Annotated in this window: 202 protein-coding genes, 1 tRNA gene and 2 pseudogenes (2 of these 205 cut by a window edge); 98 read left to right on the forward strand and 107 right to left on the reverse strand. The window is 37.8% G+C overall.

Translation table 11 applies throughout. From position 1 onward, the window contains the following. On the forward strand, positions 1–132 hold the 3' portion of the coding sequence (locus ABMA78_RS00505; protein WP_392855967.1) for an arginyltransferase. 579 nt of this gene lie to the left of the window's left edge; only the last 132 of its 711 coding nucleotides appear in the window; its start codon lies off the left edge, out of view; it ends in the stop codon at positions 130–132. Here the strand turns inward: ABMA78_RS00505 and ABMA78_RS00510 are convergent. Beyond that, on the reverse strand, positions 129–743 hold the full coding sequence (locus ABMA78_RS00510; protein WP_392855969.1) for an alpha-ketoglutarate-dependent dioxygenase AlkB family protein: 615 nt from the start codon (positions 741–743) through the stop codon (positions 129–131). The two genes, ABMA78_RS00505 and ABMA78_RS00510, sit on opposite strands and share 4 nt — an antisense overlap. A gap of 14 nt (positions 744–757) precedes the next feature. Beyond that, complete coding sequence (locus ABMA78_RS00515) at positions 758–1,546, reverse strand: hypothetical protein (protein ID WP_392855970.1); 789 nt, start codon at positions 1,544–1,546, stop codon at positions 758–760. 288 nt (positions 1,547–1,834) lie between these two features. Here ABMA78_RS00515 and ABMA78_RS00520 point away from each other — a divergent pair, with 288 nt between their 5' ends. Then, the gene (locus tag ABMA78_RS00520) at positions 1,835–3,631 is read left to right on the forward strand and encodes a hypothetical protein (RefSeq protein WP_392855971.1); all 1,797 of its coding nucleotides are present in this window, start codon (positions 1,835–1,837) and stop codon (positions 3,629–3,631) included. Positions 3,632–3,635: 4 nt separating this feature from the next. Here the strand turns inward: ABMA78_RS00520 and ABMA78_RS00525 are convergent, their stop codons facing one another. Genes ABMA78_RS00525 through trmFO form a run of 4 tightly spaced genes read right to left on the reverse strand, consistent with a single transcriptional unit; the run spans position 3,636 to position 8,003 of the window. Beyond that, entirely contained in the window at positions 3,636–4,712 is a 1,077-nt protein-coding gene (locus ABMA78_RS00525) for a hypothetical protein (protein WP_392855973.1), read from the reverse strand. Between the two features lie 10 nt (positions 4,713–4,722). Continuing rightward, complete coding sequence (locus tag ABMA78_RS00530) at positions 4,723–5,691, reverse strand: NAD-dependent epimerase/dehydratase family protein (RefSeq protein ID WP_392855976.1); 969 nt, start codon at positions 5,689–5,691, stop codon at positions 4,723–4,725. Positions 5,692–5,709: 18 nt separating this feature from the next. Beyond that, positions 5,710–6,636, reverse strand: coding sequence for a DMT family transporter (locus ABMA78_RS00535; protein WP_392855978.1), 927 nt, complete (start codon positions 6,634–6,636; stop codon positions 5,710–5,712). Beyond that, positions 6,633–8,003, reverse strand: a complete 1,371-nt coding sequence (gene trmFO / locus ABMA78_RS00540) for a methylenetetrahydrofolate--tRNA-(uracil(54)-C(5))-methyltransferase (FADH(2)-oxidizing) TrmFO (protein ID WP_392855980.1) — start codon at positions 8,001–8,003, stop codon at positions 6,633–6,635. The genes ABMA78_RS00535 and trmFO overlap by 4 nt, the downstream gene beginning before the upstream one ends. A gap of 114 nt (positions 8,004–8,117) precedes the next feature. Between trmFO and ABMA78_RS00545 the strand changes: the two genes are divergently transcribed. The 4 genes from ABMA78_RS00545 (at position 8,118) to ABMA78_RS00560 (ending at position 13,060) form a co-directional block, all read left to right on the forward strand. Beyond that, complete coding sequence (locus ABMA78_RS00545) at positions 8,118–9,872, forward strand: NAD+ synthase (protein ID WP_392855982.1); 1,755 nt, start codon at positions 8,118–8,120, stop codon at positions 9,870–9,872. 26 nt (positions 9,873–9,898) lie between these two features. Continuing rightward, positions 9,899–10,486 carry a hypothetical protein gene (locus tag ABMA78_RS00550; RefSeq protein ID WP_392855983.1) on the forward strand — a complete coding sequence of 196 codons (588 nt, stop codon included), beginning with the start codon at positions 9,899–9,901 and terminating at the stop codon, positions 10,484–10,486. Positions 10,487–10,543: 57 nt separating this feature from the next. Next, on the forward strand, positions 10,544–10,813 hold the full coding sequence (locus ABMA78_RS00555) for a hypothetical protein (RefSeq protein WP_392855986.1): 270 nt from the start codon (positions 10,544–10,546) through the stop codon (positions 10,811–10,813). An 81-nt stretch (positions 10,814–10,894) separates the two neighbouring features. Continuing rightward, on the forward strand, positions 10,895–13,060 hold the full coding sequence (locus tag ABMA78_RS00560; protein WP_392855987.1) for an amino acid permease: 2,166 nt from the start codon (positions 10,895–10,897) through the stop codon (positions 13,058–13,060). On the opposite strand, the gene ABMA78_RS00565 is transcribed toward ABMA78_RS00560, so the two are convergent. The 4 genes from ABMA78_RS00565 to ABMA78_RS00580 all read right to left on the reverse strand — a co-directional run bounded on the left by ABMA78_RS00565 (position 13,057) and on the right by ABMA78_RS00580 (position 17,697). Continuing rightward, positions 13,057–14,511 (reverse strand): ATP-binding protein, encoded by a 1,455-nt coding sequence (locus ABMA78_RS00565; RefSeq protein WP_392855990.1) that lies wholly within the window; start codon positions 14,509–14,511, stop codon positions 13,057–13,059. The two genes, ABMA78_RS00560 and ABMA78_RS00565, sit on opposite strands and share 4 nt — an antisense overlap. An 18-nt stretch (positions 14,512–14,529) precedes the next feature. Next, on the reverse strand, positions 14,530–15,795 hold the full coding sequence (gene tyrS / locus ABMA78_RS00570; protein ID WP_392855992.1) for a tyrosine--tRNA ligase: 1,266 nt from the start codon (positions 15,793–15,795) through the stop codon (positions 14,530–14,532). Further along, complete coding sequence (gene gltX, locus ABMA78_RS00575) at positions 15,795–17,219, reverse strand: glutamate--tRNA ligase (protein ID WP_392855995.1); 1,425 nt, start codon at positions 17,217–17,219, stop codon at positions 15,795–15,797. Before gltX ends, tyrS begins: the two co-directional genes overlap by 1 nt. A gap of 118 nt (positions 17,220–17,337) precedes the next feature. Then, positions 17,338–17,697 carry a hypothetical protein gene (locus ABMA78_RS00580; protein ID WP_392855997.1) on the reverse strand — a complete coding sequence of 120 codons (360 nt, stop codon included), beginning with the start codon at positions 17,695–17,697 and terminating at the stop codon, positions 17,338–17,340. 44 nt (positions 17,698–17,741) lie between these two features. On the opposite strand from ABMA78_RS00580, the gene ABMA78_RS00585 reads away from it, so the two are divergent. After that, entirely contained in the window at positions 17,742–18,020 is a 279-nt protein-coding gene (locus tag ABMA78_RS00585) for a barstar family protein (protein ID WP_392855999.1), read from the forward strand. On the opposite strand, the gene ABMA78_RS00590 is transcribed toward ABMA78_RS00585, so the two are convergent. The 3 genes from ABMA78_RS00590 to ABMA78_RS00600 all read right to left on the reverse strand — a co-directional run bounded on the left by ABMA78_RS00590 (position 18,010) and on the right by ABMA78_RS00600 (position 20,520). After that, positions 18,010–19,110, reverse strand: coding sequence for an esterase/lipase family protein (locus ABMA78_RS00590; protein WP_392856002.1), 1,101 nt, complete (start codon positions 19,108–19,110; stop codon positions 18,010–18,012). The genes ABMA78_RS00585 and ABMA78_RS00590 overlap by 11 nt on opposite strands. Position 19,111: 1 nt before the next feature. Next, positions 19,112–20,227 (reverse strand): hypothetical protein, encoded by a 1,116-nt coding sequence (locus ABMA78_RS00595; RefSeq protein ID WP_392856004.1) that lies wholly within the window; start codon positions 20,225–20,227, stop codon positions 19,112–19,114. 152 nt (positions 20,228–20,379) lie between these two features. Continuing rightward, entirely contained in the window at positions 20,380–20,520 is a 141-nt protein-coding gene (locus ABMA78_RS00600) for a hypothetical protein (protein ID WP_392856006.1), read from the reverse strand. A gap of 161 nt (positions 20,521–20,681) precedes the next feature. Between ABMA78_RS00600 and fliL the strand changes: the two genes are divergently transcribed. Both fliL and ABMA78_RS00610 read left to right on the forward strand, forming a co-directional pair. After that, complete coding sequence (fliL, locus tag ABMA78_RS00605) at positions 20,682–21,152, forward strand: flagellar basal body-associated protein FliL (protein WP_392856008.1); 471 nt, start codon at positions 20,682–20,684, stop codon at positions 21,150–21,152. Between the two features lie 164 nt (positions 21,153–21,316). After that, positions 21,317–21,595, forward strand: a complete 279-nt coding sequence (locus ABMA78_RS00610; RefSeq protein ID WP_392856010.1) for a hypothetical protein — start codon at positions 21,317–21,319, stop codon at positions 21,593–21,595. Positions 21,596–21,684: 89 nt separating this feature from the next. Here the strand turns inward: ABMA78_RS00610 and ABMA78_RS00615 are convergent, their stop codons facing one another. Further along, positions 21,685–22,107, reverse strand: coding sequence for a hypothetical protein (locus tag ABMA78_RS00615; protein WP_392856013.1), 423 nt, complete (start codon positions 22,105–22,107; stop codon positions 21,685–21,687). A 158-nt stretch (positions 22,108–22,265) separates the two neighbouring features. On the opposite strand from ABMA78_RS00615, the gene ABMA78_RS00620 reads away from it, so the two are divergent. After that, positions 22,266–23,168 carry a LysR family transcriptional regulator gene (locus tag ABMA78_RS00620; RefSeq protein ID WP_392856015.1) on the forward strand — a complete coding sequence of 301 codons (903 nt, stop codon included), beginning with the start codon at positions 22,266–22,268 and terminating at the stop codon, positions 23,166–23,168. 58 nt (positions 23,169–23,226) lie between these two features. Here ABMA78_RS00620 and ABMA78_RS00625 read toward each other — a convergent pair whose 3' ends face one another. From ABMA78_RS00625 to ABMA78_RS00650, 6 genes are all read right to left on the reverse strand, one after another. After that, complete coding sequence (locus tag ABMA78_RS00625) at positions 23,227–23,403, reverse strand: hypothetical protein (RefSeq protein ID WP_392856018.1); 177 nt, start codon at positions 23,401–23,403, stop codon at positions 23,227–23,229. 110 nt (positions 23,404–23,513) lie between these two features. Then, positions 23,514–24,257, reverse strand: coding sequence for a rhomboid family intramembrane serine protease (locus tag ABMA78_RS00630; RefSeq protein ID WP_392856019.1), 744 nt, complete (start codon positions 24,255–24,257; stop codon positions 23,514–23,516). A 9-nt stretch (positions 24,258–24,266) separates the two neighbouring features. Then, entirely contained in the window at positions 24,267–24,677 is a 411-nt protein-coding gene (mce, locus tag ABMA78_RS00635) for a methylmalonyl-CoA epimerase (RefSeq protein ID WP_392856021.1), read from the reverse strand. Positions 24,678–24,765: 88 nt separating this feature from the next. Then, positions 24,766–26,646 carry a hypothetical protein gene (locus tag ABMA78_RS00640; protein WP_392856024.1) on the reverse strand — a complete coding sequence of 627 codons (1,881 nt, stop codon included), beginning with the start codon at positions 26,644–26,646 and terminating at the stop codon, positions 24,766–24,768. 188 nt (positions 26,647–26,834) lie between these two features. Continuing rightward, the gene (locus tag ABMA78_RS00645) at positions 26,835–27,503 is read right to left on the reverse strand and encodes a hypothetical protein (RefSeq protein WP_392856026.1); all 669 of its coding nucleotides are present in this window, start codon (positions 27,501–27,503) and stop codon (positions 26,835–26,837) included. 17 nt (positions 27,504–27,520) lie between these two features. Then, positions 27,521–28,054 (reverse strand): asparaginase domain-containing protein, encoded by a 534-nt coding sequence (locus tag ABMA78_RS00650; RefSeq protein WP_392856029.1) that lies wholly within the window; start codon positions 28,052–28,054, stop codon positions 27,521–27,523. 167 nt (positions 28,055–28,221) lie between these two features. Between ABMA78_RS00650 and htpG the strand changes: the two genes are divergently transcribed. After that, complete coding sequence (htpG, locus tag ABMA78_RS00655) at positions 28,222–30,144, forward strand: molecular chaperone HtpG (protein ID WP_392856031.1); 1,923 nt, start codon at positions 28,222–28,224, stop codon at positions 30,142–30,144. Positions 30,145–30,183: 39 nt separating this feature from the next. On the opposite strand, the gene ABMA78_RS00660 is transcribed toward htpG, so the two are convergent. After that, positions 30,184–33,993, reverse strand: a complete 3,810-nt coding sequence (locus ABMA78_RS00660) for an ankyrin repeat domain-containing protein (protein ID WP_392856034.1) — start codon at positions 33,991–33,993, stop codon at positions 30,184–30,186. Positions 33,994–34,114: 121 nt separating this feature from the next. On the opposite strand from ABMA78_RS00660, the gene ABMA78_RS00665 reads away from it, so the two are divergent. The 3 genes from ABMA78_RS00665 to ABMA78_RS00675 all read left to right on the forward strand — a co-directional run bounded on the left by ABMA78_RS00665 (position 34,115) and on the right by ABMA78_RS00675 (position 38,329). Continuing rightward, a complete protein-coding gene (locus tag ABMA78_RS00665; protein ID WP_392856037.1) occupies positions 34,115–37,360 on the forward strand; it encodes a pentapeptide repeat-containing protein in 3,246 nt (1,081 codons plus the stop codon). Between the two features lie 133 nt (positions 37,361–37,493). Continuing rightward, positions 37,494–37,922: a hypothetical protein gene (locus ABMA78_RS00670; protein WP_392856038.1), complete on the forward strand. Its 429-nt coding sequence runs from the start codon at positions 37,494–37,496 to the stop codon at positions 37,920–37,922. A 14-nt stretch (positions 37,923–37,936) separates the two neighbouring features. Beyond that, positions 37,937–38,329, forward strand: coding sequence for a hypothetical protein (locus ABMA78_RS00675; protein WP_392856041.1), 393 nt, complete (start codon positions 37,937–37,939; stop codon positions 38,327–38,329). Between the two features lie 70 nt (positions 38,330–38,399). Here ABMA78_RS00675 and ABMA78_RS00680 read toward each other — a convergent pair whose 3' ends face one another. The 5 genes from ABMA78_RS00680 to tatC form a co-directional block, all read right to left on the reverse strand. Then, positions 38,400–38,903, reverse strand: coding sequence for a TraR/DksA family transcriptional regulator (locus ABMA78_RS00680; RefSeq protein ID WP_392856043.1), 504 nt, complete (start codon positions 38,901–38,903; stop codon positions 38,400–38,402). A 256-nt stretch (positions 38,904–39,159) separates the two neighbouring features. Next, positions 39,160–39,588, reverse strand: coding sequence for a FliG C-terminal domain-containing protein (locus ABMA78_RS00685; protein WP_392856046.1), 429 nt, complete (start codon positions 39,586–39,588; stop codon positions 39,160–39,162). Then, a complete protein-coding gene (gene rfaD, locus ABMA78_RS00690) occupies positions 39,572–40,558 on the reverse strand; it encodes an ADP-glyceromanno-heptose 6-epimerase (protein ID WP_392856047.1) in 987 nt (328 codons plus the stop codon). The genes ABMA78_RS00685 and rfaD overlap by 17 nt, the downstream gene beginning before the upstream one ends. Continuing rightward, entirely contained in the window at positions 40,555–41,067 is a 513-nt protein-coding gene (locus ABMA78_RS00695) for a DUF4149 domain-containing protein (protein WP_392856050.1), read from the reverse strand. Before ABMA78_RS00695 ends, rfaD begins: the two co-directional genes overlap by 4 nt. Before the next feature lie 16 nt (positions 41,068–41,083). After that, positions 41,084–41,815 carry a twin-arginine translocase subunit TatC gene (gene tatC / locus ABMA78_RS00700; protein WP_392858005.1) on the reverse strand — a complete coding sequence of 244 codons (732 nt, stop codon included), beginning with the start codon at positions 41,813–41,815 and terminating at the stop codon, positions 41,084–41,086. A gap of 82 nt (positions 41,816–41,897) precedes the next feature. Here tatC and ABMA78_RS00705 point away from each other — a divergent pair, with 82 nt between their 5' ends. Beyond that, positions 41,898–42,482, forward strand: a complete 585-nt coding sequence (locus tag ABMA78_RS00705; protein ID WP_392856052.1) for a hypothetical protein — start codon at positions 41,898–41,900, stop codon at positions 42,480–42,482. Here the strand turns inward: ABMA78_RS00705 and ABMA78_RS00710 are convergent. Both ABMA78_RS00710 and map read right to left on the reverse strand, forming a co-directional pair. Then, a complete protein-coding gene (locus ABMA78_RS00710) occupies positions 42,475–43,173 on the reverse strand; it encodes a (2Fe-2S)-binding protein (RefSeq protein WP_392856055.1) in 699 nt (232 codons plus the stop codon). The genes ABMA78_RS00705 and ABMA78_RS00710 overlap by 8 nt on opposite strands. A gap of 2 nt (positions 43,174–43,175) precedes the next feature. Then, positions 43,176–43,943 (reverse strand): type I methionyl aminopeptidase, encoded by a 768-nt coding sequence (gene map / locus ABMA78_RS00715; protein ID WP_392856057.1) that lies wholly within the window; start codon positions 43,941–43,943, stop codon positions 43,176–43,178. 162 nt (positions 43,944–44,105) lie between these two features. Between map and ABMA78_RS00720 the strand changes: the two genes are divergently transcribed. The 4 genes from ABMA78_RS00720 to aat are packed head-to-tail and all read left to right on the forward strand — an operon-like array spanning position 44,106 to position 48,524. Beyond that, on the forward strand, positions 44,106–45,734 hold the full coding sequence (locus ABMA78_RS00720; RefSeq protein ID WP_392856059.1) for a YiiX/YebB-like N1pC/P60 family cysteine hydrolase: 1,629 nt from the start codon (positions 44,106–44,108) through the stop codon (positions 45,732–45,734). A 32-nt stretch (positions 45,735–45,766) separates the two neighbouring features. Further along, on the forward strand, positions 45,767–46,720 hold the full coding sequence (locus tag ABMA78_RS00725) for an NAD(P)-dependent oxidoreductase (RefSeq protein ID WP_392856061.1): 954 nt from the start codon (positions 45,767–45,769) through the stop codon (positions 46,718–46,720). Positions 46,721–46,735: 15 nt separating this feature from the next. Next, entirely contained in the window at positions 46,736–47,839 is a 1,104-nt protein-coding gene (locus ABMA78_RS00730; RefSeq protein ID WP_392856064.1) for an arginase family protein, read from the forward strand. Continuing rightward, positions 47,826–48,524, forward strand: a complete 699-nt coding sequence (aat, locus tag ABMA78_RS00735; RefSeq protein WP_392856065.1) for a leucyl/phenylalanyl-tRNA--protein transferase — start codon at positions 47,826–47,828, stop codon at positions 48,522–48,524. Before ABMA78_RS00730 ends, aat begins: the two co-directional genes overlap by 14 nt. A 74-nt stretch (positions 48,525–48,598) precedes the next feature. Here the strand turns inward: aat and ABMA78_RS00740 are convergent, their stop codons facing one another. Beyond that, positions 48,599–50,116, reverse strand: coding sequence for a hypothetical protein (locus ABMA78_RS00740; RefSeq protein ID WP_392856067.1), 1,518 nt, complete (start codon positions 50,114–50,116; stop codon positions 48,599–48,601). A 16-nt stretch (positions 50,117–50,132) separates the two neighbouring features. Further along, positions 50,133–51,278, reverse strand: a complete 1,146-nt coding sequence (locus ABMA78_RS00745) for a hypothetical protein (RefSeq protein WP_392856068.1) — start codon at positions 51,276–51,278, stop codon at positions 50,133–50,135. Between the two features lie 233 nt (positions 51,279–51,511). On the opposite strand from ABMA78_RS00745, the gene ABMA78_RS00750 reads away from it, so the two are divergent. Beyond that, positions 51,512–51,598 (forward strand) — tRNA-Leu (locus tag ABMA78_RS00750). A 94-nt stretch (positions 51,599–51,692) separates the two neighbouring features. Here ABMA78_RS00750 and ABMA78_RS00755 read toward each other — a convergent pair. Continuing rightward, positions 51,693–53,279, reverse strand: a complete 1,587-nt coding sequence (locus ABMA78_RS00755; RefSeq protein WP_392856070.1) for a PilZ domain-containing protein — start codon at positions 53,277–53,279, stop codon at positions 51,693–51,695. A gap of 121 nt (positions 53,280–53,400) precedes the next feature. Here ABMA78_RS00755 and ABMA78_RS00760 point away from each other — a divergent pair, with 121 nt between their 5' ends. Continuing rightward, positions 53,401–54,354 (forward strand): hypothetical protein, encoded by a 954-nt coding sequence (locus ABMA78_RS00760; RefSeq protein ID WP_392856071.1) that lies wholly within the window; start codon positions 53,401–53,403, stop codon positions 54,352–54,354. 212 nt (positions 54,355–54,566) lie between these two features. On the opposite strand, the gene lpdA is transcribed toward ABMA78_RS00760, so the two are convergent. The 3 genes from lpdA to ABMA78_RS00775 are packed head-to-tail and all read right to left on the reverse strand — an operon-like array spanning position 54,567 to position 60,003. Then, entirely contained in the window at positions 54,567–55,970 is a 1,404-nt protein-coding gene (gene lpdA, locus ABMA78_RS00765) for a dihydrolipoyl dehydrogenase (protein ID WP_392856073.1), read from the reverse strand. Positions 55,971–56,008: 38 nt separating this feature from the next. Then, positions 56,009–57,238 carry a 2-oxoglutarate dehydrogenase complex dihydrolipoyllysine-residue succinyltransferase gene (odhB, locus tag ABMA78_RS00770; protein ID WP_392856075.1) on the reverse strand — a complete coding sequence of 410 codons (1,230 nt, stop codon included), beginning with the start codon at positions 57,236–57,238 and terminating at the stop codon, positions 56,009–56,011. 20 nt (positions 57,239–57,258) lie between these two features. Next, positions 57,259–60,003: a 2-oxoglutarate dehydrogenase E1 component gene (locus ABMA78_RS00775; RefSeq protein WP_392856078.1), complete on the reverse strand. Its 2,745-nt coding sequence runs from the start codon at positions 60,001–60,003 to the stop codon at positions 57,259–57,261. Positions 60,004–60,166: 163 nt separating this feature from the next. Here ABMA78_RS00775 and ABMA78_RS00780 point away from each other — a divergent pair, with 163 nt between their 5' ends. The 4 genes from ABMA78_RS00780 to ABMA78_RS00795 all read left to right on the forward strand — a co-directional run bounded on the left by ABMA78_RS00780 (position 60,167) and on the right by ABMA78_RS00795 (position 62,421). Continuing rightward, entirely contained in the window at positions 60,167–60,559 is a 393-nt protein-coding gene (locus tag ABMA78_RS00780; protein WP_392856080.1) for a nucleoside triphosphate pyrophosphohydrolase family protein, read from the forward strand. After that, on the forward strand, positions 60,559–61,578 hold the full coding sequence (locus ABMA78_RS00785) for an FAD:protein FMN transferase (RefSeq protein ID WP_392856083.1): 1,020 nt from the start codon (positions 60,559–60,561) through the stop codon (positions 61,576–61,578). Before ABMA78_RS00780 ends, ABMA78_RS00785 begins: the two co-directional genes overlap by 1 nt. A gap of 31 nt (positions 61,579–61,609) precedes the next feature. Continuing rightward, positions 61,610–61,822 carry a (Na+)-NQR maturation NqrM gene (gene nqrM, locus ABMA78_RS00790; RefSeq protein WP_392856084.1) on the forward strand — a complete coding sequence of 71 codons (213 nt, stop codon included), beginning with the start codon at positions 61,610–61,612 and terminating at the stop codon, positions 61,820–61,822. Between the two features lie 287 nt (positions 61,823–62,109). Then, positions 62,110–62,421 carry a hypothetical protein gene (locus tag ABMA78_RS00795; RefSeq protein WP_392856087.1) on the forward strand — a complete coding sequence of 104 codons (312 nt, stop codon included), beginning with the start codon at positions 62,110–62,112 and terminating at the stop codon, positions 62,419–62,421. Between the two features lie 25 nt (positions 62,422–62,446). Here ABMA78_RS00795 and ABMA78_RS00800 read toward each other — a convergent pair whose 3' ends face one another. Beyond that, positions 62,447–63,070: a class I SAM-dependent methyltransferase gene (locus ABMA78_RS00800; RefSeq protein ID WP_392856088.1), complete on the reverse strand. Its 624-nt coding sequence runs from the start codon at positions 63,068–63,070 to the stop codon at positions 62,447–62,449. 3 nt (positions 63,071–63,073) lie between these two features. Beyond that, positions 63,074–63,679, reverse strand: coding sequence for a YiiX/YebB-like N1pC/P60 family cysteine hydrolase (locus ABMA78_RS00805; RefSeq protein WP_392856091.1), 606 nt, complete (start codon positions 63,677–63,679; stop codon positions 63,074–63,076). Between the two features lie 130 nt (positions 63,680–63,809). Here ABMA78_RS00805 and ABMA78_RS00810 point away from each other — a divergent pair, with 130 nt between their 5' ends. Beyond that, a complete protein-coding gene (locus ABMA78_RS00810; protein WP_392856093.1) occupies positions 63,810–65,717 on the forward strand; it encodes a hypothetical protein in 1,908 nt (635 codons plus the stop codon). A gap of 14 nt (positions 65,718–65,731) precedes the next feature. Continuing rightward, positions 65,732–66,430 (forward strand): M15 family metallopeptidase, encoded by a 699-nt coding sequence (locus ABMA78_RS00815; protein WP_392856096.1) that lies wholly within the window; start codon positions 65,732–65,734, stop codon positions 66,428–66,430. Here the strand turns inward: ABMA78_RS00815 and ABMA78_RS00820 are convergent. Beyond that, positions 66,414–66,875: an acyl-CoA thioesterase gene (locus tag ABMA78_RS00820; protein ID WP_392856098.1), complete on the reverse strand. Its 462-nt coding sequence runs from the start codon at positions 66,873–66,875 to the stop codon at positions 66,414–66,416. The two genes, ABMA78_RS00815 and ABMA78_RS00820, sit on opposite strands and share 17 nt — an antisense overlap. Positions 66,876–67,102: 227 nt before the next feature. Between ABMA78_RS00820 and ABMA78_RS00825 the strand changes: the two genes are divergently transcribed. The 3 genes from ABMA78_RS00825 to ABMA78_RS00835 all read left to right on the forward strand — a co-directional run bounded on the left by ABMA78_RS00825 (position 67,103) and on the right by ABMA78_RS00835 (position 71,410). Beyond that, positions 67,103–69,166, forward strand: coding sequence for a hypothetical protein (locus tag ABMA78_RS00825; protein WP_392856100.1), 2,064 nt, complete (start codon positions 67,103–67,105; stop codon positions 69,164–69,166). A gap of 169 nt (positions 69,167–69,335) precedes the next feature. Further along, entirely contained in the window at positions 69,336–70,619 is a 1,284-nt protein-coding gene (locus ABMA78_RS00830) for a tetratricopeptide repeat protein (protein WP_392856102.1), read from the forward strand. Between the two features lie 23 nt (positions 70,620–70,642). Then, entirely contained in the window at positions 70,643–71,410 is a 768-nt protein-coding gene (locus ABMA78_RS00835; protein ID WP_392856103.1) for a Nif3-like dinuclear metal center hexameric protein, read from the forward strand. A 102-nt stretch (positions 71,411–71,512) separates the two neighbouring features. On the opposite strand, the gene ABMA78_RS00840 is transcribed toward ABMA78_RS00835, so the two are convergent. Genes ABMA78_RS00840 through ABMA78_RS00850 form a run of 3 tightly spaced genes read right to left on the reverse strand, consistent with a single transcriptional unit; the run spans position 71,513 to position 76,916 of the window. Continuing rightward, complete coding sequence (locus tag ABMA78_RS00840; RefSeq protein WP_392856105.1) at positions 71,513–72,004, reverse strand: PaaI family thioesterase; 492 nt, start codon at positions 72,002–72,004, stop codon at positions 71,513–71,515. Further along, complete coding sequence (locus ABMA78_RS00845) at positions 72,004–72,810, reverse strand: pyrroline-5-carboxylate reductase family protein (RefSeq protein ID WP_392856107.1); 807 nt, start codon at positions 72,808–72,810, stop codon at positions 72,004–72,006. The genes ABMA78_RS00840 and ABMA78_RS00845 overlap by 1 nt, the downstream gene beginning before the upstream one ends. Then, a complete protein-coding gene (locus ABMA78_RS00850; protein WP_392856109.1) occupies positions 72,810–76,916 on the reverse strand; it encodes a proline dehydrogenase family protein in 4,107 nt (1,368 codons plus the stop codon). Before ABMA78_RS00850 ends, ABMA78_RS00845 begins: the two co-directional genes overlap by 1 nt. Positions 76,917–77,095: 179 nt before the next feature. On the opposite strand from ABMA78_RS00850, the gene ABMA78_RS00855 reads away from it, so the two are divergent. The 3 genes from ABMA78_RS00855 to ABMA78_RS00865 all read left to right on the forward strand — a co-directional run bounded on the left by ABMA78_RS00855 (position 77,096) and on the right by ABMA78_RS00865 (position 79,259). Continuing rightward, positions 77,096–77,455, forward strand: a complete 360-nt coding sequence (locus tag ABMA78_RS00855) for a response regulator (protein ID WP_392856111.1) — start codon at positions 77,096–77,098, stop codon at positions 77,453–77,455. Beyond that, positions 77,456–78,583: a hypothetical protein gene (locus ABMA78_RS00860; RefSeq protein ID WP_392856113.1), complete on the forward strand. Its 1,128-nt coding sequence runs from the start codon at positions 77,456–77,458 to the stop codon at positions 78,581–78,583. A 103-nt stretch (positions 78,584–78,686) separates the two neighbouring features. Further along, positions 78,687–79,259: a hypothetical protein gene (locus ABMA78_RS00865; protein ID WP_392856115.1), complete on the forward strand. Its 573-nt coding sequence runs from the start codon at positions 78,687–78,689 to the stop codon at positions 79,257–79,259. A 62-nt stretch (positions 79,260–79,321) separates the two neighbouring features. Here ABMA78_RS00865 and ABMA78_RS00870 read toward each other — a convergent pair whose 3' ends face one another. From ABMA78_RS00870 to ABMA78_RS00900, 7 genes and pseudogenes are all read right to left on the reverse strand, one after another. Then, positions 79,322–81,472: a hypothetical protein gene (locus tag ABMA78_RS00870; protein ID WP_392856117.1), complete on the reverse strand. Its 2,151-nt coding sequence runs from the start codon at positions 81,470–81,472 to the stop codon at positions 79,322–79,324. 8 nt (positions 81,473–81,480) lie between these two features. Continuing rightward, positions 81,481–82,161, reverse strand: coding sequence for a hypothetical protein (locus ABMA78_RS00875; RefSeq protein WP_392856119.1), 681 nt, complete (start codon positions 82,159–82,161; stop codon positions 81,481–81,483). Between the two features lie 249 nt (positions 82,162–82,410). After that, positions 82,411–83,133, reverse strand: a complete 723-nt coding sequence (locus ABMA78_RS00880; RefSeq protein ID WP_392856121.1) for a hypothetical protein — start codon at positions 83,131–83,133, stop codon at positions 82,411–82,413. A gap of 100 nt (positions 83,134–83,233) precedes the next feature. Next, on the reverse strand, positions 83,234–85,165 hold the full coding sequence (locus ABMA78_RS00885) for an acetoacetate--CoA ligase (RefSeq protein ID WP_392856122.1): 1,932 nt from the start codon (positions 85,163–85,165) through the stop codon (positions 83,234–83,236). A 30-nt stretch (positions 85,166–85,195) separates the two neighbouring features. Then, positions 85,196–86,632: pseudogene (locus ABMA78_RS00890) on the reverse strand (FumA C-terminus/TtdB family hydratase beta subunit); the annotation flags it as partial. A gap of 168 nt (positions 86,633–86,800) precedes the next feature. Beyond that, positions 86,801–86,875: pseudogene (locus tag ABMA78_RS00895) on the reverse strand (histone protein); the annotation flags it as partial. Between the two features lie 190 nt (positions 86,876–87,065). Beyond that, positions 87,066–88,088 (reverse strand): C1 family peptidase, encoded by a 1,023-nt coding sequence (locus ABMA78_RS00900; RefSeq protein WP_392856124.1) that lies wholly within the window; start codon positions 88,086–88,088, stop codon positions 87,066–87,068. A gap of 144 nt (positions 88,089–88,232) precedes the next feature. Between ABMA78_RS00900 and ABMA78_RS00905 the strand changes: the two genes are divergently transcribed. Further along, a complete protein-coding gene (locus tag ABMA78_RS00905) occupies positions 88,233–90,278 on the forward strand; it encodes an ATP-dependent helicase (protein ID WP_392856126.1) in 2,046 nt (681 codons plus the stop codon). Here ABMA78_RS00905 and ABMA78_RS00910 read toward each other — a convergent pair. The 12 genes from ABMA78_RS00910 to ABMA78_RS00965 all read right to left on the reverse strand — a co-directional run bounded on the left by ABMA78_RS00910 (position 90,259) and on the right by ABMA78_RS00965 (position 108,758). Continuing rightward, positions 90,259–90,597, reverse strand: a complete 339-nt coding sequence (locus tag ABMA78_RS00910) for a hypothetical protein (RefSeq protein ID WP_392856128.1) — start codon at positions 90,595–90,597, stop codon at positions 90,259–90,261. The genes ABMA78_RS00905 and ABMA78_RS00910 overlap by 20 nt on opposite strands. Then, positions 90,584–90,865, reverse strand: coding sequence for a hypothetical protein (locus tag ABMA78_RS00915; protein WP_392856129.1), 282 nt, complete (start codon positions 90,863–90,865; stop codon positions 90,584–90,586). The genes ABMA78_RS00910 and ABMA78_RS00915 overlap by 14 nt, the downstream gene beginning before the upstream one ends. 85 nt (positions 90,866–90,950) lie before the next feature. Further along, positions 90,951–91,766: an enoyl-CoA hydratase-related protein gene (locus ABMA78_RS00920; protein ID WP_392856131.1), complete on the reverse strand. Its 816-nt coding sequence runs from the start codon at positions 91,764–91,766 to the stop codon at positions 90,951–90,953. Then, positions 91,766–92,671 (reverse strand): hydroxymethylglutaryl-CoA lyase, encoded by a 906-nt coding sequence (locus ABMA78_RS00925; RefSeq protein WP_392856133.1) that lies wholly within the window; start codon positions 92,669–92,671, stop codon positions 91,766–91,768. Before ABMA78_RS00925 ends, ABMA78_RS00920 begins: the two co-directional genes overlap by 1 nt. A 12-nt stretch (positions 92,672–92,683) precedes the next feature. Further along, the gene (locus ABMA78_RS00930) at positions 92,684–94,588 is read right to left on the reverse strand and encodes an acetyl/propionyl/methylcrotonyl-CoA carboxylase subunit alpha (protein ID WP_392856134.1); all 1,905 of its coding nucleotides are present in this window, start codon (positions 94,586–94,588) and stop codon (positions 92,684–92,686) included. 5 nt (positions 94,589–94,593) lie between these two features. Next, on the reverse strand, positions 94,594–95,385 hold the full coding sequence (locus tag ABMA78_RS00935) for an enoyl-CoA hydratase-related protein (protein ID WP_392856137.1): 792 nt from the start codon (positions 95,383–95,385) through the stop codon (positions 94,594–94,596). A gap of 20 nt (positions 95,386–95,405) precedes the next feature. After that, positions 95,406–97,025, reverse strand: a complete 1,620-nt coding sequence (locus ABMA78_RS00940) for a carboxyl transferase domain-containing protein (protein ID WP_392856140.1) — start codon at positions 97,023–97,025, stop codon at positions 95,406–95,408. 112 nt (positions 97,026–97,137) lie between these two features. Beyond that, positions 97,138–99,789, reverse strand: a complete 2,652-nt coding sequence (locus ABMA78_RS00945; RefSeq protein WP_392856143.1) for a hypothetical protein — start codon at positions 99,787–99,789, stop codon at positions 97,138–97,140. 349 nt (positions 99,790–100,138) lie between these two features. Further along, positions 100,139–103,144, reverse strand: a complete 3,006-nt coding sequence (locus tag ABMA78_RS00950; protein ID WP_392856145.1) for a coiled-coil domain-containing protein — start codon at positions 103,142–103,144, stop codon at positions 100,139–100,141. Between the two features lie 256 nt (positions 103,145–103,400). Continuing rightward, positions 103,401–104,738 (reverse strand): MBL fold metallo-hydrolase, encoded by a 1,338-nt coding sequence (locus ABMA78_RS00955; RefSeq protein WP_392856147.1) that lies wholly within the window; start codon positions 104,736–104,738, stop codon positions 103,401–103,403. Further along, positions 104,735–108,172, reverse strand: a complete 3,438-nt coding sequence (locus ABMA78_RS00960; RefSeq protein ID WP_392856149.1) for a thiamine pyrophosphate-dependent enzyme — start codon at positions 108,170–108,172, stop codon at positions 104,735–104,737. The genes ABMA78_RS00955 and ABMA78_RS00960 overlap by 4 nt, the downstream gene beginning before the upstream one ends. A 70-nt stretch (positions 108,173–108,242) precedes the next feature. Beyond that, positions 108,243–108,758 (reverse strand): energy transducer TonB, encoded by a 516-nt coding sequence (locus ABMA78_RS00965; RefSeq protein ID WP_392856151.1) that lies wholly within the window; start codon positions 108,756–108,758, stop codon positions 108,243–108,245. A 94-nt stretch (positions 108,759–108,852) separates the two neighbouring features. Between ABMA78_RS00965 and hppD the strand changes: the two genes are divergently transcribed. Further along, positions 108,853–109,926 (forward strand): 4-hydroxyphenylpyruvate dioxygenase, encoded by a 1,074-nt coding sequence (gene hppD, locus ABMA78_RS00970; RefSeq protein WP_392856154.1) that lies wholly within the window; start codon positions 108,853–108,855, stop codon positions 109,924–109,926. A gap of 5 nt (positions 109,927–109,931) precedes the next feature. Here hppD and ABMA78_RS00975 read toward each other — a convergent pair whose 3' ends face one another. Then, complete coding sequence (locus ABMA78_RS00975) at positions 109,932–110,291, reverse strand: hypothetical protein (protein ID WP_392856156.1); 360 nt, start codon at positions 110,289–110,291, stop codon at positions 109,932–109,934. 273 nt (positions 110,292–110,564) lie between these two features. Here ABMA78_RS00975 and ABMA78_RS00980 point away from each other — a divergent pair, with 273 nt between their 5' ends. The 8 genes from ABMA78_RS00980 (at position 110,565) to ABMA78_RS01015 (ending at position 117,599) form a co-directional block, all read left to right on the forward strand. Beyond that, complete coding sequence (locus tag ABMA78_RS00980) at positions 110,565–110,876, forward strand: EthD family reductase (protein WP_392856158.1); 312 nt, start codon at positions 110,565–110,567, stop codon at positions 110,874–110,876. A 14-nt stretch (positions 110,877–110,890) separates the two neighbouring features. Further along, a complete protein-coding gene (locus tag ABMA78_RS00985) occupies positions 110,891–111,670 on the forward strand; it encodes an enoyl-CoA hydratase-related protein (RefSeq protein WP_392856160.1) in 780 nt (259 codons plus the stop codon). A gap of 1 nt (position 111,671) precedes the next feature. After that, a complete protein-coding gene (locus ABMA78_RS00990) occupies positions 111,672–112,460 on the forward strand; it encodes an enoyl-CoA hydratase/isomerase family protein (protein WP_392856163.1) in 789 nt (262 codons plus the stop codon). A gap of 98 nt (positions 112,461–112,558) precedes the next feature. Then, entirely contained in the window at positions 112,559–113,368 is an 810-nt protein-coding gene (locus ABMA78_RS00995; RefSeq protein ID WP_392856165.1) for a Phenylacetic acid catabolic protein, read from the forward strand. Positions 113,369–113,375: 7 nt separating this feature from the next. Next, positions 113,376–114,239, forward strand: a complete 864-nt coding sequence (locus ABMA78_RS01000) for a 3-hydroxyacyl-CoA dehydrogenase NAD-binding domain-containing protein (protein ID WP_392856168.1) — start codon at positions 113,376–113,378, stop codon at positions 114,237–114,239. Continuing rightward, positions 114,232–114,891 carry a 3-hydroxyacyl-CoA dehydrogenase family protein gene (locus ABMA78_RS01005; RefSeq protein WP_392856170.1) on the forward strand — a complete coding sequence of 220 codons (660 nt, stop codon included), beginning with the start codon at positions 114,232–114,234 and terminating at the stop codon, positions 114,889–114,891. Before ABMA78_RS01000 ends, ABMA78_RS01005 begins: the two co-directional genes overlap by 8 nt. Next, entirely contained in the window at positions 114,888–116,099 is a 1,212-nt protein-coding gene (locus tag ABMA78_RS01010; protein ID WP_392856172.1) for a thiolase family protein, read from the forward strand. The genes ABMA78_RS01005 and ABMA78_RS01010 overlap by 4 nt, the downstream gene beginning before the upstream one ends. 9 nt (positions 116,100–116,108) lie before the next feature. Further along, a complete protein-coding gene (locus ABMA78_RS01015; RefSeq protein WP_392856175.1) occupies positions 116,109–117,599 on the forward strand; it encodes an aldehyde dehydrogenase family protein in 1,491 nt (496 codons plus the stop codon). Between the two features lie 44 nt (positions 117,600–117,643). Here the strand turns inward: ABMA78_RS01015 and ABMA78_RS01020 are convergent, their stop codons facing one another. After that, on the reverse strand, positions 117,644–118,825 hold the full coding sequence (locus tag ABMA78_RS01020) for a hypothetical protein (RefSeq protein WP_392856177.1): 1,182 nt from the start codon (positions 118,823–118,825) through the stop codon (positions 117,644–117,646). A gap of 134 nt (positions 118,826–118,959) precedes the next feature. Here ABMA78_RS01020 and ABMA78_RS01025 point away from each other — a divergent pair, with 134 nt between their 5' ends. Then, a complete protein-coding gene (locus tag ABMA78_RS01025) occupies positions 118,960–119,367 on the forward strand; it encodes a DUF523 domain-containing protein (RefSeq protein ID WP_392856178.1) in 408 nt (135 codons plus the stop codon). Between the two features lie 89 nt (positions 119,368–119,456). Beyond that, positions 119,457–119,801 carry a hypothetical protein gene (locus ABMA78_RS01030; protein WP_392856179.1) on the forward strand — a complete coding sequence of 115 codons (345 nt, stop codon included), beginning with the start codon at positions 119,457–119,459 and terminating at the stop codon, positions 119,799–119,801. 68 nt (positions 119,802–119,869) lie between these two features. Here the strand turns inward: ABMA78_RS01030 and ABMA78_RS01035 are convergent, their stop codons facing one another. Further along, the gene (locus ABMA78_RS01035; protein ID WP_392856180.1) at positions 119,870–120,703 is read right to left on the reverse strand and encodes a flagellin; all 834 of its coding nucleotides are present in this window, start codon (positions 120,701–120,703) and stop codon (positions 119,870–119,872) included. A 287-nt stretch (positions 120,704–120,990) separates the two neighbouring features. On the opposite strand from ABMA78_RS01035, the gene ABMA78_RS01040 reads away from it, so the two are divergent. Together ABMA78_RS01040 and ABMA78_RS01045 are read left to right on the forward strand one after the other, a co-directional pair. Then, entirely contained in the window at positions 120,991–123,501 is a 2,511-nt protein-coding gene (locus ABMA78_RS01040) for a hypothetical protein (protein ID WP_392856183.1), read from the forward strand. Further along, positions 123,498–124,511 carry an HD domain-containing phosphohydrolase gene (locus ABMA78_RS01045; RefSeq protein ID WP_392856185.1) on the forward strand — a complete coding sequence of 338 codons (1,014 nt, stop codon included), beginning with the start codon at positions 123,498–123,500 and terminating at the stop codon, positions 124,509–124,511. Before ABMA78_RS01040 ends, ABMA78_RS01045 begins: the two co-directional genes overlap by 4 nt. On the opposite strand, the gene ABMA78_RS01050 is transcribed toward ABMA78_RS01045, so the two are convergent. Next, the gene (locus ABMA78_RS01050) at positions 124,508–125,647 is read right to left on the reverse strand and encodes a metallophosphoesterase (RefSeq protein ID WP_392856186.1); all 1,140 of its coding nucleotides are present in this window, start codon (positions 125,645–125,647) and stop codon (positions 124,508–124,510) included. The two genes, ABMA78_RS01045 and ABMA78_RS01050, sit on opposite strands and share 4 nt — an antisense overlap. Further along, positions 125,625–126,020 (reverse strand): hypothetical protein, encoded by a 396-nt coding sequence (locus ABMA78_RS01055; RefSeq protein ID WP_392856188.1) that lies wholly within the window; start codon positions 126,018–126,020, stop codon positions 125,625–125,627. Before ABMA78_RS01055 ends, ABMA78_RS01050 begins: the two co-directional genes overlap by 23 nt. Before the next feature lie 115 nt (positions 126,021–126,135). Here ABMA78_RS01055 and ABMA78_RS01060 point away from each other — a divergent pair, with 115 nt between their 5' ends. Further along, positions 126,136–126,648, forward strand: a complete 513-nt coding sequence (locus tag ABMA78_RS01060) for a M48 family metalloprotease (protein WP_392856190.1) — start codon at positions 126,136–126,138, stop codon at positions 126,646–126,648. Here the strand turns inward: ABMA78_RS01060 and uvrB are convergent. Further along, entirely contained in the window at positions 126,611–128,608 is a 1,998-nt protein-coding gene (gene uvrB / locus ABMA78_RS01065) for an excinuclease ABC subunit UvrB (RefSeq protein WP_392856192.1), read from the reverse strand. The genes ABMA78_RS01060 and uvrB overlap by 38 nt on opposite strands. 134 nt (positions 128,609–128,742) lie before the next feature. Here uvrB and ABMA78_RS01070 point away from each other — a divergent pair, with 134 nt between their 5' ends. Together ABMA78_RS01070 and ABMA78_RS01075 are read left to right on the forward strand one after the other, a co-directional pair. Beyond that, complete coding sequence (locus tag ABMA78_RS01070; protein WP_392856193.1) at positions 128,743–129,354, forward strand: TetR/AcrR family transcriptional regulator; 612 nt, start codon at positions 128,743–128,745, stop codon at positions 129,352–129,354. 32 nt (positions 129,355–129,386) lie between these two features. Then, on the forward strand, positions 129,387–130,865 hold the full coding sequence (locus ABMA78_RS01075; RefSeq protein ID WP_392856196.1) for a hypothetical protein: 1,479 nt from the start codon (positions 129,387–129,389) through the stop codon (positions 130,863–130,865). A gap of 114 nt (positions 130,866–130,979) precedes the next feature. On the opposite strand, the gene ABMA78_RS01080 is transcribed toward ABMA78_RS01075, so the two are convergent. The 6 genes from ABMA78_RS01080 to sucC form a co-directional block, all read right to left on the reverse strand. After that, a complete protein-coding gene (locus tag ABMA78_RS01080) occupies positions 130,980–131,453 on the reverse strand; it encodes a CarD family transcriptional regulator (protein ID WP_392856197.1) in 474 nt (157 codons plus the stop codon). Positions 131,454–131,577: 124 nt separating this feature from the next. Further along, on the reverse strand, positions 131,578–132,981 hold the full coding sequence (locus ABMA78_RS01085; RefSeq protein WP_392856200.1) for a sensor histidine kinase: 1,404 nt from the start codon (positions 132,979–132,981) through the stop codon (positions 131,578–131,580). Continuing rightward, complete coding sequence (locus ABMA78_RS01090) at positions 132,959–133,438, reverse strand: hypothetical protein (RefSeq protein WP_392856202.1); 480 nt, start codon at positions 133,436–133,438, stop codon at positions 132,959–132,961. Before ABMA78_RS01090 ends, ABMA78_RS01085 begins: the two co-directional genes overlap by 23 nt. Positions 133,439–133,537: 99 nt before the next feature. Next, complete coding sequence (gene ndk / locus ABMA78_RS01095) at positions 133,538–133,966, reverse strand: nucleoside-diphosphate kinase (RefSeq protein ID WP_103216869.1); 429 nt, start codon at positions 133,964–133,966, stop codon at positions 133,538–133,540. Between the two features lie 42 nt (positions 133,967–134,008). Next, a complete protein-coding gene (gene sucD, locus ABMA78_RS01100) occupies positions 134,009–134,884 on the reverse strand; it encodes a succinate--CoA ligase subunit alpha (protein WP_021266725.1) in 876 nt (291 codons plus the stop codon). Further along, entirely contained in the window at positions 134,884–136,056 is a 1,173-nt protein-coding gene (gene sucC / locus ABMA78_RS01105; protein ID WP_392856207.1) for an ADP-forming succinate--CoA ligase subunit beta, read from the reverse strand. Before sucC ends, sucD begins: the two co-directional genes overlap by 1 nt. A gap of 205 nt (positions 136,057–136,261) precedes the next feature. Here sucC and ABMA78_RS01110 point away from each other — a divergent pair, with 205 nt between their 5' ends. Beyond that, positions 136,262–137,104, forward strand: coding sequence for an MBL fold metallo-hydrolase (locus ABMA78_RS01110; protein ID WP_392856209.1), 843 nt, complete (start codon positions 136,262–136,264; stop codon positions 137,102–137,104). A gap of 2 nt (positions 137,105–137,106) precedes the next feature. On the opposite strand, the gene ABMA78_RS01115 is transcribed toward ABMA78_RS01110, so the two are convergent. Further along, positions 137,107–138,480 (reverse strand): DUF4339 domain-containing protein, encoded by a 1,374-nt coding sequence (locus ABMA78_RS01115; RefSeq protein ID WP_392856210.1) that lies wholly within the window; start codon positions 138,478–138,480, stop codon positions 137,107–137,109. 23 nt (positions 138,481–138,503) lie between these two features. Here ABMA78_RS01115 and ABMA78_RS01120 point away from each other — a divergent pair, with 23 nt between their 5' ends. Next, the gene (locus tag ABMA78_RS01120) at positions 138,504–139,379 is read left to right on the forward strand and encodes an arginase family protein (protein WP_392856213.1); all 876 of its coding nucleotides are present in this window, start codon (positions 138,504–138,506) and stop codon (positions 139,377–139,379) included. Here ABMA78_RS01120 and ABMA78_RS01125 read toward each other — a convergent pair. The 5 genes from ABMA78_RS01125 to ABMA78_RS01145 form a co-directional block, all read right to left on the reverse strand. Continuing rightward, a complete protein-coding gene (locus ABMA78_RS01125) occupies positions 139,371–139,802 on the reverse strand; it encodes a hypothetical protein (RefSeq protein ID WP_392856215.1) in 432 nt (143 codons plus the stop codon). The genes ABMA78_RS01120 and ABMA78_RS01125 overlap by 9 nt on opposite strands. Beyond that, a complete protein-coding gene (locus ABMA78_RS01130) occupies positions 139,802–141,091 on the reverse strand; it encodes a hypothetical protein (RefSeq protein ID WP_392856217.1) in 1,290 nt (429 codons plus the stop codon). Before ABMA78_RS01130 ends, ABMA78_RS01125 begins: the two co-directional genes overlap by 1 nt. A gap of 109 nt (positions 141,092–141,200) precedes the next feature. Beyond that, positions 141,201–142,514, reverse strand: coding sequence for a cytochrome-c peroxidase (locus tag ABMA78_RS01135; RefSeq protein ID WP_392856218.1), 1,314 nt, complete (start codon positions 142,512–142,514; stop codon positions 141,201–141,203). A gap of 73 nt (positions 142,515–142,587) precedes the next feature. Then, positions 142,588–144,330, reverse strand: a complete 1,743-nt coding sequence (locus ABMA78_RS01140; protein WP_392856221.1) for a DUF885 domain-containing protein — start codon at positions 144,328–144,330, stop codon at positions 142,588–142,590. A gap of 535 nt (positions 144,331–144,865) precedes the next feature. Further along, a complete protein-coding gene (locus tag ABMA78_RS01145) occupies positions 144,866–145,111 on the reverse strand; it encodes a hypothetical protein (RefSeq protein ID WP_021266900.1) in 246 nt (81 codons plus the stop codon). 34 nt (positions 145,112–145,145) lie between these two features. Here ABMA78_RS01145 and ABMA78_RS01150 point away from each other — a divergent pair, with 34 nt between their 5' ends. From ABMA78_RS01150 to ABMA78_RS01160, 3 genes are all read left to right on the forward strand, one after another. Next, entirely contained in the window at positions 145,146–145,688 is a 543-nt protein-coding gene (locus ABMA78_RS01150) for a YceI family protein (RefSeq protein WP_021267069.1), read from the forward strand. A gap of 133 nt (positions 145,689–145,821) precedes the next feature. Continuing rightward, a complete protein-coding gene (locus ABMA78_RS01155) occupies positions 145,822–146,646 on the forward strand; it encodes a hypothetical protein (protein ID WP_392856223.1) in 825 nt (274 codons plus the stop codon). A 480-nt stretch (positions 146,647–147,126) separates the two neighbouring features. After that, complete coding sequence (locus ABMA78_RS01160) at positions 147,127–147,597, forward strand: hypothetical protein (RefSeq protein WP_392856224.1); 471 nt, start codon at positions 147,127–147,129, stop codon at positions 147,595–147,597. A 299-nt stretch (positions 147,598–147,896) separates the two neighbouring features. On the opposite strand, the gene ffh is transcribed toward ABMA78_RS01160, so the two are convergent. Both ffh and ABMA78_RS01170 read right to left on the reverse strand, forming a co-directional pair. Continuing rightward, complete coding sequence (gene ffh / locus ABMA78_RS01165; RefSeq protein WP_392856227.1) at positions 147,897–149,339, reverse strand: signal recognition particle protein; 1,443 nt, start codon at positions 149,337–149,339, stop codon at positions 147,897–147,899. 11 nt (positions 149,340–149,350) lie between these two features. Continuing rightward, on the reverse strand, positions 149,351–150,019 hold the full coding sequence (locus tag ABMA78_RS01170) for an HAD family hydrolase (RefSeq protein ID WP_392856230.1): 669 nt from the start codon (positions 150,017–150,019) through the stop codon (positions 149,351–149,353). Between the two features lie 64 nt (positions 150,020–150,083). Here ABMA78_RS01170 and ABMA78_RS01175 point away from each other — a divergent pair, with 64 nt between their 5' ends. From ABMA78_RS01175 to ABMA78_RS01215, 9 genes are all read left to right on the forward strand, one after another. Continuing rightward, positions 150,084–151,169: a tRNA dihydrouridine synthase gene (locus ABMA78_RS01175; RefSeq protein ID WP_392856233.1), complete on the forward strand. Its 1,086-nt coding sequence runs from the start codon at positions 150,084–150,086 to the stop codon at positions 151,167–151,169. A gap of 97 nt (positions 151,170–151,266) precedes the next feature. Beyond that, a complete protein-coding gene (locus tag ABMA78_RS01180; protein ID WP_392856235.1) occupies positions 151,267–153,447 on the forward strand; it encodes a hypothetical protein in 2,181 nt (726 codons plus the stop codon). A 191-nt stretch (positions 153,448–153,638) separates the two neighbouring features. After that, positions 153,639–158,648 (forward strand): hypothetical protein, encoded by a 5,010-nt coding sequence (locus ABMA78_RS01185; RefSeq protein WP_392856237.1) that lies wholly within the window; start codon positions 153,639–153,641, stop codon positions 158,646–158,648. 142 nt (positions 158,649–158,790) lie between these two features. Beyond that, positions 158,791–159,855, forward strand: a complete 1,065-nt coding sequence (locus ABMA78_RS01190) for a hypothetical protein (RefSeq protein WP_392856240.1) — start codon at positions 158,791–158,793, stop codon at positions 159,853–159,855. Positions 159,856–159,942: 87 nt separating this feature from the next. Then, positions 159,943–160,704: a hypothetical protein gene (locus tag ABMA78_RS01195; RefSeq protein WP_392856242.1), complete on the forward strand. Its 762-nt coding sequence runs from the start codon at positions 159,943–159,945 to the stop codon at positions 160,702–160,704. Next, on the forward strand, positions 160,705–161,640 hold the full coding sequence (locus tag ABMA78_RS01200) for an endonuclease/exonuclease/phosphatase family protein (RefSeq protein WP_392856245.1): 936 nt from the start codon (positions 160,705–160,707) through the stop codon (positions 161,638–161,640). It begins immediately after the preceding gene. Positions 161,641–161,707: 67 nt separating this feature from the next. After that, positions 161,708–162,991: a S8 family serine peptidase gene (locus tag ABMA78_RS01205; RefSeq protein WP_392856247.1), complete on the forward strand. Its 1,284-nt coding sequence runs from the start codon at positions 161,708–161,710 to the stop codon at positions 162,989–162,991. 90 nt (positions 162,992–163,081) lie between these two features. Then, positions 163,082–163,846, forward strand: coding sequence for a hypothetical protein (locus tag ABMA78_RS01210; RefSeq protein ID WP_392856248.1), 765 nt, complete (start codon positions 163,082–163,084; stop codon positions 163,844–163,846). Between the two features lie 67 nt (positions 163,847–163,913). Beyond that, a complete protein-coding gene (locus ABMA78_RS01215) occupies positions 163,914–164,495 on the forward strand; it encodes a hypothetical protein (protein WP_392856250.1) in 582 nt (193 codons plus the stop codon). Here ABMA78_RS01215 and ABMA78_RS01220 read toward each other — a convergent pair. Both ABMA78_RS01220 and ABMA78_RS01225 read right to left on the reverse strand, forming a co-directional pair. Further along, positions 164,492–166,120, reverse strand: a complete 1,629-nt coding sequence (locus ABMA78_RS01220) for a PhoU domain-containing protein (RefSeq protein WP_392856253.1) — start codon at positions 166,118–166,120, stop codon at positions 164,492–164,494. The two genes, ABMA78_RS01215 and ABMA78_RS01220, sit on opposite strands and share 4 nt — an antisense overlap. Positions 166,121–166,149: 29 nt before the next feature. Beyond that, positions 166,150–166,473, reverse strand: coding sequence for a hypothetical protein (locus ABMA78_RS01225; RefSeq protein WP_392856255.1), 324 nt, complete (start codon positions 166,471–166,473; stop codon positions 166,150–166,152). A 300-nt stretch (positions 166,474–166,773) separates the two neighbouring features. On the opposite strand from ABMA78_RS01225, the gene ABMA78_RS01230 reads away from it, so the two are divergent. The 5 genes from ABMA78_RS01230 (at position 166,774) to ABMA78_RS01250 (ending at position 173,356) form a co-directional block, all read left to right on the forward strand. After that, positions 166,774–167,670 carry a hypothetical protein gene (locus tag ABMA78_RS01230; protein WP_392856257.1) on the forward strand — a complete coding sequence of 299 codons (897 nt, stop codon included), beginning with the start codon at positions 166,774–166,776 and terminating at the stop codon, positions 167,668–167,670. Positions 167,671–167,741: 71 nt separating this feature from the next. Next, positions 167,742–169,388 carry an ABC transporter transmembrane domain-containing protein gene (locus tag ABMA78_RS01235; protein WP_392856259.1) on the forward strand — a complete coding sequence of 549 codons (1,647 nt, stop codon included), beginning with the start codon at positions 167,742–167,744 and terminating at the stop codon, positions 169,386–169,388. An 8-nt stretch (positions 169,389–169,396) separates the two neighbouring features. After that, positions 169,397–171,532 carry an ATP-binding cassette domain-containing protein gene (locus tag ABMA78_RS01240; RefSeq protein ID WP_392856261.1) on the forward strand — a complete coding sequence of 712 codons (2,136 nt, stop codon included), beginning with the start codon at positions 169,397–169,399 and terminating at the stop codon, positions 171,530–171,532. An 8-nt stretch (positions 171,533–171,540) separates the two neighbouring features. Further along, the gene (locus tag ABMA78_RS01245; RefSeq protein ID WP_392856262.1) at positions 171,541–172,371 is read left to right on the forward strand and encodes an HlyD family efflux transporter periplasmic adaptor subunit; all 831 of its coding nucleotides are present in this window, start codon (positions 171,541–171,543) and stop codon (positions 172,369–172,371) included. A gap of 1 nt (position 172,372) precedes the next feature. Further along, positions 172,373–173,356 (forward strand): hypothetical protein, encoded by a 984-nt coding sequence (locus tag ABMA78_RS01250; RefSeq protein WP_392856265.1) that lies wholly within the window; start codon positions 172,373–172,375, stop codon positions 173,354–173,356. Between the two features lie 50 nt (positions 173,357–173,406). On the opposite strand, the gene ABMA78_RS01255 is transcribed toward ABMA78_RS01250, so the two are convergent. Further along, a complete protein-coding gene (locus ABMA78_RS01255) occupies positions 173,407–174,738 on the reverse strand; it encodes a S8 family peptidase (protein WP_392856267.1) in 1,332 nt (443 codons plus the stop codon). A gap of 223 nt (positions 174,739–174,961) precedes the next feature. Between ABMA78_RS01255 and hemC the strand changes: the two genes are divergently transcribed. The 6 genes from hemC to ABMA78_RS01285 all read left to right on the forward strand — a co-directional run bounded on the left by hemC (position 174,962) and on the right by ABMA78_RS01285 (position 181,771). Then, positions 174,962–176,491 (forward strand): hydroxymethylbilane synthase, encoded by a 1,530-nt coding sequence (hemC, locus tag ABMA78_RS01260; protein WP_392856268.1) that lies wholly within the window; start codon positions 174,962–174,964, stop codon positions 176,489–176,491. 24 nt (positions 176,492–176,515) lie between these two features. Then, positions 176,516–177,787 carry a glutamate-1-semialdehyde 2,1-aminomutase gene (locus ABMA78_RS01265; protein WP_392856270.1) on the forward strand — a complete coding sequence of 424 codons (1,272 nt, stop codon included), beginning with the start codon at positions 176,516–176,518 and terminating at the stop codon, positions 177,785–177,787. Continuing rightward, a complete protein-coding gene (locus tag ABMA78_RS01270) occupies positions 177,778–178,692 on the forward strand; it encodes a sensor histidine kinase (RefSeq protein WP_392856272.1) in 915 nt (304 codons plus the stop codon). The genes ABMA78_RS01265 and ABMA78_RS01270 overlap by 10 nt, the downstream gene beginning before the upstream one ends. Next, complete coding sequence (locus tag ABMA78_RS01275; RefSeq protein ID WP_392856274.1) at positions 178,685–179,383, forward strand: response regulator transcription factor; 699 nt, start codon at positions 178,685–178,687, stop codon at positions 179,381–179,383. Before ABMA78_RS01270 ends, ABMA78_RS01275 begins: the two co-directional genes overlap by 8 nt. A 2-nt stretch (positions 179,384–179,385) precedes the next feature. Then, complete coding sequence (locus ABMA78_RS01280) at positions 179,386–180,423, forward strand: uroporphyrinogen decarboxylase family protein (RefSeq protein ID WP_392856276.1); 1,038 nt, start codon at positions 179,386–179,388, stop codon at positions 180,421–180,423. 148 nt (positions 180,424–180,571) lie between these two features. Continuing rightward, positions 180,572–181,771 carry a M20/M25/M40 family metallo-hydrolase gene (locus tag ABMA78_RS01285; protein WP_392856278.1) on the forward strand — a complete coding sequence of 400 codons (1,200 nt, stop codon included), beginning with the start codon at positions 180,572–180,574 and terminating at the stop codon, positions 181,769–181,771. A gap of 55 nt (positions 181,772–181,826) precedes the next feature. On the opposite strand, the gene ABMA78_RS01290 is transcribed toward ABMA78_RS01285, so the two are convergent. From ABMA78_RS01290 to ABMA78_RS01305, 4 genes are read right to left on the reverse strand one after another with little or no spacing between them, the layout of a single operon-like run. Then, a complete protein-coding gene (locus ABMA78_RS01290; RefSeq protein ID WP_392856280.1) occupies positions 181,827–182,603 on the reverse strand; it encodes an exodeoxyribonuclease III in 777 nt (258 codons plus the stop codon). 2 nt (positions 182,604–182,605) lie between these two features. Beyond that, entirely contained in the window at positions 182,606–183,373 is a 768-nt protein-coding gene (locus ABMA78_RS01295; RefSeq protein WP_392856281.1) for an enoyl-ACP reductase, read from the reverse strand. A 21-nt stretch (positions 183,374–183,394) separates the two neighbouring features. Further along, positions 183,395–184,072 (reverse strand): response regulator transcription factor, encoded by a 678-nt coding sequence (locus ABMA78_RS01300; protein WP_392856282.1) that lies wholly within the window; start codon positions 184,070–184,072, stop codon positions 183,395–183,397. Between the two features lies 1 nt (position 184,073). Next, a complete protein-coding gene (locus tag ABMA78_RS01305; RefSeq protein ID WP_392856283.1) occupies positions 184,074–185,024 on the reverse strand; it encodes a sensor histidine kinase in 951 nt (316 codons plus the stop codon). Between the two features lie 83 nt (positions 185,025–185,107). Here ABMA78_RS01305 and deoC point away from each other — a divergent pair, with 83 nt between their 5' ends. From deoC to ABMA78_RS01320, 3 genes are all read left to right on the forward strand, one after another. Further along, positions 185,108–185,776: a deoxyribose-phosphate aldolase gene (gene deoC, locus ABMA78_RS01310; RefSeq protein ID WP_392856284.1), complete on the forward strand. Its 669-nt coding sequence runs from the start codon at positions 185,108–185,110 to the stop codon at positions 185,774–185,776. Between the two features lie 73 nt (positions 185,777–185,849). Beyond that, positions 185,850–186,137, forward strand: coding sequence for a hypothetical protein (locus tag ABMA78_RS01315; protein WP_103216828.1), 288 nt, complete (start codon positions 185,850–185,852; stop codon positions 186,135–186,137). Between the two features lie 90 nt (positions 186,138–186,227). Then, a complete protein-coding gene (locus ABMA78_RS01320; RefSeq protein WP_392856286.1) occupies positions 186,228–186,497 on the forward strand; it encodes a flagellar protein in 270 nt (89 codons plus the stop codon). Here ABMA78_RS01320 and ABMA78_RS01325 read toward each other — a convergent pair. Then, positions 186,492–187,523, reverse strand: a complete 1,032-nt coding sequence (locus tag ABMA78_RS01325) for a CpaF family protein (RefSeq protein ID WP_392856289.1) — start codon at positions 187,521–187,523, stop codon at positions 186,492–186,494. The genes ABMA78_RS01320 and ABMA78_RS01325 overlap by 6 nt on opposite strands. Positions 187,524–187,545: 22 nt before the next feature. Next, positions 187,546–188,223: a hypothetical protein gene (locus ABMA78_RS01330; protein WP_392856291.1), complete on the reverse strand. Its 678-nt coding sequence runs from the start codon at positions 188,221–188,223 to the stop codon at positions 187,546–187,548. 73 nt (positions 188,224–188,296) lie between these two features. Here ABMA78_RS01330 and ABMA78_RS01335 point away from each other — a divergent pair, with 73 nt between their 5' ends. The 4 genes from ABMA78_RS01335 to ABMA78_RS01350 all read left to right on the forward strand — a co-directional run bounded on the left by ABMA78_RS01335 (position 188,297) and on the right by ABMA78_RS01350 (position 190,386). After that, positions 188,297–188,797, forward strand: coding sequence for a hypothetical protein (locus ABMA78_RS01335; RefSeq protein ID WP_392856293.1), 501 nt, complete (start codon positions 188,297–188,299; stop codon positions 188,795–188,797). Beyond that, complete coding sequence (locus tag ABMA78_RS01340; protein WP_392856295.1) at positions 188,784–189,131, forward strand: hypothetical protein; 348 nt, start codon at positions 188,784–188,786, stop codon at positions 189,129–189,131. The genes ABMA78_RS01335 and ABMA78_RS01340 overlap by 14 nt, the downstream gene beginning before the upstream one ends. Positions 189,132–189,140: 9 nt before the next feature. Next, positions 189,141–189,644 carry a YtfJ family protein gene (locus tag ABMA78_RS01345; protein ID WP_392856296.1) on the forward strand — a complete coding sequence of 168 codons (504 nt, stop codon included), beginning with the start codon at positions 189,141–189,143 and terminating at the stop codon, positions 189,642–189,644. 133 nt (positions 189,645–189,777) lie between these two features. Then, a complete protein-coding gene (locus tag ABMA78_RS01350) occupies positions 189,778–190,386 on the forward strand; it encodes a transposase (protein ID WP_392856298.1) in 609 nt (202 codons plus the stop codon). A 28-nt stretch (positions 190,387–190,414) separates the two neighbouring features. Here the strand turns inward: ABMA78_RS01350 and ABMA78_RS01355 are convergent, their stop codons facing one another. Both ABMA78_RS01355 and ABMA78_RS01360 read right to left on the reverse strand, forming a co-directional pair. Further along, on the reverse strand, positions 190,415–192,085 hold the full coding sequence (locus tag ABMA78_RS01355) for a CRTAC1 family protein (protein WP_392856300.1): 1,671 nt from the start codon (positions 192,083–192,085) through the stop codon (positions 190,415–190,417). A gap of 74 nt (positions 192,086–192,159) precedes the next feature. After that, the gene (locus ABMA78_RS01360; RefSeq protein WP_392856301.1) at positions 192,160–193,926 is read right to left on the reverse strand and encodes an acyl-CoA dehydrogenase family protein; all 1,767 of its coding nucleotides are present in this window, start codon (positions 193,924–193,926) and stop codon (positions 192,160–192,162) included. 243 nt (positions 193,927–194,169) lie between these two features. On the opposite strand from ABMA78_RS01360, the gene ABMA78_RS01365 reads away from it, so the two are divergent. The 13 genes from ABMA78_RS01365 to ABMA78_RS01425 are packed head-to-tail and all read left to right on the forward strand — an operon-like array spanning position 194,170 to position 209,205. Next, positions 194,170–195,654 (forward strand): hypothetical protein, encoded by a 1,485-nt coding sequence (locus ABMA78_RS01365; RefSeq protein WP_392856303.1) that lies wholly within the window; start codon positions 194,170–194,172, stop codon positions 195,652–195,654. Positions 195,655–195,669: 15 nt separating this feature from the next. After that, a complete protein-coding gene (gene gspD, locus ABMA78_RS01370) occupies positions 195,670–198,039 on the forward strand; it encodes a type II secretion system secretin GspD (protein ID WP_392856305.1) in 2,370 nt (789 codons plus the stop codon). Between the two features lie 14 nt (positions 198,040–198,053). Next, complete coding sequence (locus ABMA78_RS01375) at positions 198,054–199,793, forward strand: GspE/PulE family protein (protein WP_392856306.1); 1,740 nt, start codon at positions 198,054–198,056, stop codon at positions 199,791–199,793. A 16-nt stretch (positions 199,794–199,809) separates the two neighbouring features. Beyond that, the gene (gene gspF / locus ABMA78_RS01380; RefSeq protein WP_392856309.1) at positions 199,810–201,018 is read left to right on the forward strand and encodes a type II secretion system inner membrane protein GspF; all 1,209 of its coding nucleotides are present in this window, start codon (positions 199,810–199,812) and stop codon (positions 201,016–201,018) included. A 47-nt stretch (positions 201,019–201,065) separates the two neighbouring features. Further along, complete coding sequence (gene gspG / locus ABMA78_RS01385; protein WP_392856311.1) at positions 201,066–201,521, forward strand: type II secretion system major pseudopilin GspG; 456 nt, start codon at positions 201,066–201,068, stop codon at positions 201,519–201,521. Positions 201,522–201,545: 24 nt separating this feature from the next. Next, positions 201,546–202,211: a Tfp pilus assembly protein FimT/FimU gene (locus ABMA78_RS01390; RefSeq protein ID WP_392856312.1), complete on the forward strand. Its 666-nt coding sequence runs from the start codon at positions 201,546–201,548 to the stop codon at positions 202,209–202,211. Then, complete coding sequence (locus tag ABMA78_RS01395) at positions 202,196–202,708, forward strand: prepilin-type N-terminal cleavage/methylation domain-containing protein (protein WP_392856314.1); 513 nt, start codon at positions 202,196–202,198, stop codon at positions 202,706–202,708. Before ABMA78_RS01390 ends, ABMA78_RS01395 begins: the two co-directional genes overlap by 16 nt. A gap of 7 nt (positions 202,709–202,715) precedes the next feature. Continuing rightward, positions 202,716–203,633 carry a type II secretion system protein J gene (locus ABMA78_RS01400; RefSeq protein WP_392856316.1) on the forward strand — a complete coding sequence of 306 codons (918 nt, stop codon included), beginning with the start codon at positions 202,716–202,718 and terminating at the stop codon, positions 203,631–203,633. After that, positions 203,617–204,984: a hypothetical protein gene (locus ABMA78_RS01405; RefSeq protein WP_392856319.1), complete on the forward strand. Its 1,368-nt coding sequence runs from the start codon at positions 203,617–203,619 to the stop codon at positions 204,982–204,984. Before ABMA78_RS01400 ends, ABMA78_RS01405 begins: the two co-directional genes overlap by 17 nt. A 60-nt stretch (positions 204,985–205,044) precedes the next feature. Beyond that, a complete protein-coding gene (gene pilM / locus ABMA78_RS01410; protein ID WP_392856321.1) occupies positions 205,045–206,622 on the forward strand; it encodes a pilus assembly protein PilM in 1,578 nt (525 codons plus the stop codon). Next, entirely contained in the window at positions 206,622–207,239 is a 618-nt protein-coding gene (locus ABMA78_RS01415; protein WP_392856323.1) for a hypothetical protein, read from the forward strand. The genes pilM and ABMA78_RS01415 overlap by 1 nt, the downstream gene beginning before the upstream one ends. Then, on the forward strand, positions 207,239–208,198 hold the full coding sequence (gspN, locus tag ABMA78_RS01420) for a type II secretion system protein GspN (protein ID WP_392856325.1): 960 nt from the start codon (positions 207,239–207,241) through the stop codon (positions 208,196–208,198). Before ABMA78_RS01415 ends, gspN begins: the two co-directional genes overlap by 1 nt. Positions 208,199–208,233: 35 nt before the next feature. Continuing rightward, complete coding sequence (locus tag ABMA78_RS01425; RefSeq protein ID WP_392856327.1) at positions 208,234–209,205, forward strand: polyprenyl synthetase family protein; 972 nt, start codon at positions 208,234–208,236, stop codon at positions 209,203–209,205. On the opposite strand, the gene ABMA78_RS01430 is transcribed toward ABMA78_RS01425, so the two are convergent. The 4 genes from ABMA78_RS01430 to ABMA78_RS01445 all read right to left on the reverse strand — a co-directional run bounded on the left by ABMA78_RS01430 (position 209,164) and on the right by ABMA78_RS01445 (position 213,986). Next, positions 209,164–209,598, reverse strand: a complete 435-nt coding sequence (locus tag ABMA78_RS01430) for a MerR family transcriptional regulator (RefSeq protein WP_392856328.1) — start codon at positions 209,596–209,598, stop codon at positions 209,164–209,166. The two genes, ABMA78_RS01425 and ABMA78_RS01430, sit on opposite strands and share 42 nt — an antisense overlap. After that, positions 209,599–210,003 carry an integration host factor subunit alpha gene (locus ABMA78_RS01435; RefSeq protein WP_392858006.1) on the reverse strand — a complete coding sequence of 135 codons (405 nt, stop codon included), beginning with the start codon at positions 210,001–210,003 and terminating at the stop codon, positions 209,599–209,601. A gap of 302 nt (positions 210,004–210,305) precedes the next feature. Continuing rightward, entirely contained in the window at positions 210,306–211,772 is a 1,467-nt protein-coding gene (locus ABMA78_RS01440) for a DNA gyrase subunit A (RefSeq protein ID WP_392856331.1), read from the reverse strand. A 24-nt stretch (positions 211,773–211,796) separates the two neighbouring features. Continuing rightward, positions 211,797–213,986, reverse strand: a complete 2,190-nt coding sequence (locus ABMA78_RS01445) for a toprim domain-containing protein (RefSeq protein WP_392856332.1) — start codon at positions 213,984–213,986, stop codon at positions 211,797–211,799. Positions 213,987–214,107: 121 nt separating this feature from the next. Here ABMA78_RS01445 and ABMA78_RS01450 point away from each other — a divergent pair, with 121 nt between their 5' ends. Beyond that, positions 214,108–214,668, forward strand: coding sequence for a hypothetical protein (locus ABMA78_RS01450; RefSeq protein WP_392856335.1), 561 nt, complete (start codon positions 214,108–214,110; stop codon positions 214,666–214,668). Here ABMA78_RS01450 and ABMA78_RS01455 read toward each other — a convergent pair. Continuing rightward, positions 214,642–216,399, reverse strand: a complete 1,758-nt coding sequence (locus ABMA78_RS01455; RefSeq protein WP_392856336.1) for a DEAD/DEAH box helicase family protein — start codon at positions 216,397–216,399, stop codon at positions 214,642–214,644. The genes ABMA78_RS01450 and ABMA78_RS01455 overlap by 27 nt on opposite strands. A 207-nt stretch (positions 216,400–216,606) precedes the next feature. On the opposite strand from ABMA78_RS01455, the gene ABMA78_RS01460 reads away from it, so the two are divergent. After that, on the forward strand, positions 216,607–217,212 hold the full coding sequence (locus ABMA78_RS01460) for an iron-containing redox enzyme family protein (RefSeq protein ID WP_392856338.1): 606 nt from the start codon (positions 216,607–216,609) through the stop codon (positions 217,210–217,212). Positions 217,213–217,224: 12 nt separating this feature from the next. Next, positions 217,225–217,971: a hypothetical protein gene (locus tag ABMA78_RS01465; RefSeq protein WP_392856340.1), complete on the forward strand. Its 747-nt coding sequence runs from the start codon at positions 217,225–217,227 to the stop codon at positions 217,969–217,971. On the opposite strand, the gene ABMA78_RS01470 is transcribed toward ABMA78_RS01465, so the two are convergent. The 12 genes from ABMA78_RS01470 to ABMA78_RS01525 form a co-directional block, all read right to left on the reverse strand. Continuing rightward, a complete protein-coding gene (locus ABMA78_RS01470; RefSeq protein ID WP_392856341.1) occupies positions 217,955–219,298 on the reverse strand; it encodes a sensor histidine kinase in 1,344 nt (447 codons plus the stop codon). The two genes, ABMA78_RS01465 and ABMA78_RS01470, sit on opposite strands and share 17 nt — an antisense overlap. A 215-nt stretch (positions 219,299–219,513) precedes the next feature. Then, positions 219,514–220,359: a hypothetical protein gene (locus tag ABMA78_RS01475; protein ID WP_392856343.1), complete on the reverse strand. Its 846-nt coding sequence runs from the start codon at positions 220,357–220,359 to the stop codon at positions 219,514–219,516. A 9-nt stretch (positions 220,360–220,368) separates the two neighbouring features. After that, a complete protein-coding gene (locus ABMA78_RS01480) occupies positions 220,369–221,193 on the reverse strand; it encodes a ThiF family adenylyltransferase (RefSeq protein WP_392856346.1) in 825 nt (274 codons plus the stop codon). A 139-nt stretch (positions 221,194–221,332) separates the two neighbouring features. Then, the gene (locus ABMA78_RS01485) at positions 221,333–222,742 is read right to left on the reverse strand and encodes a sensor histidine kinase (protein WP_392856347.1); all 1,410 of its coding nucleotides are present in this window, start codon (positions 222,740–222,742) and stop codon (positions 221,333–221,335) included. A gap of 189 nt (positions 222,743–222,931) precedes the next feature. Continuing rightward, positions 222,932–223,612 (reverse strand): hypothetical protein, encoded by a 681-nt coding sequence (locus tag ABMA78_RS01490; protein WP_392856348.1) that lies wholly within the window; start codon positions 223,610–223,612, stop codon positions 222,932–222,934. Between the two features lie 236 nt (positions 223,613–223,848). Continuing rightward, a complete protein-coding gene (locus ABMA78_RS01495; RefSeq protein WP_392856350.1) occupies positions 223,849–225,189 on the reverse strand; it encodes a sensor histidine kinase in 1,341 nt (446 codons plus the stop codon). A gap of 423 nt (positions 225,190–225,612) precedes the next feature. After that, on the reverse strand, positions 225,613–226,839 hold the full coding sequence (nqrF, locus tag ABMA78_RS01500; RefSeq protein WP_392856352.1) for an NADH:ubiquinone reductase (Na(+)-transporting) subunit F: 1,227 nt from the start codon (positions 226,837–226,839) through the stop codon (positions 225,613–225,615). A 28-nt stretch (positions 226,840–226,867) separates the two neighbouring features. After that, on the reverse strand, positions 226,868–227,479 hold the full coding sequence (gene nqrE / locus ABMA78_RS01505) for an NADH:ubiquinone reductase (Na(+)-transporting) subunit E (RefSeq protein WP_021267064.1): 612 nt from the start codon (positions 227,477–227,479) through the stop codon (positions 226,868–226,870). Positions 227,480–227,492: 13 nt separating this feature from the next. After that, a complete protein-coding gene (locus tag ABMA78_RS01510) occupies positions 227,493–228,110 on the reverse strand; it encodes an NADH:ubiquinone reductase (Na(+)-transporting) subunit D (RefSeq protein ID WP_392856353.1) in 618 nt (205 codons plus the stop codon). Further along, positions 228,110–228,883 carry a Na(+)-translocating NADH-quinone reductase subunit C gene (locus ABMA78_RS01515; protein ID WP_392856354.1) on the reverse strand — a complete coding sequence of 258 codons (774 nt, stop codon included), beginning with the start codon at positions 228,881–228,883 and terminating at the stop codon, positions 228,110–228,112. Before ABMA78_RS01515 ends, ABMA78_RS01510 begins: the two co-directional genes overlap by 1 nt. Positions 228,884–228,893: 10 nt before the next feature. Continuing rightward, positions 228,894–230,099, reverse strand: a complete 1,206-nt coding sequence (locus ABMA78_RS01520) for an NADH:ubiquinone reductase (Na(+)-transporting) subunit B (protein WP_392858007.1) — start codon at positions 230,097–230,099, stop codon at positions 228,894–228,896. Further along, positions 230,099–230,686 carry the 3' end of a Na(+)-translocating NADH-quinone reductase subunit A gene (locus tag ABMA78_RS01525; protein ID WP_392856356.1) on the reverse strand. 756 nt of this gene lie beyond the right edge of the window, so the window shows 588 of its 1,344 coding nt (coding positions 757–1,344); its start codon lies off the right edge, out of view; its stop codon occupies positions 230,099–230,101. The genes ABMA78_RS01520 and ABMA78_RS01525 overlap by 1 nt, the downstream gene beginning before the upstream one ends.

Below are 230,686 nucleotides of genomic sequence, written 5' to 3' on the forward strand. Positions count from 1 at the left end.
CATGCAAAGAATATGGGACTCGATTATTACTATCTTGGCTACTGGATTGAAGAGAATGAGTTTATGAAATATAAGTCTCGCTACACTCCTTACCAATTATATGACTGGAGCTCGAAGAGCTGGGAAAGCTAGTCGATAATATAACGAAAAGTTAAGTTAATTCTCTCATCAACCTGTTTGGCCGTCTTATTTAATTGATGCTTCCAATTGTGTTGAAGAGCGCCTTTCATAATTAAGAGACTCTTATCTTCAAGAACAATCTCAACCTTTTCAACGGACTTATCAAAGCGATGCTTTAAAACAAATTTACGAGACTCTCCAAATGAAGCAGAAGCAATCACAGGGTTTCTCCCAAGACTTGCCTCATCGTCACTATGCCAGGCCGCATAGTCTTTTCCATCACGGTATAGATTACAAAGACATCCATTAAATTGATGTTTTGTTATTTTTTCAATTTCTTCTTTTAGGATGAATAAATTATCGCTCCAATTATTGCGAGGTAATTTAACCCCAGAATAGCTATATTCTTTCTCATCACTATACCAAGCATGTAGTCTTGGAATCGCGTGAGTTTTACCATAGAGAGTAATCTCACCTTCTTGCCATCTAAGGGAGTTCTTCAAGTCATTAAATTCAATCTTAGTCTTAGCAAAGAAATTTGGATAATAAATCACCGTGCCATCTTTTAAATTGTAGACGACTTCTTCATTCTCACCTGCTCCAAATAGATCGAATTGACTCATTACTCTCCTAAAAATTAGAATTCAAAATTTAATAATCCTAAGTATGCTGTAGCAGCATCAAACTCACGTCCATCAATATTATATAAAGAATAGCCTATTGTTAAGTAAGGATTCCAGGCCGCTAAGTTAAGATCAAATCGGGCCCCAATATCACTAATTGTTGTATCAAGACTCAAGCACTGACCGTTTTTACAAATATCAGTCTCACCATAGTTGAAAGACGTATATGCACCAACTCCAAAGCTACTTGTCACCATATAAGTATAAGAGAAATTCACTCCCGCACCAGAGTAATCAGCATTACTCAACATTTCATATTCTACACCATTTGCAAGAGTGTACGATTCAGCTCGTAAAGAACGAATAGCTAATCCTAGACGATACTTGTGATTATCAATTGATTTAACTCCACTTACAGCAAGTTCACTTCCAATCAAGTTTATATCTTTTTCATAAAAGTCCAATGTTGATGCAATGGCACTGATTCCAAGTTGAAATTTAAAATCGTCTTTTTCCTCGACAAACTCAGGAACTAGAACTGCTTGAGTATTTTGCACTGTCTTCGGACTTTCTTGCTCTACTTTTTCAGCAGGGGCCTCTTCTACTTCTTTAACTTCTGCTTTTTGCGTTGAAAGAGACTTCGCAATCTCTTTTGCCAGCTCTTGTTTAACAAGAAGGCGCATTTGCTCATCTTTAATTGTCGAATTAATCTTCTCAACTTGAGTATTATACTCTTCTAATGACATTCCAAATGCTTGAGTTGATAACGCCACAATAAATAATAAAGATGAAATCCTCTTCACTTCTTCCCCCATGTTCCTATTTGTAAATATTAGAGCAACATAGAGGCCAAACTATTTTATGCATTTTTAACAACTTATATTAGAGCATTGCATACTTTCTAAACATAAAGCCTAATCTTAGGACAATTTTAAATATTGAGAAAAAATTGAAAGCAAACGCCACGAAAAAGACACGGTCAAAAAGGCGTAAAAGATGCCTAAGTATCTAAAATTGCAACAAATCTTATATAATAGTAAGGAGATGGACACATTTTCGATAAAATACTCTTATAAGGTGAGGAGAACGCTATGAAAATGGCAAGCGGACAATTTGTAATTATCAAGAAGTTATTAATAACTCTTATTTCATGGTCAATGCTTTTGACTCCTATGGCCTACGCCCAAGAGCAAACGGATGTGAATACACAGGCCCAGCAGGAACAAGTCCAATCTGAAACGCAGCAAGAAAAGACTGCAGACTCCACACAATCTGAGGAAGATGACGGCCGCACAGAAGTACAAAAACAATCAGATCCCAACTACTGTTATCACGATGGAACAAATCAAAAGTGTGAGGGTGGAAATGTTTATAATTGTCACCTCGAACAATGTGTTAATGCCAACGACAATAAGAACTACAATATGGAATATCAAAATTGTGGGATTGATAAAAAATGTCAGGAAGATCTAAAGGCCGATGCAAAACTCTTTACTAACCATAAGACAAGCGGTCCAAAAGGTGCTTCAGATACGATGAGTTATCTGGCAGCTGCTGCTCAAGTAGGACAAGGCTGTGTTCTTTTATTCGGTGGAATGTGCCAGACAGATGGGATCGGAACAATGCTCTCAGGGGCGATCATACTCGCAGTTGCTCTTATGTCGGCCATGGGTGATGGCTACAAGAAGAAGTTTAAAGGTTATAAAGATGCCTTAGCAAAGCTTGATGAACAAGATGAAAAAGCATGGAATCACCAAACTCAAAGAGTTGCTCTTGAAACTGAAGTTCAACTTTTAAAAGATATGGAAAAAGCAGCACAAGATAAGATGAAGCATCATAAGAGAATTATGATGATGATTACAATCTCTACTGCTATTGCGGCCATTTGTGCGGCCCTGACAATCTTTGGCTGTCCTGCTTCAAACCCATGTACATATTGGGTATTAGGTCTTGGTGCAGTGGCACTGGCACTTGAAAGCCAGGCCCTTTCTTCTGCTAAGAAGGCCCACAAGAGCGCAAAGAGTGCCCGAGAAAAAACAGAAGTCGTTCTTAGAAAACTCTTGGCCCGCTACAATAATCAATACAATCCGGCCTCGAGCCAAAAAACAGCTGTTGCCAGTGGTATGGTTATTCCAGGCGCTCAGGGATTAGGAATGAGTAATAATGATACAACATTCGACGTGGATGAAGTGAAGACAGAAAAGCTTAAAACAATTCCTAAGATGGATATAAAGATGGGGAAACTTGGGACAACAGGTGAGAACTTTGCCAACGCTATCGGACTAAGTGAAGTACAAGGTGGCTATAATAAGACAAAGGCCACAGGTAACTCAAAGTATGTAAACGAAGCACTTGATAAAAATGCTGCTAAGATTAACAAAGCGGCCAATCGTGTTCTTAAAACACTCGCAAAATCTGATAAGACAAGTGCTAAGGCCAAGAAGGCAATCAATGCGATTCTTAATCCAGCAGGAAATTCTAAGTATCTAGCAGATACACTAGCTGGTCATGTATCCCCTGTTCAGATGGCCCTTAATTATCGAAGAGCTGGTGGACGTAATGCGGCCAGAGATATCGCTAAGAATTCACAAGACTTAGAAAAAGGAACAGGAGAAGGTCTTGCTGTTGCATATGACCTAGCTTCAAAAGACTACTTAAACAAGCTTAAGAGTCAACTTAATGGTTTTGAAAGTTTACTCGACAGTGAAGATGGAGTTATGGCGCTATCTAATTTTGATCCAACAGTGAATGAGGATGCAGTTGAGCAACTAAATGACGAAGAAATCATTGATGATAAAGGAACAATCCACAAGGACTCAAAGCTGTCCCTGTGGAAGATTATTTCAAATCGTTACAATGTTATAAAATTAAAAAAGACACTAGAGTAATAAACTAAGCTTCGCAGCAGCTATCATCTCTTTGAATCTGTTGTGAAGCTTTCTTTTCTTCAATAACTTCACTAATCTTATTAAATTCTTTTAAGAAGATATGTTTAAATTTAACCATCTCATAATTAGCAGAAACCCCATGACGCTTCTTAGGATCTTCGTCAGGAATTCCAACTTGTACAGGATATCTTAGTGCAAGGTAGTCCGCAGGTAGCTCATGCACTCCTACACCAAATGGTAAAAACTTATTTCCATTTGTAAGAACTGGCCTTCCACAACTTAAGGCCTTAAGTGAAAAATGTGGAAACTTATCTGTCGTATCAATTAGATACTTCGTTCCAGCTAAAAGAGGAGCGAGCTCACCTGAGCAGCGATCACCAAAGAAAAGCTCTGGATGCTTAGTCGCATATTGCCCTAAGTGATCATGCTTTCCGATGAATTTGAATTTCTTATCACCATAAATATCGATGATCTTATAAACTTCAGAGCTTGTAAGTGGCTCACAGTTAATTAAGAAGTAATCACGCTTAAACATTCCTTCAGGAAGAATCTTGTAATCCTTTAAAGCAATTGCTGGCGTTACCTGAGTTGCACTTGGAAACTCTTCTAAAATTGCTTCTTCATTTGACCAAAGTGTATTTGCTCTTTTTAAATATTTTCTCTGTTTCGTACGAGTAAATGCTTTGAAAAAGAATTCCTTGAAAGAGGACTTCTTCTTAATCGAATTAATATCTTCGACAAAGTAAGTGAAGAGATAAGTATCATCACACATCTTGATTTCTTGAGAAAAACCACGAGAAAGATTAACCACAAGATCAACACTACATGGAATAAATAAACCTCTAGCGGCACCGTGTACTAAGTGAGATTTATCAACTAGGTCTTCCCAAGATTTTACAAAACGGTTTAGAAATGTTGAATGAATTTTTCTTTGTTCAACTGGCCCTAGAACCTGACCTTGTCTATGTACAAGAGTATAAAGCTCAACGTTATCACCGATAACACCAAGTATTGTTTCTAAACACTCAATATAATAATCTCTTTCAATAACAGCATCGCAGCTGACAACAACTTTTAACATAATATTCTCATTACCTATTTTTTATATTTTTAAAATAATTAGCAGTTTCTTTAATCCCTTGCTCAAATGAAATTTTTGGCGAGTACCCTAATTTCATAACACGACTAATGTCGGGTCTTCTACGCCTTGGATCATCTTTTGGCAGTTCCTGGTATGATAATTTTGATGATGACTCGAGAGTCGAAACAATTAATTCTCCCGTCTCCTTAATTGAATACTCATCTGGGTTTCCAATATTATAAGGCATCTCATCACCTAGCATTAGAACGTGATCAATTGCGTTTGCAAGATCAGTTACATAGCAAAATGAGCGAGTCTGGCCTCCATCACCATAAATTGTGATATCCTCTCCATCCAATGCTTGATTAATAAAATTAGGAATAACACGGCCATCATCAGGACGCATACGAGGTCCATAAGTATTAAAGATACGAACAATACGTGTATCGACATTGTACTTTCTAAAATAAGTCATTGTCAGGGCCTCAGCAAAGCGCTTTGATTCATCATAGCAACTTCTTGGGCCAATTGGATTAACATGTCCAACGTAATCTTCAACTTGTGGGTGAATCTCGGGATCACCGTAGATTTCCGAAGTTGAAGCCTCTAGAAATCTTGCTCCATGATCTTTTGCAAGCTCGAGAAGATTATGAGTTCCAACTGAATTGGCCATCATGATCTCAAGTGGGATGATTTCAAAATCAACCGGAGAAGCAGATGACGCAAGAGAGAGGATGAAGTCAAACTTCACCTCTTCAAAATCAGGCAGTCCCTGAACAATATCACACTTAATAAAGTGGAAGTTTTCATATTTAGAGAGAAGTTCAATATTAGAATTTGAACCTGTTATAAAATTATCAAGGCCATAGACTGTCGCACCTTTATCAAGATAAAGCTGGGCAACAGTTGAAGGAACAAAACCTGCTGCTCCTGCAATCAAAAAAATCTTATCTGTTAGATCCATTGGTAAATGGCCCACCTAGTCTCCCTAATAAAATTAATTCACTTGAACGTTTAATTCGTGTTTTCTATTTGCTAATTGTAGCATCGTTGATCCGAGCAGTAAAAATGCCCCACCCAATAGCTGAACAACGCTAAGCTTCTGATCAAGGGCAACCCAATTGATTATGACTGCAAAGAATGGAAAAGACATTTCAGCAATAGTACAAACCTTAGCAGAGACTAGTCCTAGCCCCTTATAATAGAAGTACATTCCAAAAATTCCAGAAATGAGGGCCAAGATACTAACCTTTCCCCATAACTCAATTGGAAAATTAAGTCCTGTGCCTGTTCCAATCATAAAAGGAATAATAGCAAGAAGGCCGACTGCAAAGCGCAGTGACATCACTTCTTTTTCAACCCAATTCTTCTTCATTAGGTACTTTCCAAATACTGTCGCACTCCCCCAACTCATGACAGAAATGAGAGCTAGGCAAAGCCCATATAAAGACGAGCGATCAAAGCTCACTTGTCCAGTCTTAATCAAATTAATAGCGCTATTAATATCCTGGTAGCTAATTAATATTGCCCCAAATAATGAAACAGCTGCCCACAAGAGAAAGCGCTTCGTGATACGCTCTTTTAAAATAAGGTAAGCAAGACTTATGGCAATAAATGGTTGAAGCTTTTGTAAGAGAATAACCAGTGATGGATTTAGGAGCGCAAATGATTTTGTGAAAGTTAAAGTAGCAATGGCCGAGCCCATTGCGCCAATCATAAAGAAGCAAAGCATTTCAAATGGCTTCATCTTTAAGATTTTCTTTCTTGCAATATAGAGAGTTGGAAGAAAGAGAATGGTAAGAAATAAGTGCTCACCAAAAACAATGATCTCACTGCTATTGTACTTATAAAGCAGAGGATAGCGAATAAGCGTATCCAGCGCCCAAATAAAGCAAGCAATGAGAATAAAGCTTAAACCTTTCACTTCGTAAAGTACCCACTCATGAATTCATCAAAGACAAGTTTCGCACGATCAGAAGCAAGTTGCTTTTTGACTTTTTTACGATTCTTACGATCACGTCTTTGTTCTTTAGTAAGAGTAACCGGAGGAAGAAGTCCGAAGTTAATATTTGATGGAGTTGGCTTAGGCACTGTCATAATATAGTTAACAAGGGCACCTAGTCCTGTCTCCACAGGAAATTGTTTAACTTCCTCACCTCTTAACTTCTTAAGAAGTTGAAGCGCTACATACTGTCCCATGGAAGCTGACTCAGTATAACCTTCAACTCCAGTAATCTGACCAGCAAAGTAAATATTAGGAAATTTCTTAACACTTAGATCAAAATCTAGCAGTGTTCTTGAGTTAATAAATGAGTTTCTATGAACAGAACCTAGGTGAAGAAAACTTGCATTTTCAAAACCAGGAATCATCTTAAAGACACGTGTTTGCTCAGGGTATTTTAGACGAGTCTGGAATCCAACCATATTAAAGGCCGAACCGAGTAGATTTTCACGTCTTAGCTGAACACAGGCATATGGAAGAGAGCCATCAGGTAATTCCAGTCCAATAGGCTTCATACATGAGAAACGGGCCGTATCAACACCACGCTCTGCCATAATATCAACAGGTAGGCATGACTCGAAGAATTTATAATCTTCAAAATTTTGGGCCGGTACTTTCTCTGCCTTAACAAGCTCTGCGATAAAAGCTTCATATTGCTCCTGATTCATTGGAGCATTTAGATAATCCGCTTCCTCACCTTCTTCTTCACTTACTGGCTTGTGGCGATCTTTGTAATATAGCTTTGAGTAATCAAGACTGTCTCCATCCACTACTGGTGCAATTGCATCGTAGAAATAGAAGTCGTCATTTGAAATATTCTTAACGATCCAATTTGATAGGCCTTCTGTCGTTAGAGGGCCAGAAGCGATAATACAAGCATCTGCCTGATACTCGGCCATTAGCGCCTGAGGATCTGATGCATCTTGTGCAACAATTGTGATCTTTTCATTTTTATGAAGACGATCAGTTACTTCTCCTGAAAAGCCATCACGATCTACCGCAAGAGCATCCCCTGCAGGAACCGCATGCTTTCTTGCAGAGTCAAGAATGATGGAGCCAAGAGCGTCCATCTCATATTTAAGAAGTCCATGCCCAGAAGCTGGATTCATCGACTTAAGTGAGTTCGTGCATACTAATTCTGCGAATGCATCGATTTTCTGTGCTGGGTTTCTCTGGATCGTTTTATTTTCTACAAGAATAACTTCAACACCATGATTTGCTAGAAAATTGGCGGCTTCACTACCGGCCATTCCAGCACCAATAACAATTACTTTTTGCGAATTAGACAATTTCAACCTCTTTAATATACTTAAATGATGATATAGACCTTATATATGCAAACATGCTATAAAGTCCATTAATTACCAGTATTTAACGTATATTATTAACATAGAGACGACGCAATGCAAATAGTCATTCATCAAACTGATCACACCATTGGCAACTTTACACAAGTTTACAAATACATAGAGAATCTTGTTCAATCTCAAGGCTTTCAAAATAAGATTCACATCTTTCCAGAGTCATTTTTAACAGGATATCCCCTCCAGGATTTAGTTCTACAAAAAACATTTATTCGCGAATATCACGAATTGCTAGGTGCTCTAAAAGAGTTATTTTCCAAGACAGATTTTGAAGAGCACACGGCCTTGTTAATCGGTGGGGTTCGTTATGACTTTGAAGAAAATAATGAAATTCCTTCAAATATCTACAACGTCATTTATGAAGTCACTAAAGATGCTAATCTAAAGGATATTTATAAGAAGTGCCTTCTGCCGGCCTATGATATTTTTGATGAAACGAAATACTATACACCAGGAGATTCTGCCACAATTTGGACTCTTGGGGACTATAAATTTGGTCTACTTATTTGTGAGGATATGTGGCACTCAAAGCAGTATGCAATTGACCCACTCCAACTTCTTATGAACAAGGCCCAAGGTGAAAGCCTAAATGGAGTCATCAATCTAAGTGCGTCGCCGTGGAATATCGATAAAGAAGATAAGCGTCTTAAAAGGGCCAGCGAAATCTCAAAGGTATTTAATATCCCTTTTTACTACGTCAATAAAGTTGGTGCAGAAGATGAAATCATTTTTGATGGTGCAAGCTTTGTCGTCAATGGCCAAACAGTAATTGCCAAGGCCAAGTCATTTGTAGCAGATAAAATGGAAGTTGAAGTTGGCCCAGCAGTCAAAATGAAAGATCTAGGAGCAGCACCTCAGGGGAAACACTCTTGGGAATCCCTTTTTGGCCCTCATATTGAAAAGACTCCTAATGGAGCAAGGCTTAGGCCACTGAGTGAAGAAAAACTCGATGCTATTTTAGGTGCCATTAATTTAGGTCTACAAGACTATGCCAGAAAGTGTGGGATGAACAAATTCCTTGTGGCCCTTTCTGGTGGAATCGACTCAGCACTTGTCCTAACACTGGTTAAGTTATTCTTGCGACCTGGACAAGAAGTTGAGGCCATTTATATGCCTTCAAAATTCTCTGCTGGCCTAAGCTGGGAGATCAGCGAAGAGCTCTGTAAGAACCTTGGAATAAAGCTTCATAATGTACCAATTAAGTTTCTCCACTCATCAGTGCAAAACCTATTTCAAGACTCGCTAGACCCTCTATCAGGACTGGCCGATGAAAATATACAATCACGCCTAAGAGGCGCCTTACTTTATGCACGCTCAAACCAAACCGGAGCGATGGTCATCAACACATCTAACAAGTCTGAACTTGCTGTTGGCTACTCGACTCTATATGGTGACTCAGTTGGGGCACTTAGCATTCTTGGGGATCTCTATAAGAGTGAGGTTTTTGCCCTTTCAAGGCATATCAACAAGAACTTCAACAATATTATTCCAGCTGCTGTTATTGAGAGGCCACCGAGTGCAGAGCTTAGGGCCGAGCAAAAAGATGAAGATTCTTTACCTCCGTACGACACCCTCGATATGATATTAGAATCATATCTTTCTTATCGCTACGACATGGAAGACCTTCTTAAGCTTGGGTTAAACAAAACTGAAGTTGAAAGAGTCATTAAACTGATATTAAATAGTGAATACAAAAGGCAGCAGTTCTGTCCTATTTTAAAACTTAAAGATAAAAGCTTTGGTTTTGGAAGACGTGTGCCGATATGTAAGAAGGTTGATTTTAATTTAGACTAGTCTATTGATTTAGGGAGTAAGAAAAGATGAATAAGACATTTGAAAAAGTAGTTAATTCTTTCGATGATGTAAAAGCAATGGTTGATAATGTTATTGCTAATAAATCTGTAAAAGAAGTAGAAAAGAACGTGATGAACTTTATCGGTCAAGTTGAGAAAGAAGCTCGCAACGTGATGGATAAAGATGTAAAGAAAGTTGTTCTAACGCTACAAAAAGAAAAAAAGAAAGTTGAAAAATTTGTTGATTCAACAATTCAAAAAGAAGTTAAGGCCGCTAAGAAGTATCTAGATGGACACATCAAAGATGTGCAAAAGCTTCAAAAGACACTTGATAAGTATCTTAAAGATGAAATGAAAAAAGCCAAGAAAACAGCAACAAAGAAAGTAAAAGAGGCCGAGGCGACAATTAAGAAGAAGGCCAAGACTGCTAAGAAAGTAGTAAAAAAGAAAGCGGCAGCAAAGAAGGCGCCTGCTAAAAAAGCCGCCCCAAAAAAGGTGGCAAAAACAGCAACAAAAAAAGCGACCAAAAAAACAACTAAGAAAGTGGCCGCAAAGAAGGCCCCGGCCAAAAAAGCAGCTCCAAGAAAGGCCGCCAAAAAAACAGTTAAAAAATAGTACTCGACACTACTGAGGGAGCCTAATGCTCCCTCAAATATCCCACAAGGTGATATCATGGAAAAGAGTCTCAATTCACATATTCAAAAACTACTTCCCAAGTTTAAGGCATCTAAGAAAACAGAAATTAACTACCTCCTGCCAAAAGTTGCGACAATGCAAGAAAATGAGCTGCGCCAAGTCCTTCACAAAATGGCCGGCAGCTTCTCATGCTACAACTTCCTAAAAATCGGTGCCTCTCTAAAGGCCTTTGAAGTCGATCAAGATCTTGACTCAAAGCGTGATTTAGTTAAGAAAACTCTGGAAGAGATTTTAACCGAACTATAGCCCAAATCCCCATTTTTATTAACAATCCCTATCTTTTGAGTGATAATGCCCAAATACTCAAATTAGAATAAGGGAATTTATTTGAAGAAACTTGAAAGAAACTTAGGACTCTCATCAGTTATTTCAATCAGTATCGCGTCAATGCTTGGATCTGGAATTTTTGTTCTGCCAGGACTAGCATTCGAAGTGACAGGTCCGTACGTATGGATCTCATATTTACTGGCCGGACTCTGTGTACTTCCGGCGGCACTATCAAAATCAGAACTTGCCACGGCCATGCCGGCATCAGGTGGTACATATATTTATATTGAAAGAACATTTGGGCCAATGGCCGGAACAATTGCGGGCCTAGGCCTTTGGATCTCCCTGCTACTTAAGGCGGCATTTGCCCTGATGGGTTTTGGTGCCTACCTTGGTGCTATAAGTGCAGGCTTTGATCTTAAAAACTTCGCCCTCATCCTCACTGCAATTATTACAATATTAAATATTGTCGGTGTTGGAAAAGTCAGTGGTCTTCTAATCGCCGTTGTCCTTCTTTCAACAATTGGCCTCACTGTTTTAAATATTGGAACGCTCTCAACGGCCCAAGTTATCACAGGTATTCCATTTTCATTTTCACATATGGACTCAATTCTCTTGGCAGCAGGTCTCGTTTTTATTTCATATGCAGGTGTAACAAAGGTTGCGGCCATTGCAGAAGAAATCAAAACTCCAGAGAAGAATCTTCCAAGAGGAATTCTGCTATCTCTTTTGATTGTCACACTCCTCTACTGTGTCACAACTCTGGCCCTTGCTAAGTACTTACCAATCGAGCAGTTAAAGAATAATCTAAGACCTATTTATACTCTGGCCTATGAGTTTGGAGGAAAGGGATTTGGGATGATCATGGCGGTTCTGGCCATCCTAACCATGACTTCCATGGCAAACGCTGGCCTTCTTGCGGCCTCTCGTTTTCCATTTGCCATGAGTCGCGATCACTTGATTCCAAGGCTATTTGGCCACCTAGACCGTCGATTCTTAACACCTGTTTGGAGTATCCTTGCCTCAGGACTAGTTGTCGCCTGTGCAATCTACTTTTTGAATATTGCTAAAATTGCAAAACTTGCTTCGGCCTTTATTCTAACAATTTACATGATTGAGAATATTGCAGTTATTGCTCTTAGAGAGACTCATATTCAATGGTATAAGCCGACTTATAAGTCACCTCTTTATCCATATGTTCAAATTTTTGGAATCATTTCAACACTCTACTTACTTGTTATGATGAAGGATCTTGCCGTAATTGGCCTTGTCTCAATTTCTGTCCCAGGTATCTTAATCTATCTCTTCTACGCAAAAGGACGCGTGAGTCGAAAAGGTGTACTTGGAATAAGAGGAAAGAGAACGGATCTAGTTAATGAGGCACAATTCCCAGCACCGGCAGCTTCTGAAAAGTTAAGCCTTGATCAGGATGCCAATGTTGTCGTTGCCCTTGTCGGTAATGAGAGATCTCCTGAAATGCTAATTGACATGGGGACAACTCTAGCAGGTGGCGAGCATATTGAAGTGGCCCACTTAACAGAGGCGCCAGAACAAACAGACCTGAATGACTTTACTGATGAAGACCCAAAGCTTAGATCGCTAAGACGTCGAGTAATTGCTATGGCCATTGAAAAGACCACGCCGATTAACTTTGATCCTATCGTGACTCACGACTTATCAAAGTCTATTTTTGAAATTGGCCAAAGACTTCATTGCAATTGGCTCTTTATGGAGTGGAAAGGACGTCTTCGTGATACGTTCACAACTCAAAGTCCTGTAGCATGGCTTAGGTCGCACCTAAATTGTCACCTTGCTATCTTTAGAGACAACGGTGTTCGTTATATGAGAAAGATTATGGTTCTCATTGATCAGAATTCTAATGATGTCACTCTTATTCAAGCGGCCCAGCAAATTGCAGAGTCCCATAAAGCAGAGATTACTTTTATCTATCTTATCGATAAGGATCTAACGATTGAAGAGACTTCACAAGTTGAAAAGTATATTCGCTTAATCAGTGATGATATGACTGTTCGAACGACTGGGCATATTATTAAGTATAATGACAAGGTCGATACCCTAGAGACTCTGACAGTTGAGTATGACCTACTTGTTTTTAATTCAAATAAGAAGCATAGATGGTTTCATGTATTTGGAACTGAAGATGATCAAATTATGGCAAAGGCCTCTTGTTCAGTACTAGGGATTCATACAGGAAGTGCGAATTAAAGAAGCTCAGATTTTGGCAATGTGATCATAAACGTTGTGTACTCTGAATCAGGATCGTAAGTCAGGGTACCACCGTGGTCCATAATAATTTCACGGCTGATATTTAAACCGAGACCAGTACCCTTCTCTTTACTCTTAGTTGTATAAAAGCGATTAAAGATTTTCTGAGCAATCTCTTTTTCAATCCCTTGCCCACTATCGAGAACCTCAACAATAACATGGTCTGTATCATCAAGAAGATTGATCTCAATCCATTGTTCTTTAAGTCCTGCAATAGCATCATGAGAGTTATTAAATAGGTTAATTAGAACCTGAATAACTTCCGACGAATTAATCGTCACGAGGTCTGAGTCCGCATCATTTGAAAAGACAATACGTAGACTCTCATCCACAAGGCCTGTTTTAAATAATGCAATTGAGTCGTGAATGATCGAAGATAGACTTGTCATCTCACGCATTGAGCGGTCATCTTGAGAGTAGATATTAAGGGAGCTCACAATATTTGCGATACGATTTTTCTGATCACCAATTGAACGAATCTTCTCTAAGAGTTGATCAGAAGTGATCTTCTCACCTCGACGCTCTATGGCCTGAACTTGAAGTTCAATAATAGCAAGAGGGTTATTTACCTCATGGGCGATATTAGCGGCCATCTGTCCAAGAGCTGTCCACTTACTCATTTTATCTATCGTAGCTTTCTGCGAATCGATTTCACGATTTCGACGAAATCTTTCAGTCACATCGGCCGTACGATCAAGAAAGAAGTGACCAAGTTGATTAAAGTCGTGATACTCCATCGAGCACTCAAATACCGACTCTTCATCATCTTCAACTTCGATAAAAACCGTATCGGTGATAATTTCACCTACAGACTTCTTTGCACGTTCTGCTCGTTGATAGAATTTTTTAAGATTCTTACCACTCACAACGTCTTTTATATTTTGACCTACTAAAGGCCTATCATTCCAAGTAGCGTCAGCTTTTGAAACGTAGACAAAGTTATAATCCTTATCAAAGACAGTGAAAATATCAGAGCTTTGTTCAACCATTTCTCGAATAAAGAAATTCGTTGAACTCGTTGTAAGATTAACTTCGTGAGGTCGAATTTGCGACAGAACGCGCTTATTTCCTTCATCATCAACAAAGGGATTAAACTCCACATCCCAAGTAATACTTTCGCGGTTTAAGCGATTTGTTAAGATGATCTGCTCACGGCCAACTTCGCCAGCTAAGGCCTTTGCGAAGCACTTTTTCACCTTCTTAATTTCACTCTCACTAAGATGGCCCTTGTAATAATCATAGACACTCATGCCTAGATAATCTTCAGTAAAGCCAAACATTGTCGTTGAAACAAAGAGAAAACGGGCCTCTTCATCGAACACAGCAACTCGAACGTTTTGTTCTTCAAAACTACCAAGCTTTAATAAATCGATGAGTTGCTGTGTATTCATATACTATCTAGTTAAGTTCTAAACGAATTTTACCACACAATAATTCTTCTTCCCCTTCTTAAGGATTAGGCAAGACTCACTTGCCAGATCTGAAGTAGTTATCATGTGTTCGATATCTGCATTCTTAATATTATTAATGGCAACACCATTTTGAGTGACCATTTTTCTTGCCTCTCCCTTAGATTTAAATAAAGGAGTGGCCGCTAACATATCTAAGTAGCTAATTTCACCTAATTGAGATTTTTCAAGCTCAACTGATGGAACGTCATCAAAAATACCCGCAAGTTCAGCATCTGTTGTATTTTCGATTACCTTTCCAAAGAAAAAGTCTGTTGCTTTTTTAGCAGCTTCAATACCTTCTTTACCGTGAACAAGAGTTACGATCTCTTCCGCAAGACGCTTTTGCGCTGCTCTTAAGTGAGGTTCAGTTTCAACTAATTTTTCGTACTCAGCAATTTCTTCTAGAGTTAAGAAAGTTAAAGTTTTAAGATACTTGATTACAGAAGAGTCATCAGAATTAAGTAGGAACTGGTACATCTTATATGGAGACGTCATTGTTGCATCAAGGTAGATTGCGCCACCTTCAGACTTTCCAAACTTCTTCCCATTTGAATCAGTTAGAAGAGGAATAGTCATACAGAAAGCAGGTTTTTGATGCATCTTACGAGTAAGATCCATTCCAGCAGTCATATTTCCCCATTGATCAGCTCCACCAATTTGAAGGCTTACATCATATTCTTTATTCAGGTGAGCGAAGTCATAACCCTGAATAACTTGGTATGTAAATTCAGTATAGCTAATACCCACTTCTGAGCTAATGCGTGACTTAACAGAATCCTTAGCAAGCATTTCACCAACACGGAATCTCTTACCAACGTCTCTTAAGAACTCAAGGAAAGAAAATTTTCCAATCCAGTCAATATTGTTAACCATAGTCGCCGCATTCTCGCCTTCAAAATCTAATAGATTCATAAGCTGTGCTTTTTGGCCTTCTAGGTTCTTTAAAACTTGATCTTCAGATTGAAGATTTCTTTCATCACTCTTACCTGATGGATCTCCAATCATCCCCGTTGCACCACCAACAAGAACGTAAGGCTTATGCCCTTGTCTTTGAAGGCGCATCATCGTTACTACTGCAAATAAATTTCCTAATTGAAGAGATTTTGCCGTTGGATCGTAACCACAATAAAAAGAAATTTTCTTATCGTTTAAGATTTCTTTTAATTCTTCATGTGAGTACTGATTTACAATTCCTCTTGCTTCTAATTCTTCAAAAAAGTTCATTACGCTAATCTCTCTTTAATTATTTCAATTGGAGTAAGTGCCACGACAGTTTTTAGATCTGGCCCATGCGCTCGTCCTGTAAGACAAACACGTGTCCCCATAAAAAGTGGCTTACCTTTAATTTTTAATTCTTTCTTTAAGTAGTTCATCCACTCACCAACTTGATCTTCAGTAACGTTAGTCGTTTGATCAGCAAGTTGTGCTTTTAGATATTCCTTAATTTGTGGAGTCGTCTCCCAGCTCATTGCATCTTTATACTGATCATCAGCATCAACTCCCGCATCAAAGAAAATCGGAAGATGCTCAATAATATTGCTAAACAGCTGAATCTTTTCTTTCATAAGTCCTGCAAATTTAACTTTCCATGCAACGTCTTGCTTATGATAGTCGCTCCCCTCAGGAATGAAACGATCAAAACCAGCTGCAATTTCAACATCATCTAGCTTTCTAAGCCATTGCTCGTTAAAGAAGTTAAGTTTTGCAATATCATACATTGCTGATGATTTAGAGAATCTCTCGTAACCAAATTTATCGCTAAGCTCATTAACATCAAAAATATCCGTCTCATCTGGATGCGACCAACCAAGAAGACATAGGTAATTTGCTAGGGCCTCTGGAAGATAGCCTTGATCCTTATATTGAGTCACCGAAGTTGCTCCGTGACGCTTTGAAAGCTTTTGACGATCGTGACCAATAAGAAGTGAAACGTGACCAAAGTTTGGAGGAGTTACACCCATTGCGTCGTAGATCATAAGTTGACGGCAAGTATTATTTAAGTGTTCTTCTGCACGGAAAACATGAGTCATTTCCATCTTTGCATCATCAACAACACAGCAGAAATTATAAACAGGCATTCCGTTAGCTCTTAAGATAACGAAATCCCCTACCATATTCTCAGGAAATTTAACGTGTCCTTTTACAAGGTCTGTAAATTCCCAAGTTTTTCCAGGGTTCTTAAAACGAATAACATACTCTTCTCCAGCATCAATTCTCTTTTGTGCTTCAGCTGGATCAAGGTCACGGTATTGCCCGTGGTATGCATGTGGGTCTTTATTTTCATTTGTTGCTTTTTCAGTTAAGCGCTCTAACTCGATACTTGTTAAGAAACAAGGATAAGCAAGGCCACGCTTAACAAAATCCCAAGCAATATCTTTATAAATTTCAAGTCTTTCAGACTGACGATATGGACCAAAGTCACCACCCTTATCAGGGCCTTCATCGTGCTCAATTCCCATCCACTTAAGGTCAGCAATCTGTGCTTCTTCATACTCACGCTTTGATCTTTCAAGGTCAGTATCTTCAATTCTTAAGATATACTTACCACCGTTTGCCTTTGCAAATAGGTAGCTATAAAGAGCGGTACGAGCGCCACCAATGTGTAGGTAGCCAGTTGGAGAAGGTGCAAAACGAACACGAACAGTCATGTAAATTCCTTTGGGTAATTAAACGTATTTTAAAATAACATAGTTGAGCGATATTATAGCTTTTTAAATAGGAAATGACACTTTCTAAGTCGAATTTTTTAGGGAAAAACAATTGAAATCATAGGGCGTTCAAAATGGAATCCACATGGTCAACATTCTTTAAACGCTTGGACATGGAACGTGACACAATGCAATTCTCACCGTAACAAGTATTGGTGATATTTTTGAAGCAAGAACTAAGTAATTGGAAATAACGTGGCGTCCCAATAACAATACGGCCAGAGCCGTCCTCTTTGGGGATAATTTTACTGGCGTGCAGCTTCAAGCACTCATCAACTCCAAAAGTTGTGTACTCCAATAAATACTGCTTGCGGGCCTTAAGATATCTATTCGCAAGGTCAACTTTTGGACGAGAAGCATAAGAGCTTAGGCCAAACAGCAATTGACAGGATACGAATAAACTCATTAACTTAGTCATAAATTGATTCTAACAATATATTTTCCTTTAGCAATGAGAAATAAATGCGCAGAGAAATTGAATTAAACTCCAATGGACTTGATACACTTGATGACTACTTAGTTGAGTGTGGCCGCCTATTTGATTTCCCAAGCTTTTACACAAATAATATCGATGAACTCTACGAGTTCATTCAAACTTATACAGATAAAAACTTAAGTTTATATTGGACAAATACTAAAGATGCACAAAATAAATTAGGTCAGGATTATTACCGTCTAAAAGAAGTATTTGATTTGATTAGTTCACAATATAGTGAATTCCAATTTCATGTTAATGAGTAAGATAACTCGTCTGCCCTGAGCTTATCTCAATGATTGAAGTTCTTGGACCTTGAGTAATAACGAGCTCACCACTAGTATCTCCATCAGACAAGTAGCCCTTATAGAAGTAGAGATCATCTCTTATGTGAATGAAGCTAAAGCGCATGCCACGTTGAATATTTTTAGAATGAACCCAAATAGGCCCCTTCTCCTTAGCTCTTAAATACACTGCAAATGTATTTATATCTTTCGCATAATTAATTTTAACTTTTTGATTACCTAGGAATTCTTTTTCAAAAATGGCCAAACTTGAATTCTCACAGCGCGATGGTGAAATGAGACAATTTTTTGAAACAAGTGTTGTGGCCGGAGTTCCAAATAGGCGAAAGCGTAAGTGGACACCATCAATATTATAATGAGTTGAAACCTTATCCTCACTTACTAAATTCGGATTGGAGCTCGATGGAGCAACGGCAAAGTCCCCTTCAATATCAAAAATACTCGGGGCCAAGGTTGCAGAAATCGTCACATAATTCTTATCTGCAATCATTTCAAAAAATTGAAGACTCTTAAAATACTCCATCGTCTCGATGACTTTCTTAGAGCCGATCTTCATATTCTTTAATTCTTTCTTTCCAAGAATCGGCAAGATGAATGTTCCCAGAGAGTAGCCAAGATTTGCGATAATTGCCCCGTAATACGGCGTGGCCATCGTCATTATATTCTTCACTCTAAAGTGGATTGGATCTTGGGCCTGATACATATTTCTAAGCCAAAACATGGTAATGAGGCCACCTTGAGAGTGGGCAACAATTGATATTCTAGAGTGACTCTCCTTAAAGCGCTCATGCATGAAAGAGTCAAAGCTTTGAATGAAATCTTCAAGATTTAATTTATTATTACCGGTATCGTATTCAAAGAAGTGTGAGTTTATGCACTCACTTGGATGGTATTTTTTTAAGTAATCGGCCCAATAACCAAAGGCACCTTTATTGCTAGCGATCCCGTGAATAAAGACCACATCGTGAATTTCATGAGAGTCACTAGTGCTACAAGTAGCACTAGTATTTAATGATAAGAGAAATAGTAAAGATAGAACTAAAAATCTCAACTTACTCCATACCTTCTGGGTAGATCTGTATTGCATGATTTAGCGTTGTTTGTACCCAAGCATATTCTCTTGCAATAAGTGGTGCGTTTAAGAAATCTTCCTCACCTTCTTTTACAAGATCGTAATCGTATTTTGGCATATTTTCATTTGGATAAATTGAGTCACGTACGTAGAAAACACCTTTTGAAGCACAACCTACTTCTTCGTAGCGCTTTTGAACAGCATTTCCTTTTTCCATAACTTTTTCAGCATTTGCTAAGTACTTAGCACGCCAAGAATCTGATTTTGTTTTCTCAGCTTTTTCTAACCAGTAGTCACGCTTCTCTTCCATATGTGGTTTAAAAGAAGAAACAAATGGGCACCCTTTAGTGTCAGCGTTGTCATTATAACCAAAGATATAATTAGCGTGCCAAAATCCTTTGTGATTATAAATAACTAATACTGGCGCATTTCTTTTATGTAGAGCTTTCTTAATTCTTTCAACAATATCAGAAGGTGCTTTTGCAACGGCCCACTGATCCTTATCTGGATCAACGTGAAGAACTTCTCTCTTAAATTTTGGAAGTTTATATTCAACAGCATTCTTATCAATTGAATCTGTTAGAGAAATCCAGTTAAACTGAGTTCCATATGATCCGTCTTCATCTTTAGCGTCAGTTACAACACGTTTGCCATCAACCTTCTTAAAATTTCCTTTTGTGAAGCGGTAGTCTTTATTTGAGAACATCACAGAACTTTTATTAATTCTTCTGATATTATCAGTTCTCCAATTTTCAATTTCATCTTGGTTTGTCTTATTTGTCTTTAAAGACATATAGTAGCGTTCTGCAAAATTGATTTTCTTATCACCCTCTAGGTTATTTAGTCGGTTATACCACCATTCAACAACACCAGTATGTGACATATAAAGACATGAGCCAGCATCTTCTTGAGAAGGAGCTGCTACAACATACTTCATTAGCTCATTAAAACCACCAGCTGTAACTTCGTCTTCAACGAAAGAGTTTGGATTAATTGTACTTACGTAATCCTTTGGAAGTGACTGGTAAGTTGAGATTTCGGCCTGAGCTGAGAAAGTAGAAATGGCCGCAGCGATTGCGAGTAAAGTTTTAAACATATTCCCTCTTTTAAAGTAAATTCTTTTCATGTGTGAAGGGTAAAATGCTAGCAAACTTGAACCATAATCACAAAATTTATGGCCAAATGAAGCGATGCGCATGCATTAGCTGCGCATCAAGTACTGAATATTTTGTTAATCACTTAAGTTACTTATGATAAGTAAATAACGACAGATGCACCAATTGCCGTCACTGCCAGAAGAATCCAAGTATTCATTGCAGAACTTCTCTTCACTTCTTTGCGGTTTGTTACATACTTCTTATTGCGTTTATTCTTATTAGATTTACCCATTTCATCCTCCATAAATAATCACAGGCAAAGTATTTTATACAAATTTTATAGCGAGTGCATAGACCGAGTGCTCCACTCGGAATATAACACTCATAAAAAAGTATTTTCTACCTAGCGACAAGCGAGTTAAATCACCAAAATAACTATGATATTATAGTATTATGACAGGAAGAAAATTACTTGATCAAATTATTATTGCACTCTTGCTACTGACGACGTTGGCCACAGTTGGTGTCTTCGTTTACACCAATATTATCTACAAGAAAGAGCTGCCAAATAGTGCGACAGAAATGCAAGCACTCAAAGATGACTTCAAGCAAATCAACTTCCCGACAACTTACGTCTTGGATAAAATCACTGTAAACCTAGACTCAGCAACTCGCCGTCTTAGATTTCTCGATGTTCAAATAAACCTCGTTCTTTTCAGTGAGGAAGACTCGCAGCTGCTAGATCCAATCAGACCTCAAATTTACGATATTATTATTGATGTTGCTGCATCAATTGAGCCAGACGAGCTTAACTCACTTTCAGGAAAGCTAATCTTTGAAGGGCGAATTAAAAAGCGTATCAACTACTTAGCGAAGAAAAAAGTTGTTAAAGAAGTATTTTATTCAAAATTCGTTGTTCAATAACCACGATACTCAAATCTATGCTATAGTTTAGAAATCATGAATCTATAATCACTTAGAAATCCATTCCTTTATTTCAATCAATTAACCCGAGGTGATTATCGTGAACACTTCTCACATTTAAAATTCATTCTTCCATTTACACAATTTTAAATTGAGAGGTCTCCATGCGATCTTACTTACTACTATTCTATCTAGGACTAGGGCTTCCTGCATTTGAAGCTCGTTTTGATACACGAAGAGAAAATACGGAAAGTATTTCTACTGAGCACGACTTAGCTGAGCGTAAGCAAAAACTAAGAAAGAAAACTCGTCGAAACAAAAAAGGGAAACGCAAACGAAAGCAAAATTACCATCAAAAACACTTTGCACTCAAAGGGAGTCATTCAAAGGATTCGCGCTATAGTAATGGGAATAAATTAAGAAGGATGTTTATTAATATGTAAATTAGAACCAGAATGTTATAAGGCCCGCGAGGGAAGCGGGCCTTAAGACAACAACACATGGGAATTTTAAAAAAAGGAAATTTTTAAAATTACTCGCAACGGCCTTCATTTACATAAATGGCCTTTGCACGATATAATTCACACGAATTTGGAAAGCTAATAAATGCGTCTCCGTCGATACCACTGATGGCACCACAAACAGGAGCGAAAATTTCTGGACATACGTTAAGTTGTCTTGGCTCATCAACCCAATTCTTACAGTTAAGAACGGCCTCAAGCTTGTACTTACCTAGTCCTTCTTGCTTAAGAGCAAATTGTCCATCTTCACAGCTTTGAGTTTCAAAGTACTCATTAACTAATTCAATTTCTTCATTTTGCTCAGTGATAATAACTTTGAAGATTCTTCCTCTAAATGATTGAGAATCAAGTAGATCACCATTAAGAATAATTTCTTTTGCACTTACATTCATTGCTAATACTGCAAGAAAAATAATTGAAACTAATTTACTCATAATCCTTCTCCCTAAACATTTATTAAAAATTCAAAGTCTTATCTTGTGAAAGGAGTTATAGAACAAAGAATAAATTAGTAGAAATTATATATAATAATCATTATCCATAATTATATGTTATACTTGAACCTATAGAACCAAGCTAAGGTATTGAAATTATGAATATAGACTATATTTCTATTCCTACTCTACGTGTATTCATCGAAGTCTATGAAACGATGAATATGTCTCAGACCGCAAAAAACCTTGCCATGACCCAGCCAGGAGTCTCTCAGCACATCAAATCCCTCGAAGGGCTACTGCAAATCTCACTCTTTGACCGAATCAACAAGAAGGTTCTCCCAACAGAGCAGGCCCACTGGCTTTACCGCGAGTGTCGCCAGATTCTTGAAAATCTAGAAAAGGCCCTCGGGGAAGTTTCGGCCAAAAAGAATGCGCTTAAAGGAACACTTCATATTGGAATGCCAATTGAGTTTGGTAATAACAGGCTCTTGCCTATAATCGCCCAATGGCTAAAGCTACACCCTGAAGTGTCACTACAAATTAACTACGACCACGCTGCAAGACAAAGTCAGCTTCTTTTAAATGGCGGATTAGACTTTGCTATTACTGATAGTTTCAACTTTCCAAAACAGATTGCAACTAAGAACTTATCAAGTGAAAGGCTTATTCTTTGCTGTTCAAAAGAATACGCAAGCGAGCACCAGTTAAGTGAGACGACAAAATTAAAAAAGGCCGATGAACTGGACTTCATTGCATACCTTGAAGGCTCACCCGTTATCACCAGTTGGTTTAAGTACCACTTAAATAAGAACTTCCACAAACAACCAAAGGCCCAGTTAATGGACGTTCAAGGGGTATTGCGCCTTACTCTTGCCGGTGTAGGTATCTCTGTTTTACCTCTGCACGTTATTGAGCGCTCTGATAATAAATCAAGACTGATGCTTTTTAAGGGGACAAAAGATCATATGGTAAACGAGCTAAACCTCGCCTACTTAAACGCTAGAAAGCTGGGGCCAGTGGCCTCTAGTTTATTTGAATTTCTGACTGAAAATATTTAAAAAGGACAAAAAAAAGCCGCTTAGAAAGCGGCCTTTATATAAAAAATTTTATTCTGAATTATTGCTTCATTCCTGGAGCTGTTGACTCGTCAGTTGTCGTAACATTTGACTCTTCGTCATTTAATCCATTTAGGTATTCTTCAACCTGAGCCTTAGTTACTTTACCTTCAGCGATAAGCTTATCTCTTAATCTTAGGTCTAAAATTTTCTCTTGTAACGCTCTTGAAAGTCTCATTGAATTTCCTTATTTAAAAAATTAACGATTGATATATTTATAATAATGTAGCTTTATATCATGTGTTATTTGCTTTGGAAACCCCTAAAAATATCAGGGACTTAAAAAGCTTACTGCCAAAACCTTGGCTCATCCGGGTTTGGACGCTCCTCATCATCAACTAAGCGCAGATGACTCTTCTTTTTCTTACTTGTCTTCTTTCCACCTTGCTTAGGAGCAATGCGAGAGCCTTGGTTGCGAACATAATTTCCAAGGGCCCTAAAACCTAAGACAAATACAGCACCAAAGATCATTGAAGCAATATTTGCAAAAGCCTGTGCTCCACCTGGAGTGAAGAAGCCTTGGTACACATTCATCCCTGCCAGAATTAAACAGAAGTACTTGGCCTTAACCGGAATGATCATAAAGAATTGAAAAATACGATCCGGATAAATACAAGCATAACTCACACACATTGCAGATGATAAGAATGCCATTCCATGGAATGGATAATTAATCGTTGCCCCACCCATAAAGAGTGCAAAAAGTGTGTAAGCAAAAGCATTAACGAGAACAGCAATGATAATATACTGAACGTATCTTCTTGCTCCCCAGCGTGCCTCAAGATCACTTCCAAGAAACCAAAAGAGAAGTCCTGTGAAGACGACATTGAAAAGGCCAGTATTCACAAATGGATAAGTTACCATCTTATAAATCAGGCCGGCCTTAAGTGCCGAAACATTAAGGCCTAAAATATTAACAAGAGAAATATTTAGAAATTGTGCAAAGACTGCGCTAATGACAAAGGATGCGACAATGATCCCGATGAGATACTTGTTTACCTTTGTTAATGGCGGCAGATAAATATTTTGCATTCTTTCTCCTTACATTTTTTGAGCAATCTCGATGAGAACTCCACCAGTTGATTTAGGGTGAATAAAGTTCACTAAACAATTATTCGCTCCCTTACGTGGCGCTTCATAGAGAAGATTATAACCTAAGTCCCTAAGCTCTTGTGACTTTTTTGCAACATCTGGAACGCGATAACACATATGGTGAATCCCTGGACCTTTTTTCTCAAGATACTTGGCAATTGGTCCCTGACCGTTAATAGGTTCAAGTAATTCAACATGAGCATTTTCATCAATATGAGCAAAAGAAGTCGTCACTTGTTGATCTTCAACCACTTCTCGGTGGTTAAATTCTAAACCTAAGTCACGATAAATTTTTTCGGCATTATCTAGATTCTCAACTGCGATCGCAATATGATCTAGGAAACAATCTTTATTAAACATGATTTCTCCACTTTTCTTACTTAATAGTTCTTAAGCATTATAGAAAAGTCCGCAGGCTTGAGCAACCGTATAAGGATACAAACGATCGCTACAGGTCACTCAAGTTAAATGGCGGTGAATCCAGAACATCCTCACCTGAACAATCTGCAGGCGTCGTTGGAGTCGCTGGCTCTTGAGGTGTAATTGGTGGCTTACAAAGACCATTTACACAATCGCCAAAAGTTGGAACAGAGTAACATCTCTTCTCACAAGAAAGAGCGTTATTCGGGTCGTTGACGCGAATGAGGTAACACTGTCTAACGTATTCGATACGACAGAACTCTTTCGAGACACAACTCTGGTTTGGAACTTTTGAACAAAGAACTTGTTCAAAGTCATTATTAATATGATCACGACATGTATTTGTCGTTCCATCACAACAAAGTGAAGCACAGTCAAAGTCTGAACCACAACTATTTCCAGTTGGAAGGTTTCCAGATGAATCAAAATCATCACTACACTGCCCTACAATTGAGCGAGAAAAACAGCGATTATTAAAACAACACTCTCCTGATCCACATTCACGATTTGCACTACATGACTTAAGTGAATTGAAGTCGTAACCCTCTTTAGCACCAAGACCAGTCTTTAGAAGTTGTAATTTAATTTCTTTCGTTTCTGCAATCTGAACTTCAAAACCATCTTCCATTGTAAACAGTTCAATTGTTCCAGTAACATTACAACTTGAAACGGTCTCCCCCGTAGAGGCGTTATAATTCTTAGCTCTAATATTACAACCATCCATATAGTACGTATCACCGGCCGCATTTAATGTTTGAACCGAACGGTTCGCAAATGGTGATTGAGAACCTAGGTATTGAATTCCAGTTGTTTGATAATTAATCTTACCTGCACGTGGGAAAAGGTATGCCTGAGTACCTGATGCAATATTTGTAAAGTCTGCCGCACCAGCTAGAGGCGCTTTAAAGATTGCACTTGGAGTCGTTCCCGACTGATAAACTGCTGCCCCTTTAATTTCCCATTCGTCTTCGTTGTGAATACGATATGGACCTCGGTAATCATAGGCTCCACCACCTAGGGCCAGAGCTGTTCCTACGGCCGCTGGGTGATTTACACCAAAGAGGCTTTGAAACATCGCCGAATCTTTCTTATCAGGAAGACACTTATAAAGATTTGTTTCTAATGATTCATTTGCAAGAAGATTACCTTCAATATCAATTTGCTCAAAGACAGGAGTATTTGTTTTTGAAACAGTTTCTGCATTAACAATTTCGTCATACCAAAGAGTTTGATCTTTAATCTTTGCATAAGAGTAAAGACATACATCCCCTGCTTGATTACAGTATGGGTGACTAATTGAAGATGTAAAAGTTGGATCATCTTCTAAACGAAGGCCACGACAGTAAAGACCTGCATTTGTTGCATCACCTTCAATATCTTCGGCCGTATCATTGTCATAATCATTGTAGTCAAATAGATCATAAAGAAGTCTGATATCGTTAAACTTCTTATCTGCTAAATCAAATGTGATAACGTTAATTGTTGAAAACTCAGTAATACCAGATCCTGGAACTTGTCCAACAACTCCGTCTAGAACAATTGGTGTTCTCTCACGGCCAAAGTAGAAACGTCCTTTAACAACACGATTCTTTAGTGAGGAAATATTTAAACCTGTTAAGTGAAGCTTTCCTCTAAAGTCTTTAGGGATCGATACTTTCTTTTTAAAAGACCCTGTATTTGGATCAATGATTTGTGTGATTTCAACGGCCGTCGATTCAGGAATACTTGTTACGACTTCATTATCGCCGTCTGTAGCATTATTCCCTCCTGATGAACCGCCATTCCCATTATCACCGCTTCCAACACCTTCAGATGGATTATCCACAATATCGCGCACAGAGCGAGGCTGCTCCATACAAGAAACAAAAAGTGAAAGTGTGAATAGGTAGACTAAGACATTCTTCATCATTTATTAGGCCTTAAGTTAATAATCTTCACTCCACTTATCGAATTGAGCGAAAATTAAGTTAACCCTAAGTAAATATTAACCCTGAACTTGAAAAATATGCCGATGAAGCGCTAAGGAGCTGAATTTACGAATTAGATCGTAAATCAGCTGCCTTAAATATGTGCAATTTTGAGTGTTTGTGGAAAGAATTAGGCCTTTCTAAATAAAGAAACAATAACCCCTGTTAGGACATCTTGGATAAGAGTCAGTAACAGACAAATTACGTAGATTAATTCAATAGTAATTCCTGCTCCAGGAGCATAATTTGTAACGACCTGAGAGATCCCAGAAATAATGAAGACCATCACCAGATAAAAGAGGTATGTTCCCCCAAGTGTTGAGACTTTCTTCTTTGTAATGGCAAAATTAGACTCCCCTTCTTTATCAAAGAGAATCGCCGTCATGGCCACGAAACTATAGAAGTAGGCCACGTAGAAAAATGGAATAATAAAGAAGGCCACCCCTAATATCATTAAAAGAGATGTTAAAAAGCCATAGAACATATACGTTGGAATATCCCAGAGAACTTTTGAAACTCGATATTGTAATTTCTCAAAAGCAAAGAAAAAGAAATTTAAAATAAAGACTGACTGAATAATTGTCCCAAAGACATTTACTGCGGCGACAGTAATAACTGTCATATCATCTTGGGCATTAAAATATGCAAGGCCGTAGGCCTTAATCGCAAATGATAGAAAAAATAGTGGTAGATAGTGAGCAAGGTTCCCCTTCATTGCACTTACTGATTCATACATTGAATCAATAAAAGAAAAGTCCTTACTTACTTCAATTGTTTCCTCTTCATGATGCATATCCATTTGCATCCCCCTTTGATCTAGTCTTCAATATACTCAAAAGTTCGTTTCGCATGATTCTTTCTCACACCCGGAACCTTAAATAATTGACCGTGAAAAGAAATATAAATACCTGCATCTGCTATTTTAGCAGCATATAGACTTTCTGTAACATTTTGAAAGGCATCGCTATCAACAAAACCCATAGGCTTCATCGCCCCAGTAAAAATAATCGGCACCTGAAGGTCCTTTGCACCGTCTAGAGCGTCGTAAACAAATTTAGCAGACTTTGCCATGGTATCAGTTCCGTGAAGAACGATAAGTGGAATATTTTTCTCCAACTGTGCCTTAATTGTCTTTAGCAGCACCTGACGGTCATAGTCTGTAAAGTACAGAGAGTCTTTATTGATGATATTTGTAATATGCAGCTTAGTGTATGGAAGCCTTAAGCGGTCAATAATAGTCTGGCGAATAAAAGAGTCGCGATTCTTTAAAGAGCCGTCACTTTCACTATACGACTTCTCGATTGTTCCACCTGTTGAAATTAATTGTATATCTTGAACATGGTTTTCCATGTGCTTTCCTCTCTATAAATTATGAATTCCTATCTTATACCTAATTTTTTCAATGATTTTAAGAATTTAAGTAAATTTTTTACTCTCCACCCTTGACGTAGACACTTTAGCTCCCATCTTTGAAGCATAAGACAATTATCTACTTGATTATATATGAAGGAGTATCGATGACTAATCGCACAGGACAGATTTCCGTTGCTACAAGTGACATTTTTCCAATTATTAAGAAATGGCTTTACTCAGAGCATGATATTTTCATCCGCGAGCTAATTGCCAATGGAAGTGATGCTATCACGAAGAGATCAACTCTAGCTCGCCAAACAGGAGCAGAGAACCCTACTGGAAAAATCTCTGTGGCCGTTGATAAAGAAGCAAAGACAATTACCGTAACAGATAACGGGATTGGGATGACTGAAGAAGAGGTTGAAAAGTATATCGCTCAACTTGCCTTCTCTGGAGCAGAAGAGTTTATCAAAAAGATGGAAGATGCTGGCGGTGAATCAAATAAGGATATCATCGGGAAATTCGGACTTGGCTTCTACTCTGCTTTCATGGTCGCAGACAAAGTTGAAGTTGACTCACTTTCAATGACAGAAGGTTCAAAGGCCACAAAATGGACTTGTGAAGGAGACACTGAATACACTTTTACAGACTCAGATAAGAAAGAAGTTGGGACAACAATCACTCTTCACGTAAATGGTGAATCAGAAGAATTTCTAAACAAGTGGAAACTTAATGAAACTCTTTCTAATCACTGTGATTTCATGCCATACGAAATTTCTCTTCGCGATGTAAATGAGAAGATCCAAGATGGTGATGACAAAGGTAAAGACGTTGAACCAATAATCATTAACGACACTAACCCAATTTGGAAGCGTGATCCAAAAGAATTAACAGATGAAGATTACAAAGGTCTTTATCGCAAGCTATTTCCAATGGACGGCGAACCATTATTTTGGATTCACCTAAATGTTGATCACCCATTTACTTTAAATGGTATTCTCTTCTTCCCTAAGTACAATCCAATGAAGCCAGTTGGTGATAAGAATATTCGCCTCTACTGCCGTCAGGTATTTGTATCTGATAACGTAAAGAATATTATTCCTGAATTCTTAGGACTTCTAAAAGGTGCAATTGACTCACATGATATTCCACTAAATGTTTCACGCTCTTCTCTACAAGGTGATCCAAACGTAAGAAAGATCTCAAACTATATTGTGAAAAAAGTTGCAGAAGCACTTAAGCTTCTTAACAAGAAAGATAGAGCAAAGTATGAGAGCATCTGGAATGATATTGGCCTATTCGTAAAATACGGCTGTGTATCAGATGAAAAATTTGATGCAATCATGCGCGAGCGCGCCCTCTTCAAAACGAACGAAGGAAAATTCGTTACACTTAACGAATACCTTGAATCAGTACCAGCAGAGTATACAGAGAAGATGGCAGGAAAAATCCTATACTTTGAAAAGGATGCTGCCAACCAATCACTTCTAGCTCAACTTAAAGAAGCTGGAATTTGGGCGCTTGAAACAGACAACCATATTGATCCACACTTTATTCAACACTCAGAGATGAAGAAATTCAAAAAAGGTGAAGAAGAAGTTGAAATCAAATTTGTAAGTGTTGACTCAGAAATTGAAAACCTTCTAGGAAATGAATCAACGTCTGAAGACGATATAAAAGTTAAAGAGATGTTTGCAAAATTCCTCGATATCAAACTTGAAGAAAAAGAAGGTGAAGCACCGGCAAGCAAAGGCCTTGAAATTGGTCGCATGGCCAACGCTCAAACACCTGCATACTTCAAAGTTGATGAGTCAATGAAGCGTTTTGCTCAAATGACTCAGTCAATGGGTGGTGATCACCAATTCCCTATCAAGAAAACCCTTGTTGTAAATACATCGAACCCACTAGTTCAAAGTGCATTCAAGATCCACGCAAGTGGTAAGAATGAAGACCTGGCAAAGAAGCTATGTCAGCACGTTGAAGACCTAGCTGGAATCTCTAGCGAAGGCCTAAAACCAGAAGAGCGCGACCTCTTTGTGAAACGCTCACAGGACCTGATTAGCGAATTATCAAACCATATCAACTAATAAAAAAGGCCAGCTTTACAGCTGGCCTTCTTCTATCAATTAATACCATCTTATAAATTTTGCTAAATCCTTATGGCCATGCTCTTTAGCAATTTGCCATGCTTTGTCTTTATTTCTATTCTTCTTATTCTTATCCGCTCCTGAGTCTAAGAGAAACTTCGCAACTTCTTTATTTCCTTCTCGTGCAGCACTCATAAGTAAAGTTTCCCAAGCAGCAAAGTAGTCATAGTCTAGATCAAGGCCTATTGCAATTAACTCTTTTAAAGCAGTTATATTACCTTCTTTAATAAACCTTGATAAAAAATAGCCATTCACTTTACCTTTGTTATCACCCTGATAATAAGAACTAATAAGATTTAGATTATTAACGCTAAATTTTTTCATCGTTAAAAAGCTATTAAATATTGCTTCAGAAATGAAATCAGAGAATCTCAATGAATCATTTGCTTTTATAACCATTAATAGAAATTCTTCTCGAACAACAGGATCAGAAATCTCCTTAAATCTCTCATAAACATCATCTTTCGTGATTCTATCGCTTGAAATGTTCTTAATATTGAGTCTCTCGAAGGAGTTTCGCTTAAATAAATCAATCAACGTAGGAATAGGAAGATATTTCACATAAAGTGCTTTAATATGATCACTACCTCTTTTTGCAACATAATCAGCAAATTTTTCTGCATATTCTAAATAAAGAGATGCCTCATCTCGATATGAAAAATACTCAACGGACCTAAGTAAATAGACATCTGGAATAAAAAGATTTCTTTTCTTAAGGGAATTAACAAAGTGTTCTAAAATACCTGAATATACCTTATGAGAATATTTATAATCATAACGATATCCAAACTCTTCATCAATTTTTTCAGCGTATTCAATATGATAATTATTAGCTAAGAGATTATCTAAGAATTTAATATTCTTTTTGAGGCCTGCAAAGACAGCTTCAAAGTAATCTGCTCCACCTCTTAATCTTTCATAAAGATCGTGCCAGCCTTTTTTAGCAACTAGAAATGAGAATGATTGATCGTCGAGTTTAAAGTAGCTAAAGTTAAAATCGGACTCAGTAAGTAAGCTGGAGTAAAGATTTGATACACTCGACTCTGTCTCATTTGATTCCGGTCTTACCATTTCTCTAAGTTTCTTTATACTCTCATAATCTCTCTTCACTCTTTCAAAACAATTTGGTGCTTCTCTGTAAAAGCCATATCCTTTACTATAAGGATTCGCGTATCCTGGGTCAGCAAAGCGTTCTAGAGCTTTCACATTGTCATTTAAAAGACAGACAATCTGTACAAGATTAAACTTTCCAATTAATGATGGTTTTATAGTCTCTTCATAATCACCTGCATGAGGCGCCACATCCATTAACCAATCAATAGAGTCATATGCAGCAGCGACTTGTGCGGCAGAAACCTTATACTTAGTAAGAAATTGCTCAAATAAACTATACTTCTCAATATATTTTCTTAAGAGTTCTTCATTCTTTAATTTTACAATAAGAGAAATGGGCTGTTCCCACTTCGTCGTCTCTGGCTGTTTTAGCTTCACGCCAATATCAACTAAGGCCAGCGCCATGTCAGTATTCCCTTCGCGAATTGCAGTTAAAAGTGCTCTTAACTCGTCACCATCTCCAGTTTCATTAAAGCCGAATTCTCTTTTTAGAAAATTTACCATGGCCTTGCCACCAACAATCTCCCCTTCATGTAAACGAAGAGATGAATAGGCTTCAAACTTAGTTAGCTTGGCGCCACTATTCTTTAAAGCAATCGCATAAGAAGTAAGTCCTTCACTTATTGCCATCGAAATAGGAGAAACACCATTTAATGAATAGTTAAGATCAAATTTGGCATCATTGATTGCCCATCTTAAAATACTGGTGTCACCCCTTTTAATAATCCTATTTAAAATTGTTTCAGAACCTTTACAGTGAGACACTATTTCTCGAAAACCAAATTCTTCGAATAAAACTTTTAAATCTTCTAGGCTTCCATTACTTGCAACAAGCGAAAATGTATTAGAGCATTGTGACTTTGTAAGTTCTAAATCGGCTCCATACTTCAAATAAACCCTAAGTGTTTCAACGTCTAATGCATATCTTGCAGAATTAATAAAATAATTATTATTAGGGTTAGAGATTAAACCACCGTGTGCAAAGTAATAATCAAGAACTTCACTAAATCCATTCATCGCAGCATAAGAAGTAAAAGATTGATTCTCTTCTTCCTCAATAAATAATTTTACAAAAACAGTGTCCATTAAAAGAGGGTTGATATTGTATATTTCGACAGCTTCTTTTAATGCATTAAGGTCATTTTCATAAAGACCTTTGGCCATTAACTCAAACCCCTTGGCCATCTTTTCAGTATATGTATTTAAAATAATTTCTACTTCTTCATCTTTAATAAGATCATCAACTGTTTGAGACAGACCATTTTCTTGACCAATATTTAAATTAGAGTCGCTAAGTAATAGTTTTACTAAATTGATATTATTAGACTCGGCAGCGTACATCAAAGGAGTGCGTTCAAAGATATCCACATAGTTTATATTTGCACCCTTTGCTAAGAGGGAACGGACTTTACTAATATCTCCTTCTTGTGAATATTGAGAAAGAGCACGGTTTAGTTCAAGTTGTCTTGCTTCTAAGAACTCTTTTTCAGCAGTATTTACAAATTCATAAACATTATAACCTTTACGATTTATACGCTCGATTAATACATCATTTTCAACAAGTAATTTAAACAATTCTAATCTAAGGTTGGTTTCAGATTGTGGAATACATTGCGCAGCTTTTAACAATGCAGTATTGCCAACATTGTCATACATATGCACATCTGCACTACCGTTTATTAGAGATTTAACAGCGTCTATACTCCCTGTGCAAATCGCATTAAATAGTGGAATATCCCTTGAATTAGTTACAATTTCTTTGAATGTAATAAGTGATACTTTGCTATCACGACGACCAAGAACAATTTTTGTACCAGAAGCATTTAGGGCCATATCGGTTACTTGCCCAAGCTCTAGTTCATACTCACTTTGAGACTTATTTAATAAGTTTATTTTATGAATCTTCTTACCCGTTGCAAGGGTTAAAGAAGAGTTTTGAATAATAAGTGCATGAACTTGAGTATTAAAATTATGCTCGAAAACTAAATTACTTAAATCATCGTTGTATACTTTAACTTGACCAGAGCGGTCAGTAACAAAAATATAATTTCCATTTTTACTAAAACCAACCTGTGCAATTGCAAATCCATCAAGTTTTTTGTCTACGAGAACATCTGTACTTGTTAGGTCTCTAACGATGACTCTTCCATCTCTCGTACCTAATAGAACATTTAGAGCACCTTTAGAAAAAATATCGGCACTTCTAACACCGATATTACTATATTCTGTAATGGCACCAGATTCGTCGTTATTAGTATCCACAAAGAAAATACTACCTAGACGATCAACGGTTACAAAATAAGATTCATAAACTGTCGATTTAAGTAATGAATTATCAGATATATTATAGCTTTTTTTATCAGTAAAATCAGATAGATTAATACGTGCAACAATACCATTCCTTGTAGACATTAAGAATTGATCTTCACTTATAAAACTTAAATCAGTAATCTCTACTTCTAATGTATTATCAAAAAATAACTCACCATCTTTTCTTATTAACATTCGTCCACCACGGTCAGTCGTTGCAATATATTTACCGCTGGGACTAATCGCAACACTTGAAATTGCAGAAGTATGCTCTTCAAGTACCTGATTTTCCTCAATTGATTTAGCATTTCCTGATAGTGGAAGTAGTAATAGAGCGAATGCGATAAACGCAAAAAGACCTTTCATAAAATAACCTAGTTAATGTTTGATTTCTTACATGTTATTAAATAGTGCATTAAAAACATATATTATTGTAATTTATACAAGGGCCAATCGAATCTAGGCACTTTTAAGGTATCTTAAGCTTATGAAAATTTTAATCACAACGATATTGATGCTTTTAGCACTTCAAACAGAGTCTTATGCTAGAAGTTGTAAAGATAATACTAACAAAGACTTGATCTTTTTATATGAACATCACATGCCCAACCTCTATGGTCATCCCTCGAAAGGAAATCATCCTCTTGGGGAAATAGAACAAAGAAAGCTCATACGACAGAATTTAGAAGATTATAGAAATCCAAAAACTGGAAAAGAACCAAGAATCTGGGAAAATAGTCATATATTTAATGGTCTAGGTTCCGATTATTATGACGATTTTAATGTGTTTAAACAAATACCAGAATGCACCAACTTCATAGCAATAGTCGATGATTCAACTTACCATAAACAAGATGGAGAATTATATGTAAACTTCGAATGGAGAATGAAGAATACAAATAGTAATTCAAGTTATGTTAGGAGTACCTGCCATTGCATCGACTTAGTTCAAATAGGTCATGAAAATAGTATCTACATGAAGGAACTTGCCTCAAAAGTAAGTGGTGGTTATTGCCATGCAGATACACTTGAACAAACTCTAGAATGTATAAAAAACTTTGCCCCTACTTCTAGTTCTGACAGAGAAAAGGCAACAGGTTGGACAATTCACCTTCCTGATCCTCCTAGGGATAATTCTAGTTCTGACTCTACTTCTAAATACTCCAGCTGGGATGATAAAAATAAAGAATGTACATTCTCGAGAGGTGGAAAAACAGGGCTTAATCAAGTTAGCTCATATGAAGAGATGAAGGAACTAGAACATTATCAATGCTTTGACTTCACTTCTATAGACTTAAATTCAGCTCCGTACAATAAGCTCGATATCTACTCAAAAGACATCACTGGCTCAAAATTTGGTGATACGACTTTTCAAAGTAAGACTTTCAAGCAGTCTGAAGGGATATCAAATGTCGAATTCAATGGGACAAGCTTTAAGAACGTTATTTTTGAAACGAATGTTTCAAACGTTAAATTTTCATATAACAACCTAAATGAAGTTACTTTTAGAAGACAATTTCATACAAATAATCTTACTGATGCCACAATCAATAGAATAAATATTTTAAATAGAGGGTGTGACAACGGAAAAGGTATCAACACGATTAAAGATAGCAATATCACAGGCAGTAAATTCTCAGAGAAATATGGAGGATGCTCTAATCATATCTTAGGGCTGGAAATCGATAATACAAAAATCGAAGATTCAACATTTGAAAACATTATATTCAGTAGGCTAAAACTAATATCAGTCGATATAAGTAATAGTAATTTTTCAAATACAAAAGCTAACTCGACAAATATTCAACATTCAAATTTTAATAAGAATATATTCGAATCAACCTTCCTTTCTAATGGTCTCCTTTATAGGAATAGGTTTCAAAACAACCGCATTAGCCTACTTAAAATTGATAAGATGAGTGAAGTTACATCCAATGAGTTCATAGATGACAAGATATCACAACTAGGATTTTTCCAGGTTAGAAAACTTGAAGATTTTAAGATCAAGGGAAGAAATCCTGGAGATATTATATTTAATGATATCAATGCAGATAGTATCGACTTTTCAAATGCAGTTTATAATTACTCATTCACTAAAACGACACTTGACGGTTCAAACTTCACCCCTGGCCCAAATGGCACATTTAACAGCTCTATTAGCTTCGATGGATCATCTTGCAAGAGCTGTAATTTTTCAAATCAATTTGTTAGTAAAATTAGTATTAAAAACTCCAACCTAAGTAATTCAAAATTTGAAGATTTTTCTACGAAGTCGTTTGACTCAATTAAGTCTAATTTAGATAACGCGAATTTTGAAAAAGCTAATTTAGGTAAGGTAACAATCAAGAACTCAGAATTTGAAAACTCAAACCTGTCAAATGCTACTACGAGTGAGAATTCAACTCTAACATCATCAAATTTCAATGGTGCAAGTCTTAAAGCAATGACACTTAGAAAGGCCGACCTATCAAACTCAACATTTAACTCTGCCAATCTCCAGAGAGTCAAATTCTCAGAGGATACGAAATTCTATAATAACGAATTTTCAGGAGTCGATTTCTACGGAGTCTCTTTTAGTAACCTCATTTTTGATAAGGCAAGTTTTGTCGGTGCTCAAAATATCGGTAAAACAACTTATGGAACGAGTGATCTCACCCTTTCCAATGTCAATATGAATAACGCCAACTTCCATGGTGACTTCAAAGGGCTTAAGGTTAGTAATTCACTCTTCATTAATGCTTCATTTAACGGTGGAACAATTACTGGAAAAATTGAAAGAGCTGACTTTAGCTTCGTTAAATTTAAGGGTACAAATATCGGAAATTCAATTAAGACTGAGATAAAAAACTCAATCTTTGACAATACGACAATTGAAGGAACAATTCAGGCAACCTTTAATAACACAAGCTTTATCAATTCAGAACTTAGTAAGACAAGTATTAGAGAGTCGAATTTCGTTGATGTAAACCTAACTGACGCCAGACTTGGAAATGCCCATATTTATAAGTCTGAGTTTAATAGTTCTAATTTAACAAACACACTATTTGATGGTGCTACTTTCATCAATACTAAAATTTATAACTCGAAGATGATCTACACCAGCCTCTACGGAGCAAGTGTCGATCTTGAGATCACTCAGTCAACTTTGAAAGATGTTTACGGCCTTGATGCAATCACAGGACCGCTACACTACGCGACATTAAATATTAGTGATTCACAATTAGATGGACTTAACTTTGCAAATTCTCATATTCAACATTCTAGTTTTAGGAATTCAAGCCTAAAGAATGTTGATTTTAGTGGAGCTATTCTTAAGAATATTGAGTTTAATGATGTTAATTTAAGTGACGCCAACCTTACAAATACAAGCTTTGAATCACTTGAGATTAAGGGCTCAATCTTACACCGTGTGGACTTTAATGGTGCCGAATTTTCGAGTTTTGAGATTAATAACTCAGATTTAAGTGCTTCTCGTTATATCAATGGTGCCAATTGGTATATCTCAGGGAAAGCAAGTTTTGATAATTCCAAATTAGACGACTTAATCTTTTCTAATCTAAACCTTATTGGCGTTTCTTTTAAAGGTGCAAGCCTTGAATATGCTCTATTTAATAAAGCACTCTTACAGGACGCTGACTTTACTGGTGCAAACCTCTACGAGACAGACTTTACTGGGGCCAATACAACTGGTGCAAATTTTAATACAGATACTAGTTATACATATGGCCTATAAGTATTGAGGATCGCATTTTCTGATCTTTAAAAAATAAAAATTACTATATATATATTTCAAAAGGCCCCTTTTCGGGGCCTTTTTCGTATATATTGGCCAAACAAAAAGACGAAGACGAAGAGAGGACGAATTTATGAAGAGAATACTTCTTACAGCTGCTGCTTTAGTAACGTTTGCAGGTAATGTGCAAGCAATGCCAAGTCTAATGAATGAAGATATGCCATCAACATCTGTTGCGACAGCTTTCACAGTGGCCCCAATCGGACTAGCAATCCAAGCAGTAGGATCAGTAACTCATGCAACATTTCTAGCTTCACTTGCAGTATTTAATCCATCTGAGGCAGTTCAGATGACACAAGAATCTCTAGGAATTTACAACAGAGAAGAAATTGAGCGTGCTATTGAAAGACGCGATATCGATATTATCGACTCTCTAAGAGAGATGGTAAGAGAAGATTTAAAAGCGGGCGGACAAATTGAAAGCCTTGACCAGCTATCTGATGAAGATGTTGATCAACTTATCAACGTAGCACTTTATATACCAAACGAATCTGAAGAATAAATTTGAGGGACAATATGAAAAAACTTACTTTAACAATTTTAATGGCATTAACAATTACTAACTCGGCCAATGCCATTGAAACGACTAGAGATAGCTTAGACACTAGTTCAATGATCACAACTGGTTGGGTTTATGCAGCTGGTTTATATACTGAGATGGTCGCAACTCTAGGATTTCAAATTTCATTTGCAGCAAGTGTTTCTTCCCTACAAGTTACGGCAAGAGCAATTAATAATCTAAATCGTGAAGAAGTAGAAAGAGCGATTGAAAGAGAAGATCAAGATACTCTTGATTCAATTAGAGATCTTATTAGATACGAGCTAGAAGAAGCTGGTGAGATTTCTTCTGGTGACGAATTAACTAATGAAGAAGCAGATATTCTTCTTTATGTAGTTCTAACAAAATAATTTTTCAAATAAAAAAAGGCCAGTTTAAAACTGGCCTTTTTTATATATATCCTTTGCTTAAAGTTATCTTTTAAAATGCTGCATTCTTCTCATCAAAGCTTCTTGCGAAAGTTTCGATTGAGACAACATTTGTATTTTCATCCATTCCATCGGCATGCTTAAAAGCTACGTTCTTATTATGTGCGCTCATTGCATTTCCATTTGTATGAGATCGCTTTTCATATGTACGAGAGTTCTCTTCTCTTTCAAGCTCTTCTTTACAAGAGATGCAACAAGTTGCGATTGGTCTTGCATGAAGTCTTTTGATTGAGATTTCATCTCCACACTCTTCACACTCTCCGAAAGTACCGCTTGCGATTTTTTCAAGAGCACGATTAACTTTGTTCAGTAGGAATTTGTCTCTTCCCATGAGCTTAAGTTTTAGTTGAGCATCTCTTTCATTTGAAGTTTGGTCGATAATGTCACCACTGGTCTGGTTAGTTAGTACTTGCTCGACACTTCCTGTTGCACTGACCAGCTGATTTTTAAGATTAATGAATAAGTTTTTGAAATGTTCTTTTTGTTCATTGTTCATAGTATCTCCATTCAATCTAAAAATTAGTAGTCCTTCACGTCATACCTAAAGTCTTCTTCCTGATAACTTTAGAGAGATTCCTTTCTCTGCTATTTATAAAGCAATGCCCGTGCCAACTTTTTAGTCGGTTATTCGGATAAATTTTATGGAATTAGGTGGTGCAAGGGAGGATTTTGGTGCCAGACTGACTTTTTAAGGCCAGTATTGGCACTGTCAGAACGCACCAGTCCTCAATTTTCGTTGAGTTTACAAGATTTTATACAAGTTTATCGTCTCGCGAGATAATCAGACGTTCATCATCAATCATCTTTGAATAGATTAGCATAACTTCCTGATGGGCCTCTAGGGCCTGAGACTTTGGAACTTTTTTCTGGATAAAGAAAAGAATATCTTCACGAATACTCTTAGGAAGCTTTGCAAGAATCCCATTACGATCCTCTTCTTTTTCAAGCTTCAACGCATTAGCTAAGGTTTGCGTTTTAACTTCCCTTAAGAACTCACTCATCATTTGTGGTGTAATAAATTGTAGATCTTTTAAGCGGTACATACTCGCACGTAACTTATCCGCTAAATCAAAATCCATTTTCGTAATATTTGAAATTAAGGTTTCCTTCTCTTCCTTATTCATTAAAGAGATGGCCTCAAGAATTGCTTCAAATCCAGACTCTTTAGAGTTTTTCGACATATGGATTCCCCTTCATCAGGTGATTCTTAACATAGTCGGCAACACCCTCATCAACAATACGAAACTCAAAGTTTGGAAGAACCTTTCTAAACTTATCCATATCTGCTTGCGTATAGTATTGGTATTGATTACGTAGATGCATTGGCATATCGATGAATTCGACATTAGGCTCTCGTCCCATAGCAATGAATGTTTGATTAACTAGATTAAGGAAACTGTCTGCTCGTCCAGTTCCGATATTGTAAATACCTGAGTGCTTGGCCATCTCCTTCTCAGATAATTCAATCATCGCATTGACCACATCCTTAACATAGACGAAATCGCGAAGCTGCTTTCCATCCTCATAACCTTCTTTATGAGACTTAAAGAGTTTTACCTTGCCTACTTCATTGATTTGTTCAAAGGCCTTATGAACAAGAGAGCGCATTTCTTCTTTGTGGTACTCGTTAGGCCCATAGACATTGAAGAATTTTAATCCAAACCAATGCTTTGGACGATCAGTCTGATTTAGAACCCACTCATCAAATAATTGTTTTGAATATCCATAAGGATTTAGTGGACGAAGTTTTCCAACTTCCTCTTCTTTATCTTCATAGCCAAGCTCACCATCACCATAGGTAGCAGCAGAAGAAGCATAGATATAAGGGATATTTAAATCACAGGCCAAGTCAAAATAGAATTTTGAATGACCAACATTATTAGTCATTAAATAGTCCATATCCATTTCAGTTGTCGATGAACAGGCCCCCATATGATAGATGCAAGAGATTTGCTTATGGACTTCCTCTAATTGAATATCGATGAACTCATCAGCGTGAAAATACTCGGCGTACTTTACGCCTTTTAAGTTCTTCCACTTCTCATTGTGATCAAAGCGATCAACGATAATAATATCATCACGTCCAAGCTCATTAAGCTTTGCAACGAGAACGCTTCCAATAAAACCAGCGCCACCAGTTACTAGAATCACGCCTCACCTTCTTTGCTTTCTAAACGCATTAGACTTGTTAGCGAGACCCCACACATTGTTAAAAGGGCCAGAAGCTTATAGCTATCGAGGCGAACATAGAGCTTATGATAACCTCTTAGTTTATCTTCAAAGACTTGATACTCTTCATCAGTATGAGCATAGTTTGATTTTGCAATCTGAGAGTCACGAATCCCAGGAGAAAGCTTAGTCGTATACACGATAGCAAGAACAAGAGTTGTTACAGCGATGAACTTCATAACAACAGACGCCTTACCTTTTTTCTTATAGAGAAATGTAGCGATGATAAGTAGCACGGCAAAGATCATTTCAATGATATTAAATGAAGTGAAGATGATTCCACCTAGAGTTCCTGCTTCTTTTAAAGAGCTAACATTTCGAAAGATACTAGGAGCTGCAATGAAGTCGATGAAGACAGTTGCAAAAAACCATGAAAGGCAGACGCCAAAAATTAAACTTAATAATACGTGTTTCTTTAGTAGTGATTTCATAAAGAAATCATACCGTCTATTTCATGTGATGACGAGAAAGATATGGGTGAACAATTAACGCAACGGCCAAGATACCTAACTCAAAAAGAGCAACAAGAGGAACCCAAAGTCCCATCATTGTAATCACATCAGGAGGAGTCAGCATCGCAGAGACCAGCGCAAAACCAACGTAAACATAGCGTCTCATTTTTGCTAGGGACTGCTTTGTTACAATTCCCATAAAACCGAGAATAAGAAGAACATTTGGTAGTTGAAAAATAAGCCCTAGAAAAACGAGGACCTTGCTTGAAAGAACCAGATAATCCTTTAGGCCAATTGTTGCCTCAACATTTTGTACCCCAAATCCCATTAGTGTTTCAAATGTAAGGGGAAAGACAATGAAGTAGCCAAAGCTTACACCAGTGGCAAAAAGAAAGAGACCAATGATGAGGAAAGGCTTAACGGCCTTCTTTTCATGATCGTAGAGTCCAGGAGAAATAAACTTCCAAACCTGGTAAAACCATAAAGGACAAGAAAGAATAACACTTGAGTAAAATGCTACCTGAAATTGAGAAAGTACCTTATCAAGAAGTCCAAGGTAGACAACCTTGCCCCCACCAGAGTCACCTAAAGCATTTCTAAGAGGCCTTAGCAGAATCTCCTGGATGAGGTCACCATAGGCGTAACAAACCACAAAAGATACTAAAATAATGATTAGTATCTTAATAAGTGCAGAGCGCAACTCTTCTAAATGGTCAATTAATCCCATCTCTTTCAAAACTTACCCTAGTTTTCCATCCATACTTAAAGTAAAATAAATTGATACTAATAATTTAACACAGTTAGAACGAATGAAATACCCATTATTAATTTTTATTGTTAATTTTATGATCACTCTTCCGGCCCAGGCAAAGACGATATTGCTATGTCTAGGACAAGAAGAAAGCTACTATGCTAAGAGGCACGATACGGGGCCACGCTATCACTTAAATCAAATTATGATCAATGAGATCTCTTCTGTTGGTAACCCTCAATTCTCAAAAGGTTATTACAATAAGTTTTGTTCTGATCCAAGTAAGTCACCGACTCTGAAACTTCTAAAGGCCCTGACAACAGGCCAAAGAAATATCTTTGATTTTAAAGAAGAAGACGGTGGGATTGGTGTTCAATATTCCATGTCGACTTATAATGAATTTCGTTTGAAATCGATAAAGATCCTAATGGAGTATCTTGCAAAAATACAGGTGCAAGCAAGTAGCGCAGACTGTCTTGAACAGAATATTCCAGGTCTAAAAGAGTTCTATGCTCGCTATCGTTATCTTGAAGGAGAAGTAAGTCTTTCAACTCTAAAAGGTTCAAAAGAATCCCTATTAAAGATTTATGATTCTCTAGAAAATATTGATGCAATATTAAAGAAGTGTAAAAAAACTAAATAAAGAAAATACTTAACTCAGAGTCCTGCGCCGTTATATGAGAAACAAACTCTTGAGAACTCGCGGCCTCTTCGTCACCAATAATATAAAGGTGGTGTCCAATAAGTCCCTCGATACTAATTCCTCCAAGCTTCTCTGCTAAAGGATAAATATCTTCTAATAGGAATTGATATGGCCTTTTGCCTGCCACCATATCTTTTTTAAAGCCATTGAAAGTCACAGCAGGAATAACTTTTTCCTCGCGACTTGTTTTAAACATTGGAATGATATCTGAAAGACAAGACCCACAACCACCAGCGGCTTTGGATAGGTTTGTAATCGTTAAAGGATCACTTGCTCCCCTTTCAATAAGTGCAGCAACTTCACTGCGACTCACACCAAAGCAACGACACAGCGTATTTTCTGTATCAATGGCCATTAGTTGGTTTGGAGAGAAATAATTTAGTACTTCTCTAAATAAGCTAAAAAGCTCTAGAGACTGGCCTGAATTTTGTGCAAGAGCATCTTCAATTTCAAATAATAATTGTGATTTAGAACTCTTTGCTCGTTCAAGAATATTCATAATGAGCTCTTTTAAAGAGCTATCATCACTTTCAACAAAGTACTCACGCACTTCATTGAGCTTAGAGAATCTAAGCTCAACTCGGCATGGATTAGTAATTTTTAAATCTGGTGCAATTAGGCTCGTATTCACTATTAAGGATGAACCTCATAACTTCTAAGAGTTAGAATCTCAAAGCCACCTTCTGTAACTAGGATCGTGTGCTCAAATTGCGCCGACCACTTCTTATCTTTTGTCAGAACTGTCCAACCATCTTTAAGAACTTTACAGTCCTTTGTTCCAAGGTTGATCATTGGCTCAATTGTAAAAGTCATACCAGGCTTCATCTCTGCGCCCTTACCTCTTTTTCCTACGTGAACAACTTGAGGATCCTCATGGAACTCACGTCCAATACCGTGGCCACAATAATCTTCAACGATACCGTAACCGTGATCGTGTGCGATCTCCATAATTGAAGCACCGATATCACCAATATGGCCACCTGGGCGAACTTGCTTAATCCCTTCCATCATACATTGATAAGTTACATCAACAAGCTTCTTAACTTCATCAGAAACATTACCAACTAGGAAAGTCTTATTAGTATCACCGTGGAATTTATTTAAATATGTTGTGACGTCGATATTTAGAATATCACCATCTTTAAGAACATCTTTTGTACTTGGAATTCCATGACAAACAACTTCATTGAGTGAAGTACAAACTGACTTTGGAAAACCGTGATAATTTAATGGTGATGGATAAGCACCATTTTTAATAATATATTCATGACAAAGAGTATTTAATTCCTCAGTGCTCACACCTGGCTTTACGAATGGTTCAATATACTCAAGAGTTGATGCCGCTAACTTCGACGTAGCTCTCATTAATTCAATTTCGCGTTTCGACTTGATCGATATCATACTTTTCCCTTCGGTTCATTCTAAGTGCTTAAATATACATTCCTTTTAACATAGTTTGACCCACTAAAGAATAGACAAAGTTAAAAATTTTACAATTTACAACACGCTAAGTACCTAGAATGGCATAATGTGGCGAAAGAATTCAGAAATTAGGACTTATCAATGAAACAAATTATCGCCATTTTCCTCTTAACTGTGAACGTATTTTACGCAAACGCACAGAGTAAAGCAGACAATAAATTATTTCATTCGACAATGACTCAGATAAATGAAATTCAAGAAAGAATAAATGACACAAGCTATGACCCATCAAAGCTAGGTTACAATATTCGTGAACTTGAGAAACTTATCAATGCAAGTAATGATCTTGTGAGTGTGACAGAAAACTATAGTCGATTAATCTATCGACAATCTGTTGATAAAAAACCAATCCGAGGTGCAGACTTATCAATTATTGGTAACCTCATGAATACAGCTGCACTAATCATGGAAAAATCCAGCCTTTATACGATAAAGGACTTAAGTAATGCCCGTTCATACTCAGAGCTTGAGTTTGCCCAAATCAAGGTAACAAACCTACTTGCAAAACTTAATTACGTGAATCTCTACTTAGTGACTCACGATATTTTTTACAAGAATAAAACGATCAAAGAAGTGACAAAAGAGATCATTAAAGTTCTCGACAACGAAAAACAAGTTGAGATTCTTAAGCAGTTCACAAAGATTGCAAAGAGTAAAAAATTCAATGAAGAACTACAATCAGATCTAAGAAACTTTCTAGAATATCATTACTACTACCTTAAGTTGTTAAATCCTGATCTAACAAGAGGTGTCGTTCTTGTTGAAAAGTTTCAGATCGAAAAACACCTACTTGATAAAAGACTTCCAGTTATTGAGTTCTATAGCATTGGTGATTGGTTTGTTGAGATCTTCAATCGTACGACAAATTTCATCTCAGGACTATTTGGAAACCTTGTTGGTAAACTACGTTTTCGCCATGGTCATATGTATGATAACGAGAGAGCTTTTGACTACCTTGAGACAGTACTAAGGCCACTGGATATTATTGCAGAAAAAACACCTTTTGCAGCAACAGACTTCTTTATCCCTGGTCACTTTGGTCATATCGCCATCTACCTTGGTACAGAAGAAAAACTAAAGCTTGCAGGACTATGGAATACTCCATTCATTAAGAAGTATCATAAAGAGATTCGCCGAGGCAAAACAATTGTCGAGTCCATTCGTCCAGGTAGTCGCCTTGTGTCTCTTGAAGACTTTTTAGAGATTGATGAGATCACAATTATTCGTGAAAAAGGAATCCTAGAAAATAAGTGGAATCGTGAGATGGTGACAAAGGTTGCACTTGAGCAACTTGGTAAGAAGTATGACTTTAACTTTGATGTCACAACTCTTGATAAGGTTGTATGTTCAGAGGTTCCTTACCATGCTTATGGACACAAGAGATGGCCAACAAGTTATATCCTAGGAAGAAATACAATTTCTCCAGACGAGATTATCGAGAATGCTTATCGTAAAGGATCGGGCATTGAATTTGTTGCCTCAATTAAGGCCAACAGGAAGCATGAGCTGTTCAGTATAAGTAAAAAAGAAATGGGAGATAATCTAGATTTTGACTACGATGAATCAAGAGATATGTTCAAAAAGAAAATCAAAGCATGTCGCTTAATTAAAGTTGTTGATCATGATCAGCGCTCAACGATAAATGGTCGATATCGCACATATAAAAAGTGTAAAACGATCAAGAAAGACTTAATTTATAGCGCCTTCTAGCAAAGAAAAGAAAAAGTTGCTAGATTAAGGGTATGAACTATTACTTCTATCGACCAGAAATTTCGAGCTATCAAGGAGAGGCCTTTCGCGTTAAAGAAAGGCAGTCACTAGGGCAACTTGGTATCAAGTGCGTGGACACCCCTATTGAGATTCCAGATGGTGAAAGTGTTATTGTTATCTCAACAAGCTACACAGATAACGAAAGTATCGTAAGTTCACTTAAGCACGCAAATATAGCTCTATGGATTCACCCAAACTCTGGCTATGATAATTTCTCACTTGAATTTGTGAAAAACGCGAAATTCCCTATCGTTTTAGGAAATGAGATCAGAGCAAATGCCGTGGCCCAATTCTATCTGCAGGCCCTCTTAAACCATCAAGGAAATATTCCAAAGCGCCAGCAATGGGATCAGGCAAGAAGTTATAATAGAAAACTTCTTCACACTAAAAAAACTCTTATTATTGGCCGTGGCCCAATTGGCGCGAGACTAGGTAATGCTCTTGAAACACTAAATGTCAGTGTTAGCTACTATGATCCATACCAAAATAAGCAACAAAATACTAAGTACTTAAAAGAAGAGCTGGCCAACGCTGATATTATCATCATGGCCTGTTCTCTAAATAAGACATCACATCACATTCTCAATGAAGATATTTTTGCACTCTTGAAAGATGATGTTCTTATCATGAATGCTGCAAGAGGCAAGCTTATCGATCAGCAGGCCCTCGTAAACTTCTTAAGTAAGAATAAGAATGCCCATGCAATTATTGATGTCTTTGAAAAAGAGCCAATTGACTTTAATGAATTCAAACACCTTTCTAATATAACTCTCAGCTCACATATTGCGGGAGTGTATAAGGGAATTAACGATGCTATTATAAAGTTTGAAAAGCGTGTTGTTAGAGACTACCTTCACGACCAAGAGCTTGACCTTTATAAAACAGCACTCCTAAGCTCTCGTGTTAAGGGTGATTTTTTAATCTAAAATTAAGGACTATATATGACTAAAACAAATGAAACATTATTAAACGATTATCTATGCCCTCCAGGTTTTGGAGTATTTACAGTAAATACGGCCAAGGAAAGAAAAGATAAGCTAACTAAAGTTCTCTATAACACAACAGAAGATCAAGATATCAGAACAGCTTGGACTAATGAACTTTCTAAGCTTGCAGATGTAAACGGTTGCGCTATCTTAGGAGTTGCCTCTGACTGCGGAGGAGGAATTCAAAGAGGTGCAAACTGGGGCCCATTATTTCTTAGAAATACACTAATTGAAGAACATCTTGAAGTCTATAAACAGTGTTTTGACCTAGGTGACATTAGAGTAATTCCTCACCTATTACACGATAAGTATTTAAATGATGAAACAATAAAAAGTGCTCAAAATGCACTATATGGGGGAAAGCAGTTAAGTGTTTCACCCCTTAGTATTGCAAAGGCCAGCGTTGATGAAGTTTTCAAAAATAACAAAGATTTAAAAATCTTTAGTATTGGAGGAGACCACTCTGTAAGCTTTCCACTAGTTAAGGCCTGGATCAATAATCGCAGATCACTTGGTAAGAAAGTTGGTCTTATCCACTTTGATGCACACACAGACCTTTTAAGAGAAAGGCTTGGTATTGATTACTGCTTCGGTTCATGGCTAACACATGTATTAGATGATCTTGAAACTCCTAAGCATTGTTATCAATTTGGAATTCGCTCAACAGGTAAATCAAAAGAGCACTGGGAAAGTGAATTTGGCCTAAATCAGTATTGGGCAAAAGATGTAAAAGAAATTGGTGCAAAAGAATTGGCCCTTAAAACAATTGAAGAACTTAAGGAAGAAGGAATCGAGGAAATCTATATCAGTTTTGATATTGATGCCCTTGATGAAAGTGTTGCGAGTGCAACAGGAACACCTGAACCAGAGGGACTAATGCCACATGAGTGTGCTACAATGATTAAAGAGTTTACTAACGCCTTTAAACTAACTGGTGCAGATATGGTTGAAATTGCTCCACTAGTAGGTCTAAGCGAAGAGGGCTCTCGTACAACACTTGAAGTAGGAGCAGCAATGAGCGCTCTTATGATGGAGGCCATGATTAGTGCCGATAATTGAGTTTCCCCCAGTCGAGATCGCAGATGAGCAAGGGCTACTAGCAATTGGTGGAGACCTCCACCATGACTCTCTCCTATTGGCCTATCAAAGTGGAATCTTCCCTTGGCCAATTTCTCAAGAGTACCCCCTTGCTTGGTTTTCACCTCCACAAAGAGGTGTGATTCGATTTGACGACATTCAAGTAAGTCGCTCCCTAGCTAAATTTGTCAAAAAGAGTGGCTGGATAATATCATTCAATCAAGGCTTTCTAGAAGTCATCAGACAATGCCAAGAAGTTCACTCTGGATCTTCAGAAGGTACATGGATTACCGATGAAATTATTGAAGGTTATTTTAATTTATTCCATCAAGACCTGGCCTATAGTGTAGAAGTTAGAGATGAAAAAGACCAACTTATTGGCGGGCTCTACGGAGTAAGCATGGGACATTTCCTAAGTGGTGAGTCCATGTTCTATAAAGAGTCTAATGCTTCAAAAGTTGCCCTACTAGCAATTCTTTCAGTGGTTAAAAGAAACCAGATTCCATTTCTTGATACTCAAATGGTTACACCTATTACTAAATCGTTTGGAGCTATTGAATTAGATCGCAGTATCTTTATTAGCGAAATTGGACAATTATTTACTCAAACACCTATCGAATTTCCGAATACAAAAATACCTATCAAAGATCTACTTAAGTCTTTTTAATTTTAAATATAAAGCGGCCCTCTTAAAAAAGATCGCAATACGCCAGCGGCTTTGATAAATATTTTTAGATAGAATCATTTTACAATTTCCTCTTCACTAATCCCTAAAGCATTCCATTCACATGCAATTTGTGAAAGAGCAAATTTCTTTAGTCTCTTTGAGAAGTATTTTAAATTTGCCATTGTCGGCGACATCAAGTGAAAACGATCGATCACACCATCTTCTTTAAGATATGAAATAATAGAAACTTCACCAGAAGATACTTGTGTTGTCGCAAGGAATATCCCAGTTTTAATCGAGTCAGGCTTTAACTCAACTCCTTTTCTAATAATTGGATATTCTTCACAGATTTTAATAATATTTGAATAGGTATTCTTTAACTCTTTTAAACGAATCAAAAGGAGTTCGTAGGTTGATCCATTAAGGGCAAGGTACTCGGTATTTGTAAGGTCACTATATTCATAGAATGGTTCGTACTTCTTACTATTATAGTGATAACCGTAGCTTTGCAGAGGCATCGATTTAAGTGAAAAATCGAGGGCCCCAAGATTTGAATGAAAGTAGCTTTCTAAATTTAAAAAGTACTTATTCCCCTCTATCGTCTGAATGATATCATTGATAATGTCCTGATAATCATGAATACGATCCCTAATATCGTAAACCCATTTGCGATCTTCAGAATTAATTAGCCTACTAAGCTCGTCTTTCGTTTGAATCTCTGAAAGATTAGTTAAATTACTTAGGGTCTCAAATTGATAGTTTAAAATTTGATATAACTCAGTAAAAGACGAAAGGTTGAAAACCTTTTCTAAGCACTTTAAATTTTCAAGCGCACAAAGAATTTCATAAATGAACATACGGTGAATCTTTACGGAGCTACTTGTCTTTAGGTTTCCAACGAATTCACTTAACTCAAGGCTTAACAGAGATGTAATATTCTTTAGTGGTAAATTTGATTTTAATAGCAAAGAGATGGCCTCATCAAGACTCTTTCCCTCAATTTGCTTTTCTAAAGACTCAGACTTACTAAAGTCAAAATCAAAGAAACTATCACTAATACGGTTTTCATCGATATTAAAACGAATAACTGAACTTGAAAGTGGATTATTAAACTTTTTAACCGGAACTTCGATTTCCTCACCAGTCACCTTAAGGGGCGAAAGGTACGTCTTACATAAAGAATCTTCAAGGTTATCTTTTTCTAAGTGATACTTCCCCGCAGGTGTAACAACCTCATATTGAATACGATCTTCTTTTCGATAGAAGTGAACACCAAAGTTTCGATTAACTTCGGCCTCAAACCAAGTCATTGACTCAAATAGATGAGCAAATGAAAGCGCAGTTTGTCCATAGCCCAATGAAAGGGCGTAGAAGTCTCTTTTATGATCATTTAAATTTTGAAATTGATAGATAAGTAAAAAGCGTGCGTTTAAAAGATTATACTTTTCCTTGAGCTCACCAGCATTTAAGAGATCAAGACATGTCAGGCCAGAGAAAACAATATGCTGATCATCAAAGTGAGAAAGCATAAGCATTGAAAGCTCTGCTTTTGATTTTACCTGAATTTCGTTCGTGATATCAAAAATATTCATCTATTTAATTTTCCAATTACTTTAAATTAAATCTTACGTCGTATGGAAAGATTGGGCCAACTTCTTTATCTGGAGCACAACTTTGTTTCTTACCATTTGACCACACCCAATTATATATCTTTTGATTGAATGTGTCTGCACCACTATCGTATTCAATATAGCGATAGTATGGGGCCCCTGAGTTAGCAGCACTAGATAATAATGTGATTGCTGCAGGAAATGAAGCGGCAATTTCACGGTCGCGACACCCACCAATTAATTTTCTTTGATCGACAACAAATTTACCTTTACTATCTCTCACATTGCGCACCCATGTCTTTAAACGACAGTCAAAATAGTAACCTGTTTGGACTGCATTTTCAAAGGCCGTCAAATACTCTAACTTCCAATGCTTATCCTTCTCTTTTTGAATATTAAAAGGACGCACATACTTTCGACATAGACTAAAACGATCCAGGTGATTGCGATAGAATTCAATAAATCGTTGAGAGATCCCTTCCTCTTTTCTGAAAATCACTAGAGCGTCATCATACACCTTACGACATGACGTTTTTAATGTTTGCAGTTCACTATTTGAAAACAAGTGGCCTGAGTTGATAACATATTTAAGGGCACGATTAGGCAGAATTGGAGATTCTAAACGATAGGCTCCTTTAAGCTTTCTTCCCACATCATTGCGACCCATTGAGTTTTCAATAAAGGCCTTCGCATACTTCCAGTCCACATATTTCTTTAAGGTATTTAGCCCTTGGACTTCTTGAAGAGACTCATCAAGCATACTCTTTGCAATTAGAATAACCTCTGAATTCCAGTCATCATTTAAGTCGCAAAGTCCTGTTAAACAAGATTTTAAAATATAGCCACCAATGATTTGAACTTGAATGGTTTCTTCACGTGGAAAACTACCATCAACAAGGTATTTTAAATCACCAAAGACGGCCACTCGCTGAGGCTTTCCATCGCGTCCTAGAAGTCTTGGAATAACCGCCCAAGAGAAATTTGGAGTTGATACCTTTGATGTGTAATCATTCCAAATATCTTTTTCTTTACAAAATTTACGTTCTTTAAAAATACGTCCACTAACTAAATCAAGTTCGAAGTGAACCTCGCTATCACGGGGCGTTGTAATAAAAACATCCACAAGCTTAGTGCGCATATCCATACGTGGTGCAAAGTCGAAAAATAAATGCGGAACAACCCTGCCCTCATAAGTAAGATAATTAAAATTACCTTCTCCTGAGAACCAAGCCGGCTTAACTTGAGAAGTCGGAAGGACAATTTTTTTTGTTGCACAACCTACAATGAAAATTGCAAGTAAAAGAAAAATGAATTTAGTAGTTTTTTTGAATTGACAAATATACACGTTATAGTCCAAAATCGTTAAACACAAATAGCGGTTCGGTGTTGGAATTGGTAGACAATCTGGATTTAAAATCCAGTGGGGGCAACCCCGTGCGGGTTCAAGTCCCGCCCGAACCACCATTTCCTTTTCTTAATTATCAACGGATACATTTATTTAATCAAGGACTTAGACTGATTCAGTCCGTTTTTTTGAAACGCAATGCAAAATAGTAAATTAAGCAGCTTTCTTAGAGTCGTCGTTATTGTTGAGGATTTCAATCATACGCTCTCCAATAACTTCCATGATCGAGTCCGAAACAGACTCAAAGCGCATTCCAAAGCCTCTAGGACGATTCTTTGATGCTCTCATGATAGTGAAATCAACTGCGAGTGCGCGGCCAAATAGGCCCTCAGAGATATAGATCGTTCCACGAGTATTTTTGTCAAATTCTTTCTCAAATTTCGTCACTTCAACAAATCCTCCACTAAGGGAAAGATTTGTCAGGTAGCCCTTATAGTCTTTTTGAACTCCTACAAGTGAGAATGAGACAAGTTCTTGAAGATCAACTCGGTACTCAGTTCTTTCGATTTGATATTTATTATTTTCTGGATTTTCTTTATCCTCTGAAACTAATTGTGCTTGCGTATTAAGCTCAAGGCAATCTTTGGCAGCAACCCAAGGTGCACCGGCCTTCTTCTTAACAAGTGTTTCAGATGTAATAATATTCTTTTCTAAGTCAACTAGCATTTCATCAAAACGTAAAGGCCCAACTACCCCGGCCCCCGTATCATATTGCCATGACTTCTTATTTGAGATTTCAAAAGACTTACCATTTTTAAGTCCTTCAATATTTAGTCGATCAAGTTCTAGGTCATCAACTTGAGCACGCGTCGCAATTTCAAGTCCACCACTTGAGATATCAAACTCTCCAGTCGCTTCTTCACTTAAATCAATCTCAACAGTACGATCCTCATCTTCTAAGACAAGTGAATCACGTGAAATAAGATTAATCTTAGGGCCAGCATTTGTACTTTCTTTTGGTGGCGTAACATCTTCAATCTTCACTTCTTCATTGACTGCAGAAATGCCGATTTTACTATCAGTATAACTTTTGAAATTTTCTAATTCCTTTTCAGCAACTTCTAGTTTTGCATTTAAGGCCTTTGCCTTTGCAATTACTTTTGAAAGATTCTTTCTTGCAATCTTATTTTCAACGGCGAGATTTTTATATTTAATTTTAAGTGCATTGAATTTTGATTGGTACTCTTGAGAGCTTGAATTTCCATCCTCCAACTCACGTGCAGTGGATAAAACTTTTGTAATCTTACGATTAACGTCACTGATAAGATGAGTCTCATCTAAGATTGATTCTAGCTTACCGATAATAACGTCGCTGCGATCACTCCCCGATGAACCAATAAGCTGCGTGATATCTCCAATCCTTTCTTCGACGTTTGAAATCTTTTGACCAAACTCTTCTCGAAGTTGATCTCCGATTGTTGAAACTTCATCTTTTACAATTTTAGAAATTGCACTTAGTAATTCATTATTATGGGTACTCTTAATCTCTAACTCTTCTTTTTTAATACTGTGACCATCTGGTGCAGATACAGGTTTTTCAAATACTTCAGGACTTGGTTTTAAAGCTTCAATAACAACTCGAGGCAGACTCATCTTAGATAACTCAAGCCACTGAGACTTCTTAACATCAAAACCAAATTGATTAGAAAAAACCACACCCGAGAGCGCTTCAACGTAGAGATCGTTAATATCGATCTCTCTAAAAGTCGTGAATGTGTCTGCGATGAAAAGTTTTTTCAATATTTCCTCAACTGTTCTATCTAGTATATCGGTAGGATTTAAACTAAAATTTAATAATATTAGTAGTTTACTCTGTTTTTGTTTACAAACTTCTATTTGAGATATGATAAGGTACTGAATTGTGGAAAAATCAAATAAAAACCACTTAGAAAAAAAAGAAGAAGAATTGGCCAAATTAATTGGCTTTCAGGTGCAAGTTGTTGAAAAAATCGAAGCAGTTTTAAACGAGAAAGATCGAACTTCGCCAGATGAACTCTATCTCTGTGGCCTACAAGAAGAGGCCATTAATACTTCCCTCTCAGACTTCTATGAAATTCTACTAAGAATCAATGAATTAAATCATGCTAAGGAAATCGTCATTTGTGATATCGGAGCTTCTTACGCAAAGATGGCCTTTGTGGCCAATCACTTCTTTCCAAATATTAGAGTCATTAGCATCGAGCCAGTCAAAGAGCGAATTGATTACGCCTTAAAAATATTAAATAATACGAAACATATTTTTATTAATGATATCTTTAAAGAAGAATTGATTAAGAACGATAAAATTGATTACTTCTTCCTCTACTTCCCTGTTGGAAAAATACTTGATGAAATCATCCCACAGATCGATGCACCTCTTATCGCCATCGAGTCTCATGGTGAACTTTTAAACCGACTTGGACATAGTTTCTCTCAAAAAAAGAAACTAACTAAACTTGTCTTCCCACGCCATAACCCTCATAGCTACATTTTTTCTCATAAAGAGGAAACGAACTTATATAAGGCATTTAAAGCACTTCATAATAAAGATGATGATCTTATTATCATCAATGACCAAAGGCCTTGGCTAGCGGATTCAGACGGCCTAGAGCACTACTTTGACGAAGAAGATAAAATCACTCTTGAACTCAAGTATCCTCCTCGAACAATCCATTTTAGTGACAACTTAAAAACGATAAAAAGCAGCGAGCTTGATACTAACGTTCAAGAAATCATTTCCATGCGACGTGAAGGTAAACAAATTGATGGGTGCTTTATTCGTAAGATTTTTGTGGATGGGAGTTTTGAGCTTTCGAGTGGGGTGATTAGAAAGTAAGTATTTCCCATTGCTCCTGCGGAAACAAAATCGACATAAACGTCGATTTGTTTAAATAGTATTCGAGCTAAAGACTGGGGAGCTAACACCGCATCAAATCTTGCTTCCGCAAGATGCTGCGGATGTTTTCGAAAGATATTTTTAGATGGGAGTTTTGAATTATCTTCAGGTGAAATAAAAAAGGCACCCTAAGGTGCCCTTTAAATATTTGCTTAGATGTTCAAAGGTTTTTTATCAAAAGCATCAAGAGCAGCTTCTTTGAATGCTTCAGAGTAAGTTGGGTGAGCATGACAAATGCGTCCAATATCTTCAGCAGCAGCTCTAAATTCCATTGCAGTCACAGCTTCAGCAATTAAGTCTGCAGCTCGTGGCCCAACAATGTGAACCCCTAGAATCTCATCAGTTTCTTTACAAGCTAATACTTTTACGAAACCAGCTGATTCATTTGAAGCACGAGCACGTCCACTTGCTTTAAATGGAAACTTACCAGCTTTATAAGGAGTCTTATTTGCTTTTAGTTCTTGTTCAGTTACACCAACAGAAGCAACTTCTGGCCATGTGTAAACAACACCAGGAATTAGGTTGTAGTTGATATGTGGCTTTTGACCAGCGATGATCTCAGCAGCAACAACACCTTCTTCTTCCGCTTTGTGAGCAAGCATTGCACCAGTTGTAACGTCACCGATTGCATAAATATTTGGAACGTTTGTTCTTAAGTGATCGTCAGTGATTACACGTCCACGCTCATCAAGATTTACACCAGCATTCTCAAGACCAAGATTGTCAGTATATGGACGACGTCCAACTGCCATTAGACAGTAGTCACCTTCTAGCTTGATCTCTTCTTCATTCTTTTTGCTCTTGGCCTTAACAACAACCTTAGCGCCTTTTCTAACGACTTCAGTTACACCGTGTCCAGTATAGAATTCCATACCTTGTTTCTTAAGAACCTTAGTCATCTCTTTTGCACAATCTTTATCCATTGTTGCAAGGATTGAATCAGCGTACTCAACAACAGAAACTTTTGAACCAAGTCTTAAGAATACAGATCCAAGCTCTAGGCCAATAACACCACCACCAATAACAATGAAGTGCTTTGGAAGGGTTTCAAGCTTAAGAGCTTCAGTTGATGTGATGATTCTTTCTTTATCAATTTCAATTCCAGGAATTGTCGCAGGCTTTGAACCTGTTGCAATAATGAAATGCTTTGCTTTAAGAATTTCTTCTTTTTCGCCTTCAACTTTAAGAGTGTGAGCATCAACAAATGATCCAAAACCGTGGAAAGTTTCAACTTTATTCTTTCCCATCAGGTATGTGATACCACCTGAAGTATCGGCCACGACACCAGCTACACGCTCGGCCATCTTTTTAATGTCGGCCTTAACTTTTCCAGTTGTGATTCCGTGTGCTTCAAACTCATGAGTCGCCTCATGAAATTTTTCACTTGAATCAAGCCATGCTTTTGATGGGATACAACCTACGTTTAGGCATGTTCCACCAAGTGTATTATATTTTTCTACGATTGCTACTTTCATTCCAAGTTGTGAACAACGAACAGCACTGATATATCCACCAGGACCTGAACCAATTACAACAACATCAAATTCTTTACTCATAATATTTCCTTAATCTTTTTAAATCTAATTAGATACTCTTAAATATCAAGTAGCATTCTGGCCGGATCTTCTAACATCTCTTTAACCATCTTAAGGAATGTTACTGATTCCTTACCATCGATAATTCTGTGGTCATAAGATAGTGCTAAGTACATTACAGGGTGAATAACAACCTGTCCGTTAACAGCAACTGGTCTTTCAACAATATTGTGCATTCCTAGAATCGCTGATTGAGGAACGTTGATAATTGGAGTTGAAAGCATTGAACCAAAAACACCACCGTTAGTGATTGTAAAAGTTCCGCCAGTCATTTCGTCCACTGTAAGCTTTCCATCACGCCCTTTTAGAGCAAGTCTTCTTACTTCTTTTTCAATTTGAGCAAGACTTAAGCTTTCTGCGTTTCTAATAACTGGAACAACTAGACCTTTTGGAGTTGATACCGCGATACCAACATCTGCATAGTCATGATAGATAATATTCTCACCATCAATTTGTGCGTTAACACCTTTGATTTCCATAAGAGCTTTCGTACATGCTTTTGTGAAAAAAGACATGAAACCAAGTCCAATATCGTGCTTGTCTTTAAAAGCATCTTTATATTTCTTACGAAGCTCCATAACGTTATACATATCAACTTCATTAAAAGTTGTTAGCATTGCCGTTGTATTCTTTGCTTCCACAAGACGCTTAGCGATAGTCTTACGGATACGCTTCATTTTTACTTCTTCTTTTGCTCTACTTGCACCACCCATTGGAACTTGAGTTTCAATTGTAGGAGCAGGAGCTGCCTTTGCTGCTGGAGCCGCTTTTGGAGCAGCACTTGCATTCATCGCATCAGCTTTCGTGATTCTTCCATCTTTTCCACTTCCTGCAACAGCACTAGCTGCGACACCTTTTTCAGCAAGAATTTTTGCGGCCGCTGGAGATGGATAATTCTTATCTCCACCTGCTGCTGGAGCGCTTGCTGGTGTACTTGGAGTTTCAACTGCAGTTGGAGCTTCATCACTTGATGCTTGAGCTGGAGCCGCTGCAGAAGTATCTAGTTCCGCAACTACTGCACCAATTTCAAGTTCAGCACCTTCTTCAGCGATAATTCTAATTACACCACTTTCTTCTGCTGGAAGAGGAAGTGTTGCTTTATCTGATTCAACTTCAACTAGTTCATCACCTTCACTAACATAGTCACCGTCAGCTACTAGCCACTCTCCTAGAGCAACTTCTGTAATTGATTCACCAATTGGTGGAATAGTAATTTTTACGATTGCCATTTTTTATCCTTATTTATTTTTTAGCTAAAAGCTTTCTCTACAATTGTTTCTTGTTCTCTAAGGTGTACTGAAGCGTATCCAGTCGCCGGTGAAGCCGAAGCTTTTCTTGATACACAGTCAATATCTCTGAAAGTATCACGCCAACGATTTAGATGCATCCAAGCTCCCATATTTGAAGGCTCTTCCTGTACCCAACGATGAGTTGCATTTGGATACTTATCAAGGATTGCCTTAATTTTATCTGTCGGAAGTGGATATAATTGCTCAAGACGAACAACAGCAACATCTTTGCGGTCATTTTCTTGTTGGTACTTAAGTAGATCGTAGTAAATCTTACCAGTACAAAGAACCACCTTCTTAACGTCTTTTGGACTTACCCAAGCATCGTCAAAAACTTCTTCAAATTTACCATTTGTAAATTCTTCTACTTTTGACTGACATAGAGGATGTCTTAGAAGTGACTTTGGAGTGAAAACAACTAATGGCTTTCTAAACTCCCACTTAAGCTGGCGTCTAAGCGCGTGGAACATATTTGCTGGAGTTGTAATATTACAAACAACCATATTCTCTTCAGCACATTGCTGTAGAAATCTTTCTGGACGACAAGAAGAGTGCTCTGGACCTGCTCCTTCATAACCATGAGGAAGAAGCATTACTAAGTTACTCATTCTTCTCCACTTACTTTCTGCTGCTGAAATAAATTGATCAATAACGATTTGAGCACCGTTAGTGAAGTCACCAAATTGTGCTTCCCAAATATTTAGCGCATGTGGAGTTGCCTGAGAATAACCATATTCAAAAGCAAGTACTGCATATTCTGATAAAAGAGAGTTGTAAATATAGAAGTCACCTTGACCAGTTGTTAAGTGCTCTAGGCCACAATATGCTTCATTTGTTCTCTCATCAAAAACTTTTGCGTGACGGTGAGAGAAAGTCCCACGGATAACGTCTTCCCCAGAGAAGCGTACATCGTTACCTTCAGTAAGAATTGATCCGTATGCAAATAACTCAGCCAGTGCCCAGTCAATTTGATCACTTTCAAAAGCCGCCTTTCTTTGATCAAGAAGCTTTTGTGCCTTTCTTAAAGTTTTGAAACCTTCAGGAGTTTGAGTGATTGATGAAATAATATTTTCAAGTGTCTTCTTATCAACACTAGTATCTGGTGAATTTGCGAAGTCCTCTAGAGTCGAGAAGCGAACATCTTTCCACTCTCTGTGTGGCCCTGGAACCTTTTTAGGAATAACATTTTGCTTAACATTATTGAAACGATCAGAAAGAAGACTCTTGTATTCTTCTTGCATCTCTTTTGCTACGGCCTTATCAACGGCTCCATGACTAGCAAGCTCTTCGATATACATTTCACGTGGGTTTTTATGCTTTGAGATCATCCCATAAAGTTCTGGTTGAGTATACTTCGGCTCATCACCTTCATTGTGACCGTGCTTACGGTAACAAACCATATCAACAAAAACATCACGCTTAAATTTTTGTCTAAACTTAACAGCAAGCTCACAAGCGTAAACAACGTCTTCTGGACAATCACCATTTACGTGAATAACTGGAATATTTAGCATCTTAGCAACTGATGTTGAGTAGTGAGATGAACGAGCATCTGTAAAGTCAGTTGTGAAACCAATTTGATTATTGATAACAAAGTGAAGAGATCCACCAGTGCGGTAACCTGGAAGCTCAGACATTTGAAGAGTTTCATAAACAATTCCTTGTCCGGCAACGGCCGCATCACCGTGAATAACGATAGGGATAATCTTGCTCTCATCACCTTCGTACGCGATATCAATTTGAGCACGAGCATAACCTGTTGCTACAGGAGATACTGTTTCTAAGTGTGATGGGTTTGGTAGAAGCTTTAAGTAAACTTCGCTATTGTCTTCAGTTTTCGTTACCGAAGTAAATCCCATGTGATACTTAACATCACCATCACCTTGACCAGCTAACTGCTCAAGAGAGTTCCCTTCAAATTCAGAAAAGATATACTCATAAGTTTTACCTAGAGTATTTGCTAGAATATTAAGACGTCCACGGTGGGCCATACCGATAATAAATTCTTTGGCCCCTAATCTTGCACCTTCGTTAATGAAAGCATCAAGTCCTGGGATCGTCGACTCCCCACCTTCTAGTGAAAATCTTTTTTGTCCCGTATATTTTGTTTGAAGAAAGTTTTCAAAAACATTTGCTTCATTCAACTTGTGTAGGATTCTTTTTTTCTTATCAACATTAAAGTTCTTATTTAAATAAGTTGTTTCAAATTCTTCTCTAAACCAACGTCTCATTTCAGTATCAGTTGAGTGCATATACTCAACACCGATCTTTCCGCAGTAAAGTTTCATCATGTGGTCCATGATATTTTTAAGAGTCGTTGCTCCAAGGCCAACAAACTCACCACATGTAAATACTTCGTTTAGATCAGCATCTGTAAGATCATAATCTTGAAGTGAAATACGTGCATGACGATCAAGTCTTGGACGAATCGGGTTTGTATCCGAAAGAAGATGTCCTCTTGATCTGAAAGATTGAATTAGTCTGAATACGTTGAATTCTTTACGTAACTTCTCATCACTTACTTCACCACCGGCACCTGTGCTACCTTTACCGGCACCGAACTCAAAACCTAGAAAAAAGTTGCGCCAACTTTCTTCTACTTCCATCGGGTTTGATTCGTATTGTTCGTAGAGAGAGTCAATGTAAGAAATGTCTGAACTTGATAGTGTTGAAAAGTCGAATTTATCCATTTGATTAAAATCCATTTTACCGCTTTGCGGCTATTACAAAATTAATAATTTAGGCACGTTAATATACCTTATATCTTAACAGTTCGTGAAGTTTTCTTTTTGCACAGGCAAGCTTTGACTAGATAAAAATCAAAGTGATAAAGTTCGATCAACTACCCAACTTTTGACAGGAGAAATTATGGATTCAAAGAAATATATGAGTGATGCAATCAGAACAGAATCAAGAGATTTTGATGCGATGAATACTCGCCTAAATGACGATGGAATTAAGAGACTACTTCACGCAGGAATTGGTCTTTCAACAGAAGCTGGAGAATTCCTCGATGCTCTAAAGAAGCATATATTCTATGGTAAGGAGCTTGACCGCGTAAATCTAGCGGAAGAATTAGGAGATCTTTTCTGGTATATGGCCATTGTTGGAGATGAGCTTGGAATCAAATTTGAAGATGTCATGGAGAGAAATATCACAAAGCTTAAGGCGCGCTACGGCGAAAAATTTAGCGAAGAAAAGGCCGACAAGAGAGACCTTGATAGCGAAAGAAAAATTCTTGAGGAACAGGCGTTTAATTAATGAGACTTAACAAAATCTTTATATTTGGAATGGCCCTATTGTTAGGAGTCTTAACTTCTTGCAATAGTGAAAAACTGCAAATTTATCGTGTCACAGGCCCAACCATGGGTACGACATATCATATCAAGTATCTTGCTCCTAACGGCTTCGATGAAGACACGGTAAAAAAAGATATTGAGATAAGATTAGATGAAGTCAATAAGGCCATGAGTACTTATATTAAGGATTCGGAAATTTCACTCTTTAATAAAATGGCAAAGAATGAAAAATTCTACCCTGGCCAAGACTTTACAAGAACGCTAAAGCACGCACTAGACGTTGCAAAGAAGACTGATGGAACATTTGATCCAACAATTGGAACACTTGTAAACCTTTGGGGCTTTGGGCCTAATGGCAAACGCAAGATCCCTTCTAAAGAAGATATCGATGCGGCCAAGCATAAGGTTGGATTTGAGAAAATCATTTTCAAAGATGGTGTCTTAACAAAAACTATTGACGGTGTTTATCTTGATCTATCAGCTTCTGCCAAAGGCTTTGGAGTTGACGCAATCATCGAACTTCTTCAAGCAAGAGGAATTAAGAATGCCCTTGTGGAAGTTGGCGGCGAGGTTCGAACGATGGGTGAATCTCTGACTCGTCCGTGGCGTATTGGTGTTGAATCTCCAAATAACAAGGATAATAATCCTGTTGTAAAGGTCGTGAAAATCAAGAATGTTGCCCTTGCCACTTCTGGCGACTACCGAAACTTTTTCAAAGAAGGTGGCAAGCGCTATCAGCATACGATAAATTTCAAATCTGGTTCACCTGTAGAATCGCAACTTGCTTCAGTTAGTGTTATCTCTGACACTTGTATGGATGCGGATGCCTGGGCCACGGCCTTAATGGCAATGGGTGCAAAGAAGGCCATAGCCTTTGCTAAAGAAAATAAATTGAAGGCGTTCTTTATCTACCGTTCAGATGATGGATCAGGAAAGTATTTAGAGACATCAACGCCAGGATTTGATAAGGTGACAGAGTAATCTAATCAGATAATTTTTATCGGAGAATATTATGGATGCTAACATTAAACTATTCCTTATTACTTTCGCTGTACTTGCTCTATCAATTACAGGAATGGCAGTTGGTGTGATTCTATCAAATAGAAAGCTACAAGGATCTTGTGGTGGACTTGGAAAGCTCATCGGTGAAGATTGCCAATTCTGCGATAAGAAAGACGAATGTACAGAAAATCCAGAACAAGCAGAAGACTGTCTTAAAGCCTAATCTTAAAATACATATCAAATAATCATAAAGGCCCCATTTTGGGGCCTTTATTGTTCATAAATAGGGCCAAAAAGCGCCCCCCTTCCCTAACGACACCACCCACAACCAGCTAAGTAGCTGATTGTACGTGTTCAATTTTTGGCACAGTTCATGCTTTTACTATAGCAACAAAGCTCTTAAACAGGATGTTTAAAGCTGAAGGCTTCAGGAAGAACGAACTTAGCGGAAAAGAGGCCATTATGAAAAGTACATTAAGGAGAGCACTTTACATCACTTTAGGATTAGTTATGTTATCGATAACAATCCAGGAAAGAGTTCATGCAAGAACGATGAAGAGAATCACGCCAGAGCAGATTCAAAAACTAGATCGCGCCATGGCAATTGAAACATTCAATGGTGAATTCCTCGACATCACAAAAGTGGCAAAGATCAGAAAAACTTTTGGAAATCTTGAAGGATTAAAAGATGGTGCACAAATCAAATTAGCAAATGGTGATGTACTAACTGCAAGAGATATTCGTTTTCTATATGTAGAAAGACTCAAGCAACAAAAGGAGAAAAAATCAGTAGTGGGGCGTACTCCACACGACGAAGAATAGTCGGAAATATTTTGGGAATCTGTAACTAATTTGCTACGTCTTCCTTAGTAGCAATGACCAGTAAGACATCCGGGTCGCTCGAAAGAGCGGCCCTTCTTTTTTTATCGGCAATAATCTTGCGCCCACTCGGAAGCATCAAGTAAATAATACGAAGTCCGGCCTCTGTCACGATTCGCTCATACTCAAGGTAATCTAAAACAGTAACAGATAAATCAGAAAGGATCATCTCCTTACTCTTAACCATTGCTTCAAAACAGAAAACTCCCCCATTACTTAGTTGTCCGTAGACACTATTTATATAGCGAGAAATTTCATCTTGAGATTGTAGGTAGTGAATCTGGTGAGCATCGAAGATAAAATCAAAACTCTCTTGTAATTGCCCTAACTCAAGGCTTGAGAGGCATTTAAACTCATCATTTGGAAAGTTGCTTTTGGCCTTCTTAACGGCGGCTTCAGAGATATCAATTCCTAATAACTTAGAGAAATCGAAGTCGGCCAACTGGAGTCCTTGGCCACAGCCAACTTCCAAGGCCTTTAGGTTTTGAGCGCTAAGAGACGTAAGAGAAAGTGCTCTTTGAGCTAGCTCAATAAGTGTCTGAGATTTGAGAAAGTGGTCGCTTTCTGTATGGGCCTGATTAAATTGATTCACAATTTAATATAACGGCCCCATATCCTTGAAGTCACCATCAAATCCTGTTGAGAAGAAGAAATCATTAGGAGAAAGTCCTAACTTCCCACTTGGAGGAAGTTTTCCACCAAAGTAGATCTTCCAGCCCTTTGGATTCTTATCATATGTCATAGGAATCGGCTTAAACTTCTCAATGGCGTAAACGCTTTTTAAAAGTTTATAGATAAACTCTGAACAGTAGAGCTTTTCATCATCCCAAACATAGTCGTGATCAAAATCCATTCCAAGATATTTTCTCTTGTAATTTTCAAGTAATTTTCTTTTCTTTGAGAAGTTAATATGTTTTGGGCGAATCACATGAGGAACTTTATTAGAGTATCCTAGGAAGGCCTGAAGTGGGATATGGTGAACACTTCCAAGAGATTGGGCCACATAGACTTGTGAACCTAGCTTCAAAACGATTCCCGAATGAGAAAAAGGGCCACCAGTTTCATTTTCAATTAACTCGCAACTAAAGCAGTCCATATCTAACAGGATAATATCACCTGTTTGTAGATCACTTAGTGGCAGTGCCAAAGTTTTAAGGCTTACAAAAGCAAAGAATAACACCAAAATACGTCTAAAATTCACAACCAAACCCCTGTAATAACAGAAACTTAAATGATTAAACAGCAATTGCCCTACTATTAATAACTAAGGCTTTGCTGTTATACTAAGTAAGTAACTAGATTGATAGCCTAAAAAAGCAGGAAAAGTAAAAATGAAAGGCATTATTTTGACACTCATATTTTTAAGTTTTGCACTTGGACACTTCGAAGTCTTTGCGACAACAAACTGCCCGACAGGACAGGTTTTCAACGCGAGCTTAAATCGCTGTATGTATACAGAGGGTTCAATTAAGAACAGAGATGAATATCAAGACTGCGATTCTAAGTCGAGTGAGACTGAGCGTAATGCTTGTATGAAAGCAGCAGCAGATGCCAGACAACAAAAAACAATTAATGAATTAAATGCAGGGCGAGTTTCTGATAGTGAGGTTGAGAGCAAGGGTAAAGGAAATCTCATTACAGGTTTTGCTGAAGCTTGGGGTATTGTGACAGGTGTTACGGCCCTCGTTGTTCCTAAGTTCTTTAATGGTGAAGATGCGGCCAAAAAGCCAGTTGATAATACAGTTAAAGGAGATGGAAACGTACAAGATGCCGGAGCAAAGAAAGCAGAGGTCTCAAAAGATGAGAACCGTTCAAGCTGTAAGTCTTGTATGCTGGTGGGTGCGGTTTCGGCCTATAGCTTCTATCAGACAAAGATCAACAAAGAAGACGTAAAGAAGAAAACAAAAGAATTTAAAGAAGAATACGAAGAGATCTCAAAAGATCCAGAAACAATGAAGAACGCTCAGATTGCAGCATTTGATATGCTTGAGAAAGAGCAGCAATACCTAGCAGATGTCTCTTCAAAGCAGGCCAAGCAGTATAAGACACTTGCCTTAGGTTATACGGCAGCAGCTGCTGTTGCAGTTTATGAAACATTCTCTTCATTTGGAACAAGTTGTATGAATCAGTCACCAGGTGAAGCTGGTGGTGCTTCAAAGTGGAACTTCAGTGATATGGCAAATGGCTTTCGCTCAATCACTAATAATCCTTGTACAGTAATTGTTGCTTCAGCGGTTACAGTACCTGCGGCTCTAACAGTTTCAAACCAAGCGAAAAAGAATAATAAAGATGCCAAATCAAATGTTGAGCAGATCAAAATTCTAAAAGAAAAGTATGTAAAAAGTGTTGCCTCTTTTTGTCCAGATGGAAGAGACAGCTTAAGTAACCCAGCCTGTTACTGTTATACGGCCGAGGGGAATAAAAACCCTAATCGTGAGAAGTCGAAAACATGTCAGGATTATTGGAACAAATATAATGGTTCATTTATTGCCTCAGCAGATTCATCTCGTGCGGGCCAAGTTAGTAACCCACAAGGTTGTTTCTATGTTGATGGGAAGTTTGACCGCGAATGTAATTGTCGTAAGCTTAAGAATAATAAGGGTGAGAATGCTTGTAAGAAGATTACGGTTTCCCCTACTGCTCTAAGCTCTCTAGGTGGTCTTGATGTATCTGAGGCCATTAGAGCGGCCAATGCAGCAACTCAAGGAAACGGTGGAACTTACAATGCTTCAACAACTGATGCACAAGCGGCCATGGCGGCCAAGGCAATGGATGCAATAAAGAAGAAGCTAGAGAATCCATTTAAGAAGAACACAGGACTTGGGCTTAGCAAGATCAGTGATGAACTTGCTAAACAAGCTGGTAAATATGGTGACAATAACAATGTATCAATCTTTAATGGAAGTGGTGCAAGTGAGGCTTTTGCTCGTCTAAGACCAACAGAGCCTTCTTTTCAAAATGCAGTTGAAAGTGTTTCAGCAAAACTTCCGGCGAAGGGACTTGCAGCACCGGCAAAGAAAACAGTTAGAAAAACAACAAATAACACAAATCGTTGGAAGTTTGATGACAGCTCAAGCTCACAAGTTTTAAGCTTTGGAGCAGGCGCAGGTGACGGTGACTCTAAAAAGAAATATGACTATGGTGATAACGATATTATCAAAGACAAGTCGGTTTCTATTTTCAAAGTGATCTCTCATCGCTACGTTCAGTCAGGACTGAAAAAATTATTCTCTGAATAATAATTGGAATTTATATGAGTAAGAAGATAGACAAGGAAGTTCTATTCGGTATGACCAAAGAACACCTCATTTATGATGAGAGTATCAATCGCTACTTCCACAAAGATTCATTTGAAGACTTTAAAAGATTTAAAGAAGATGCGCTAAAAGAAGGAATCGACTTCTATGTCACAAGCTCCTTTCGCTCATTTGATGACCAGTTAAGAATTTGGAATGAAAAGTGCACCGGCAAACGCCCTATCTATGATCGCACGGGAAATGAACTAGATCACACAAAACTCTCCCCTTCAGAAATTGTAAGCGCTATTATCAACTGGTCAGCACTACCAGGAACTTCCCGTCACCACTGGGGAACAGAGCTTGATGTTGTCGATGGCAATAGTTGGCCTGAAGGCTATCATATTCAACTCGTACCAGAAGAATTTTCAGAAGGTGGGCCATTTTTTGAATTTAGTAAATGGTTGAATACAAAGATTGAAGATAAGTGTAGCTATTCTTATTATAGGCCATATGTTGAGGATCTCGGTGGAGTTGCGCCAGAGGCATGGCATATAAGCTACAATAAGGTTTCATCTGAGTATCATCAAGAATATACTTACGATTTATTTTGTGAGCTACTGGAGCATCCGAAGATGAATGAGCTTACTTATTTGAAGGAAGTTAAAGCAAGCTCACAAGAAATTTATCACCACTTCTTTAGGCTTTTAAAGTAAGTCCTACGGCCTTTAGCCATTCAGGATCGTGGCCCATCAGTTTTCTTTCTTTAAGATCAAATAGACCTGCAGTCATTTTGAATTTAGTGTAAACCTTTCCACTATCATCAAACATTTCCTGCTCGTAAGTAAGAACCTTACTATTCACAAAATTCGTCGCTTTTGAGCGAATCTTCACCATTTGTCTTAGGCGTAGTTCTGATTTAAAAGTGATATTAATATCTAAAACGACCGGTCCTCTTTTCTCACGCATAATGCGATCCATGCCCCAACCATTCTTCGTGATCATATCCCAACGGGCCTGTTCAAAAATCGTCAGGTAGGTTGCATTATTCATATGGCCGAAAGTATCAAGATGAGTCTCTTGAACCTGAAACTCATAGATTGCTTCTTCAATATTAAAATCGTCGATCGTAAGTGCTCTTTTTGCTATTTGTGAAGTCATAGGTCCTACCTCTAAGTTATTAAATTCCCTTAAATGGCCACAATCATGGGCATTCGTAAAATTTAATTTTACATGGCCGGTCCTCAAAAATGAACATATTTTTAAGGACTTATCTTGTGCAACACCCCTCAAATGCCTAAAACATGCTTAAATACTCAACTTTTCAAAGAAATTAACCGATTAGAACTTATAATTTAAGTAAGGAAAACCTAACTTTCGAGTCACTTATGAGCAAGAAAACAACTTTATTAAACACATTTACCTTATCTCTTCTGCTAGCTTCAGTGCCACTTAGCTCTGCCTATGCGTCACTAGAATGTCCAGATAGCGAAGGTAATATCCACAAGTTCAACTACTCTTTCGAGGGACTTGCCACGCCATCTGATGAAGAGGTGAGAAAGAAATGCGAAGATCTCATTTATGAGAAAGAAAGAGGCTTTGCCAATGGAGTAGCTGACAAGGATCAAAATCCTCCAGAACCTCCACAAGATCCAGGGAGAGATACTGACAACGGCTCAGACAATCCAAAGCATGCAGATTGGGATGGTTGTTTACAAGAAATGACGACTAAAGAGAAAAAATCAAATATCGATGCCTTTATGGCATGTGCAAAATCTGTTTCATCACTTGATTTTAAAAATGTCGAACCAGATTTCACAGGTAGTAGTGGTGCTATAAAGTGTCAGCGTGCTTTTAAAGTTTCGGGAAAAAATGGTAATGCAAATTGGCAGGATGTTGCCCAAGAAGTTTACCGCAATGGTAGCTCGTCATCTATTGACTACACTAAGGCCGTTGCTGTTTTCATTTATGCAGATAATAAAAAAGTTGATAATAATGCAATTTCAACAGCTGTTAAGAACGTTACAGCATGTAACCAAGTTGCAGCTGCATTTGGTGAAAATTTTGCAGAAGATCGCCAATCAGAAGATCAGTACTCTACCCCAGAAAAACTTACTTCAATTGATGGGCGTATCACTTGTAAGCTTTCAGGCCTTGAGACAATCGACTACGACGAATGTTCAAATCTAGTTCTAGCACACAACGCTGCCCAACTTGGAAAGACTGCCAATGCAACTTTTCAACAATTTCAAGCGCAGGACTTTAGTAATAAACAACAAAATAAACTAATGAATATGGATGCGTCAGAAAACGTAACAACAACGGCCCTAAAATCTCAAAAAGATGGGTTAGCAAAGCAACAAACAATGGCCGAAACACGTCGTACTATTGAAGTTGCAAGACTTGGTACAATCTTAACAATGACTTCAAGTATTCCAACAAGCGAAACTTATTTCGAATCAAGTGAGCTATGTACTAAACCAGTTGAACAGGCCCTACTAGGTATTGAAGAATATGTTAGGAATGGTGGAGGAGCTGACTCAGTTGGTTCTTCAGAACAATTATGTCGTATCAACTTTAAAAAGTTTGCTATCTTAAAGAATGGTGGCGCTAAGAGAGCTGGTAACCAAATCGCAGCTGAAGCTGGGGTTGATGTGGCCAAAGAACAAATGGCCGTAAGCCAACTTGGAAAGCAACAAAAGATGATTTCAAATGCCATTGGTAAAATTGAAGGAATGGATACAATGGAACTTCCAGAGGACTTCTTTGAAAACCAAGATGTCTATATGGAGTTTTGCCAGGCCCACCCAACACATGCACAATGTCAGTCAGGTTGGGCAAATACAGTTAATGTTCCATCATTTGGGGACTACTCTGTCGGTGGCTTTGGTACAAACCAGGCCTATCAACATACAGAACAAGATCAGGCAGTAGCAGCAACGGCCGCAAGTACTGATGACCCAACATCAGCTGGTGTGGATACATCAACTGTTGTTAACAAAGCAAAAACAGGTGGTGGACTTAAAGGTAACTTTGGTCCAGTTGCAACAGTATCTGAAGGAGGACAACTTGCACAAGGTGCCGGAGGTGGAGGAAGCTCACCTGGCGGTGGTGGCGGTGGCGGTGGCTCATCGGCAGGTGGCGCAGGTCAACCGGAGGCCCTTTCTGGAAATGCGGGAAGTGGTTTAAAAGGTATCAGCTACGTTGGTGGCCGCGGCCCAAGCTTTGTCGGTGGACGAGGAACTGCTTCAGTTAAAAAGAAGAATAATGGTAACCCATTTAGCAATATGTTTAAGAAGAACCAAAACCGTAACCTAAGTTCACTTAACTTTAAGGGTAAGTCAGCAATTGGTTCAAAATCGGACAATATCTTCCAAAGAATCTCAACGGCATATGATAAGGCCAATGATGCTGGAAACCTTCTTAAGTACGAAACAAAAGCTCTTGAATAATGAACACTTAGAGCACTTATCCAAAAAACGAAAAAGAGATAAATTATAGACACTGGGGCCAATATTTTGGCCCCATCTTATTTTCACCTATCAAATATCAGACAGTTACAATTAAGAATTTTGGCACGTAATGTGTATATGTATAAAGTAACATGTCAACGACTTGTTGATGCGTCACAACGTAGACAAGATGAATCATAGAGTGCATATTTCAGGGACGAAATATGAATATTCAAGGGAAGAAATCACTAAGATGAATACTATTCAAGAAATTTTATTAAGTGAACTTACACAATCAAGAAGCTACCTAGATAGGATTCTACATGCTGTTTGTGAATTAAGCGAGACTCACCTCGATGCTAAGGCACGCCTTATTATTGAAGAGTTTAGTTCTGAATACGATAAGCTAGTAAGTGAATTACTAATTCCATCTCACTTTGGTGATCTTAGTCTTCTCCACCAAAATAATTTTCGTCAAGGGCGTGAAAACTTAAGGCTCATGAATAACTTTATCGAAAGCTTTATTGCTCTCGCTCCAAAAAATGATGATGAAGTTGTTGGCGTTATCACTCGCCTCATCAACCTTTCATATAAGTACACAAGAGAACTTCACCTAATCTTAATCGAGCGCTCATCACTTGATGTTGCCACTCCGAGAATGGGGCTTTTAAAAGCAATCGATATTAAGGAAAAGAAAGAAGTCGTTGTTGCAAAAGAAATCATTAAGAAAGGTCCATTCACACTTATTGAAGGTGGACGAGTGGATGAAGATGATGAAGATATGGAGCACGAAGAAGACTTCACTCCTCCACTATACTTCCTAGAATCCCTTGAGATCCTAAATCTTGCTCACTCTAAAACGGCACCAATTCTTGGAATGAATGCCAAAAGAGAAGAAAAGTACGAGCAATATATTTCAGATGCCCATGTGCTAGTTTCTAAAAAAGACCTGGCCGGAGCATTAGAGTTATTTAATAAGGCCCGTGGCCATAAAGAAACAGCGGAAGTTCTAACTCTTATGGGTTGGGTAACTTCACAAATGGGAAATATTGAAGATGCGAAGTCACTTTGCCTAAAGGCAATTGAAATCGATCCAGAATATGGTGCTCCTTATAATGATCTAGGAACACTTCTTTTAAATGAAGGTCATATCAATGAGTCAATCAAATGGTATGAGCTTGCAAAAAAAGCACCTAAGTACACAAATCGCGAATATCCATATATCAATGCAGGCCGCGCCTATATGCAGCTTAATAATTTTGATAAGGCCATGGAAGAATTCGAGGTTGCTCTAAAACTAGTCCCAGAAAATCAAGAACTACGCCACACAGTAAGTAAAATCCGCTCTAGTGTAACAAAACCAGAGAATACGGATAAGACTCGTGGATTTGAGAAGTTCAAAGTTGATTTCTCTGGCCGCCAAGGGGATAATGATAACCAACCAACACAATAATTTTAACGGTATGGATATCATTTATGACAAAAATCTCAGCAAGTGAGCTTGGAAAGTTCTTAGCAAAACACCTTAACACTTACGAGTATAACGACTACGGCCCAAATGGCCTACAAATCGAAGGTCGACCAGAGATTTCAAAAATAGCATTTGCTGTTTCAGCACAAAGAGACTCTATTGCAAAGGCCTGTGAATTCGGCGCAGATGCCATGATTGTACACCATGGGCTTTTTTGGAAATTCCACGGTGTCAGAACAATTACAGGAAGCTTCGCAAAGAGAGTAAAGCCTCTTATTCAAAATGATATCAATCTATTCGGCTACCACTTACCTCTTGATGCCCATCTTGAAGATGGAAATGCAGCAGGAATTGCCAAAGAGTTAGGCCTAAAAGATCTCAAACCATATGGAGACTACAAGGGAATGCCAACAGGTGTTCAGGGGAGCTTTGAAAAACCATTAAAACCAAAAGAACTAAAAGAACTATTAAAGAAAGTTCTAAATCACGAAATAATTCATAGTGAACCTAGTGATGATGAGATTTCATCAATGGGCATCATCACAGGTGGTGCAAATTCAGACTGGCGCTACTGTGTCCGCGAAGGACTTGATGCTTATCTTACAGGTGAAATGAGTGAGCATGACTGGCATGAGTCTCGTGAAGAAGGAATTCACTTCTTTGCAGGTGGCCACAATGCAACAGAAAGATTTGGTGTACTTGCACTTAAGAAATTAATTGAAGAAACTTACGGGCTAGAGTGTATCTTTATCGATTCAGACAATCCAGCTTAGGGTTCCAGCTTAGGGTTCCAGCAGACTTTTACGTAAGCAATGCGTTGCTTTTAATAATGCTGTGCTTACGTAAAAGTCTGCTGGAACCCTATTTTATTTTATTTATTTTCTCTTTAAACTTAAAGTGATCGTAAACTTTGCGACAGGTTCATCCCCAGATACATCAGGGCAAGTTGCAATGATATCCAGTGGAAGATTGTGACGCTCATCACTTGCTAAAACTTTTTCAACAAAGGCATCAATCTCCTTACCTTGTGTACAAGTAAAGACCGTGTCACCTTCTGCTCTTTTTAAGAATTCAGCGTGAAACTCTTTGAAAGCAAGAGACACTCTCTTCCCCTTATCCATCGTCTTCTTCATTGCTGCAAATCCACCTGCAAGGTCGGCCCCACAAGCAAGAGCACCAAAGTACATACTATTTAAATGGTTTTTAGAACGACGTGAAAGTGGGATTTTAATGGCCGTTACTTCATCGCTTAATTCAACAACTGTTGGCCTAAGCCAAAAAATCATTGGAACTTTTGTTAGGCCAAAAAGTCTTACAAAGGCCGTATTTCTTAAACCTTCTGGTAATTTATCTAAAACTTTCTTCATTACTTACTTCCTTTTAATTCAAGTGTTCTCTGGTATGCGCGCTCAATTGCACGATTAAACATCTCCTCCATCCCCGATTCTTTAAAAGATTCAAGGGCCTCATAAGTTACACCATTTTTTGATGTGACATTATTGCGAAGAGTTTCAGCATCAGAGTTTTGAGATAGCATGCGACCAGCACCTTCTATTGTACCTGCAACCATTTGATGTGCAAGGGCACCATCAATGCCGCGTGCTTTCATATCCTCAATTAAGATACGTGCAATTTCAAAGAAGTATGCAGGGCCTGAACCTGAAAAAGGAGTGATGGTATCAATATCGTCTTCATTTTCAAAAACTGTATTAATTCCACTTGTATTAAATGCCTGCCAAAAAGCGCCCCACTTATCTTGGTGAACAGTCTTTGTTTTATAAAGAGCATTAACTCCAAGGCCAACTTGCGCCGGCGTATTTGGCATAATTCGAATAATTTGATCAGTTGTTAGATACTCTGTTAATGCCTTAGCGTCACTTCCCGCAAGAAGTGAAACAATTGTTAAATATGGGTGCGTAAGAAAATCAATTTCTAGCGCGACTTGTTTTAACTGTTGCGGCTTAAAGCAGGCCCAGAGGTAATCAATATGAGTATTACGTAACTCTTCAAGATCCTTAACCCAAATCGCACCAAAATCATCAGCAAAGCTTTTTGCCTTATCTCCACTTGGAGTAAAAACTAAGAACTCACAATCTTGCGAGTTTTGGATGAAACCAGGGATTAAAGCGCGGGCCATATTGCCCGCTCCTAAGATTAAGTGACGATACTTCATTATGAGTCTAACTCCATCGGTGCTCCGTGCCTCATGATATTAACAGCGTAGCTTCGCTCACATGAGAACATATGGAATAGGTCAAAGTAAGACCCACTAATATAGTCTTCAAGTGGTGAAATAAATGACGTCATAACAAATTGCCCATTCTGCTCACCAACTGCACTATTGAATTCTTTTATTGATTCAAGATCACCATCACAGATAACCACATCAAAGTTCTCACTTAAAAGTGTGTGCATCTTTTCCTTGCTTACGTGGTAGCAATCGATATTCTTCTTAGAGAAACGATTCTTCTTTAAAATATCAATTAGGTAATTCCACCAACGATAAGCTTCAGCATTTGAACAAAGGATTGTAACACCTGTTCCAGTTGTTAAAGACATCAGTACCGCAAAGAATGTTTGCATATTAATTTCTTCATTTAAGCTTAAATAAAGAGCACGGTCTTTATTGCAATCAAAAACAGAGTAATTGATTTGTCCTGGGATATAGCGATTATCACGCCCCTTATTTAAGAACTCTAGATAATCAACCTCAAGCCACTTCTTAAGTTCCTTAAGAGCATGTCTCTGCTCTCCGAAAGTTCCTGGGAATAATGGGCCAAAGTTACTAATAATCTCATCTAGCGCTGAAAGCATTTTTTCACGTCTTACAAAGTGATCAGAAGAAGAACTACGAGATACGACTGGCTCATAATCACTTCCATTATCAAATTTTGAAGAATTCAGCTCTTGCGAACTATTACGAACAAAGAGGCTTCTTAGGTAGTCAGCACCACCGGCCTTAGGGCCTGTTCCAGACATTTTAAATCCACCAAAAGGCTCGATAGCAACACGAGCACCTGTGATCGGACGGTTGATATAATTATTTCCGATATACATCTCTTTCGTTAAGAAATCGATATCATCTTGAGATTGAGAGAAGACTCCACCAGTTAAACCGTACTCAACACTATTGAAGATATTTAATGCATCTTCATAATCATCATAAGCAACGATATGGATAACAGGAGCAAAGAGTTCGCGTGATGCAAAACTATCTTTTTCTAAAGCACGTGACTTTGGAAGTTCAATAATTGTAGGTCCTACACAATAACCTGGAAGATTTTCTTCTGAACGATTAACGTGAACCACTCCTCCGTACTTCTTCGCTTCTTCACTAGCTTCTTTAACCTGAGCAATTAAGCGATCTTTCTCTTCTTGACTCACAAGAGGATTGATAAAGCTAGCAAAGTCTGTAGCAGGCCCCACATAGATATCATTAGCAGCTTGCTTAAGACGAGCAACTAATTTGTCCTTTACTTCTTTGTGAACAAGGACACGAGAAGCAGCAGAACACTTCTGCCCAGCATGAGCAAAAGCAGAGTAAAGAATTCCTGAAACTGTTTCATCAAGCTCAGCATTATTTGTGACGATCACAGCATTCTTTCCACCCATTTCAGTAATAACTCGAACTGGATAGTTCTTACCTGTGTTGCGATTCTCATAAAGTCTCTTGGCACAAGTTTTAGCAATATGAACACCAACTGGTTTTGATCCAGTAAAGATCACACCAGCGATACGCTTATCTTCAATAAGCTTTTGCCCAACAGTCTCACCCACACCTGGAAGGTGAATTAGAGCATCCTTAGGTACACCTGCCTCATGGAATAAATTCACGAGTTCGCAAGTAATAAGAGGTGTTTGCTCAGCAGGCTTTAGGATAACTGTAGATCCTGTTAAAAGTGCCGAGGCCGTCATTCCACATGGAATAGCAAGTGGGAAGTTCCAAGGAGCAATAATAGCAAATGGGCCACGGGCCTTGTACTCTTCGTTATCACCTACTTCTGCTAATTTTCTAATATAGAAGTTTAAGAAATCGATTGCTTCATCAACGTCCGCAAGAGCTTCGCCAATTGCCTTACCAGACTCATGCATAATAAGTGCAGAGTAGTAATTACGGCGAAGATACATGATCTCAGCAGCACGGGCCATAACAGCAGCTCTTTCTTGCCATGCAGACTTTGACCACTCACCTTCATAGAAAGACTCATCAATTGTAGCAATTGCTTTTTGCGTATCATCTAGGTTTGCAAAAGTTATTTTTCCAACGACACTCTTTCCATCAGACGGAGAAAGTACTGATTCCGACTCTCCTGCTAGAGAAAAGTCTGTTGCATAATCCTTTCCTGATTCAAATTTTTCAAACTCACTTCTAAAATACTTAAGCTCTTTTTCAAGATAAGTTTTTAGTGGAGGACAGTTACTAAATTGTCCGTGAACCTGAGTTAATGTTGAGTCTAAATTTAGAAGCCCTTCGCTTTGGTGTTTTTCAAAAATCTCATTCGGTGCCATAAGTTTTGCATTCTTCTTATGACTTCTCATGATTGTTAGGACACCAACTTGAGAAGAATTTTCCATAATACGACGAACAAGATAGGCCATTCCAACAATTAGAGATCCAATTGGAACGTAATTTCTTACGGCCCATCCCATCTTTGCCATGGCAGTCGATAGGGCCTCATAAGTCATATGCAGACACTGGTGCTCAATTTCATCAATGTCGTTAAATTTCATTTCTCTTAGTGCTTCAGCGTATGCATGGTCTGCAAAGTTATGAGAAGCAATACAAAGCTTGATATGTGGAAATGCTTTATACATTTCATAGATCATTTGTCTGAAGTTAATATCTGTTTCTTCTTTATTTAAGAATTCAGGAGCATTGTGACCATGGGCCTCGGCCTCAACAGTCTCGGCATCCCAATAGGCTCCCTTAACAAGACGAACAGGCATAATCATGCCACGCTCTTTTGCCAGCTCGACAACATCTTGAAGATGGTCGTAACAGTCACGTAGATATGCTTGTACAACAATTCCTGTATCGGCATAGTCTTTTAGCTCTTCGGTTTCAAGAAGGGCCTTCTTATAAATTTCAAAAACGATATCACGGTAGTGGTAATGTTCAGCATCGATATTGATAAAGACTTGCTGCTCTTTTGCAGTCTTTAGGATTTTAATAAGTCTTGGGGCAACTAACTTGTAAGTATAATCAAATGCCTCAGGTTTAAAGTCAGAACAAAGGGCCGAAACTTTAATTGAAACGTGCGCTCTTAAAATCCCCGCTTTATTGCGACTTCCAGGTGTAATGTGCATGCTAAAACCATTAACTAGTTTTAGAACTTCATTCATATAATTATCAGCTTCTGACTCTGAAACAACGAGTTCTCCAAGCTGGTCTAGAGTAACATCTCTTCCCGTATTAAAGATTGCTGCAAAATTCTTTTGTGCACTTTCAATTGTTTCACCAGCAATAAATCTCTTTGCCATAAAGCGAACTTTAAAACGTACGATATTAGCAAGTGCCTTAGCAGGAAAAATGCGTACAATTAAAAGAACAAAGTAAAAGAGAACAACTAGTTGCGGTGGTAGTGGTTGACGATCTCCTTTCAGATCTAATCGCTTTGCTTTTTTAGAATCGAGAATAAGACGTCTTAATGACTCTCTTAAAATACGCTTAACTTCCTTTCCCTCTTTATCGTGATCAAGAGATGGTAGGATTGCTAAGAATTTTAATAAGTGAATTCTAAGAAGTGCATAATTTGCAGTAAGACCTAGAGCAAAGTCAGAGATCTTTTCAAAGAAGACTGGTTTATAATCATTAAGAAATGTAAGAAGTTTCTTTGTGATTGTATCAGACATCTCACTTACAGACTGGTCCTCGATTTCATCGAGCTTCTTTAGTCCATAGCGATGACTAATGATATTACTCACACCAGGAAAGTCTGCAATCTTCACACTCATAACATTTGTTACGTGTGCTTTGAATTTCTTATAATCTTCACTTTCCTCTCCAACATAGTTATCAAGAAGAAAGATCTCATTGGCCATTTTTATATTACAAAGGCGTAGTACTTTTTCGTCCTTATCAATTCCTAATAAAAATTGAACACCTTCAAGACCTATTTGAAATTTGAATGAAGAATCAAACTCCGTCCAAAATAGTAAATCTTTTTTAATAGACTCTTTAATTTGCGAACCATCAAATAAAAGAGATTCAAAATGATCATAGTAATCTAAGCGAAATGAATCATTTAATTGTGCGCTTTTAACCACAGGTAACTTCACATTAACTCCAATTAAAGTGTGTTTCTCAACGAAAAGTTGATTTCTTTTGTCATTTAATTATCAGCGGGTATAATAAACTAAAGTGAAGGTTTAAAAAACAAAATTCACACATCTAACTCACAGCAATAAATAACTAAAAATTACTTTTGATATTAATTAAGATTTGAGAAAATATATTTATGAATGAAGAGATCCTATTTATCGATGACGATGAGAATATTGCTGAGCTCTTTGCTCTTACCCTAAGCCAAGAAGGCCATGAGACATTGGCCCTTAGCGGTGAAGTTGACGTGGAGCACTACTTCGACAATATTAGCGACAACCTCAAGGTAGTCATTGCCGATAAGAATATGCCAGTTATTAGTGGCGCAGAAGTTGTGCGTCGATTCGAGAATAGCTCGAAAGCTGGTACATTGAAGTATATCATCATCTCCGGTGACGAAGAGCTAGATAATGAGGAACTTCGAGACAAGGTTCACTTCATTAAAAAGCCTTTTAAAAAAGAAACTCTCTTCTCTGTGATTGAGGACATTATTTAAATGCGCATAATGGTTTGTCTATTTATATCACTCCTAGCAGTAAAGGTATCGGCCATCACCTATACGATGGATGACTTGCGTGTGCTCTATAAAGACAAATCTCACCGTGAATATATGAAGCACTTCCTAGATGTTAGGCCTTCTCAAAGAGATTTTGAATGGAAGAAGATGACGCGAGAGATGGCAACTTCGTATGTCGAAGATCTTATCAATAAAAATGAGATTAATAAGGCGCAGTTCTCAAAAATAACAAAGTACATTGAGAATAAGAATCTTAAGGCCTATGCCTTTTTCACTCTTGCCTACTCTAAATACGCTAGACTCTACTTTCAAAAGTGTTCAAGCTGTCAAAAAGACTTAGATACTTATATTTCTCATTCGGCCCGCTATCCTGATATCGACTTTGATATCTATAAGGTGCTATCAGCACCACTCCAGAGCAAGTACGACAACTTAGTCAAGGCACCTTTAAAAAGTAACGATTCAATCTACTACTGTCGCGAAGATCAAGGGCAGAAGGCCTTCTTACAAATTATTGTCAAAGAGATTTCTCGCACAGACACTAAGGCCTCAATCATCAACAAGGCCAAGGATATCTTTAATCCAGATTGTCTAAATGGTTTTGCCAAGGCCGACATTGAGTCACTTCTTAGGCCAAGTGATTATAATAGCGAAATCATTTTTCTAACATTCAATGCATTTGATAAAATTGATGAACAAACGAAATCTGTTTTCCTTACTAACTACCTTTTAACCAATCCAATCCCTGGGCCTGTGATGAATATGGCCTGGAATAAAATGGAAGAATTATCGGCCAATTATGACAGCAGAAAAAAAGTGTTGGACGATCTTCTTAAGTATCACCCTCTAAGAGGAGAGATCTTTCATCGCCGAAACGGTAAGGCCAGCACAAAAACGAAGGTTATTATCAAGAGGTTTGCTAAGAACTTTCCAGAATATATCGAAAGTTACGCTCAAACTTGCCTGAGCTTCTACGATGGTAAGAAGAAGTTTCCACGCGGAAATCCGGCCCGTTATTGCGATGATTTCATGGCAGAAGACGTTGCTGGCCAATGGTTAAGTGACGAAGTCCGTTTACGCTATTCTGGCGCTAAGAAAATCAAGTAGTTACATCCAGTACATTATACAACTCGCCGCACAAAGGCTTGCCTGATAAGCTCAACTATGGGAGGATGCCCGTATCAACAAATAATATTAGGGAATTAGGGAAATGAAAAAAACAATACTAGCATTACTACTTGCTCTACCAGTGTTTGCAAATACTGGGGATCAGGGTCAAGAACCTACACCAAAGCCTTGTCTTGAGTTAACTCAAGAAAAACTAATAGGCCTAGAGAGTAAGCCGGCAAACGAGTTAGTATTTATCTCTAATAAATGTTCATACGCTGATTTTTCAAAAGAGCTAAAAGAAGGTCTGCAAAAAGCAATTCTTGGTGCCGATGACAGCAGACTACAACTACTTTTAAAAGACGAAAAGATCAATGTTATCATGGATACACTTGCCACAGATCACGTTGGTTCAACTCGTTTCTCATATGAAGACACAAAGAAGATTGAAGACTTCTACTCTTCAACTAAAGCTGATTCTCTAAAACAATCAGGAAACCTAGAGTCTTTTAGAGAAGAACAATCTGATGATTTCTACTTAGTACTATTTTTTAATGCTGAAAAAGATCGTCTAATTGTTATCTACAAGAGACTTACAGAGGCACCAGTTAAGACAGAGCCTTCTGGGCCAAATGATGGTTCATCAGACGACCTTCCTTCTGAAGAAGTTCAATAAATCAAAAGGCCCTTGAAGTCATTTTAAGGGCATAAAGTTTCATAATATAAATTTGAATAGAATTATAGAATTAAAAATTTCTTGGCATATAGACTCGCGGCCAAGTCAGCATTTTTGCGATTTCGATTTTCAACTCGGTAACCGATGAAGACACGCTTTCCAGCTTGAAAGCGATAAGCAGGAGTAAGCCTTACAAACTTATCCATATCACCTTTGTAGACAATAAATTCTTCACCAGGCTTTAAGTCTTTGGCGTTAATAAGAAGTGAGCCTAGGTCGATACTCTCAGCACCCCAAGAAACCTTAATCTTTTTAACCTCACCTTTTTCACTTGCAATACTTCTGCCCTTTTCATCTTTCTCATAGGCAAGGCCATTGAACATTTTTGAAATCTCAGATGCATCTGGGTGATTTGTAATCGAAGCCGGTAAAGTTGCTCCAGAACTTTGAAGATTATTTAAATCAATATTTGGTGCCGAACGCCCCGTGATATCAACTACTGTTGCCTTCTTCTCAGGTTGCGTAAATGTTGAACTTCCAGTTGAAGAAGATCCACCGCCACCTGTGGCAAAGTTTGATCCACCACCTGCCCCGGTACTTGCAACATTTGCGATCGGATAATTACCTGATCCGTTTGAACCTCTTCCTCTTCTACCTCTTTGGATTGGCTCAAGAGTTTCAGCATCATAACGTTGGTACTTATCTTGATTCTCACGCGCTATCTTTTCTCTTTCTCTTTTAAGTCTTTTTTGCTGTTGAGTTAGGGCATCGGCAAGACTACTTCCAGCTTGTCTTAATGTTTTAATAGTCTCAACAATCTGCTTCGTATTTTTTGAAATATTTCGATTATTTCTTGTTCGTGCTCCCATTCTTAAACCGCTTCGGCCAGATGCCATCTGTACTGCGCCAGAGTTTACACCATCACTTATATTTGCAGACTCTGCCACTTGTGTTGTTGCCGGAGCCTCAGAAGGTCCAGTCGGTTTAGCTGCTATCTGAGACCCAGTAGGAGCATCATCTTGAGTAGGTACTTGAGCAATTTTTTCATTCTTTTCAGGGCCACCAATATCAAGGGCCTCACCATCTTTGCTGGCAAAGAATTGTGAAACAAGTGAGCCCTTCTTCATCGAGTTAGACTCGATCTTTGCAAGCTCAATTCTTTCTTCTAATTCATTAGAATCATCTTCATGCAGATGACTTCTAAAGAAGGCAATATCATCTTCATTTAACTCACCTGATTTGAAGTCTTTTAATAATTGGTTACCTATTGCTTCTTTCAAAAATTTACAATCCGGAGTCTCAGAATTTTCAATACAATTTGCTTTTTTAAATTCATCTAGTGCCTTATTGTTGTCAACATGACATCCATGTATTGAATAAGGAGCTTCGTCCATGCAGATTTTAGTACAAGTTGGATTTACCGGTGCTTCAAGTGATTGATGAGCATTCTTTAAAGTCGAAAGAATATTGTTAGACATATCTTCTCGATATGGACGATCTTTTATTTTACAAAAGTAATTAAAGTTATCAATATCTGGTGTCGTTGCAAGGTCAAAGTCAAATTTATCAAACTCAGGTCCTGAAAGAGACTCTCCTTTACAAAAACCAATCACTTCGTTTTCAAACTTTCTACAAGAGTCATCAAGCTCTTCTTGTGAAGGTACACCAACCCCTGCAGTATTACCTAAAGAAGATTGACAGATATTTGATCTAAATTGATTAATTGTATTATTATCTGAATTAGAAGATTGAAAGATTTCTAAGTAATCATTACCTATTTCACTACCTAGATCAAGACCCTTATATTCTGGAAATAATTCATCAATCATTTGTTGATCGCAATTCTTAGAAAGCGTATCATTTAAACTACAATTAAGACTTAAATTTGAATTATCATTTTTGATACTTTCTGCTAACTCGAAAATTTTAGCTTTAAGCTGTTTTCCACTTTTTTGTCGAAATGCCACTCGGCTCTGATCGTAGTCAGTTTTATCGCTTTTTGAGATACATTCACAATATGTGTCAGAATTAGCATCTAGACCAAGTTTTTCAACACACTCGCTTCCGACCTTTGACTTAAGACCACTTCCCATTTTTGCAGCAATTTCCTCAATATTATCACCACCAATAAAAATTGCAGCAATTCCTGCACGACATTGAGCATTCGTATAGAAAGAAAAATGAATAGACAGAATAAAAAGTAATACTTTCAACTTCTTCCTTAATTCACGTTAATAGGCATATCAGGGTCTTCCCTTTTAATCTCATCAATTGTCTTTACAGGAAATAAATTAAAGCGTTTTCCCGATCTAAGCCGTCTCATTACGGCCGCATATTCCTTTGCACGCTTAGAGTTTGGAAAGTTCTTTTCAAGGTAAGCAAAGACATGAAAGATAGGACCTTCTACAATTTTTCCCTCTCTTTCAATTCGTATATAAGCATTAGGATCAACTCCTCCAAATTGAGATTTCATCATCGTCCCAAGATAGCTTGAGTAGTTTCCAGAGTAACTTAAATCATCGAAGAAGTTTTTACGAAACGCCCAACAATCCATCGTTAACATATACTTAAAGAAGAACTCTTGTCGGCCCCCTGGGTAGTGCTTATCTATATTCTCCATAATTGAATTATAGCTTGGCACAATATCATTGGCCGAAAAATAGGCATCACATACAGCCCTTACATTTGGCTGCATAATTTCTTTCATATTTGCAGGCCAATCTTTTGGATAATTTGGATTTGCGCCGTACGATCTAACATTGGCAATTTTACGGATATTCTCTTCGTTTACAGAATCCAGAGTTTCGAGAGTCCCCTTCACGCAATTAACACCATCAGATGCAAAACTATGGCCGTTTTGCACTAACAATAATAATAAAAATGGTAAAATCAACTTCCTCATAAACTAATCCTTTGTGAACTAATCGGAAGCAAAATATTTGACTTTAGGGTTTAGTTCACAAAATTTCGCATAATTTCAATAACTTACTTGAGTGAACCTATTCACTAAGTAGTTGAAAACACGTCATTACTAGAGGTAACGCCTCAGCTATTATTATAAATGAACTAGAAATTAAGAACAAAGAGAGGCCGTAAGCACTTGATTGCTTATAAAGTAGGCCCCAATAAAATTTGGCAATAGAGATTGCCTCTACGGCATTGGTAGCGTGATTGGCATATCAGGTTCTTCTTTTTTAATCAGTTCTAGAGACTTTTTTGGAAACTTTGCAATATACCTAGGGTGTTTAAGTCGTTTCACAATAGGTAGATATTCAATTTTAAAGCGCTCAGATTTTGAGTAATTTTTTAGAAGATGATCATAGACAATATACATTGGCCCTTCAAACATCTTCCCTTCACGCCAGATACGAATAAAAGTATTTGGATCAGCTCCACCAAATAATGGCTGCATCATATCACCAAACAAGAGTCCGATACCCGCCCTAGCATTAGCATCATTACCAGACGTAAAGTAATCAAACATATTTTTAGAATAATGCCAGCAAGGAAGAACTAAAAGGTATTTGAAGAAAAAATCTGTATCATCGCCATCTTTGTATTTTTCAGTAATATTATCGCGAATGTCTTGAAAAAATGGATCAGTAGGATTGGCCTTAGCATAGAAATCACAAACAGTTCTTAAATCAGGACTTAGAATCTCTTTTATATTTCTAGGTAGCTTTGGATAGTTATAATCATAATTGATAATAGGCCCAATCGATTGAGACTTTGATGAAGCAAGCATTCGAACATTCTTAACATTTACAGGGTCAAGTGTTTCGAAACTTCCGCCTAAACATTCAACAGAATTCGAGCTTTTAGCTTGAATAAAAGCACAATTAAGCGCAAGGAATAGGTAGATAAAATTTCGCATGACATGTTCCCTCTTTGAACTATCTATACTCATCGGGTGTTATCCCAATGGCCAAAGAAGAAACCCATGAATTTCAAATAAAATCAATTGCCTAGAGAGTTTAGATATTTGAGAAATAATCTAATGTCTCAGGATTTGCCACGGCCTGAACATTATCAAGTGCACGGCCATTGATAAGACGGCTAACGGCCATCTCCATCTTCTTTCCAGAGCGAGTATATGGAATTCCCTTAACTTGAATTACACGTCTTGGCATATGTCTTGGCGTCGTATTTTCACGAATACGCGCTTTAACAAACTTACAGTCTTCTTTAGTTAGCTCGTGACCATCTTTAGTTACGACAAAGAGCCATACCTCAACATCGCCATCGACATTCTTTCCGACACAAACTGAATCTTCAATAAAGTCGATCGTCTCAGTTTGGCGATAGATTTCGGCCGTACCAATTCGGACACCACCAGGGTTTAACGTCGCATCAGAGCGGCCTAGAACCATAGCTCCACCACCTTCAGTGATCTTTATAAAGTCACCGTGATGCCACACTCCCTTAAACTCAGAAAAGTATGCTTTATTGATACGCTCACCATCATCATCGTTTAAGAAGTAGATTGGGCGCGAAGGGAAACTTTGAAGACAAACTAACTCACCTTCTTCACCTGTTTCAACTTTCTTTCCTTGTGAATCAAAGCAGGTTACGTCCATACCAAGGCCCGCACACTGAAGCTCACCTCTAAAGACAGGAAGAATTGGGTTTCCTAAGAAGAAACAACCAATAATATCTGTTCCACCAGAGATGCTTGAGAGTTGAATGTCTTTTTTAAACTTCGAATATACGTAGTCAAACTGCTCAGGAAGTAGTGGTGCTCCTGTTGAAAGAATTGTTTCAAGTGATGACATATCATACTTAGAAAGATCCATATTTGAATCTTCTAAGGCCTTTAAGAATTTTGGACTTGTCCCAAAAATATTAAGCTGTTCTTTTTCAATCAGTGAAACAAAATCGCCAAAAGTAGGATAACCTGGTGAGCCCTCATAGAGCACAACAGTTGATCCAAAATATAGAGAAGAAACAAGCCAGTTCCACATCATCCACCCACAAGTCGTGAAGAAGAAGATTGATTTGTCTTCTTTAAGATCTGAGTGAAGGCCAAGTTCCTTAATATGATTAACAAGTGTTCCACCAACACTATGAACAATACACTTAGGTTTTCCAGTTGTTCCAGACGAGTACATAATATAGAGAGGGTCAGCAAAGTCACACTCTGTATATTCGATCTCTTTATCGACTGGTTTTACAACTTCACTCCAGCTAACTCCCTTATGAATAGAGCTTGCATCAAACCCCTCACCTTTGAAGTCAACAACGATGACTTTCTCAATAGAGTCAACGGCCTGAACAACAGCATTAATCTTTTCTGTTAAATCAAAATACTTACCACCGTACTCGTAACCACTAACTGTTACGAGAACCTTAGGCCTTGATTGCCCAAAACGATCAATAACACCTTCGATACCAAAGTCACATGAAGTTGATGTAAAGACACCACCAAGAGATGTTGTCGCTAACATTGAAACGACTGTCTCAGCGATATTTGGCATATAGCCAGCAAGAACATCACCCTTTGAAATATGAGGTGCGATAACTTCTTGAAGGCCAGCAACCGTATTTTTTAAGTCTTTATATGAAATTTTTTGAGCCTGGCCGTTTTCTCTAATGCTATTTAAAGCAATGGATACGTCACGGCCATTTTTTAGAAGGTTCTTTGCGAAGTTTAATTTTACCTTTGGAAACCATCCATAAGTATCAAAGCTTAAATCTGTGCACACTGGCTCTAAATCACCAGTATAATCAACGTCAAAGAACTTCACGAGTTCTTTCCAAAAGCTTTTAGGATTATCCACCGAGTACTTATGTAGCGAGTGATAAGACTTACAATCGAGTCCTTGGGACTTATTAATTTGTCTTATAAACTCCATCATATTTGATGACTGAATTCGCTCTCTACTTGGCGTATATAAAATCTTATTCACTTCTTCTAACCTCAAATTGCTTAGTTAAAACTAAACTAGTCCCTTTAGAATTTCAGCACTCTCCGCTTCAACTTTTGAGTGCAGAGAATTTCCATGAGCATCCATTGTCACAACAACAGGAAACTCATCAACAGTTAATTCCCAGATTGCTTCAGGTGAACCAAGATCACGCCAATAAACATTGTCTACAGACTTAATCTTCTCAGCTAAAACCTGTGCAGCGCCACCGATACCGTGGAAGTAAACACATCCATACTCTTTACAACCGTCAAGAGTCTTCTGTCCCATACCACCTTTACCGATAACACCAAGGATACCGTGGTCGCGCATGACTTCCCACTGATACGGCTCTTCACGAATTGAAGTAGTCGGCCCCGCGGCCTTAACTTCGTATGTCCCATCTTCATTTTCAAGGACAACAGGTCCACAGTGATAGATAATCTGGTTATTTAAATCAACTGGTGGCTTTGTCCCTTCGTGAAGACGTTTGTGAACAGCATCGCGTCCCGTAAACATCTTTCCAGAGATTAAAACCATATCTCCAACTTTAAGTTCTCTAATTTGTTCTTTTGTAAATGGATAATCTAAACGTTTCATATACGCCTCTTAGTATAGCCAGTTTTTAATTTGGTTATTAGGTTTAAGTGCAATCCCCTGTCTTCTAAATGCCCAACACATGTAAGACACAGAAACAAAGAATGATGCTGGTAAACGGTTAAGGTCAGTAACTTTACAACCTAGAAGAGTTGTCTTACCACCAAATCCCATTGGCCCAATACCAAGTTTATTTGCAGTTTCAACAATATCAGCTTCAAGAGCAGCAAGTTCAGCTTTTGCGTTTGTATCATCTAGCTTTCTTAGGAACTGATCCTTAGCAGCGACGTGTCCTGTTCCTCTATCACCACCGATACATACACCAAGAACACCTGGCCCACATCCCTTACCTTGGGCTTTTTGAACACAATCAAGAATTGCTTTTCTTACACCATCAAGGTCACGTCCAGCGTTTAGCTCTGTATTTGGAAGAGAGTATTGAGCACCAACATTTTCACATCCCCCACCTTTAAGCATAAGCTTAACTTCTAGGTTCTTAGACTTGTGTTGCTCAAATTTGATAACAGGGTGTCCACCACCAACATTCATACAGTCATTCTTACCAGTTAGTGAATCAACTGAGTTCTGTCTTAGGTAACCGATTTTAGTTGCTTCAAGAACGGCCTTTTCACATACCTTTCTGAATGCATCTTGATCAAAGTCTCTTGGATGATAAACCTTGAATACAATTGTCCCTGTATCTTGGCAAAGTGGCTGAGACTTTTTCTCTGCCATCTTGATATTTGCTTGAATGATATTCATTGCGTATTCAGCAGTTGTATTCTTTTCTTCTCTGTGAAGAGCATCAAGAACAACTCGTTGAATATCGTCAGGAAGAACAGTTGAAGTAACTCTAATAAGTTCTAAAAGAGAGTCAAAAAGGTCCTTTGAAGGATTTACTTTTTTAGCTGCTTTCTTTGGTGCTACTTTCTTAGTTGCTTTCTTTGTAACTTTTTTGGCAACTTTTTTCTTAGTCGCTTTCTTTGCTACTTTCTTCGTAACTTTTTTGGCAACTTTTTTCTTAGTTGCTTTCTTTGCTACTTTTTTCTTAGCAACTTTTTTCTTCGTTGCTTTCTTTGCTACTTTTTTCTTCGTTGCTTTCTTTGCGACTTTCTTAGCAACTTTTTTCTTTGTTGCTTTCTTTGCTACTTTCTTAGCAACTTTTTTCTTCGTTGCTTTCTTTGCTACTTTCTTAGCAACTTTTTTCTTAGTCGCTTTTTTAGCTACTTTTTTCTTTGTTACTTTTTTTGTCGCTTTTTTAGCAACTTTCTTCTTTGCTACTTTCTTCTTGGCCATGGCCATCTCCTTAATCTATATAGAAAAAATTTCCAAAATCATGTGCATATTTCTGAGTAATCATTCCATAACCTGGATAACTTACTCCATCTAACTTAAATCTTTTTCCAAAGCCTTTAACACCCCAAGAGTTTTTAAAGTAATAAACACCTTTGTACTCAAACTCTTGCCACGAACCATCTTCCATCTGCATTCTTGTCTTAACGACAATATCGTCATCATAACCAACAAGAATCATCGAATGGCCTCCGCCATTAGTTCGAGAAATTCGACGATCGCGAGTTCCTACTTCAGGATAGCCAACAATGCCGGCATACCATTTGGATTTATCTCGCTCTTGAATTTCATATGTTTCAGTTTTCTTAGAATTCCACGAACCATAGTATAACTTGGTCCCTAGAATAACTGACTTTCCATCACTTAACCATTTCTTAATTTTAGATAGGTCTTTCGACAGATAAGACTTCTTTCTTGAATATAGATCATTCACGAGAGTATCTCGTAAATAAATTGCCTCTTTTCTAATTGGAATAAAGTCCGGATCAATTTGAGCAATATCATAATCGGCCATTTCAAATAAACGTGGATCACGTTGGCCAAGCAGGCATGACTTTAAGTATTTTGGTAACGCAACTAAGTGGCCACAGGCTTGTTTGGCCATTGTAATCTCTGGATAGTCTTCATCAAGTGAAGGCCATTTCTTACGAGAGTACGGCCATGTCTTCTCATGGACAACTCCCCAATCAAGAATGGCGCGCATATTTCTTGATGTTGTAGAGCCTTCAGTATTCTTATCCTTCATGATGAGATACTCCATCCACTGCTCTGATAAGTCGAGCTCAACAGGAAGAACTCCATGCTTACGAATAAGTAAGTGCTCAACAATTCCAATTGCACTAAACATTGTGCATGTACCTCGTGAGCCTTGAGACTTAACGGAAGTCTGGTGGCCAATTAATGCATGGATATCACTTCGACTAGGAAGCTCAGATGCTTGGGTATATAGCGCACCCAGTAGAATTACTAAATTCAATAAAATCGATCGTAGTTGTGTTGTGTTCATGCATGAAATTCTGACTCTTTAGCTCGGTTTTATCAAGATGCAATGCATTTAAAAAAGTAAGTCAGAATTGATAAAGCGATTGCCTAATCGCCTCTCTGGAGGCACATTATAGGCATGATTTCATTGGCAGGATTAAACGACAAACAACGCGCGGCGGCTGAGACCATCGAAGGCCCAGTACTGATTTTAGCAGGTGCTGGAAGTGGTAAAACACGTACTATCACGTATCGTATTGCGCATATGGTAGATAACCTGCATATTCCAGGTAAGCAGATCCTGGCCGTATCATTTACAAATAAGGCCGCAAAAGAAATGAAGGAAAGAGTCCACGGTCTCCTAGGGAAGAATAAGTCTCGAGGAATGACACTAGCGACATTTCACTCTCTTGGTCTAAAAATTCTTAAGAAAGAAATTACTCATCTTGGTTATCATAAGAATTTCTCTATTTATGATCAAACAGATCAGATGAGCATCATTCGTGAAGGACTTAGACTTTATCACGATAATAAAGGCTCTTTTAAAAAAGAAGTTATTCAATCAAAAATTGGTAAGCTAAAAAACGAAGGGATCACGCCTGAAGACTTTGCTGACTCACCTTTCTTTGACGGTGAGGATCCATACGATCACGCAGTCAATTTTCTCTACGAGTACTATCAAGAGAAGCTTAAGTTTTATAATGCTATCGATTTCGATGATATTCTTCTCCTTACAGTAAAACTATTTGATGAGAACCCTGAGATCGCTCTCGAGTACTCAAATGGTTTTAAGTACATCATGGTTGATGAGTATCAGGATACAAACCCACTTCAATTTAGACTGATTCGTCACTTAACATGTGCACACGATAACCTATGTGTAGTTGGTGATGACGACCAGGCCATCTATTCATTTAGAGGTGCCGATATTGCAAATATTATTGGATTTGAGAGAGACTTCTCCCGAGCAAAAATTATTAAGCTAGAGCAAAATTACCGCTCAGTTTCACCAATTCTAAAACTTGCTAACGCTGTTATTCAAGAAAATACAGATCGAAGAGATAAGACACTTTGGTCAGATAAACCAAGTGATCACAAACCAATTCTTTGGGAGCTTGAAGATACTGATCATGAAGCGGAAATCATTGTAGAGGATATTATCTCTCACCAGTCAAAAGGTGGACACCTTGGTGATATCGCAATCCTTTACCGCTCAAATACACAAGCTGCCCCAATTGAAGAACAGCTAAGACTTTCACAAGTTCCATATACAATTATTGGTGGTCAGAAATTTTACGAAAAGAAAGAAGTAAAAGATATCATGGCCTATCTTTCGGTTATTAAAAACCCGGCCGATCAGATGGCCCTTCGAAGAATTCTAAATGTTCCAAACCGTGGGATTGGAATGAAGACATTAGAAAAATTCTTAGAAGAAAGCGAGGCACACCAAATCGATCTCTTTAGTGCGATGAAAGGTGCACCAGAGCTTGCAGGACCAAGAGCTGAAAAAATATCTGCATTTGTTCAATTGATCGAAACAGCAAAGGGATACTTTGAAAGACAACCACTTAGTCAGGCCATAACAAGCCTTACTGAAGATTTAAAATATTTTGAATATATTGATAAATGTTATGATCAAGTTAAACAGGCCTCTAGAAGAAAGGACGATATTCACTTCTTCATTGAGTCAGCGGCCCGCTTTACAGAAAACTTTAAAGAGCAAGCAACCCTCAATAAATTCATGGAAAAGCTCATGTTACAGGACTCTCAAGACTCAAAAGATGATGAAGAGGATGATGATGTGAGAAAGAATGAAGTGACAATGATGACACTTCACTCATCTAAGGGCCTAGAGTTTAAGCAAGTTTATATGGTTGGAGTTGAAGAAGAAATTCTTCCTCACAAGAGAACAATTGTTAACGGCGAAGGTGACGCGGAGGAGCGTAGACTTTGTTACGTTGGAATTACACGTGCTCAAGAAAAGCTTATTATGACAGTTTGTAAGCAGAGAAAGATTTACGGAAATATGCTTGCGCGCCATCACTCTCGTTTTCTTTGCACAGATAAAGCTAAGAGCTTCTTTGTTAAGCAAGATCGCCAGAATTTTGGTCACCTTGAGTCGCAAGAAGAAGTGGATGCCTATAAGAAAGACTTCTTTTCAGGCCTTATGAATCTTCTAGATTAAAATCAATGATAACAGTATTTGAAGAATAACCAGGAATAAGGCTAATGAGTGCCTCAAAGAACCCCTGTTTAATTGTAACTCGCATTTTACTAACCATGCGACAATCGTAGCTTCTTTGCCTAAAGATATCGCGAATTCTTCTCTCTTCAATTCCAAAACCAGAAATATTTTTTGAAACTTGATATTGAAGCTTCTCTTCAGAACTTGCCCACACTCCATTTCGAGAAGCACAGAATTGGCTATTAAGCTTTACACCACTTGAAGCGCAAGAAGTAATCAATAACAATAAAGGGAGCATGATAAATTTAGTAAACTTCATACTCATTCTCTCCAATATCTGTTGCGGCCTTTACTTCAATTTGTTTTTTTGAAAAGAGTCCGAAGCTTAAAAATTTAATGAATTGATCTAGGGGTGACTCCAGCTCTTGAATTTCGATACGAGAGACATACTCACTTCGACGTCGAAAGAAATCATTTCCTAACTTCACATGGTGTTGTTTTGGAAGAGTTCCATAGAACATATTTTGAACTTCATGATTAGCTTTTAGTGTAATGGCCTCTCGATTAGCATGTTTTGAAATATGCAATAGTCTTTCCCCTTCTCCACTATAGAGAGTATTAGAGCAAGACGAGAGAACTAAAACCATGAAGGCCAAAACGATAAGCTTAATACTAATTTCCTTTGAAGTCTGGATTTCTCTTTTCTTTTAGAGCTGATAATCCTTCAAAATGATCATTCGTTCGCTGAGCAATCCCTTGATAAGCACTCATAAGATTTAAGTGAGATTCAAGATCGTCATGTGCAGCACGTTTCATCGCAGTTTTTGTTAATTGAACCGCAACTGGAGCATTGGCAGAAATTTCATTTGCAAATGCACTAACCGCTAACTCAAGGTCTTCACCAGTTACAATATTATTAACGAGTCCCATTTGCATGGCCTCTTTAGCAGTATAGATACGACCTGTTAAGTACATTTCCATTGCCTTAGTGTAGCCAACTTTTCTCGTAAGAAAGTATGGGCCTCCATCACCTGGAACAAGTGAGAGCTTACAGAAAGTCTCACCAAACTTAGCATCATCACTTGCCACTGCTAGATCACACATTGCCACAAGATCACAACCTGCCCCGATAGCACCACCGTGAACCATTGCTATAATTGGTTTTTGAAGTCTTTCAATGACTCTTGGAATATTTTGAATTCCTTTTGAATAACGATTTCTTAATTCAAATGATTCTCCAGCAAACATTCCCTTACGAGCAACCATTGCCTTGATATCGCCACCAGCACAGAAGTTATCTCCCTCGCCTCTTAAAACAATTACACGAATATCAGGATCACCATCAGCAAATGTTAAAACTTCAGTAAGAGAAGCAATCATTTTATTTGTGATAGCGTTGGCCATCTTTGTATTATCAAGACTTACCCATAGGGCCGCATCTTTCTTTTCGATTTTTAAATGTTCAAATTCGTAGCCGTAAATAGACATTACTTTCTTCCTTTATAAGCTTGAAAAAACTTAGACGGTGCTGTGTGACCGATTTTAGAAATGATAAATGAACTAGCGTCATGAAGTTTATCCATATCCACACCAGTTTCATAACCAAGTTTATGTAAGAGATTAACAACATCATCTGTTGCAACGTTACCGCTTGCCCCTTTGGCATATGGACAACCGCCAAGACCTGCCGCAGATGAATCAAAAACTTCGATACCTTCTTCAAGAGAGGCATAGATATTTGCTAACGCCATACCTTCTGTATCGTGAAAATGCATGGCCATTTGTTTTAAATCAAAATGACTAGCAATGAGTTTCGTTATTCGTCTAACCTGGGCCGGGTTAGCAACACCAATCGTATCGCCTAAAGAGATCTCATAGCATCCAAGATCCAATAATCTTTGAATACCATCGAGAATGGCCTTATCTTCGATATCTTTTTCATATGGGCAGCCAAAGACAGTCGAGAGATACCCTCTAACTTTCATGCCTTCATTGAGTGCGGCCTTTGCCACTTCGACTTGTCTGGCATGGGCCTCCTCAATCGTTGCATTGATATTCTTCTGGTTAAAAGTACTAGATGTTGCCGTGAACATACTAACTTCTTTTACCCCAAGATCTTTTGCAACCTCAAGGCCTTTGAGATTTGGAACTAAGCAAGGTGTTGCAATTCCTTTTTCCTGCGTAAACTTTAGCACCTGTGGATAAAGATCCGCAGCATCCTTCATTTGAGGAATTTTATCTGGACGAACAAAGCTTGTTACTTCAATCGTTGATAAACCTGTTTCACTAAGAAGCCTGATAAACTCAAGCTTATCTTCCGTGGCCACAAAATTCTTTTCATTTTGCAATCCATCACGAGGTCCTACTTCAACAATCTTAATTTTCTTAGTCATAGTTAATCCGAGTTAGTTTAATTCTACGAGGTCAACTCCACCATCAATAGTTTGGCCTTCTTGAACAAGTATAGCATCAATCTTTCCATCACGAGATGCCTTAACTGTATGTTCCATTTTCATGGCCTCCATAACAACAAGAGCGTCACCAATCTTTACTTCTTGACCGGCCTCAACAAGAACCTTCAGGATCTTTCCAGGCATCGGAGAGCTCATTTCATGGGCCTCACCAGTTGCGGCCCCAGAACGTTTTGCAACACTTCTTTTAATTTCAACACGCTTACTATTTACAATATAGGCGTCTTTTTGAGTTAAAATATGAAATGGCACTTCATTAATCCAAAGAGCATCCTCTTCAATATCAACAGCACTTGTAAAGCCTTCAAAACGAACAACTAAAGTACTTACTCCAGAGAACTTAAAGAATGCTTCAAAAGTATTTTCACCAAATTCATAGACTCTCTTTTCTCCAGCATCTCCACTCATTCTAAATGAATCAAAAAGAATATCATCCTTTAAGAAGTCATGAGCAAGTGCCGCAGCGATTTCCTCAGCATAGACTTCTGCAGGAGCGAGATCCGCTTCATATGTTTTTACAAAGTGAGTATATGTATTTCCTGCTAAGAATGCTTCATGTTTTAAGATTCTTACAAGGTAATCATTATTAGTCGTTAGACCTTCAAATGGAAGGTGGTTAAGGCCTGCAATCATAGTTCCAACAGCTTCGTTTCTTTCAGCTCCCCAAGTGATTACCTTTGCAATCATAGGGTCAAAGTTAACAGTGATTGAGTTTCCGTTCTTATAACCAGTATCGAGACGTACGCCATCAATAGCGTCTCCAATATACTCAAGACGGCCAATTGCTGGCATAAAGTCATTATCAGGATCTTCAGCATAAATACGACATTCAATAGCATGTCCTACTTGCTTAATATCATCTTGAGTAAAATCAAATTTCTCACCACTGGCGGCCATAAGCTGTAGTTCGACAAGATCATAACCTGTAACCATCTCTGTTACAGGGTGCTCTACTTGTAGCCTCGTATTCATTTCTAAAAAGTAGAAATCCTCTCCATCAAGAATTAACTCAACAGTACCAGCACCATGATAATCAATTGCAGTAGTGATCTTTACAGCAGCATCAGTCATGCGCTTTCTTAATTCATCACTCAATGCCATTGAAGGTGTTTCTTCAATAATTTTCTGGTGACGTCTTTGGATAGAGCACTCTCTTTCAAAGAAGTGAAAGTGGTTTCCATGAGTATCACTCATCACCTGAATTTCAATGTGGCGAGGGCTTGTTATAAATTTTTCAATAAGTACAATATCAGAGCCAAAAGAGCTTAAGGCTTCACGCTTACAACTTTCAAGTTCAGCAAGGAAATCTTTTGAGTCGTTAACAACTCTCATTCCTTTACCACCTCCACCGGCAGATGCTTTAACAAGAACAGGGTACCCCATCTTATCAGCTTCAGACTTTAGAAGTTCTGGTTCTTGATTTTCACCATTATACCCAGGAATAACAGGGACACCAATTTCGATCATCTTGTCTTTTGATCCCTTCTTATCACCCATTAAAACAATATGTTCTGGAGTTGGGCCAATAAAGATAAGGCCTGCGTCTGTTACTTTTTGAGAAAAAGTAGCATTTTCCGAAAGGAATCCATAACCTGGGTGAATTGCATCACAACCACTCTCTTTAGCGATCTGAATAATCTTATCCATATTAAGATAAGTTTCACTAAGAAGTTTCCCTTCTAGGTAATAAGACTCATCAGCGAACTCTCTTTGAGGAAGATTTCTTTCTTCAAAAGTGTAAAGAGTTACAGTTTTCATACCAAGGTTACGACAAGTTTTAATAACTCTTAGTGCAATCTCGGCGCGGTTGGCGATTAATACTTTTTCAATCTTCTTCATAAATATTATTTCCAGTTTGGTTTTCTTTTATCAAGTAGTGCAGTCATTCCTTCCTGACCTTCATCAGAAATTCTCTGCTTAGCAATAACTTCACAAGTGTAATTCATCATCTCTTCATCATTTCCAAGACGCTCTTTCACACCAAAGATAAGCTTCTTTGCAACTCTTTGTGCATTTGGTGCTACCTTGATTAATTCTTTTGCCATACTAACGATATCTGCATCGTAGTAGCGATCAAGTGATACTTTATGAATTAGGCCAATCTCTAGAGCACGTTTTCCATCAAATCTTTCCCCTGTCAGGAATAAGTGGCGAGCATTTGACTCTCCAATCTTTGCCATAACAAATGGAGAGATAACAGCTGGTACTAGACCTAAATTAACTTCTGTTAATCCAAATTTGGCACTTTCACTTGCAATAACAAAGTCACAACAAGCAACAAGTCCAACACCACCACCAAGGGCAGCTCCGTTTACTCGACCTATCACTGGCTTAGAAAGATTATTAATTGCATGGAATAGTCCTGCTAACTTTTTCGAGTCAGCAATATTCTCCTCCATCGAGTAATCTTTCATTTTCTTCATCCAATTAAGATCTGCTCCTGCGCAGAATGATTTTCCAGCACCAGTGAGAATCACAACGCGTACGCTATCATCGTTTTCAAGTGCTAGGAATTCTTCCGTTAGAGCTGCAATCATTTCATCATTGAACGCATTATGTACTTCAGGGCGATTAAGTGTAATAAAGCAAATCCCACTCTCTTCACCTGTTCTTATTTCTTTTGTAAATCCTGTCATAAAAAATCCTTTCTTATTTCCTACATTCTAAAGACACCAAACTTAGTTTCTTCAATTGGTGCTTGCTTACTTGCTTTTAGAGCTGCTCCTAAGATGTCACGAGTCTTGTGTGGCTCGATTACTCCATCATCCCACAGTCTAGCTGTTGAGTAATATGCACTTCCTTCATTTTCGTACTTATCTAGGATCGGCTGCTTAAACTTTGCCTCTTCCTCTGTACTCATTGGCTTTTCACCTTTGGCCTTAAGCCCATCTTGGCGAACAGTTGCAAGTACTCCAGCGGCCTGTTCTCCACCCATTACTGAGATACGAGCATTTGGCCACATCCATAAGAAACGTGGTGAATAAGCACGTCCACACATACCGTAGTTTCCTGCACCAAATGATCCACCAATCACAATAGTAAATTTAGGAACATTTACAGTTGAAACGGCCGTAACCATTTTAGCACCATGCTTTGCAATCCCTTCCGCTTCATATTTTGAACCAACCATGAATCCTGTAATATTTTGAAGGAAAACTAATGGAATATTTCTTTGACCACATAACTGAATAAAGTGAGAACCTTTAATTGCAGATTCAGAAAATAGAATTCCGTTGTTGGCAACAATTCCTACTCTCTCACCACAAATCTTTGCAAATCCACAAACCAGAGTTGGCCCATACTTTTCTTTAAATTCATGAAAGCGTGAACCATCCACAAGGCAAGCGATGATCTCACGAATATCAAATGGCTTCTTAGTGTCACGAGGAAGGATACCGTAGATATCTTCAGCGTCATACTTTGGCATTTCAAAGTTAAAGTCGTCCTCGTTTTGCACGAAGTTTGTATTTTCAACGATTGATCTCGTAATCGCTAGCGCATCCTCTTCATCTTCTGCAAAGTGATCAGCTACACCAGACTCACTCGTGTGAACTTTTGCTCCACCTAGTGTTTGGGCATCAACCTCTTCACCTGTTGCCGCTTTTACTAACGGAGGTCCACCTAAGAAGATCGTTCCATTATCTTTTACGATAATTGATTCATCGGCCATGGCAGGAACATACGCTCCCCCAGCAGTACATGAACCAAGAACAACAGCAATTTGTGGAATCCCTTGAGCAGACATTTGTGCCTGATTAAAAAAGATTCTTCCAAAGTGTTCTTTGTCTGGGAATACTTCATCTTGCATTGGTAAGAAGGCCCCACCAGAATCAACAAGATAAATACAAGGTAGACGATTTTCTCGTGCCACTTCTTGCGCTCTTAGGTGCTTCTTAACAGTCATAGGAAAGTAAGTTCCACCCTTAACAGTGGCGTCGTTTGCAACAAACATACACCATACACCGTGTACTTTACCGATACCTGTTACGATACCAGCGCTTGGAATATCCATGCCGTACATACCATTAGCAGCTAATGAAGATAATTCAATAAATGGAGATCCTGCATCGAGGATCTTATCAATACGCTCACGTGGAAGTAGCTTTCCACGAGAATGGTGACGAGAAACAGACTTCTCCCCTCCACCCATATGAGCATGTTTAACTTTGTTTCTTAATTCTTCTACATTTGAAAAATGAAAATTGAAATTTTCTCTAAAGTCGTCACTAGAGCGATCAACTTTAGAAACGATAGGTAGCGTCCCTGAAATTGTCATAGAAATTGCCTCAAACTTATGTAATAAAACTGAGCAATTTTATCTATTTATCAGGGATTTTGACAAGGCAAGGCACGTTATAACGCGCCTCGCATCGGTTTATTCTAAGAAATTATTCTGATATTTCTGCTGCATTGAGAAATTTTGAGTAGATACTTTCCTCCGAACTTACTTTTGAAGGCTCAGAAGCTATAGAACGACCTGCGTTATCTAGCTTTTTAATTTGATCAAACTCTAATTGTGGCCCTTCTAATTCAGGTAGCATCGCAACTTCATATAGTGCATCCTTTGACTGAGATAGAATGACATTACCATTATCGTCGTGACCGATGAAATATGTTTGTCCGTCAGCTAGAACGACACGGTTGCTTCCTTTTGAAATAGCATCTGCAACAAGTTTTCGATCTTGTTTGCCAATACGATTATCTGAAACAGATAGGACATCAGATCTTGCACTATTTGATAAGCTTAGCCCAGATGCCATCTCTTGTGGACCAAGAGCACTTGCAGCCGCGGCCATGCCTGTAGAAGCAGAGGCCCCAATACTTGCACCACCACCTCCACGGCCACCACTCGCACCAGCAGAAGCTTGCGCCCTAACCTGAGAATGAGAACTTGCAGGCCCTGCATAACCTGAAGCATGGACTCCATTATACGAAGCATCGTCGTTAAAGACCTGCTCACTTGCAGGGGATCTTTCTCTTTTCTTTGAACTTTCTTCATTAACAGCAAGTGCATTTTTTGCGACATTAGCTAATTGTTCTTTAAGTTCTCGTAGTTGCTTTCTAAGCTCTTGTGCTTCAGTGTCATCGTTAACATTAGTAGCAAGTTGATTTTCAATTTTCTCAACTTGATTTTCGATTTCTCTTTCTACTCTTTCATGTTTTGTATCTGTAGCTGAGGAAATTGTATTCGTTTGTACCTGTGCAACTTGGGCCTGTCCCATTGTTGTCATTTGCGACTCTGGATTGATCCCAGCACCTTGAGTATTTGTATACTTCTTATTTAAGTACTCGGCCGTTTTTGAAAAAGCTCCATCATCCACTGCATCTCTTGCTACATTATCAATACCTGAACTTGCCTTAGCACCATTATTAAAAGCATTTGCGAGTCCTCCTTTTTCATAAGACTCTCTAATTGAAGCAATTTGCTGTCCGTGACTTCCACGTACTTCATCAAAAACTAATGCTGGATCATAAGTCGAAGTAAAATTTCCATAACCACTTGCTACAGTTTGAGAAATTTCTCCCTTATCAACAGCGGAACAGTAGAAGTTAGCCGTTTCAATATTGTTACCACCAAATAACTCATTCGCCTCAGTAAACTCAACGGCAGAAACACTTTTCATTACATCATCAAAATTTGAAGGGTTACAAGTATATTCTAATTCTTCAATTCGACTCTCACACTCACTAATGACTTCTTCTTTCAAATCAGTTAAGTGATTCATTAGGGAATCAAAAATAAAATTCTTAGTATCAACACCCTCATTTTTAATTTCTTTTAATGCCTTCGTTACTTGCTCAAAGTCATCAGCATCACGAACCATTGACTTCATAAATTTTGATCCAAAGAATGATACGTATTGAATTAGGAATTGATCCTCTTCCTCAGCAGTAAAAATCTGATCGGCATAATCAAGACGACCTTCTTTCCCATTTGTTTGATAGTAAAGTGATCGACTTAGTTTATCTGTCTTTGCAATCTCTCTTTCTCTAAAGCTATAAAACTCACGACTAAAAATTTTATTATTATAAACGTAGGCCTTGAGGTCATCTTTGTAATACTTAGAATATCCTTCTCCACCAATTCTTTGTTCATTGAAACGAACGATAAAGAGATCAATGAATTGATTTCTCTTACTACCACCCTTTCCATCAAGGGCCACATTTTCTGCTGCAATTTTTTCATCGAAGTATTCATCGATATCAGAATTAGACCTCGTAAACAACTGGTTAAGGCGCTTCTTAGCTTCTCCTTCAGCATTTGTCTTCAAGAGGTTATCTAAATTATAGCCAATCTTCTTATCAATAGCATCTCTAACCTGAGGGCCAAAACAAGACTCAATCTTTTGACTAATTTTATCAATATCACTCTTTGTACATGTGAATCGATCAAAGTTTTTATCTCTAATAGATAACTTATGACGGTAACGCTCTAGTCTGCCGGCATTGTCTCTAATAAGATCAAGTAGATTGTAAACTCGACTCGCAACGATGGCAGAATGAAACTTATTCTTATAAGCTTCATCTGAATTAGGTATTAATGACTGCTCTTGTGTAACAGAAGTTGTCACATTACTTACGCATTCACAGTATTGCTTAACTTCAATTTTCTCTTTAGCACCTTCATTAAGGTCAACACTGTAGAGAGTATCTCGACATGCATTACCATATCTCGACATACTGATTTCCATTTGTGTCACTTGGTCAATTTGAGTATCTGCCGGAGAGGAGCTCTTACGATCTCCAACACAACCAGCCTTTGCTAAGGTCTTTTCCATATCGACAAATGGATCACTTGTTCCAAGAATACGATTTTTTCTAATTTCATTAAACGTATCTTCGTTTTGATCAACTTGTTCAAGAAGAAAAGTACCTGCATCGGCCACTACTGTATCGACTTGACTTAACATGAGTAGGTTTTGATGAATAGGTGCTGCGACAGAGCCAGTGCCAATACCAGCACCGAATACGCCAACAGCTTGGGTTGTGCTTTGTAGAGTAAATAATGTCGTTGTAATAAATATTTTAATTAATTTCATTTCCGTCCCGGATACCTGATCCATTTTGTCTATCGGTGGCATTAAGAATTCTCTTAAGTGACCAAAATTTATTGTACCCCTTCCTATCTTCAATATATTATGGACGCTAAAAATATATTTTCTAAATAGCTTTTTAAAACTTTAGATAGCAAGTGATCAAACTCACTGAATTCACGTGTACATTTGTTCAAAATCAAATAAATATCTTAGAATCAACAAAATACTCCTACGCCAATAATAGTCGTCGTTTCAACACTTTCTGTTTTCAAAAAAAGTTTAAAAAAAATGAAAAAAAACAAAAAAGGCCAGCATTTGCTGGCCCTTTCTATTGTTTAGAATGTGAATTTGATTATTCGTTAATTTCGGCAGCATCTAAGAATTTAGAGTAAATACTATCTTCACCTGGTGCTTTAGTTTCTTCACCTTCAGATGCAATTTCACGCTTTGGTCCATCTTCGGCCTTTGGTGTTGGCAATTGAGGACCTTCTTGTTCTGGCCCAGGTACACTTGCTAGAACCTCCTCTGCAGTTTCTGAAAGGATAACATTCCCATCTTCATCATGCCCGATATAGTAAACTCGACCATCGGCCAGAACAACACTATTACTTCCTTCAGCAATGGCCTTAGCAACTAATCGCTGATCACTTTTTGCAATATTATCTCCTGCCACAGCTCCAGAGTTTGCACGTGAAGACGAAGAACCGGATGTTAGTCCAAGACCACCAGTTGCCCCAAGACGGTTTATTCCACTCACTCCTGAACCCGCAGAAGAAATACTTCCTGCACCACTTGCACCTGAGTTAGTTGGTATATTAGAACCACCTGAAGCCTGCTGAACAGCTCTTGGAGAACCTGAAGCCGAAGTATCACGACGTCCTCCACCAAAACCGCTGTTGGCAGCAATATTAGACATTACTTTATTTCTTTGTGCTGCAATTCTCTTTTCTCTTTCAGGATCATCCGTAGGATCACTACTTTCGTTCTTTGATGTGATAGCAGAGTTAAGCTCCGCAATTTGTGCCTTCAGCGCAGCTAATTCGGCCTTAAGCTCAGCACTCTGACTTGCTTCATCAGTTGAAACTGCAGTTGAGCTTTGATTCTCTTCGATCTCTTTAGCAATCGCCTCTGCCTCATCCTCAACTCTTGATCTTACATCTTCAAGGGACTTTACAGAAGTCGTCGGATTTTGAATCATCGACTGTAGCGAGTTACTATCGATGACATTGGAGCTAGTAAAGCTTGAATTAGCGACAGCTGAGTTTGAACTATTGTAGCTTTCAAGAAATTGCGCAGCTTCATCAAAATTATACTCGCTTGAACTTCCATCATTTGCGACACCTGAGTCTTGTCCATTATTAATAATATCACCAGCAGTATTAGCTCTTTCAACAAAGCCTCCGAGGCCTCCATCTAATTTTGAATCGTCGTCACTCTTTACTTTATTAGTCGCAAGGCCAGTCGTTGGATCATATGAGCCTTTAATTTGCTCTAAGACTTTTTGTGAGTCCGAAACAACAGAGCTAGCAAGCTTGGCCGCATTCTCATTGGTAACACCCATATCTAGGGCAAGACAATACTTTCTTGAATTCAAAGAAACGTCTTCACTATTTGTATCATTAATCGCAACGAATTCTTCTAAAGAAAGAGAAGACATAATCTCTTTAGGACTACTGTTACAATCCTTTTCAAGGGCCTCAATTTTTTGACGACATGTTGCTCTTAATTCATCTTCGTGCTGATTTCTAATTACGTTATACATATCTCCCATCACTTTAGCGCCTTGATCATTTTTCGTTTCAAGAGCATTTAGAGCGTTTGAGATTTCAGATAGAGATGCCTTTGAAGAACCATCAAGTAGTCGTGGTAATGTTTGACTGGAAATTGATGTTGCAAATTGTAACATTAGCATATCTTCCTGAACTTGAGAGATATACATATTATCGACAAAAGAGCTTCCCCAACCATAACTTTTATTTTCTAAATTGGCCTTTGCTCTTAATGTTTTATCCGTTACATCAAGTTCCTGCTTTCTAAAATCTTGATAAGCTCCATACATAACAGGATCACTATAGATATACTTATTTAAGCGTGCCACATATGAACGAGGAAACCCTAAAGGTCCTCTTTTATGCTGGCTATATTCTAAGATAAAAATATTTGCGAATTCTTTTAGCTTTTCTTCATCAGTTGTGAACATCTGTCTTTGTCCACTAACATTTTTATCAATGTCTTCAAAGATTTGCTCTAAGCGATTCTTAGCGCGAGACTGTCTAGACGAGTTACCAAGAGCTGGAATCGTTGTCATAAAGTGTAGGCCAATCATATCATCCGAAGAATCAAGTTCCAGTTTCTTATCAATAGCATCACCAAGCCTTCCTGCAAAACAAGACTTAAGCTTATTACTTAGGTTTTCAATATTCTGCCCAGAGCAACTATACGGGTCATTCACATTGCTGTGCTTGTCAAATTCATCAAAACGAACTCTTGCGCTCTCTAAGAAGTCTTTAAATTCTTTGACTCTGTGAGCGACAACTTTTTCATAAATTTTATCAGAGAAGTTATCAATAACATCCTTCTGACCTAGCTCTTCTTCTTGTTCATCAGAATGAGTTATCTTATTTGCGCAATTACAGAATTTTTGAGGGTCAACTTTTGGTGTTATACTAAATGGATCTTCATCTATTGTTAAATAGTCATCAGAACAGCCTTTAAAACGGCTATCAAGCTTAAACATAAATGACTCAAGGAACTCACCATTCGTCCCTAGACGATTCTCAGAAATTGAATCATCACCAGTACAAGGCCTGTAGGCTTCATCAAAGCGAAAAGCAGTCGCATTATTCCAAGGATTGCTTCCAACGGCCACTGCAGAACTATGTGGATATTGTACTTTTTGCTTAAAAGTGAAAGGAGAATTCGATAATCCCTTTAGTGATTTGTCACCATCGTCATAATTCAATTCGATTAGATTATCATAACTAAAGTCGTCCATTGGATCTTCAATACGACTCATAAGACCAGTTTGAAGGAAGCTTGCACTGTAATACATCGGAGGAACTTTACTTCTAATTCCATCCCCACCTTCAAGCTCTCTAAGCTGTAGACGCTTAAGACGAATCGACTTCTCAAAATCATTATTCGTTTCAGCGATGTTATAGACTTGTTGAACAAGGACTTGTTGAACAGGGTCCACAGCATTGAATTGCCCACTTGCATTCACAACCGCATTACCAACCGCAGCGCCAAGCATGTCACCACTTTGATCAGCCACTCCACTAATAAGACCTGATTGTCCATTAGCAAAGCTTGAGTTAATCGTGAATAATAGGATAATCGATGATTTAACAACTTTCATTTCTTCCTCACATAGATTAATCTTCTTAATTTATCGGTTAATAAGTTTTATTTCTTTACTTAACCGACAATAAAGTTGACCACTCCCCTCTATCATTTTCACTTGAGAAAGGGTGTGAGTGAATAATTTTAATAAATTAGGTGCAAGATAATTTTTAGACCAACTTTAACTAGCTGATATCAAAGAATAATTTTCAATTGTAAAATTACTATTCACCAAAAACTGTGCAATTAATTGTGCCAATAAAATTTGCTTTTTAGCAAAGTCCTGGCCCAAACTCTTCCAATTTATTTAAGTGAGAGTCAATCGTCGCATAAGCATACTTGTGTAGTCTATCAGGAAGATCAGGATATATTGATTGAAAGATCTCTTCACGACTCTTGCCTTCTTCCAAGCAAGCACGGATTTGATTCTCTCTTTCAATTCGATGATCAAGAGTTTGCTTAATCTTATTGGTTCCCCCAAGGCAGATACCATGTGAAGGCATCACAACTTGTGGATTAAGATTAATGACATGATTTAGAGATTGAAAATATTCTCGCATATCTGAGCCTCGGCCACTAATTGTAACTGTTCCAATTGTTTGAATAAGATCAGATACAATCATCCATGAGCCGTCAGCACGAAGAAGTGAGCTCTGGCCAAAAGCATGCCCACCAGTTGTGACAAGCTTCACATCATGGCCACATGACGTTGTGATAATGTCACCGTCTTTATAAAATTTTACATCGTGGCCTTCAAAGTAGTCCTGTCCAAAGTCTTCAAGGAGATGCTCATAAGTTCCCTTAGACATGGAAAAAGGCAGGCTTAACTTTTTTGCCAACTCACGACTAAATTCGTGATGATCTGGATGGTGATGTGTTAGAAAAATTTCACTTAAGCGATGTTCTTTTAGCCCATAGATAAGTTTATCTAATTCTTTTTCATTCTTCGGAGAAGGATCAATAACAATTTTCTTTCCGTTATCATCTCCTATAACAAAGCAATTTGTACGATTTGCTGGAGGAAAAGTATGCGATAGAGGCATGTACTGACGTAGACCAAATAAAGGCTCAATCATTGGAACTTGCTTCTCTCCGTCATATTTTAAATTAGCATCAAGGAAGTCGACAGAATTAATATCTCGATCAAGATCCTTTAAAATTGTAATCATAGGAGGAACAACTAAAAGATGACCTTTCTTATATTCAGTAAAGGCCTCGTGGCAATTCATCCACGTTGCCTTGGCAATCTCCCCTTCATCAAAGTGAAAGGCTATTTCATCGATGGCCTTCTTATCTTTAACAAAGACCTTGAAGTAGTAATTTTCAAAGCGATGTGGATTAAAGTCCGGTGTTACTGCTAATGCATATTGTTTCACATCGCTAATATGTTCAGACTTTAATAGCTCATCAATATTTATATGAAGCTCTTCTTGAATTTCTCTTTTAAGAGCAAATAGAAGATAGTCATCTCCACCATTGACAACATCCTCTTCATCAACTTTTCCCCCAGGAAAAGAAGAATAGCCAGGAAAAGCTCTTAGGTAGTTTTGTCTCTTCATGATAAGGACTTGGTCCTCACAGATAAATATTGCTGAAACTGATTGCTTCAATTGATCTCCAACTCTTTAAATACTCTTTGTGCATTATTGTAGCGAACTTCCCTGTAACCTTTAATATTATCGAGAAGTTTGAGGGCGTGGTATTGACTATTTCTTGCCTCAATTTTTTGGATGCCATTAAATAGAAAATTTCTAACTTTAGCACTAATCTCTCTTTCCTTCTCGTGCCATGCTGGAAGAAATGAGCGTAATAATCTAAAGTGTCTCATAATTTTTAACTGCCAATCTTTTGGTGAAATATCAAATTCTATCTTCTTTCCAAAAATATCAAATGATGGGCGGTTAATTCTCTCTTTTGAATATGACTTTCCAAGGAAGCTATAGATCCCTTCTTCCATTTGTTTTAAAAATGGTGAAAGCATTAAGTGCGCAACCATAACTTCATCTTTTACGATAAAAGTCTTAGCAAGAACTCGTGTCGCAAGAACTCGATTCTCCTCTTTAACAATCGTTCCAATAGCTCTGGCACCTGAAATAAACTCAGTCGTCTCTTTTCCACGATTGTATATATACTGATCGTGAATTAGTTGAATTAAGTCCTTACGACTCATCCAATTAATATCAACGATGGCCTGATCAAGATGCTCTCTAAACTTATTAATAATATAATTAGAATTATGCCATGGAAGTAATGACGCCTTAATAGACTCGATTGCGAGATCAAGCGGGTCCTTACTTTTGATAACAAGATTCTTATACTTAGCCTCAAAGGCTTCAGTACCAAGCGAGGCCATTTCTCGCCCAAGCTTAAACGAAGCAATATTATTTTCAACCTCTGCAGGTTTCATTGATTTTTTGAGTGCACCAAGTAAATCGTCTTCTCCAAAAGGAACAAGGCCTAATTGGAATGCGTAACCAAGAATCATACTTGAAGCATAAACGGCCTTTCCAAAGAAGAGATCACACCACTTCTTAAGTGGCACAAGAATAATTCGATCATCACCCTTGCTTCTGACTTTTTCAATAAGCTTTGCTCTTGTTAAGCTCTCTTCACTCTCCCCTTTATCAAGAAGAATTGAAAGAGGCACTTGATATGAATCATCAAAAATGGCAACAGCATTTTCAGTCTTTAGAAATCCAAGTTGCCCAATACCATCTAAAAGGTCAGGGCTTAAGAGTACATCAGATCCACCACGTGGAGTAACCGCTCCCATTGACTTATCTTTGTGGCAAATTGACATATGCCCAGTTACATTCCCATTTCTTTGAGCAAGGCCCTTTTGATCCATAAATTTAAAATCAAGATCATTACGGCCGGCCATTTCAACACATGCATTCGCAATAATTTTAGAGATTGTAGTAATCCCTGAACCACCAACACCTGTTACAACCATTCGCCAAGTGTCTCCACTAGCAATGGCATCAAATGTCTTCTTCGTTTCAAACTCTTTAAGATCGTATGTTAAGTGAGAAAGATCACTATCTCGATACATTGTCGGGTGATAACCCTTAACGACAACTTTCTCAAAACTAGGGCAGGCCTTCATTTTTGTACAATAACTATCGGCCACACAAATAGTAGGATCAATTGCCATCTTAGTTCCGTAAGCATCCATCACTTGAGTTAATCCAGGACAACCTGTCTCTTCAATACAAACGCGGCAATCTTCACAAGCAGAAGTATTAATTTGATAGAAAGTTTTCTCAGTTAAAGACCCTTTCTGTTTTATCTGAGTTCTCTCCTTTGCTCTTACCTTTGCTTGGTAAGTAAGAGAACATTCTTTATTAGAAATAATTACCTTCACACCCTTTTGAACAACAAATTCGCGCATAAGGTTTTGGTAAAAGTAGCGATCTGATGGATTGACTTCCTTAGCAACCTTAACGCCAAGGTTTTGAACGATATTTAACATATCTTGCTTTGGCCTCTTACTTCCCTCTACGTTAACTTGAGAAGCAGGAGTCATCTGGTGCCCTGTCATGGCCGTATTATCATTATCTAAAAGAATATAAGTAATATCGTGATCAGCTTGAACTGAATTTGAAATATCTGTTAAACCAGAGTGGAAGAAAGTTGAGTCTCCCATAAGAACAACAGAAGGATTCTTTGTAAAAAGATCCATCCCAGCTCCAAGAGCACCACCTTGCCCCATTGCAGATAAGTTATGCATCTCTCCAAACGGAGGTAAGAATGAAAGCGAATAGCAACCAACATCTCCGTGAGTGATAAGGTCAATATCTTGGGCCTTAAGCCAACGACGAAGATCTTTTAAAAGAGAAAGAGTCTCACGGTGTGGACAACCTGGACAAAAAGTCGGAAGTCTTTTTGGAAGAATCTCTCCGAAATTTCTTTCTTCGAATGCCAATGATTTACATTGGCCAATTTCAAGATAGTCTTTCAGTGCTTCAAGTTTTTCACTGATGATCTCATAACTAAGCCCACCAAATGCAGGAAAGCCTTCAGAGTCCTTAAAGTCTTTACCAACAATATCAAGAGTCAGGCCATGCTTCTGACAAAGAGAGCGAATTTCTCCTTCAAGAAAGCCTCTCTTTTCTTCAACCACAACAAGTTTCTTTAGGCCTTTTAAGTATGGGACTAATAAGTCATCAACTAGTGGGAATGAAGAGGCAACTTTATATAAAGAGAAGTGATCAAGATACTCACCTTCTTCTAAGCATTGTTTAAGTGTTTCAAAAATAACACCACTTGAGATAAATCCAATATCTGCGTTCGATTTTCCAAAAACTTGGTCAAGGGCCATCTCTTTTAGAACGCTTTGTAGCTTAGGGAAACGCTCTTTAATCATGCTAATATCAGCAAGAAGCGAATTTGGTGGAACCATAACATTCTTTTGAAGATCAAAAGTTGAAGGATCGATATCAATCAATCCGGCCTCAATTGGAGCTTCATCGAAACACTCAACGCGTCCCCCACCTTCAGCTAAGAAAGTAGTTAAAAGCAGCCCCTGATAGAGACTTGTTTTTGATGAAATCTCTTTCGCTTTAGCAATCCAATCTTTTAACTCTTTCGGATTTGATGGTTCTAAAAAAGACATATGAAGATGCTTAAAAAGATACCTTGAGTCTGCTGCCGTTGAAGTAGACATTGACCAAGGGTCATCACCAACACAAATAACTGTTGCCGGATAAACTTCCTTTCCATCAACAATCTTTGGACGTGCAGGATTAGCAAAGTTACCAACAGATAGAGCGTCACTTGCTACATGAAGCCCCATTGACTTCATGGCCACAATACAATCACGTCCCGCTTGCTTTACACCGCTGGCCATCGCAGCAGCATTGGCCTCAGAGTTAGCAATCACAACACGGATGCCTTTATCGTGAAATTCTTTTTTCTTCTTATATAAGATATTAAAATAATCTGCTAACGGTGACCCTGGGTAACCAGTGTAAAGATTAAAACCAGCTTCAAGAGCACCTTGAATGATTAACTCATTCCCATTGAGAATTCTATATTGACTCATAATTCCTCTAAATTTAATTGAGGTGCAAGTATAGAATTTTTATTATGTTTTTTGACGAACCAAAGCGTCATTACTCAATAGTAAACACAATCTTTTTAGTATACGTATTTTGTCTCTTTTGAGGTTTGAATTGCCACTGTTTGGCAACGCTTAGAACTGCTTCATTAAAAGCTGTATAATCAGCTGACTTTAGGATCTTGGCATCGATAACCTTACCGTCAACACCCACCACGAGAGAGATTGTAACACTTCCTCCTATCGCAGACCTTCTGGCAGAACGTGGATAAATCGGCGCTTCAAAGTGTACGATTTGATTATCAAAGGTATTATTTGTCACAACCTGTTGCTGCTCAGATTTAACAGACTTCTTTTTGGCCTGAACACTTTTGCTGGGCTTTTGTTCAAGCTTCTTTTCTTTTATCTCTTCTTCATCTTTCTTACTAATAGCGTGTGCCTTAATTTGAATATCAATACCAATTCGCTCGCGCCTCATTTGCTGCTCACCCTTTCGAATATTTGAAAAGAAGATAACGGCATGAGTCACTAGACTTAGTGCAAAAAAGAAAAACCATAAACGATGCTTCATGCACATATCATAATGCATCTTGCTCCATTTGGGAAAAATCGTTAGTATCTTCCATACTCTATTCAAACAGCAAAATTTAAAGAAGGAAGTTTTTATGAACTCAAAAATTTCTCCAGAGAACCCACTTGGGGTTCTGGCCATTGACCACCTAGAATTCACATGTGACTCATTAGAGACGGCCACGAAAGAATTATTCTATACATTTGGTTTTTCTAAGACATATGAAAAGCAAAGTGAAAGCAAAGAGCTTTTCACTCAAGGGCAAGTTAGATTTCTTCTAACAGCACAAAAAGGTGGCCATGCAGAAAGTTATTTCAAGGACCACGGTGAAGGTGTTTCAACAATTTCATTCTTAGTAGAAGATTGTGAACACGCATATAAGACAGCAATGGAGCGTGGTGCAGAGTCACTACAAGAAGTTGTTATCACAGAAAATGAGCACGGTGTTTATAAGAGTGCTCGTATCAAAGGTTTTGGAGATGTTGCCAACGAGTTTATTGAAAGACCTCGCTCATTCTTCCGTCCAGAATTTACAAAACTTGATGAGGACCCAAAGGCACGTCCACTAGGCTCACGAGTTGCAAGAATTGACCACCTAACAAATAATGTTCCTAAGGGTGAAATGAAAAAATGGGTTGAGTTCTATGACCGTGTATACGGATTCAAGGTAACTCGTTACTTCGATATTAAAGGTTCAAAAACAGGACTTAACTCAGAAGTTGTTCAGCTTCCAAAGGGTGAAGTTATTATTCCAATCAATGAGCCAAAAGAAGCCGGTGGAAAGGACCAAATTCAAGAATTCCTTGATCGTCACAACGGTGCAGGTGTTCAGCATATTGCTCTAACTTGTGGAGATATTCTAACAACAGTAAAAGATTTAAGAGAAAGAGATATTAAATTTCTCGATATTCCTCACTCGTATTACGAAGGTATTTCAGGACGTGGGATTAATGTTACAGAAAGCCTAGAAGAGCTTGAAGACCGTCAACTTCTAGTTGATGGAGATGAAGAAGGATACCTAATCCAGAACTTCACTGATACATATGTTGGTCCGCTATTTTTTGAATTTATTCAAAGAAAGAATCACAATGGATTTGGGGAAGGAAACTTCCAGGCCCTCTTTGATGCCATTGAAAGAGATCAAATGGCCAGAGGATACCTGGATTAAACTAATTACTTAATACAACTGAAGATGCTTTGTTTTTGAAAAGATCTCGAAGCAAAGCATCTTTTATCAATTGTCATATCTGACCAAGCTTTATAAGCACGATCGCGAATTGAATTGATCACTTCAACAAATCCTTCAAGGACTTCGTATTCTGACTTATCAGAACATTCAAAGAAGAAGTTCTCGCAAATAACTTCTTTAGAAATGATAATATCTTCTCGCTCTGTATTAATAACAATATGGGCCTCATGAAAAGGGCGAAAAGATTCAATTACGTGCGCACGCACATCTCTTGGTGAAACTTCTAAGGCAAATGACGCCTGAATTGCCATTGCTACTAGAATTAATTTGATTAATATTTTCATTTTCCACTCCGGGATTAATTTTTTTAGATGCGGCAATATAGACGAAAATCTAAAGGCAATGTTTATTATTGAAAGTATTTCACATGGCGTCATTAAAAACTGATATTTTCCATTAGATTAAACTAATATATGGTTTTCCTTTATCTAAACCACTGAAAATACGTCAAAAAATGACTCAACTAGCCTATTCAAAAGGCCCTTCATATCCCTACAATATTGATTTAATTAACTAAAATTTAAACAATACGACACAACTTCAAAGAAAGGATACTTATGTACAAGTTAATCGCCATTTATAAAATTCCAAACGATATCGACGCATGGGAAAAGCACTATGCAGAAGTTCACACTCCACTTGTAAAGAAAGTTCCAAGCATGAAAGAGCTACGCTTAAACCGCATCACGGGAACTCCTCGTGGAGCAAGTGACCTACACGTTATCGCAGAAATGGTATTTGAAAATAAAGACGACTTTAAAGCAGGTATGAGCTCTGAAGAAAATATGGCATGTGGAAAGGATCTATTTAATTTTGCTAAAGAGATCGTTTCAGTTCACTTCGCTAAAGAAGAAGTCATCACTCTTTAATAAGGAAAATTTTAATGAGTAATATCCTTTGTGAATTTCCATATAACGGACACGAGCATATCGCCCTAGTGAAGCTTAATCGCCCTAAGGTTTTGAATGCTCTTTCAACAGATCTAATGAGAGAGTTAGTTGATAAACTTTTCGAACTTGATGATAACCCACAAGTTCGTGTCATCATTCTAACTGGTGATGACCGCGCATTTGCCGCTGGTGCAGATATTGCACAAATGGTTGAAGCAACTCCAATTGATCAAATCAATGATAATCGCTTTCGCTCTTGGCAACAACTTGCTCAAATCACAAAACCAATCATTGCGGCCGTAAACGGCTTCGCTCTTGGTGGTGGTTGTGAGTTAGCGATGCACTGTGATTTTATCATTGCAGGAGATAGCGCAAAATTTGGTCAACCAGAAATTAAAATTGGAACGACTCCAGGTGCTGGTGGAACTCAAAGACTAACACGTGCTCTTGGAAAATCGAAGGCCATGATGCTTGCCATGACAGGTGAAATGTTTGGGGCAAAAGAGGCCATGGATTGGGGACTCGTTGCAAAGGTTGTTCCTAGCACGACTCTACTTCAAGAAACTTTTGAGATGGCAAAGAATATCGCAAATAAAGCACCTGTTGCCATTAAGCTTATCAAAGAGTCTGTTAACAAGGCCTTTGAAATGAGCTTAAGCGATGGTGTTGATTTTGAAAGAAGAAATTTTTATCTCACATTTGCAAGTAGCGACCAAAAAGAAGGAATGCGTGCCTTCTTAGAAAAGCGCTCACCAGAGTACAAAGGAAATTAAAATGTCTGAGTTTAAAAATATTATTATCGAAAAAGAAGCCTTCACAGGTGTTATCACAATTGACCGTGAAGAAGTTTACGGTGCTCTATCAAAAGAGGCGAAGTTAGAAATTATTTCTGCGATCCGTACACTAAATAGAGATAACGAAGTTGGCTGCATTATTCTTGCTTCTAAAGGCAAAGGATTTTGCACAGGCCAAGATCTAAATGATCGCACTGTACAAGCGGGTGAAAAACCAGTTGATCTTGGAGTCACTCTTGAAACAGAGTGGAACCCACTTGTAAATGCAATCAAAAACTCAAAGAAGCTTGTTATTGCAGCAGTTGAAGGCGTCGTTGCCGGGGCTGGCGTATCTGTTGCTCTTGCCTGTGACTTAGTTGTAGCAAGGCCTGGAATCAAGTTTGTTTCAGGTTTTTCAAAACTAGGACTTTGTCCAGATGCTGGCTCAACTCATATGTTTACTCAAGCACTAGGGCCAAAGAAAGCGATGGAGTACTTTCTCTTCAATGCTCCCTTAACTAGTGAGCAATTAGAGAGCGCAGGCCTTATTAATAAAGTCAGCGAAGAGGCATTAACTGATGCGAAAGCTTGGGCAGGGCAAATTAATGCCATGGCACCTCTTAGTGTGAAAGCAATTAAAGAGAATATTGGTGTTGCAATTGACAGCACTTCTAAAGAATCAATGGATCGCGAAACCGCATATCAGAGATTCTTAGGAAATAGTGAAGATTACAAAGAAGGCCTATCGGCATTCTTTGAAAAGAGACAAGCAAAGTTTTTAGGAAAATAGTATGAAGGGTTCCCGCAGACTTTTACGTAAGCATGGCATCACTAAGTGACGCTTTGCTTACGTAAAAGTCTGCTGGAACCCTAAAAAAAGGAGGCCATATGGCAGCAAGAGAATACACTCAAGAAGAATTACAATTATTTGAAGACATTCAAAATGGTAAGAAATTTGATAAGGGAGATGAATTACCTCCTCTATATAAGAAGGCCCTAAGAAACCTTCTATGGATGCAACACGATTCAGAATACTCTGGAGCGCTAGGATATGCACCATGGATTGAAAAGGCACCAACGATGCAAGAAAAAGTTGTTGTTGCTCAAATCGTTAAAGATGAAATGAGACATGCTTCTGTTTGTTACAGACTTCTTAAAGGTCTTGGTGAAGATGTTGACTCACATATTGAAAAGTCAGAACTTGGATTCAAGATGCCAGAAGACGAAGCACAAATTGGATTCCAAAGATTAAAAGAAGATTACCGTGTAAATATCTTCTACTACGGTATTAACTTTTGGGAAGACTTCATTCTATTTAACTTCCTAATGGATAGGGCCGCAGGTCACCAGTTAGAAGACACTCTTGATTCAAGCTACCTTCCTTGGAAGAAAGGAATTGAAGGAATCTATAAAGAAGAAATCATGCACCTTGCACACGGAGATAAGTGGATCAAGATTCTTGCTGAAGGTGAAAATAAAGAATTTCTACAAGAAAGATTAAATATCTGGTGGCCACGTGTAATGAATGTCTTTGGTTCGACTAAAGGTCGCTCAAATGACCTATACGTAAAACTAGGTCTTAAAAAGAGAACAAATGCAGTTGTTCGCGATGTTTTTGTAAAAGAAGTAGAAGAGCTTTGTCAGCAAGCTGGACTTGTTCTTCCTGTTTACGACGAAGACGCACAACCACAAAGGTAATAATTTAATGAATATAAAAAGTGTACTAGTTATTGGTGCAGGAACTATGGGGCGAGGAATCGCCCAGTGGTTTTGCCAGCATGGTGCTAAGGTTGAACTAGTTGACCAACACCTAGAGATGGCCCAAGCAAGTGGTGATCTCATCCACTCTTCTTGGGATAAATTACAAAGCAAGGCCAAATTTGACGAAGCAGAAGTTGCTGCATTTAAGAACAATTTAAGCATCGTTGAAATGAAAGATCATCAGGTTGATCACGACCTTGTTATTGAAGCAATTGTCGAAAACCTTGATATCAAAAAACAAGTCTTTGCACGCCTTGATGAAGTTATGAAAGAAGAAACAATATTCTCTTCAAATACATCATCAATCCCAATCACAAAGATGGCAAAGGACCTATCAAAATCTCGTCGAGAGAAATTTCTAGGACTGCACTTCTTTAATCCAGCAACAATTATGAAGCTTGTGGAGATTATCGAAACACCTTGGAGTTCAAAAGATTGTGCTCACGCCCTTTATGATTGGTTTGAACGCTATGGAAAAAAACCTGCTCTATGTAAGGACTCTCCTGGCTTTATCGTTAATCGTGTGGCCAGAAATTTTTACGGCGAAAGTTTTCACCGCCTAGAAAATTATGACCAAGAGCAGGTCGCAGAAATAGATCGTGTCATGAAAAATGTTGGTGGTTTTAGAATGGGGCCATTTGAATTAATGGATCTTATCGGAATTGATGTCAACTATGATGTCACGCAGTCTGTATGGGCCTCATACTATTATGAACCTCGTTTTAGGCCACATAAAATTCAAAGAGAAATGGTTGATAGTGGCCGTATTGGACGCAAAGTAAAAGAGGGGTTCTATCGTTATGAATAAAACAATTTTAGTAAGTGATAACCACCCTCTTTATAAGAATGTTCTTGGAAGTGAATTTCTTTCAATTGTCGTTGATCCTTATAGTATCAACACACTTGATGGTGTTGACTTCGATGAAACAGACTTCGTAATTGACCTAACGTGTTTTGATCGCAATTCAAAGATGGATCTCTATGAACATCTCGACATCGTCTTCGGAGGGCCAATAGTCTCAGATCTTACAGTAAACTGGGGTGAATACCTTATCGGACAATATGAGAATGTACTTGGTGCAGTGGCGGCAGCTTTCTATTCGCCAAAGAGCTGCTTTGAATTCTATATGAAAGACGACGTTATTGAAGAAGCAACATTTGATGTTTTTAAAAAGCTTGGCTTTGACTTAGAAATCGTTAACCACATTGGTATTGGCTTTACTTATCCAAGAGTAATTTCTCAAATTATAAATGAAGCATACTTTGCTAAAGAAGAGGCCCTTGCCTCAAATGCTGATATTGATAAGGCAATGAAGTTTGGAGTAAATTACCCTCTTGGCCCATTTGAGTGGTCTGAGAAAATTGGCGTTGAAAAAATCTTACTTCTTCTTGAAGAGTTAAGAGAAATTACAGGTGATGCACGTTATCGTCCATCACGACTATTAAGGATGAATCTATGAGTTTAAATAATAGAGATGCATATATTGTATATGCCAAGCGAACTCCAATTGGAAAACTAGGAGGTAGTCTTGCTCACCTACGTGTCGATGACATGCTGGCCAACCTATTTCGTGACTTTTCTCAAAACTTTGATTTTGACATGAAAGAAATTGACGATGTGATCGTTGGTTGTGCAAATCAAGCAGGTGAAGATAACCGCAACCTTGCACGTATGGCCGCACTTCTTGGAGGTCTTCCTTTTGAGGTTCCAGGAGTAACTCTTAACCGTCTTTGTGCTTCTTCACTTGATGCTATTATCGATGGTTGGTCACGTATTAACTTAGGGATGGCAGATTGTCTTCTGATAGGTGGAGCAGAGAGTATGACAAGAGCACCTCTTGTGATCTCTAAAGGATCAACTCCATTTGGACGAGACTCGCAAATGTTTGACACAACTTTTGGTTGGCGATTTCCAAATAAGAAAATGGAAGAAATGTTTCCCCTATTAGGAATGGGACAAACGGCCGAAGAAGTTGTAGCAAAGCTTGGAATCTCTCGAGAGGATCAAGACCGTTTTGCACTGGCCTCTCACCAAAAAGCTTGTCAAGCATGGGAGAATGGAGACTTTAACGACGAAGTTCTACCTGTTGAAATCAAACTAAGAAAACAAACTTTAACAGTAGAAAAAGATGAAGGGCCTCGTCCTTCAACGACTTTAGAGGCATTAGCTGGTCTTCGTGCAGTCTTTAAAAAAGATGGATCAGTTACGGCCGGAAACTCGTCAATGATGAATGACGGTGCAGCTTGTGTTGCTCTAGTGAGTGAAGACTTCTTAAAGCGTCACGACCTAACTCCTCTAGTAAAGCTAACTGGTGCGGGAGTGAGAGGAATTCATCCAAATATTATGGGACTAGGTCCTGTCGAGTCGACAAAGAGACTAATGGATAAGTTTGGAAAGAAGATTTCGGACTTTGATGTTGTCGAACTAAATGAAGCCTTCGCATCTCAATCACTTGGTTGTATTCGCGAACTAGGCCTTGATGAATCAAAAATTAATCTACGTGGTGGAGCGATCTCACTTGGACACCCTCTTGGATGTTCAGGAGCGAGAATTGTAACGACACTTACTCATATCATGAAAGACAATGCAAACCTTAAACAAGGTCTTGCATCAATGTGTGTCGGAGTTGGGCAAGGTGTTTCTTTAAGTGTAGAGAATTGTAAATAGGAGCAAGACATGAATGAAGTAAAATTATATATCAATGGAGAGATTAGGCCATCATCAACTGGTGAAATGGTTGATTCAATTGACCCTTCTAACGGTGAATTTGTAGCGAAGGTTCATATCCCTTCAACTGCAGACCTTGAAGAGGCGGTACAGTCAGCAAAGACGGCCTTTTACAATAAAGAGTGGCGTGACATGACTCCTGCTAAGCGAGGAGAAATTTTGTTAAAAGTTTCGGAGCTTTTGAAAGAGAGAAAAAGAGAGTTCATCGAACAAGAAATTAAAGACAGTGGATCGACTTTTAGAAAAGCCGCTGCAGACCTTCACAACACTGCAAGCTTCTTTAAAGTCATGAGTAAGGTTGCAACAAATTTCAAGTTTGAACAACTTGATGAAAAGGCCACAAGAGCTGGCTTTTCTAAGAACACTCGTCGCTATGAGCCGGTAGGTGTTTGTGCACAAATTATTCCATGGAACTTCCCTCTTGTTATGGCGGGATGGAAAATTGGGCCAATTCTAGCAACAGGTTGTACAACAGTTCTAAAATCAGCGATTGAAACTCCAGTAACAGCAATGATGCTTGCACAAGTTCTTATTGATGCTGGTGTGCCAAAAGGTGTTGTTAATATCGTAACTGGTGGGGCCAAAGAAGGGCAATACCTAGTTAATCACAAAGATATCTCTAAAGTTGCCTTTACTGGATCAACGGCCGTTGGACGTGAAATTCTAAAACAAAGTGCACAAGAGATTAAGAACACAACAATGGAACTTGGTGGAAAGTCTGCCAATATCGTTTTAGACGATGCTGATCTTGATATTGCGGTTGATGGTGCTTTATACGCATTCCTCTACCACTCAGGTCAAGCTTGTGACTCAGGTACTCGCCTGCTTGTTCAAGATGGGATTTATGATGAGTTCATGACAAAGTTTAAAGAGAGAATTGCTCAAATTGCTATTGGCCCAACGCCAGAGAAGACAACAGGATTTGGTCCGGTTGTTTCAGAAAAGCAATTTGATACAATCATGGGTTATATCAATAAGACAAAAGAAGAAGGTGCAAAGCTTATTTATGGTGGTGAACGTATCACTGATGGTGACTTTGCCAAGGGTTATTATATCCAACCAACAGCATTTGAGATCACTCCTGATAATACAATTTGGCATGAAGAAATTTTCGGTCCAGTTGTTGGAATCACAAAATTTTCAACGCAAGAAGAAGCAATCTCTTTAGCAAATAATTCAATTTACGGACTTGCAGGTGCTGTATGGTCAAAGAATGAAGAGCGTGCGCTTAATATTGCAAAAGAAGTTGAAGCAGGAACTGTATGGATTAATGAGTATCACCTACTTAATCCAGGAATGCCATTTGGAGGCTTTAAGCAATCTGGTGTTGGACGTGAAATGGGAGAAGAAGGTATCAAGGCCTACCTTGAAGTGAAACACCTATGGGAATCTGACTGCAATACTCGAGAAGGGAAAATGTGGTTTGATGCACTATTCTAGATAGATAATAAAAAAGGCCTTCGTCATGAAGGCCTTTTTTTTTATTAGTATAATACTTTAAGAGCAATATCACCAAAGTCATCATAGATTGAGAATGATTTCTCTAAATGACTTTCTCTAAATACAATATCGAGATTAGCATCAATACAAGTCGTGATAAAGTCACGTCCATAAATTTCATAACTACGATTTAGGTAAGGTTGAAATTCACAAATCCTAACCCTTGGGTACTGATAAGGAATACTTTCATAACTTAGAGCAAAGAACTCACGGTAGCGAATGTAATTATCACCAATTCCTGCAAGCCTAGAAAAAACATGATCAATTCGACGATTATTAAATCTAAATAAGTCAGCTAATTGCTTAGAGTGCTGTGCTGTACCAGGGCGATAAACAGGATCATTACAGTAGCTAGCTTCTTCACCACCCTCATCATCAAGGTTAAATGTTTTCAAGATACATTTAATTGGTGTTGCTAGAGTAAGAGTAGATCCTTTTCTTCCGTGCATAAATCGTCTAAAGGTCTTATCTTCATTAATCGATCCATGAACAAGCCCAAGAACATCTCCTGTTCTTGTATCAACAACTCCACCACCCATTGAATCATCGCGGATATTACAATTCTTCATAGCAACTGCTGAAGAATCATCATTATTACTTGGAAAGAGAACATTATTATTTGTCTTTCGACAGTTATATCTCATGCGGTTAAGTTCATAACCAGTATTATCAAGCTTCTTCTTAATGAACCATAATTGGTAGTAACTAAAGTCACTCATCTTATTATCTGAAATTTCAGCATAGTTTCCAGGAATCACTTCTTTAAATTTGATCGTAGTGAAATTTCCATTATAAGTTTTTTCTTCGTTGAATTGTGATTGGCCAGCAAGAATTTCACCACACTGATATACTCGGCCATTTGTTGTCTTTGCTGCAATAGAACTACATTTTGCCTCGGCCACGCAATGTGATGGAACAACCATATGCTGTTCATCGGCCATATAACCAGTACAGTATGTTGGGAACTCACCTGCGCTATTGATAAAGAGAATGAATGAGTCAGTACACTGTCCCTCTTCGAAACAGTCGAACTTAACCTTCGTTGAGGTCTCTAATTTCGAGGTCTGTCTCGTCACATTCTTTTTAGCACCATCATCTCCGCCAGGAGTTCCACATGAACATAGAACAAGAAGAGAGATAGTTATAAGTGTTAATGCCTTAAGCAAAGTCCGTCTCCAAAAACTTCATTTAGTCCGATTTTTTACCATAAATAGGATTTTCAATAATGATATTGTAATTTATTCAAGAATCCTCGACACACAGTGGCGAAATCGACGATTTTAACGTATTCTTGTTAAATATGATGATCGTAAGTGCATGCTTGGCCGGTAAGAAGTGTCGATATGACGGTGAGCACAAAAAACAACAACTTATAAGTGACCTAGTTGCTCAAGGCAAGGCCATCGCTGTATGCCCAGAAGAGCTTGGAGGACTTCCCACTCCTCGTCCACCAGCAGAAAATGTTGATGGAAAGCTCATTACAATTGACGGAGAAGACGTCAGTGTCAACTATGAACTAGGTGCCCAGAGATCTTTAGAGATAGCATTGGAAAACTCATGTACCAAGGCCCTCTTAAAATCAAAGTCACCAATGTGTGGAGCAGGTCTTGTCTACGATGGAAGTTTTGCTGGTAACCTCATCGAAGGTGATGGTGAGTTTACAAAGAAGCTAAAAGAGAACGGTATCCAAGTTCAAGCAATCGACTAATCCAAAGTTTTCATACATCTAACAAAGCTGTAACAACTCAATTACAAAATCAATTAAGATAGACCTACTAGAGCACTAGGAGGGTCTAGATGAATGAATTAGAACTAAAGAAATTTCAAGCAAGAAATTTACAAGGACGAATGAAGCACCTTAGTCATCAACTTGAATACTTAAAAGTTAATCCTGAAGACTGGGAGAATTTTCAATCAATCATTAATATGAAGTTTAATCATCTTATCAATGATTCAATTTCACTTGGAAGCGTTGAGGCGGCAAACTACCTTGCTCTCTTACAAAACCATTTAAATGAAAATTTTAATAGTGAGACGATCACAATCGTAAAAGATCAATTTGATGAAGTTCTTGATGCCTTGGATGGCCTTGGGGTTGAGCTTTTAATTAACTCAGAGATTCAATCAGAATTTACTCACTAGGTGGATGGCAAGTAAATAAGCCCCGCATTCGCGGGGCCATCCTTTTGCAGTAATTATTGTGGTTTTAATTAACCAATTAGTTTTAGAGCTGCAGCACCTTGAGAATTAGACTGAGCAAGTACTGAAGAACCAGCGTTAACAAGAATATCATTCTTAGCTTTCTTCGCTGTCTCAGCTGCGTAGTCAGTGTCTCTGATACGAGAGTTCGCTGCACTTAAGTTTTCTGAACTGATTTGTAGGTTGTTAATTGTAGAATTTAATCTATTTTGCTTAGCACCTAGCTCAGCTCTTTGTCCTGCAATACTTTCAATTGCAGTGTCTAGGTTTGCAAGTGCAGATTGAGCACCTTCTTTTGATCCAACTTCTAGATCAGCAACACCTAGGTTTTCAAGAGAAGAATTCAGAACATTCGTATCAAATTGAATTCTATCTTGGAAATCATCATTATTAATACCGATTTGGATATCAAACTTATCACCAGTTCCAGTTAGAAGTTTCTTTCCGTTAAACTCAGTAACTTCTGAAATTCTTTGGATCTCTTGCTTAAGGTTTTGATATTCAAGATCTGTAAACTGTCTCTCAGTGTCACCTACTGTGTCCGATGCAGCTTGTACAGATAGTTCTCTTAGTCTTACTAAGATGTTTGATACTTCATTCAGACCACCTTCTGCGATTTGAATCATTGAAATACCGTCACTCGCGTTTCTTTCTGCTTGATTAGTTGATCTAATTTGCCCTTTTAATTTCTCAGAAATTGCTAGACCTGCAGCATCGTCAGCTGAACGTACAATTCTTGTACCAGATGATAGTTTTTCTAATGACTTTGATTGAGCTGAATTTGATTGACCTAATGATCTTTGTGCAGCTAAAGACGTTACATTTGTGTTAATACGCATACCCATTGTGATACCTCCGTGATCTATTTCCCCCCCGTACTCAGGGTTGTCCCGACCATTGGAACAATGAGCATACTGCTCTTGTGAATTTTATTAACTTTTTAATTAAGTCTTCTGACCTAACATGAATCTTCTCGGAGGTGAAAATGAAAGCTTTAGGAAAATATTAAATTATTTTATATTTTTTTTTACATTTTCTAAAATTTAGAAAGCGTTCCAAAATCCCTAATTTTTTTAGACTCTATAATGATAAGTTTATAAATAAAATAAATAATTCACCGATAATGACCTATATGGAAGAAGGGAAACCACTCATATTTCTCGAGCCTCTTACAGAAACTGTAAAGAAGCTCAAGGAAACGATTGAAGCATCTGCGGAAGCAGAAGGTATCGAAATCTATGAAGTTGAAAATCCCGAGGAATATAATCAACTAATTCCCACGATTGGCCAGTCACTCACTATTGCCAGTAGTCCTAAGAAGACCGCCCAATGTATTCAGCCCCTAAGAAAATTCATTCATAAGAATAATGTTAAGGTGCTTTTAATTAACTCAAAATCTATCCCTCCTAAGACTTTAGAGAAGTTTAGAAAGATTGGCCTTACTGAATATATTCAAGAACCTGTTCCCGCAAAAACATTAGAATATAAAGTAAACCTTATTCTAAGGTCTCTAAAGAAAGCCGAAGAAGCCGCAGAAATGGAGCTTAAAAGTGGAGAGGAAAAGGCCCTTGCTCCTGAAAATAATTATGAAGATAAGAAAGAGGCCGAACGAAATAACAACGGTGGTCACCTAAAGGGCAATGTCGCAAAGTCTGCAGCTCAAAAAGATAATAAAGATGTCTTTGATGATAGTACCTATGCAGACTATAGCGATGGGGAGGAGATTGAAGAGCGAGGAATGTCACTAAAAGACTTAAGTGCTCATCAAAAACAAAATAACCAGGCTCCAGGTCACCTAAAAGGTTCAGTTGATAAGAACAATAAGGAAGGTGCCTCTCCAGAGATTAATTTTGAAGAGGATCTCTTTAAAAGTCTAGAGCAACAATCTAGTAAATCAAATAAAGACCTTGGTGGAAACCTGAAAGGTCAAACGTCCCCTACTTTAGATGACGTAGACAAAAATAAAGATGATTTTGGAGATGACCTTCTTAAAAGTCTCGATAATGTAAAAAAGAGTTCACAAAAATCTGATGAACTCGGTGGCCAACTAAAAGGAAGCCTAACTCCTACATTAGAAGATGTTGAAGATGATGAAACAGAAGAGGACCTTTTTAAAAGCCTTGATAGCGTAAAGAAATCATCAAATAAAGTAGATGATCTCGGTGGTGCTCTTCAAGGAAATGTCTCTCCAACATTAGATGATATTGAAGATGATAAAGATGCGGACGAGGATCTTTTTGCAAGTCTAGACAAGGTTAAGAAATCCACAAATAAAGCGGGTGATCCTGGAGGATCACTTGAAGGTAGCGTCTCCCCTACATTAGAGGATGTGGATGATGAGAAGAGTGCTGATGAAGACCTCTTTGCAAGCCTTGATAATGTAAAAAAATCTAACTTTAATGAAAAGAAGAATGCCCCGAGTTTAAAAGGCAAGATTGATCCAACACTAGATGATATTGACGATGATGACGATGGTTTTGATGACGACCTCCTAAAGACATTGGATGAGCTACAATCCAATCAAGGGATCGCTAGGCCAGGAGAGAGACTAAGCTCTAGAGGCCCAGTAAATGATGAGCTTATTGATAATGAAAAGGGCCTAGAAAGACAGCAAAAAGAAGGCGCTAAAGCAGCTGGTGCAAGAAAAGGGGCAGCACAAGAAAAAGACAATAAGAAAAGTGGCGATGAGGATCTCTTCGCTTCCCTTGATGCTCACTCGAAAGAGAAGAATAAAAGATATGATAATGTTCACAATCTTGACCTCAATAGAGGAAATGAAGAAGAACAAGACGAAGAGACAAAGGCCGGCGGCCCGAGTATTGAATATAAGAAAAAAGGTGATCTCGGAGAGCAGACTATCGACTATAGTAACCTCGACAAGCAGCCTGAGTATGATGGTGGCACTAAGGAAGAGCTTGAAATTAAGTTCGCCGAGGGCGACGATGCCCTAGCGGCCAAGAAGAAAGAAGAAGCCGAGCGCCTTGCCCTAGAACTAAAGTTACAACAGCAACAGGAAGCAAAAAGAAAACAAGAGGAAGCAAAGCAGAAGGAAATTGAGGCCGAACGTGCCAAAGCACTAGCTGAAGCGGAGGCCGAAAGGCTTCGAAATGAGCAAGAAATAGAAGAGGCCCTAGGCGCCATCTTTGTTCCCGATCCAAAAGATATGAACTTCTTTATCGAGGCCATGAATTTTGTCATTGATGGCGATGGTATCAAAAACTTCACAAATGAATATATTAATACTTTCTGCCATGGAACTGTCGTTGTCTATAATATTCAAAATGAATGCATCCTAGGTAATGAGGATGTGGATGATCGTTTTGATGCCATAAAGAATGTCTTAAAGGCCAAGAGGAAACCAAGTTGGAATGATACAACTTTTCAAAGCGAGCTTCTCTATTATCACATCCCTATTATAGAAAATGGAAAATATCATAACTTCCTCCTCTTTCTAACTTCAAAAGATGAAATTGCAAGATCTAGTGAGAATCCAAAAAGAGTCGAATTATGCCTCCAGGTCTTAAAAGGGAGCTACCTAAGTGGAGAGGATCGTGCCTTAACAAAAGTAGCATCAAAAAAGAGTGGTTCTATTTCTGAATCAGTTAGTGGACTCTTTAAAGGAATCTTTGGAGGTAAGAAATGAGAGCGTACTTCTTTATTAAATTAAGCTCCCTTAAGGATATTAAGACTTTTGCTTTCTCACTCTATGTCTATAACTTAAAAGATAAGACCTATAACCTATCTCTTAAGGCCAATACGCCTTTAACAAAAGATAGCTATGAGCTACTTCGCTATATTGAAGAGAGTAAAAAAGGCAAGATCGCTGTCAAACTATCACAAAGGATGACCTACCTCGCAACAGTGGGCGAACTTGAAGAGATTGAACCTAAGGTTATTGAGGAAACGAAACAAAAAATTGAAATACTTAAAGAGTACGAAAATATCATCGAAGAACAGAGAATTAGTGAGCATATCGCACTACCTCCTCTTCGTAGTATGGTTTCAAAGGCAATTGATAAGGATGACTTTCTTCCAGTAATCTTAAGGGCACAAAAAGAAATTATGCTTTTTTCAATCGATATTAGTCATACTGTATCCCTTGCACGTCACTTTGCAGGTGTTCATCTTAATAAAGATAATCTGACCAATCGTATTGTTGCCCTAAGCTACTTCTTTGCTAAAAAACTAATGATCGACAAGACTAATGACTTGGCAGATTTAGTTTGTGCTTCATTCTTAGCAAATATTGGCCTGACTCAAATTTCTCCTAATATCACTCACGGCAATCACACCGAAATTACGCCAGACCAAAGAGAACAATATTACAAGCACGTTAAATTCAGTCGTATGTTCATTGATCAGAGTGGAATTAAACTTAGTGACACATGTAAAAAGCTCATCGATAGTCATCACGAAAAATATGATGGCTCAGGTATGCCAGACCAAATATCACAAGCAGGTCTAAACCTTAGTAGCGAGATCCTAGAGTTTATCTCCCATATAATGGAATATAGCTACGGATTAATCACAGGAGAAAAAACATCACTAAGTAGTGTTGTCTATATGATTGATGCGGGGGCCGGCGTAAATGGCCTAAATGTTAACTATAGTGGACGAATTAGGCCTCATGTTACGAGTGTCTTAAATCTCTAGCTAAACGTTCCATATGGAAGAGTATTACGTCCCATCCAAGTATGAAGGTTTGCCTGAATCTTTACATCCTCATCACTCTTGCTATCCATCACCTCAATCTTTGCAAAAGTTAACTGAGTTGTTCCAGTCCCTTTCCCAAAATCAAGATTATACATACGAGTCCATGTTCCCGTATTGATAAATGTTTTACCGTTAGAATATGTACGGCAAATCGGCTCATGAGTGTGACCTACAATGAGAACGTCTGTATCCTCGGCCTGTTGAAGATAGTCAAAAGTTAGAGATTCATAATCTTGAAATAGTGTAAGCTCTTTAAAGAAAAGCTTAAGCCAATCACCAAAGTTATCACTTATTTTAAAAAGAAAAATTGAACGTACCATAATGAAATAGATTACATTTGCCAGCATAAATCTAAGCGTAAAGAATGTGTCGTAAATTAGCCCATTGATAAGAAATTTATTAATTGGCCTTACTGCATTAACGTGGTCACGTTCTTCCTTAAATTTATTGATAACCCTTGTGACATAGTATGATCCCCAAGGAGGATTAAAGTATCTCTTCCCCGACTCATCTTCAATAATACAATGTTCTTCATCAAAGGTGTGAGCTATCTCGTATTCATGTCCATGCTTTAACACCACTCGATCGGCCGGGCGATACTCGTCATTTAGGTGACGAATTTCAAAGCGTGAGCGAACACTCTCATCAAAACATTCTAGGACTAAATCCTGTAGTGATTTAAAGACTAGCTCAGCATCGTGATTTCCAATGATAAAAGTTATTTTCTTATTCTTTGCTTTAAGAAAATCATTAAGGCCCTGCATAACTTCTTTGTGAGCTTCAAGTATCATCTTTAGCTTCTTTAAAGAAGATTCTTCTGACCAAAACTCATCATCATAAACTTTTATATAAGGTACGGCCAAGAGATCAAAGAAGTCACCGTTAATAATTAACTCGACTTCCTTATTGGCATATTCCTCTTTACTAAAGTATTCAAGAAAGTCCACGAGCTCTTCATCATAATGAAAGTCCTCTAGATAATTTCTTACACCATCAACATACTCTCCTGCTCCTAAATGAACATCAGAAATAACAATAATGGTTTTCTTTGAATTATTTTTGCGAAGGAATCTCATACGCCGACTTACCTATATTCAAGACTACTTTTTGAAAAGCAGGGTCTAGTGGAACGAAGAAAAATTTCTTCTTAGTATTAAAATCAAATTCAACACTAACTTCCATATCAGACTTAACTGTAATAAATTTTAAATTCTTATCATACTCATCAATAAACTTCCCACGGATAGGAGTGAGAGTTTTATTCTGAACAATAACCGCGACCCTACCATTCCTCGTCTTGGCAGGAGAGATGACTTTGTAATAACTAGGCATGGCCGTCACAATAAATGCTTCGGCCCTCTCCATTCTCTGTTGAGCATAGACATCATTAGATAATAAGAAGCTAAACATAAGGGAGAAAAAGAGGCAGGTTAATTGTTTATTATTCATATTTATATTGTAACTATTTAATATTTTATCGATTATAGCTGGCAAAGCTTACCTAGTAACGGCCTAATGTACTCTGAAACTGATGTCACGAAAGTTTCGATCCGATGAAGAATGTATGATAAACGCAATAAAGAAAACATTTACAAAGAATACTGAAGAACAAAACCTACCATTAGTGGACTTTTCTGATCCAGCACACCATTGGATTGTTTCAAACCCACATATTTTCAGATTCTTTCAAGATATACTTGGCCAACTTGATGATGAGGAATGTGAAAGCTTAGCATCTTATGGACAACTCGTTTTTTTAGAAAGCCAAGGAATGTACTCAAGTGTTATCCCATCTCATGGTGATAAAACTTTTGTTCTTATCTACCCTCAATTACTCAAAATGATTCGTTCCGCAGATAATGAGATGGCCCAAGCTGTCATCTTCCACGAATTAGGACACCTCTACTATCGTCACTTTACGATGAGGTCACAGTTAAGTGAGATGACAAAACAAATTGAAGCAGATGAATTTTCTATTCGTCATGGCCATGCCCTGGGACTTTTTAATTTCTTAAAGAGCATGCCGATCACGACTGAAGTTAGCCAAAGACTAGAAATGATTCGTTTAAGAACTTAATTTCATCTCGTATCTTAGCAGCATCTTCAAAACGTAGATCTTTAGAAGCTTCTTTCATTTCAAGCTTAAGCTCAGCAATACGCTTTTTAATCTCATCAGGAGACATCGTAACTTCTTTTGGAGCGCTCTTTTTCCCCTTCTTCTTATTTCCACGAAGAGTCTCAATAACTCCACCAGATACTTCTTTTAGAATTGTCTGTGGAGTAATCCCATTGGCCTCGTTATACTCCATCTGAATCGCTCGACGTCTCTTTGTCTCGCCAATTGCACGCTCCATCGACTTCGTCGTCTGATAAGCATACATCAGAACCTTACCATCACTATTTCGAGCAGCTCGTCCGATTGTTTGAACAAGTGACCTTTCAGACCTTAAGAAACCTTCCTTATCTGCATCTAAAATAGCAACAAGTGAAACCTCAGGTATATCAAGCCCTTCCCTTAATAAGTTAATTCCCACAAGAACATCAAACTCACCAAGCCTAAGATCGCGAATAATCTCAACTCGTTCAATCGTATCAATATCACTATGGAGGTACTTAACCTTAATCCCACTACCGTGATAAAAATTAGTTAACTCTTCGGCCAACTTCTTTGTTAGTGTCGTAATTAGAACTCTTTGACCTTTTTCAATAATCTTCTTAACTTCAACTAAAAGGTCATCAACCTGATTAGTTGCATCCCTTACTTCAATGATGGGATCAAGAAGACCAGTTGGCCTAATAATCTGCTCAACAAACTCTCCATGTGTTCTCTCCAACTCATAATTTCCCGGAGTCGCAGACACATAAAGAATATCGTCTAGTTTAGTTTTAAACTCTTCAAAGTTAAGAGGACGGTTATCAAGAGCAGAAGGAAGTCTAAATCCATAATCAACAAGATTCATCTTTCTTGCTCTATCTCCCCTATACATACCACCAACCTGAGGAACAGTGATATGGGACTCATCAATGATCATAAGAAAGTCTTTTCTAAAGAAATCAATAAGAGTCGGAGGAGGATCTCCCGGCTCACTTCCAGTCATGTGACGAGAGTAGTTTTCGATCCCTGAGCAAAAGCCCATCTCCTCTAGCATCTCAATATCCAGAAGAGTTCTCTGCTCAAGTCTTTGCTTCTCAACTAATTTATTCTTCTTCTCTAAATCCTGTAGTGTTTCTCGAAGCTCTACTTTAATTGTTTTTAAAGCATGCTCCATTCGCTCTTCACCAACGACATAGTGAGACTTTGGATAGATTGTCACTTTTTGAAGTGCTTGAATCTTAGTTCCCCTTAAAGGGTCAACAATTGTAATACTTTCGATTTCATCATCAAAGAATTCGATTCGTACAACATTTGAATCCTCGTGGGCCGGAAAAACTTCAACGATATCACCACGTACACGAAAACAACCACGAACAAAGTCGATATCATTTCTTTCGTACTGAATGGCCACAAGTGACTTTAAGAATTCATCACGATCTCTCTCATCACCGACAAAGAGAGTCTCCCTCATATTTGCATACTCATCAGGAGAACCAATCCCATAAATACAACTCACAGATGAAATGATGATGACATCATCTCTCTCTAATAGTGAACGAGTTGCAGAGTGGCGAAGCTTATCAATCTCATCGTTTACTGATGAGTCTTTTTCAATATATGTATCACTACCAGGAACATAGGCTTCTGGTTGATAGTAGTCATAGTAAGAAACAAAGTATTCAACAGCATTATCGGGAAAGAACTCACGAAACTCAGCATAGAGCTGTGCTGCAAGTGTTTTATTATGAGCAAGAATAAGAGTTTTCTTTCCAAGCTTTTGAATAACATTGGCCATGGTAAATGTTTTTCCAGAACCTGTTACTCCAAGTAATGTTTGCTCTTTAGTCCCACTAGATAACTTTTCAACAATTGTTTTAATCGCCTCAGGCTGATCTCCACAAGGCTTAAACTTTGATTTTAAATTAAATACATTTTCACTCATGTGCCTATTTTATCTCATTATCTTAGTTTAAAACAGTGAAATTGAGGTATCATTAATATAACCAAGTTAGATTTTGTAAACTCGATAGAAAGTTTATATGATAGTCAAAATACGAATTGTTATTAGGATTAAAAATGAGTGTAGGTGAAACACCTAAAGGTGAGAAAAGAAAGACCGCGATCATTGAAACAGCAATTGATCAGATGGCGCAGAAAGGTATTGATGGTGCATCCTTTCAAAAAATTGCTAATACTCTTGGAGTTAGTCAGTCTGCAGTTTTTCACTACTTTAAAAATAAGTCTCAGCTCTTTCTTGGGGTTCTTGAGTATATCGTTACAAAGAATCACGCTAGAGTCATTAACACAATTTGCGAAGAAGATACTTCTCTAACAAAATTAAAAAAACATTGTCTCGCTAATTTCCAATGGCTCATTGACCGTCCTAACGAGGCAAAAACCATTCTCTATCTATACTATCGGGCCTCAATTGATCAAAAGGTCTCACTAACTGCAGCTAACCTCATTCACACCGGTAGAAAGAGAATTATCGAGCTCGTTCGTAGTGCTCAAGAGGATGGAGAGCTCGTAAAAGACCTAAACCCAGAGCTTGCTGGTCAGGCCATTCATGAGTTTCTAACAGGTGCCATCATCCAGATATTAAGCCTTTACAATGTAATTGATCCAGAAGAAGAGGTTAAGGCCTATACAAAAAGGCTTGATACGATCATTAACCGACTAAATAGCTAAAGAATAATCCTCGAAATTCCGAATAGATATTGGTGAAGGTTTTAATATCTTGTGTATTTTCCATTCTAGTTATTCTTAGTTTTTTTCTGAGTAAGGATGAAGTTGCACGTCGTTCAATCGCAAGTGTTAATAGGCCTAATTCCTGTCTTGAGGCCATCTCTGAATTTGTTAATTTTGGAACAGATCCTAAGTATGACACAAAGACTGCACAAATCATGAGATATCTGAAAGATAAGTATAAGGGCATTAACCTTTCTTATATTCATCGTTCAGGACTAGATCGTAAGATAGAAGATGGCCATTTAGTTTTTACTACTTTAAGAGGTAATAGAAAAATTCCTCTTAATCAGCAGCATCTTATTAAGGCCGATAAAGTAAAGGCCACAACTCCCCTTTCACAGCTAAGCGATTATCATCAAAAGCAATATGAGAATAATATTTCCAAACTTTATAAGTATCAAAATGATATCAGCACGATTATTTATGAAGCTCATAAGAAAGATGAAAAAGAAGTAACCGATTATCTTCTTGGTGAATATCAACGAATCAATACTCTTATCAAATTTTACCGCGGAGAATTGGACTACGTCCCATATGCACAGCTTGGAGATAACTCTTATAAGTTACACGAACCAGTTCATGTAGACTCTCACGGCAGAATAAGAACTCTTGTCCATTTTGATAACTCGACCTCAACGAGCAATTCAATCTTTGATATTTCTGCAAATGAAAGTGAAGAGATAAGTTACCAAACGATGTTTGCAAATTTTTTAAATAGCTTAAACTACAATCAAAACTTCTTCACCGCTCAAAGAGGTGTAAAGAAAGTCCAAAGCTTTACCTATATGAATGATAATGAAGTGAAGGCATCCTTTCATATGATTGATGCTGTAAGAGATCATGAATCACGCCCTGAGCTAGTTAATACCGTTAGAGACTTTCTCTTTAATGAGTATAAGAATCGCCTAAATATTGAAGACCAAGACTTAGATAAGCTAAAAGAAATTACGGAGCAATTAGAGGGCCGAACAATCGTTCTTGCAGCAGCTCGAAACTCCTATATGAAATACTCTTTTAAAGGATATGATGACTCTGGTATTCGCTACCTTTCCAGACAAAAGGATGAAATTGATATTTCGGGAACAATTTCAATTACTCTTTCAAAAGAAGTCGATCAAAAGCTTCCTCTTGAGATCTTTACAGGCCATGAAGTAGAAAGACAAAGGGGCGAAATTATCGCAGAGATTGGACGTTTTGCTGTTGATGGTAATGATTCCATTTTCAATGCGAATGACCTCATAGCAGCAGTTACCTTTGCGGCACAAAAAGTCGAAAACCTTGATCGCATTGTCATTGAAGCGGATAAAATAAGGGCCCGATCATTTAAGCGCTGGGGCTTTAAACCAATTCATGAAAGAATCAATTACGAAGGCAACACAGAGTACATCATGGAAGTTACACCAAAAGAACTTCTAGAGAGCGTTGAAAAAAGGTATTTTGAAAGTCTGTAATTTGATGGTATCGATACAAAAAAATAAAGCGTTTGTAAGTTACCCCACAAACGCTTATTTCACACACACAACACAAGAGAATAAGTTCAAAAGAACCTTGAACTTATAAAGCTATTAATTAAAACAGCTCTCAATTTGATTTTTTACTTCAGTTTTCTCTGCCCCGTTCTTGATTGAAATCTCTTGAACAATTAAGTCTCTACACTGCTCAAGCATTTTCTTTTCACCAAACGAAAGATTCTTCTTATTCTTTAATAAGAAAAGTGATCTAAGGACATCAGCAATCTCTAAAAGTGAACCAGTCTTCACCTTTTCCATATAGTCTCTATAGCGACGGTTCCAAGTTGAATTATCAACTGTTACATCGTGATCGTTAAGAAGTTCATATACTTCACTGATCTCATTCTCGTCGACGAGTACTCTAATTCCGTCTTTGGAATTCGTAGGAACCATAACAGTCATTCCATTTGCTACAACTTTGATGATGTAGAATGAAAGGTTATGTCCTCCCACCTCGCGATCTTCGATGTCCACAATTTGTCCCACACCGTGGCCAGGGCAAACTGCGTAATCTCCAATGTTAAACATTTCTACCTCCATGGGTATTTTCTCTCCCATTGAATATACTACGACGCAGCATCAGTCTCAATGAGCCTTGTAAGATTTACATATGATCTTTGATTTTTAGACAGTTCGTTGTAGAGAGCAGGCCCTATGATTTCAATGACTTATGTTTAGAAGAATAACGGTAGAGAGGTAGCATTATTTCAAATGTCGTATTCTTCTCTTCATTAAGGTACTTGATATGGCCATTCATGGACTCAATAATCTGGGTACTAAGGGCCAAACCAATCCCCATACCGGCTTCAGGCTTGGTTGTATACATATAAGCAAAGAGCTTCTTTTGATCCTTAAGCTCAATCCCTTTTCCTGTATCAACAATATGAATGATCAGCTGATTCTCACTATTAGATTTATAGCGAATGGTAATTCGTCCCTTCTCCATCTCTTCAATTGCGTCAACAGAATTGGAAACAAAATTTGTTAGCACCTGAAGAATTTGAACTTCCTTTCCCCAAATCTGGCAACCATCGCAGTCACCTTCGATATTTAAAGCAATATTATTTGCGCTACATTTATGAATTACCAGCTCTTGTAGTTGATCAAAAAGTCGATCTACATCAATGGCACTATTGTTGAGATGATTTGAATTTTTAGAAAGAAGTTTGATCCCTTTAATAATTTGATCAATACGCTGGGCCTGATTCTTAATCATATTAAAGCGCTTCTTCTCCTCCTCATCGACCGTGTTCTTCTCTAATCTCTTCACACTCCACAGAAGCACAGTAAGCGGATTATTTATTTCATGTGCAACATTGGCCGCAAATTCACCAAGGTTTGCCAAACGATAATTATTAACGAGCTCAACATTCTTTTCTTCAAGCCTTTCATCACTTCGAATCTTAAGCACAAGAATAACGAGGAAACCGATAAGGCAGATCGTTAGCCCTGAAAAAGAAGCAACGTAGACAGCACGCTTAAAATCAAAAGAGCTAGTGATATCACCGTAAACATAAGCAGAGATCTGCCAGAACTCACTTTCAAGCTCTAGGTTTAGATCACTTAAGCGCTCTAAGATAACAATCGATTTAGCAATTTCCTTAAAGTCACTCTCCTGAAATTCATAACCATCTGTACTTTCGGCCCTGGTGAGAACTCCTTCAATGATTCCTCGAGCAGACGTGAGTATTTTATTTGCGACTTTTAAGTAGTCTTGAAACGACTTCGTCTCAAACTCATCTAAGATGAAGGCCTCACTCTTAAGAGCACTAATTTGCCCAAAGCTAGCATCAATTCTTAAATAGGCATCTTCTAGGTTCTCAATTGTTGGTGTATCTTTGAATTTAATGAGTTTTTTATGAGTATCGTGAATGGCATAGGCCACATGAAAATAAAGCCTAGCAACAACTCTTGAGTTAAAGAGTCTGTGTTCTTCCTTGTCAAAGATTCTAAGACCTGCTCCAAATCCAGCTGAAAGCATAAGGACAAGGATAATTAGAAAGCTATAGAATAAGTGCTTATTAGAAAGCTTACTAGTAGACGAATTCGATCTCATTTATCATCCAAATCCAGTCAGCTCCCTCTTCAGTAATTTTATCTTTAGCAATGACCCCTAAGCCTTTTCTTATAATTCGCATAGGGCCTAGCTCTGAATTCTGAAGCCACTTCCCATCTTGCTTATACATAATATAAGTCGTTTTCGAACGCTCGACGTTCCTTTGTATATGTACCTTATAAAGGTTAATCGCCTTAAGCTTCACAGAGGTAGCACTAGGAGCAAAGTAGACAAAGAGACTTTCTAGAGAAAGTGCCGTGACTTTAATTTTCTTATGCTGTTGATATGGGTCGAAAAAATCAAATTCGACACTTGGAATTTTTGTGAAGTAGTCGACTTTTACAACCTTATCTTCCTTATGAAGTTTTTGATTGAATATCTTAATTCTCTGCCTAGGTACTTTATTAGCAAAAGCACTTAGACTAAAAAGTGTGGCGATTAATATCAACGTTCTCATAAATAATTTTTATCACGATTAACACAATATGACCAAGTATAAAAAAGGCCCTGTCATAAACAGGGCCTTCTCTTATTATGCTTTTAAATTAAAAGATAATTAGAAACGTGGGCAAATTTCATCTTTTTCGAAGAAATAAGCAAGTTCTCTTTCTGCAGAAGCTAGAGAGTCAGAACCGTGAACAGCGTTTTCACCGATTGACTTAGCATATAGCTTTCTTAGAGTGTTTTCAGCAGCTTCAGCTGGGTTAGTTGCACCCATGATTTCTCTGTTTCTTTCAACTGCGTTTTCACCTTCTAGACACATAAGTACTACTGGTGCAGAAGTCATGAAAGCAACAAGCTCACCAAAGAATGGTCTGTCTTTGTGCTCGATATAGAAACCTTCAGCTTTCTCTTTAGAAAGGTGAGTAAGTTTAAGTGCAGCGATTCTTAGACCTTCTTCTTCGAATCTCTTAATGATGTTACCGATGTTGTTATCAAGTAGTGCGTTTGGCTTAACGATACTAAAAGTTCTTTCCATTTTAATCTCCTTAAAATTATCTTGTGGAAAAATTCCTAAATTCTTTAATTAAAGGTTCTTTAGAACCTTCTCCATTGTCTCACCAAGCTCAGCTGGAGAACGTGATACAGTTACACCACATTCTTCAAGAATTCTAAACTTAGCTTCTGCAGTATCATCTCCACCAGAGATAATTGCACCAGCGTGCCCCATTCTCTTACCTGGAGGCGCTGAAGCACCTGCGATGAAAGAAACAACTGGCTTACTCATGTTCTTTTGAATCCAACGACCTGCATCTGTTTCAGCAGAACCACCGATTTCACCGATCATGATAACTGCATCTGTATCTGGATCTTTTTCGAAAAGTTCTAGTACGTCGATGAAGTTAGTTCCGTTAACCGGGTCACCACCGATACCAACACAAGTTGATTGTCCGATATCTCTTTGAGTTAATTGGTAAACAGCTTCGTAAGTAAGAGTTCCTGAACGAGAGATAACACCAACACGACCTGGCATGTGGATGTGACCTGGCATAATTCCGATCTTACACTCACCTGGAGTGATAACACCTGGACAGTTAGGACCAATTAGTCTTGACTTTGAACCTTTAAGAGCTGCTTTTACCTTAACCATATCAAGGATAGGAATCCCTTCAGTAATAGCAATGATAAGTGGCATTTCTGCATCGATTGCTTCAAGGATTGAGTCAGCTGCGAACGGAGGTGGAACCATAATCATGGCCGCATTTGCTTCCGTCTTATTCATAGCTTCTTTAATTGTATTGAAAACAGGGAAACCTTCGTGAACTGTTCCACCTTTACCTGGAGTTACACCACCAACAAAGTTAGTACCGTAGTCTCTTGATTGTAGTGAGTGGAAAGTACCTTGCTTACCTGTAAAACCAACAGTAATTAGTTTTGTATCACGATTAATAAGAATGGCCATTACGCCTCCCCTTTTGCTGCTTCAACTGCTTTCTTAGCAGCGTCAGCTAGATCTTCAGCAGCGATAATTGCAAGATCTGATTCATTTAATATTTTCTTACCTAGAGCAACGTTTGTTCCTTCTAGACGTACTACTAATGGAACTGTTAGTTCTAGTTCTTTTGCAGCAGCAACAACACCTTCAGCAATGATGTCACATTTCATGATCCCACCAAAGATATTAACTAGAATTGCTTTTACGTTCTCATCTTGAAGAATAAGAGAGAATGCTTTTTGAACAGTTTCTTTAGTTGCTGAACCACCAACGTCAAGGAAGTTAGCTGGCTCACCACCGTGAAGCTTAATGATGTCCATTGTACCCATTGCAAGACCTGCACCGTTTACAAGACAACCAATATTTCCATCAAGCTCAATATATGCAGCACCAAATTCACTTGCCGCAAGTTCTTTTTCACTTTCTTCAGTTGGATCTCTTAGTTCTTGAACTTCTGGATGTCTGAAAAGAGCGTTTGAATCAAAGTTTAACTTTGCATCAAGTGCTAAGATATCACCTTGCTTAGTTTTTACTAATGGGTTGATCTCTGCAATTGAACAATCGTACTTCATGTATAGATCATATAGACCTTTAAAGAAGATTGAAGCTTCTTTCACTTCTTCTTTTGTCTTAAGACCAATTCCGTATGCAAGCTTTCTTGCAACAAATGGAGTAAATCCAGCTGCAGGATCGATTGCTACTTTAATAATTTTCTCTGGAGTTTTGTGAGCAACTTCTTCAATTTCAACTCCACCTTCTTCAGAGGCCATCATTGTAACTTTACCAGTTGCACGGTCTAGAACAACACCAGCATAGTACTCGTGCTCGATGTCACAACCTTCTTCGATGAAAAGAGTGTGAACTTTCTTTCCTTCTGGACCAGTTTGGTGAGTAACAAGAGTCTTACCTAGAATATCGTCAGCGTGTAAGCGAACTTCTTCGATTGACTTTGCAAGCTTAACACCACCTGCTTTACCACGCCCACCTGCGTGAATTTGAGCTTTAACAACCCAAATATTTCCACCTAATTTTTCTGCCGCAGCAACTGCTTCATCAACAGTCTTTGCAACTTCACCTCTAAGAACCTTCAGGCCCATATCTCTCATTAAACCCTTGGCCTGGTACTCATGTACGTTCATTAAAACTCCTAAGTTTTTTGTCTATGAAATATTCATGATTTTACTGGCTTATAATAGAGGGCAAGACCATATCTTTCTAGGTGAGTCGTGTCATTTTCCCCAAGTTTTTTGTGCATTAAATGATTAAGATTTAGAACATAAGAGTTATCCACAATATAACGCTCACAGTCTTGAAGCTATTTCCAAACTTTCGCACAATTATGGCATGGAAAACATACTGATTAGCCCTGGTAAATTTAGATTAGACGGTGGTGCCATGTTTGGCATTATACCAAAACCATTATGGAACAAGGTTCATCCTGCGGATGATTATAACCGCATTGACCTTGATCTCAGACTTTGGATTATTAAAGACCAAGATCGTATCATTATAACAGATACAGGAATTGGTGATTATCACGGTGAAAAGTTTGATCAACAATTTGATGTTCGCCAAGAACACTCGCCTCTCGTTAAGGCCCTTGCAGATAAGGGAATTGATTGTGCTGATGTGACAGACCTTGTGATCTCTCACCTTCACTTCGACCACGTTGGTGGAATGGTATATAAAGATGAGAATGGTGAATTTGCACCAGTCTTTCCAAATGCCACAATTCATCTTCATAAAGACCACTGGGAGTATGCACTTAATCCAACAGTAAGAGACGGTGGCTCATTCCATACGCAATATTTTAAAGAAACAATTGAGAAATTTGATAAGGCCGGACGTGTTCATTGGCTAACAGGTAAAGAAGGTGAAATTTTAAAATTAAGTGATGATAGCCTGCGCTTTAAATGCTCTTATGGCCACACCCCTCACCTTATTCATCCTTATACTAATGAATATATTTACTTGGCCGACCTTATCCCAACGTCTAATCATGTCCACGTCCCATGGGTTATGGGCTACGATATTGCTCCAGGGCAGACAACAATGGATAAGATTGAGTTTCTAAAGATGATTGTGGAGAAAGATCTTCGCGTAATCTTTGAACATGACCCAAAGTATGCCAGTGCAAAGATTACGCAAAATGAGCGCGGTAAGTATATTCCAGTTGAACTAGAGTAAACTTAAAGCAACTCTTTGATTTGTTTTTGAACTTCGTTCTTTGAGGCCTGAAAGTTCACGCGATCCTTATCCATGAATCTTCTTAGATAAAGACGCTTCTTCTTATTAAGCATGCCATAACGAGAAAGTTTTTCAGTTAGCTTCACACTCCAAGCACTAATATCCTTACCAAGTGAATGAATCTCATTTTCAAGCTTTCTTTCATCATTAGATAACTTTGTATTATTGAGGTCATAATTAGATAAAACGATGCTCTGTAAGAGAGGTGCTATATTCTTAGCGTAGCGCTGCTTAAATTCCTTATGAGCAAGCCAGCCACTTTGTTGACTTAGAGAGAGTCGATAGTGAATCGACATTGAAGAAATAATGGCCTCTAAAGTTCTAAGCTTTTCATTAATAGCGGCAATATTCTTTTTAGAAGCTACTGTTTTCTTCTTTTCAACTTTTGTAATCTTCTCAATATATTTTTCGCGAGTTTCAGGAACAAGAAAGACTTTCTTTTCTAAGACTTCACGATTTGAACCACTACCAAATTTACTTTTAATATTATCTAATAAGCCTAAGTAATCATAAATGAATGTTACTGCGTATGCGCCTGGAATAAAGTTTTGACCTTCTTCTAGTGTTAGGTCCTTGAACTCAATAATTCCACCCTCACCGATATTATGGGCCTTAACAAGAACATCACCACGGTGAAACTCATCAGGCTTTCGATGGAGGATTAACTCTACACTCACTCTTTTTTGGAAAGGAAGCTTGATATAGAGAGTAGACATATCCTTATTTACAATTAAGTGAACATCATTAGGGCTAACAGGCTTTTTAAAATCATTTAAAGCGCTAATTGAAATATTTTTTAACTCGACTTCTTTTACCTTAGGGCCTGCGGCCATATAAAAGCTCACAACCACAACAACAGCAATAATAAAGCTTGCCACGACAGTTGAGTAAATCGGGAATTTACTAGGCATCTGTGCCTCTAATTCGACTTCAGTATCCTTGAAATCAAATGAAGAAGTAGAGCCTAGGGCATCTTGGTCATATTCCTGATCGAGTTCTTCACTTAACTCTTCTTCTAAAAGTGGCGGAATATCGTCATCATTAAAATCATCATAGTCATCAAAGGACTTTGCTTCGTGAATAGGAATCTCAGGAAGATCGTGATCATCATCTAATACCTTAGATTCATAATATGACTGGGCCTCGTTGCGGGCAACTTGTATGACAGCAAATACGGGCTTCCAATTCTTGGCCCCTTTGCGCCAACAAAGTTGATAGGATTTAATTAGACCTTTATCATAAAAGTCGATAATATCTTGAGCGTTGAATGGTCCCTTGTTTTTACCGGACTGATTAATATACCAATTTTTTTGCATAGTTATACTTTAAAGGAAGTTACATGGGCTGGAAAGAAATAGATGACAATCTTAACAAAAGAAAATCACAATCTATTGCCACTCGCTTCAAATTTGATGATTTGAAGACACAACAAGCACTTCTTTTAAGTGAGAATGATCTTGGAGTCGTTAGAAATGGTGGACGTCGTGGCGCCTCCCATGGACCGAAAGTCATTCTTTCACAGCTTAAAAAATTTGCCGATCATAATAATTTGCAAGAACTTGGTATCATCAGCGTCGCAAACCAAGGACAATTAGACTTTGATAAAATGCAGTCACAGTCGATTAAGACGATAAAGAATGTTACGGCCAAGAAAATTGTTCACCTAGGCGGTGGCCATGACCATGTCTATCCTCTGGCCATGGGAATTGAACTTAAGAATCCACTTCTCATTAATATTGATGCTCATCTCGATACAAGAAGTGATGATGTCTATCACTCAGGGACACCCTTTCGCCAAGTGGCCAATCAAAAAGAAGTAAAGATTCTTCAAATTGGAATTCACCAATATGCCAACGTTCCTCAAAACTACGAGGGAATGAAGATGGATATTATCGATACAAAGAAACTAAAAGAGCTATCACATACTTTTAGTGATATTAGTTTTATGGATGAGATCTATAAAAATCACGATGGAGATATCCTCTTTAGTATTGACGCTGATGCAATTGCAGCAGCAGATATGCAAGCAGTAAGCGCAGTAAACCACGACGGTATTCCGCTTGAGTTTTTAAGAAAGCTAGTTTCTCAATACAAAGAGAATACTGTTAATAAAAAACAAATTTTAGGAATTTACGAATACAATCCGTTATTTGATGAGCTATCGGCAAAGGACGCACGCGCCCTCGCCTCACTCATTTATGATTTTTTAATTTGATCTTAATTCGATTGTTTTATTCAAGTCAGTTTGCTCATCAGTGATTTTAATAAGCTTGTCCGAGATATCCCATTTTGGGTTATCGACCTTCTTAGAGCCCTCTTGTGCTTTATATGCCCACGGGTAGTCACCTATAAATTGATTTTTCTTTTTATCAAAGATTACGGCATAGTAAATATCGATTAACTGAAACGTTCCTGCTGAACCTGAATAATAAATGATAAGTTCATAATTCTCACCTACTGACTTTGTTTCAGTGACCTTACTCTTACCTGTACGCTTTGTGATCTTGGCCTTAAGTGTTTTTGAGTCCTTCTTCTTTAACCAAAAATCACCTTTGATATTAACAATTGACCAGTCACTCACACCTGCGAATGCAATTGCTTGAAATAAAAATGTCGAAATTAATAATAGCTTTTTCATTATGACCTAAATGGCTTTCTTACCGTCCAATGCCAATCGTCGCCATCAACGATCTTTCCATCAGTATCAATCGGTTTATAAAAAATATGGCGTTGTCTTTTCCAACTCTTTGCAATCTTCTTGCGATCACTTGCATTGTTTTCATTATACATCGGGTTTGGTTGTCTTAGAAGTTCTCCATCAACCTTAACATTTAACTCCCAATTATCTTGGTTTGCTCTAAAGTTGGCCCCCCAAGCATCATTTGTCGGAAGCATCCAGTTAGCATGGTAATGATAAACATGATCAACATCTGGCTTAGGCTTAAAGTCGGCCGTTCCAAACTTCATATAAGCATCAATGGCCGTATCAAACTCCTGATTACGTCCTGGAAGCATCATCTGTCTCCAGTTATCTTCATTATGATTGTACATTGAGAATTGCCAAGGATCTAAAGCAATATCGAGAGCTCTTGTATCACCTTTCTTTCCAGCTCGCGTCGCATCTTCATTCGAATTACGAACACGATTGTCGATAACCTTCATGATCATCATCATCTCTTCAGGATGTCTTTCACCACCATTAATATCACGAACAAGAATCCCCGCTTCACCTTGAGCAGTAAAAACCATTGCTGCAAAATGCTGCTCTTCTGGCCTTAGGTATCGATAAAGATTCTTAAAGATTTGCCCACGATTCGTAAGAGTTCCTTGGCGAGTAATAGAGTTTTGAATACTCTTCATACACTGAGCAAGCTTCGACTTTGACTCACTATCTTGTGCTGATAATGACCCACGATTTTCTAGCACTTCACAACCTGCTTTCCACTTTTGATTATTCGTGATGATATTTTCAGGCTCTTCAAAGATCTCATCAACATAAACAGGGCGTGGCTTAGGTCTAAGACTTGTTGATACAGTATTATCACCACAAGGCTCAACAGGAGGATTTCCAACCTCTCCAATTGTACGATTTAGACGAATATAATTATAGGCCGTTGCCATATCAAGGGCCTCTTTAAGGTATCTCTTTGTTACGTGATAAGTTTTTTCGTGTTCAATTCCATCAACTTCGATCTTAATTTTATAGGCCCAATTATTTTGACCAACAATTCGAACCTTAATGCTCTTATCGCCACCTCTTTTTGGGGCATCAATACGGTGAGAGTAACCAGTTTCGGTATCTAGAACATCAAATGAACGAACAACATCAAATTGAACATCTGTGATTTCCTCATAATTAGGATCTGCTGTACCTGCATATGTACCTGAAATTGCTAGGATACTTAAAAATAATACCAACTTCTTCATCAACTTCCCCATAAGTTTAACGCGACAATACTTATTGTAACACGTTGCGGGAATATTGGTGAAATATGGGCGAAATCTGCTTGTTTATACAAATTTCGCTACCAATTATTTAAGGCATTATTTTATCGAGGTCTTTTTCGTCAGTTAATCCATACTTTAAGAAGTAGACTAAATCGCTTTTTTGAGAATTATTAAGGCGAATAAGGTGATCTTTTAAGATTGTATCTGCGGCATTTTTCTTCTTAAAGTTCATATAGTTATTAGTTTCAACAAATAACTTACGTCCAAAATTCTTAAAGAATGTATTCTCCACCCAAGAACTATCATAAGTATCAATAGACTTTATTCCATTATTATAGTGATCCACTACCTCTTCTAATGTCCCGTAGGCACCAGCGTGAAAGTACGGGCCAGTGAGAGCAATATTTCTTAGAGGCGGAACTCTGAACTGATAACGATCAAAGTCACGTTTTGTTATATTGAATCGACCTTCATCATTCTTTCTAGAGTCATTCTTACCTGGACCAATCTGAGGAGAGGCAACAGAGAAGAACCCGCGACCACCTAGGAGATCACCAGAATGACATGAAAAACAACTACCATTTTCAAAAAAGATCACAGCTCCACGCTTTGCCTTTTGGTTAAGTGCCATGCGCTCACCTCTGAGGTACTTATCCCAACCAGTGTTATATGCGGCAAACTCATGCGTTTCAAAATGGGCAATGGCCTGTCCGAAGTGACCAATATTAAGCTCGGCCTTTGGAGTTTTTGGGAATGCTTCTTTAAAAAGCTTTTGATACTTTGGCATGGCCAATAGTCTCTTCATGACGATCTTCCAAACAGCTTCTTCATTTACAGCGTTGGCAATGTCATTGCTTCCCTTAACCCCTCTCATTTCTTCATGTGAAGTAATTGGAAAAAGAGCTTGGGCGGCAAGGGCACTTCCTAAGTTTTCTGTAATATCCCAACGTTCAGGGTAATCACCATTAAGGGCCTTAACAGGTGTCGTATAAACATCCCAGTCCTTACGGTAGTGAACTCTCCCATCCCAAAAAAGAAATTCGATATTCTTATCCCCTAGGTTATAAAGAGGCTGAGAGTTTCTTGGGATCGCATGGCCATTAACAATTAAGCGCTCACCTGCTTGCCACTTTCCACCTTCACCAATTCCAACAGGAAGCTTATCACCACTTCCAAATTCAGGCCTATGACAATCAGCACAGCTGATATTGCGATTACCAGAAATTTCTTTCTCATTAAAGAGTTCTTGTCCCAATTTGAAAATTTGAGGATTCCTCCCCTTAGGTTTTTCAACGGCCTTTAATCTAAAGTCACTAATATAGCGTTTTAGCTTGATATCAAGTTGATCGGCCTGGGCCGCAAAAGCACCCAGAACGATTGTGAGGATAAATAATGTTTTCATTTTGTGTGTGTCCCAAAAAATTAATTTTCAAAATATTAGGAAAGAGTGTTTGATACGTCAAACTTTTAACTTCCTAAATCTTACACGACTTAAACTTATCCTTAAAAAGAAGAATTAAATCGTGTGGCATAAGTCCAAAAGATAAAAGAGTATCATTAAAGCACTTAAGCTTAATTCTTCCGTAATCCTTTTCAATTGAAGCCTTAAGTCCCCTAATTTTTTTTAATCCGTGGTAGTAAGCCGTTGCTTGCCCCGGAGATCTATATGCATAACGCTGAAACTCAAGCATTGACATTTCTTTTGAAACACCAAGCTTATTGTGAAAAACCTCAACGACATCTTCAGCACTCGCCATTCCAAGTTGTACACTTGGGTCAAGAAAGTAGCGAGCAATACGCCAAAGTCTCATTTCAAGGCCTGCAAACTTCTCTTCTAAAGTTAGATAATCATAAACAAGATCTTCCGCATATAATGCCCATCCCTCTACATTCACAGAATTCATTGCATAACGTGCGCGAATTAAGGAAGTCTTCTCTTCAAGCATACGACTAAATTGTAGATCATGCCCTGGTCTCCCCTCATGTGCAGTTAGAACAGTTGCAGCACTTTCATAAGAGAAGTCATCAAAAGGAAGGCTTCCTGTTGAAGACGTCGGTACAACAAACTCAGGCTTAATACTTCCGTCGTTTCCAATTAGTGGCGGAGGATTTAAGTGAGGAACAGGTTGCGCTCTCGATTCAGCATCCCCGGCCATTCGAATCACTAACTTCTGCTTAGGTAGTGAAACAAGATCATTTTCTGCAATTATTTTTTCCAACTTATCTGCAGCTCTTTCATAAAGCCTCTGAACATCATCAAGCTTTGTTACCTGCTTCTTCTTTAGAAATGTAATAACCGAAAGAGGATCTTCTTTTTTTAGATTATTTTTCTTTGCAATTTGAGATGCTAATTTCTGGTATTCTTTATAAAGCTCATCAAAGTCTTTCTTTCCAATTTTAATTAACTCATCCGCACCAATATCAACACCAGCATCACCTAAGGCAATTTGATATAGCTCTTTTGGTAAATTTGGATTTTGTCGTGCATGTGGAAGAATTTCGCTTCTTATGAATGCATCATACTCAAGAACTTGTTTTTGAAATAATTCATATTCCTTCTGCCAATCAGTACGGCCACTTGATTCAAGCAGTTGCTTTACTCCTGCAACGTAGGCCGGAGAATTTTCGAGGTTCTTTGTAACTTCCCCTATGAATGGATAAATTTTATCTTTATAAAGAGCAAGGTATCGCTTCTCTTCACTAAGCATTCCCATTACATAAGACTTCTTACCTTTTTCAGACATATAGTATTTAAAGCGATCAACCCCTGCTTCCTTTCGATGCTTTGGAGATTGAGGATTAATTAAGCCAAAAAGTGATTGATAGATTGATTCAGAAACATTAGAAGCACCGATAACTCCAAGACGTCTTGAAGTATCAACTCGATTCTTCATTCTCTTGATAACACTTAGAAGAATCTCATAATCTACCTTAAGGTTACCTAACTCAGTTTTCTCTTCTAGTTTCTCTAGTTTTTCAATCCACTGAATGAATAACTTATCATAAGCTTCATCCAGCTCCATTCGGGGGTTTGTCCCTAACTTATCATATTGTTCATAACCAAATGATGAGCCTATTTCAGGATTTAAATCAGAAAGCGCAAATGTAAACTCTTCGGCCAGTTTATCTGACGTTACTCCCCAGTCTTCTTCCTTTTGAGAAAAGCACGAAGTAATAATTAATAAAGATAGAAAGATTAAGTAGTTAAACTTTTGCATTATGACCCTTAGGAAAATATTTAGATTAGAAAAGTTTAATTGCTAGGTACTGGAGTGTCTAGGTTCGGTATTGGGTTTGTTGGTTTGCTGGTTTACTGGTTTACTGGAATTGCTAACTTCACTTCGTGAAGTGTTGCGGTTGGGTGGTAGGAGTTATTGGATGGCCAAAGTTGCTAACTTCACTTCGTGAAGTGTTGCGATTGGGTGGTAACTTGGTAAGGGTGATTCCTAGATTGCAAAGTTGGTTCACCTGACCTCCCATACTGGTCGGTCGGCGTTGTTCAGCGTCATTTTGCCATCGTGGCAAATGCCGCTTCCAAAAAAAAGCCGGATCAGGGATCCGGCTTCTTAAAGAGAGACATTTTGACGGAGTGAAAAAATCCTTTCTTCTGCTCCAACACACACACGTTTATATATAAGCAAGGCCCGTGCCAACTTTTACAAGTCATTGACGCGTCGAAAAGACTCTGATTTTATATAAAGATAAGAAATGACGGTGTCATATTCATGACTGACACACATTGTCTTTGTGTTATTAAATTGACTTCACTGACTTTAGAAAGCGAGAAAGTTTCATCATGCCAATGTCACAAGCTTCCGTTTCATCCTCTGCGTTAAAAACTTGATCCACATGTTTGAAAATCTTTTTTGTTTCTTTATAGACGATTGCAATATCTGCATTGAATCCTCGAGATGTTTTATTAACTTCAATCTGGCCAATGAGATTGTCATTATTTTGTAAAGTTACATAAAAATCTTTCGGATAATCGTTTTGTTTCATATACTTGATTTATCTAATTCAAAGGAGAAAGACAATGAAATTTATTATTGCTGGGCTCCTCTTTTCTAGTATGACATTTGCAAATTGTTACGAAGTAAGTAATGCGAATACGAAGATAAAGTGGGAAGCCTACAAGACTGCTAAGAAAGTCGGTGTAAAAGGTGAATTTAAGAAATTCGACATTAAGGCAACTAAAAAACAAGGTAAGATCGAAGAGCTTATTCGTGGTGCACGTTTCACTATCGACGTAAACTCTGTACACACAAAAGATAAATCTCGTGATGCTAAGATTGAAAAATTCTTCTTTCAAGACATGAAGATTTCAGGTGTTGTAAATAAAGTAGATAGCAACTACCTATATGTTGATATGACTTTAGCAGGAAAGACTGTGAAGGTTCCAATGAAGTATGACATTGAAGATGGTGAACTAGAAGCAGAAGGAACAATTGATGTTCTTGACTTTGCTCTAGGGAAAAATCTTTCGGCCATTAATAAGGCATGTCTAGCTCTACACGAAGGCAAAACTTGGAACGTTGTTCAGGTTGAAATCGAATCTAAGTTCTCAAAGTGTAAATAATATACCCGATTGTGGGTAAAGAACGTGAACCCTCACTAACTTTGCCCGCATCTTTTTGTGATTAACTCAATTAACTATCATACTCCCTCTAAGTTCAGGGTCGAACCCTATTTAAGTAAGCTTGGAGGCATATTTGAAAAAGATAGCAACACTATTACTTTCACTAGTAATAAACCTTACCTATGCACAGGTAAATGAAATTTCAATTGAAGAAGCTTCTTTTCTTGATTCCCTATCAAAGAATTTTAAATTTCTTTATTTAAATTCAACTTATACAGAGATGAATGCAAAGAATAGAGATGGCTTCACAATGGATCACCTTTTCTACTTTCGTTACAACTTAACAAAGAATCAAAATATTCGTTGGGTTCCTGTATACACTCAATCAATTGGACAAGAAGGAAAGAAAACTCTTCAAGGTGAGTACGCTTACTCTTCATTAAGGTGGTATGTAAACAACATCCTTACAGAAGATAAGCATGGTATTAACTTAAACTTTCAAAATAGAAATTATATTTTTGATGGCGAGGATCGCAACGGTGGTTATGACTCTTATCACAGGGCCTACTTCCTATCATCAAAAACAGTTGCGGACGGAAAACTAACTCTAGAAGCAAATACTTACTTGCAGGTTTATAACAAGAACGGAAGGAATCCTAATGCAAACACATGGCGTACAATGTTTGGAACTTTTGCTTTTTACAACTTTAATGACAACTGGTCTCTTGGCTTTGGTGGCGAGTGGTATACTGACCACAGAGACGGTGAAAGAAAATCAGGAGACGATCGATTCGTAGCTTGGCTTCCTTATTTAAGATATGCCAAGGGTGATGGCTTTGTTGAACTTTATGCAACATATACAGCTGCCCAATCAGGAGATAGTGACCACGCTCTTATCATTGATGACTTTCATAAAAATGGAACATTAACTCTCGATATCGGTTATTACTTCTTCTAAATCTTAACAGAATCTCAACTTTGCAAGTGGGGAGGATCTTGTTATTTTCTTTGAGAACACAAGAACAATATCCTCTCCACTTAATTACATATGCATAGAGTAATCAGGTTTAGAGAACACACTCGCGGCAAGACCCCTGAAACTTGCCGCGATTCCATTTCAACTTTTCTCTTTTCATTCGGTCAATTAATTGTTACTACAAATAAAATTTAGATATATCTGTAGGGGGATATAAAGTTTACTTCACTAGAGCGTTCGCTTTTAGTGTGCCGTTATATACTTAATCCAACTACATATTAAATTACATATTCTTTTTAGAGCTCAGGTACGCGAGCCTGAGTTCTATTTCTCTAAGTATCTGGCGTGGCACTTGTGTCACGTCTTTTCTTCAAGACAGTATTCAAATCTTAACAGAAACCAAACTTTTCTTTTGAGTCTTTGGTTGGTACTTAACCAGCATAAACAAACTTGGAGATTATTATGAAACTTGTTATCGCATTATTTGTTACACTTTCAGCTTTCGCTAACACTTACCAACTTTCAAACACAGTTGCTTCTGAAGCTAGCTATGACTACAAAGCTCTTGAAACAATCACTCTTACAGATGTTGAGCACCTAAACTCTGACATCTTCGCAAGAACTGTAACTTTTAGAGCAGTATTTAACGGTGAACTAAAGTCTTTCACAGGAAAGATCGTCGAGCGTGAAGTAGTTGGTTCAGATTACCTATATAAAGTTCAAGGATCTCTAGATAGAGACGTTGTTGCTAACGGTTACCGTTGTGACGAATTCGAAGCATTCAACTATGTTTTCGATGCGCAGCTTGAAGTTAACTTTGAAGCAAAGTACAGAGAAGTAAAAATCACAAAAGTTTCATTACTTAGAGAGTATAGCTACGACATCTGTCACGACAGAAAAGAGTCAACAATTACTCCATACATCCTAAAATAATTCAATACTTCTAAGCGACACTTCGGTGTCGCTTTTTTTTGCGATGGGCGCAAGCCCTAGCAGCGACGAGCGCAGCTCAAGCAAAGGCGATGGACGAAGTCCTAGCAGCGACGAGCACAGCTCAAGCAAAGCGATGGGCGCAAGCCCTAGCCACCGGCGAAGCCGTAAACAAATTCAAAATTTAATTAAGGGTGCTAACTCGTTAAAGCTTGCTGTGAATGCTGATGCAAGACGAGGGAAGGTGTGGTCTGCCACACCGACCGAAGTCAAGCGCAGCAGACGGAGTGAGACCTAAAGAATTAAAAGAAGCCACCGCCCCATGGGCCGCCTTTTTTGCGTTTCTTCTTAGGTTTCCCACCAAGCCCAGGAAGATTCGGCATTCCACCTCCCCCCATTCCTGGCATACCAGGCATCCCCGGCATTCCTCCACCTTTCATCATTTGAGAAAGTCCACCCATCATCTGCTCCATCTGCTTAAACTTAGCAATGAAGTCACGAACCTGAGCCTCAGTATTACCTGAACCTTTTGCAATTCGTTTAATGTGAGAGTCTTTCATGATCTTATAATTGTCGCGCTCTTTCTTTGTCATCGAGTTGATGATAACGCGCATTCTTTTCATTTCATTTTCAGCAGGTGTTAAGTCACCTACTTGCTTAAGCATACCACCCATACCAGGGATCATTTTCATGATTGATGCCATCGAACCTAAGTTCTTCATCATATCCATTTGCTTCATGAAGTCGTTAACAGAGAATTTTCCTTTCTCTAAACGCTTCATCATGCCTTCAGCATCATCCTTATCAATTGCAGCTTCTGCTTTTTCAACTAGAGTTAGAACGTCTCCCATATCAAGGATTCGCCCAGCAAGACGATCTGGGTGAAAGAGTTCAAGATCTTTCATCTTCTCACCAGTTGAGATGAACTTGATTGGAACACCTGTTACGTGCTTGATTGATAGTGCGGCACCACCACGAGCATCAGAGTCCATTTTTGAAAGAACAACACCAGTAAGTCCTACCGCCTCGTGAAAGCTCTTAGCTACGTTTACGGCCTCTTGACCAGTCATTGCATCCGCAACCATTAGAACTTCAGGATTAAGTCCCTCTAGGCTTTGGCGAACTTCTTTGATTTGTCCCATTAGCTCTTCATCAACGTGAAGACGTCCGGCCGTATCAATGATAACAACTTCTTTACCATGCTCTTTTGCGTAGGCCATGGCATCTGCAGCGATATCTTTAGGATGCTTTCCAAGGTCTGAATCGAACCAGTCCATATTCATTGACTTAGCAAGAGTGATTAGCTGGTCCTTGGCAGCAGGTCTGAAAGTATCGGCAGGAACAAGAAGAACGTTCTTCTTTTCTTTCTTTGTTAGGAAAAGTGAAAGCTTACCAGAGAAAGTTGTCTTACCTTGACCGTTTAGACCAACAACAAGAATTGGAGTGATACCGCCCTCAACATAGTTAAGCTCAGTATTCTTATCCCCCATCGTTTTTGCAAGTTCATCGTGAACGATCTTAATGAATTGCTCTTCAGGGTTAACACCTTTGATAACCTTTTCACCAAGAGCTTCTTCTTTAACGTTGTTGATGAAATTCTTTACAACCTTAAAGTTAACATCAGCTTCTAGGAGCGCAGTCTTTACAAGTTTTAGAGTATCTTCAATATTGCTTTCAGTAATCTTTCCCTTACCCGAGATATTCTTAAACGCTTCTGAAAACTTATCACTTAAATTATCAAACATTCTTGTCGTCCTTATTTTATTTTATTCAAAATTATTTCTAAACATTCACTTGGGTGCGTGGCCCAGTAGTCAGCACTATGATCGCCAAAGCCATCTTTCGTGATTCCACTCTCCCAAAGAGCGCCAATTGATTCAACACCAAAGCCTCTTGCACCTTGCGTATCCGTGTAGCTATCACCAATCATCATAATCTTATTCTTTGGCAAATCTTCAAGCATCTCACTTAGCCCCTGAGGGTGTGGCTTAGGAGTCGTATCATCAAGACAGCGAAGTTCCAAGAAGTGCTGAAGTACATTTTGGTCATCTAAGATTCTAAGAGTTGACCTGCGATCACGTGCCGTCCAAACATAGAGTTGGAATTCGTGATCGAGAAGATCTAAGATTAGCTTCTTCATCCCGTCAAAGAGCTTGTAGTTATTGCTCTGCTTTGCTGTCACTTCTTTCCAAGTCGTCATAAGCTTGTTTCTCTGTAGCTCAGAGTTAACTGGATCAAGGCCAAATTGATTTGCCGTATAAACAAGGTCTGGTCCATATTTTGAACGGGCCTCATCAATCGATACCTCACGATTTAAAATAATCGTCATCATCTCGGCCACGGCACAAATAACGGCCTCTTTAGATGAAACTAAAGTTCCGTCACAATCAAAAACAATATATCCTCTTGGATTCTCAAAAAACATTAGTAATTATTTCCAAATTATTGAAATATGTTGACCTAATTCTAGCTACTTGCTAAATAAACGCATGGCCAATAATCGCACTTTTTCACCATCTCTTCAAGCTAAGATTGACACTCTAATGGCACGTCGCCCAAAGGTCAAACTTGGTAATATTTCATTTGATTCACCACTTTTATTAGCACCGATGAGTAGTATTTGTACCGCTCCATATCGTTTATTGATGGAAGAGCTAGGATGCGGTGGGACAGTAAGTGAGCTCGTAAGCTGTCACGGAATCAATTACAAGAATGAAAAGACGGTGAAGATGCTTGAGATTCACCCACGTGAAAAGAATATTGGACTTCAACTCTTTGGTGAAGACGGCTCCGCAATGGCCGAGGCCGCAAAAGTGGCCGAAGAAAGAGAGCCAAAGTTTATCGACATCAATATGGGTTGCCCAGTTCGTAAAGTTGTAACAAAGGGTGGTGGTTCCGCTCTTCTAAAAGATACATCAAAGCTTGGAAAATTCTTTAATCAAATGAAGAACGCTATTGAAGTTCCTCTTACAATTAAGATCAGAACTGGTTGGGACGAGAATTCAATTAATGCCCAAGAGGTTATTCATATTGCCAAAGAAGAAGGCGTTGAATTCGTTGCTATTCACGGTAGAACAAGAACTCAGGCCTATAAAGGATCTGCAAATTGGGATCTACTTGAGAGTATTGCAGAGACTTCTCCCCTGCCAATTATTGGTAACGGAGACCTTCACTCTGCGCCTCTGACAAAGCAGCGTCTCATGGCAACTCGTTGCCAGGCACTGATGTTAGGACGTGGACCTCTTAGAAATCCATTTATATTCCTAGAAAGCTTCTTAAATGAAGATGATGATATCAGCTTCACTCCAAGTGACTACCTTGAAGTCATCGAGAGATTTCGTGATTATATGGAAGAGTACACTGATCGCGAAAGAACAGTTCTTATCACCCTTAGAAAGAATATCGTTTGGATGGCCGCAGGCTTCCCAAATGTAACTCACTTTAGAAATGTAATGTTCCAAACACCTGATATCGAAGAAACGATGAAGGTAACACGTGAATATTTCGATGCCATAAAAAATGATCATAAGAAATTAGATCTAACTCAGGCCTTTATGGCCGGAGGACACGGCTAAGACTCCGAAATCACTTCTCATACTAAAGTTTTCCACTTGAAATGTCGAAGAGGCGTAAGTGGAGATAGTGTAAATTACTTTATACTTAATTTTAGAGATGAAGAGACTTTTCAAAAACATTTTCAATACAGTACTCATTAGTACGTTAGCCTTCAATGCGACGGCTTCAGATATGTGTACAGACCTTGAAACTGAAATCTCTGCCATTCACGCAAAACAAGACCAAATGAAGAAAGACGATAAGGCGGACTCTCCTACTCTTATCGAACTCAAAAAAATTCGCGACGCTCAAATGGCCCAAGTCGTTGCCCTAAGAGCACTAAAGAAAATTCGCAATGAATACCTAAGCTTTAAAAAAGAAGCAGAAGTTCTAGATGTCGCAAAGTTATTTGATACAAATACGGCCGAGGCCTTAAAAGAGCTTGAAACTCATACTCAGGCAGTCACAAAATATGCTGTCATTCATTCGACAGTGTCAGCACTAGCAAAGAAGCAGGCCGCAAGTATTGCTGAGAATAACAAAGAAGAGAATGCTTTTGTAAAACTCTTTAATCACTTAAAGGACGGAAACGGAAAAGATCTCTTCTCTTATGTTAAGTCTGCGTGTCGAGGAAAGGACGCTAGTGTACAAAAAGAATGTGAGGTCTTTAATGATTTTACAAATAACTTCGAAATGGATCAAGGCTATGAAGATATGGCCAAGGATACGATTAATAATTATGGTGTTATCCTGCAAAAGATTTACGCCGGAAGCGCAACTGAAAATGATGCAAATGATTTCCTAGAGGCTCACCTAGAAGCTCTTAAGGACGATACTGTAAACATTGCCTTAACAACGACAAAAGAAGGAACACCTTCAATAAAAATCAACACATCAGGAAATAGCTTAAATCTCCTCTCTCATAATGATCAGCTTAAGCACTACTATGAGAATACTATTTTAAAGCTGTACGAAGAAACTTTTGACCATAATGATGACCCTAATATTTTCAATACTCAACAAGGCTCATACGCTTCATTCTACTTAGATAGTGGAATCTCTGATCAGTCATTTAGTGATCTATCAACAGCACTAACTGGCCTTAAAAGTTGTCGTATTAAAATCAAAGAGTGTGATGCAAGTGGTGACCTTGAAAAAATCAAGAATGCTATTAACGACTCTAGGGCGGCAATTGGAAATTACAATACACTTGAAAGTATCTCTCTATACCCGAGTGAAGAAGAAAAGCAGGCAGATAAAAAGAGAAGAGATGACCTAAAAAATGACATTCACTCTTTCTTAAAAGATGCTAGTGACAAGGTCGAGGCCTTAAATAAAACAAGTAAGAGTAATCACAACTTTGGTCAAATCTTAGCGGATAACCTTGCAGAGCTTTGTCCTGGAACACCAGGAGCTTCAACAACAGATATTCTCTATGGTTGTGTTGAAAGTGAGTTGAATGACGAAGCTTTAAATCAAAAAATCAAAGAACGTGAAGAGGCCCTAGGCGACGTTGAAAAACAGATAGCGACGATTTTCACAACAAGGCCAATGAAGGATTTAGAAGTTCTAAAAGCCTTAAACTTAAAAACATATAAGCTAAACTGTAGTGGCTTTAAAGAAGCTAATATCTCTTGTATGCCAACGCTCGAAACTGGTAATGAAGGTATTTCAATTCTCACAAAATTAAGTGATGGAATGGATGACAAGTTAATCACAGAGGACTACTCTCGCTACTTCTACGGTGAGCAAGAGCCAAATGATTATCGTATGACAGATCGATACCTACAAGATTACTGCCACAAGAAGAAGAATAAACGCTGTAGTGGTGCTGTGGTTGAGAATGGAGCTAATGGTAACGACGAAGACAATCGTGGCGATGAATTCGATTACGCCTGTCGTGCCCTACACGTTCGAACTTGTAACCTAAAGAAGAACTCATTTGCTCATAGTAGTGTTCAACTTGAAAGTAACGAGTATTTTGACTGGGATCCAGTCTCTGAAAGAATGGTGAAAAGAAAGCATAGAAAGAGCTTCTGGCCTCAAGTTGCCATGTATGCTGCTCAAAATTCTTATGCCTTCATCGGTCCGATGATTTCAACACAACAGCTTAGGGCCCAAATTCCAGGCCATATCTACACAGGTCGCGTGCAACAGCAACAACTCGCCTACCAACAACAATACTATGATTGGTATATGAATAAGCTCGACCTCTCTAGACAGAGGATGTTTAGCGGGAGCAACAATCCGTTCTATAGCTCCTATGATTTTTATGCCAATTATGGCTACAGCTTCTAACTGGCCCTAAATCGCACAAATTCTTGTCGTCTAAATTAGTTTCACCTCTAAACAAGAGGGTTTCAAACCTCGTCATATCAATAACTTAGAGCGAACTAGGTATTTCTTACCTTTTCTTTAATATCAACAGGTTAATATAAAGAAAGGCTTCGAATTTCACGAAAAGTGAATGGGTAGGAAAATGTAAACCAATGAAATTTAAAATAAGTTTACTCACATTCATAAGCACACTGATGCTCCTTACATCTTGTATGGAAGCGGCCAATAACCGCCGCTCTAATCTAGATTCAAACGACTCGGAACAAGAGTCTTCAGATTATATTGTCGAAAATCCTACAGACCCTTCATGGTATGCCAAAGGCCAATATGTTGATGGTGCCCTAACCCTTAACTCTGAAGATACGGGAAGTATCTATCTTGTTGGTGGAATTGTTAATAACTACATTGTTTCACAAGATAAGAAGAACTCAGTTTTCTGTCTAATTGGATCAATTAATACAGCAAGCTCAACGGGAGTCGATAAGAAGCCTCAGGTAAGACTTGTGGCCACTCCTATTAAGTCGAGCAAGTCGCAAGAGACAAGTTTAAGAGTTAATATTGCCAATGCTGCTGACAACGCTGCTTTTTGTGGTGGAAACAATATCGTAAGCTATACTTCGACAGGCTCATCTGTTTTAGTTGATGCAAATGAAGCGGCCTATAGCCTTGCGACGATCTGTCCAGAATGTTCAACAAGTTTTACAACGATAACTCTGACACTTCATGAGTCAGTTTCTGGTATCTTAAAACAAGCACCAGTTTCAAGTACATCTGTGAATCTTTCGGGCCTATCGATCACAACGAATGTTAATGGATCTTCTACAACACCAGGTGGTAGTTGTACGAATACTTCATGTCAGCAACAAGGTTATAATTGTTGTCTGAATGGCCAATGTGTTATTGATGGTGAAGTTCGCCCAGAAACTGATCAAAATAGCTCCCAGTACAAAACTGCTCTAGCTGAGATTCTAGAAGATGCTAATAGCTTCAAAAATTATCCTGAACTATTCTATGTATGTCCGATTAATATCGACCCAGATGAAGATGATGATGACGGTTCTGATGGTGACCCAATCGACGATGCTAACCAGCAGCTATTAAAAGATATTGAAGACTATAAGTGCCTACTTGGACAACTCGATAGTTGTGATCCAGATCTCGATAGCGTTCGTGTAAAAGTATGGCAGAAGTGTGGATGTTCATTTGAGCCAACTTATATCGGTGGTGAACTACAGCTTGACTCTCGTTGTATTGATTACGGACTAAAGGCAGAAAAGAATGCCAACGGAAATATTTTAAATATTCAATGTGATATTCCAGTTCTAGAAAATGAAGATAAGCCTTTTCAAAATTTATCAGTTCTAGTTTCAGGAAAGAGTGCCCCTCACCGCTTCTTCTCTCTTGCGGGAACTCCTTATGATGACCTAACTGAGATTCCAGAAGGAACAAATCAAGAGGGAGATACATTCTACTACCTAGATGATGCCAATAAGGCAGGGCCTTTAGAAACTTCATATAATATGAATGCAGTTATTGGTCAGATGACACTTGATCTTCAGCAGGCCCAACCGGCCAAGGCCCTTGATGTTGAAGTTGATAAGGTTTATATCGTTTCAGTTACAAGTGGCTACGCGACTCCTTGTCCATACTGTCAGCAAGATGCTTGGCAAAAAGTATTTAGCTCACAGCCTGAGACAAGTAAGGGTTACGGTCTAACTTGGCGTGGCTATACAACTGACCGTGCACAAATTGGAAGTAATACAACATACGGAAACTATGAAGATACTATTTTTGGACGTGCATGTTGGGTTCCTCCAACGATGCTACCTAGTTCACATATTAGTTATGCAGATGCCGGTGTTCAAAGAAGAAATCGTCTTGAAACTCAAGCGGCCATGTTTGTTAATGGTTATCAAAGAGATTGGTATGGTTTTAATCAAGGAGCACTTATTGGCTCATTTGATGGAGTTTCGTGGTTCTCTGTTGGAGCAGGAAGACGTGTTCGCTCAACAACTCAAAAGCTTTTTCTAGCAATCAATGCTCCATTTGCAGACCTTGCTCAGAATACAAATTATACAGTATCAGTGATCGAAGACCTTGGTGGACAAACAGCAGCAGATTACGACTGGGACTTTTCAAAAGACCCATCAGCGGCAGGACAAGGCTATGGTGCTAGTTGCCAGTATATGCATGCCTGTAATGTTGATAGTGACTGTGTTGCCAAGCTTGGCTGGGAATATGCCTGTGCCCAAGTAACGGATGTTAAAACAAATTGGCCTAAATTTGATATTGATGCCTTTGAAAGAAATAACTATTCGAGAGAAGGTGTTTCACTCTCTTCTATCCTAAATACAAATATTAGTAGTGGGCAAAATAAGAGATGTGTTTACCGTGGAGCTGGTTCTCTTTGTAAACTAAGTCCAACAACGAATGTAAAGAAATCAACTCATACAAAGCTTCTAACTTGTGCGCCAAATTTTTACTGTGCGGCGCTCGATTCAGCAAGCTTTTCAAAAGAACTTATTCGCTCACCTAATGAGCCAACAGCAATTCTCTATGGACAAGCGGCCAGCATTTTAGGTCGACCAATTACTTATAGTAACCGCGGGGAAGAGTTACCGACAAATATTCAACAGGCCATTGCTGCTAACCTATCGATTTACGCAGCATCTGGAACATTTGGCCCAGGTGATGTTGGACTTTGTGTTCCAGGACGATCAACTGATACAACAAATGGCTTTGAAAGCCGTCACGAGTCTGAGGATAATAAGAATCGTACCGACTATATCTCTCAAATCGCTTCTTGTAATGAAGATGCAACAGGAGTAAATCGTACACGTTCATGTCCAGTATTTGATACTGATGGAAATTATGTAACAGTTGAAGATGCTTCAATCAATGTACCTTCTGTTTTACAAAATATGTGTTCAGCTGCTTCAGTTGACACTGACGAGTCCTCTTCTTTCAAATCAATTGAAGCAGGACTTGTCCAAGATATCCTTCAACTACAAACAGAAACACTTGCAGCAAATGCCTGTATTAGAAGAGCAGGAGCTGTTTGCCATACAAATTTAGACTGCGGACCTAACCGCCTTCATGCAGATGTTGCCAGAGGGCTCTCTCCTTCTAGCTTTGGTGACACAATAGCAGAACAGAAATTTTGGGAAGAAGAGCTAGTATGTGGTCAAAGCCAACAAGAACCTCTACTTAATACAATTCTTGCTGGTAGTTATTATAACTACGACATGGGACAAAACCGTTGTTGTCGTGAAATCTCAAAAGACTTCACAATGTACACACAGGTTGAGACAAATACGTCATTCCCTGGTTATGACTCACAAAACGAGGCCTTAAACACAAGAACAACATCTAATGACTCTCCAGATGCAACAGGACGCTATTCACGCTATATTGCTTCAGAGACTTATAACACTAGTTCAATTGAAATGAAGATTGAACCAGGAGCTCTACCAGATACTGGTCAGGCCCTAATCATCAACGAAACAGGACAATCAAATTGTTGTGGTGGTGGTTTCATTAGAAAATTTGAAGATGGAACAAATAACTGGACTGCTGGTGGACGCTTAAACCTTTCACCGACAAAGTTAGCATGTCTTAACTACTCGATGAAGTCTTGGCGTGAAGAGCTTCAACCACTCTATCGTAATAATTGGCTAATGGAGTACTCTTTCATGAGCTCAATTGGTGGATACCGTACTTATAATGGTGAAGTTGGACAGCCGTTTGTATGGCTTAGACCAGGTGATCCTATTGGAAGTATTCAAGCAAATATTGATCCAAGCTCTAGTGCAACACCTGAAAATATCAATACATCTTCACCTATTGATGGGCGTATTAGCTTCTACCCTGCTGATGAGTCAGGAACGCTATTTAATACGAAAATCGCATTTGGACTTTATCAGAACACAGGTTTTAATGATACATTCAATGCACCTTACTCACCAGTCGTTGTGAAGCCAGCTGGTTTCAATAACCCTATTGCCCCGGCACTTGGAGCTGATGATCTTGAGCAACAAACTCTTGCCATCTATATTCCTGACTACGTTAATAGTGCAACAATAAATGATGTTATCCTGAACTATATTACAGATCCTGATGCGACAGACTTTTCAGATCTATCAACTCACGATGAAGCGGCCATGACAGAAGTTATCTGCCCATCGGTTGCAGGTGCAGAACTTGCTCTTGCATCAATTGGTCAACCTGCCTACTGTACAGTAACTGAGAATAATCTAAGATATATGTTCTTTAGAATTAATAATGACTTACTTTCTGCGCCGACACCGATGCAGATTGGTTGGGTTTCTTTTAGATATGACTTCCCTGCTAGTGCCTTTGGAACTATTCCTGGTGGTCAAAAGTACTACGAGAGTATCTTTGAAAGATATGAACTTCTTGGTGTACCTCAAGTAACGTATGAGGCCATTCGTTGTAATGATGAAAAGGCAAACCCATTAGCACATACTTCAAATGAAGGACGCCTTGTTGAAGGTATCTATAATGAAGTAAGTGATCCATTCTTTACAGATCCTGATCGAATTCCTGCAACTGATCCTAATATTGGAACTGCTGATGATATTGATAACCAAGTCTATTACAAGACTGATGGATCAACGATTGCCCTACCACAAATCTTTGCGGCAAACGATTTTAAGTGTTGTTCAAAGCTTGGAACAAATGTCACAGATCCAGGTTCAATGTGTTGTTCAGGTTTTGGTGTCTTAAACGAAGATAATACATATGAGTGTCGTCTCCCTAGTGGGACAAATATCAACACATATCTAAACCTATTTATCTCATCAGAGGGTATCGTAACAGAGAGTGCGGATATGTCACTTGACCCAGAAAAGCATTATGACTTAAGAACAGGGTTTCCACTTGTTGAGGGTGCCAATGCTGATCAAGTTAAATCAAAGCTAAATCAAATCGGTAACCGTTTCTGTCAGCTTGGGAAAGTGAGAACAGGTAGCGCCTTTGATAATTACTATCCACAGCCTGCTGCTGGTTATTTTACAGAAGATACACAGCTACAAGGCTATAACTCAATTGTCGATTCAATGGATGACTTAACAGCAGATGATGCGAATTACTCAAGCTTCATTAAAGGTTTCCGTTGGAATCACCACTTCTACTGTGAATAAGATTCAGACACTGTTCATTTCTTAGACAGCACAATCTTCACACCTAACTAAAATTCAACAACTTGGCCTATCCGTTTTTTGGCACACCTATTGCTTTATACATAGTATCTAATTTTAAAAATGAAAACCAAATGGGGAAACTATGAAAAAGCAAAATCTATCGACACTGATTAAAGTTGCCATCTTCACTGGATTAATTCCACTTTCGACTTATGCAAATATTTGTACGATCGTCGAGAGAAAATTTGAAAGAAAAGGTTTTGAGAAGATTAGCGACTTCGATAAAGATTTCCAAGAAAGGTACAATAAATATAAAGAAAGATGTGATCTAGAAAAGTATAAGATCGCAGAAGAGAAGTTTCAAAAGAAGCAAACGAATATTGCAAAGGATGAGCAGAAGCATGCTGACTTCATCAAAGATCGTGAGTCAATTGAACTGACAACAGAAGACCTAAGAGACTACTATGATAACTCACCTATTATCGCTTACCGTGCATCACTAAAGTATAAGGTGTTTGACGGTAACAAAGAAATCTATCTGCAAAAGATTTCTGATGCAAATGCAATTTGCCAAAATATCTTAGGAGACAAGAAAGCAAAAGCAAAGAGTGCACTCGTTTCAATTGCTGAAAAAGAGCATATGGGACAAGTTCGCACACCTCAAGAAGTTAGTGATCAACTAGAGTCGAGATTTGATGGAGCTGGTTCTTCAGCGGCCTTTAAAATCACAAAGAGAGGTATCTTTGATCTTGGTGACAATGTAGAGTCAGGAACTGTTACAGAAGATTTTGAAACATCAAGAAAAGAACGTATGGAATTTAATGCAGACCTTAGAGTTCTACAGGCCAACGGAAAAATCTCAACATTTGCAAGTGATATTAGAGCGCTTGAGTTCTCGAAACTAGAATGTATTAACAACCCAGTAAATGAAAAAGATACTTTAGATGATATTGAAACAAAGACTACGATTGAAACAAGAGTAAACTCTGCAAAGATTGATAGCGATGAAGATGAGCAAAAAGTTATCGTAAAATTTGAAGCTCAAGAAAAGCAAAACTTCATGGCCCAAAAAGGAAATAGCGATCGTGTTAATCCAAACCAGCCAACGATCAATGATATCCGCAGAGGTGAAACAACAGAAAAGTACACAGTTGATGATCAAATTGACTTTATCCTAGGTGGATCAGTTAACTCAAGATCACAATAATAAAAATACCCCTCCCCCCTTTAAAGGCCCGCATTAAGCGGGCTTTTTTATTTTGAGAAATATTCAAATTCCATATACAATTTAGATATGAATAAATACTTAAAAGCACTTCTCATTACTAATATCGCTCATTTTTCGATTGCGCTAAGTCCTCAAGTTCCACCAAATGTGATTGAAGAGGTTGAGTTTAAACCTCATATGGTTGAACACCTTATACAAGGGTGTCCTGAAAATTCAGAGTGTACAACAAAAATGGGTAGTATATCAGAGAAGTTTAAGAAGACTTTCTTAAAAGGCAGTCTTAAAATGAAAAAGGATTTTGCAGCTAAGCATGGCCTTCCTTTCACTTTCTGGACAACTCTCCCAAAAGACAATGATACGATCACCTACCAATCCAAGTGTAATTTTCATCGTCCCCAAAAAGATAAATTTGGAAAGATCATAAACGATAGACAACCAATCTACGAAGGGATCAGATTTCTTAAAAGCACAAAAGAATTAAAAAGTTCTCAAGATATTCTGCCTAATATTATGCTTAAAGAAGGACAAGAGAAGCCTATTATTATACCTCGTCACACTCTTCCCTTTTATACAAATGGGGACGCAATCTTCTTTCAACAAGAGTATCGCGGGGTCGATTTTAAGTTTAAAGTTGAAAATGAGAAAGTCTCTCTCTACACACAAGCTTTTGTGAATCATGAAATACAAGGTGCCGTTTGCAGTGAAGAGCTCTTAACTAAGTTTAAGGAAATCAATAGTCAAAAGCTCTACCAGAGTGCATATTGTAAGCTTATCTATGATGTAAGAGCGAAGAAGTACTTTCGCTATATTTTTGGATGGAGCTGTTAATTGCAACAGAAACAAATAGAAGAAATTGAGCTTTGTGTTTATAACCTAGAGAATCTCTTTATCAAGGATGCTTTTGATCATCCACCAAACCTCAACTACTTCAAGTCACCATTAAACCTTAATCAGCTTCGTACTGTTTTTAATGAAGTTAACGCTGATATCTATGCACTAACAGAAATTGGCTATATTGAAAGCCTCCATTACTTCAATGACAATTACTTATCTAACGAATATGAAGTCTATCACAACCAAGGCAATAGCGACCGTGGAATCGAGAATGCTTTTCTTGTAAGGAAAGGGCTTCCTTTTTATTTTGAGCATCTATCTCATACAGAAAAGGAAATCGAATTTAGCTTACACGATGAAGATGAGACTAATTACTTTCTTTCAAGAGACTTCTCTCACCTGCGAATCTTTGAAGATCAAGAAAAGACACAACATATAATGAGTCTATTGAATGTTCACTTAAAGTCACAACGTGATGATGACACCGGTCATGACTTTCGCTCAGCGAGACGAAGAAAGGCCGAGCTTGAATTATTAGTTCACGTCTATAAACAAGAGTGTACTCTCTACAATGAAACCCCAGTCATTCTATGTGGTGACTTCAATGGCAATGCTTCAAGTGAGAATACGGACGAAGAATTTTCTTCACTTTATAGTGAAACAAATCTCAAGGATGTTTTGGGAATCTTCCAACTCCCACTTGAATATCGAACGACCTTTTATCAATTTGTCGGCCAGGCAGCACACCCACTACAACTTGATTACCTCTTTATCGATAAAAGATTTAAATCTCAAATTACAGATGCGGCCGTTTACCGCTATCGCAATTCTGTGGGTAAGGTATTAGGCCCGCCGCGCAAACGCTCTGATATTTGGAATAATCCTTCAGACCACTACCCTGTTTATGCAATTTATAAGCTATTGAAATAAGATTGAAGAATTTTAAAATTACGCGATGCAATTGCAAGGATGAAAAAGATCATTTAAAAAATTTTCTATGCATCAAATTACACAACACATACTAATCTGGCTTATTGCGTTACCAACTTTTGCAACATCTGTTGTTGCTATTAGTGATAATCAAATTGACATCAACCATGTAGATCTTAAAGGTCAACTCTATACAAATCAACTTGAGTATAGCAATGGCAAGGATAGCGATCACAATGGCAAAGTCGATGATCTTAATGGGTGGAATTATATTCAAAACTCAGGAGAGGTTTTTGATTCAAGCCTAATTGGTACTTTTGATCCAAGAGTTTTTGAATACTACGAAGTTAGAAAAAAGAAGACTCTTAAAACGGCCACTGAGAGTGAACTTGAGTGGTACAAAGAAATTCGTAAAGACGATGATTTCATGGATAGCCGAGATGACTTCTCTTCATATACTCACGGCTCACACGTTGCTTGTTTGGCCATGAATACAAAGGCCCTGCCTTACGAATTAAATTCTAATGATATTCAATTTCTACCTATTCGCTATCTCGGAGATGATCCAGTTGGTCTATTTGCAAAGAAAGATTTTGTTCCTAGCAAGTATAAGAAGTCATATCTTAAGATTAGAAATATTGAAAACTATCTTACTTATTATCAGGACTGGATGATCGCTAAAATGAGTGAGACAGTGAAGTACTCATCAAAGTTTTCTCATATTTACCATGCCTCTTGGGGACAGAGCTGGGATCCTGCCTATGATATGATCAATGGCCACTTCCAAGAAGAATTCGACCTGAGTGAAAAAGAAGTTAATAAAAAATACGAAAAGCTCATTACTCAAATGCGTGATGACTATATGAATGGATTGATGAACAAAGGCCTGGCAGTTGTAAAAATGTATCCAAAAATGCTCTTTGTTTTCTCTGCTGGAAATAAAAAGGATGATACCGATACACTTCTTCACTACCCTTCGTCGATCATTGCAGACAATGTGATCTCAGTAGCAGCAATTGACGAACACAATAAGGACAAGGCCTACTTTTCTAATTTTGGAAAGAAGACTGTGACGATCTTTGCACCAGGAGTTGCTATTAATTCATGTACTCCAGGAGATCGCTATATTCCAATTAATGGTACATCTCAAGCTGCACCACAAGTGACGAATACTGCAGCAATGATCTTTGCCATGGCCCAATACTACAAGAAAGACATTGAAGCTTCTGTGGTTAAAGACATACTGGAGAAGTCGGCCAAGAAGCTGACTACTTTAAGCAACCTTTGTACAAGTGGTGGAACCCTTGACCACGAAAGAGCTTTAGGGCTTGCTCGTTATTATTTTAAATAATATCTAAGCTAAATATTCATCTAAAATGAGCATATTTTGCCTAAACCTCTTATCTATTTTGACGATAAGAATAGATAAGAGGTGGATCATATGAACAAATTAGCAACTTTAATCTTACTATCTTCATTAATGAGCTGTGCTACTGGCACACATCATACTGAAACAATTGAAAACAAAATTGCAGGTTTTGAAGACCGCTCTGATAGTGAAATTAACCCGATCCCTTCTTATAAAATTAGGACCTTTAAAAAGAAAAGTCGTGGCCCAGCAAGTGTTGGAGAAGAGCCTACTAAAGATATTTCAAAACTTGATAATAAGAAAGTTTACTTTCTTTCGCTCTATGAACAATACCTAACATTTTCACAGCTCTATCCAAGCTTCAAAAAAGAAGTTAAGACCTGTGCATACTTTCACCAAGAATTCATCTCATACAATGATAAACCACGTATTTGGGATTATCAGCTAAAAGAAGAGATTGATGACAGCATTGAAAATATCGTTTGGCATCTACCATATGATGGAGAGCGTGCGACTAAGAGTACTCTCCCACTTGCGATGCAGGAGCATATGGATCGAACTCACTATGAACTAACGAAATTATGTGACAATGGCTTCTCTGATAACTACTACGTTTTTGAGAACTACATCACTCTTGCAAAGAGTGATAAAGTTGCAGCTGGTACAAGTGAAGGTGCGAACTCTTTAGTTAAGACGAGTTTAGTTTTCAATAAGCTTCTAATCGACAACCTCTCAACAAAGAAAAAAGTTAATGTTGGACGAGGACTTGCCTCAAGTACTGAAGAGATCGAATATACAGATATTTCATTTAGACGTATGCAAGCTCTTTGGTTTTAGGAATCTTTAACTAAATTAAGCCTTACCGACCTTTAAATTAAGATTAAGTAGAACCTATCATATTCCTATGAAAGCTCTACTAATCATTCCCTTACTCTTCCTAGTGGCCTTATCTTGTACTCAAGAGCGCCCTAAAGAATCGCGCCTATCCGAGATAACGAGAAGTTTCTATGAAATTCCTAACTTCTTCGATATTGAAATTGTCTCCATTGATGTCCAGAGTGAGGTCATAGACGAGAATTATAATTGTTATGAGTATAAGTTAGACATAAACTTGCGGGCGAAAGAAGACCTCCTAACACTTAGGCCAAATCGGCCATTTGGAAAGTATCGTATTAGAACGACAAAGGGAGAAGAGTTTATCCCCATTACAAATACAAAACATGAGCTCGAAAAAGAAATTCAATATTACGAAAATCAAATTGATCAGGTTGCTCTTATAAAGCAATGTGTTCGAATGCGAGGAAAGAAGTGCATTCGTTACCGTAAAGTTAAGGCCTCGCGACGACACAAGGAAAGTATGATTGATCGAAAGATTGCCTCGACAAAAAAATTCTTTCCCTACGAAATAAATAAGAATCAAAACACAATTGTGAAAGAGTTACCAATTATTGTGTGTAAGAATGAATTAACTAATAAGTGGAATTAAATAACACCTGTTAGGAGTAAGTAGACCTCTCTAACATTTGCACGTACTACTGAAATCGATGTCATCATATCTGAATAATAGATATGTTTACGTCCATCCTCCTTATGGTGAACTTTCGCAAAGTCCTCTCTTTCAGTCATAAGATGTCTCTTAAGTTCACGAGTGCTAACAACGACTTCATTGATCTCTTCTTCAGTTGCAACTTGCCCCTTATAGACAGCAATGCTTCTTTGGTAAAGGGACTGTACTTCAGAAAAGTAACTTAGTAGACGGTCTGTTTCATCAGCAGACAACTTCCAATTCTCATAATACTTAGTGAGCATTGTTGTAAGCTTATCGAGGCTATCTGCTAATTGTTCAAGATCCGAGGCAATTTGCATAAGCTTGATGGCATTGCGACTCTCAACTTCTTCAGCACCATTAGCAATTACTTTTGAGATAAAATCATTAATTTCTAATTGGATATTATCAATAATTTTTTCGTAATCTTTAATTTTTGCTAGAGCTCGAGCACCTTTAGTAGGGCTCTCAATATACTCGTGACATTTTTCAAACATTCTTGAAACAATATCCAGTAATTTCCCAATCTCTAACTCGACTAAAACATAGGCCATTGTTGATGAGATATGTCTTCTCTCCCCCAAGAACTTTAGTTTTGGGCGATCCTTAAACTTCGCATCTGGATACATTCCTTTAATCAGTTCAGACACAATATTCTTAAAGAAGAAGTAATTTAAGATTGCTAATGAGATCACAAAGAATTGTCCCACTATAATGAGGCCAAGATTCCCCACAGTTGTTTCAACATTGTGGTCAATAATGACAATAAGTAGGAAACTAGCAAATGTAGCAACTAAGTAGTGAACAAGCGGGTGAAGAGAAAGTCGTATCGCAAGAGGCCTGGCAACCTTTCGTGCAGTATTAAAATTAATAAAGAACGAACTTAGTGTTGAGGCACAAATAATTGAGAAGCAAACACTCGCTGGAAAGACTCTTGTAAATATCATGACAACAGCAATTGCTAATGTCATAGTTTGACTTCTTAAAATGAAAGAGATCACACTTCCGATAACAAAACCAATTAAGAGATTTGTAAATAAAGAGTAATCGACAAGTCTCACCACAAGATCTTGAACGAAGTTCCAGGTTAAAAGAGACACAAAGCTTTCATGCATGACTGAGATCCCTAAAAATAGAAATGCCAGTCCAAAGAGTAATTTAGTAAGCTTTCTTACAAAACGCTGAGAAAATATCAATCCAATAATAAGAGCAAATGCCATTAGATTAAGCGCCAGCTCTTGCCTTGAAAGCATTAATATAAGAAAGATAGCAACTGCACCAATAACTGAACCAAATAACATTGGTATCACACGATTCTTTCTTATTAGATTTGCATTAACGAGGCCCACCGTCACGATATTGGCCATCGTCGGAGAGAAGGCCAAAAGACTAAGTCTTGCCCCATTCCAGAAGTTGACGACAAAATTCTTACCATCAATATCCGAGGCAATATGCTTAATTGCACTAGAACCTAAACTCTGAATACCAGCAGAGATAATTCGTTGTCCGTAATAGAAAATAGCGAGTCCCGAAATGAAAAATAAAATCGTTTGCAAGTATTCCATGACTTATTAGATACAAATCCTTATGTGATTTACGAAGTGGCCTTGGCCAGCCAAATAGGGATAATAATATAGAGTATTGTATCTCGGATCAGATAAAATAGGAAAAAATAAATAAAAGCTTTTGGGCCTTTATTCCAAAGGCCTTCAATACCTAGATATTGAATCTTCTTTGACATGGCCACCATAAATTTTGTTTTACCGTAGTGAGCAATAAAGAACGAAATAGCACCGTCGACCTTGCGATCAAATGCCAGGAATGGAGCCTTTAGTCGCTCCAGAAAGGACTGTAGCGCAGTTTTCTGCTCTGGTTTCTTCTTATCTACTTCGTTTGCATTATTAGTGATTGAGCTCATGATAGGCACAAATTAGCAGAGAATTGTAGCTGTGAAAAGGATTTTAGGCATCTTTGAACAAGTATTGATGACACCATATAGATTTTCTATTGGCGCCCAATCCAGATATATAAGATAGTAATATTATGGAAGAAGATATTGACTAATACACTCAGACAATACAAATTAGGGCAATATCACATAGAAATTATAAAGACGGATAAAGAAAAACAGGGTCTACAATTCCATGACACTTTTAGGTATCGATTTCGGTAATCTTAGTCACAGGGACCACAGACGACACAGTGCAAGGACGATTTTTTGTTACAAAAAATACACCTATTAAACATTCAAACGAAGAGTGAAAATATACCAACTCACCTACTGAAAATGCCAGGTGCGTTTGTTCTTATTACATGTCAAAGAACGATTATCTTAACGACATCAGAATTTTCTCAAGAAGACACTCAACTAGGTACATACTACTTTGGAAAAAAAGCATATCACTTTCTCTTAGAAACAATTTGCGGCCTACAAAGTAAACTCAAAGGTGAAAGTGAAATCGTTGCCCAATTCAAGGAAGCTTTTTCAAATTACCTTAAAGAAGATATTCGTTCTTCACTTATTCTTAGAGTTTTAGAAAAACTTTTTAAAGACGCTAAGGAAGTAAGAAAAGAACACCTCATTAAGATTGGACAACAATCTTATGCTGGTATTACAAGAAGAATCATTCAATCAAAGTACGACTCTGGTGATGTCCTTATTTTAGGATCAGGACAACTCGCAAGAGATTCAATTAAGCACTTAATGAAAAAATACAATGTTTACATTAGTGCAAGAAACCCACAAAAAGTACAAGAAATCATCAACGATTTTCCTAATATCAATATCACGGCAATTGAGTGGAAGAATTATAGCGAATACTTCAAATTCAATAGCTATGTGAACACAATTGGATGTTCAGGAAAGATCTTTGCTGAAGAGTTCTTTGCTGGTCACTGTCCAAGCAACTCAATCTTTGTCGACCTTGGCTCACCTTCTGTCATTGATACTCAATTTGATAAGAAACAAGGTGTTTACCGTTTAGGAGATATTCTTAATCACGGTAAAATGTTAGATGAAGAAAAAATTGAGAAGCTAGATCAAGCAAAATTGGCCATTGAAACTCTTGTTGAAAAAAGAGCAAAGCATCTGGCAAACGTTCGCGCAAATCTTTAGTTTTAATTAACTCACAAGCACCGATAACTTAGTCGATCAGTCATCTACAGTAAATTACTGTAGGAGACGTCATGGAAATAAATATCCCAAGCAGTGTCGGCCATATTCCATCCACTACACTGAAATGGATAAGAGAGAATTCAAAAGTCTTTAATAAGGATCTTATTTCTTTAAGAATCTTATTAACGTTGAGTCTAGTCATAAGTACAACATCCTTGGCCTTACCAGTTGTTCTAATGCAACTCTTTGATCGTATCATTCCAGGCCATAATACAGGTAGCACCATTGTCCTTCTCTTTGGGCTTACACTCTTTATTGTGGCCGAGTCAGCACTAAAATACTTACGCTACTACTTTGTAACCTTCGCATCAGCACGCTTTGAAAACAAGCAATCGCAAGAGTTAATAAAGAAAATAATTACCGACACTGATTTTTATGATGTTGGAGTTTTCCAATACTCACTAAAGGAAATTCAAAGAAATAAAGATTTTTTTGCGGGCAAAGGTTTTGTCACATTATTAGAACTTCCATTTCTATGTCTTTATTTTGGTTTTCTCTTCTACCTTAATCCATTAATGGCCTTCGTGCCCTTTGTTGCATTCTCACTCTACATGATGGTTTCTTTTTACGCCTTAAAGAGAATGACTAGAATCATTCAGCTTAAACATATAACAGATATTGAGCAAAACAACCTACTTTATAAGATCTTAGATAACCTCACTCTCCTAAGGAAATTTGGTCGAATAAATCTATTCAATAATCGTTTCAAAAAGAAACAGGCAGCGGTAACTAAGAATAACTATTTGCTTGGTCGTTACGCATACTTTCAGTTTAATCTGAGTCAACTTATGTTACAGCTCACATCTGTCGCAATCATAGCGTCGGGATCTTACTTAGTGGCCAATGGCCTGATAAGTATTGGCGCCCTTGCAGCGTCACTAATTTTGGCCAATCGTTGTATCGCGCCAACAGATAAAATATTTAAGGCCTTAAGAAAGATTCATGAAGTAAAAGTTATGACGGATATTATTGTTCACCCAAGAGGAAGATCGCAGGAAAAAGAAAAGGTAAATATTGATAAGATTTACTCAATGGTAATCCCCATTTACATCAGAGGAAGGAAGCATGAGATTCCTTTCATGAAGGGTGATACTATCTCTTTAAAGAATCAAGACAAAGACACAAAGGAGTTTCTCTTTGCTCCAAATCTTAGGTCTATTACAAATAAAGTCTATGTCGATGATTTAAAATTATCAGATATTGATGATCTAAGCCTTTATAAAAATATCGCCATTATCAATGCTAGGCCAAATATATGGAATGGAACAATAAGGGATAACATTACTTCATTCGGGCTTGTTAATGAGAAGAAGGCCCAGGGCTATATCGATACCTTGGGACTAGGTGAAATCATAAAAAAACTTCCTCATGGACTCGATACAAAGCTTACTTCTGAAGTCGAAGATAATATTTCTGATGAAGTGAAATCGCTTATCTACATTACCAGACAACTTGCACTTGAGCCTGAAGTCATCGTTCTAAATGAATTTGAAGCGGGAGTTGATCGTGAGAATTACATCAATATATTTAATTATATAGCAAGTATTAGAGAGTCCCGGATAATCTTCGTAAACACAAGAGATAGAAACTTATTAAAACTATGTAACCGTGATCTTCTGAACAATCGTATCGGAGAGATTGATACTTACTTAGTCTAGGGAGAGGTATGTCCAATATAAAAATGATCTTTCATAATTTCATGGAACTAAAGTATCAAGATGACTACAGTGAAGATGTAAATGAAATACTAATGTCATATCGTCATATGAAAGAAATTGACTTGATAAACGCATTAGCAACGATCGGCCTTGAGGCAAAAAAAATAGAGCTTGAATTAAAAAATATTGAAATCGACGCGCTTCCCTGCTTATTAATATCAAATATCGATCTTGAAGGTTTCTGTGCAAAGAATGATCACCTAATACTTACTTACGAAAAAGAAAAAGATGAAGAAAAAGGAAAATTCTATCTCATAAATGACCATGACCTTAAACGACAAATTGATATTGATAGCTTCCCTATCAAATATACACTCTTAATTAGGGAATTTAATGAAGTAGAGCTTAGAAATGAAAGGATATTTAGAAATACAAATAAAAAATATTCTTCTTGGACAAGGGCGATTACGAGAAGGTTTAAAAAAGAATTTTCGAAGCTAATCATCCTATCTTTAATCAATACACTAAGCACACTGGCCTTTGCTATTTATGTTCTTATTATTTACGAAATGATCACTGGAGCTAGGCCTTTAGAAGTCCTCATCCCAGCAACATCTGGAATTATCTTACTACAAGTAATTAGTTATTTTGCACGTGGTATTAGATCAAATATTATCAATTGGTGTACAAACCGAATTGACTATATTCTCGAGATAGCAATTTTAGAAAAAATATCCACAATGTCAGATCATCAAAGGGAGATCGAAAAAATTGACTTTCAGGTTAACCGTTTTGAGGACATTAAAGATGCTGTCAAATTCCTTTCATCTGAAAACAACCTGAAGCTCATAGACACGATTTTTAACACTCTTCTTATTTTTCCAATTTTTTTCTTATCATGGGAGATGGCCATTCCTCTCGTTTTTCTCGCACCAATGGTAACTTTTCTTTATTACTCTGAGCTTACAAAGATAAGAATCAAGAAAGAAACCTATGATCAATTACATGAAAATAAGAATAATCTAGTCAATGAACTTAAAAGAGGTTCTGAAGAGATCTATCTGGAGAACTTATTTCCAATATTTTCAAATCGTTTATCATCCCTTAGCTCAATGTCTTGCTTTAAGGAACAACAATATAAGATGAATGCCTATCGAACAGAGTTCTTCTCAAAAGTCATCACCATTACGATTGTCTTGGCATCGACAATCGTAGGTCTGCTACTTGTTTGGAATCAAGAATTAGCTATCGCTAACTTTATCGCTGTTTTGGTTCTAGTTTGGAATATACTCACAACAGCACAACAAATACCGAGTTCAATACAAAGACTAGACTCTATATCTTGCTCATTTAGAAAATTGCACAAGCTCTTTTGTGAAAGTAGTGAGACGCGAACATACCGCTCTAGTGAGGATCTTTATACGAAAAACTTTGAAATAAATTTTAAATCAGTCTCTTTTCAATACCCAGATACACTGGAAAATGTCTTCAGTGATATCAATATAAAAATAAGGAAAAATGAGGTCTATGGCATTCATGGAGGTGCAAGATCAGGTAAGAGTGCTTTTATAAAACTACTCAACAAAACCTACCTTCCTCAATCAGGTTCGATTCTCATTGGAGGAATCGATCATAGACAATTCGACACACTCTATCTTAGACAGCATATCCTAACGCTAAACTTAAAGAAGTCATTATTGAAAGATATGAGTATTTACGAAAATATCAAATATATTAATCCTCTAATCACTCGAGATGATATCATGATATATTTGGGATTCTTTGGAATTGGAGAGCTTCTTGAGGAAAATGGACTAACTATTGACACCCCTCTTAGCGGAGAATCGAAACTAAAAATCACAAATGAACTATACTCTGCAATAGTTTTAGCAATTCCATTTTGCACTCAGGCAAAAATCGTTCTCATTGAAGATATTCCCTCAAGCATAATCAACAAACAGTTCAAGCTATTAAAGAAATTTTTAAAACTATCTAAGAAAAACTTTGCCGTAGTTTTCTGTAGTGAACACAAAGAAATATTGAAAGAAGCAGATAATATAATCTATATGGCACCTAACAAAGAATTCACTTCCGGGACAAAGGACAAACTCTTTGAATACCTCGAAGAGAACGCCCTCATATAAGGAGGATAATGATGAAGAATAAAAGAAAAAGATTCTCGTTTGGTAGTAGTCTTGATTATGCTAAGCAAACAGACTATATCGGACAAGACCTTCTCTTAGAAGAAGCAAGAATCCCATATGTATCCAAGTCAATTATCCTTGTTTCATTATTTACGGTGATAGCATTCTTTGCATGGTCTTCCTTCTCAACAGTTAACGAAGTCGTCCAGGCCAATGGAGAAATTGAAGCAACCACAATCACACACCTTATCAAGCACAATAAATCAGGAATCCTAGATTCTCTTGAAGTCATGAATGGACAATACATAAAGGCGGGTGATTTACTCTACACCCTTATTGATGAAAAAAAGAATAAAGATAATAATTCAGTCAGTAAAGAGATCCTCTTAATTCGATCACCTATTACTGGAATTGTTAATGAGGTTGACTATAAAGCAGTTGGAACAAATGTAAGTAAAGACAGGAATATTGTAAAAATCCTTCCAATAGATGATAGGCCAATCGCGACCGTAAGAATTACCCCACAAGACTTAGCGCCTCTTCAAGAAGGGATGATAGTAAAGATAAAAGTCACCTCTCATCAAACCCATCGCAATCAAGTTGTTTCCGGATGGATTGAGTCCATATCCCCAAGTGTATTTTATACAAGTAATGGATCAAGTTATTATAAGATTAAGGTGATACTTTCTAAAAACTATATTGGGCAGAACCAGGAAAGAAACTTAATTCTTCCAGGAATGAAAGTTCACGCAGATATACAAATAGCGGAAAAGAGTATCCTACGTTACCTACTTCAGCCGATCGATACTTCACTAAGTTACGCATTAACGGAGAGATAATATGTTTAAAAGAATACAACAGGCGGTTCAAGAAATCACAAGTGAAGCTAGTGCAAGCAAGGACTTAAAAGAACGAGAGACTCAGTCAGAGAAGTCGAAAGTTCTCATTATAAGTAATAATGAAAGCATTACTGAACGACTAACGACAGTCCTAGATGATACATATGATATAGTACAACGAGATAGCATTTCGATGATCATGCAAGTCTTTGCTAATGTTAAGAAAAACGATATCGACCTTATTCTCTTTTATGACTCAGACTTAAATAAGGATCTTTCAATCTTTTCAACATTAAGAAAATATCCACGTTTCTCAAACATACCTATTATTGTCTTAGCACAAGAGATTACAGAAAAGCGTAAATCACATTATCTTGAAAATGACTTGAATGACTTTATCGATCTTCAAAGCTTCCCTCTCATTAAACAACTTGCAAACTCAAAAATAAAACTTCAATCAAGAATTAACTCGATCATCAATTACTCTATCGATCATAATAGTGGCCTTGATATCGTCACCAATGCGCAAATGCATCTTAGGACATTGGCCGATATTGCAAGCTGTGCCAGAACTTTAAAACTATTTACCAACGCAACGATTACGCAAGAAAGGGCCTTCTTTGAAATCATTTTAAACTCCCTAGAACATGGACAGTTAAAAATTGATAAGAATGAGCGCCAAAAAGTAAAGGACAATGGTGACTATGAAAGTTACCTCGACATACTTTGCGATCGAAACAAAGAAGCGGTCATTGTAACTTACGAAAAGCTAGAAGATTCATACCGTATCTCAGTTATTGATGGTGGAGATGGTTTTAATTTTAAGAAATACCTAAGGCCTAACCTAAGTAACTCGATTAATGAGACAGAAAAAGGCATTGCAATAGCTAATAGTACGAAAGGAATAGAGTTAAATTATATTGGCCCTGGCAATATTGTTGAGATCAATATCCCACATCAAGAAAAATTTAAGCTTTGGCATTAGGACGAAATGATAAGAGATAAAAAAGGCCCTAGTTCTAGGGCCTCTATAAATTAAAGACTTTCTAAAGCAGTATATAGGTCAACAACCCCACCTGTTAGGATGTCACCATCCATTGAGGACTTTGTTGTCACACTATTCATTAATACATTTTTTAATTCAACGGCAGTTAAATAAGGATGTCTTGAAAGAACTTCAGCAGCAACTCCTGTCGTATTAGGAGAGGCCATGGAAGTCCCTGACATATTTCCATAACGATTCCCTGGAGTCGTTGAATAAATAGAAGAACCTGGTGCTGCAACATCAACGTTTACAAAACCGTAATTTGAAAAATAAGAAAAGCGTCCATAGCGAGTTGAAGAAGCGACAACTAACATCCCCTCACTGTCATAAGAAGCAGGATAAGTTAATTTTGTATCAATATTTTGAGAACTATTACCTGCACTCACAACAACCAGAGTGTTATAAGTTTTAGCGATATAGTCGATTGTCTCTTTTACTAACATTCCGCCTTCGTTATGAGACTTACCAAAAGAGCAGTTAATTACTTTTGCTCCATTTCTTGCAGCATAGAGAAAACTTTCAGCGATATCAACATCTGTCTCATCACCATAGCTAGGAACTGAGCGAAGTCCCATGATACGAACATTGGAAGCAACACCAGCAATACCAACTCCATTATTTTGAGTTGCTGCAATTGTTCCAGAAACGTGAGTTCCATGCGAATGGCCATCCATCATATCCCCTGTCGCATTTCCATCACTGTCACGCTCTAGAGTATTGATACCGTGAATATCATCAATATAACCATTGCCGTCATCATCAATTCCATTGCCTGGAATTTCATTTACGTTTGTCCACATAACATCTTTTAAGTCTTCGTGGTTGTAATCAACTCCAGTATCGACAACAGCAACGATCACTGGTTCGTTAGACGAGGCCAGTCCACTTTGTTCATAGACTCTGTTAACACTCATTCCGTGCTTACTTGCATCTTTAAATGCCCATAGCTTTGAAAGTTTAGGATCATTTAAAACAGAGCTGTAAATCTCATCACCTTCCTCAACTGATTCTGATTCAATCGCTTCAACAGGTGTTGGAAGTGGCTCACGTTTTGAGAATGTATCAAACTGAGCATCTTGAATATCTTGGTGAGACCTTAATTTATCAAGAAGGGTTTCATCACCATTTGTGTAGAGAACATATGTAGTTTCAAAAAAGTAAACTGATTTTTTTATTCCGTTTATCGATGGTACTTCTTTACCATTCTTTAACTTTACAATAATTCGTTTTGGGTTGATGCTAAGAGACGATGCCTTAGCTGTGATATTTAGGAAAAAACCTAATAAAATTAGGACTGTCCCTATTAAGATCGATCGATTCATTTGCAATTCCTTTTGCTAATAAAATTTCAATGACTTAAGTGTATATATAAAAAAACGATATAGAAAATGTCTTTTTCTTACATTTTCACTCGGAGATGGGACCACTTCAGTTAAAAATCAAACAATAGACTCGTCGCGCATACTTGGTTTTAATGACAATTTCATGACAAAAAAGTAAGTTATCTAATGTATTTTACGTTCACACCATAAACAAGGATTTATTTTGAAATACATCATCGGAACACGTGGCTCTTTATTGGCCCTGACTCAATGTAATCAAGTAAAAGATCAACTCGAAGAACTAACTGGTGACGAGTTTGAATTAAAAGTAATTAAAACTCAAGGTGATCAAATTGTTGATAAGCCACTTTGGCAACTTGAGGGAAAAGATTTTTTTACAAAAGAATTAGATGCGGCCCTGCTTCAGGGAGAGATCGACTTAGTCGTTCATTCGTACAAGGACCTAGGAAGTGATAGGCCAGAAGGTATTAAGTTAGCTGCAATCTCTAAAAGAGCATACGCTTACGATATTCTTTTAATTAAAGAAGAAACGGTTAGTAAGCTTATGGCCAAAGAACTGACAGAATTTGTTGTTGGAACATCTTCTCCACGTCGAATTGTAAATATTGAAAGTTCTCTTTCTGAATTTCTACCTTACGGAGATAACTTAAAGGTATCGACTAAAATGCTTCGTGGAAACGTAAATTCACGTATTCAAAAGCTTAGAGAAGATAATTACGATGCCATTGTACTTGCTATGCCAGGTATTGAAAGACTTGCCATCACAGAAAGTTCAAGAAAAGAGCTAGAAGTACTACTGGCAGGAATGACTTATGCTGTTCTTCCACATAGCCAATTCCCAGCAGCAGCTTCTCAAGGAGCTCTTGGAATCGAATGCCTAGAGAATCGTGATGACAATGGGGCGCTAGAAGAAAAGCTTCAAAAACTTCAAGATAAAGATACTGTAAGTGAAGTAAGCCGTGAGCGTAAAGCATTTGCAAGCTACGGAGGTGGTTGTCACCTAGCAGTTGGTATCAACGTTACGAAAAAGGGCGACTACTATATTCATACTCACAAAGGAAAAGTTGACGACAAGGTCATCTATGAAAGACACCTTGAAGGAAGCTTTCCATCACCTGCTTCAAAAGCGAAGGCCTTTATTGGTCTTCCACACGCAGACCACAGAGAACAAGAATATATCTATTGTGAGTTAATTCACAAAGAAGCGCTAAGGAATGCACGCGTGCCAAATAACGACATTCTTCTTTCTGCACGCTATGGTGTAAGCCTTCTAAAGAATCACGGAAAATCTGTTTATACTGCTGGTACTTCTACTTGGAAGCTCTTGGCACAAAACGGCCAGTGGGTTCATGGATCATGTGACGGACTTGGTGAAGATGTACTAGATAAGATTCGCGATTCAAAGGCCATTGAAGTACTGAATGGGCCAAAAGAAGAGCTAACTATTTTAACTCATAAAGACTCTTACTCTGACTATGGCCAAGTATTTGAATCATACGAAAAAAGCGACAAAGAAGTACGTGAAAGCTTCTTCGATGAGCTTAGACAGTGCGATGTATTCTTTTGGACAAGCTACTCTCAGTACAAAACTTATATTGAACACCTACCAGAGCTTAAAGATAAGTTTCATGCATGTGGACTTGGTAAGACATTTGAACAACTTTCAAAAGAAGATATCACAGTACGTCCATTTGCCAGCATGGAAGAGTTTAAAATTTGGCTAAAAAAATAAGATTATTAAATTAAAGGAATATATATGAGTAATATGCACACAGAAATTTTTGAAAAGAGTAAGAAGATGGTTCCAGGTGGAGTTCACTCACCTGTTCGTTCATTCAAAGGAATGACTTCAACTCCTAAATTCTTTAAGAGCGCTAAGGGTGCCTACTTTACTGACATTGAAGGTAAAGACTATATCGACTTTTGCATGAGCTTTGGGCCACTTGTTCTTGGTCACCAAAATGATACTGTAAAAGAAAAACTAACTGAGGCCCTAGGTCGTGGTTGGAGCTACGGAGCATGTGAGCCATACTCAGTAGATTTAGCAGAATACTTACTTTCACGTCTATCACACGTTGATCAAATTAGATTTGTAAACTCAGGAACAGAAGCAGTTATGACAGCTCTTCGTCTTGCTCGTGGTGTGACTGGAAAGAATAAAATTATCAAGTTCAATGGTTGTTACCACGGACACGTTGATGCCATGTTAATTAAAGCAGGTTCAGGTCTTGCAGGAGCAGCTGAATCTTCTTCACTTGGTGTACCTAAAGGTGTCGCTGATGACACACTTATTCTAGAGCTTGAAGACCTAGATGGTGTAAAGAAGTGTTTTGAAGATCACAAAGGTGAGATCGCAGCAATTATCATCGAGCCTCTACCAGCTAATAATGGTCTCCTTATTCAAGACCAAGCATTCCTTGAAGGCTTAAGAGAAATCACAAAAGCAAATGATGCTCTTTTAATTTTTGACGAGGTTATCTCTGGTTTCCGTGTTGCATTTGGTGGTATGGCAGAGCTTACAGGAATCACACCTGATATCGTAACTTACGGTAAGGTAATTGGAGGAGGTCTTCCGGTTGGCGCAATTGCCGCTAAGAAAGAAATCATGGAACACCTTGCTCCAGTTGGTGGTGTTTACCAAGCTGGTACTCTAAGTGCAAACCCACTTGCGATGGTTGGTGGACTTGAAACACTTAAGCAGATGACAAAAGAAAGCTACAAAGAGCTTGAAGATAACACTCTTAGAATTGTGAATATCTTTAAGAAGTGGCTTGCAGAATATAATGATGGCCAATTTTCGAATTACAATATCATTCACCACTCTTCTCTATTCTGGATCGTTCCAGGAGATAAGATTAAGTCAGTTGGAAATATTCCAGGTAATATCGGTGAAGACTTTGTTCCATTATTTGAATTACTTCTTGAAAAAGGAATCTACCTATCTCCAAATGCATATGAAGTAGGATTTGGTTCACTTGCACATAATGAAGAAGTTGCTAAGGATTTAGAGAACAGACTTTGGAACTAAAGAAATCTTCTTCTCCATTCTTTCTGATCTCGACAATAACGACGGGATTAATCGGGCTCTTTGGCCTGTGGTGGCTCTTTTTAATTTTTAAAATGAGTGATCGCTTGGCAAAACTAAATAGTACAGAGGGCCCAGATATTGGCTCACTTATAAAATGGGAAGGAATTACATTCTTAGTTCTGATACTCATTCTAGTGAGTTCACACACTCTCCTCTTTATTAGAGATCAGAGAAAAAATCGCTCAATTGCAGCTTTCTTTGCTGGTCTTACTCATGAACTTAAGACCCCACTAGCAAGTATCAAGCTTCAATCAGAAGTGATTAAAGATGAAGTTGAAAAAGACTCTAATCAAAGACTACAGAGACTTACGACTCGCCTAATTGACGACACGATTCGTCTTGAGAATCAAATGGATAAAATCCTGCAGCTTTCTCGAATTGAACGTGGAGGGAATTTAAACTCGACAGATATTGAAATTAATCACTTCCTTGAAAAAATCATTCAAGGGGGCTACCAAGACAAGTTACAGGTTACGATAAATAAAGACGCCGAAAATATAAGCCTACAAGCAGATGAGTTTGCTTTAAGTATTATTTTTAAGAACCTTTTAGAAAATACGATTTCCCATACAGATTCAAATGAAGTGGAGATTCACATTAGCACAAAAGGCGAAGCCGTTCATATCAGATACCATGATTGTGGCAGCTTCAGTGGAGATGTCAAAAAGCTTGGAAAACTTTTCTACAAGCATCAATCGACGAAAGGTTCAGGGATTGGCCTCTACCTGTCTAAGAAGCTTATTGAAACGATGAAAGGACATTTTGATATTACTTTAGATAAAGGCCTTATCTTCAATATTCAGTTACCAATGTCTGAACAAAGTGACGGAGGAAAGGATGAGTAATTTTGGTAAAATTCTTGTCGTTGAAGATGATAACAATCTTGGAGATACTCTAAGTGAGTACTTAGGCGATATTGGCCATGAGTGCCGACTAGCAAAGAACGTTAAAGATGCTCGCTATTATTTTGAGGACTTTAAACCAAATATTATCCTAATGGATATTGGGCTTCCTGATGGAAATGGGATTGATCTTGCTAAAGACTTTAGAAAGATTAGAAAAGACTTTATTCTCCTTTTCTTATCTGCCCTAAATGACCCTCAAACAAAAGTTGAAGGATTTGAAGCAGGTGGTGAAGACTATATTACAAAGCCATTTGCTCTTAAAGAGCTAACGATTAGGCTTGATCGACTCTTAAGCTTTAAGACTAATATTGACTCACTGGAAGAAGAGATTCTAATTGGTGATTTGAAGATTTGGCCAAAGCGTTTTGAAGTGCAAGATGGCGATGGAAAGATTCTAAACCTGACACAAAAAGAATGCGCCATTTTAGAGATCTTACTTAAGAAGAAGAATGAAGCAGTAGAAAGAGATTTTATTATTGATGAAGTATGGGGTGAGGATAAATTTCCATCACAACGTACTGTAGATAACTATATTGTTAAACTTAGAAAATGGGCCGAAAGCGACTCTAAAAACTCACTAGAGATCCAAAGTGTTCGTGGAATTGGCTACAAGCTTATTATAAAGGAATAAAAATGGGATTATTTAACGATCGCAAAAATGAAAATGGAAAAGAATTTGTACCTGTATGGTTCATGAGACAAGCTGGGCGCTACCATGACCACTACCAAGGTATGAAGAAAGAAAATACATTCATGGAGCTTTGTAAGAAGCCTGAGCTTGCCTGTGAAGTAACAATGGGGCCAATCAATGATTTTAAATTTGATGCTGCTATTCTTTTCTCAGATCTACTTTTCCCACTAGAACAAATGGGAATGGGTCTAGAGTACGCACCAGGACCAAAGCTTGAAATGAAGCTTGAAACAGTTGCAGATGTAAAGGGCCTTAAATTTCTAGACTCAGCAGAGAATTTCTATAAGTTCCAAGGTGAAGCATGTACTCTACTAAAAGATGCTCTTCCAAGTAACAAAACTCTTCTAGGATTTGTTGGAGCTCCATTTACTCTATATACATATGCTGTTGAAGGTTCACACGCTGGAGCACTTTATAGCTCAAAAATTGGACTATACGATGGACGTTGGGATGCATTTGTTGACCTACTTATCCCTGAGCTACTTGGAGAAATGAGAGCACAGGCAGTTGGTGGTGCAGACGCAATGTGTCTTTTTGATACAGCCGCTGGAGAACTTAACTTTGAAGATTACACACAAAAAGTTCTTCCTGTTCTAAAGAAAGTAACAGCTGAATTCAAAAAAGAATTCCCAAATAAAAAAGTAATCTACTACTCAAAAATGACTCACCTGAGATACCTACAAGCTATCGAAGATGACAATATTGATGTTCTAGGAATTGATTGGCGTCATGACCTTGGTCATGTTTTAAATACTCTAGGAAATGACTACTATATTCAGGGGAACCTTGAACCAGCATACCTAGGACTTCCTTGGGAGACTCTAGAGAAGAAATGGATGGATCTATACGAGTCAGTACAAAATGCCAATGCACCGATGAATAAATGGATTTGCGGACTTGGCCACGGTTGTCTTCAGTGGATCGACCAAGAAAATGTACGCAAGAGTGTCGAGTTAATTCAAACAAGATTCCAATATTAATTATTTGGGCGCAAAGCGCCCAAACTGCCTTCCTATAAGCCTTCTCCACCATCTATGTAAGAAGATAATAGAATCTATCTCTATTTTAATTAACTGATTGCCCCTAAAATAATTTAGTTACAGTTATATAATAACCAAGGAAGGTTAGATGAAAATTACACGCAAGATTTGTTTTCAGTTACTAGCAGGACTCTCACTACTAACATTTAACTCTTATGCATTTGAGCACAACTACATTGTGACAGGAAAGGACTTATTCCAATCGACACAAAGTCTACACTCAAATCTACAAATCGATATTATCAAGGTTGAAAAAGACCTTGTTATTGCAAAAACAAAAATAATGAGCGAGCAGGCCGAAATCTCTCACCTTGCTCACGAAGAGCACCAAAGATGTGGTGGTTTCTTTGCATTCCAAACAAAAGAAGAAGCACTTCAATTTGTTAAAGAGCAAAAAGAAAACTCTAACATTAATGCATTCTTAGCTGATTATACAATCAATCAAGAAGACCTTGTTAGATCGGCCATTGCAAATACAAAAGAAAGCTCAATTAGAAGTGTTATTGAGAAGCTTTCAAGTTTCAATAATAGATACTACAAGTCTCAAACGGGTGTTGACTCTCAACAGTGGCTTAAAGACCATTGGACAAGCCTAACATCACACCGTTCTGATATCAGTGTTGATTTCTTCAACCACTCTTCATATCCACAGCCATCAGTTATCGCGACAATCAAAGGAAAGTCTGACGATGTTATCGTAATCGGTGGTCATGGTGACTCAATCGCAGGTTGGTGGGGACGCACAAACGCTCACGCACCAGGTGCCGATGATAACGCTTCAGGTGTAGCAACTGTTACAGAAGTACTAAAGACTCTTGCTCAAAGTGGATACCAACCAGAAAAGACAATTATGTTCATGTCTTATGCAGCTGAAGAAGTTGGCCTTCTTGGTTCAAAAGAGATTGCACAAACTTTTAAAAGACAAGGTAAGAACGTTGTTGGTGTTATGCAACTTGATATGACAAACTTCAACGGTTCAAATGATGACATCACAATCATTACTGATTATACAAATGAAGCACAAAACAATTTCCTAGGTTCTTTATTAGATAAGTATCTTCCAGAATTATCTTGGGGACGTGATACTTGTGGTTACGCTTGTTCAGATCATGCTTCATGGACTGCTCAAGGCTTCCCTGCTTCAACACCATTTGAAACTCGCAAACGTGAAATGAATGGAAAAATCCACTCTTCTCGTGACACTCTAGATAATATGGGTGGAACTGCTGATCACGCTCTGAAGTTTGCGAAACTTGCACTAGCATTCACAATCGAACTTGATAGATAGGATATCTCTCGACTTTGATCAGATAAAAAAAGCCAGCTTAATGCTGGCTTTTTTATTACTTAAATTCAATTGAAAGTGGACAGTGATCACTACCCATCACATCCGGCTGATGCCAGCAGTTCTTTACTCGAGAAACGAAATCATCCGTTGACCAGAAGTAATCAATACGCCAGCCAACATTTCTTGCTCGACAGTCTCCACGATAAGTCCACCAAGTGTAGTGGCCATTTTCTTCTGGAGAAGTGAATTCGCGGAAGAGATCAGTAAAGCCTTGGGCCTTAAACTCATCCATCCATTCACGCTCTAAAGGTAAGAATCCCGTTGTCTTCTTATTTGTCTTTGGATTTGCAAGATCATTTTCAGTGTGAGCAGTGTTATAGTCACCACAAATCACGACCTCTTTCTTTGTCTTCTTCTTAAGTGCTAAGGCCTTATCAGCAACCGCACGACAGAAGTCCATTTTATATGGAACACGTCCGTGATCTCTTTGCCCATTAGGAAAGTAGCAATTAAAAAGAATATAATCGTCAAATTCAGAAATAATCGTTCGTCCTTCACAGTCAAACTCTTCAATCCCAAGTCCAATCGTGTGCTTAACATTAACACCCTTTCGAACCCAAGTTGCTACTCCTGAATACCCTTTTCTCTCGGCCGGTGCGATAAGCACTTCGTGATGATCAGGGTTATTTAAGCGATCACTTAATTGTTCAGGTAATGCCTTTGTTTCCTGTAGGCAGATTACATCTGAATTATCTTCTAAATACCAATCGTAAAAACCTTTCTTTTCGCAGGCCCTAAGACCTGCGACGTTCCAACTAGAAATTTTAGCCAAAACTAAGCTCCTAAGATCGAAATACCAGAGTCAACGTAAAGCACTTGTCCAGTTACACCATTTGCAAGGCGTGAACCTAAGAACACAGCTGCTCCACCAACATCTTCTTGAGTTACGTTACGACGAAGTGGCGACTTCTCTTCAACATCATTTAAGAAACCTTTAAGCCCTGGAACACCAGAAGCTGCAAGAGTTCTAATTGGACCTGCAGAAATACAGTTTACACGAATTCCCTCTGGACCTAGATCGTCAGCGAGGTATCTCATTGTTGATTCTAAAGATGCCTTAGCAACACCCATTACATTATATCCGTTAAGAACCTTTACTGATCCATGATAAGTAAGAGCGATTACAGAACAGTCTTTTGCCATAAGTGGCTTAAGCACATTACATACACCTAGTAGAGAGTATGCTGAAATATCTTGTGCCATCTTGAAACCTTCACGGCTTGTTTTATGGAAACGATCCTTAAGATCTGTTTTATCTGCGAATGCTAGAGAGTGAACAATAACATCAACCTCTCCCCATTTCTCTTTTACGATCTCTGCCATTTGAGTCATGTGATCTTCATTTTGAACATCTAATTCAAATGTAAACTCTCCACCAATCTCTTCACTTAGTGGTTCAACTCTTTTTTGAAGAGCTTCGTTTAGGTATGAAAATGCAAGACGTGCACCTTGTTCTTTCATTTGCTTTGAAATTCCCCATGCAATTGATTTGTCATTTGCAAGGCCTAGGACTAGAACTTTCTTTCCTTCTAAAATTCCCATTTATTACTCCATTTTCTTTTATTATTTAATAAATTTGTAGCCGACAGAGCGGATACTAATTATGTGTTTTGGTTCTTTTGGGTTTTCTTCAAAGTATTTTCTAAAACGTACGATGAAGTTGTCAATGGTACGAGTATTTGAATCCTTTTTGTAGCCTAATAATTCAAGTAACTCACCGCGCGTCACCACTTCACCCTCATTTTGAGTTAAAAGTGTCAAAATCTTCACTTCCTGCTCTGTGAGAGTATACTCCTCCCCTTGTGAGCTGGCCTTAAAGTCCGAAAAGTTAATCTCATTCGCACCAAATTGATAAACTGACACATCCTTCTTCGTCCAACTTGAGCGCTTTAAAAGACGCTTTACACGCAAAATGAACTCATCCAGATTAAAGGGTTTTGATAGGTAATCATCTGTTCCCAAATTAAAGCAGCGCACTTTTGACTTTGAGCTATCCTTGGCAGAAAGGACAAGAATAGGTGTTTTCTCATTAATCTCACGAATTTGTACGAGAATATCCTCACCACTTAAAACAGGTAACATAAGATCAAGAACAACGAGATCAAAATCCTGCTCCCGATAAAAGTTAATCCCCAAGTCCCCGCGACTTGCATGAATGACTTCGTAACCTTCGAGTTCAAGATTTAAGATAATTCCTTTTGCAATATTTTGCTCATCTTCAATAAGTAAAATACGACTCATACTAACTAACCTTATTTTTAAATAATAGTTTTAAAGTTGTTCCATGGCCTACGCCTTCACTATCTGCACTAATGCGGCCACCGTGTATTCTCATAATCTGCATCGCCATATAAAGGCCAACACCACTTCCCTTTGAAGACTTACCTGCTTGATAGAATTTTTTAAAGATATTCTTGATATCCTTATCATCAATCCCATCCCCATTATCGACAAAGAATAACTCACTAAAGCGTTTGCCTTTTTGGAAGATAATCTCCATTGTCTTAACTTCTTTGCTATTGTAGCGAATGGCATTTGTCAGAATATTCATTAAAAGAATATCAAATAGCTTGCGATCAAACTCGATTGACTCCTCATCATCGAGATGGACAAAAGAGACTTCTAGTTCCGAGAAATTATGACGATTGCGATGAACAAACTCTTCAATTGTTTGGCGAATGTTAATCTGCCTTAGATCAGGCTCAACCTTCTTTTCTTCAAGTCGTCCTAATTGGAGGATTTGCTCAATATTATCTCCCAATCTCTCAGTATCATGCCTCATGATATCCAGATATTCTAACTGCTTTTCTCTTTCAAAATTGTGGCGCTTTAGCGTATCGATAAAGATAGAAATCGAAGCAACGGGAGTCTTCAGCTCGTGGGTAAAGCCATTAATAAAGTTCTGCTGCATACGATAGAGCTGGCGAAGCTTCTGGTAGTAATAGAAAACCATACTGAAGCCCACGATTATCAATGACACAAGGATCGATAAAATGAGAATCATAACCCATGTCTCAGTCTGCTGAAACTGAACAAGAGGGATATTAGATTTCTTCACAAAGTCCGTTAACTTTGCGTTTACCTCTAAATAAGAAGAAATATAGAGATATAAAGAAATCCCTAAGGCCACTAAACTCGATATAAAGATAAAGAGTGGATGGATAAAAAATGGTCCGCGTTTAATAAGTGCCATATTGCAAATATTAGCAATTATTGGCACTATAAGTTAAGGAAATAATCTCAATAATATACCAAAGAATTTAAATCGAGGAATTTATGCAAGACATCGCTCAATTTATTGACCACACTTTACTAAAGCCTGAAGCAAGTAGCCTACAAATTAAGAAGCTATGCCAAGAAGCTAATGAGTACGGCTTTAAATCAGTATGCATAAACCCTAGTAATATCCTTGAAGCAAAGAAACACATTGATCCAAGTAAGTCTCTAATTTGTACAGTGATTGGCTTCCCTCTTGGGGCCATGACAACAGAGACAAAAGTTTTTGAAACAAAAGATGCCATTGAAAAAGGTGCCGATGAAATCGACATGGTTTTAAATATTGGAAGATTAAAAGAAGGCAATCTTGAATATGTTGAGCAAGATATTGCAGCAGTCGTTAAGGCCGCCAACGGAAAAGTTGTAAAAGTTATTTTTGAGACATGTCTTTTAAATGAAAAAGAAATTCGTTTAGCGGCCAAAGCATCCATAAATGCTGGAGCTAGCTTCATTAAAACTTCCACTGGATTTTCAAGCGAAGGGGCCAATCCTGAAGTGGTCTCAATAATGATTGATGAGGCTCAAGAAAAGTGCGAAGTCAAGGCCTCTGGTGGTGTTAGAAGCCTAGAGGACGCACGTAAATATCTAGAAATGGGTGTTAAAAGACTGGGAACAAGTTCTGGCGTCGCGATCATGGAAGGTGAAAAAAATATCACAACTTCTTACTAATGTGTAAGTTTGCATCTTAGTGTGCTATTGATAGAACGTGGATGAGAGAGAGGGACTCGCACAAGGAGTTTTCATGAAGTCTATTTTGCTATCAGCAACTGTTACTTTAGTTTCAATCAAGGCGTACGCCAGCCTGCCATGTGAGCAGCTCGACCAAAATCTCGCTTATGAAAATACTCGTGAATTCATAAGCATCAAAAAGAAAATCACAGAAAATTCTCAAGTAAATGATGACATTCGAAATCGAATTAAATCACTTATTAAGAACACAAGAAATTACTACTTCAAATCAGGGTGTCAAAACCTAAGACATCAACAGCTCGGTATTTTATTAGAGCTTAACGAGCTAAAGAAGTTATAAGATTTTCTTTACCCTTGCCTACCTACTATTGCGTCCAGCAAAGTGCCACAATGACTTGAGAGTCATTTGGGCCAAGGCCAGGAAGGTTATATGGAGAGAGTCACACACCAATTAACAATTTCAAAACATGCAAAGAAGAGACTGCTAGAGCGCCAAATTCACTTTAGCGAAATTGATTATTCTCGCTTAAATGAAGCTGCTCATAAATTGAAGCTAAAAGGTTCAAAAGAGTCCTTAGTTATTACTGACGAAGCTGCCTTTATTCTGGATATCGACCGCTACTGTCTTATTACAGCAGTAAATAAAGATGAACTCAGTGATAATATCTTTACTAAGATTGATGCAACAATGATCTTATAGACTATTCCAGTAATTAGTTGGAAGCTCACCTTTTTTCGCTAATTCATTAGCAAGACTTGGTACCGCTCCACCAAAAACGAGTTCACCGTTTTCGATTTCAAGAACAGAAGTCGTAAGAATATTATTTCCTTCCATGCTATTTACTTCCATCACCTGAGTGACCTTTCTTCGGCCATCATCCGTTCTTCCTAACTGAATAATAAAATCAACAGCAGTTGAAATATATTTTCTTACAACATGGTATGGAAGATCAAAACCGGCCATTAAAAATAATGCTTCAACTCTTTGTAAACACTCCACTGGAGAATTAGCATGAATCGAAGTCATGCTTCCATCGTGTCCAGTATTCATGGCCTGAATCATATCAAAAACTTCGGCCCCTCTTACCTCTCCGATAAAGATTCGATCGGGCCTCATTCGAAGAGTATTCTTAACAAGCTGACTCATTGAGAGCCCTTCTTTTCCACTCGTTAGGCCGGCCTCAAGCCTTACACAATTTGTATTACCCACGACAAGCTCTAGCGTATCTTCAATTGTGATAATTCTTTCGTCTGGAGATACTTCCTTTAGAAGCATATTCATAAAAGTTGTTTTCCCAGAACCTGTACCACCAGAAATGAGAATAATCTTTTTGGCCTTAATAAGTGACTTAAAGAAAGGAACGTATTTTTCACTAATACCAAATAGCTGAGAATGCTTATCTAATTCGAAATTATTAGAAAGGTATTTTCTAATTGTAATTGAAGTACCTTGAGAAGCGTATGGTTCACTAATAATATTAATACGTGAGCCATCGGGAAGTCTCCCATCTAAGATTGGGTTTTCATTGGAAAACTTCTTCTTATTAAATAGTGCGACTTCATTTGAAAATTCAAGAATATCTTTCTTATTAAGAGGAACATTAAGTCCAATAAACTCTCCGCCTCTTTCAACAAAAACATTCTTTGATCCGTTTATCACGATTTCAGAAATTCCCTTCTTCGTCGAAAGGTCTTCTAACATTTTCCACACACTATTTTCTGCCATATACTTCCTTCTTCACACTAACTTAAACTGTTTTTGACGCAATCAAGTCAGTGTCTCCAATACTTAAGGCGTAATTGATTATATTTTTTTGTAATTGATATTTTTGATCAGTGCTTAACATTGACTCAATTGTATCAAAACTCTGTTTCGCTCTAATTAATCCAAAAAGCTTTTCTTCACCTAAGTATTTTAAAAAGTGAACAAGCATTAGTATCAAGATATCAATACGAATATTTCTATTTTTTGATTGAGCTAATAATTGATCAATTCTACGATCAGGGAAATAAGGGTGATCCTCAATATTTTCAAGATCAGATTCATAGCAAGAAACTTTGAGGTACATCCCAAGTGAAATTAAACGAGAGTAGCCACTTACCGTTTTATCGCGAAATCGTGATTCAATTTTTTTAATATCCTCAACCTCTTCTGTCACAACCGCATGAGGGTGATTACTATTATAGAGAAAGTTCATATAGTAGGCCAAGAGACGATCACGAATTCCATGCCAACCATACTTCTTCACAAGAGAAGTTAAATCAGTCTCCTCCCCACCATTTAAAATACGATAAAGAATCCTGGCCATCGCAGGTGATTCAAAGAGATATCTTTGTAAATCGACAGATGTGTTACTAGAGCTTGAAACATCACTCAAAAGTAACTGACAAAATCTCTCGGGAAGTTCTACATAATCTAATTCCATAAAACTATGATAAATGAGATTTAGGTGAGATTCCAGCTTTATATTAATAAGCTGCTGCTGTTATAATAGATCTATGAAAACACCCATTTTAGAAGAATTTAAACTCAAGGCCATTGATAAAGAAGAAATTAAATTGGCGATGAAAACTTACCGTGTTGGTCATCAGCCACTTTATCTAGATGCATCGAAACTCCAAAGAGATCGACTCATTAAACTACTGGGACTCTTATCTAATGTTTTAGAGGAAGAAAATCTTTCTCCAAAGTTTCCTTACCCTTTCTACATCATCTCAGATATTGAAGATATTTGGACTCGTTTTCCTATTTTTAAGTCACTTGAGGATCTTCCCAAATACTACCAATTTGAAGCGGCCAGGCCTACAAACAAGGAACAGAAGATATTGGACTTCATTGATATCTCAGCTTCTAATATAAGAAATGAAGATGTACAGTTATGTCTTGATGAATTCGGACGCACGATCTCTTCACAAAGAATCATTAAAGCACTTGCCAAAGAAGGTGCAAAACTTGAAAAATTAATTTCAATCATGGAAGACGAAAATGTCAGAAGATAACGGTAATGACGAGCTAAAAAAAATTGATCAGCATATAAAGAAGGTTCTAGGAGATGAGTTTGCCCCACCTCCTAAGAAGCAGTCTGCCGGCAGTGAAGAACATAAGCTGACAAATTTTCTCGATATTGAAAAGAATCGCATCAAGCAGCTAAAAGACTTCTTTCAAACGAGAGTGCCAAATGTTATTGAATTAAACCAATTTGATGAACTAATGCAAGAGCTAGTTGAGTATAATGACCAACTTCGTGCAAAAGTGTTAAAGAAGACAGTTCAAAAAGACTCTAAATTTAGTCTAAACTTAAAACAAATATTTAATAAAACTTTTATCGAATAGGAGAAGTGAATGAAGAAGATTTTTATGATGGCACTATTATGTGTATCGACTTTAGCAATGAAGCCTGCAACAGTTGAAATTTCAGGTGAAAATGGTGGTCGCCTAAATGGGAAGGCCTGGTCTTCATCAGAGCTAAAAGATAAAGTTCACGTTCTATTCTACGTTGACCCTGACGAGAAAGACTTAAATAATCATGCATCAGAGGCCCTAGCACGTGAAAAGTTTGACCTTACAAAGTATGCTTCTGTTGCAGTTATTAATATGGATGCAACTTGGCTTCCAAACTCAATTCTTGAGGGTGCTCTAGAAGACAAGCAAAAGAAATATCCTAACACTCTTTATGTAAAAGACCTTGAAAAAGTGATCGTTAAAAAGTGGAAAGGAATCGTTAAAGATGATGACTCGAATATCCTAGTTTTCAATAAGAAAGGTAGCCTTGTTTACAAGATCAATGGAAAAGCAAGCGATGCCCAAGTGAAAGAGATGATCTCAATTATTAAAAAGAATATGTAGGTGCCATGCACCTTTGGTTTCGCACCTGCTAACAAGCGGGTGCATACTCTCCCCTGTTTTCACATACGAAATATTCAACAAAATAATCCCTTTTTTTATTTTATTCATTCTTAAACTCAGTTATCAGTGCTGAATGCCAAGAAAACCAATCATTAGAACAAATCTTTGTCCATACCACATTTATATCAGAACAAATAATAAAGAATGGTTTGACATTCCCATGCCTACCGTTTGGAGCTATTGTTTAAAATCAATTAAGTATGCACAAAATCACCACCCAGTAGAGATACAAGCATTTGTCTTAATGACAAACCACTATCACCTCTTAATTTGGACACCAAATTGTGATATCGATCGCTTTATGTTCTTTATGAATTCACACCTAAGTAAGCTGATTAGAAGAGAAACAGGTCGAATAAATCGTATCTTTGGAGATCGCTATAAGTGGTCAATTGTTAAGGACCAAAAGTATTATCAAACTGTATTACGCTATATTTATCAAAACCCCAATCGCAAAGGGATTACACAGCTGTGTCAGGATTATGAATTTTCGACTCTATCTTATGTTATTAATAACGAAGATTTAGGATTTAAATTAAAAGAACCAATAATTGGTGATCCTATAACTTTCCTAGAGTGGGTAAACCAAGAAGACGAAAAATTTTCATCAAATAAAATTAGAGATGGTTTAACAAGGCCTGAATTTAAAATTAAGAATAATAGAACTTCCCGGCGTATTTAGCAGGTGCGAAACCAAAGGAGCATGGCACCTACTCTTTTATGATTGTCGTTGCGTTCATCAAGACAGGATAAGTTTTTCTAAGCTTCTTCCCATTTTCTAATAAATAAGGCCATTCAACGACAACTTCACTAACCTTCTCATCTCCAAGACCAATGTGAATATAAGATGAATTTTGAGGTTGGAATTGGCCAAAAGATGGGTAGTGCTGGCGAGTAAGAGTATTGCCCTTATCAGTATCTGCGATTACCTTCGCACCATAGGCTTCTTTATTAGACTTTTTCCCAATGAGCTTAAGCTTGATAAAGTTCTTTTGCGGAAGCTGATTTTCGAATAAGTAAACTCTTGGCGTAATTCTAAAATCACGAGTATTCGTTTGAATCGTTAGAATATCCATTCTTCCGTCATCGTTAAAGTCTAGGACGACAGTAGAGCTTGGATTGACAATATCAATTCCAAGATCTGGCGCACGGTTAACTAACTCATGATCATTTTCCTGTACAAATGAGACAAGTCTTGAGTGAGGAGGAAAGCCAGAGTTATCAACGATTAAATCAATAAGTCCATCGTTATTTAAGTCACTCCAAAGTCCTCTCATGTCACCTTGGTTCCAATTGGCCTTCGCCTCATCGTTTGTATATTCAGTACGAATGAATGATATCTTTTTAACACCTTTGTTCGTCAAAATACTTGAACGGTCACGAGAAGCTAGATCAAGAGAGTGAGAGATTTCTCCCATGGCGATATCGTAGTAGCCATCATTATTATAATCACCGCAAATTGCAAAAGTAGAGTTTCCGCCGTTATAGCGGCCACCACTAGTGATTGTATCCATGCTGTAACCAGAACTCTGGCCAGCATCAGTGTAGACAATATTTTTCCCACGCTTTGTTGAAAGCCAAAGCTTATTTGGATGGCCTGCAGAGTTACTCGTTAAGATATCAGGAATGCCGTCATTATTGATATCACAAATACTTGAAGAAAAAGTGGGTGCAATATTTATATATGTGCTACCACGTTGATCAAGCTCAGTTGTAAGCGCCCCTGAGATTTCAAAGACCTTGCCCTTCTTATAAGTAAAGAGGCGATTCTCAATTGCCTCCCCTTCTTTATTACGATCAAACCAATTAGCGACAAAGAAGTCTAAGAGTCCGTCATTATCGTAATCAAAGAGGTTAACGTTTGAAATAGGAGCAATGAAGTCAAAGCTTGTCTCACCAAATTTCCTGAAGACGATACCATTATTGCGGGAAGGGCTTCCCTTATATGAAACAAGTGGTTTTTTTGTTAAGGCCGACTTCTGGTTATGAATCCCAGTAACAACATCGACGATTCCATCCTTATCAAGGTCTGCAAACTGTAAGAATGTCACCTGAACATCATCTTCAAAGTAGATATTCTTTGCTTTAACAAAACCTTCATCTGTGGCCAAATAAAACTGAGGCACAGAATAATTTCCATTTAAGAAAACAAGGTCTTCTCTTCCATCGCCGTTAATATCATAAACGTAAACACGCGATGCCTTAATACCACTTAGTCCAAGCTTTTTTGTCACATCGACAAATTTCGAAGATGACTTTGTTGGCCCATAGTTGAGCTTTACTTGTTTAGCTTTTGATTTCTTTTCTTTCTTTTTAAAAACCTTACTAGAACAAGAAGTTACGAGTATGACCGAAGAAAGTAGCAGGAGAGAATATTTCATATCAATATTCTAATAGGCCCCAGCATTTTTTACTAGGGCCTAAGAGATTATTTTTTAAATTGTCTTGAAAATAATTAGAAGTTGATGATATCTAGGCCGTAACCATCATTTGCACAAACTTGATCAGAAGTTTCTTTAACAACTTTATCATCATGTGAAGTCATTGCCTTAAGATTTGTTACAACAACAGCTCTTGCATCTTTTAGTGCGACACGAGCAAGGTTAAGAGCATAGTCTTTCTTGTCTTGTTCGATCTTGTCACTATTAAGGATTGAAGTTGTACGAGAAATTACAGCAAGCATTACGTAAAGGTTCATCGCCATTTCAGCAATTCTCTTTTGTGGAAGCTCATTTCCAATAATATTCTTACCGTACTTCATTAGTGTATTTTCAACTTGAATCGCAAATTGACCAAGAAGAGAGTTAAACTTCCCTGCTTCTTTATCAAGCTTAGCATGATGCTTAGTGATTAGACGTTGCCCAATCATCTTTGATAGACGACCTTTTGCGAAGTTTGTTAAAACACCGACTGACTTAATCGGATCTTGAAGAGCTTTAGAAACGTCTGCCGCCTTACCAAGAGCTTTCATGCTTTCAGACGGGTTTCTGATACCAGAAAGAGCAAGGAAAATTCTTAGAATTTCGTTTGTTCCTTCAAAGATCATATTAATACGAGAGTCTCTCATAATTCTTTCGTATGGATACTCTTTCATATAACCATTACCGGCCGCAATCTGCATCCCTTGGTCAACAACTTCCCAAAGAGACTCAGAACCATAAATTTTACAAACAGCAGTTTCTAGGTAGTAGTCGTTTAGACCTTTACACATATTACCAGTTGTCATGTAAACAATTGATTCTGTTGCATAGATTCTTGCTGCCATTAGAGCAAGCTTATCTTGAATAAGACCAAATTCAGCAATTGGCGCACCAAATTGTTTACGTCCTTTAGCGTGCTCAGTTGCAAGCTTAAGAATTGTCTTCATTCCACCAACACATCCTGCACCAAGTGAAAGACGTCCAGAGTTAAGAACGTTCATGGCAATCTTGAAACCTTTTCCAAGCTCACCAAGAATATTTTCTTTAGGAACAATTACTTTATCAAAGTAAACCGCACGTGTTTCTGATGCACGGATTCCCATTTTGTTTTCTTTTTCACCAAATGAAAGACCTTCCATTCCCTTTTCAATAACAAAACAAGAGATCTTCTCTTTTGTTTCACCATCTACTTCGTGATCTGTCTTACAAAATACTGAGTAAAATTCAGCTGTACCAGCATTTGTGATCCAAAGCTTCTGTCCAGTGATTGTATAAGTACCGTCACCATTATCAACGGCCTTTGTCTTAATCGAATATGCATCAGAACCTGATCCTGGCTCAGTTAAACAAAATGCTGCTAACTTTTCACCTGAAGCAAGTTGTGGAAGCCACTTTGCTTTCTGCTCTTCAGTTCCTTCATTAAGTAGTGCACGATAACCAATCGACTGGTGAGCACCAATCATTGTTGCAACGGCACCATCAAAAGAAGCAACTTCTGCAAAAACGCGACTATAAAGAGTATAGTCAAGGCCAAGACCACCTAGATCTTCATGAACACCCATCCCAAAAAGCCCAAGCTCAGCTAGACCTTGCATTACTTCTGGTGGGATCACACCTTCATGATCCATTTTCTCACCGTCTAAAGTCCCCTCACAGAACTTATTTACAGCGTTCACCATCTCGCGCCCAAAGTCTTGCTGCTCATCAGTAAAACCAGGGTATGGAAATACATTGTCTTCTTTAACTTCACCAAAGAATAGATCTCCAACAATGGAGTCCATCATTTGCTTTTCTTCACTCATCATTAAGTCCTTTTTTAAATCCATCTATGTGGGTAGAAATTTGATTGACTAGAATTCCCTGACATTTTAGCACGACATACGTCAAATAATCAAAGCAAACACTTACTAAAGTTTGTCCGACAAAAACACTCGGTCGCAAATAAAGAAAATTCTTACCGAATATATCAATGGTTGATGCTTTGGGTAAACAACCTTAAAATACTATAAGGTATTAAAATATAAAAACTTTCAAGAAGAAACTTAATGACGAAAAAGAAAGGATTCTTTTCAAAAATTAAATCGAAGTTATCCAAGGAACAGGATGACAGTGAATTTATTGAGCATGAAGAAACTCTTCACGATGGCGAAGAGTATGAGGAAGAGTACGAAGGCGACGAAGGCGAAGTCTACGAAGAAGATGTCGACATCCCTCTTCCCCCCCCTCCAACAGCTCAACTAGATAATCATCAAGAGGAAGATCAAGACGAACATCAAGAAGATGACAACGTATTGGAAGACCCAACTCTAGAAGTCTACATTGATGACCTTGAGGCACACTCTGAAGAAGACGCAGGCTTCTTATCAAAGCTAAAGAGTAAGCTCTCTAATAAATCAAAAGATGACACAGAAGATGAAGACTCTGAAGAATTTTCAGATGATGAAGAAGACGAGCTAGAGGCCGAATCAGGCAATAAGTACAATGTCATGCAACGTATGCTTGATAAGATTAAATCTAAAACTGAAGACTTTGATTTATCAAAAGTTGGCGCTGGAAAAAGAGGAAAAGGCCACCAATCAGGTGCCCAATACTTCCTGCCTAACCTTCTAAGTAATGAGTCTCGTCCAAAGATTCATCACTACTTCTTAATTCTCTTAACTTGTGCCTTCTTATATCAGATTGGAAAGTTTGCCGCTCTTTTTCTAAGTGGAAAAGATAGCAGTGCAAAATTTCAAACAAACTTTAGTCGCCCTACTACATACGACCACAATCCATCGATTGCTAATATTAGAAATTACAACCCTTTCAATATTCAAGAAGATGAGAATGAAAAAACTGAAACAAAAGTTAAGCGTCCAAAGAATGTTGTTAAGGTTTGTCTTTCGGCCGATCAAGAATCAAGACTTGGCTTTAAGCTGCTAAATACGATCGTTCTACAAAATACAAAGAAGTCAGTTGCTAGTGTTTCTAACCGTGGAAAAGTTGAAAATGTTCGTGTTGGTGGAAAGATCAATAATATTGCAGAAATTGGAAGTATCACTCGCCAAAAAGTTATCTTTAAAAACTTAAGAACTGGTGAATGTGAATTCATTGCAAATGTTGACGAGAAAGCGAAACGCTTTGCACGCAAGGCCAATACAAAGATTCTTCCTCCAAGTAGAGCGAAAGAAGTTATGCCGGAATTCAATAAAGATATTAAAGTTGAAGGAAATAACTTTAAAATCAAGAAAGAACTTCGTGACTCTCTTCTAAGTAATATTGGAGACGTTCTTACGCAGGCCAAGGCCATTACAATTAAGAATCCAGATGGATCACTTTGCTTCAAAATGACTGAAGTTAAACCTGGTTCAATCTATTCATACTTAAATGTTCAAAATGATGACATAATTTGTGAAATTAACGGCGCAAAAATCGAGAATATGAATCAAATTATGGGAATGTTTGGAAAAATTAAGTCTACGGACTATTACGAACTCGGTATTAAGAGAAACGGAGTTCAGCAAAGCTACAACTACAATTTTGTCGAATAATTATAGGGATCATGGATGAAGAAACTATTTTTAAATCTCTCAGCACTATCTTTACTATGTCTGGCCGCAGATCCGGCGCAGGCCCAGTTTAGACAATTTAAATCAAAAACGAAGGTTAATCGTGATGCGACTCCTTCCGCTGCCAACCTACTCAATAGTGGGAATGCAGAGTCAGGAAGTGATGCATTTGGTAGAACAGCGACTCAACCAAAGAAGTCTGACGATGCTTACGTTAACTTAAACCCAGAAACTGCTTTTGGGCCAGAGATTGTCACAAGCTTTGATTTTGAAGACACTTCCCTACAAGACCTGACAAAGCATATGCAAAAGCTTACAGGGCTTAACCTTATTATCGACAAGGACCTCAAAGGAAAGATTTCAATTTCAGCACCAACTCCAATTACAGTTGGTGATGCATGGAAAGCTTATTTAGCAGCGCTTAATATGAATGGTTTAACAATGGTTAAATCTGGTGCTTTCTACAAGATTGTACAAGCAAGAGATATTCGCTACATCCCTACAAAGATCTACACAGGTAACTATGTTCCAGAAACAGAAAATTACCTAATGAAGATTATTGCTCTTAAGAATATTGATTCAACAGAAGTTTCTCGTTCATTTAGACCTTTCATGTCTCGTTACGGGCGTATTATTGAAATCAAGCAAACAAATACAATTATCATTCAGGATACTGGTTCTAACATCAATCGTTTAATGAGTTTAATTAAATTCATCGATGTTCCTGGACACGAAGAAACTCTTCAAATTATTCCTGTTAAAAATACTTCCGCTTCTGAAATTGCTAAGCTTCTAGATAAGATTCTAAAAGATGATACATCAAAGAAGACTTCTTCAAGAAGAAGTTCAGATGGAGGTGGGCAAATTATTTCTAAGCTTACTGCTGAGCCACGTACGAACTCTATTATTGCCATGGCCAATTCAAGTGGGGCAAAGAGACTTAAAGAGCTTATTAATAAGCTTGATGTTGAGTTAGTTGCTTCAAATAACGAACAAATCCACGTTTACTACCTTTATCACGGTGATGCAGAAGATATGTCAAAGACATTATCTGAGCTAGTTAGTGGATCAAAGTCGAGATCATCATCGAGCACGAGAAGGACTTCTCGTTTTTCTAGAACTTCAAATGATGACAATAATGAACTATTCAATGCAGAAGTAAGAATTACTGCAGATAAATCAAATAACGCTCTTGTTGTTACGGCCTCACCTACTGACTGGCTTACACTTGAAAAAGTTATTAAGAAGCTAGACCAACCAAAAGACCAAGTATTTATCGAAGGTCTTGTGATGGAAACAAATATCTCAAAGTCTCGTGACCTTGGTGTTTCTATTGTTGGGGCCTACGGTTCTGGTGCAGCTGATAGAGCTGGTTCAATTAACGGAACTTCAGGTTCAATCCTTACTCAGCTAATTTCTGGAACATGGACATCAATTGGTGGTCTATTTGCAGGTGTTGGTCTTGGTAACGAAATTGAAACAGAGATTAATGGTCAAACTGTTAAGATCGACTCTGTTAATGCTCTAATTTCAGCAATTGCAAGTAATGGGGATACAAACGTTCTCTCAACTCCACAACTACTCGTTCAAGATAATACTGAAGGTATATTTGAAGTTGGTGAAAAGATTCCTGTACCGAAGGAAACTCAAGCATCAAATGGTTCGACAACGACATCACTTGAGACACAAAACGTTACGTTAAAAATGAAGATAACTCCTCAAATTAACAAGGTAACGAGATATATCAAACTAAAAATTGACCAAAACTTTGAAGATTTCTCAAGTAGAGCACTCCCATCTGGTGTACAAGCAGTAGGTGTTGGTACTGTTGTAAGAAGTGCCGTAACAACTGTAACTGTTCGTGACCGCGACACAATTGCAATGGGTGGTATGATGAGAGATAAGACAACTGATTCAGTAAGTAAGGTTCCCCTACTTGGTGATATCCCAGTTCTTGGTTGGCTATTTAAGAACACGACGACTCAAACAGAAAAACTTAATATGCTAATGTTCTTAACACCAAAAATTCTTGATAACTATCAAGAAGACGTTGCAAGTACTGTTAAAGAGAGCTTAAACCGTCGTGCTTCTCACCTTAAGGAGTTCCATGGTGAAAAAGATCCATTTAAGTCAACAGCTAAGGGTCTTTATAATAAAGCTCAAAAACAAGAGCAAGGTCCTCTTTATGATGAGCAACGTAATAAGTATTACAAGCAACAAAATCAGGATAGCGTAATGAACGAATCAGTAATTGAGCCAAGCTACAATGACATCGTTCAAAAAGTAAACGCAAAGAAATCTGCAACGAAGAAGGCCCCTGCTGTAAAAGTAAAGTCTTCAAATAAAGAAGTTGTGATTAAGAAGTAATTTAAAAAGGCTTGATGTTAATGAGAAACCAAATGCTAGAAACATTTGAACACGGTAAAGAAAAGATTGGTGAGCTTTTAATTAAGCACACCTCTCTTACACGTGAGCAATTAGATGAGGCGCTAGAGATTCAACAAGAATCTGGCATGCTTATCGGTGAAATCTTACTTAAGAAGAACTATATTCACCCTCACGATATTACAAAAGTAATTTGTCACCAAATTGAAATTCCATATGAGTCTGAAATTGACGTGGACTCAATTGACCCGGAACTTATTACAAATATTCCAATCAATTATGCAAAGACTCAGGAGCTTATTCCAGTGATGGAAACTCCCCGCTTTGTTTCAGTGATTATCACTGACCCTTTCAATTTTGATGCTATTAACGATTTAAGAGAGATCTTTAAAAAAGATATTCATATCTCTGTTGCCCAGCCTCTAAAAGTTAATGATGCCATTAACCGTGTTTATGAGAAGGCCAATAAGAATATGGTTCAGTCTCTTGAAGATGAATTCGATGAGTCTCTTGATCTCGACGGGCCAATTGATATCTTAGATGCAGGAGCTGATGAAGCCCCTGTTATTCGCTTCGTAAACTCAATTATCTTTAGAGCAGTAAAAGAGCGCGCGACCGATATTCACATCGAGCCTTATGAAAAAGAGTCGATTTATCGTTTTCGTATTAACCGAGTTATGACGGAAGTTTTAAGACAGCCTCTTAAGACTCACTCGGCTGTTGCCTCACGTATTAAGGTTATGGCAAAGCTAGATATTGCAGAAAAACGTCTTCCACAAGATGGGCGTATTCCTATTAAGATGGCCGGTAAGGATATTGATATTCGTCTTTCGACGGTACCTGTTCAAAATGGTGAGCGTATCGTTATGAGGATTCTTGAAAAAGATAATAATATTCTTCAGCTAGACCACCTTGGTTTCCATGGAAAGGTTCTAGATGACCTCGATGCCCTATCACAAAGAAAAGATGGGATTGTTTATGTATCAGGTCCAACAGGTCACGGTAAGTCGACAACTCTATTTGCAATGTTAAGTCGAATTAACACACCAGATAGAATGATTATTACAGTTGAAGATCCGGTGGAATATGAAGTACCAGGAATTTCACAGATTCAGGTAAATCATAAGATTGAACTTTCATTTGCCAAAGCACTTCGTGCCATTCTTCGTCAAAACCCTGATGTTATCATGGTTGGGGAAACAAGGGACTACGAAACTGCAGAAATGGCAATTCAGGCCTCAATTACAGGTCACTTTGTTCTCTCGACAATTCACACCAATGACGCTTCTTCGGTTCCAAACCGTCTGATCGATATGGGTGTTCAGCCATTCATGATTGCCTCTTCTCTTTCTGGAGCACTAGCACAAAGACTTATTCGAACTCTTTGTAAAGAGTGTAAGAGGCCAAAAGATATTACAGATTTCGATCTCGAAGTTTTAGGGATTGATAAGATACCAGAAGGTTCAACAGTATACGAAGCCGCAGGTTGTCCAAGTTGTGACAATAAAGGCTACTCGGGAATGACTGTTGTTGCAGAACTTCTAATGATTAACGATGAAATTCGCTCGCTGATTATTAACTCTGCCCCATCTGGACAAATTAAAAAAGTTGCCCAGAAGTACGGAATGAAAACTCTTAGAGACGATGCTATTGAAAAGGTTCTTATGGGAATTACTTCAATTGCAGAAATGAACCGTGCTATTAATATTGAAGGCGAAGACGAAAGTCAGGAATAACAAAGAGTAAGAAGAAATGGCCATATTTGATTACAAAGGTATTGATCGCACCGGAACTGAAAAGAAAGGTAATATCACAGCAGAGAACGAACAGGCAGCAAAGGCCAAGATTCGTGCTCAAGGTATTATGCTTACAGCGATTAAAGAACATAAGTCTTCTAGCAAGACTTCTTTTGAACTAAATTTCGGTAGTACCGTTTCAATCAACGATCTCTCTCTTATGACAAGACAGCTGGCCACTCTTGTCAAAGCAAGGATTCAAATTGTCGAGGCCTTTAACGCCCTCATTGAACAGTGTGAGAACCCGAAGCTTAAAGTTGTCCTTTCAGAGATACGCCAAAAAGTTAATGAAGGTAGCTCCCTTGCATCAGCATTTTCTGACTACCCTAAAATCTTTGATCATATCTATGTCAACATGGTTGAAGCTGGTGAACAGTCAGGAACATTAGACATCGTTCTTCTTCGTCTTGCAGAATTCACAGAAGCGCAAGTTAAGTTAAAAAATAAAGTAAAAGGTGCCATGATGTATCCAATCATCATGCTTCTTGTTGGTGCCCTTGTTATGGGTGTCATTCTCGTCCTGGTAATTCCAAAGATTACAAAAATCTTTGTTTCCATGAAAAAAGAATTACCACTACCGACAAAAATTTCAATTTGGTTATCTGGTTTTTTACAACAATATTGGTGGGCCGTAATTATTGGAGCTTTCGGGCTTTACTGGCTATTTAATCGCTATATTAATACTAAGAATGGTCGTGCTAAGTGGGACTACGTTACTCTGAAACTTCCAGTCTTTGGTTCACTTATCACAATGGTGAACGTATCGCGCTTTGCTTCAACTCTAGCAACACTTTTAAATTCAGGTGTTCCAATTCTTGCTTCCATGAAAATTGTGAAAAACCTAATTGGCAACGTTCATATGCAAGATGCCATTGAAAGTGCTCGTGTTAATATATCGGAAGGTTCTTCCATGGCGGCGCCCCTTGCACAATCAGGATACTTCCCTATCATGGTTACCCATATGATTAGTTTAGGTGAGAAATCAGGTGAACTAGAACCAATGCTTAACATCATTGCAGAAAACTACGAAGATCAGGTAGAATCTAAATTGAGTGGGTTAACATCTGTTCTCGAACCTATTATGATGGTCGGTATGGGTGGAGCTGTTGCCTTCATTGTTATGTCAGTTGTCGTACCGATGATGGAACTAAACTCAATCAACTAAGCTTTTTTAGAGGATATAAAGAAAGAAGACATTTAAGGAGATTTTAAATGAAGAACAATTTTTTTAAGCGCCAAGTAATGAAGAGTCAGGCCGGGATGACATTAATTGAAATCCTAATAGCCCTTACTCTAATTTCATTAATGGGGACATTTATTGCAGGTAAGGTTTTCGACTCACTAGAAGAAGGTCGTGTAAAATCAGCAAACATTCAAATGAAGTCACTAGAGTCACTTCTTAAAGACTTTAGAAGAAAATGTAACTTCTACCCAACGACAGAGATGGGATTAGATTCACTTATCTCAAAGCCGTCTGGAGGACGCGAGTGTAAGAACTATCCACCAAATGGATTTATCGATGCAGATGAAATTCCATTAGACCCATGGGATATGGAGTATGTTTATACTTCAGATGGAAAGACTTACAATATCATGTCTTATGGTAATGATAACGAAGAAGGCGGAGAAGGTTTCGCTGCTGATATCTACCTAAGAGATAAGAAGTAATTTAAATTAAAAGTCAGGGAAGTTATGCATAAGGCACATGGACAATCAGGTTTTACATTAATTGAAATTCTGGTATCCATGGCCTTAGCCTCCCTACTTCTCTACATGGTTGCAGGATCAACCTTTTCCTCTCGCCGCAACCTCGATGACACGATTGAAAATATAGAACGTATTATTCGCTTCTCAAGTGATGAAGCTAGTCTAACAAATAAGTTCTTACGAGTTGGTTTTGATATTGAAGATATCGACCAAAAACTTTCCCTAGAAATGGCCCAAAGTAATGACTTTGTTATCGATATGGACTCGACAAAGAATTATGATGACCTGACAGAGGAAGAACAAAAAGAAGCAAATAAGCAAGGAAGATTTATGCCACTTCCAGACTTTGATGCGAACGAGTTTCGTCCAACTGGTGGAGTTCGTATTGTTGCCATAGGCAGCACCCTGACACAAAAATTACACACAACTGGCAAACCATATGTCTACTTTTACCCCACAGGTGAGAAAGATTCTGTTATAATTATTCTTGCAACTGAAGATGAAATGGTCGCACTATCAACTGAGCCCTACACTCAAGTAATCAATCGTGAATACGTGGGCCTGGAAGATGTGAACTTTTCTAGTGACGACTATATTGAAAAACTAACAACTAAAGCAGAAGAACTTTATAACGAATGGTTAAGCAATTAAAAAATAATTCAGGTTTTACCCTCATTGAGGTTCTTATTGCACTCGCAATATTCGCAGTCTTTATCACTTCATACATCACTGCCCAAGGCTTAAATATTACTGACTCAATGGAGATGCGCACAGAGATTACTCTACGTGAATATGGCATTGAGAAAATGAATGAAATCTTAGCCTATCCGCCAGAGCTAAAAGATAGCATCACGCTCAAGCCAGAGTCTGGAAAATTTGAAAGCAATGACAATATTAGCTATAGCGTCGAATGGAAGAATTTTACTGTTCCAGATTTTGAAAAGATCTCAGGGTCTGAAACACCTGACGATGGTGATGATAGTAATAATGCTATTCAAAAGCAGATTTTTGGCGTTGTAAAAAAGAATCTTGAAAAGCTTCTTTGGCAAGTTAGTGTCACAGTTAAAGATGATACAACTGATGAAACATATACAATTAGTACATGGTTATCAAATGATAAGTACAAGGTGCAGATAAACGGACTCTAGGTTTTTAATGGAAAGCATTGAAAAAAATCATATTCACAAAAATGAAGATGGCTTTACATTAATTGAAGTTCTCATCGCTATTGCTATACTCTCTGTTCTTATGACGGCCATCTACACAATTGTCGATAGTAGTGTAAATACGAATGATCGTGTCACAAAAGAAGATCGTGAAAGACTTCAGTTAGAAATTGGTATGATGCGAATAGAAAGGGATATCGAGTTAATCAACTCTCCCCTTTACTATGAATCATCTAAGGCCGATGACAATAAGGCCTTTGCTAAGGCGTATAACACATCACAGTCCCAATCTCAGTCAAGATCAAGACTTGGTGGTTCAAGTCAACAACAGCAACAACAGCAGCAGCAATCAAAAAAATATGTCATGACGACTCATCTTTATAAGAATAAGAATTTTGATAACCTTTCAGCTGGTAATGTTCCTATTCCAATTCTTTTAAATGAAGAAAAAGGCTCTCTTGTTTTTCTATCATCTGCCAACCGCAGACTTGTAAAAAACATGAAGCAGTCTAATTTAATGTGGGTACGTTACCGTGTTGTGACAACCTCGACAGAGGGCCAAGACGAAGAAGAAAAGAATACAGAGGCCCCTTACTCACTTACCAGAACTGTCATCCCTGTTGATATTTACAATAAAGATCTCGACTGGGCCAAGGCCAAAGAATATCCAGTGATTGAAAATCTTAGAGATTTCTCCTTTGAGTTCTACAGCCCTGAAAAAGAAAAATTTGTTTCATCTCTTAGAGAGTTAAATAAGCTAAGAAATACACCACGCCTAATTCGTATGAATATTGATTATGTTTCAAAAAATGGTGATGAGCTTCAACTTAACCGAACGATACGTGTTATGTGGCCAGAATTTAATTCTAGCGAAGACTTAAAGGAAAAGTATGACTTTAAAAAATAAGAAGACAATACTTAGAAATGAGTCAGGAATTGCCATTATCATGGTAACGACCGCTGTTGCTATTTTAACAGTACTACTTGCACAGTTCACTTACGAAACAAAACTTAATAAGATTAGAATTCAAGGACAAGTTGATAAGGTACAAGCGAAACTAAACGCTGAAGCAGGACTTCACTACGCTCTTTCTGTGCTAAAAGTTTACCGCGAAGCATGGAATAAACTTGAAGATAATACTTCTCTTCAATCGACTATTTCAAAAAGTGATATTGAAGCAATTGCCACTCAGCCTTTTATTGTTCCTATTCCAGTATCAACAGAGCTCAATGCACTACAAAAGAATGCCATTGCAGAATTTGAAAAAGAATCTCTCATTCAAGGCTCAATTTCAGTGAGTCTAAAGCCAATCACAGGCTTTCTCAATCCAAATACATTAAGAGTTATTAAGCCTGTCAACGGAAGCTCTTCTCAGTCATCTTCAAGTCAAAGTGGTCAAGAAGGTTCAACAATTACGCCACACCAATTTATGGAAAAAACGTTTACAGATATGCTTGAGAGAACTTTTAGAAATGAAATTGAAAATAATGAAGACTTTGCCCTTCACTATTCAAACTTAGACCCAAAGCTACTTGTTAAAGAATTAAAGTACTATGTTTCAGGTAAAGAAGATTACGATGAGCCTGAAAAGGCCGATATCGAAAGAACTTATCAAAACCTTGGTGTGGAAGCAAAGCATGCTGCCTTTGAAACTGCTGATGAACTCTACTCTCTTGCTGGTTGGGATGATGAAATCGTGAACTTAATCAAGGATCGAATTTCTATTCACAATGTCTCGGTAATTAATGTTAACGAAATTACAATTAATCAGCTTAAAGTTCTTTTTCCAGAGATGTCAGACGTTGCCCTTGAAGAGTTCTTTAAATACCGCGACGGTGATGAAGAAAATGGAACATCACCAAGTTCATTTAAAAGTGATAAGGATTTTAAAGAGCTAATCACAAATCGAATTGGTGCAGTTGAATCTTCTGACTTTGATAAGAGAATCAAGGAATTCGCCGATGCCGATATCATTATTGGAACAGGTGGAAAGTTATTTAAACTAGAATCAATTGGTAGCTATGCTGATACGATCTATAAGTTGACTGCTTTTATCGACTTACCAATTAAGCCCCAAGCTCCATCGACGACATCCCAAGGCCAGAGTGGACAGCAGGCCGGCGGCTCCCAAAACCCAGATGAAGATGATGACGGTGGTAACGGACAACAACAGTCAGGATCTGCTTCTCAAGGACAAAACTCCACAGGAAAGAGCTATCTCTTACGCCCAAGGGTTGTTGAAATTCGCACTTATTAATGGCAAATTTTTCATTCAAAAAAAAACAGCAAAGTTATTGAAATTTGGTAAAATAAATTTATGAGTATTTTAGTAATAGACTGTGGTGCCTACAGTATTAAATTTGTTGAAGGCCGAGTACACAAAAAAAGATTCATTATTGATGATATTGAAGAAGTTCTACTCGAGGATGTTCGTGGCCCTAGTGACCAAGAAGTCTCTGTACACGAGCTTCAACAAAGAATCATCTCTGGTTTTCTAAAAGACCAACACTATAACGGTCGAATTATTACTCAATTACCTAACGAGTTTTTAACGAATCGTTACCTTGACCTTCCAGCAAAGAGTAAGAAAGATGCGGAACTAATGATCCCTTTCCAACTAGAAGAAGATCTACCATTTAATATTGCTGATACTCACTATATTGTTAATCTTTATAAGAAAATTAATAGCCAATTTTCTGCTATTGTTCAAATTGCAGAAAAGAGTGTTTTTGCAACTTATCGAAACTTTCTACAGGCCTATCATACTGTACCTTCAAACTTAACTTCGGAACTTAGTATTTACCAAAGTTTTGTCGAAGAAAAGAAGTTAGAATCAAATGTTTGTATTCTCGATATCGGACATCAAACAACGAAGGCCTATTTAGTTTATAACGGTATTATCTACACTCACCATATTTCATATGTCGCAGGTGCGGCCATTGATGAGGCAATTTCTAAAACTTATAATATCGGTCCGGCCGAAGCTAGAATTTTCAAACACGAAAATAGCTTCTTCTTAACAAAGTCACAACTGGACAGCGTAACAAAAGAGCAACAAGACTTTGCTCTGATGATGCACCATACTTTTAAAGACCTACTCTCTCAAATTGATCGCTGGTTATTAGGTCATCGAGTTAAAACTGGTCAAAGCATTGAACATATCTATTTAACAGGTGGCTGTGCCAATATTAAGAATATCGATAATTATATTACAGAAAGACTACATGTTAGTGTTTCACAATTTATGACTCCAGGTCTTGAGAGAATGGTTTCTCCTCAGGAGTACAACTCTCTTACACTCGCCTACACAATGGGTGCTTCAAACACATATAGAGAGCCTGCAAAAAACTTTTTCACAAAAGAGTTTGCATCGGCATTAAAAGATGGAATTAAGTTAGAAAATACAATTTTTACTTTCTATCGTCTTGCTCTTGTCTGCCTAATTCTTTGTGCTGGTTTTTTAGTAGAATCACTTTATTTCGTAAACCGCGACATTAAGTCCACAGATAGAGAGATTAAAAAGCTTATCAAATCAAGTGATCTTAATATTACAAAAAAACAGGAAAGATATCTTAGAAAATCACCTGATAAATTAACAAAGATCATTAAACAAAAAAATAAAGCAATCGAAGTTGATTTAAAAGTATTAGCAGGTGTGCCGAAGTCCAGTGCTCTTGCAAATCTACATACTGTTACAAGTGCAATTAAAAGAAATGAAGAAGTTTCTCTGACAAAATACAAAGGTGATCTTAACTCTGGTTTTGCACAATTCCAAAGTAAGAGTGATCGCGATACAAAGCAATTACTTAAAGTTCTTAAAGGCCTTAATGTAAACGACGCTAATATTGACGACTCAAATAAAGATAAGATTACAATTAGCTTTAAAGGTAAATAATGACACAGAAAAGCGTATTTAAAGAAATTGATGTCGCTATCGATAAGCAAATTGAAGAAGCTAGAAACTCTGGTGTTTTTCAATCATTTGCTGATCAACTCCGCTCTTTTTCAGAAACAGAGCAGAAAATTATTAACCAGGCCCTTTCTGGTCTTGTCATTATTATTCCAATTATCGCTCTTATTGGTGTTTTTATCTTTAGAACCATCAAAGTAAATGATCTAAATACAAGAAAAGAATTAGAGCAAACAATCATTAGCTTTAAAGAAGGCAATATTAAGCTTAAGGCCCAAGAAGGCCCTATCGTAATCAATGAAGCAATTTATGAAAAGTCTGACTTTATCAGTAAATTAAATAACGCAACTTCAAGGCTTAATATTAAAGGAAATCAACTTAATGTTGATGGCTTTCAAAAAGAAAACCTCGGTGGTTCAATTAACCGCATTGAAACAAGTATCATGATTGAGAAGTTCACAAATAAGGCGTTTGTTGGCCTCTTAAATGAACTTCATCGCAAGTTTAAGATCATCATCACAGAGATCGACCTAGAAAAAACAGCAGATGGAAAGTTCGTTTCAGGAAAATTCCTTGTTGAATTTTACGCAAAGGTTAATTAATGCAGGAAAATTTAGGTAATCAAAAGAATAATATGAGTGAAGCAGCAGAACAAACAGATGTTTATAAGATCAATAAGAAGACAATCTTTCTAATTTCTATTTTCGCCTTCTTGTCATTGTTTTTTGGTTTTATCTTTAACTTCTCTGTCGAAGACAAGATTATGAATCTTGTTTACGATGGCCTACGAAAGAATCGTAGCTGCCCTATCTACTATCAAAGTGCTAGTTTAAGCTACTTTTTACCAGGGATTAATTTAAAAGAGATTGATATTTCATCTCGCTGTTTAAACTCACGCTCTGGACTTTTAGTTTCAGAAGCAGATATTTCTCTAGGACTTCCAAGTATTGCTCCAATGGGACTTACTTTCAATACTGAAATTAATAAGATCGCAGGGCTTGATAATCAGATCAACGTCAAATCAATTCATAATTTTTCAACTCAATACGTGAAGGTTGAAAATACAGTTATTAGCTTTGATGCTCTTGCTCCACTAATGAATAACTTTAAACTTGATGGAACAATCAATCTAAATGCTCTTGTTAGCACAGACCTTAAGGCCATTAAAGACCTTGATATCTATCTAACGTCGAAAGACTTTACGATTCCAACACAAGTTATCCAAAGCTTTGAGCTACCTACTCTTGCAATTAATAATCTTTCTTTCAAGGCCCACTCTGAAGACGGCGGAGCAGTTGAAATTCAAGAGCTTATTATTGGGGACAGTAACTCACCTATTCGTGCCAATGCCAGTGGTACTATCACTCTTGATAAAAGAAATATCAGAAACTCTCGTCTAGATATCGAAGCACAGGTAAAGTTCACGCCAGAGTTTATTGAAAGTTTCGCTATTATCAATCTTCTTCTAGGCAATGGTACTCCTGATGAGCAAGGTTTCTATCACATGAAAATTGATGGTACTCTTGGACGTCCAAACACACCGAAAATGATTAAGCGCTAGTTGACTAAAGGCCAACTTTAAAGCATCTTAATTCAATGCAAAATCAATCTGTATTAGAGCTTAAAGAAGCAAGGCAGCAAATTGAAGCTGACCTAAAATTATTTATCGATCAGAATAATTATCAAAATTTCTTTAGTGAGATTTATGATTATTCCCTCTTACCAGCTGGAAAGTTATTTCGCCCTATGCTCGCTTATGCAACAGCTAAAGACTTTGGTATAGACTTTAGTGATGAGAGGCTTAGAAAGTCAGTTAAGAGCTTCTCATGTGCATTAGAAATTCATCATACATATACACTAATTCACGATGATATGCCTTGTATGGATGACGATGAATATCGCCGTGGACGACTTTCAACTCATGCAAAATTTGGCCAATGGCAAGCACTCCTTGCAGGAGATGCACTTCAATCTCTTAGCTTTAATTTAATTAATAAGATTAACGTAAAGAATAAATATGAGATTCTAAATTATGCTCATTGGTGCTTAGGAGCAAAAGGTCTCATCCTTGGGCAGGCCTTAGATCTTGGTCACCACATGACAGAGAGCTTTAAGAATCTAATCCTCACTCATAAATTAAAAACTGCACGTCTTATCCAACTTTCAATTGTTGGCCCTTATCTTTTCAACGATGATGCATATTTAGAGACGGCCAAAGCACTACACCGCTTAGGTCACCATATGGGAATTGCCTTTCAACTTCTTGATGATCTTTGTGAACTTGAAGATGAAGTATTAAGTGAGCACGAAGAGGCCATTAACCCATGGAAAACAAGAGGACAGGATTGTTTTGCAGAACTACAATCTAATCTTGAATATATGAAAGTATTTTTTGAAAAGTACGCGTGCGAAAATATCCGTTTAGTATACGGAGAATATCTTGGAAAGATACTTAGTATTATTGAACCTAATAAAGAAACTATAACTGGTCATTTAAATGTAGAGACAGGCGCTAGGCCCGCCTCTTTAGATCCAATTATTTCTTTGTTGAATACTTTGACTCTTTAGGTTCAATTGATTAAGGATGCTCTTTGCTTGCTCAAGTTTATCTAAATCAATATTGTAATTTGCAACTTTTGATTTAGAAGACTTTGCAGGCTTTGTATTTAATTTCTTCTTAGAAGCTCCACTAGTGTCTTTAGAAAGATCAAGTTGACCTCTTAAAACTAGCTTAGCTTTCTCAATAGTCATTTTCTCTTCAAATAGAAGGCCTTTAATTTTTGCCAACATTTGAATATCTTTTTGTTCAAAAAGTTTTTGACCAGTTGAAGAAACGAGAGGTGAAATTTCATCAAATTCACTTTCCCAAAATCTTAAAACGTATGGCTTTACACCAACGATTGAGCAAACTTCATCAAGTTTAAATAACGATTTCTGTGGAATCGATAATGTTTCTAGCATTTAAAATCCGTTTTCGCTCTCATAGTCATCATCAGTATCATTTCTGAATGATGTTAGTGCTTTTGGAGTTCCTTCCTTAGGTGCAATTGAAGTGTCTTCCTTACCTTTATCGTCGATACGGTGTACGTAACGTCCAGTAATATCTTCCTTTAAAACCTGTGATGGTTTAAAAGTAAGAACACGTCTTGCAGAAATTTCCATCGCCTCACCTGTTTGTGGGTTACGGCCAACTCTTGATGCTTTATCGCGAATTGAGAAGTTTCCAAAACCAGAAATTTTTACTTTTTCCCCGCGGGCCAAAGTATCTTTAATTACCTTAAAAACTAAGTCAACAAGATCAGAAGCTTCCTTTTTAGAAAACCCTGCTTCCTTATAAACTCGTTCGACAATATCAGCTTTAGTCAAGCTCATTGCATTCCTCCATGAATCAAAAGAACCTTTATATATTAATAGGTTAGCAGAATTATGAATATTTCACAAAAAAAATTTTGTGGGAAATATATTTCATTTTAATAACTTAGCCTTTTATGGCGTTAACCCGTCAATTAAGCCAGTTTTAAGAAAAGCTTAAGTTGAGCAACTAAATAAATACCATGTACTATGTTTATATCAACTTCTTCTTGTCAAATTGGCGTATTGACATGAACAATCCCCAGCACAAGTACTTACTTCTGCTGGGGATTTTTTTTTACATATTTCCGACTTTTTTACTTAGACTTTTTCTTTACGGCCTTCTTCTTGGCCTTTTTCTTACCAAGCTTTTCCTGGTCCTTGGCAATCTTCTTTAGAAGCTTGTGCTTTTCAGCATCTTTCTTCTTAAGCCAATCAGTTAACTTTGTATCAACTTCATTTAGCTCTTCCACAAGTTTCTTAGCAACAAGCTTTGGAGACTTTGCAATTTTAGTATACTCATTTAGTCTCTTAGTCTCATCTTTAACAAGTAACTTGCGCTTCTCCACTTCATCCTTTGTCATACGATAAATTGGCATATCTGCTAGATAGTCAGAATAGACATATTTTTTCTTATCTAGGTATTCAACAAATGACTTTCTATTCTTAGACTTTGTCGCTTTTTCATATTCTTTATTTTTAATGAACTTAATGATTTCATTATTCTTCGTAATCGAGTCCTTAAGGTCAAGACATAGAAGTTCATAGCGACGAGTAACGACCTTAAGTCTTTCACCAGTAAAGATCTCAATAATCTCTTCGGCCTGATCAAAGATCTTAACTCCTCGCTCAGAAATTAGCGTGTAGTTTGGTGATAAAGATGAAGTTGCTCCAACTGTATCCTGAACTTCTTTAAGAGTAACTTCTTGTCCTTTCTTAAAAAGAAGCTCAATATTGATTTCGTTATCAACTGATGCATCAACGAAATCCTTAATGAATCCACTATCAATGAATTTTGTCAGGTGACGATAGATTTTCTTAGCATCATATCCACGTGGAAGTTCTGTAATAAAAAACTTTCCATCTTTTTCTTCGATACTCATTTCAAAAGTTAGCTTACCGCTCTTCTTATCAACATGAATAGGAAGTGAGTAATTATGAACATATGGCTTAAGCTTTTTCACTTTTCCCGTTTCAATAAAAGAGATCATCGATTTGATTAAGTCTTTATGATGAAAGCTTGGAATCGTCGAAGAGAAACCAGTTCCAATCCCCTCTGCACCGTTTAGTAGCATAAGAGGAAGTTTAGGAAGAAGTCCAACAGGCTCCATTGAACGTTCATCATAATTTGGAACCATTTCAACTTGGTTCATATCATCAAATAATAAGAGATCTGACACCTTACCTAATTTACACTCAATATACCTACCGGCCGCAGGATCTGTTTCCATTCGCTCACCGAAGTACCCTTTCTTGTCAATTAGTGGATAGTTATTTGAGAAGGTATAGTCTTGGGCCATATTAACAATCGCCGATTCGATTGAAGCTGGACCGTGTGGGTGTAGAGTTAGAACTAAACCAGTTGCCGCAGAAACTTTTAAAAGTCCCTTCGACTGATTCTTCCATAGAGTATAGAGAATACGTCTTTGACCTGGCTTAAGGCCATCTTGAAGATATGGGATCGCTCGATCCATAAGAGTATAGATCTGATATGTGCGATACTCATCTCTTACGATATCTTCTAAGTTTACTGATTCAAGTGAATGAAGATAAGTTTCTTGCATTATTTATTTCCTTCCTAATACTTTTTAATCAAGGTAATCAATCATGTCCGCTAGGCCACCAGTGGCCGCTTTTTTAGCGACGGCCTTTTTGGCCTTTTTCTTTGCAGCTTTTTTGGCCGTTTTTTTTGCGGCTTTCTTTGCAGTTTTTTTGGCAGTTTTCTTTGCTGTTTTCTTTGCCGCTTTCTTTGCTACTTTCTTGGCGGCCTTAGGCTTTGTTACAACCTTATCTTCAGAAATCGCTTCAGACATTATTTCAGATTGATCTTCATCAAGAAGTAGATCTTTTCTTAGATTTGTATCCTTACCAAAACAGATATTAAGCATCTCCTTGGCCTTAGACTTCTGGTCTATTACAATCTTAGTGTACTCATCCTTAGATAAAACATACTTCCAGGCCTCTGGTGACATCTCACCAAGTCCCTTATTTCGATGAATTTCTTTAATCTTTACTTCACCAGCATCTCTAAATTCTTCAAGTTCCTTATCTGACTCAAAATATAGAGTCTTCTTATCTGTCACGACTTCAAAAAGAGGAGCTTTAGCAATTTGAATTGCACCCATCTCAAATAATTCAGGCCAGAACTGGTAGAAGAAATTAGTTAAAAGTGTATTAATGTGTCCACCATCAACATCCGAGTCGGCAAGGAAGACAATATTTGAATAACGAAGCTTCTTTTCATCAACTTCTTGTCCTAGAACAAGACCAATTGATGCCATGATGTCAGAGAATTCCTGATTATTTAGAATATCTTTGATACCAGCTTGAGCAACGTTCATCGGCTTACCGCGAAGAGCGATTCCACCTTGATATAATTTATTACGAGCTGACCTTAGACCACCGATGGCCGAGTCCCCCTCACAAATAAATAGTGTACACAGCTCACGCTTCTTTCTTTCGTTAGCATCAAGAAGCTTTTCAACTCTTTGTCTTTTTTGCTTACGGCCTTTTGAAGCTGCTTCTTTTAGAACCTGATACTTATGGCGAGACTTCCCTCTTTCAATAACGACTTCAAGATAGTCCTTATTTTTTCTCATGAACTTATCCATCGACTTGCTCATTAGTTCTTCAAGGGCCTTCTCAAGATGTACATCACGAACGAGCTTACGTTTCGTTTGTGACTCAAATCTTGGGTTTGGCATTGTCACACCAAGAACGAAAGTTAGGCCAGAAAGAACATCATTATCAACTAACTTGATTTTCTCTTTCTTTGCCTGACGCTCTAACTTGTCTTTTACAGCATTGATAAAGATTCTTCTTACACGATCATGGTGGAAACCACCGTCATATGTAGGAGTAGAGTTAACAAAAGAGATAAACTTTTCTCTTTCCTCGCTTCCTTTATCAATTGTTAGAGAAAGAGACATATCGATCTTTCCCTTAACTTTTTTCTTTTTCGTATTTATTGTCTCGTAGATATAGGCTGTTTCACCAAAGTCGTGAGCATTTTCCTCATCAATTCTTTGAGCTAGCTCATAGAGCCCTTTTTGATAGTGATACTTTTCACCGTTAAAGTAAAAAGCAAGACCAGGGTTATTATAGGCAAGGTCAATGATACGCTTTCTTAAAAGGTTTTCATCGATCTTATTGTCTTTGTATACCTCTTTGGCCAGTGTTACTTGGATTGAAACACCTGAAGCACCTTTAAAGGTCTTCGGCTTAGTTTGTGAAACCTTAAGAGCACCATCGATGAACTTCGTTGTTTGCTCTTTTTTTGAGTTATAGTGTTTAATCGTAACAAAAAACTCATCGGCCGTAAGACAAGTTGCAGCGGCCCCTAGACCGTTTTGTCCAAGAGTTCGATGGAGAAAGCCTTTCTCATCAGTTTCTTCATCTTTAAATTTAGAACCAGTTCTAAACTCAGAGTAAACTTGTTTCACTTTATTTAGTGGAAAACCAATTCCGTTATCAGCAACAGTAACTGTTTTTCCGTCTTCACTTAGTGAAGTATGAATTTCTGTAACGTGTCCACGATAATATTCATCAATACAGTTATCTAAAAGCTCTTCAATGGCCTTTGACTTTGCTTGGTGAAATTTTACCGTTTTAAAATCGACTGACTTATCTTCGTAGACATATGTCTCTAAATCTTCAATATCATTAGAACCAAAGACGAGCGTAATACGGTTTCGACAGTGCCATCTTTGATCTTTACTCTCAATGACAGCGTCTTTCGTCTTACCTTTACGATTCACTTTTTCAATGCTGCGTCCCATGCTTAAATTTTCCCCTATCTTAGCTTCGTGCTATAATGAATTTACTATAAAGAATAAGGGAAACTTAAAGGCCTTGAAAGTTACAACGCGTCAACCATTGATAATTACAGTAGTTTTTTACTTGATTTTGCTATTTTCAAATCTCGCAATCGCCTCTGATTTCAAGGGGATTGATGCAGACATCAAAGAAATTTTAGTTGATAAAAAAAGAATTTACCGAAAGGCCATCGTTAAGACCGAAGAAAACAAACAAAGTTTAGATTACCAAATATATGGAATTCATCCAAATAAATGTAAAGTCGCGTTAAGGAAATTGTCGCGCTACGAAAAATTCAATGAATATATCGACCTAGTAAAACTATCAGGTTACTCAGAAAAGAAGAAAGAAATTTATCTCTATCTCGATCACACTTTGATGCCATTTCCCATGTCTCTAAATTTTAGAATCCCACGCATCACTAAACCTGGAACTTATCCGTTCACATTTGATAAGGGATTTTTAAAAGGACTAAAAGGTGAAATAAATGTTCGACAACTTTCAGACGGAAAGTGCCTCTTCTTTTCTAAGAGTTACTGGAAGGGAGAGAAATCTTCTATCCCAGACACACTCTTTGAAATGTTTTCTGAAACACTGGGAGAGCTTGCGATGGAAAAGCTATTTCGTGTATCTCGCCGACTTTAGTTCTTCGATAAAAATTTTCTCTCTTATTTGCCAGAAACGCTGCTTCTTACGAGCAATCACAAATTTCGGTTCTCTAAAGTATTTGCGATCTTTCAAAATTTTATCGAGATCATCAATATAGTACTTAAGCTCTGGGGTTTTTAAGTGTTTTTTTACAAAGGCGTGATAGAAGGCCATCTGTTGCGACTTATTATTTAATTGAAAGTATTCCTTGAGAGACTCTCCATTTACATCAAAGTAACTCACCTCAAGCGAGCGCCCCTTCTTACCTTGATATTCGCTAAAGATCATCTCCTCGACGCGCATAATGTGAGCATCTTTAAGCTGCATGGCCTCTTTTAATTTCTTATCAGCATCTCGTAGCTCATGCTCACAATGAGCACAAACGTGTGCACTAATATCGTTACTTTGACCGCAATTATCACAATTTTTAAAGCGAAAGAGAAAACCACATTCCTCGACACTCATATCACTTTCATCAATATGAATCCCTTGGCACTTTCGGCCGTAGTGTTCAGTGATTCCACCCTCGCTATCAACCTTTCCCCAGAAGATATTGGCATGGCCACAATCAGGACACATCACTTGTACCTCTTGAGTTTCACCATGAGGTCGAACCTCACCGACTTCCGGCTTAAATATATCGTGATCAAGTCCAGTGTAGTCGAGAATCAAACAGTCTTCTTTTCCTTCATAAAGCCTAAGTCCTCGGCCAACAATTTGTTGATAAAGACTAATGGACTCAGTGGGGCGAAGGATAGCGATCAAGTCCACATGAGGAGCATCAAAACCTGTTGTTAGAACAGAGACATTTACTAAGAATTTAATTTTTTGATTCTTAAAATCTTCGATTATTTGATCGCGAATTTTTTGATCAGTTTCACCTGTTACAATTGCACTCTCCCCTTCAGGAAGAAGACTCAAGACTTCATTGGCATGCTTTACAGTTGATGTAAAAAGCATGACTCCATTTCGCTCTTTTGCCTCTTGGACGATATGCTTTACAATCCCTGGTGTAACGCGTGCACTATCATTTAAAATCTTTTCAATCTCTTCAGTTAAAAACTTTCCAGAATTCTCATTTACTTCAAGTTTTGAAAAGTCATAACAAGCAACAGGAGAATCTATCTTAATGGGCCTCGTTAGATGGCCATTCTTAATCATATAGCTTAGTGGTAGCTCATAGATACAGTGCTTAAAAAAGCGCTCTTCTTTTGTTCTTAGAATTTCATGGTAATGGTAATTATAAATCCACCCCATTCCCAGACGATATGGCGTGGCCGTAAGGCCAAGAAAGAAAACCTTTTGGTTCATTTCTTTGAGCTTATCAAATACTTGCTGATATTGAGACTCTTCTTCTAGAGAAATTCTGTGACATTCGTCGATGATAATAAGAGAAAAGTCTTTGAAGAAGTCCTCGGGTGCACGTGCAATCGATTGAATAGAACCAAAAATAACTTTATCGTCCTTATCTTTTCGATTCATGGAAGCTGAGAATATCCCGGCCTTTAGGTCATAGGACTCATACTTTGCATGGTTTTGTTCGACTAGCTCTTTTACATGGGCCATCACAAGAACTCGACCTCGAGCAATGCGTGCAAGCTCAGCAATTACTAAACTTTTTCCAGCACCTGTTGGGAGAACAATAAGAGAAGGATCACCACATTTTCTAAAGTGAGACACAACCTTGTCTACAGCTTCAACTTGATAATCCCTGAGTTTAAACTTCATCTCTAAAGACTAGCAAAAGAGAGCTAATCAATGAAGAAAAATAAGCTAATAAATACAGATAGTTGCTGTGCTATCACCCTAAAAATTTGGCACTTAAATCAAAAATAAAAAACATTTACACACTACTTTCACGCATTTAATACAACAAATAAAACTGACAATAAATTTCAGTTACCATGTATCAACTAACTTAACGAAGGACGTAGGATGACAAGTAAGTTTGATATTTATGAAAAAGTTAAAAATTATCCATGGGAGAATGAGTGTTTTGTAGCAGAGTATCTGGCACAGACATACTTTTACGTATCCCATTCAGAGAAGTTACTCTGTTTAGCAATGGCACGACTTGATGATGACAAAATATTTCGTCGTTTTAAAGAACATTTAAATGAAGAAAGTGCTCACGATAAATTGGCCATAAGAGATCTACAAAGATTTGGGTCTAATATTGAAAGTCATCAGGAGCACTCTTTAACGAAAGCATTTTATCAAGGCCAATACTATCAAATTGAGTATAAGCACCCTCTTGCTTTAATGGGCTATATATTTTTCTTGGAAGACTTAGTTGCAAAAGCTGGCCCATACGTCCACGAGAAAATAAGTGCTTCAAGTGGTAAGATTTCTAGTTTTATTAAACTACATTACGAGGAAGATGAAGATCATGTTGAAGAAGCGAGAAAATTAATCGAATCCCTACCTAAAAATATACAAAACTTTATTGCTGAAAACAGAAGATACTCACAGGAGATATTCTTCAATATCCTAGATGCAATTGAAGCAAATATCGAAAAACAAGATAAAACTGCAGCATAAGTAGGAGTAAAAATGAAGAGTATCGATATAAATGACTTAGAACTTATTATCCTATCACCAAAAAATACTGATTTGAATGACCCTCTCTATTGTTACTATGAGCAATTTTATAATGAGTGGAAGCATACGTGGACTAGTGCATATAAGAAGCTAGGACTTAGGGAGGGAGATATTGAGCTTTATTCAGATGAGCTCTACAAACAAGATGAGCTAGTAGCAATTTACTACAAGGGAGAATTTGTTGGAGGAGGGGCCAATACAGTATTTAACCTTGAAAGTAATATCGATCAAAACTCATCATATTTTAAAAATTGGAATGATCTTATCAAAAAACAAGTACTGAATAAGATTGAAGGAAATCATATTCTAGCATGCGGTAACTTTACCATTACTTCAAAATTTAATACCAAGAGTGATGAATTCCCATGGAAGGCATTAGTACTTGTCACACTAATGGAGAGATCATTAATGCAAAATAATGGGCCAATCATTTCCTGTACAAATTCCAATAAGAAGGTATCCCAAGCAAGTATATCAGTTGGAGCAAAAGTATTAGTGGAAAACCAGCTATTTAAATTTTCAAATGGAGCTCAAGACTACGTTGATATTCTCTCAACAGATGCAAGCATAATGAGTAAACTTCGCTATGCACATCCTCTTTTTAAAATAACAGAGCAATTATTTAAAAAATTCAAATCAAATAGTGATCTGGAATTAAACTTGAATTCAATTTATGAGGAGCTTAATGCAGTAGCGTAGAGTGTACTATTTGATCATCAGACTTTAGACCATTAATTAATTGAGATGCGACTGTTGGTATTTTGATATCAATAGTCGTTCCTTTATTCTTTCGTGACGTGAATTCAATTTCACCTTTGACACGGTCAACGACGAAACAAACAATTCCAAGCCCCATACCAGTACCCATTTCGTGATTAGTCCCAGTACTAGAAGTAACTTTACTATAAGTTTTGACCTCATTTACAATGTGCTCAGGGATCCCCTTCCCCGAATCAATGACTTGTATATGCATCATATCCATACACACATCTATACTTAAATGAACCTGAGCGCCTTGTGGCGAAAACTTTAGTGCATTTGAGAGTAAGTTACCGAGAATTGTTTTAATTAAAACTTCTTCGCTTATAGGAATATTAATGTCATCACTCTCATTCTTTATTGATTTTACGAGCTGAATTCCTTTTAATCGATAGAGATCCAAGAAGTTATTTTCAATTCGCGAAAGAATATTAATCATACTAACTTTATGACTGATACCCTTATCACTTTGATACTGTTTTCTTATCTCCGTTTTAAACCTTATTAACTCATTTAATCTTTCATTGGCCTTTTCAACGAAAGAGATATCATCTCTTTTAATTGCTCGACTTAAGCTAAAGGACAAATAATTCAAATCATTAGATGTATCGTGAATCAAAGTTTTATAAAGAGTATTGGTAAGCTTCAACTCATCTTTTAACTCAGCATCAAGAATAACTTTCTTATCTAGAATCATCAGAAAAAAGCAGTACATGATTAAGATATAGTTTAAGACGGCAGAACTCCATCCCCATAGCTCAGTCCCAGGAACAAAGCGAAATACAGAAAATGAAATAAAATTCAATGCACCAAGTGACATAACAAAGACATAGAAGAAATTTGTAAGTGAGCTTTTTCTTTTTAGAATATAGTATATCGCTGCAAAGCCAGGTGAATATGCACTCAAGACCAAAGGAAGACTAAAAGCTGTAAAGTTTTGTGTCCAAAAAGAAAGAGCGAAACTAATGCTGATCCCAGTTAAGTGCAAAAGACCAAAGTAGCGAAGGCTTAATCTCTTTTGTCCTGCTAATATATAATTACTTAAGAAAAATATTGGAAAGAACTGAAGGCAGAAAGAGCCAGCGGCCAAATGAGGTGTCACACCGACAGTGAAATTAATAAAGTACGCCAAAATGACTGTGACCAGAAATTTCTTAAAATCAAGATAGTCTTGATATCGATCAACGGCAGATACGAGAAATACACTCGCAGTACATAGTACTAGGAAGCCTAATAAAATGGCGTATAAAATTATAATTGAATCCACGAGTGTTCAGTACCATAAACAAACAGAAACAAATATACTTTATTAAGACAGTGAATCTTTTTCAGCCTATAAATATCTGATTTTACAGGCTTCCTAAGGGGTGGTTAATTTAATTTAAGAATAATTATCATTTAAACACATTATTTATTTATATCAACTTTTTTAAGTAACGGCCTAAGTGTAATTCTCATACCTCAGGCCTAATTTTTAAGTTACTAAGCTATCTTTTCGATCTCTGTGTGCTCATTTAGTTTTCTCTCTTGGCCATAGTATTTTGGTGGCTTTTTAAAGTGTAGAAAAAGACTTGTAAGTAGGTAAGTCTTTAAAAATTCCAGATATCCAGATTTTGAAACTTGTACTAAATCTTCTTCATTTTCATAGTCAATGATACTATGGCAAAAATTTTGATATTCAATATTATTTGCTCGACTCATCTGAAACATATTCGTTTTAAATCCCATCTTCTTACATGGAGACTTAAGAACAAAGCGATAAGGGTCAATACTGCACTCTTTTGGGTCCTGAAACCACTTCTTAATGTAAAACTCTTCGAGGAGTTTTACAACGTTGATATAGTCCTTTGGAGGCTTCTTAATTTGACTCTTTGGAGATGGCCAAACTTTGTGACTTATTTTATCGAATGCTTCAATTGCAGCAGGTGTAGCAGATATATTTGTCGTATAAAAACTCTTATGTTTTTTGAAATATTCTAACTTATTGAAACATGCCAACATGGCCATTGCATCATTACCTGTATATGAATTTGCAACCATAATTCCAACATGAAGAATATTAACAGCACCATCTTCAATTATATAATTCATCAAAAAAGAAATATCCTTACCACGTGTATGAACAACTGAAACAATAATATGACTCAGAAAGCTTTTAATTTCATCCATATCCTCTAATTGAAGATATCTAATATTTACTTTTTTCTTAGAAGTATTATTAATTTCTACAATTGAACGGTACAAGCGCTTTAAGTTAAAATCATCTAAGTGAAGACCTGGCCTAAAATATGTTCTAAAGGAGTAACTCCCCCATTTAATCTCGTTCATAAATGCTCCCTAGGCAGCTTTCTTTACTTGTTTTCCTTTCTTACTCTTTGTCCCCGCTTTCATTAGCTGAAACTCATATTGGTCAAAGAACACACCTAAGTGGTCAGTGTGGGGAAGTCCACAGATAACTTTATAGGCTTCATTTGCCATTAATACACCAGAGAGCCAAACAACAGGCGTAAAGCTTGGTCTAGTAGCTTCTTTAGTTACAATTTTATCAACGAGATCCTTAGATATATATTTATAGGGAGAAAAGTGACTAAAGGTAAAATCGACCTCTTCCCTAACGGCTTGGTTACACAAGTCAGGAGTTAAGTCTTCAATAGCAACGTCTCTAGTACATAAATTAAGATAATCTTCCCAGTGGGGAGAATCAGGAGTCATTACAAATACCGACGCAAACGGAGTAATCCAGGCATCAACAATTGTAATATTTTTTCGACGGGCAGCTCTCTCCAAAATCAGTGAATAAAACATTTCGTCCATACCATTGATAACAATATCAACATCATCTAGAAGTGCTTCAATATTATCTTTTGTAACACCTTCGTTAAATGATTCAATTTTAAGATCAGGATTTATACTCCTGAACTCCTCTTCTAAAACATCGACTTTGTATCGATCATAGTTCTTTGCATTACAGTGAATTTGGCGATTTGAATTGTGCGCTTCATAACGATCAAAGTCCGCTATTTTAATTTTTCCGATTCCCATACGAACAAGAACTTCACTAGCGACACCTCCCATACCGCCAACACCACAAACTAAAACTGATGCTCCTTGCAACTTATCTTGATCTTCTTGAGTAATTAATCCAATATTTCTTGAAAACATCTCTACCCTCCAGTTAACGTGAGAGTATAAATTAAAATATTTTTTTTGGAGAATTTGGGGAGTTACAACCGGGCCTTTTCAAGACCTCAGCAAAAATACTTGGCACACTCTAGTAATACTTGATACTTACGAGGAAAAATTAAGACTTAGAACTTTGACTATCGAGGTAGAGTACATTGTTAAAATCAGTTTCTTCTTGAGAAATATTCTTCAATAACTCAATTGAGGTTCCATTACCTAGGCTCGAAGAAATATTGACTTTGAATCCAAGTGCATTAGCAGTATCCATGATGATACTCATTCCATGACCTGATCCCTTCTCACCATTAGTTCCTTTTGTAGAACCAATTAGACCAACATTCTTTTTAATTAACTTAAGCTTCTCTTCTGGGATACCAACACCAAAGTCAACGATTCGTAAGCATAGATTCTCATCACACACAGATGCCGAGAAAACGATACTATCATTCATGTGTGAGAACTTAATCGCGTTATACATAATATTAGAGATTAAATTATTTTGGAGTGCGATTTTATTTGTATAGATAGTTAAGTTTTGATCAATTTTAAAATCATGAATAATACGAACACCTTTTTGAATTGCAATATCGTCATATTCAGTTACTGCCTCAATTAAAAGGTCGTATAAATTAATTTCTTCAAGTTCAAAAAGTTCACCATCAATATGAGTTGTAACAATTGAATTTTGAATGATTCCTTTAACAGAGTTTGAAAATTGATTAATCTTATTAACCGCTTGTTCATACTCTCCATTTTCAATTCTTTTCTTAGCGACTTCAAGACTAAGAAGCTTATTGGCAACATCATGATGAAGTGTACGATTACTCAGATTTAACTCTGTATTTAGTAACTCTAAGCTTTTTCGATACTCTTCAAGCTCTAAATTCTGCTTTTCTAGAAGATTTGAATATTCCACATTCTTCAAAATAACTTCGTGAAGTTTTTTCTTTGTGAAGAAGAAATTATATAAGAGATTTGGGATACTAACTTTTGCAAAGGCTGCATTTCTTACAGAAAACACCACTCTATCTTCAACAATCAAATATTTCACTTTCGAGTATGTACGACAGCCGATGAAATTTACAGGAATCGTTTTAAAAAGTTCAACATACATATTGATGAACTCATGAAAGATATGTGCAGGGTCTGAAAATTCAAAAATAATTTGAAATGAATCTGAGCTTAACTTCTTTGTATCAATCTTGATATTTGTATAAAGCATTTTGAAAGATAATTTCAAAAAGAATTCATAAAGTAAGCTATAACTAATGAAGTAAGTAACGATGTCAAAAAATGGTTTAATAACCCTATTTGAAACACCAGTATTACTGATAATCTCGGTGTAGTTTGGATACTTCTCAGAAAAGAAGATAGTAATGTCTTTAAACTCTTGCCACGTGATGCGTGACTTTACATCTAAGAGATTTTTATCTTTAACAGGAAGTTCAGATATAAAGTCTTCAACGGAATCCCCCATTGAACTTACACCATCGAAATATGCGACTAATGCCTTATTACTTACTTCCAATTAAATACACCTTACCAAACAATAAATACTGATTATCACTATAAGATTTAAAATGGCAACTTAAGTTATTTCTTTAACTTTACACCACAATATATATTGTAACCTTTGGCCAAGATTCTTAATAGCGATGCAGAACTTGCCGACAATCCAAACAAAAATAAAAGTATTTCTATTTAGAAAAGACCAGGTTCAGATATCCTCAAAGCACTTTTGTAACAAATTACCATACTGTCTTCTTGCAACCTCTAACAGATCTTGGGATGAAGAAGGTGCATGGTAATTTTCAACAAAGTGGTGATAGACTTCATTTCGAAAAGATTCTGGAAAATTCTTACCTTTGATATTGATATCCTTCCCCTTCACAAAGATAGTATTTGGAGTAAATTCCTTTGCAAAATTTGGAATATTTAATGTGTCTTTAAATTGAATATCACCATCAGGAAAAAGGCGTTTCTTTATTCGCTTTAATCCCCTTCGTCCAAAACAGGTATTTTTGTAACTATTAATCCCATGTGCAAGATAGAGATCTTGAAGCTTACTTTTAATTCCTAAAATTAAATCAGAGGCCGTATAGCCAAAGAATTCATGGGCAGCGATATGAGCATTAACACCAGGAATATTTTGCGAGAACCAGCGTTGAGTATTTTTTAGAGCGATGTCTGAACGTGTGCGACTCCCCTTTATTAGAACGTCAAAGTCTGCATGCATCAACTCATGAAAGATCGTTGAAGCAAGGATTGAAAATTGATACTCCTGCCCTTTAAGAAAGTCTGATAAACTTACAATTCGACGACCACGCCAATTCTTTTCCCGTAGAACGATGGTGTTTGTCTTATCATTATATGTTGCTTCCGCCCCACTCTTATTCATGAGCCATTTTTCAAAGACATTAGGCTTCCTAACTCTAACTTTTTGTACCACATCATCCAAACGCGATAATTTTAGACCTAACTCATCTTCTAATGAATTTGAAAATTCGGATATTGTCACAGGCGAAGAAGCCAAGACGTAAGTTGAGAGTAATAATATAAGTATCGATTTCATATCCATAATTAGACCTAATAAACCTTCATAAGACTAGTTTTGTAAGAAAAAGATAAGATTCTTTATATGTGTGATATGACGTTATTACCGCGACTATCACGTTTGTTATTCAACGATTCAGATAGTTGAGTTGAGAAAGGAATTTTAACGATTACCTTAGTCCCACTTTTCATGCTCATGAAGTTAATTTCACCGTCAATTCGTTTGATGATGTAGCAGAGTATGCTAAGGCCCATTCCACTCCCCAATTCGTTACTAGTACCACTACTCGACCTCACCTTTGAGAAATTCGTTACTGATGAAATAATATCGTCAGGGATACCGCCACCTGAATCAATAACACTAAAGTACACATGAGTTTTATCGTGAATCATTGAGAGATAGACTTTTGAACGTGGCTCAGAGAACTTCAAGGCATTAGAAACAAGATTACCTAGTATCGAGTTAACTAAACTCTCCTTACTAATTGGTAGCGATGCCTCGATTCTTTGATGAGGATAAGTGACAACCAATTGAACTCGCTTCTTGTTAAAGTCGTCTTGGTAGTGAGAGACAACAGACTTCAGTATAGTCGTAAGCTCCACATCATATGAAAGGTTTTCCTTATTAAATTGCTTACGAATCTCTGCTTTAAATTTAATGAGCTCACTTAGTCGATCATAGGCCAACTTAACATAGGTCAAGTTCTCATCTTTTAACGCCCTTGAAAGACTCAATGACAAAAAATTTAAGTCATTTGAAGTATCATGAATAACGGCCTTATAAATTGCATTAATTAGTTTGAGCTCTTCTTGTAACTTGTAATCCCCATCAACCTTCTTCTCTAAGACCTTAACAAGAAGCCCTAACATAATTGCAATATAAGTGATCACACCCGCACTCCAACCCCAAATCCCAGAGCCTTTAATTGTAAAAGTAAATGGATAAGAAAATGTGACCATTGCTGCGATTGCAAAAATAGTAAAATAGAAGAAATTTACAACATACTTTATTCGCTTACCAAAGTAGGCCAATGCATAGATGCCAGGAGTGAAACTTCCGACGGCCACGGCAAAAGAATAATATTCAAAATTAAACCCAGCTAAATACAATGAAAGACCAGCAATTCCACTCAAAACAAAAAGACTCATCAACTCAACTCGATACTGATTTAAGCGATTATTTAGAAAGAAATTACATATCAAATAAAGTGGAATGAATTTTAGGCCAAAGAATATGACGTCGAGTTCCCCCCATTGAACAAAATAAAAACGTGTAGCATAGAGGAAGAAATTAAGTATTAACGCTATCTTAAATTGCTGGTAGTCACTTTCTTTATCCACCATTGCAACAACATAAGTACTGACAACACACAGAAGTAGAAATGATAAGAGTACGATATAAAGGGTTGTCATATTATCCATACATCAAAACTAACATAGTGGAATACATGAACAATTGAAGAAAGGATAACTTAGCTTAACTTAAATTTTCTTCATATGTGACATACCGTCCGTCCTGGACATGCGTCCGCTCTCGGCTCCTGCCTCCGCGGACATACCGTCCATCCTGGACATAAAAGCCAAAGATTGAGGCAATCAACCGGGATAAACCTCAGAACATCCTGCGGTAAAAGTGCCCCAAAGGGCAGTTTTGAAGCAGAGATGGATGTGATTCAAGAAAGCTAGCCGCAGGCGCGGCTTTCGGTTTAAGACACAGAAGGAGCTGGTCCCTTTGCGCTTGAGACAACAAAGCCAGCTTAAAAGCTGGCTTGTTGAAGTTTAATTTCATTTCAGGCGATGGGCGCCCTAACTGCGTCATATCTTCGCTTTGCGAAGATGCCGCAGTTAACCCCCGAAATCGTCGAGCATGATATCGTCTCTCTCAACCCCTAGGTCAAGAAGCATATCGATAACACACTTGTTCATGATAGGAGGACCACATAGGTAGTACTCACAATCTTCTGGAGCTGGGTGCTTAGCAAGATACTCATCGTGAAGTACTTGGTGAATGAACCCAGTGTAACCTGTCCAATTATCTTCCGGTAGTGCATCTGAAAGTGCAACGTGCCATGTGAAGTTATCATTTTCAGACTGTAGTCCGTCGAAGTCTTCAACATAGAACATTTCTCTAACTGAACGAGCACCGTACCAGAAAGTCATCTTACGTTTAGAGTGAAGTCTCTTAAGTTGGTCGAAGATGTGTGAACGCATTGGCGCCATACCAGCTCCACCACCAACAAATACCATTTCTTTATCTGTTTCACGTGCAAAGAATTCACCGAATGGACCAGAGATCGTAACTTTATCACCTGGCTTACAGCTAAAGATATAAGAAGACATTTTCCCTGGAGGAGTTCCTTTTGGAGCTCTTGGAGGAGGAGAAGCAATACGCACGTTAAGCATAATGATTCCCTTCTCTTCAGGGTAGTTTGCCATTGAGTAAGCTCTGATTGTTTCTTCGTTTACTGTAGAGTTGTATTGCCAAAGATTGAAATGATCCCAGTCTCCTCTATACTCTTCTTCAATATCGAAGTCTTTATAATCGATTGAAAGTCCAGCAGGTCTTTCAATTTGAATATAACCACCAGCTCTAAATGGAACTGACTCACCTTCAGGTAGCTCAAGAACAAATTCTTTAATGAAAGTAGCAACGTTGTGGTTAGATCTAACCGTACATTCCCATTTCTTTACACCAAAGACAGACTCTTCAACTTCAACTTCCATATCAGTTTTAATACCAACCTGACATGCAAGTCTTAAGCCTTCACGAGCTTCTTTCTTTGAGATATGTGACATTTCAGTTTCTAGGATTTCACCGCCACCAGAGTGTACGTGAACTAGACACTGACCACATGTTCCCCCACCACCACAGGCAGAAGATACGAATAATTTTTGATCAGCAAGAGCATTTAGTAGCTTTCCACCAGCTGGGATGTGAACCACTTTCTCACCGTTAATTGTTAGCTTAACGTCACCACTTGATACTAGCTTTGATTTAGCAAAAAGAATTACTAAAACTAGTGCTAGAACCACAACGGTAAACATTAAAACACCAAGAATAATTGCATTCATAATATTTCCTTTTTATTACTTACCGTTACTAAAGTTGGATTCCTGAAAAACTTAGGAAACCAAGTGCCATTAGACCTACAGTGATAAAAGTAATACCAAGACCTTTTAGGCCATCTGGTACATCACTGTACTTCATTTTTTCTCTAATACCTGCAAGAGCTGCAATCGCCAGGGCCCAACCAAAACCAGAACCTAGACCGAAAACAACAGACTCTCCAAAAGTATAATCTCTTTCAACCATAAATAGTGAACCACCCATGATGGCACAGTTTACAGTGATTAGAGGAAGGAAAATCCCAAGAGCGTTATAAAGAGCTGGCATATACTTATCTAGGAACATCTCTAGGATTTGTACCATCGCCGCGATAACACCGATGTAACAAATTAGACCTAGGAATGAAAGATCTGTACCTGGAATACCTGCCCACACAAGAGCGTTCTCTTTTAGTAAGTAGTTATAAAGTAGGTTGTTGATAGGGATTGTAATTGTTTGTACAACAACAACCGCAACACCAAGACCTAGAGAAGTCTTAACCTTTTTTGAAACCGCTAGGAATGTACACATACCTAGGAAGAATGCTAAGGCCAAGTTCTCAATGAATACTGCTTTAATAAATAAACTTAAATAATGTTCTAACATATTTCACCTACCCTTACATTTCTTCTACTTGATCTTTCTTCCAAGTACGTAGTCCCCAGATGAAAAAACCAATTAAGAAGAATGCAGATGGTGCAAGAAGTGCCATACCATTAGTTTGGTACCAACCACCTTCTCCAGTTGTTGCTAAAATAGACATTCCAAAAAGTTTTCCTGATCCAAGAAGCTCTCTGAAAAATCCAACAAATACTAGTACAAGTGAATAACCGATTCCGTTACCAATACCATCAAAGAATGACATGATTGGAGGGTTCTTCATCGCATATGCTTCAGCACGTCCCATAACGATACAGTTTGTAATGATTAGACCAATATAAACTGACATCGATTTTGCAACGTCATAAACGTAAGCTTTTAAAACTTGATCTGTCACGATTACAAGTGAAGCAATAATTGTCATCATAACGATGATACGAATTGCACTTGGAACGTGGTTTCTAATTAAAGAAACGAATAAGTTAGAAAATGCACATACAACAGTTACGGCAAGACACATAACTGCTACCGATTCCATTTTTGTTGTAACCGCTAGAGCAGAACAAATACCAAGGATTTGAAGTGCAATTGGGTTATTTTCAAATAATGGAGAAACTACTGTTTCTTTAAAGTTCATTATTCACCCCCACCTTGTGTGAATTTATCAATGAAAGGTCCAAATGCATCGTCACCCATCCAATAGCGAACAGTTCCTGTTACACCATTTGCAGTAAGAGTTGCACCTGAAAGTCCATCAATATCAAAGCTGCTTGCTTTGCTAGCTTCGCCTTTAATTACTTGAATTTGTGGTTTACCTGCATCACCAAAGATTTTCTTCCCTGGCCATACCGATCTCCAGTGTGGGTTATCAATTTCACCACCTAGACCTGGAGTTTCTCCGTGAGAATAGAAACCAATACCTTTAACAGTATTAAGATCTGTCTCAAGAACTAAGAAACCATACATTGTTGACCAAAGACCTTTACCGTGGATTGGGAAAACAACAGACTTGATTTCTTCACCAGCTTTAACAAAGTAAACTTTAGAATACTTTGCACGGAACTTGATCTTCCCTTTGTCTTCAGACGCAGGAATTGCATAGTTCATTTTTGAATCTTTAGCAGCTTTTACAGCATCGAATTTTGTCACATCAATATCAGTAACATAGTCACCAGTTTTAAGATCAACTAGTTTTTCTTCGATTTGCTTATATGCTTCTAAGATTTCTTTCTTTTGAGCTGTAGCTTTTACAAGACCAGCAGTCATCAGAAGATTTTTCTTAACATCTAAAACTTTATTCTCATCTTGAAGTGGCTTCAGTGAAACCGCTGACCAAGATACGACAACTGAACAAACAACACATAGGATTGTTGCTACGATCAGAGTTTTTGCAGTACTATCATTACTCATCACTGCCCCCTTAAACCGTTTTGTATCCATTTGCACGTTTCTTGATATTTCCTTGAATTACAAAGTAGTCAATTAAAGGTGCAAAACAGTTTCCGAAAAGGATTGCAAGCATAGTACCTTCTGGGAAAGCTGGGTTAATAACACGAACAAGGATAACCATGAAACCGATTAAAGCACCATAGAACCAGTGTCCTTTGTGTGTCATAGAAGCTGATACTGGATCAGTTGCCATAAACACTGTACCGAAAGCAAAACCACCAATAACTAAGTGCCAAAGTGGAGTTACTGAGAACATCATATTTGTATCAGAACCGATAGCATTTAAGATTCCAGAAGTAACAACTGCTCCAAGAACCATTGAAAGCATAATTCTCCAAGAACCGATACCTGAGATGATTAGAACCGCTGCTCCGATTAAACAAGCAAGAGCTGAAGTCTCCCCCATTGAACCTGGCATAAATCCTAAGAATGCATCTTGCATTGAAGTCGTGATTGCTCCAACACCACCAAGTGCCGCTTGAGAAAGAGCTGTTGCACCAGTGAAACCGTCTACTGCTGTCCAAACTGCATCCCCTGAAATTTGTGCAGGGTAAGCAAAGAAAAGGAAAGCACGAGCAGTAAGAGCAGGGTTAAGGAAGTTTTTCCCTGTACCACCGAAAACCTCTTTACCAATAAGAACACCGAAAGAGATCCCTACAGCTACTTGCCATAGAGGAATTGTCGGAGGAAGAGTTAGTGGGAAAAGCATCCCAGTAACAAGGAAACCTTCATTAATTTCGTGACCACGTACGATCGCGAAAAGAGCTTCCCAGAAACCACCAGCAATTTGTGTTACTAGAAAGATTGGGAAGAAATAAAGGAACCCGTGTAGAAGGTTTGCTACAAGGCTATCTGGAGAGAAGCCTGCACCAAGTGCTAAGATGATATCAGCACGCCAACCTTCAGGAGTCATACCAGCTGCTGCTAAAGCAGAGTTGGCCTGAAAACCAGTATTGTACATTGCCATAAACATTGCTGGAATAAGAGCAATAGCAACTGTGATCATTAATCTTTTTAAGTCAAGTGCATCTCTAACATGAACTGAACCTCTCGCTACTCCACCTGGAGTATAAAGGAAAGTATCGATCATTTCATAAACAGCATAAAACTTTTCGAACTTCCCGCCTTTGGCGAAATTATCATGTTGAGAATCTAGAAGTTTGCGCAACATTGTAATTATCCTTCTTTCTCAATAGTAGTTAAACTTTCTCTTAGAGCTGGACCGAAATCAACTTTACCAGGACTTACGAAAGTACAAAGCGCTAAATCTTCTTCATCTAGCTCTAGACAACCTAGTTCGATTGCATAGTCATCATCTTTCGTTACAAGTGCTCTTAAAAGTTGAGTTGGTAGCATATCAAGAGGCATTACTTTTTCGTATGACCCAACTGGAACCATAGCTCTATCAGAACCGTGAGTAGCAGTTGTGAAATCAAAAATCTGCCCTGGCTTTAACCAGTGTAGGAAAGTACGCTTAACAGAGAATTTATTAAGACCTGGCTTGTGCCATCCTAAGAACTCTCTTTCACGTCCTTCAGTAAGTAGAGAAATTTGGTTATGGAAACGTCCTAGGTAAGAAAAAGTTCCAACCATTGCACGTCCACTGAAAACAGAACCAGAAACAACTCTCACCTCACCTTGTCCAACTTTACCAGAAGTAACTTCACCTAAGTGAGCACCTGGGACAGTTTTAACAAGTGTTGGGTTTACAGATGCTGGACCTGCAATTGAGATAATTCTTTCTGTTGATAGTTCACCAGTTGC

This window comes from Halobacteriovorax sp. RZ-2 (assembly GCF_043196685.1).
GTDB lineage: Bacteria > Bdellovibrionota > Bacteriovoracia > Bacteriovoracales > Bacteriovoracaceae > Halobacteriovorax_A.

Bases quoted from the DNA above. Each gene is read 5' to 3' on its own strand.
- ABMA78_RS01345 (WP_392856296.1), top strand. From the start codon at position 189,141: ATGAAGAAGATTTTTATGATGGCACTATTATGTGTATCGACTTTAGCA.
- ABMA78_RS01145 (WP_021266900.1), bottom strand. From the start codon at position 145,111: ATGAAACAAAACGATTATCCGAAAGATTTTTATGTAACTTTACAAAAT.
- gspG (WP_392856311.1), top strand. From the start codon at position 201,066: ATGAAGAACAATTTTTTTAAGCGCCAAGTAATGAAGAGTCAGGCCGGG.
- ABMA78_RS00650 (WP_392856029.1), bottom strand. From the start codon at position 28,054: ATGGAAAACCATGTTCAAGATATACAATTAATTTCAACAGGTGGAACA.
- ABMA78_RS00815 (WP_392856096.1), top strand. From the start codon at position 65,732: ATGAGTAAGAAGATAGACAAGGAAGTTCTATTCGGTATGACCAAAGAA.
- lpdA (WP_392856073.1), bottom strand. From the start codon at position 55,970: ATGAGTAAAGAATTTGATGTTGTTGTAATTGGTTCAGGTCCTGGTGGA.
- ABMA78_RS01515 (WP_392856354.1), bottom strand. From the start codon at position 228,883: ATGAGTAATGATAGTACTGCAAAAACTCTGATCGTAGCAACAATCCTA.
- ABMA78_RS00610 (WP_392856010.1), top strand. From the start codon at position 21,317: ATGCGATCTTACTTACTACTATTCTATCTAGGACTAGGGCTTCCTGCA.
- ABMA78_RS01035 (WP_392856180.1), bottom strand. From the start codon at position 120,703: ATGGGTATGCGTATTAACACAAATGTAACGTCTTTAGCTGCACAAAGA.
- ABMA78_RS00600 (WP_392856006.1), bottom strand. From the start codon at position 20,520: ATGGGTAAATCTAATAAGAATAAACGCAATAAGAAGTATGTAACAAAC.
- ABMA78_RS00685 (WP_392856046.1), bottom strand. From the start codon at position 39,588: ATGTCGAAAAACTCTAAAGAGTCTGGATTTGAAGCAATTCTTGAGGCC.
- ABMA78_RS01415 (WP_392856323.1), top strand. From the start codon at position 206,622: ATGACACAGAAAAGCGTATTTAAAGAAATTGATGTCGCTATCGATAAG.
- nqrE (WP_021267064.1), bottom strand. From the start codon at position 227,479: ATGTTAGAACATTATTTAAGTTTATTTATTAAAGCAGTATTCATTGAG.
- odhB (WP_392856075.1), bottom strand. From the start codon at position 57,238: ATGGCAATCGTAAAAATTACTATTCCACCAATTGGTGAATCAATTACA.
- gspF (WP_392856309.1), top strand. From the start codon at position 199,810: ATGGCCATATTTGATTACAAAGGTATTGATCGCACCGGAACTGAAAAG.
- ABMA78_RS01170 (WP_392856230.1), bottom strand. From the start codon at position 150,019: ATGTTTTTTGAGAATCCAAGAGGATATATTGTTTTTGATTGTGACGGA.
- ABMA78_RS00990 (WP_392856163.1), top strand. From the start codon at position 111,672: ATGTCTGAGTTTAAAAATATTATTATCGAAAAAGAAGCCTTCACAGGT.
- ABMA78_RS01400 (WP_392856316.1), top strand. From the start codon at position 202,716: ATGGAAAGCATTGAAAAAAATCATATTCACAAAAATGAAGATGGCTTT.
- ABMA78_RS01220 (WP_392856253.1), bottom strand. From the start codon at position 166,120: ATGGAATACTTGCAAACGATTTTATTTTTCATTTCGGGACTCGCTATT.
- ABMA78_RS00640 (WP_392856024.1), bottom strand. From the start codon at position 26,646: ATGATGAAGAATGTCTTAGTCTACCTATTCACACTTTCACTTTTTGTT.
- ABMA78_RS01070 (WP_392856193.1), top strand. From the start codon at position 128,743: ATGAGTGTAGGTGAAACACCTAAAGGTGAGAAAAGAAAGACCGCGATC.
- sucC (WP_392856207.1), bottom strand. From the start codon at position 136,056: ATGAACGTACATGAGTACCAGGCCAAGGGTTTAATGAGAGATATGGGC.
- pilM (WP_392856321.1), top strand. From the start codon at position 205,045: ATGAGTATTTTAGTAATAGACTGTGGTGCCTACAGTATTAAATTTGTT.
- ABMA78_RS01180 (WP_392856235.1), top strand. From the start codon at position 151,267: ATGAAGAGACTTTTCAAAAACATTTTCAATACAGTACTCATTAGTACG.
- ABMA78_RS01135 (WP_392856218.1), bottom strand. From the start codon at position 142,514: ATGAAAACATTATTTATCCTCACAATCGTTCTGGGTGCTTTTGCGGCC.
- ABMA78_RS01285 (WP_392856278.1), top strand. From the start codon at position 180,572: ATGAAAATTACACGCAAGATTTGTTTTCAGTTACTAGCAGGACTCTCA.
- ABMA78_RS00675 (WP_392856041.1), top strand. From the start codon at position 37,937: ATGAAAAAACTTACTTTAACAATTTTAATGGCATTAACAATTACTAAC.
- tatC (WP_392858005.1), bottom strand. From the start codon at position 41,815: ATGGGATTAATTGACCATTTAGAAGAGTTGCGCTCTGCACTTATTAAG.
- ABMA78_RS00840 (WP_392856105.1), bottom strand. From the start codon at position 72,004: ATGAAGAAAGTTTTAGATAAATTACCAGAAGGTTTAAGAAATACGGCC.
- ABMA78_RS01305 (WP_392856283.1), bottom strand. From the start codon at position 185,024: ATGGCACTTATTAAACGCGGACCATTTTTTATCCATCCACTCTTTATC.
- ABMA78_RS00855 (WP_392856111.1), top strand. From the start codon at position 77,096: ATGAATGAAGAGATCCTATTTATCGATGACGATGAGAATATTGCTGAG.
- ABMA78_RS01140 (WP_392856221.1), bottom strand. From the start codon at position 144,330: ATGCAAAAGTTTAACTACTTAATCTTTCTATCTTTATTAATTATTACT.
- mce (WP_392856021.1), bottom strand. From the start codon at position 24,677: ATGTTTAATAAAGATTGTTTCCTAGATCATATTGCGATCGCAGTTGAG.
- gltX (WP_392855995.1), bottom strand. From the start codon at position 17,219: ATGACTGTTCGTGTTCGTTTTGCACCTTCTCCAACTGGCTACCTACAC.
- ABMA78_RS00905 (WP_392856126.1), top strand. From the start codon at position 88,233: ATGATTTCATTGGCAGGATTAAACGACAAACAACGCGCGGCGGCTGAG.
- gspN (WP_392856325.1), top strand. From the start codon at position 207,239: ATGCAGGAAAATTTAGGTAATCAAAAGAATAATATGAGTGAAGCAGCA.
- fliL (WP_392856008.1), top strand. From the start codon at position 20,682: ATGACAGGAAGAAAATTACTTGATCAAATTATTATTGCACTCTTGCTA.
- ABMA78_RS01495 (WP_392856350.1), bottom strand. From the start codon at position 225,189: ATGGATAATATGACAACCCTTTATATCGTACTCTTATCATTTCTACTT.
- ABMA78_RS01000 (WP_392856168.1), top strand. From the start codon at position 113,376: ATGAATATAAAAAGTGTACTAGTTATTGGTGCAGGAACTATGGGGCGA.
- ABMA78_RS00775 (WP_392856078.1), bottom strand. From the start codon at position 60,003: ATGGATTTTAATCAAATGGATAAATTCGACTTTTCAACACTATCAAGT.
- ABMA78_RS00835 (WP_392856103.1), top strand. From the start codon at position 70,643: ATGACAAAAATCTCAGCAAGTGAGCTTGGAAAGTTCTTAGCAAAACAC.
- ABMA78_RS00930 (WP_392856134.1), bottom strand. From the start codon at position 94,588: ATGAAGAAGATTGAAAAAGTATTAATCGCCAACCGCGCCGAGATTGCA.
- nqrF (WP_392856352.1), bottom strand. From the start codon at position 226,839: ATGAATGCAATTATTCTTGGTGTTTTAATGTTTACCGTTGTGGTTCTA.
- ABMA78_RS00880 (WP_392856121.1), bottom strand. From the start codon at position 83,133: ATGCGAAATTTTATCTACCTATTCCTTGCGCTTAATTGTGCTTTTATT.
- hppD (WP_392856154.1), top strand. From the start codon at position 108,853: ATGAACTCAAAAATTTCTCCAGAGAACCCACTTGGGGTTCTGGCCATT.
- ABMA78_RS01330 (WP_392856291.1), bottom strand. From the start codon at position 188,223: ATGGAATTAGATTATGTAGAACTTCCCGAGAGATTTTGTCAGTTACTT.
- ABMA78_RS00980 (WP_392856158.1), top strand. From the start codon at position 110,565: ATGTACAAGTTAATCGCCATTTATAAAATTCCAAACGATATCGACGCA.
- ABMA78_RS01250 (WP_392856265.1), top strand. From the start codon at position 172,373: ATGTTTAAAAGAATACAACAGGCGGTTCAAGAAATCACAAGTGAAGCT.
- ABMA78_RS01425 (WP_392856327.1), top strand. From the start codon at position 208,234: ATGCAAAATCAATCTGTATTAGAGCTTAAAGAAGCAAGGCAGCAAATT.
- ABMA78_RS00585 (WP_392855999.1), top strand. From the start codon at position 17,742: ATGCGCAGAGAAATTGAATTAAACTCCAATGGACTTGATACACTTGAT.
- uvrB (WP_392856192.1), bottom strand. From the start codon at position 128,608: ATGAGTGAAAATGTATTTAATTTAAAATCAAAGTTTAAGCCTTGTGGA.
- ABMA78_RS00730 (WP_392856064.1), top strand. From the start codon at position 46,736: ATGACTAAAACAAATGAAACATTATTAAACGATTATCTATGCCCTCCA.
- ABMA78_RS01265 (WP_392856270.1), top strand. From the start codon at position 176,516: ATGAGTAATATGCACACAGAAATTTTTGAAAAGAGTAAGAAGATGGTT.
- ABMA78_RS01255 (WP_392856267.1), bottom strand. From the start codon at position 174,738: ATGAATCGATCGATCTTAATAGGGACAGTCCTAATTTTATTAGGTTTT.
- ABMA78_RS01355 (WP_392856300.1), bottom strand. From the start codon at position 192,085: ATGAAATATTCTCTCCTGCTACTTTCTTCGGTCATACTCGTAACTTCT.
- ABMA78_RS00985 (WP_392856160.1), top strand. From the start codon at position 110,891: ATGAGTAATATCCTTTGTGAATTTCCATATAACGGACACGAGCATATC.
- ABMA78_RS01325 (WP_392856289.1), bottom strand. From the start codon at position 187,523: ATGGCAGAAAATAGTGTGTGGAAAATGTTAGAAGACCTTTCGACGAAG.
- ABMA78_RS01040 (WP_392856183.1), top strand. From the start codon at position 120,991: ATGGAAGAAGGGAAACCACTCATATTTCTCGAGCCTCTTACAGAAACT.
- ABMA78_RS00865 (WP_392856115.1), top strand. From the start codon at position 78,687: ATGAAAAAAACAATACTAGCATTACTACTTGCTCTACCAGTGTTTGCA.
- ABMA78_RS01190 (WP_392856240.1), top strand. From the start codon at position 158,791: ATGAAAAAGCAAAATCTATCGACACTGATTAAAGTTGCCATCTTCACT.
- ABMA78_RS00630 (WP_392856019.1), bottom strand. From the start codon at position 24,257: ATGCAAAATATTTATCTGCCGCCATTAACAAAGGTAAACAAGTATCTC.
- ABMA78_RS01125 (WP_392856215.1), bottom strand. From the start codon at position 139,802: ATGAAAAAGCTATTATTAATTTCGACATTTTTATTTCAAGCAATTGCA.
- ABMA78_RS01460 (WP_392856338.1), top strand. From the start codon at position 216,607: ATGACAAGTAAGTTTGATATTTATGAAAAAGTTAAAAATTATCCATGG.
- tyrS (WP_392855992.1), bottom strand. From the start codon at position 15,795: ATGAACTTTTTTGAAGAATTAGAAGCAAGAGGAATTGTAAATCAGTAC.
- ABMA78_RS00795 (WP_392856087.1), top strand. From the start codon at position 62,110: ATGTTATCGATAACAATCCAGGAAAGAGTTCATGCAAGAACGATGAAG.
- ABMA78_RS01215 (WP_392856250.1), top strand. From the start codon at position 163,914: ATGAAAGCTCTACTAATCATTCCCTTACTCTTCCTAGTGGCCTTATCT.
- ABMA78_RS01350 (WP_392856298.1), top strand. From the start codon at position 189,778: ATGCCAAGAAAACCAATCATTAGAACAAATCTTTGTCCATACCACATT.
- ABMA78_RS00545 (WP_392855982.1), top strand. From the start codon at position 8,118: ATGCAAATAGTCATTCATCAAACTGATCACACCATTGGCAACTTTACA.
- ABMA78_RS01050 (WP_392856186.1), bottom strand. From the start codon at position 125,647: ATGAGATTCCTTCGCAAAAATAATTCAAAGAAAACCATTATTGTTATT.
- ABMA78_RS00705 (WP_392856052.1), top strand. From the start codon at position 41,898: ATGAAATACCCATTATTAATTTTTATTGTTAATTTTATGATCACTCTT.
- ABMA78_RS00520 (WP_392855971.1), top strand. From the start codon at position 1,835: ATGAAAATGGCAAGCGGACAATTTGTAATTATCAAGAAGTTATTAATA.
- ABMA78_RS01115 (WP_392856210.1), bottom strand. From the start codon at position 138,480: ATGCAAAAAAATTGGTATATTAATCAGTCCGGTAAAAACAAGGGACCA.
- ABMA78_RS00920 (WP_392856131.1), bottom strand. From the start codon at position 91,766: ATGTCTATTTACGGCTACGAATTTGAACATTTAAAAATCGAAAAGAAA.
- ABMA78_RS01465 (WP_392856340.1), top strand. From the start codon at position 217,225: ATGAAGAGTATCGATATAAATGACTTAGAACTTATTATCCTATCACCA.
- ABMA78_RS00565 (WP_392855990.1), bottom strand. From the start codon at position 14,511: ATGAATACACAGCAACTCATCGATTTATTAAAGCTTGGTAGTTTTGAA.
- ffh (WP_392856227.1), bottom strand. From the start codon at position 149,339: ATGTTTGATAATTTAAGTGATAAGTTTTCAGAAGCGTTTAAGAATATC.
- nqrM (WP_392856084.1), top strand. From the start codon at position 61,610: ATGGATGCTAACATTAAACTATTCCTTATTACTTTCGCTGTACTTGCT.
- ABMA78_RS00510 (WP_392855969.1), bottom strand. From the start codon at position 743: ATGAGTCAATTCGATCTATTTGGAGCAGGTGAGAATGAAGAAGTCGTC.
- ABMA78_RS01445 (WP_392856332.1), bottom strand. From the start codon at position 213,986: ATGGGACGCAGCATTGAAAAAGTGAATCGTAAAGGTAAGACGAAAGAC.
- ABMA78_RS01010 (WP_392856172.1), top strand. From the start codon at position 114,888: ATGAGTTTAAATAATAGAGATGCATATATTGTATATGCCAAGCGAACT.
- ABMA78_RS01060 (WP_392856190.1), top strand. From the start codon at position 126,136: ATGATAAACGCAATAAAGAAAACATTTACAAAGAATACTGAAGAACAA.
- ABMA78_RS01160 (WP_392856224.1), top strand. From the start codon at position 147,127: ATGAAACTTGTTATCGCATTATTTGTTACACTTTCAGCTTTCGCTAAC.
- ABMA78_RS01030 (WP_392856179.1), top strand. From the start codon at position 119,457: ATGAATGAATTAGAACTAAAGAAATTTCAAGCAAGAAATTTACAAGGA.
- ABMA78_RS00940 (WP_392856140.1), bottom strand. From the start codon at position 97,025: ATGACAATTTCAGGGACGCTACCTATCGTTTCTAAAGTTGATCGCTCT.
- ABMA78_RS01320 (WP_392856286.1), top strand. From the start codon at position 186,228: ATGGAGAGAGTCACACACCAATTAACAATTTCAAAACATGCAAAGAAG.
- ABMA78_RS00680 (WP_392856043.1), bottom strand. From the start codon at position 38,903: ATGAACAATGAACAAAAAGAACATTTCAAAAACTTATTCATTAATCTT.
- ABMA78_RS01025 (WP_392856178.1), top strand. From the start codon at position 118,960: ATGATGATCGTAAGTGCATGCTTGGCCGGTAAGAAGTGTCGATATGAC.
- ABMA78_RS01480 (WP_392856346.1), bottom strand. From the start codon at position 221,193: ATGTTTTCAAGAAATATTGGATTAATTACTCAAGAAGATCAAGATAAG.
- gspD (WP_392856305.1), top strand. From the start codon at position 195,670: ATGAAGAAACTATTTTTAAATCTCTCAGCACTATCTTTACTATGTCTG.
- ABMA78_RS00830 (WP_392856102.1), top strand. From the start codon at position 69,336: ATGCGTCACAACGTAGACAAGATGAATCATAGAGTGCATATTTCAGGG.
- ABMA78_RS01210 (WP_392856248.1), top strand. From the start codon at position 163,082: ATGAACAAATTAGCAACTTTAATCTTACTATCTTCATTAATGAGCTGT.
- ABMA78_RS01475 (WP_392856343.1), bottom strand. From the start codon at position 220,359: ATGAACGAGATTAAATGGGGGAGTTACTCCTTTAGAACATATTTTAGG.
- ABMA78_RS00670 (WP_392856038.1), top strand. From the start codon at position 37,494: ATGAAGAGAATACTTCTTACAGCTGCTGCTTTAGTAACGTTTGCAGGT.
- ABMA78_RS00820 (WP_392856098.1), bottom strand. From the start codon at position 66,875: ATGACTTCACAAATAGCAAAAAGAGCACTTACGATCGACGATTTTAAT.
- ABMA78_RS00665 (WP_392856037.1), top strand. From the start codon at position 34,115: ATGAAAATTTTAATCACAACGATATTGATGCTTTTAGCACTTCAAACA.
- ABMA78_RS01045 (WP_392856185.1), top strand. From the start codon at position 123,498: ATGAGAGCGTACTTCTTTATTAAATTAAGCTCCCTTAAGGATATTAAG.
- ABMA78_RS00945 (WP_392856143.1), bottom strand. From the start codon at position 99,789: ATGAAATTAATTAAAATATTTATTACAACGACATTATTTACTCTACAA.
- ABMA78_RS00645 (WP_392856026.1), bottom strand. From the start codon at position 27,503: ATGGATATGCATCATGAAGAGGAAACAATTGAAGTAAGTAAGGACTTT.
- ABMA78_RS01195 (WP_392856242.1), top strand. From the start codon at position 159,943: ATGAATAAATACTTAAAAGCACTTCTCATTACTAATATCGCTCATTTT.
- ABMA78_RS00695 (WP_392856050.1), bottom strand. From the start codon at position 41,067: ATGAAATCACTACTAAAGAAACACGTATTATTAAGTTTAATTTTTGGC.
- ABMA78_RS01490 (WP_392856348.1), bottom strand. From the start codon at position 223,612: ATGAATAAGAGTGGGGCGGAAGCAACATATAATGATAAGACAAACACC.
- ABMA78_RS00725 (WP_392856061.1), top strand. From the start codon at position 45,767: ATGAACTATTACTTCTATCGACCAGAAATTTCGAGCTATCAAGGAGAG.
- ABMA78_RS01085 (WP_392856200.1), bottom strand. From the start codon at position 132,981: ATGAGATCGAATTCGTCTACTAGTAAGCTTTCTAATAAGCACTTATTC.
- ABMA78_RS00580 (WP_392855997.1), bottom strand. From the start codon at position 17,697: ATGACTAAGTTAATGAGTTTATTCGTATCCTGTCAATTGCTGTTTGGC.
- ABMA78_RS01405 (WP_392856319.1), top strand. From the start codon at position 203,617: ATGACTTTAAAAAATAAGAAGACAATACTTAGAAATGAGTCAGGAATT.
- ABMA78_RS01090 (WP_392856202.1), bottom strand. From the start codon at position 133,438: ATGAGAACGTTGATATTAATCGCCACACTTTTTAGTCTAAGTGCTTTT.
- deoC (WP_392856284.1), top strand. From the start codon at position 185,108: ATGCAAGACATCGCTCAATTTATTGACCACACTTTACTAAAGCCTGAA.
- ABMA78_RS00555 (WP_392855986.1), top strand. From the start codon at position 10,544: ATGGAAAAGAGTCTCAATTCACATATTCAAAAACTACTTCCCAAGTTT.
- ABMA78_RS01440 (WP_392856331.1), bottom strand. From the start codon at position 211,772: ATGCAAGAAACTTATCTTCATTCACTTGAATCAGTAAACTTAGAAGAT.
- ABMA78_RS00995 (WP_392856165.1), top strand. From the start codon at position 112,559: ATGGCAGCAAGAGAATACACTCAAGAAGAATTACAATTATTTGAAGAC.
- ABMA78_RS00975 (WP_392856156.1), bottom strand. From the start codon at position 110,291: ATGAAAATATTAATCAAATTAATTCTAGTAGCAATGGCAATTCAGGCG.
- ABMA78_RS01080 (WP_392856197.1), bottom strand. From the start codon at position 131,453: ATGTTTAACATTGGAGATTACGCAGTTTGCCCTGGCCACGGTGTGGGA.
- ABMA78_RS01295 (WP_392856281.1), bottom strand. From the start codon at position 183,373: ATGGGAATTTTAGAAGGAAAGAAAGTTCTAGTCCTAGGCCTTGCAAAT.
- map (WP_392856057.1), bottom strand. From the start codon at position 43,943: ATGATATCGATCAAGTCGAAACGCGAAATTGAATTAATGAGAGCTACG.
- ABMA78_RS00785 (WP_392856083.1), top strand. From the start codon at position 60,559: ATGAGACTTAACAAAATCTTTATATTTGGAATGGCCCTATTGTTAGGA.
- ABMA78_RS01365 (WP_392856303.1), top strand. From the start codon at position 194,170: ATGACGAAAAAGAAAGGATTCTTTTCAAAAATTAAATCGAAGTTATCC.
- ABMA78_RS01235 (WP_392856259.1), top strand. From the start codon at position 167,742: ATGGAAATAAATATCCCAAGCAGTGTCGGCCATATTCCATCCACTACA.
- ABMA78_RS01280 (WP_392856276.1), top strand. From the start codon at position 179,386: ATGGGATTATTTAACGATCGCAAAAATGAAAATGGAAAAGAATTTGTA.
- ABMA78_RS00550 (WP_392855983.1), top strand. From the start codon at position 9,899: ATGAATAAGACATTTGAAAAAGTAGTTAATTCTTTCGATGATGTAAAA.
- ABMA78_RS00615 (WP_392856013.1), bottom strand. From the start codon at position 22,107: ATGAGTAAATTAGTTTCAATTATTTTTCTTGCAGTATTAGCAATGAAT.
- ABMA78_RS00875 (WP_392856119.1), bottom strand. From the start codon at position 82,161: ATGAGGAAGTTGATTTTACCATTTTTATTATTATTGTTAGTGCAAAAC.
- ABMA78_RS01390 (WP_392856312.1), top strand. From the start codon at position 201,546: ATGCATAAGGCACATGGACAATCAGGTTTTACATTAATTGAAATTCTG.
- ABMA78_RS00660 (WP_392856034.1), bottom strand. From the start codon at position 33,993: ATGAAAGGTCTTTTTGCGTTTATCGCATTCGCTCTATTACTACTTCCA.
- ABMA78_RS00620 (WP_392856015.1), top strand. From the start codon at position 22,266: ATGAATATAGACTATATTTCTATTCCTACTCTACGTGTATTCATCGAA.
- ABMA78_RS00965 (WP_392856151.1), bottom strand. From the start codon at position 108,758: ATGAAGCATCGTTTATGGTTTTTCTTTTTTGCACTAAGTCTAGTGACT.
- ABMA78_RS01245 (WP_392856262.1), top strand. From the start codon at position 171,541: ATGATGAAGAATAAAAGAAAAAGATTCTCGTTTGGTAGTAGTCTTGAT.
- ABMA78_RS01375 (WP_392856306.1), top strand. From the start codon at position 198,054: ATGTTAATGAGAAACCAAATGCTAGAAACATTTGAACACGGTAAAGAA.
- ABMA78_RS01240 (WP_392856261.1), top strand. From the start codon at position 169,397: ATGTCCAATATAAAAATGATCTTTCATAATTTCATGGAACTAAAGTAT.
- ABMA78_RS00810 (WP_392856093.1), top strand. From the start codon at position 63,810: ATGAAAGGCATTATTTTGACACTCATATTTTTAAGTTTTGCACTTGGA.
- ABMA78_RS00825 (WP_392856100.1), top strand. From the start codon at position 67,103: ATGAGCAAGAAAACAACTTTATTAAACACATTTACCTTATCTCTTCTG.
- ABMA78_RS00720 (WP_392856059.1), top strand. From the start codon at position 44,106: ATGAAACAAATTATCGCCATTTTCCTCTTAACTGTGAACGTATTTTAC.
- ABMA78_RS01185 (WP_392856237.1), top strand. From the start codon at position 153,639: ATGAAATTTAAAATAAGTTTACTCACATTCATAAGCACACTGATGCTC.
- ABMA78_RS00740 (WP_392856067.1), bottom strand. From the start codon at position 50,116: ATGAATATTTTTGATATCACGAACGAAATTCAGGTAAAATCAAAAGCA.
- ABMA78_RS00910 (WP_392856128.1), bottom strand. From the start codon at position 90,597: ATGAAGTTTACTAAATTTATCATGCTCCCTTTATTGTTATTGATTACT.
- ABMA78_RS01335 (WP_392856293.1), top strand. From the start codon at position 188,297: ATGAAAACACCCATTTTAGAAGAATTTAAACTCAAGGCCATTGATAAA.
- ABMA78_RS00745 (WP_392856068.1), bottom strand. From the start codon at position 51,278: ATGGATATGCGCACTAAGCTTGTGGATGTTTTTATTACAACGCCCCGT.
- ABMA78_RS01205 (WP_392856247.1), top strand. From the start codon at position 161,708: ATGCATCAAATTACACAACACATACTAATCTGGCTTATTGCGTTACCA.
- ABMA78_RS01275 (WP_392856274.1), top strand. From the start codon at position 178,685: ATGAGTAATTTTGGTAAAATTCTTGTCGTTGAAGATGATAACAATCTT.
- ABMA78_RS00625 (WP_392856018.1), bottom strand. From the start codon at position 23,403: ATGAGACTTTCAAGAGCGTTACAAGAGAAAATTTTAGACCTAAGATTA.
- ABMA78_RS01340 (WP_392856295.1), top strand. From the start codon at position 188,784: ATGTCAGAAGATAACGGTAATGACGAGCTAAAAAAAATTGATCAGCAT.
- ABMA78_RS01015 (WP_392856175.1), top strand. From the start codon at position 116,109: ATGAATGAAGTAAAATTATATATCAATGGAGAGATTAGGCCATCATCA.
- ABMA78_RS01430 (WP_392856328.1), bottom strand. From the start codon at position 209,598: ATGCTAGAAACATTATCGATTCCACAGAAATCGTTATTTAAACTTGAT.
- ABMA78_RS00595 (WP_392856004.1), bottom strand. From the start codon at position 20,227: ATGTTTAAAACTTTACTCGCAATCGCTGCGGCCATTTCTACTTTCTCA.
- ABMA78_RS01395 (WP_392856314.1), top strand. From the start codon at position 202,196: ATGGTTAAGCAATTAAAAAATAATTCAGGTTTTACCCTCATTGAGGTT.
- ABMA78_RS01455 (WP_392856336.1), bottom strand. From the start codon at position 216,399: ATGAAGTTTAAACTCAGGGATTATCAAGTTGAAGCTGTAGACAAGGTT.
- ABMA78_RS00935 (WP_392856137.1), bottom strand. From the start codon at position 95,385: ATGACAGGATTTACAAAAGAAATAAGAACAGGTGAAGAGAGTGGGATT.
- ABMA78_RS01150 (WP_021267069.1), top strand. From the start codon at position 145,146: ATGAAATTTATTATTGCTGGGCTCCTCTTTTCTAGTATGACATTTGCA.
- ABMA78_RS00780 (WP_392856080.1), top strand. From the start codon at position 60,167: ATGGATTCAAAGAAATATATGAGTGATGCAATCAGAACAGAATCAAGA.
- sucD (WP_021266725.1), bottom strand. From the start codon at position 134,884: ATGGCCATTCTTATTAATCGTGATACAAAACTAATTACTGTTGGTTTT.
- ABMA78_RS01510 (WP_392856353.1), bottom strand. From the start codon at position 228,110: ATGAACTTTAAAGAAACAGTAGTTTCTCCATTATTTGAAAATAACCCA.
- ABMA78_RS01360 (WP_392856301.1), bottom strand. From the start codon at position 193,926: ATGAGTGAAGAAAAGCAAATGATGGACTCCATTGTTGGAGATCTATTC.
- ABMA78_RS01130 (WP_392856217.1), bottom strand. From the start codon at position 141,091: ATGAAGAAGTTGGTATTATTTTTAAGTATCCTAGCAATTTCAGGTACA.
- ABMA78_RS01005 (WP_392856170.1), top strand. From the start codon at position 114,232: ATGAATAAAACAATTTTAGTAAGTGATAACCACCCTCTTTATAAGAAT.
- ABMA78_RS01225 (WP_392856255.1), bottom strand. From the start codon at position 166,473: ATGAGCTCAATCACTAATAATGCAAACGAAGTAGATAAGAAGAAACCA.
- ABMA78_RS01300 (WP_392856282.1), bottom strand. From the start codon at position 184,072: ATGAGTCGTATTTTACTTATTGAAGATGAGCAAAATATTGCAAAAGGA.
- ABMA78_RS00845 (WP_392856107.1), bottom strand. From the start codon at position 72,810: ATGAAGTATCGTCACTTAATCTTAGGAGCGGGCAATATGGCCCGCGCT.
- ABMA78_RS00925 (WP_392856133.1), bottom strand. From the start codon at position 92,671: ATGACTAAGAAAATTAAGATTGTTGAAGTAGGACCTCGTGATGGATTG.
- ABMA78_RS00950 (WP_392856145.1), bottom strand. From the start codon at position 103,144: ATGAAAGTTGTTAAATCATCGATTATCCTATTATTCACGATTAACTCA.
- htpG (WP_392856031.1), top strand. From the start codon at position 28,222: ATGACTAATCGCACAGGACAGATTTCCGTTGCTACAAGTGACATTTTT.
- ABMA78_RS01315 (WP_103216828.1), top strand. From the start codon at position 185,850: ATGAAGTCTATTTTGCTATCAGCAACTGTTACTTTAGTTTCAATCAAG.
- ABMA78_RS01110 (WP_392856209.1), top strand. From the start codon at position 136,262: ATGGAAAACATACTGATTAGCCCTGGTAAATTTAGATTAGACGGTGGT.
- ABMA78_RS01055 (WP_392856188.1), bottom strand. From the start codon at position 126,020: ATGAATAATAAACAATTAACCTGCCTCTTTTTCTCCCTTATGTTTAGC.
- ABMA78_RS00525 (WP_392855973.1), bottom strand. From the start codon at position 4,712: ATGTTAAAAGTTGTTGTCAGCTGCGATGCTGTTATTGAAAGAGATTAT.
- ABMA78_RS00860 (WP_392856113.1), top strand. From the start codon at position 77,456: ATGCGCATAATGGTTTGTCTATTTATATCACTCCTAGCAGTAAAGGTA.
- ABMA78_RS00960 (WP_392856149.1), bottom strand. From the start codon at position 108,172: ATGAGTCAATATAGAATTCTCAATGGGAATGAGTTAATCATTCAAGGT.
- ABMA78_RS01120 (WP_392856213.1), top strand. From the start codon at position 138,504: ATGGGCTGGAAAGAAATAGATGACAATCTTAACAAAAGAAAATCACAA.
- ABMA78_RS01175 (WP_392856233.1), top strand. From the start codon at position 150,084: ATGGCCAATAATCGCACTTTTTCACCATCTCTTCAAGCTAAGATTGAC.